We start from the raw sequence: 181,070 nt of genomic DNA, 5'->3' as shown, positions 1-181,070 counted from the left end.
CTTTTAGCGTCCTTTCCGATTCAGTTATTATTGCCGTCATAGCCCCAGGCACCGACTCTTATATAAGAGTCTCCAATAACTATGGCACTTCCGGCCCAGGACCTTATTATCGTTATTCAACTGTACCTGTGATTCATTCATTTACACCAATACTAGGTGGTGAGCGCACACGGATGAAGATATATATCGATCGTATTTACGATATCGATAGCGTTAAGATCGGCGGCGTCCCGGTTCGGGAATGGATCCCTACATATTCCGGATACCTCGATGTTATTATTGGCAAAGGGGCAACAGGGAAAATCAGTTTGCAAACTGCGGATACCACGATATTCAGTTCAGATAGTTTTGAATATGTTCAAAAGCCAACATTAAAATCGTTTACACCGGCTACCGGAAAAGCCGGCACAGTCGTTACCATTACCGGAGTTAATATTCATCGTAGCTCGAAAATATATTTTGGCGATGCAATGGCTTCTCGGGTCACCGTATTATCAGATTCAGTATTAACAGCCGTGGTTGGCAGTGGGGCATCAGGCGAAGTAAAATTAGAAACTGCAGGAGGAAGGATGTCATTGCCGGGCTTCATATTTATCCCGTCTTCAATCCCGGTATTAAAGTCTTTCTTCCCTGTTTCAGGCAAAGCAGGCACCATGATCGAAATCGCGGGCGAAAATTTCAATACGGATCCGGAGCTGAATTTTGTTGGCTTTGGTGCTGCATTTGGCAAGGTTATCAGCGCCTCTCCATCCCTGCTAAAAGTGGAGGTTCCTCATGGTGCTTCAGCAGAATTTCTGACCGTTTCCTGCAATGGATTCACTGCTACTTCAAACAACTTTTTCACCTTGCAGGGATCTGTCGGCCGCCAGTTGAGCGACACTACCTATAAGGCAGTAAATACAGTTATAAAAGCAATGCTTTTTCCCGGAACAAATATGGAAGCTGATGATCTGGATGGCGATGGGAAACCGGATCTCATTGTAACTACTGAACTTGACAAATTGAAGGTGTATAGAAATACAAGTTCCCAGGATTCGGTTTCATTTGAAGAAGTTCTAACCATCGAAAATGTAAGCCTTTTTCAAAACATTTTGGTTGCTGATGTTGACGGTGATGGCCGGCCAGAGCTTGTTGCAGGGGAAACATCTATTATTAAAATATTCAAAAACACCAGCATCACCGGAAAAATCAGTTTTGATGCGCCAGCTGAACGAATCGGCGGCACTTATTCTTTTTTCAGTCTTGCAGATATTAATGGGGACGGTAAACCGGAGATTCTTAGTCTCAGCGACCAGGGGGAAGTTATTATATTCCGAAATACCTCATCCGGAAGTACCATAAGCTTCGGAAGCCGTTACATTTTTCCAAAGGGCAAAACCACCTCTCAGTTTGAAGTCGGAGACCTGGATGGCGATGGTAAGCCTGAGGTAATATCTGCAATATCCAGATCGGATCAACCAGTCAAGTCGATGCTGATTTTCCAAAACACATCCACCACCGATACCATAAGTTTTGGTTCGCCATTAAATTTTAATGGTGGAGATAGTCCCCAGAAATTTATACTAGGAGACATCAACAGGGATAATAAAACCGATCTGATCATCAACTACAACCGGGGTATCCAGTATGTGGAGAACACCAGTGGAAACGGAATTCTTTCTTTCGCCCTGGTAACCAACATCATGACAACCACCTGGACCACCACTAATGATATCGGTGATCTTAACGGAGACGGACTTGTTGATCTTGTTTGTGAGGATTCCCGCGATTCAATACTTCATATTTATGTACAGAAGCAAACTAATAACGTTGTTTCCTTTGTGGAAATAGCCCAAACCAAAACCAACGAAGAATTAAATGATATCAGTATCAGGGATCTTAACAAGAACGGCTCGCCTGAAATTCTTTTTATTGGCAGTGATAACTATCTACATATTTTCAGTGCAGATACAATTTTGACAAAGGCCGACACCTGCTCCTTTGAGGCAAACACCAGCATAGGCCGTGACAGCCTTTGTACAGGCAACCAACTTTTATTCACCGCATCTGGTTCAGGATTTTTTTCCAATGCATCCTATCAATGGTTTGTGAATGGTAATCCGCAGTCCTACACAGGTGCCAGGTTTAAAGATCCAATGCTGAATGCAGGCGATAAAATAAGCGTGGTGATGAAAGTAAATACTGTTTGTGGCTTAAAGGCTGATACAAGTAATGTGATTACGATTACATCTGTGTGGTTCGCTCATCATGAAGTTTCTATCACTGCTGCCTTAATAAATCAATGTGATCCTTTTGCAAAAACATTTACTGTTGGTCAGATAACTTTTGTAAATCCCGGGTCAAATAACAATGGCCAGGTAATTGACCCCGCGTCAGGTATTTATCTTTGGAAAGTGAATGGTCAACCTGCAGGATCAAACACTGGTGTCCTCACATTAACAAATCTGAAAGCCGGAGATATTGTATGGTTAGAATATTTGTTGCCTACCCCTTGTGGAACGGACACTATCATCAGTAATAAAAGTACTGTGAGCATATACGACAGGGTTAAACCAACTGCAAAGATCACAGGTGATACACAGGTTAAACAAGGAGAGACATCAGCAATGAAAGTCGAAACAACCAATCCGCCCGGAACAATAACTTATCAGTGGCAGGATAGTACCAGCGTACATTCGTGGGGATCGATTACCGGTGCAACTTTGCAATTACTCATGTATAAGCCTTCAACCAGCGGTGATAAACTGCGGAACATTATTATCAGCAAAGACAGTTGCAATTTTATTGATACGATAGTTACCAACCCTGTAATATTTGTAATTAGTGATAGTCCATTGCCTTTGGCTAATATGCCGATCAGGGCTTTTCCGAATCCCGTTGGCAGTACGTTGTCACTTGACAATATTAACCCCGCTGATAACTGGCAATCACTCGAACTGCTCGGTGCGGATGGTCATAAATTTATCATTATGAAAGATATTCAGAACAGGACAAGTATCAACTTAAGTGTGGTGCATATTCCAAGGGGCCTTTATTTTGTTGTATTCAAAAGAGCAACCGGTGAAAGTGCTTTTTTAAGAATATTAAAACAATAGTTTCATACCATTCAAAAGCATTCTGCAGGGATAAGCTGGAAACAGTTTTCAATATAAAGTGATTATTTTGGTTCCATAAACACTGATTATTGCCAGGCATGACGGGTTGATCAATGTTTACAATCACATTTCATTAAGCCAGCTGCGCGTGAGCAGAGAGTTGTTTTTTTAAGAGATGCTGAACTTCGTTTCTTTCAAGCCTTTGCTTTGAAGGTAGTCAACCAGTTCTTTCGCATCTTCTCCTCCTCGATTTGCATGATGCAAAAGCGAAAAACCATGAGGGCCTTTTGCATTGATGCATTGAGGATAGGTTTCAAGCCATGCCTTAACAAGCTGTGTTTTCCCGAGCATAGTTAGTACAAAAAGATTTGTTCTGGCACCGGTTTCAATTAAAAAATTGGCTACATCTTTTGTACCCACATGGCCGGCGCCTTCAAGCGCAGTTTCAAAATCGCCCCCACCCCAGTCCCAGGTTGCATACAATAAGGATGGAAACTCTGCCAGTAAAGACTTTACCTTGCCGAGATCATTATGACCTGCACCAACAAAAGCTTTCACTTTTTCAGCGGGCAATGGGTCCGGCTTCGGGTTTGTTTGGGAGAATAACGAGGATTGAATAAACAGGGTTGTACTTGCTGCCATGGAAAACTGACTTAAGAAAACTTTACGGTTCATAAACGCTGATTTCTCATAAGTTAAGCATTCTGTTGATCGACCTGCTTACCACCTGTCAAATTCGAACACCCGAAATTACGAATACTGTTGGCTAATTATCTTGTGTATCGGATTATCCTGTGTATCAACCTGCATTTTGCATAATAGATCTTTAGTAATTTATAGATCTTTAACTATTTGTCTATTATTTCATAAGTGCCTTTTGGAAATCCAGGGTCCTGTGTTCATGCTCTTCAATTTATTGTAGAAAAGGATATCTTATGAGCAATATATCTTCTCATGGCATTTGCCCCAGTCCCTCCCATCTTACCGTCCACTTACCATTTTTAGGAATACCCGGATTGTCAGTCTTACATCCATCATAACCTGCACACATCATGGCAATAGCTGCCAGTAATCCACCATTACCCGGCAAATAAATGGTCAGTCTTTTGTCCTGGTAGTTATGTCCATTGTTAAGATAGGTATTTGTCGATATGGGCATCAGCAATGCTTCAATTGCCTGTTCGGGTAAACCAAGCCTGGTTGCTGTCATGGCTGCCATCGGAAAATCCCAGCCCCAGGTATGATCCCAGTTCCAGTTTTTCCAGATCCAGTTAAATGTCGATTGCATGATTGCGGTATCGACAAGACTGGTTTGAGGCAACATTCCCAACGCTCCCAGCACTGATGGATGATCGGTGCGATAGGCTGGATTTGTATATGAATCAACAGCATTTTCGGTAAAGAGATATTTGTTTTCTTTAACAGTAAGCGGCGAAAGATCTTTTAGTACATCATCCCATTTTTTTACTGGAGGCAGTCCTGCCCGTATCCGCCAGGCACGGGCAATTTTCAACGCCCAATGCCAATACACAAGTTCATAAGCAGGATTGAATGTTGTTAAAGGATTAAATGTTTCCTGCGCGGGAATAAGGCCTGGACCGAGAATATATCTTTTTTGGATTGAATCATAAAAAGCATAAGAAACCATAAAGTCTGCAGTGGCAAATACCAGGTCCTTATATTTATCAATAGTAGGCTTGTTACTATCATTCCGGTAAATTAGTTCGGCAAAATAAATAAGATGAGGCTGTTGCCAGATAAGAAACGCTCCAACAGAAGACGGGCTTTCATTGCCATCATTATCTGTCATCTTTTGCCATCTGATTCCCTGATACCCCTGGCGTTTTGCAATGGCTCTACCCTTGGCAGCTGATTTTTTGTACCACGATAAGGAGTTTTCCAACAAAGGGTTTCTGCCCCACAAAGAAAAATGGATGCCATGCCACCAATGCATTTCCATATGAGGCCTGCCATACCAACTGTTATAAGTCAGCCCTGTTTCCTGCGGCGGAAAATTGCCCGCACATTGAATTTTTGTTAAATACTGCGAAAGAACAATTCTTCTTTCCAACTCAATTGCTCTCTTGTCGAGGCTACCGCTAAAGTCAACTGCCGCACCGCTTGTCCAGAATTTATTCCATTCCTGCCTGTTGTTGTCACGGGTTTCGGAAAAAGACTGAGCTATATTATTTTGCTGACGATCAAAACGAAAACTGAATTCAAATGTACCAGGCCCATCATAGCTATCTTGCGAACCGTTATAACTATCTTCCGGAATTGAATTTGTTTGTGATGAGTATAAAGGAGGTTGGAATAAAATTGATTGGAATAAAGTTGAAGCCGGTTGAGAAGCAGATAACTTATTTGAAGATGACGTAACTGAAGATGATGCAGTTGAAGATGATGTAGCTGAAGATGAAGTAGCTGAAGATGAAGTTGAGGCAACGGCGTATGGTGAGATGAGAAAATAATTGCTGTCTTTTGCTGTGACCTCAGCTTTTCCACGCCACTGCAAATTAACAAACCAGGAAACATTGTCAATTTCATGTCGAAGAGAAGTGGCATTCACTGACCTGGAATAAATAACAGATCTGTGTTTGCTGTTTGATTCCAACCTGCTCCCCACGTCTTTCCATTCACCAGTTGGATAGGGGAACCTTACCCGTATTTGTAGCCGGCCTTCATTCAATAATTCTGAAGATACTTTTACACCAACACCATCCTGTTGCTGATGACCATAAGTGATAACGTCAACCGGAACATCTTCTATGGTGAATTTTGAATGAATTTCACCAGTCCACATATTTAAAGTCTGCTCAATATTACGGATATCCTCTATGCCTGCAAGAGAACCGTTCTTTTTTAACAGTTCAAAACCAATATTTCCAATCTGCAAACGATGCGGATTTTGCCTGAACCATTCCACTGCATTTTTATTTCTTACAGGCCCATTGGTTTGTACAGAATAACTTATTGACCTGCCATTCAGATCATAATTTCGAAGCGTTTCTTCAAAACGATATCCTTCGGTATTGGGAAAACTGTGCCAACCCCATTCGCTCTGGGTACCAAGAGGTACTCCATTTTCATATACGTCGGGAAACGACTGTAAACCTGTTATATCGACCGTGAAGGCAAACTGACCGTTTCCAACAGAAAGCGATGACAAGGTATCTGCCGATCTGTTGACTATTGTATGTCTTTCAACAAGCGCTTTGCGGTCTATTCGTTGTTGCGCATTAATAATACCACATATCAGAAAGAAAATTAATGAGAGCCCGATAACTTTTTTCATTTGCAAGATAATTCCCATTTGAATTTATATCACCCAGTTTAGTTTACCCTTTTTACAGGCAAATACAGTTCAATTTACTCATACAAAATCAGTTCATAGTAATCAATTAATACAGTTCATAGTAACCCCTAACTAACAGTTTGCAGGGTCTGATATTATGGCATCAAATATCAATGAACTTCTTTAGCTTAGCATAATTAGTGAATTTTAAAACTTACAACGATGCCATCATTAAATCTTTCACCAGAACAGGTAAAAGCCTTCCATAAAGACGGCTATATCATTGTAAAGAATTTTTGCAGCAAAAAGGAAATAGACAAATTATACGGCACAGCGATCGAAGACAATGCGATGCGAAATAATGCCCTGGATCTGAATGACCAATCAGGAAAAAAAACCAGGCTCTCTTTATGGTTCACGCCGGGAAATGATGTGTTTGGCTACTTAACACGTAGCGAAAAAGTAGTTAATTCGGTTGCACAGCTACTTGATAGCGATGCACCTGTTTGTCACTTCCATTCAAAATTAATGCAGAAGGAACCAAGAGTTGGAGGTGCCTGGGAATGGCACCAGGACTATGGTTACTGGTATAAAAATCAGTTCATGTTCCCTGATCAGCTTGTAAGTGTAATGGTTGCTTTAACTCATGCTAATAAGGAAAATGGTTGTTTGCAGGTGATCAAAGGATCACACAAATTAGGAAGGGTAAACCACGGTTTCGCTGGTGAACAGGTTGGAGCCGATATGGTGATGGTGAACAACGCACTCCAGACAATGGACCTGGTTTACTCCGAACTTGAAGCAGGAGACGCTTTGTTTTTTCATAGTAATTTACTGCATCGTTCAGAAGCAAACCTATCTGAATTTCCACGCTGGTCAATTATTTCCTGCTATTCGTCCCAATCAAACCTTGCCTATAACGAAACATCAACATCGTGGAAAATTCCGGTTTCAATCGTGCCTGATAATGCTATACTCGAATGGGAAGCACAATCACTTTCAAATGCAGATTTTCTGAAAAAAGAAAATGACCCGGCGCTAAAAGAAACGGGATGGGAAACAAAGTTATGAGTGATGAGTTATGAGTGATGAGTGAAGTTATTGATTGACAAGAAAGTTTATTTTTTTATAGTCCTTTTTGTGAGATCAATATTTTGTTGCCTGAGCTCACCAAGCACCAGTTGAGCTATCAAACGTGCGCCGAGTTCGTTAAAATGTGTGTTATCAACTTTACCTTCAGGATAGTTGGGATGTTCACCGGGAGCGAGTTGCAGAAACAACAACTTCGAAATCTCCGGTCCGAATTGTTGCAGCAGATTCATGCTTTTTGAATCCAGGTCGATCAGCGGCACCTTGTTATCCGACGCGACCTTTCTTACAACATCCGAATAGATCGGATGAGATTCTTTCAGCTTTGCAGTGACAGAATCAAATGTGCGTCTTGCAACGGGGGTCAATAATACAGGTATGCCTTTTTTGCTGCGTGTCTCATCAACATATCTTTTCAGGTTTATTCCAAATTCTTCCGGTGTGGTATAACGGTCCACCTTTTCTTTTACTTCGTCATTGTGTCCAAACTGGATAAATACATAATCGCCCTCTTGAAGACTGTCAAGTACATGCTGCCAACGTTTTTCTGCAATGAAGGATTTGGTACTGCGGCCATTTACTGCCATATTCCTCACTTGTACCGTAGAATCAAAAAAATACGTAAATGGCATCCCCCACCCCGTTTCAGGATATGCTCTAATCTCTTTGTTTGCACAGGTTGAATCTCCAATCAGCCAGACACGAATTTTCTTGGGTTCAACGCTCATCAGTGGTAATGCCAAAAACAGTATATAGAATAGTTTCATATAAATGGATGCTATAAAAAAATAGCTTGCCTGGCAAGTTCAGTAATTTAAAACAATAGTCTGGTTTTAAATAAAACAGCTATCTAAATGTATAGTTATGAGTTGAGTTATGAATTCATAATTAATCATTTCATAACTAATTTCATAACTCATAACTCATAATTCATAATTCTTTTAAACTATTGTGTTCTAAGGCTTTTAACAGGATTTGCAAGCGCTGCTTTTACCGCCTGGAAGCTGATGGTTATGATGGCGATTAATATTGCAGATAAGCCAACAAAAACAAAGGTCAGCCAGCTGATTGAGATACGGTATTCAAAATCCAGCAGCCATTTATTCATAATGTACCAGCTGATCGGAGTTGCAATTGTTATTGCAATAATCACCAGCCGCACAAATTCGTTAGTGAGCATATTAGTGATGCCAAATACGCTTGCGCCAAGTACTTTCCTGATTCCTATTTCTTTTTTACGATTTCCTGCTGTATGCATGGCAAGACCAAAAAGCCCCATACAGGAGATGAAAATAGTTAAGCCGGAAAACAGGGCAGACAATGAACCAGTCTGTTGCTGGTCATTGAATTTTTTACCGAATTCCTGGTCCACAAAACGGTAGGTGAATGGATAAGCAGGATTGTATTTTCTGAAAGTTGCTTCTGCGATTTGCAGATTACGGGACATGTCATTTTTTGAATTGAACCGCATCACCGTATTATAAGTCCAGTAATTAGTACCAATCACCACCATCGGATTGACACGGCTATAAGGAGAACCGATAATAAAATCATCAAATACGCCAACGATAGTATATTTCCTGTTTGCCCATTCAATTGTTTTTCCAACCGGGTTTTTAATACCCATAGTTTTTATCGCTGTTGTATTTAATATCAGAGCAAGACTGTCACCAGGACGATTTTCCTGATCAATGTCACGCCCCTCCAGCAATCTGAGGCCCAAAGTGCTGATGAAATTGCCAGTAGTTCCAAACCTCGAAAAATTCATCCCTTCCAGTTCCGGAACCATACCGGTCCATTTCAAACCCGATGACGTAGATCCATCCACAGTTACACCCAGGCTGGTTTTACACATAGATGTAATTACGCCTTTAGTTAATAATTCCGATTTGATAACCTGGTAATTTTTGTTGATATCCCCTTCGATTGAGACCTCTGCAAGATTATTAACATTATAGCCGGTATTTCGCTGTTGTACAAATTTTATCTGGCTATAGATGATAGTGGTAGAAACGATGAGAATAATAGCAATTGAAAATTGAACAACTACCAGGATCTTTCTTGGTGTAAACCTTCGCTGGATATTTGAAAGCTCTCCCTTTAAAACCTTGATGGGACGGAAGGTGGATAAGAAAAAAGCGGGATAGCTCCCCGCAAGCATCCCGGTTAATATTATAAATGCAAATAGTGAAATCCAGAAAATCGGTTGGCCATAAGCGATAGATAAACTCCTGCCGGATAGTTTATTAAATGCAGGGAGGCATAACTCAACAATAAGAATGGCTAAAACACAGGCAACCATTGAAATCAATATGGATTCAGTAAGAAACTGACGAATCAATGATCCCTTGCCCGCACCAATTACCTTTCTAACCCCCACTTCTTTTGCGCGATTTTGACTTTGGGCAGTGCTGAGATTCATGAAATTAATACAAGCTATACCAAGTATCAGTATCCCGATAACAAGCAGCAGGTAAATTATCTCGATACGTCCACCCGCAACTTTGCCGTTTTCAAATCTTGAGTAGAGATGCCATTTCGTCAAGGGATGCAGGAAGATCTCTGTTTCTGATTCCGGTGCATACCGGAGTAGCGCAGTTTTTATTTTATTGTTGAATGCTTCAATTGAAGTGTTCGGATCCAACTGTACATAAGTATAATAGGAGTTATTATTCCAGCTGTTACCATAGTAGTTTTCTCCTTTTTCCAATGAAACGAGGTATTCAAAATCGAAGCTTGTGTTTGAAGGGAGGTTCCGGAGAATTCCGCTTACTTTATAAGGATCCTTGTTGTCTATCCTGACCATTTTATTCATGGGGTCTTCATCGCCAAAGAGCCGTGTAGCCAGGTTTTCAGTAATTACAATATTATTTACATCATCGAGAGCATGGTTTGGATCACCTTTCAGCAGCGGGAAACTAAACATTTGAAGAAACGGCTTATCAACATCATTTCCTTTGGCCTTTAAATTTTTGTCGCCATAGCTAAAAAGACGATCCATGCTCCAGTAGATGCGGGATGTATTTTTTATTTCGGCAAAATCATTTTTTAATGATTTACCTAGTGGTCCGGCGGTCACATCCCAGGCCTGTACATTGCCTGGCCCCATCGAACGGTTCCAGACCTTGTACAGCGTATTTTTATTTTCATGAAACTGATCAAAACTCTTTTCATTCCAGATCCAGGTCCCAATCAATATAAACCCGGCCATTCCGATGGCAAGCCCTAAAACGTTAATTCCTGAGTAAATTTTATTTTTTACAATCGTGCGCCAGGCAATGGTAAGGTAGTTAAATAGCATGCAGTAGCTTTTACTTTAAACATCAATGGCCAGGCCAGATTGATAACTAATTGAAAATCAATATAAACTGGAAGAGATCTTTTCTTGTACTGTCCGTAAGCGAACAGAGATTGTTCAAATTTGAAAACCAATAATAATGTACTTTTTGAACCATAAACTAATCATCCGGCTGCGCCATGAGATTTGTTACTTTTAATTGACGGTAATGATTTTAATAAATGGTTTATGAGCAAGTGTTTGCGGGTTCTGTTGGCCAATTGTTTCTTTATGCTTTTTTTGGTATTAAGAATCACAGTATTAAATGGCCAGCAAAACAAAGCCGGATCTATCGCATCCATATTCCGCAACACTGAACAAATCAGTGGAAGCAAACAATACCTTCAGAGCCCTTTCAATACTGCAGGTGACAGACTTTATATGGTGGGATACCAGGACGGCAGTTTTCCACCTATCGGCTGGCACTTAACTGGCGAGATGGGCGGCGTCTGGAGCCACCCGGTGAAATTACTGGATGGGTTCGAAGTCTGTCTGATCGAAAATGGCTCAGCTCTTCCAATAAAAGCAGATTCATTTATTAATTATCCTTTCGGAAACAGGCACCTTTATAATAAAATCGCTGGTGCGATTTCAGTTGAACGTTACCAGTTTGTGCCCGATGGAAAAAAAGCCTTATATGTTGAATATTCTTTTCAGAATAAATCGAAGCAACAGGTTGAGCTTAATTTTCAATTCAAAGTCACCACTAACCTCAGACCGGTTTGGCTCGGTGAACGAACCGGGATGAAAGATGGAAAGGATCAATCGAAATTTGATGGTCAGACAAATACATGGATAACAAAGGACGGGCTCAATAAATGGTTTGTAGTTTATGGATCAACGGTTACCGGAATTCCCCAACTTGTTCCGGTTATTGACAATACAAAACCCAATACCTCGACAACAATTACGACATATTCTTACCGGCTTGCACCAGGGGCGAGTCTGCTGTTTCCGGTAACCTTTGCAGCTTCCATGCAAAGTGAAGCTAAAGCAATCAGTTTATTGAAGGATGTGAATAAACAACATGTAAAATTGCTGGCCGAAAAAAAGAAACGAGTGCTTGATCTTGACAACAAGTCAAAAATAACACTGAGCGATAAAAAGCTTGAAACGGCATTCCGATGGATCAAGTACAACAACGACTGGCTGATCATAGACGTTCCTGGACGCGGTCGCGCTATCAGTGCCGGATTGCCTGATTATCCATGGTGGTTTGGGGGTGATATGGCTTATACATTGAAAGGGCTGATCGCTACCGGGCAAAAGGACCTTGTTTATAGTTCAATAGACCTTATACATGAAGTCTCCGCAAAAACAAATGGGAACGGGCGCATTGTTCATGAAGTATCAACCAATGGAGCTGTTTATAATAAGGGAAATGTCAATGAGACTGCACAGTTTGCATCACTGGTTTGGGAAGTATTCTGCTGGACCGGGGACCTGGCTTTTCTCGCTAAACATTTTCCTGATATTCAGAAAGGTCTCAACTGGTTGTTGAAGGACAACGATAAAAACCGCAACAACTTGCCCGACGGTTTTGGAATGATGGAGATACATGGAATGAATTCCGAGATGATCGATGTTGCTGCATATACACAAAAAGCTTTTGCGGATGCTTCCCAAATGGCTGCAATTATGGGACAAGCTAAGGTTGCCGGGGAATACCAGGCAACAGCAACCACGATAAAGGAGAAGATAAACAGGGATTTCTGGGTAGAAGATTTTGGATCTTTTGCAGATTTTATAGGTACAAAGGCACAGGCATTACAACTTGTCAACGATGCGATAGTAAGGGCAGACACATTGAACAAACCCTGGGCAGTAGCGGAACTGAAAGCCACCAGGCAAAAAGTTTCATCCTACCCATCTAATACCAGGAAGGGTTTTGTGATGCATCATAACTGGGTAGTGAACACACCGATGGAAATGGGGATAGCCGATTCTGCAAAGGCGATTATTGCTCTTGAAACAGCAAAAAAATTTACAAATCCGTTTGGTATGTTTGTTACAGGCATAGATCGTGATGAATCGGCAGGGACCGATACAGGATCATTTGCTGCACTTGCTAATAAAAGAACATTTACTTATACAGGGGCTGTTATGACGCTGCCAACAGGCGTACAAATTGTATCAGAGAACAATTATGGACGGCCCGATGAAGCTTATGCGTTGATGTTGAAAATGCTTGGCACTTTCAGTTATGCTTTACCGGGTTCGATTTATGAAGTATCTCCTGACTTTGGAATGATGACCCAGGCCTGGAATCTTTATGCCTTCGGCGAACCCCTTATCAAACAATTTTTTGGTATAAAACCGATGGCAATAAAAAAGGAGATTCAACTTTTTCCTTTGATACCACTTGCGTTGAAACAAGGTAAAATTGAAAATGTTGAAACAGGAAATAACATAATTTCGGTTGCATTTAACCGTGAGCCTGATGGCCTCAGTTTCAAAATAACCCAGGCCCTGGGAGAATGGACTATTTTCTTTTCGCAGCCAAAAGGAAAATTCAGTAAATGGATCATAAATAATAAAGCAGTGAACCCCGAATTAAAGGATAACAGGGACCAGGTGATTCTGAAAGGAACATCGTTTCAGGTTGAACTTAAGAATTAAAGTTTTCGCCGGCATCAAATACTACTTTTTACGAAACGTTGCCGGCATCAGACCATCAGTTTGATAATGGCTTGGACTACCGGTTCCATCCCAGGCTTCAATTAAAATATCTGAAGAAAGATCACCGCTTTTTAGTTCGGAGCCACCCCTGATTACAAGAATACCTGGTTCAGCAAAAGCAAGATTGATAGGCTTGTTGTCGAATCCTTCAAAGGATACATCAAGGGTTTTTGGCGTATCTAAGCTTGTATTATTACAATTCGATCTTTGTACACGCACTCCCGTAAATACATCAACGACCCGGAATTCCATTTTAATTTCAATTCCGCCCTGTATATCTTTTACAAAACAACGCAGCCGGGTGTCAGGTGAGCCGGCAATAGTGTTCAGCAATAATGTGCCACTGGTAGCCGGTAATGCTAAGCTTGTCGTTGTAGGACAACTACCCGGAGTCGTAACTGATGCTGCACCTCCTAATGTATAATCAGCTCTTGTACCAAAGGCGCCAATCTGATCGGCAACCAGAAGGGGCTTAATGTTTGAGGGACATGGTGCACCAAATCCCCGGTAAACGATCTTGAATTCAACCGTCTCTTTCAATGGATTCGAACTCCTTGAGTTGGTTTTTCCTCCCTGGAAACGTTCGTAATTGAAATTGCCGGTATATTTCCGCAATACTGATCTCGCAACAGATTTATTATTTGCAGAAATTTCTATGGCTCCCGAAATCTCACGATCTATTTTACAGCGGATGAAGCCAGGTGTCCAGAGGTCAGCTTCAACAGATGTTCCGTTGATCTTCACTGATCGCCCTGAAGTGCCGGGATCAGTTCCAAAAGACCCATACATATATAACATACAACTTCCTTTGTTGAGCGGGCTTTTATAATCTTCATCTACCTGCAGATAAGCGATACCATGACCTGCCAATACAGTTATGTTTGACACCAGCATGAATTGCCCTTTACGGTGCATATTAATGGTTGCAGTCACCACCTCCGGATTTGTATCCGGCTCTTCGTCGGGTGCAGTATAAAAAGCTTGTGAAGCTCTTGATATAAGAATTCCATTCCCCGTATACGTCCATTTCTTAATCTCATCTGCACGAAGTTCACGGGGATTACGCAGGATCTTCACAGACGGCTGACCGGCAGGAACATCGTCCGGATCAATATATGGAAAACGTGTACTTATTTTCAGTTCAACAGCTCCACCCAATTCTACTGTGGCTTCCTCCGGTGTCAGGTTGAGGCTTTTAAAATATCCCCAATCGCTGAAATGGGTAGTGGATACCGATATTTTGCGATTGGTTTTATCAACAGTGGAATTAGTAATTGCGAGCCAGCTTCCATCTGCCTCCTGGTTAGCTATGTCTAAAAATTCAGGCAATGTAGTGGCCAGGTCTTCTTTTTTATAATTAAAAACGATCGTTACAGCTTTCTTAAATTGTTCACCATGGGGAAAAAGTCTGTATGCATCGCCAACACCGCCTGGAAGCTCATTTGTTATCGGCTGGATGCTGAAATCTTTAGCGATATCCAGCGCACCGACAGGAATGATCACCTGGATTCTTCCATCAGTACTACTTAACTGACCACCTTTAGCATCAATTGTTTTACGCGTAACAGCACCGACAGGTGATCCTACAGGAGTTGCCGCATTTTCATCAACCGGAGGTATTGTATTTTCATCGACTGGCGGAGTATTAACGACATCATTAGTCTTACTGCAGGAATTAAATATTAACGAGCAGAGTATGATCATGCACGTTAGACAAAGCTTATTAATCATGATAAGGGTTTAAATTTGTTAACCGAAGCTATGACCCGTAATCATGATAATAACAGGCAACCCGTACAGAACGTTTTTCCTGTCAGATGAATTGGGATGTTTTCGTTTGAGTTGAACTCACAGTGACCTGTGAAACGAAATGCACATGTTAAAATACCATAAAACATAATTATTAAATGTTGATGGCTAAACGCTTAGACTTAACAATTTGTTCTTCTCAATCGTAGTTCAAGTCTGCTTAATGTTAATACATTGCGAAAGTTTTCCGGGAAACATTGCTTAACTCAAATCTAATCTAAAACATAAGTTACTGTTATGAACCGAACATCCCTCTTAAAAAGGAATGCAAGATTTCTATGCCTAATCCTAACGATGGCAATAAACCTGATGCAATCTGAACCAGCTTTTGCCAAAGACGATGACGCGCCTGCTTATTATATTGCTGAAGGCATTGTTGAAGGGATCGTTCAAGATGAAAACGGACTACCTGTTGCTGGCGCCAACGTTGTAGTTGAAGGTGCCAATAAGTTCTCTATTACAGATACCGCGGGAAAATTCACTATTTCCATAGAACCAGGAAACTATGTCCTGGCAATTAGTCACATTAATTACACTTCATTGAAACAAGCGGTGAAGGTAAAGTCTGGCAAAGAGGAAACAATTGTTGTGATGCTTAGCTCCTCCAACACAAACATGAATGAAGTGGTTGTTGTTGGATATGGTACCCAGAAAAAATTGAATCTTACAGGCGCGGTTTCACAGGTAACGGCGGAAGTACTGGAAAACCGGCCTGCCCCGAACCTGACCAGGATGTTACAGGGTGCACTTCCGAATCTTAACCTTAAAATGGTAGATGGAAGTCCCACACGTGGCGCCACTTACAATATTCGCGGAATCACTTCAATAGGAAGTGGCGGTAGTGCACTGGTATTAATCGATGGTATTGAAGGCGATCCAAACCTGGTTAATCCAAACGATGTTGAAAGCGTTTCTGTTTTGAAAGATGCTTCTTCAGCCGCAGTTTATGGATCCCGGGCCGCATTCGGCGTTGTTCTGATAACAACAAAGAGTGCAAAAAAAGGCAAGATACGTGTCGATTATAGCGGCAGCTATTCAATAAACCAGCGCACCGTTGTACCAAAGCTGGTCACTAACGGTTATGAATGGGGCAAAAATTTTGATGAAGCATTTAATGCCTGGTACGATTATAATTCGCATCCGATCTCTGTTAATAATATATACCCTTTTTCGCTGGAATACCTGGATGCCCTGAAAGCCCACAATGAAGATCCATCCCTACCCCAGGTAGAATACAACGCTGCAAAAGGAAGATATGAATACTTCGGCAACACCAACTGGGATGCGCTGGTGCACGCGAAAAACATTCCTTCAATGGAACAATCGCTAAGTATTTCAGGCGGAACAGACAAAGTGAATTACTATGTCTCCGGACGATATTATTTTCAGGATGGTATATTCAATGACAATCCAGACAGGTTTAATAAATACAATATCCGCGCTAAAGGAGATATTAAAATCACCTCCTGGTTAACTTTTCAAAACAATCTTGATATTACCAATTACACCTATAAATATCCAATGCTTGCCGATGGCGACGGCAACGTCTGGAGGAACTTTGAACACCAGGGCTATCCAATGGCCGTTGTAAACAACCCGGATGGAACCTATACTCATTCTGCCGCTTATATTGGCCTCGCATCTTATAAGGAGGGCTATAATGAATCAAACAAACAAAACACCTATCTCAGGAACACATTCAGCTTAACCGCAAAACCTATTCAAAATCTACTGACACTAAAAGCTGATTTCACCTATGCAAGACAGTTTGAAAGTGAAACAAGGGTGAATGATTTTATTAACTTCAGTAACGCCCCCGATCTCACGGCAAGATTTGGCCGCAGCCTTCTTCGTGAGCTTACATATAATGAAAAATACATCAGTTCCAACTTTACGGCGGATGCTACAAAAGATTTTGGAAAGCACAATGTAAAAGCGTTGATTGGAACCAATATCGAGTCTTTCACCGGACTTAATTTAGATGCACAGAGAGATGGCATTCTTATATCATCAATGCCGGATTTCAACCTGACAGATGGATTAAATTATGCCATAACCGGTGGTGGTACCGAATGGTCATATCTGGGTGCATTTTATCGTCTAAATTATGCGTTCAATGACAAGTACCTGCTTGAGTTCAATGGCCGGTATGATGGTTCTTCAAAATTCCCGGCCGATCAGCGCTATGGTTTCTTCCCTTCGGTTTCCGCAGGCTGGAGAGTTACGCAGGAAAAGTTCATGGAACCAACCCGGTCCTGGCTGGATGATTTGAAAATCCGCGCTTCATATGGTTCTCTGGGTAATGGAAACATCAATCCTTACCGGTTCCTGGAGCAAATGGGAATCAGTAAAACCAGTGTGATACTCGGTGGTGTTCAAAAAAACTATACTTCCCTGCCAGGTGTAATTCCTGACGGACTTACCTGGGAACGTTCAAACACACTTGATTTTGGAATAGATATCAGTTTGTTAAACAGGAAACTCAACGTCACATTTGACTGGTATGACCGGAAAACAACAGACATGTTTACCCTTGGTCAACCTTTGCCTGCTGTATTTGGGGCAGCTGTTCCATCCGGCAATTTTGCTGATCTTACCACAAAAGGCTGGGAACTTACTTTAAGTTACAGAGACAATTTCAAGTTCCTCGGCAAGCCACTTGAATATAGCTTTTCGGGGTCACTCTGGGACAGTAAATCTGTTATAACCAAATTCAATAATCCACCAAATCTGCTTTCAACTTATTATGTCGGGCAGACAGTTGGTGAAATCTGGGGTTATACTACACTCGGTTTATTTACTTCATTGGATGAAATAAATAAACATGCCAATCAGCAATTTCTTATCAATTCGAACACTAATATCTGGTTACCCGGAGACCTAAAATTCGCAGATTTGAATGGGGACAATGTAATTAATGCCGGAAAAAACACACTCACAGAACCAGGCGACAGATCAATCATAGGCAACACATCACCCCGCTATCAGTATGGCTTCAATGCTTCGGTTAATTGGAATGGCATCGGAATTTCAGCTTTCTTCCAGGGAATAGGCAAAAGAGACTGGTATTTCACTCCGGAAGCAGGATTGTTCTATGGTCCATATAACCGCCCTTATGGTTATCAGCCACAGAAAATGATGGACGATCTCTGGTCTGAAGAAAATCCAAATTCTTATTTTCCCAGATACAGGGGTTATACTGCATTAGGCGCCAACAGATCTTTGGGTGCGCCGCAAACCAGGTATCTGCAGGATGTAAGTTACCTGCGACTCAAAAGCCTGACAATTGATTACTCTTTACCTGCAAGATTATTACAGAAGATTTCACTTGTAAAGGCATCTGTTTACATCACCGGCCAAAACCTGTTTACCTTCTCAGGTTTATACAAGCATACCGACAACTTTGATCCTGAGGTAATGGAAAACCCGATTGGTGACCTGGCCAACGGCAGTGGACAGGGCTACGCATATCCCATGCTGAAATCGGTGACTGTAGGCCTGAACATCGGCTTCTGATAACCAGCAATACAACGACAAGAGTAATGAATAATAGCCGGCATTATGAAATCTCAATACAAATCAATTATATGAAACATAAGCAAACAATATTGTTACTAGTGACACTCGTCATGGTAGCAGCTACGATAACATCATGCAATAAAAACTTTTTAGAAAAGACTCCTTTTGATAAACTGGTACCATCCGAATTTTTCAATACCGAAAAGGATCTTGATTTGTATGTTAACTCATTTTACCAGCTGCAACTTCCTGCGGGACTTACCATTGTGCAGGACGATGAAATGGGCGACTATACTTCAAAAAATCAATCACCGACATTTATTGCGGGCACCTATAGTTCAATCAACGAAGGATCCTGGAACTGGACAAATCTCCGGAACATCAATTACTTTCTTGAGCAATATAATAACCCGGCTATACCTCAGGATGTAAGAAATCATTATGCTGGTATTGCCCGTTTCTTCCGGGCATACTTTTACTATGACAAGGTACAGACCTATGGAGACGTGCCATGGTATAGCACCACTCTTGCAACCGATGACTCAGCTTTGTATAAGAACAGGGATCCAAGAGCCATGGTTATGGATTCAGTATTGGCTGATCTTAATTTTGCAGCAACAAATATATATGATACGAAAGATGTGACATCAAGCACTGTCACGAGGCAGGTTGCACTTGCATTCAAGTCACGGGTATGTTTATTTGAAGGAACATTCCGAAAGTATCACACAGAATTAAAACTTACCGGCACTGCTACAAAATGGCTCACCGAAGCAGCAGATGCAGCGAAGAAAGTGATGGATGCAAAAAAATATAAATTGTACAGTACCGGTGCTCCGACAAAAGATTACCGCAATCTTTTTATAAGTGAAAACCCGGTGACAGATGAGGTAATGTGGTCACTTGTCTTCAACAATGCACTAAGAAGATGGCATGAAGTAACCTGGAAATTTAACAGCGCTACTTATGGTTCCAGGTGGGGGCTAAATAAACAGTTCATCAACACTTATCTAATGACTGATGGAAAGCGCTTTACGGATATTACAGGTTATGATACGATGGTGTTTGTAAACGAAATGAAAAACCGTGATAACCGCCTCGGTCAAACGGTCCGTTCTTTAGGCTACAAAAGAAGTGATGGCAGTGCAGCGCCACCAAATTTTGGTTACACATTTACCGGGTACCATATTCATAAGTTTAGCCTGGATGACAAACGTCTCGACGGTGTAGGCGAATCAAACAATTCCATTTCAATGCTACGCTATGCAGAAGTATTATTAAACTATGCAGAAGCAAAAGCAGAATTGAATCAAATGAACGCAGGGACCTGGACCGAAACAATAGGTGCGCTTAGAACCAGGGCAGGTATCAGTGCTACCGAACCAGCAACGGCAGATACATATCTTCAAACAGTTTATTTTCCTGATATTTCTGATAAATATTTGTTGGAAGTAAGACGTGAAAGAGGTATTGAACTGGTTTATGAAGGACTACGTTATGCTGATCTGTTGCGCTGGAAAAAAGGAAATTTATTAGAAATGCAATGGAAGGGAATCTATGTACCTTCGAAGAACCTGCCGATGGATCTTGATGGAAACGGCACGCCGGATGTTGCATTTGTTGATGTAGCGCCCGCGGTAAAAATTCCGGGAGTCATATACTATACATTGACTGGTTCAGCAAAACTTTCGGAAGGCAACAAAGGATTTGTAACCTGGAGAGATGATGAGGCAAGAAGATTTGAAGACAAAAAGTATTATCATCCGATCTCAAATGCAGATATGGTTCTGAATCCCACTTTAACGCAAAATCCCGGCTGGCAATAGTTTGAAGTATTATAATGACACATATATTCGAAGATATGTACAAATCCAAAAATGAATTCATGAGAATCAATCTTAAAGCAATCTTTCTTTCGCTCATTGTGATTTCACAAAGCGGTATATTGACTGGACAAAGTGCCTCGGCATTAAATGATAAGCGAATCATGTTGCCTAATGGTTGGTCAATAACCCCAGTCGGCAAAAACATACCCCTGGGTGATCTGCCGCTTAACCTGGTAGTAAGTAATAACAGGAAATACATGGCAGTTACCAACAATGGCCAGAGCACACATACCATTGAATTGATTGATGTAGTTAAGGGCGTCAGGATCGACAGTATTGTTATTGCTAAAGCCTGGTATGGATTAACTTTCAGTAAAAATGATCAGTTCATCTACGCATCGGGGGGCCATGACAACCAGGTAAACCGATATAAGATCATTAACAGCAAGATGAAGCTGGTTGATTCTTTTGTGCTCGGCAAGCCCTGGCCTGAGCAAATTGGCACCGCCGGGCTTGATATAGATGAGTCGGTCCACAATAAATTATTCGTTGTTACCAAAGAAGCAAAAAGCCTTTTTGTTTTTGATCTGAATACAAAAGCAATGCTCAACAAGGTTCAATTGGGTGCAGAAGGATATACCTGCAAACTTTCAACTGACAAAAAACTCCTGTATATCAGTTTGTGGGGTGATAAGAAGATACTCATCTATGATATCGCTGCACAAAAAATTTCCAGTGATATAGCTGTTGGGGATCACCCGAATGAAATGTTGCTGACAAAAAATGGGCAGTTTTTATATGTAGCAAATTCCCAGGACAACTCCGTATCAGTGATAAACACCAAAACAAAAAAAGTAGTTGAAACACTAAATGGGGCGCTGTTTCCTGCATCACCAAGTGGTTCGACCAGTAATGGCCTGGCACTGAGTGAAGATGAAAAAACCTTGTACATCGCCAATGCAGACAATAACTGCCTCGCCGTTTTTGATGTTACAGTCACTTCAAAAAGTAAATCAAAGGGTTTTATTCCTGTTGGCTGGTATCCAACGAATGTGAAAGTGATTGGCAAGAAAATTTATGTTACCAACGGAAAGGGACTTAGTTCATTTGCAAATCCACAAGGCCCGAATCCGGTAAATAGAAAGCAAGTTGTTTTGAGCCATGCAGGCGATAGTACAAAACCAGCTGCAGTGCAATACATCGGATCCTTGTTCCGTGGTACTTTGAGCATTATAGATGAGCCAACCACAAATCAACTTGCAGTTTATTCCGGGGCCGTGTACAAGAATTCACCATATTCAAAATCAAAAGAATTGCTGGCAGATGGTGAAGCCGGCAATCCAATACCCATGAAAGTTGGTGATAAATCACCGATAAAATATGTGTTTTATATTATCAAGGAAAATCGCACCTACGACCAGGTACTTAGTGATGTAAAAGGAGGGAATGGTGATACCAGCTTGTTATTGTTTGGCGAAAATGTAACTCCCAACCAGCATAAACTGGTAAAAGATTTTGTATTGCTCGACAATTTTTTTGTAGATGCTGAAGTTAGTGCCGACGGCCATAATTGGTCGATGGGTGCTTATGCAAATGACTATGTCGAAAAAAACTGGCCAGCATCTTATGGTGCTAAGGGGGGCACTCATGGAACTTCAGCGACTTTGAAGATAGGTAATAACAAAGACGGTTTTATCTGGGATCTCTGTGCCAGGCACAATGTAACCTACAGGTCTTATGGAGAGTTTGTTGCTGACGATTTTGGCGAGAAACCAAGACTGGAAGTATTAAAAGGGCATGCTGCGGTTTTCACACCTTATGGTTTGAAAGTAAGAGATACAATAACGGTAAATCAATGGAAAAAAGATTTTGATTCATTGGTCGCAAAAAATGCTTTACCACAATTTTCTTCGATCCGACTGGGTAATGATCATACCGAAGGTATGCGCGCAGGCAGACCCACCCCCTTTGCACATGTGGCAGACAATGATCTTGCAGTCGGTATGTTGATTGACCATTTAAGCAAAAGCCCCGTTTGGAACGAATCGGTAGTATTTATCCTTGAGGATGACGCACAGAATGGCCCTGATCATGTGGATGCGCATAGAAGCCCGGCATATGTTGTAGGTCCGCATGTAAAGAGAAGTTACGTAGATCATACGATGTATACCACATCCGGGATGTTAAGAACCATGGAACTTATTCTTGGTTTACCACCGATGACTCAGTATGATGCTGCTGCAATGCCTATGTGGAATTGTTTTACCAGCCAGCCAACACTGACCCCGTTTACGCATCTGCCGGCTAATATTGATTTGAATGCAATTAACCCAGCAGCTTCCCAGGGCAATGCAATGGCGAAACTATCAGAAAAATATGATTGGTCGGAAGAAGACAAGGTGCCGGACCTCATTCTGAATGAAATATTATGGCAGGGGATCAAAGGTCAGCCAGCACCATCGCCTGTGCGTGGAGCATTTTTAAAGAGAAATCATAAAGAGGACAGGTAAGAGAAATTTTATGTTGTAATGAACAAATTCATAAAACATGAATTTTGATTAACAATAACCTTCAACAAAAATTAACAATCGATGAAACCATTATTAATTGCCTTGTCCTTCACCTTAGGCCTCAGTCACAAAAATTCCACCCTTTAGGCACAACTTCAAAATCGGCTTTCCCGGAAGATAGGATCGAAGTATTTTTCAATAAGTCAACTGGCTTTACAGAACGTCGCCTGAATTTCATAAGCTATTCTTGTCGGGAAGACAAGATTCGAATTTACCCTGTATATATTTGCAAATCAATTATTTGCAAGAAGACAATTTAACGACTCACCGAATGACTCACTGACAAAATTGGATGAAGAATTATGTCTCTTATTTATTTTTTATAAGTTAGTTGTATATCGTAACTGTTAGGATTTTCTATATGATCCCGATCATTGTAATTTATTCGGAAATAATATGAAAATTTTTGATCCAAGATAAAACATGTATTTCCTTCATCTTCTTTTGCGATATTAAAAGCCTGTTCTAGAGCAGATTTCGCTCCAACCAAAAACAGCCCGCAATTTTCAAAATTCTCATTAAAAATGTAGCTCGTTGAATCCTCTTGAATTGTAAGGTAAATCTCTCTTAACAAATCTGAATCAACAAAAGTTGTTTTTTGGCCATTAACAATTTCGTTTTTAATCTTGAAACCTAAAAAGGCTGTCTTTAAATAACTCAGGATTTCATCTGAGGCGACTAAGTCTAGACATTCAAAGTCTTCCAAAAATAAACTCCCGAGCAACTTTTTAAATTTTAGAATTTCAAATTTTCCTTTTTGTTTTCGTTTTAAATAATCTAATCTATTCATTATAAAAAGCTTTTGATTTTGGTTTTGCCATTTGAGGCTTATTATTTTTTTCTCCACTTCGATTTAGTCCATCAGGCTTGCTCGGATCCTGCTTGGTCGGTCCAGCCTCCCAATGTGGTTGCCCTTCATGACCCCTATCACTTTTTGCATCTTGTACAGTTTGTTTTTTATCTCTTGTCATAAACACCTTATCTTTTGAGTTTGTTGCTTTATCGGGTATTAACGGTTGACTTGTGGGAATCTTTTGTTCTCTCATAACTTCCCGCCGCGCTTCACGACTAGTTTTTGCTCTCTCGACAGCTTTATTGACGGAGTTGCCAATGGTCATAGCTGCTTTTTGAGCTTTTGTAATCTCTCGTGCTTTTACACCAATGACTACCGTCGCCTTAGCGCCTCCTTTGATAAAAGCTGATGCACCTGACGTGACTGCCCCAACCGCCGCCGCAGACAGTATGGACTTACCATCCACCTCTGTTAGGGACTGGGTGATTGACTTTCCTTGTATCAAGTTTGAGGCAACTTGAGTGCCGTAGTCAACTACAGCACCAACCACTGCTCCGACTACCCAGTTCCAAATTTCACCGTCAGGATCATTGATTGAAATTGGATTATCTAATGAATATTGATATGGCACCCAAGCTTCTTGATCCGCTTCCTCAGGCTTAGGATCCACTTGCATAAACCTACCAATTTGTGGATCATAATAACGTGCATTTACATCATACCACTCAAGCCCCGAACCATCGGAGAACTCTTTTGATTGCAGGTCTGAACCTGCATTAAACTTACGTTTGTTTTCTAGTTTACCGACTGCCTTCGACGATATCCCAGGCATTGTGAGTCCAAACGGATAATAATGCGTTTCCTCAAGCAACGGACTCTTGGTATGACTTACCTGTAAATTATCAAAGAACACATCCCACAAAGGGGTTTCATTACTGACGTAAATATATACAAAACCATTCTTTGCAGCAACCAAATTACTTGCAGCCAGATTATTGAGTACATCTGCCGAACCAACCAGGATGGAGCTGCTATTAGGAAGCACATTAAACTGATCATCCAGGAAGACGTAATTCAGCTTTGCCTTCGGTCTGTTTGTTGGAGTTGTATCGTTTTGAGTAAATGTGGTTAATGGACCTGCTAATGGACTTCCGGAAGGATTACTTAATGCAGCCAGCGTCCCCTTGGTTTCACCAATACTACCCACGATTCCAGTAGCTAGTGAAGTTAAAACGTTTGCGATGATATTGGCAGGCGGTTGCGCCGCACCCTGGCCTCGGTAAAACGACTTCACTGCGATGTTCAACTTGTCACCCGTCATCACTTTGAGCACAACACTGGGGCCTATCTTATTTCCACTTCCATTAAGTTTCGATAAGTAGTTGTTGGGATTGGTCGTCGTGTCTGTGGGATAACCACCAGGCACAGTCGAAGATAGAACAGCTGTACTTGTGATATTGCTAAATATCTTTTCTTCTTCCGTACGCGGAGCAAGCTCCATGGAAGCAATCGTACTATTTGTTTGCTGTTCATCGGTCAACACCATTCGCACATTGCCAAGATGATCTTTTACAAAGTAGTCGTAGTGGAAGATGGCCTGTGAAGCCGGCTTATCCACTCGTACCCTACCCTCTTCCTGGCCAAAAAATTGAAGTTTATTGTCATAATTAGGAGTTGCCGGATCAGCGGGACTAATGGACTTGGATTCATAATTAAATCCGCCCAAATAAGTTGTTGCAATATCGCGGGTTTTGTTATTATTGGACGCCAGCGGAAGTTCATGTACCCGTTTTTCAAGTTTATTACCAGCCGCATCATAAATATATGTGATGGTTCCCTTCGGGTTACCCGAATCATCTTTCACCGAGATTACACTTGGCAAATTCAAATAATTGTACTGGATGGCGCCACCGGAAGTTAAATCAACACCAGCCGTAATACCCATCTTTTTGTTCAAGTCTGTGATTAAGTTCCCGTTCTTATCATATCCATAGTCATCGCCCGTGTTCTTATCGGTGAAATCTCCAAGCTTGTGATCAGGACCGGGACTCGATTCCGATACACTTTTCAGTTTATTACTGTTTCCATTGTTGTAATATTGATAGGTAAGATTGTCAATTTCTTCACTGGCGTTAAGACCCTTCATTCCCCAATGCTTCATGTTCATGATATTGCCATTGGCATCGTAAGTATTGCCGGCCGGATTGTAATTTGTACCCCCTGAACCGCCTGCGGTTGAAGAACCATTGGTGCCGTCACCCATCACCATATCAAACCTGATCGTGGGGTTGTCTGAATAGGTATTACCAGTTCCCTGGCTAAAGTCCGCCCCAAGTATCCGGTTAGCACGATCATAGGTATAACCGTAGGCGCGTTGCTGGCCATCTCCTTTCGAACGCCACTTTGCCCCTGCAATGTTTCCGTTAGTCTGGTTCAAATCAAAGCCATGATCATAGCTCAGTTCCATCCCAAACCAGTTGTTAGTAGAGGAGCCAGTGACATAATCTTTATTAATGCCACGCAACCATCCACGGATATTGTAACTATGATTCAATGTTTCAATGGGGGTATTGGTATAGTTTGCACCATTTTTTTGCTGGCCAAGTTCCTTTTTCTTTAATTGGCCAAGCTCGTCATATTCGTTTTTGGCAATCGTTACTAAGGTGCTGTTGTTATCGTTAATCGTTTTATTAATTTCCAGCAGCCTTCCCCCAAAATCATAGACCATGTTTGTTTTAACCCGCGTTGCAGCGATTTCAGAAGTTGGGTTCTGGTGACTGAGATAGGTACTTAATACTTTTCCCGTAAAGTCATACAAATTTGTTGCGACATCTTTACCACCCTTATAGTTATCACTCTGCACCTGGATGGTGCGACCTTCTTCGTCGTAATAACTTACGGTAGTCAGCCATCCACCTGCAGAAAGATCGTTGGGGTTTTCCAGCACCCGCACCTTTGTGCCCGTTACCAAACCGGTAGTCATCTGTGAAGTTGTTGCAGGAACCGGTTCACCATGCAGGTTTGCTCCAGCGCTAAGCTTGCTATTATCAGCAGTGGAGTATGTCTTGTTTCCGACCCAGTCTCCATAGCTATCATAGTAGGTAATGGTAAGTGCAATGAAGTTGTGGTTGGGTGGTAACGGGTTATCCAGGATTTCTATATTTTCCGTGCTCCCTGTTAAGTTTGGATCAATCTCGGCTGTAAAATCAGCGCCGGATTCACTTTCAAAGCCTGACAAAAAAGTTATGGATTCTTTCGCCTTATACGGATTTTTGCCCGGTTCCCGAGTAGCATATTCCGGGTTAATTAGAGCCGTACCATTGGCTATAATACCACCGGCAGTACCTGTTCCGGTTTGTACATCTACTATTGCCTGCAACTCATTGCATTTGCCCATGTACGTTATCATACCCGTTGTAACAGGACGATTCAATCCATCATACAGCGTCGTCAACCATTTATTAGTAGACCGCTGGTTTGCATCTTGCGTAAAAACAAGTCTATCTCTTTTATCATAGACCATGTAAACCCAATCTGACCCAGGCACCTTCTTTGCGATCATGCGTTCGCGGGCGTCGTATTCATAACGGAAACACAGTTCCTTAACAACCGGCTGGCTCAGCGTCCATACACCAGAGACCATTGTTTCAACGGCCTTTGGAGGAACTACAACTCTAAGCCTATTAAGATCATCATAAATATAATAAGCGCAGCGAACCCTGCATAGCCGCTATAGTCGGATGGGATACCATTGCCGATCTGTACTTTCTTAAGGATCACCTGGCCTTCTTTGTCTTTGTATTCGACAACAGCGTGGTCATTCTCGTCCTTTGTTACATTTTTATAGAGTTGCCCGTTTCCGTAAGCTGTCCCTGCAACTGGAATATTGGTGCCATCATCATTGCTGTATGTGAGTTCAGTATTGCCGATGGTCCAAATTTTCACATCATCATTTGCGATATTAATCAGGTATTCAATTCCTGTTCCTTTATCTCTTCCGGCCCAGCTGTTACCTGGAGCCATGCTCTTGATGATCCTGTTCAATGGTGAAGCTTCATAATTAGTTTTGCTAAAAAACGTTTGTTCATTTGTCAGACCAGGATTGTATGTGCTGGACTGATAGAAGGAAGCTTGCTCACTAAATGGGCTTAGTTTGAAAGAACCATCACCATTTCCTGTAGTTTGAACATAAGGCAGATACTTATAAATTTCCCGCCCAAAGTTGTCATAAACTACAGGCGACACAACATCCTTTGCCATTGGCGAGGATTGACGCGAGACGGTTTGTAATGGTCGTCCAAGACCATCCACATACTCCGTAGTCTGCTGGGCATGTTGGTAGCCAGCACTAATAAGCGCTTCTGGTGTAGCGTATGCGCCTCGGGCCTCCCAAACGCGAACATAATTTAACACTGGCTGTGTATAAGAAGCCTGATTTGGTATAGTTACGGTAGCAGCAGGCACAGTGGAGCTAATAGGCTTATTCGCTTGCTGTGCTAATAACGATCCACCCGTTAACTGTAGAATTGTTGCGATAAGCCACAAGCCTCTTTTTTCAAACTTAAGCATGGTATAGGTTTACGGTTCGGCTCTTAAATATTTTTGTTGCTTTATGTTATCCTGATATCCCAGGATTCTATAAATGATTCGACACTAACTAAAAATTATATCCTAACCGAAATTTGATCGGTTGTTCCCGCGGCAATTGACGATAACTCAAAAAATCCCATAGCAACTGAGCTTTGGTCTTTTTGAACAGCTTTGTTTTAAGTGATACGATTTTACTGATGCCAATCAAACCACTTTGTTGCCATTGTGAGATACCATGTAAATCGCTCAACGCCTTAAAGCTGCTGCGATAATTCTGTTCGTATCCACCACTCACGTAAAAACTTCCCTTGAGCTTCCAGTCAAGAAAGCTTCATAGTCCAATTCCTTCATGGCTAATTTTCATATGTTTTATGTCTTTCCCCCATCCCATTTTATAACTTCCCCCGATACCCACGGTCCCGGCTTCGGTAAGCTTATAACCTAGTGATAATCCAACATCGGTGGTTGATGGGAAAAAAGCATTTGATCTGACCGTTTGAAGATTAGTGCCGAGTTCTAACCGCTTCAAAAGCGATTTTGTTTTCTGTTCATTTGGTTTGAAGTCCGGCAAGTCAGACCCGCCATTTGATAATTTATTTTGGAGTTTGTCCTGAATGGATCCCATTGCAGCTTCTGCGCCCTGCAATTTCTGTTGTAGTGCGGCAGTGGCTCCAGTCCCCGACAAACCGGCCTGTGACTGAATGATTTGGTTTACCTGATCGCGTGTTTGGAAACCATTAATGGCAGCTGCTCCGCTGGCTGAAGGCATAGGGAACAAGGCAGCAAACTGTGAGTTTTTCTGCATGAAGTCCTGGAACACGGGAAGCTTTTGCAATTCACCGATAACCTTCCGTTCCAGCAAATCTGGTTGTTTAAGGATAGCCTTATACTCACTGATTTGTTGAGAATAATAATATGCCTGTTTATTGTATTTAGATAGCGATTTCATTAAGCCAAATCGCTGACACTGCTCTTTTAATAAGTTTTGCCGTTGCTTTACATAATCTTTGACGTACTGCGTATAATCCAGTTTATTATCAACGCCTTTTAACTTGTCACGGGCACTTGTTATTAACTGGCTGTTTTCTTTAACCTTGCCTTTGATGTTATTATTATCTAAAAACTTTAAAGATGTAGCAAGTGTATCCAGGTGTGCATCATATTTTTTTCCCTCAATGGCCGGAAAATTACCAGTCTGCATTTTTGAAATCAATTCGTCGTATTGTCTTTCACTATCAGCAAACAATTCCCTCGCTGCAACACTGTCTTTTTTCATTAGTCGTTTCTTCAGCTTCTGTTCCTGCCGTTTTAGGCGATCAAGACTTTTCTGTGTTTCGCTAACCACTTTGGACTCCAGCTTTGTAGCTTTAGATTCTAGCTTAGCCAGGAAGCGACCCGGGAATGCGAAGATGCCAGATCCTGTTGCCTCCGGTTCCTGCGCTGCAACATCCAATGACTGCAAACTCAACAGCATGCAGCTTAAGAATGTAAACAAAAACGTCTTATATTTTAGCATCAGTAGGGTTTAGTAATAAAGAGAACACACTGCAAACAACCGACTTCGTTCATTGTTCCTGACATCAGCTGAACAATTTGCTGAACGTAATATGTACCAGGTTAATATTTATCAAAGATTCCCACGGACAAGCTCTTTTTTCAAATCGTCAATTTGCTTTTGCTGATTCTCTAAAGTTTTATTCTGATCTATCAATTTTTTATTTTGTTCAATTAAATACAATGTCAACTCTTCGATTTTTTTCAACAATATGGTTTGGTTATCTCCAACATCGATACCATTCTTCTCAACCTCCACAGCTGATGGCACTTCAGGTAAATGATGATGCTGTTTAACAAAACTTTCGACTTCTGTTAACGGTCTAAGTTTGTATTCTTCATCGAATACATAGTCTGCCCAGCCAGTAGTTAATGTGACCTTTAGCTTTTCCGCATAGATATGTCCCTTGATCGCAAGCATTGCTCCAGTGGTTGGAGAACCGGTAGGTCGTGCATTGGTACCGATTAAAACGGCACCAGTGCTTGAAATTCTCATTCTTTCTATATTATTAGTGATAACCGGGAGATCGTAGTTATCTACAGTGCCGAATGTTTTCAAGGCCGCTACTGTACTGCCACCGAAGCTCCAACTGGCACTGCTCGAGCCACCTATAGTTGATACGCTCCTATAAGAAACATTCCCATTGGCATCGGTGACAAGGATTTGATCCAGTGTGTTGTTATTTGCCAAACCCTGAAACCTCAATGTACCGTTAGTGTGAAATTTTGCAGATGGTGTTAACACACCAATACCTAAGTTCCCGTTACCGAGAAACGTTGCAGCCGGCGCGGCACTGTTTGCGCCTAAATGAAGCGGACCAGTTGTTGATTTGATGGACATATCTCCCGCAACAGTTCCTGCAAAAAAATCGTTGCTTGCGCCGATACACCGAACAGCCCCTTCTCGACTCCACCTTGAAAAAAGCCTAAATCTACTTGCGTAGATGAATTCAAGCTGTTAATTGCCAGTTTACGGGTAGGTGCTAACAAACCAATACCTAAGTTACCGTTGCCTAGAAACGTTGCGGCTGGTGCAGCACTGTTTGCTCCTAAATGTAGCGGACCTGTTGTTGACTTAATGGACATATCTCCCGCAACAGTTCCTGCAAAAAAATCATTGGTTGCACCGGCTATACCGAACAATCCCTTCTCGACTCCTCCCTGAAAAAAACCTATATCTACAAGCGTTGATGAATTCAAGCTGTTAATCGTCACTTTACGGGTCGGCGTTTTTGTCCCGATTCCAAGACGATTGCTCAACATCAATGATCCATCATAAGAATCTATATTGGTTCCATCTGTTTCGTACCCAATAAACAGGGGCTGCTGTAATACCATGAATGCCTGGCTGTTATAAGAAGGATAAGCGCGAATACCCCATTTCTCTGTTAAATACGGGCCATCGACATCTGAATAAAAACGCAGTTGATTTGTTCCTTTAATTATTGTGGTTCCGTCGAACATGCTAGTGCCCACCACGTGGAACTTTTTCTGAGCTGGTGAAATACCAACACCAACATTGCCTGTTGGTGTTGGAAATATATTGTCCTGGCCTATGGTGACAGTACCAGATGTGGCAAAAATCACTGCCATTAAAAAAGCTTTCATTTTCATAAAATAATTTGAATATGACACAAGACTGTTGACTTGCTTATTGGGTTAGGATTTATTGAATTCTAAGAATTGAAATTTTCTGTGAACTCCAACTTTTGTGATTATTATTTGAATTTTGAAGCGTTGTAGTTTATAATTTATTGGGCCACCCCATCTATAGTTATTGTCCAGCCTTTAGACTTTAAATGATTGACGGCAATATCGCTTGCATTTGTCCTAGTGGTTCCACCACTTACTATTCTGATAAGCCCATTTGTAACAGTTTGCCCAGCGCCTGTTGAAATCTGGCCCAAAAAATTATCGAGTGCTAGTGATGGAATAGGAATGAAGGGATTACCGGGACCATCCTGGTAGTTTTGCCTGCTCGCAAACCAATAGACCAGGTTTAAATGTTTAAGTGCAGACAAATCCTCTCTGTCCCAGTGTTCATCTTTGATTCTTAATTCTGTCAATTGACTGAAATAAGTGTTCCAGTCGGTCTTTAATCTGCTGATCTTGAACGTAAGGTCGCGATAGCCCGTCCTGTCTGGACCATAATGGGCGGTGTGAATCCTCTCCAAACCCCTATTGTTTGCCATGAAATCCTGGGAGTAATCTAAATTCAAAGATGGATTTTGAGAGTCCCCATTGTGAAAACTTACTACTTTGATATTGCTAATTGAGTTCCAGTTTACAATATTGGCCACCGTTTGCGCGCTCGGTTGCTGATAGCTTGAACCACCAATAATCACGGCGTTTTGTGGATAAGTACCTTTAAAGTTCCTTAAGAGCATAAGACTGGTGGCTGGCACAAAAACATTGTCAAGTGCTGGCGACTCCTCTTCGTTGTGGTAAAAAGTAAGTGTTTTTAAAGAATCATTAGCGTAATTATGGGTAAAATAATAATAAGGAGACCCGACATTGTGTTCAATAGTATTTGGAGCTAGAATAACCCCTGTATTATCAGTTTCTGATTTCCCAAGCGGCATTCCGGTTCCATCCCCAAAGTCAATGTATACTGCATTTAATCTTCTTATTCCATCAATACTTGTATATGGAAGATCAAACTGATAATATCGACACCCAGTTACTCCTTTAGGAATTGTTGCTCCAGTATTTACAGTTAAATTAAAGTACAAAGGATCAGATCCGGCCTCAAGTGTTCCGATCGCTTGATTCGCGGCGTCGTTATTCCATTTGTTTTTAAAGTCAATTTGATCTACTGCATTACCGAGCAATTTACCATTGACGTTGAAAACTCCCAGTGGATAGCCAATAGTATTGGTTCCATTGAAGGTTAACATTGCCAGCACAGTACAGTTGTCTCCACAACTACTTCCCGGTACTGGGACAGAATAACTGTATTCATACAGCTTCACTATATTTTTCTTACTATCCCGAATTGCTCTAAGTCTTGAAAAACCATCGTACTCGAAGAAAGTGATAACGTTGTTGGCATCACATTGGCTCGTCATACCTAATAATGGATCAAATGTGTATGTTGTCATTCTTGCATCAATCGGATAAGCTCTGACTTCATCAATTTCGTCGGCGATAATCGTAATAGAGGTTATATTTAAGAGGGTCCACTTATATAGTTTCCATCCGTTAAATGAGGTATTAGTGATCAACTGCCCTGCATTTCCGTTCACAACAACTGACCCCGAAGGCCGGCTCCACATAGTGACAACATAATCACCAGTTTGAAGAAATGTCTTTGTCAACGTTCCTGAAAAGCTCGCTGTGCCTGTCACCCCAGTATTGTTGTTGAGGATTGATGAACCTAAGGCGGGACTCCAGCCACCGACTTCCTCTTGCTCAAAGCTAGTATACAGAGCTACCATGTTCGATGAGCTAATCATTTCTGCTATTGGATGGGATTTATTGTAACCCCATATGTAAGATTTATAAATACCATCTTTAGTTAAGTACTTCGTAATATTCCCTTTACTGTCATATTCCTTGAATGAGATATCTGTAGCTAAGGCATTATTAAAAACAGATGAGGATACCAGGGCCGGCTGTATGGTTAGACCATTCCATTTTTGATAATCTGTTGTTACTTCCGACAGTATCTTATTGTCGGTCACATTATTCACTTTAGTGTTAACTACATAGTCAAGCATATTTTTGCTAACCATCTCATTGTAGATGTTAGGTGTGCTACCGTTCGGTGCTGCCAGGTCCTGCGGATATTTCATTTTTTTGGAAATGGATTTATTGCTACTATTGACTGTCTCAATCCTTGTGGGCATCATGTGGTTGACATTCCCATATATATAATCGGTGTTTTGAAGTATTGCCGCACCACTGACCTGGTCGTATGTATACTCTTCTTTTCTATCGAGATAGATTGGAACAATGTCCGTATAATACATATCAACGCTCATTAGCGCTGTGTAAATAGAGTTAAACCCCACCCCATTTCCATCAATGATAGTTATTTCAGGTCGAACTATGTTAATCTTACAATTTGGAATTAGGTATTGATTTACTTCACAACTGGAAGGGTTGAATTTGCAATCAGGATTGTACTTGATAGTATAGATATTTTTAGTACGCTGCACATCGACAAATGCTTGACCCATTTTTTTTTGTGCAACCTGTTCAATCAAAAACCCGGTAATTCCAAACTCACCTTCGTTGAGATATTTATAAACTGTTCTGCCGTTTTCCCCTGTAGGATCCTGCGTCTCTGTAACCTGTGAATAATTGATAGACTGATTAATTCCATTCCCAAGTACCGAAACCGACGAAGATGCTAAAACATTGTAACCGCAACCATAATGATTAACATCTCCAGGATGATCCTGTGGGTCATCCGCACTCCGGCCGGGCAGGATACTGCTGTAATAGTTGAAATAATACGGCGCTGGCAGTTTGGCCGTACTGATTTGTGGCTCAGTTAAGGAATTATAATTGTAATATTTCTGCCCTATTAGTTCGTTTGCTGTGCCGTAATTTTATATTGACGAAATTCTCAAACCTCCGAAAATAATTTTTTCATGTGTTACCGTTGCCGTAACAGATTTCAGCCAGTTAATAGTCACTGATCCTGGGTCAGTATTATTGTTACGGGAAATCCTGATTTTATATGTGTGACCAGGAGTTAATCCTGTGCTTCCGCCCAAAGATAAAACTGCAGTACCTTCTCCGGTTGGCACAGAGGCGATTAATGTTGTACCATCCAGCAATTCAGCGGTCATCTGATCATCGTAAGCGATAGGGTTCAACGTCCAGCTCCACGTAATGTTATTAGCACCAAGTGGCAAAAGAAACGAGGTTTCAGTGATAAATGTATTGGTGCCTGAGTTTACATTGAAAATTACACTCTCAGGCACATTTGTTGTTTGTTCCTCGGTAACCGTATTGAGATGAGGACCATAAGCGAAGATCGATGATCCTCCTGTAGGATAGGTTATCTTATTAAGTACAGAAGACTGCATGTAGACAGAATCGGGATCCCTATCCGCACCAGTCGTCACCCCTATGCTTGGATAAGCAGGCACCAACGAAGAATTAAGTTTTCCATTATAAAACCCCCAATGATCCTGCGAAAACGCGAATCTCCACGGCATGGAATGCTCTTCATTATAAGAAAAGGTATATGCAGGTTTGCTATCTTCCTTAACTGCAACTAGCTTCAGCCTCGTGGGAGAATTTTGGAGCATGAAATAGCTATAAGAAAGTTGCCAGGTTTTTCGTGTCACATTTTTATGACGAACTATTACCTTCTCCAACGACTTTCCTTGAGCCACGTTTTGATAGGAAAGATCAAGACGAGGAGCAGCAGAGTATTCGAACAAAACTTCAGAGTTAGTTTCTGTATTTGAAATCTTTTTCAGACGAACAGCTGCTATCGTTTCAATTCGCGTGCAACTTCTATCAGTCAGGGAATTAATACATCCTGTGCCATTGTATTCCACAAAGTATTTTACTTGAGACAAGCTTCGCTCTATGGTATAGCTATAATTTTCATATTGAAAATCTACGGTCCAATTACTTGGACTAATTATTTTTGATAAGAACCATGCTGTTCTCGGGTATATTGGGTCAAGTCTGGGACTTTCAGTGCCGACCGTGCACACAGCATCGACATTAGTAATGGATTCTTGTACGTCAAAGAAAAACCGATAACCTTTTTGATCTGTTATTATAAAGCCGTTAAAGTAAGATTGATCTACAAATTCAATTCTTATATCAGAATTATATGGAATGAGCCTTGGTTTCAAATTTCTATCTCTCACAAACTTACCAGACTGCCCCAGGAAATTGTAGTAATAAATATCTCTCTCGGTATCCATATTCTCAACAATAATCTCATGGGCCTTATGATAATCAGCATAGTTAGGGTGATTCATTGACGATCATCTGCGCGGTCGAATGAAACACCAGGGTTGAAGTTTGCCGATGGGTAAGGTGTTGCATCATTGACAAAATCCGCGGTTCCTAAAATTGCACGCGTGATAACCCCTCCCGCATTTAAATTCCACCCTAGTCCTACACTGGATGCGATCTCATCCACTCTGATACCACCAGAATGATAACTTAAATTTACTCCCACCTCAATATCACCGACCCTTAGGTTATACATGTCTATCCCGATCTGAGCAAGGCCACTAGCAAGTGAGACCGGAACATCTCCATACTTGCCGAGAGAAGCAGCCTCCGGGGAAGGTTGAACAACTTTGGGATAATCCGTTTTACCTAGTGGAGCAATCTGACCGGAAAGATTCAGAACAAACGTGAGTGTGACGATGTAAAGAAAAAATGTTTTCATAGATTATCATTGAAATAATACATGCGCTAATCACTAGGATGCGCTTTGTATTTTAACCAGTGGTTTTCGCCTCCTAAAGAGGTTGTTGTTTAAACATGACGAAAAAAATCACGTAAATGACTTCATCTTAAGCAACATTGCTAAGCGCGTGCAAGAATGTTAAAATGAATCTTAGGGCGAAGAATTTTCGATGAATGATCGAAATTGCCCGTCGAAAGACTTTTGTGCTCATTTAACAGAAAAATTTAGCTCTTGTATCTCTTGTGAGGCGAAAGAAAATATGAAGGATCCATATGGCTTTCGGAAAAGATATTATCACGATAAAGAAAAGAATGGAAAGCGAATACTAAAATTATTGTTCAAATTCACCCGAGGAGACGTCTTTGTAGTGAACAACCCAACACTCAATATCTCTTCAATTTAAGATTTTCAACTTCATCAGATCATTGACGATATCGAAAAATTAAGAAAAGTGCAAACGACTTTCTATAGCAATCGATGAATTTAGCACATACATGCAAGAAGAAGGTAAAGTCCATATACCACAATCATAAACGCACGATAAATTACTTACTCCATCGTGCAGAACTTGTTGCCCAATTGGATAATGCCCGCCTTCCTATTCCGGAAGCCAAGTATATAATTGGTTTGTGTTCATTCGATCCTCCTTTTTTGATACGTTTTGAAATGATTTGAATTCACTCTTCACCTTGTTAGTCAGTCCGCACGTTCGAATCCATTTCGAATCCTGTCAAAAAATGTCAAAAAAAATTGACGCAACATTTTGAGGATGAATAAATTATCGGTCAATCTGTGAGTACAAAGGCTATGCCTTGTTTTACTCACGGATTTACTCACAGGAGTTTTGCTATTATTGGCTATAAACTGATAGGGATAAAAGAAAAAATCCCTGTAAATAATCAATATTTACAAGGATTAATAGCTTTTGACAGCTATTCTTGTCGGGAAGAGAAGATTCGAACCTTCGTTCTAAATATCTTATTAATAATTCACTGCAAAAACACAAACTATGCGGTTCGCCGAATGACTCACTGCCCTGCCAAATTTTCTCCATGAATTTCCCATTATTACAAGAATAGAACTTTTCCCAAACAAAAAGCTAACCCTTGCATCGAAGTTTGATTTAACCCTAATTACAGCACCACAGTTGCAGCTAAACTAACACTCCTTCCTACCCCATTGATTCCAGATCCATGGGTTCTGTAATCTTGATTCAATATGTTTAGAAAAGCAAGATTGAGCTTCAATGCCCCGAACTGATAACCACCATAAAGATTAAATACATTCCAACCCGGCGTACCACCCCTTGGGATACGGTTATCCTCTTTATCACCCTGCGCAAGACGAGTCTGCTCTGCTGCAATCAGAAACTCTGCTGAACCAAACCATTTCTTATACTGATAAGTGCTTAGTAAACGGCCATTGACAGGCGGTATTCTCCTAAGCGGCTCTGACCTGGTAAGACTCTGACCTTTTGTGAGAGAAATATTTCCGCTAATGTTCCATCCGGTCATCAGTTCGTAAGCCAATTCGGCTTCAAGACCTTCTATATATGCTTCCTCAACATTTTCTTTTTTATAAACGGGATAGCCATTAATTACTTCGGTATCTGATTTAACCCTTGTAATTAAATTATTGAGATGCATATAATAACCGGATAAACTCGCTGCCCATTTACCTGCCTCCAATTTATAACCCAACTCAATGGTGCGTGATCGCTCCGGTTCAAGATCATAAGCGGGAACTTCATACCTGAAATCAACAATTCCCAGCGTGCCCATATCATCCACATTGGGGGCACGATAACCAGTGTTGAAACTTGCATAAACACTTTGCGATATTGTTATCTTATAAAGCAGCGATGCATTATAAACAAAAGAAGAGGGACTTATCTTCACATTTCCAAGAGTAGTATCATTAATATTGATCTGGAAAAAATTATATCGAACACCTGCTTCAATCAACCATTTGTTAAGATCAACATGATGTAATGAATAGATGGAATAATTGCCATATTCAGACCCATCCGGATAAAGCCTTCTTTTTTTGGCACTTGCACCGGTTTGAATATTCAAATCTTCGGTACCGCTATTTACTTTGTCATAATATAATTCTATTCCTGAATTCGCGGACCAGGATTTTGAAAATTCTGAATTGATATCGGTTGTGAACCCAATGGTATTCACTTTATCTTTTTCCATACGAAGTATGTCGGTTCCGTTTTTCCTGCTGTTTCTTCCTTCCATATGCTGCTGCCAGGAGGCAGTCATGTCAATTCTATTCAGCGATGGCTGTTTACCTTCTATACTCAGTTTTGCATAAGTCAACATCCTTCGCTGTGGATCGAATTCGTTGACGGCAAAATTTTCCAGCTGAACCTTATGATAAACCGGTACTTGTTGTTGCTGCAAAAACTGGTGTGCCAGCGTCAGCCCGATATTTGGACGAAGAACAAACCTGGTTTTGACATCAAATGAATATTCTTCATATCCCGAAGGAGATTGTTTGCCAGTTGTATCACCCCCAATTAAATCACCAAAGTTTTTATAAGTAGCACCGATTGTTGCCGCTGCACCGCCTGCACTGTAGCTTGCTTCTCCCCTTCCGGTTTTTTCCATACCACCGGTCATAAATTTTCCGACCGCTTTACCCGACCATACAGGTTTACCAGTTGAAAATTTTGGGTCAGCTGTAAATACCTGGATCACTCCACCCATAGCATCAGAACCATATTGTACCGAACCTGTTCCTTTTGCAACCTCAATCTGGTTGATGGTAAAGGGATCAATGGTGTTGAGATATTGATTCGGACCGTAGCGAAAGGTTGAATTATTCAGCCTGATGCCGTCAATCAAAATTAAAGTCTGGTTACCGGTTAGCCCCCTGATAAAAGGTGATCCCCCTCCATGATTTGTTTTTTGAACAAATACCCCGGTTGTACCGATCAATGCTTCTGGCGTAGAACGCGATTGATAGTTTTGGAGATAAGCTTTGGAAACTGATTCCGTAGAATAAGGAACCAACAGATCTCTTTGTGCCTTACGGGTTGCTGTTACAGTAACTTCATCCAATAGTTTTGAAGTGTCTTTTTGGGAAAAAGCTCCAGTTGTAAATGCCAGCGATACTAATACTGTCAGTTTGATTTTTCTCATAACGGATTTCAGTGCTTGTTTCTAAGATTAATTTTTATCAATTGCGGTCGAACATTTCAAATTCAAATGGTGTTGTTGTCTACCCGCGTCTTACTGATTACTTGTCATCCGGAGTCTTCTTTTTCTTTGGAGTACTATTTAATTTAGAAGCGGCATTTTTATTCGGGGAGTTTTTGTTTGTTTTTGCAGTCTTTTCTTTTCCGATTTCCTCATCTTCGTCACCATCCTCATCATCATCGTCGGCGACGTTGACAAAAGCACTTCGACGGGGTGCGGGCATTTCACTGTCCTCGCCTTTCACCGCTTTCCAGATTATTTCGCTAAACAGCAGATCAGGTACCCGGTCTTCTTTACTCAGATCTATATCAGCGCTAAGTCTTGCCGTGGCGTTTCTGGCAGTATTTTTATCATTCAGGTTTATGTTGGATGGCAATGATTTAAATGCAGTAAGATTTGCATCAGCCGTAAAACTTTTAAACATCGGTGTCGCAGCCGCATCATACTGGCTCATAGGAGGCAATCCCAAAATCAGTTCGATAGTCCGCAACATTGATGATGTGGAGTACATAGTAGTATCAACAAATCCGCGTTTTACAAATGGACCCGCAACATAAGCAGTGGTACGATGTGCGTCAACATGGTCTGGTCCGTTTTGAGCATCATCTTCAATAATAAAAACTGCGCACTCTTTCCAGATAGGGCTGTTTGAGAGATGTTCAACAAATAATCCGACAGCGAGGTCGTTATCAGCAACATGTGCAAAAGGCGTTGTGCTATTTAGTCGCAGACCCTCGGTGTGATCATTGCTAAATCGAAGGGTATTTAGTTGAGGTACCGCATTGATGGCGACGAGAGAATCAAAATCCCGCTTCCATAAATTAAACCTGAGTGTATCCCGGATCTTAAGATCATAACCGGGGAAATAAGTACAAAAATGATCAACCAATGCTGGGATATTTGCTTTGCCACCATCAGCAAACTCGCCATAAGTGCGATAAGTAAGGCCGGCACGTTGGGCATAATCCCAGATAAAACCTTTTTTAGGATTAGCGATTTCTGATTGTCCTTCGCCGGGATATGTTCCACCCCGGCCGCCATAGCTGGTTACCCAGTTTTTTTCAAGGTAATCGGTAGCATGTGCTGAAGTACTCCAGTTATGGCCATCGGCACTTACCTCACCATCAGCATAAAAATTATCAAGCAGTACAAACTCTTTAACAAGTTTATGCTGATTCGGAGTTATTCTTTCTCCAAACAATACAATGCTTGTATCGCCATTTCCTTCAGGCACATCTCCCAATACCTGGTCATAGGTCCTGTTTTCCTTAATTATATAAAACACATATTTGATAGGAGACTTCTCTCCCACTTTCATTGGTATGGGATTTCCTGCCTCCCCGGCGCTATTTGTCTCCCTGTCTTTTGAAAACGGACTATTGGTATAAACCGCTTTTGAATATATAGCCAGGTTCGCGTCTGTTGGTTCATCAATAATTGACATAGTTCCCTTCATTAAACCACCAATATATCCTGCCATCACGGTACCTGAGGTATCTCCCAGGTGACGGACAACATTTTGCCGGGGTTCAACCGGATTAGGGCCATCCGGGTTAGGAAAGGAAGAGAAACCCTTCCCATTGGATACAAATATTTTTGACCCGATCACCTTTATATTAGTAGGATACCATCCAACAGGTATAAATCCTTTCGATTTGGTTCGCCCTGTTACAGAAACATCAAACACTGCAAGGCTATTATTATCTGCATTAGCGACATATAATTTGCTTTCATTTGTTGAGAGTGCAAGCCCATTTGATGTAGAGCCAGCCGGAGAGTTTGGATATAAAGCAGCGTTTAAAACCTCAAGTACTTTTCGCTTCCTGATATCAATAACGGAAACACTGTTGTCATTTGCATTGGCAACATATAAAACGCTGCCCTTTTTATTCAGCAATAATTCATTGGGATTATCACCTACTGCCACCTCTCCAACCAGTTTTCTTTGCCTTGTATCATAGATCAGAACCTTGTCTCCGCCCCATGAAGAAATATAAAGCTCCTTTTTATCATTCGATAACAAACAGCCATAAGCTTGCTTGCCAAGCTCAATTGTCTGAATAACTTTTTTATCTTCAAGGTTGATAACATACAATGAATTATTTTCCTTGGTCACAACATACATGAGATTTGCAACATCGTCAATTTCCAGACCTGCGGGAGAAATTTTTACCGGCCATGGTTTTCCAAGGATTATACTGTCTTTCAACTGTAGCTTATTGCTGATGATAGCATATTTAAGTATCCGGTTATCATTGCCACCGGAAGCATACAAAAATTGCTCATTACTACTGAACTTCAGACCATACCACGATTTCGGAATTATGACTGTATGAAGAATTGTTTCTTTTTTTGGATCGATGAGTTGAATACTTTGTATGCTTTGGCCGTTGTTGGTTACGGCTATATATTTTTTTGACCTGGAAACAGCAATATTCAAAGGAAGATCACCTAACGGAATTGACCGACCAGCAGGAGAAAGGTGCCAGCCATTGGGTAGCCGGACCCTGTTTTTTGACAAGCGGCTTTCAAGTGAGTCTTTTTGCGCAGAACTCAAATAAGAACAAATCAAAAGCAGCGTTGATATGGTTATTTTTTTCATAATGAAATGGATAGTGTTTTGTTGGCAAGGTGAAATTCAGCATTCAAAAGTAATACTTTAGGATAAGATCATCCTTCTGGTACATTAACTGTGTGTTATGTTGTGAACGCCTACTTTCCCATCCATTTTTTAAACAAAGTCACCTTCTCCCTGCTTACAGTCACTTCCTTATCGTGGCCAGGCTTTAAAGACAAAATCAGGCGATGCCCAAAGTAATCATCGATTTTGTCAACACTTTCAATACTAACAAAAAATGAACGACTGATCCGGAAGAATTTATTGGGATCGAGCATATCTTCCAATTCATCCATAGTGTAATCAACAACGAATTTTTTATTATCCTGGGTTCTGAAGAAGTTTAACCTTCCATCACTATAGAAATAAGAAATATCCTCAACATCAATACTCATTAACTTTTGAGCATGCTTAACCAGGAATCTTTTCCGGTAATCTTTTAACTGCAGCTTTTGCTGAAGCTCCCTGATAAGATTTTCCACCTGTAAATTTCCTGGTAGCCTGGCTTCCCCTTCATATGCCTTTTTAACAGACCGGAACTTAGCCAGGGCCGCTGACAATTCTTCTTTTTGTACCGGTTTTAAAAGATAATCGATGCTGTTAACTTTAAATGCTTTCAATACATATTCATCATATGAGGTTGTGAAAATAACCGGTGCTTTCAATTCCACCATTTTAAAAATTTCAAAACTCTCGCCATCTGCCAGTTCAATATCCATCAGGATCAGGTCGGGTTCGAGATTTTGTTCCAGCCATTGCACGGTAGATTCAATGCTATCGCTGATGCCTACTACCGTGCAGGTTTCATCAACTTCTGAAAGTGTTTTGAGCAATTTTTTTACAGCCAGGTCTTCGTCTTCTACAATTAATATGTTCATAAAATTTTCCTTTAGTTTTTAATCAAATAATAATATCATGAAAATTTGCTCAAAATTTATTTTTATCCCATAGAATACCCCGGTCTTAGTTTCACAACGAAACAGCAGGGTTGTTTATTAATATTTTAAAAATCCACAGGAACATCCCGGTTTACTATTGAATTGTCCCAGACCAGTGGCAATACAACCATAAAATTCCGTTCACCTTCAACTACCTGGAAGCCGGGTTGCTGCATCAATTTATATTTATGCCTGATATTGTTTAATCCAATACTCGTTGATCTTTCTTTTTTGATTTTAGGTTGCAGGTTATTGTTCACCACCAGCTGGTTTCCTGATGTAGTGAAAATTTCGAGTTTTAATGGATGCTGGCGACTAGCCACATTATGCTTTACCGCATTTTCTACCAGCAACTGGAGACTAAAAGATGGTAACAGGTAATTATGGTATTTTTTATCGATCTCCAGCTGCATATGCAAAGCATCACCATGCCGGGTTTTCAGCAATTGATAATAACTGCTGATGAACTTTATTTCGTTAGCCAGGGTTGCCACTCCTCCAACATTTGTTCGCAACAGGTAACGATAAACCTTACTCAATTCGTCGAGAAAAATCTCAGCCTCCTGTTTGTTTTCAAACATCAGGGATGAAAGCGTATTGAAACAATTAAATAAAAAATGAGGATTTACCTGGCTCTTCAAATTCTCGAATTCCTGCATCACATTCATATGCTCAAGCAGTTCCTTTTCTGCAAGATTTTCTTTGTATTTATCAATACTATAAAAAACTTCACATAGAGTTATATATATAAGATTTACTGAAATACCAAGTATCAATCCAAGCCGTCTATCCTGTCTTGAATTGCGATAACCAATAATTGCGAAATAATCATAAATAAAAAAGATGATGAACAGCGAAAAAGTTACTGCCAACGCAGACAATCCCATTAAGATCAGAACCCTGGTAGCAGTCTGGTTAAGCGCGGGGAACCTGGCCTGGATTTTGTCCAGGCACCAGATCTGCAACAGCCAGGTAAGGAATCCCAAAAAACAGATAAAAGGAAATGAAAATAACCAGATTCGCCAATCCGTATACAAACGCTCATCGTAAAGTATGTAATTGAGTAACCATGCTACAAATGGCATGGCAATAATGAATCCTATCAGCCTGAGAGAAACCCGTTTTTCCATTTTCATGTTGCTAACTTTACTTTGCTATGAGTGGCAAAAGGATATTTCTTTCCGTTCCCGATTCCCTGATGGTGATCACACTGTTGTTCAGCAATAAATATTTTTTTATAAGATTGTCCAACCCCTCCTCTTCATCTGCCTTATCACTGCGTTTTTTCGCATTTATAGTATGCCTGATTAGTAATTGACCTTCTTCACAGCTAACATAGATGGATAATGGGGCAGTTCTGCTGGTTGTGTTATTATAAATAATGTTTTCAAGGATCACCTGCAGTGTCAATGGCGGTAATAAAAGTTCACCATTTGCTGCATCGGTTTCAATATGGGTTTCCACTGCATCACCAAACCTTTCCCGTATCAGGTAGAGGTAGGAATTGGCAAACTTCAATTCCTCCTTTAACTCGGTCAATTGATCGTCATCACTTCTCAACATATACCAGTGAACCCTTGTCATTTCATTCAGAAAATGTTCCGCTGCATAAACATCTTCATGGATAAGACTGGATAAACTATTAAAACAATTGAACAAAAAATGGGGCTTAACCTGTCCTTTGAGCCCTAAGAGTTTGGTTTTTTGATAAGCGTTTTTTAATTGTTCGGTTTCAATAACCGATGCTTTCCATTTGTCCCAACCCGCCGCGGCTTCGTTCACAAAAGTGAGAACGGTACTGGCAAAGCAACCGAAAAGGGTGACCCACCATTCCATGTTCCGGTTTGGTTCACAACCTGCCGGCTGAAGCCATTCATTTACCGAATACAGGCCCTGCATTACGCATATGTTCAGCAAATAAAACAATGGAAGCATAATGCCAATACGCCTGAAAAAATTCCCATCTTCGGGGTATCTTTTTTTAACGACAAAAGCTACCAGTCCAAAAGCACTGTAAACTGACGCGAAATAGAAAATACCCAAGGCACTGATCTTTGTGAAAGCAATAAGATCCTGGGCAAAACATCCTCCAAAAACCATCCCATTGATAATGACAGTATATGGAATCATTGCCCAAAGGAAAATTTTGCCCTCATGACTGCTATATCTTTTCTCCTTCATAAAATCATATTGAGCGGTTACACTTTCATTATCAGCAATACATAAGCTCCCGCTTCATCATTTTGAACATCCAGGGTTGCATTTATATTAGTTGCTCTTTTTTTCATTTCATTTATATTTTTAGACATAAGATGGGTGGATTTCAGCACTGCATTTTGAGTTGAATATATATTCAGAATGAGCGTTTTCCTGCCCCTGTCAAGCTGAACCACAGTATGTTCCGATCGCAGAATTTCCACGAGATTAGTAAGCGCCAGCTTGAATATTACCATCAGTTCGTGCCGCATGTTCATATCAAGCTTTGTATTTTTTATAGTCGGATCAATACGGACTTCAATGCTTGCCTGGTACCTGTTCCGGAACGACTCAAGATGTTCATGTATCCGGTTGATCGTTTTATTCATGTCGTCATTCAAGGGATCTATGCTCCACAACACATCCCCCATGGCAACAACCATGTTACGACTCTTTTGCTTGATATCGTAGATAAACCCTTTTGATTGCTCAGGATTTTCGTCAGCTTTAAATCCAGCGATTTCACTCAGCACATTTATATTTTGTAATGTTGTATTTACTTCCTCGTGAAGGTTGGCGGCAATGCCAGAGCGGATCTGTTGTTCGCGGTAAATGTTCTTTAGCCTTATCCTGTCTGCCCAGAATATCAGGGTGACCACTAAAAGAATCAGCATTGAATAAAACCACCAGGTTTGCCAGAAGGGAGAGAACACGCGTATTTTGAGTTCTGTAATCTCCCCCATTCTCCCATCGGCATCGCGGCAGGCGGTTTTAAAAACATAAGTGCCGGCATCCAGGTAATTAAAGGTCGCCTGTTTAGCATTTCCTGCCGATACCCAGTCTTTATCCAGGCCCTCCATGCGGTAAAAGATCTCGGTAATATTTTGAAAGGTGAGCGTGGACAGCTGGAGCGTTACTGAATGCTCATAATGCTGCAGATTTATCTGGGGCAAACTTTTAAGTGAATCATAGTTTAAAGTATTATTCATCACCGCGAAACCTGCAATCTGAACCCGGGGCGGAACATAGTCACTTACGGTGACCCGGGAAGGATCAAAAACTATCAATTCGTGATTGGTACCAACCGCAATCCGACCATCCTTTAATTTTACACTGCTCGCTACGCTGAATGAATTGGTAGGAATACCATCAAGCGCATCATACAGGCTTAGTTTTTTTTTGAAAGGATGATAACTTAAGATACCTGCAGCTGTAGTCATCCATACATATCCTGCCCTGTCTTTGACCAGGTTGGTAATATGTGGCAAAGGCAGACCAATTTTTTGACCAGGAGTGTAGTTGATGTCCTGGGTATGAACATTCAAAATTGCCAATCCATCTGCCGCGATCATAAAGAGCGAATCGTTATACCTGATAACATCTGCAGCACCGTTTATGCGCAGTGTTTTTCCTTTTGCACCAACGTCACCGTATCTCGCCACAATATTTCCATCTTCTGAATTAAGTTTATACACTCCATTTCTATCGGTACAAACCCAAACATAATTATCGTCATCAACATATATTCTACCGATGATCGCTTTAAGCCTATGTTGCAGAACAAAATTCCCTGTACCCGATTCCCATTTAACGATATTCCCACGATTTGTGCCTAACCAGATATTCCCTTTTTTATCCTGCTCGATCTGACGAATAGTGCTGTTTTCAAAAACAGCCGGATGTAGTTTCTTTGTTTTTCGCAAGGCTGCATAATAGATAAAGAGATGCCCATCCTGGATGCCTTTCCAGATATCACCATTCGAACGCTGAATCATGCACCAGGCCATACCTTCACCCAGGGGATTACTCCGGTCAGAATAGTCAGAAACCACGGGATTGAACGACTGGTCATAAGGGAATATTCCATTCCCCCAGGTACTCACCAGGAGCTTGCCATCTGCGGTTTCAAGAACGTCCGTTACATCCGAGGTGTAGGCAGAATCCCTGTCCGCCGTTCTGTTTGCCACAGATTTAAATAACTGGGCGCCCGGATTGAACCAAAACAGACCTTTATTGGTGCATACCCACATGTTTCTTTCCCGGTCTTCATAGAGGGAAAATATATAATCATATCTTATGCTGTACTCTTCAGAGGCATTGCTGAATACCGGTTCTATCTCCGTAACAGCAGCGTTTACTTTGGCAAAAATGTTTACACCCCCCATCCATAGTGAACCGTCAGAAAATTCAGTGATACCCTGCAGCTCAAAGTATCGTCCTTTCATGCCCCGGTTAACCGGAACGAACCATTCTGTTTCCTTGTTTTCCGGTGGCCAGTAACTCCTGATCTGCAACTTATTTTCGGGCCATGATGTAACCCAGAATCTGCCGGTTCGGTCTACCATTGCAAAAACAACTGTTCTTGCATATTCGAAATGGTGAATGACCGGATCCTCTTCACTATTATGTCCACGGTAAGACAACTGTTGTTTTGTCCCGTTGTATTTTAATAATCCCGCGTGTGACCCTAACCAATAATTGCGACTTGAATCCTGCCATAGATAAAGCGGCTCCCAGCCCGCAGGGACCTGGAACGGATTATTGGTTGATGAAAAAGCGCTATCTTCTTCATCATAGGTAAGATATCCGAAGCCCACATAAATGAGGATAACGTTGTCATCCTTGTCGATATATAAGGCGGTCGCTGCCTGGCCCGCATTTCCGGGCACCTGCTTTATCTTAACCGCTTTATACCTGAAAGTATTCACATCAAAATATCCCACAGATACAGTTCCTGAAAGCACCCAGAGCCGGTTTTTTTTATCCAGTTTGATTCCCCTTATCCCTCCTTGTGGTAACGAAGTTTCATTGGCCGGATCCTGGTAAAAGTTCAGGAGACGTTGTCCATCATAACGCTGCAATGTATTGTGGGATGCTATCCAAATAAAACCCTTGTCATCCTGCTGAACAGCAATAATATTATCAGCCAGCAGCCCGTCTTTAATACCGAGATAAGTAAACAAATATTTCTGCGTTTGTGCCTGCGTGTTGGAGACTAAACAGCTTAATGAAATAATTAACAGAAATATTAAACGCAAGGTTTCAGTTTTATCATCCAAATGTAATGAACCTGCGCATTACATTTCCGTTGCGGCTTGCCTGCTTTCAACAATCCATACCCGTTTTTATTCAATTCATACACACTATAGGGCTGATAACTCCTTCAACCACTGGTCAGCGAATGGCTTTGCTACATCGTAAACCTCTTTGCCCGCCCTGAAAATCATTTTCCATTCGTCATTTTTACCTTCAAATACAGGATTTACAAATACTTTCTTATTGTATTTTTCTGTAAGCGCGGCATCAAAATCAACAGTTGCAGCTGTGGCAATATATTTCTCCAGGTAGGAACGAAGCTTTAAGCGGTAGTCGGTAGGATAACTCTTTTCCCAGCTTTTCAAACTTTCTTTGTACCTGTCGTCGTTCATCTTAATTTCGGAAAGTTTACCCTGGTACAAAATCTCAATAATTTTGCTGTCTGGTTTTTCAAAGTCTTTAATGGTTTTTTCAAATTCGGCAATGGATTTGCGGGCTGCTTTCTCCATGTCCGGAAATTTTTTGATCATATCTTCCGTATTTTCAATAGCTTTTTTCATACCATCAATCTGTTCCTTACGAATATCTTCTTTTGTAGTGGATTTTGCGACCGGGGCATAAGGCTTAACAGATTCACGTTCCTTTGCATATGCCGCTTTTACTGCAGCACTGTTGAGATACGTTTTCGTATAGGTGAGAAGATCCTTTGCCAGCATGGCTTTGTTGCCGGAAGTAATATTTTTAATATTTCTTACACCCCAATAGTCAAGATATCCATTCATAAAGCTGCTCTTAATTTTGTCTGAACCTTGTTGCTGACTGATGCCAAGCTGCTTCCACAAATCGTCAGCGGTCCTGGCAGCCCGATTGTAGGATGATAATGAGATGCCGGTAACAAAAAGCATGATACAAAGACTTGTCAATTTTAAAACTGAACGGTAGTTTTTTGAGAATTGTTGTTTCATAAAAAAGTGTGTTAAATAGTGATGAGTGAGGGGTTGTTTGTTGTATGTTAAAATATCAATTAAGAACTTTGAGTTAATTTGTTAGTATTGGGATTATTGTTTTAGGAATTCGACGCGTCTGTTTGCGGCTCTGCCTTCTTTGGTTTTGTTATCACCTGAAGGTTCCGATTCTCCTTTACCATCTGTATTGATACGCGATTCATCAATGCTGAAATCTTTTACCAATGCAGTTTTTATGGCAGCGGCCCTTTTTTTAGATAATGAAAGATTATCAGCATCACTACCGTCATTGTCGGTATGTCCAACAATTAGTATACTTAGCCCCGGGTTTTTGCTGAGTATATCCCCCATTTCTTTCAGCACTCCATTGCTCTCTGGTTTTATAATGGCAGTATTTACATCAAATAAAATCCCCGTTGTCGAAAATTTACCTTCATCAAGCAACTTATGCCGGACGTCCGGAACGCCTGCTGCTACTTTAATATTCGAAATATAAAATCCGAGTTCTTCTTCCTTATAGCTTGAAGAAAAGGTCCTGAAGAACATATTATTGAACAAAGCCGCTACGGGTAAAGCGCGTGGGAGATCAAACTTCTTTTCACCATTGAACCAAACCCGCAGGCGGCTTTCCTGCACCTGGATACAAACATGGGTAGACTTACCATAAAAGTTTTCCAGGTTAGAAAGTTGTTGTGTTTCTGACTGAAAATGCTTTTTTCCTGCATCAAAGCTTTCCATATAAGTTCCGGTAGTTCCACCTGAAGCAAGGCGAACATATATCTCAGCTGACTGGATTGACCGGTATGATTTCAGGAATTCATTATCAGCCGGATCTGCATCACCACTACTTAACAGTCCGAAAGAAAAATAGGGATAAGTATAGCCGGTGTTCTTCATATCAAGCAACAGGTCAAACTCCACCGTAAAGTTTTTGGTGAATGTTTGTTTATTACCTGGCAGGTAAACAGCTGTTGGAAACAATCGCAACCAATTCCCTGGCTGCTTTTCTATATTTACTAATTCAGCCTTGCCCTGGGTATTCCAGTGTAAAGGCAACTGGCCAATTTCGTCTCCGGTAAAATCATCAGCATAAACAATTTTATCTCCGGGAACGAAATCAAATTTAGAGTAACTTGTTATTGACTTGTCGCTTATACCTGCGGTTTGGGTTGAATTATTCGTAGCAGAATTTGAGTTGTTAGTGGAGGCTGGTTTTGGAGATTTACCCTCTGCAGCATCGAGGGCCTCGTCTATTTTTTTATCTATTTTCTGATCAGCACGTTGGGCTGCTTTATTCGTTACCTTATTATTTATTTTGTTGGCAAATCCTCCAAGCTGTGCAATGGCAGGCCTTACAGATAGGTATATACATACAGAAAGCAGGATTATTTTTTTCATTTGTAATATTTATGAATGCAAAGATTTGTTAGAACAAGATCAGTTGCAATGACGAGATACATCAGTTGGGACAAATTTGGATAGAACGGGGTAAAAAGAATTATGAATTATGAATTATGAGTTATGAAAAAATTTAAATTCCGGGTAAACCCCGGAGCCGGCAGGCTAAGTCTTAAAACAACCAACAATCATTTATTATGAAGCAAAACATCCTGATCGTTTTCACCTTCATTACTACGATCTTCATCGCTGTTTCCTGCAGTAATACACAAACCGATAAACAGGCAATAACAGAGATCCCGAAAGACAGCCTGGTAAAAAGAGGAGAATATCTTGTAGAAATTATGAGTTGTAATGATTGTCATACCCCCGTGAAGATGACACCACAAGGCCCGGCGAGGGACATGGACAGGATATTGTCAGGACACCCTGCAGAAATACCGGTATTTCATTTTGATACAACTTCTACAAAAGACTGGGTGCTTTTTAGTTTGAGTGGTACTGCGATGATTGGACCCTGGGGTGCTTCGTTTGCTGCTAATCTTACTTCCGATGAAACAGGTATAGGTTCCTGGACTGAAGAACAGTTCAGGAAAGCATTGACTGAAGGCAAGTTCAAAGGGCTTGATGGTACCCGGCCATTATTGCCGCCAATGCCCTGGGAGAACTATAAAAATATCAGGGAGGAAGACATCAAGGCAATATTTGTTTACCTGAAATCGATCAAACCAATAAAAAATACGGTTCCCATGCCAATTGCACCAAGGGACCTGCCTGCAAAGTAGAAATAAAATTAACAAGACAGTCCTGGCCTGATTTACATTGACAATCTGAGGATTTATTATCTTGAAAAAATATATATAATCAGGATATGTTGAATGAAGAACAATTGCGGTCAAGGGCTGAGACTTTTATGAAGATCCACCGGAGGAAGGCATATTTGTTGTTCCAAAAAACCCTGGATAACGCTTCAGTTAAAATAAAATAAGCCAAAATTTGAAGTAATTAAATTTTGACGTAATTAAATAATAATTTAAGGTATTGATTATCGTAATCTCTCTAATAAAATGATTCGAGCTGCATTTGAAAATTTAGACATAAAAAGTGGCATAATATTTATCTTAATTTGCTTACTTCAGTCTTGCCAAAAACAAGAAAGGACTTACACGTTAACATCTCTAGTTTAACTGATTCGCGGGAAGATCCATATGCATTGGATGATGGCGAACACTTCTATTTGCGATTTAACAGTAAGTCAATCCAAAAAAAGATTTTTATATACACATTCGTCTACCAGAAAGAGGGGTCAAAGAGCGCTATTGAACTTTCACAAGTGCTGAACATATTAAAAAAAGACTTTCAAATAAATTTAGGGATTATTGGAACGTACTACTTGCAAAAGTAGATGTCAAACGATAATTTGGTATTAGCGCATGTGCATTACCGGTATCTGCTGATCTGGAAAATGGATATGGTGACGATCCGGACATTTGTGCTGAAACGATAATACTTTCTGCAAAGATTGGATTAGCAGGTGGCTCCATTGACGATGCAACCGGGAAACTGGGTGATCCAATATATCCCTTCACGGAACTCTTACCTATTCAAACGAAGCAAAACCTTATGCGGATCTAAATCAGCTACTTAGTTAATTGCATTTGATAAAACCTTCGGCTTCCAGCAAATCAGAAAAAGTTCAAAATACCCGGATTTCATTTTTTGGGTCATTATTTGCTTGAGTTCCCGAAACTTAAGTCTAATTATGAGCTTAAAAAACCAATATGGGGAAAACGGCAAAGATATTGCAGCAATATTATGTTTAATTTGGGTACAGGCGGGTTTTCTTAGAAAAATACCCGATCGTATTTACCATCAAAAAGCCATTATTCAGACTGATATTAACAGTAAAATACATACATTTGATGCCAATCCAATTGTTACTGAATTCAACCCATTAATGGTTAGCCAGGCTATCTTTGCCTGAACACTCTATCGGTCGCCTCCTCCATTATCCTGAAAAATATAAAATTGATTATCAGCTTAATTTCCCGGATTTAAGCTTAAATCGGTTGAACTGGTTGTCCATTTCTTGAAAGTGGGACGATAGCCATTGACCTTAATAAAGCAGATATTTTAGACGAAATGGATTTTCAAAAGAGATATGAGTTCGAACCTAAATTTGATCTTTTAGGTAATGGTGTATTTTCGCGCATATACAAAGCTGAAGATGTTTTACTCCAAAGAACAGTGGCGTTGAAGTTTTTTACTGCTGAAGCTTCTGCAAAATATCAAATCTTAAGCAAAATACAAAAGGCAAGCAAACTGGAGCATCAAAATCTCTGTAAGATTTATGAGGTTGAATTATTGTCTACTAAAAACATTTTAGGTGAGTCGGAAAACGTTGTAGTGGCAGTAATGGAATATCTCGAAGCGGGAAATTTCGAAAACTATATCAAAACTCATCCAAATGACATAGACAAATTGTTTGTTGATATTTTGATGGGCCTCTCCTATTTACACAAACATGGTATCGTATATGGCGATTTAAGGCCACAGAATGTTCTGATCACTATTGAAGAGGACGGGCCGGTAGCCAAGATCATCGACTTTGGAATAACTAAACTTTCAGATCCGTCAAATCCCAGATCGGCTGCTGTAATGAGCACTATCGAATATATGCCCCCTGAACATTTCAATCCTAAACGATATGGAATGGGTGGGCTGATTACTTCCAATCTTGATCTATGGAGTTTTGGTCTGATGGTTTATGAGACCGTAACAAACAACAAGTTATTCGGAAGTGTAAGTACCGGCACAAGTGAAGGTGAAGTAATGTCTAATATACTTTACAAATTTCCCCTGGCACAGTTTAACCAGTTATCACGTAAGTATAAAGAAATCGTAAACAAGTGTATCGTTAAGGATGCATCTGAACGGGTTCAGAATGCAAATGAACTGATCAGAATTTTTGAAAAATACCCGGATGTAAAAGCAACTGTTGATAAAAAGCCTGTTGATAAAAAGGCTAACACCAACGGGCATTATATAAAACACGACTCAAACAAAAAAGAAGAAATTAAACCGATACAACCTGGTTATGAATCGGTTACCAATAAAAAGGTTTCCGAAGATAAATATGCTCCCGTCAACCGCAAAATTGTTGAAGAAAAACCTATTCCGGTTAACCGGCTTGATGTGGAAGACAGATCCGGTCTGAACAAACGAATTCCGTCTGAAGAGATGCCAATGGCCGGTAACAGGATAATCAGTGAGGAAAAACCATTGCCTGATACGGCTGCTACCAGTACGAGTATCGTGTCTCCCGAAAAGCCTGTTACCATCATCCGTATTGATCCGGAAGAGAAACCTGCTTCTATCGGGCGCTTTGGAGTGGAAGACAAACATGTTACCGGGCCCAAAGATTCAAGAAATTCAAATGAAGGTGCTTATGTTATCCCACCCAGGGAGGCTCGTAATGAAACGGAACGTGGTTTAGGTCCTGGGGACATTGTGCTCAAACCACCAGTCACAAGTGATATTGATCCCCCTTTGCCTGCCAAAGAGCCAATCAGAGATCCGGAAAGGCCCAGGCCCGTTATCCGACCCCCGCTTACCCCGCTAAACCGTCCATCAAACAAAAAAATACAAATACAAAAAAGAAAACGTAGAAAAATATTGTTGTTTGTCGGCCTGGGATTGGTTTTGATTGGTGGTTTTTTCTTCCTGGAGAAGTTTATTTTTCAACCTGTAAACAAGCCGAACAAGGCATCCCAGGTTTCTGCAGCAAATACATCATTTGAAACTCCCGAAATGATACTTGTAGACGGAGGATCTTATCTCATGGGAAGCAAGGCCAGTGATGCACAGGAGAATGAAAAACCGGCTCACAATGTAGTTCTTGGATCTTTCCTGATTGGGAAATATGAGGTAACTGTAAGAGAGTATTCCCATTTTATAACCGAGACCAGGTATCAGACTACTTCGGATTCGCTGGGTTTTAGCTGGATTTATAAACAAGGTCAGTGGGTAAAAGGGGAAAACGTTAACTGGACAAATGATATCTACGGTAAACTGATCGAAGTAAAAAATATGGACGCACCTGTTATTCATATAAGTTGGATAGATGCGATGAATTATTGCAAATGGCTTTCAAACGAAACCAAACTGGCTTTCAGATTACCGACAGAAGCTGAATGGGAATTTGCAGCCAGGGGAGGAAATAATTCAAAGGAATACAGGTTCAGCGGCAGCGATACCGTTAACCTGGTAAGTTGGTATGATGAAAATTCAAAACAGAACCTTGCTAAAGTTGGGCAAAAGTTACCCAATGAACTCGGAATTTACGATATGAGCGGAAATGTTATGGAATGGTGTTATGACTATTATAACGAACAGTTTTATTCAGTTGCAAAACCTGAAAACAGTTTTGGTCCGGATAGTGGTACAGAGAAGGTTGCCAGGGGAGGCTCCTGGTTTACACCGGATCTTATGTGCCGGTCCACATTCAGGATGGCCTACCCTGAAACAACACGTGGTGGAAATATTGGGTTCAGGATTTGCAGATCGATCCAATAAGCCAGGTAAAAATTATTATAAATGGCCCGTTACCCATAAAATTACCACAGTCTTAATTACTGAAAGCTGATGACAAAATATTTTTTACTGTTGGTGTGTATCGGAAGTTTTTTCACGGCTGGCTATTCGCAGGCGGTGCCTGAAAAATTTATTCCGAAAAAAAATCCTCCAAGAGAAGTTGCCAAACCTATTCCAAATACGGTTCCCAAAGTTTCGGCAAAAACTACAAGGAATACGCAACGTCCGAAGGAAGATGCTCCAAAGCCGCAATCAGTAAAGGTTGACCAAAAACTGGAAATTATCTTTTCGGCTACAGAAGATTGTTTGCTTGAAATTGATGGTAAGTGGTTTGGTACACTGGTAAAGGATGAACCGAAAATAATACCACTTGATTTTGGCCAGCACAAATTGCTCGCGCAAAGTAAAAATACCAGGGAGCTTTATAACACAACCATTACTATTCTTGGCAATAACCAGGTAGTCAACATTCCGATGTCTGGTTTAGGTCCCGCCGTGGAAGGTTTGGAAGATAGCCTTGCATTTACTGCCGTTGCTAATGTGCAGCCAACTGTTTTTGATACTATCAAAATTGATAAGGCAGATATTTCTGAACCCGTGCCGGTTTATGTTAGCCGTAACACTATTTTACTTACAATAAGTGACCTGTCGGCCAATATGGTAGCACTTTCAGGTGGGAAATATAAAAAAGACGACCCTAAAACATCGTCAGGAAAAAAGTCGAAAGATTCTGTGATGGTTGCGCCATTTTCACTGGGCAGGTTTGAAGTGACACAGCTACAATGGCAACAGGTTATGGGCTATAACCACAGTGAGAACAAAAATTGCAGTGACTGTCCTGTTGAGAATGTAAGCTGGCACGAGATTGAGGATTTTATCCGGATCCTGAATGAGACTTCTGATGTGAAATTCCGGCTGCCAACCAATGCGGAATGGGATTATGCAGTAAGGCAGGACATTCGTGAATATATTGACAAAAGAGGTGGCCCGAAGTATGGAGACAACGTAGCCTGGAATGAGAACAATGCCCAACGCAAAACACATTCTGTTGGAACGAGGATACCACACAGGTCTGGCGCTTATGATCTCATGGGGAATGTTGCAGAATGGTGTGCCGACTGGTACGATTTGGAATACCTTAAAAGCAATAAGAACCTGGTAAATCCTTCCGGTCCGCCGACGGGAACAAGGAAAATAGTACGTGGCGGCACTTATGCCAATAAAGATTTTGTGGCATTACATGATCTTGATCCAAAAGAAAAAGAAAAATATATCGGTTTCAGATTGGTGCAGTATTAATGTTTCTTACTGCAAACGAATTCGTGTTTAAAAATTTTACGTATAGTATTAGTAAATCCATCCTGTTAAGCAACCGCGCGACTTAGATCCAAATTTTATATAGATAAACCGCATTGCCGGAGTCAGATCCGGCAAAATCCATCCTTTTATATGTTTCTTCTTCATCAAAAAATAAAAGATGATAGAATTAACATTAATCGACCCAAACTAACAAAATTTTCATGCGGGATTACATAAAGTGTTGCTTGTCTAAACTTCTTTTTACATTTCTCTTCCTTGCGGGAGTAACTTCCGGTTATACACAGGTGAGCCCCTCCAGTGATTGGACCTGGGCTGATGGCGAATCCCAGCCGAATAAGCCTGGGGTTTATGGTGCAAAAGGAATAGCAGCTGCGGGAAATAAACCCGGAGCGCGCAATGCTGCCGGAAAATGGACCGACGCAGCCGGCAATTTTTGGTTATTTGGCGGGCATGGAATTGATGGCACAGGTGCAAGTGGTTATCTCAATGATTTATGGAAATACAATCCGTTGACCGGTCTCTGGACCTGGGTTGGTGGTGAAAATACGGTCACTGAAACTAATGGAACTTTTGGAAGCATAGGCGTGCCGGGTCCTGGTAACTGGCCGGGATCAAGGGATAGCAGGACATTAAGCTGGAAGGACGAAACCGGTAATTTCTGGTTATTTGGTGGGTATAAAGTAATGGGTGGCGCCAACCAGGCGCTGAGTGATTTATGGAAATACGATCCTGGAACTTCAATGTGGACCTGGGTATCTGGCTCCCAAACTGCTAATACAGCCGCAGTTTTTGGGACTTTAGGTGTTCCGGCAGCTGCAAATACTCCCGGCGGAAAACATTCGTCGGTTGGTTGGTCTGATGGAAATGGAAACCTTTGGCTTTATGGCGGTGTTGGTCCGGGAGATGCTTCCTATCAAAATGATCTCTGGAAATTTAATTTATCATCAAAGCAATGGAGCTGGGAAGGCGGTGATCAGGATTTAAGGACTGTGCCTGTTTATAATTTAATAGCTGGAATAAATATTCCACCTGGAAATCCGGGAGGCAGATTTGGCGCTACTGCATGGACGGGTTCAAACGGTGATCTCTGGATGTATGGTGGCAATGTTGTGTTTACACCGATGGGGTCGGGACAAGTAGGCAGTGATTTATGGAAATATGATATAAGTGCAAAAACATGGACCTGGATGAGCGGGTCTAAGGTTGCCGATGCTCCTACTACATACGGCTTGTTAGGTATCGAAGCGCTAGGAAGTCATCCTGGAAACCGGAAGAATGCAAATAGCTGGGTTGTTGGCAATACCCTTTATTTATACGGTGGTTTAGACAGTGATGATGGTCGGTACAGTGATTTGTGGCGATATAATATTATTGGGGGCTTTTGGTCCTGGATAAGTGGGGATAAGGGATTTGACCAGGCGTCGGTACACGTAACGAAAGGAATATCGTCACCTTCAACCAAGCCCGGCAACAGGTCCAAAGTAACGACCTGGGTCGATAACAATGGAAATCTATGGATGTTTGGCGGGTCTGCAACGGTGGGCGGAACGGACGTCCAATTTAATGACATGATGACTTATGGGGCCTTGGATTGTACACCACCGGTTGGTACTATAACACCTGCTGCAGTGGATACTTGTTTTGGTAGTTCGGTTTTGTTACACGCCACAAAAGATTATACCTATCAATGGTATAAAGATGGATCTCCCATTGCAGGGGCTACTGATTCTCTTTATTCTGCAACAGCTTCCGGCGTTTATACTGTAATGCTTAACCCTGGTGTTGTATGTGCGGCATTGGCAGCTAACTCAGCAACTGTTACAATTAATCCGGAAGTAGCGTTTACAGCTGCGACTACGCAACCAAATTGCACAATACCGACCGGTAGTATAACGGTTACGGCTAGTGGTGGATCAGGAACTGGTTTTACATATTCGATTGATAATGGGGTTAACTGGCAATCACCGAATGTATTTACAGGCCTCGTTCCTGGTAGTTACCAGGTTATCGTGCGAGATGACAATCTCTGTCTGAGTACGATGCAGGCGATTATAGTTGCCCCTGTTCCTCCCCCGGTCACTTCAACCATAACCAGTCAAACAAATATATCTTGCGTTGGAGGTAACACAGGTGAAGTAATAGTAACAGGTGGTGGTGGAACCGGGCCATATACTTACCAGTTGGATGGTGCCGGTGCGTTTGTAAGCTCCGGAACATTTACCAACCTGGCTGTCGGACCACATACCGTTATCGTAAAAGATGCAAATGGTTGTACAAACACGGCTGACGTAACCATAACGCAAATCGCCAATACCGTTGGCGGAACAACAACCCACACCGATGTTACCTGCGCCGGACCAAATACCGGCTCAATAACAGTTACTGGTAGTGGTGGCACTGCACCATATCAATATAGTATTGGCGCCGGAGCTTATCAAACCGGAGCATCATTCCCGGGCCTCGCAGCAGGCACTTATGATGTTCATGTCCGTGATGTAAATCTTTGTATCAAGGATCTAAGCGTTGCGATTGCAGCAGCTGTAAATACTGTTGATGGAACAACCACACATACCGATGTTACCTGCACCGGACCAAATACCGGTTCAATAACAGTTACCGGTAGTGGTGGCACTGCACCATATCAATATAGTATTGGTGCGGGAACTTATCAAACAGGCACATCATTCCCGGGCCTCGCAGCAGGCACTTATGATGTTCATGTCCGTGATGTAAATCTTTGTATCAAGGATTTAAGTGTTACGATTGCAGCAGCTGTAAATACTGTTTCATCCAACATTACCAGTCAAACAAATGTATCATGCGTTGGAGGTAACACAGGTGAAGTAATAGTAACAGGTGGTGGCGGAACAGGACCTTATACTTACCAGTTGGATGGTGCCGGTGCGTTTGTAAGCTCCGGAACATTTACAAACCTGGCTGTCGGACCACATACCGTTATTGTAAGAGATGCAAATGGTTGTACAAACACAGCTAACATAACCATCACCCAGTTAGCCAATACCGTTGGCGGAACAACGACCCATACAGATGTTACCTGTGCCGGACCTAATACCGGTTCAATAACAGTTACCGGTAGTGGTGGTACTGCACCATATCAATACAGCATTGGCGCCGGGGCTTATCAAACAGGCACATCATTCCCGGGCCTCGCAGCAGGCACTTATGATGTTCATGTCCGTGATGCAAACCTTTGTATCAAGGATTTAAGTGTTACGATTGCAACAGCTGTAAATACTGTTTCATCCAACATTACCAGTCAAACAAATATATCATGCGCTGGTGGTAACACCGGTGCTGTAACTGTTGCAGGCGGTGGCGGAACAGGACCTTATACTTACCAGTTGGATGGTGCGGGTGCGTTTGTAAGCTCCGGAACATTTACCAACCTGGCTGTCGGACCACATACCGTTATTGTAAGAGATGCAAATGGTTGTACAAACACAGCTAATGTAACCATAACGCAAATCGCCAATACCGTTGGCGGAACGACGATCCATACAGATGTTACCTGTGCCGGACCAAATACCGGTTCAATAACAGTTACCGGTAGTGGTGGCACTGCACCATATCAATATAGTATTGGTGCGGGGGCTTATCAAACAGGCGCATCGTTCCCGGGACTTGCAGCAGGCACTTATGATGTTCATGTCCGTGATGTAAATCTTTGCATCAAGGATTTAAGTGTTACGATTGCAGCAGCTGTAAATACTGTTACATCCAACATTACCAGTCAAACAAATGTATCATGCGCTGGTGGTAACACCGGTGCTGTAACTGTTGCAGGCGGTGGTGGAACAGGACCTTATACTTACCAGTTGGATGGTGCGGGTGCGTTTGTAAGCTCCGGAACATTTACAAACCTGGCTGTCGGACCACATACCGTTATCGTAAAAGATGCAAATGGTTGTACAAACACGGCTAATGTAACCATAACGCAAATCGCCAATACCGTTGGCGGAACAACGACCCATACAGATGTTACCTGTGCCGGACCAAATACCGGTTCAATAACAGTTACCGGTAGTGGTGGCACTGCACCATATCAATACAGTATTGGCGCCGGAGCTTATCAAACAGGCGCATCGTTCCCGGGACTTGCAGCAGGCACTTATGATGTTCATGTCCGTGATGCAAACCTTTGTATCAAGGATCTAAGTGTTACAATTGCGGCAGCAGTAAATACAGTATCAGTTTCCCTGGTTTCCAAAACGGATGTTGCATGCGCTGGCAATACAGGTACCATCACAGTTGCGGGTGCGGGTGGAACAGGTCCATTTACTTATCAACTTGGTATAGGCGCTTTCCAGAATTCAGCATCATTCAGCAATCTTGCTGCTGGCAACTATACTATAACTGCAAAAGATGCTGCTGGTTGTACAAATACTGTAAACGTAACGATTGCACAGCTGAACAATACGGTCAGCGCGATATTCAGTGCACATACTAATCTCACCTGTGCACCTGGCAGCACCGGCTCATTCACAGTATCTGGTACTGGTGGTACCGCACCATATAATTATCGGTTTGGAACAGGCATTTATCAACCTAACGGAACATTCTCCGGGCTTGCAGCTGGCATTTATACTGTAAGCGTACGTGATGTAAACAGTTGTACAAAAGATACCAGTATAACGATAACACAATCACCAAATACAGTAACTGCAGCGGTGTTATCAAAAACTGATATTCCTTGCGTTGGTGGCACAGGTTCCGTAACAGTTGCAGGAAGCGGCGGAACAGCACCATATGAATACAGGATAGGAACCGGTTTATTCCAGCCGGGCGGTGAATTCACAGGTCTCCCTGCTGGCAGCTATACGATTAGCGTAAGAGATGCCGTTGGTTGTATAACCAATATTCCTCCTGTTATTATTGCCCAACTGGCAACTACCCTGACAGCAATTGTCGGATCTAAAACAGATATTCCTTGTACCGGTGGAACGGGTTCAGTAACTATAACTGCCGGGGGCGGTACTGCACCTTATAATTATAAAATTGGCACAGGTGCTTACCAGGCAAGTGCAACATTTACTGATCTTCCGGCAGGAAATTACCTGATAACAGTTCAGGATGCACTTGGCTGTACCCGGGATTTAAACGTTAGTATCGTCGCTTTGCCAAATACAGTCATTCCAACATTAATTGCAAGAACTGATGTACCATGTTCGGGTGGTAATCTTGGTTCACTGAGTGTAAGCGGAAGTGGTGGTACAGCACCATATCAATATAAACTTGATAATGGCTTGTATCAGCCAACCGGAGTCTTTACAGGGCTGGCAAGTGGCAGTTATACAGTTACCGTCAGAGATGTTAACGGATGCACCCGTGATATCGCAGTGACCATAGCCCAGGTAGCAAACACGGTAACGGCTGCAATAGCTTCAAAAGTTGATGTCCCTTGCGCAGGAGGTCCGGGTTCTGTAACAATTACCGGCGGCGGTGGCAATCCACCATACACATATAAACTTGGCGCGGGAGCATTTCAGAACAGTCCAACATTCAACAATCTTGTAGCAGGTGATTATATCGCAACTGTCAGAGATGCTAATGGCTGCACCAGAGATGTTACGGTTACAATCATACAGACAAACAATACTGTTACCGCTACAGTTACTTCCAACACGGAGATTCCCTGCACAGGGGGAACAGGATCTGTAACTGTTGCAGGCGGCGGTGGTACAGCTCCATACCTGTTTAGTATAGGAGGGGCACCTTACCAGGCTAGCGGTGTATTCAGCAGTCTTGCTACCGGTAGTTATACCATTAGTGTGAAAGATGCCAATGGATGTACAAAAGATATTGCTGTAATAATTGCACAGGCGACCAATACTGTTACGGCCACCCTGGTGTCAAAAACTGACGTACCATGCTCTGGTGGCAATATCGGTGCTTTAACCGTTGCCGGTGGTGGTGGTACAGCTCCTTATACATATAAAACAGGTAATGGTGCATTCCAGGCCAGCGGTATTTTCAATAATCTTGTTGTGGGTGCTCATGTAATAACAGTAAGAGATGCCAGCGGTTGCACAAAAGATTTAACTGTAAACATTGCCCAGCTCAATAATACTGTAGATGCAACAGTAGTAGCGAGAAGGGATGTGCCTTGTTCAGGTGGAAGCACTGGTTTTGTAACAGTTGCTGGAAGTGGCGGCACTCCACCATACGAATATAAATTAGGTACAGCTCAGTATAGAGCCAGTGGTGTATTTATTGGCTTGTCTGCAGGCAGCTATACAATTACTGTGAGAGATGCAGCCGGTTGTACCAAGGACCTTATTGTTACCATTGCCCAGTTAAACAATACAGTTACTGCTACCCTTGCATCTAAGACAGATATCTCCTGCTTAGGTGGCAGCACTGGTTCAATAACTATTACCGGCGGTGGTGGTACAGGTCCATACGAATACAAAATTGGTACAGGTCAATATGGCGCAAACCCGACCTTCAGTAATTTACCTGCAGGAAACTACATAGTATCAGTTCAGGATATAGAAGGTTGTTCAAGAGATCTGCCAGTAACTATAGTGCAGTTAGCCAATTCTATTGTCGCCACTATTAATTCAAAAACTGATATTCCATGCGCTGGTGGCAATGTTGGTTCTGTAACCGTTACCGGTAGTGGTGGTTCAGCACCTTATGCCTATAAGTTGGGCAGTGGACAGTTTGGAGCAGTATCTACCTTTAATAACCTTCCGGCTGGTGAACATATAATCACCGTCAGAGATGCAACAGGTTGTTCGAGAGATACAACTGTAACCATCGTGCAACTGGCAAATACTGTAACGGCCACCCTTAGTTCCAAAGTTGATATTCCATGTTCAGGCGGTACTGGTGCAATTACAGTAGCAGCCACAGGTGGAACAGCACCTTATGAATATAAGTTGGGTAGCGGCTTGTACCAGGCAAGTGGCGTGTTCACCGGCTTAGGGGCAGGCTCTTACACAGTCACGGTAAGAGATGCAGGTGGTTGTACAAAAGATATAACATCAGTCATTACGCAGATCCCCAATACAGTTACAGCTGTTCTTGGTTCCAAAACGGATATTGGATGTGCAACAGGCAATATCGGTTCTATAACTGTGACCGCTGGTGGTGGAACTGCCCCTTATGAATACAAACTCGGCAGCGGACAGTTTGTATCGTCGCCTACATTTAATAACCTGCCGGCAGGTAACCATATCATCACAGTAAGGGACGCTGTAGGCTGTACAAAAGACCTGGCCGTAACACTCACACAAATAAATAATACTGTTACCGCGACCATCGTATCAAAAACAAATATTCCCTGCACAGGTGGCAACACCGGTTCAGTAACCGTTGCAGGCGGCGGTGGTTCTGCACCATTTACATATAAACTGGGAACCGGAACTTATCAGGCCAGCGGTACATTCGACGGACTTGGAGCTGGCACTTATGTGATAACTGTAAAAAATGCCCTTGGCTGCACTAAAGATACATCTGTAGAGATTACGCAGGCGAATAATACCATTGTAGCATCTGTGGGCAGTAAAACAGATGTGCCATGTTCAGGTGGAAATGTTGGATCTGTTACTATTACAGCATCGGGCGGAACAGCTCCATTGACTTATAAAATTGGTACTGGCCAATATCAGTCATCTGCAACATTCAATAATCTTGCTGGTGGTGATTATATAGTTACTGTAAAAGACGCAGCTGGTTGTACAAGTGATGTGCCCGTAACCATTGCCCAGGCAGACAATACGGTCAAAGCTTCAGTAACCACTAAAACTGATGTGGCATGTTCCGGTGGTAATGTTGGTTCAGTAACTATTGCAGCAGCGGGTGGTACAGCACCATTTACCTATAAATTAGGTACCGGCCAATACCAATCCAGCGGAACTTTCAATGAGCTTGCTGCCGGTGAATACATTGCTACAGCGAAAGATGCAATTGGTTGTACAAATGATGTAAAGGTAATTATCGGGCAGTTGAATAATACATTAACCGCCACGATAGGAACAAAAACGGATGTTCCTTGCTCAGGCGGCAGCGGCTCTGTAACAATCACTGCTGGTGGTGGCACAGCTCCATATACTTACAAGCTTGGCAACGGCCAATATAGCTCATCTGCTACCTTCAATAATCTCCCAGGCGGTAACTATACAGTGACTGTCAAAGATGTTGCTGGTTGTACCAAAGACGTTACTGTAAATATTGCTTCTCCTGCAGGAACACCTGGAAGCATCACTCCTGCTATTGTTGATCCGATCTGTGCAGGAACAAGCCAGGTGCTGACCGCTTCGGATGGGGTATCATACCAGTGGTTCCGTAATGATACACTCATTACCGGTGCTACAGGTAAAACATATTCAGCTACAGAATCTGCAAAGTATAGCGTTACGATTAACAATGGTGCATGCAGCATAAAAGCAAGCAACACAGTTAGCCTCACGGTAAACTCTTGTGTTGAAACAGTCATATTTGTGCCAAAGGCCTTTACACCAAATAACAATAATACAAATGATAAGCTCAGCCCTAAGTTCATCAACGTGAAACAATTCAGATACTTTAAAGTGTATAACAGATGGGGACAAATGGTTTACCAGACAACTCTGCTTGGCGAAGGATGGGAAGGTACATTCAAGGGAGTCCGTCAACCAATGGAGACTTATAGCTGGATACTTGAATGCGTTGATAATAATGGAAAGACAATAAGGACAAGTGGTAAAACAGTCTTAATACGATAAACTTAAAACATGAAACATTATTTAAGTTTTCTAAGCATCGTACTATTAATTTCTGCAGGAGCAAGTGGACAATCATATCACTTCTCACAGTTCTTTAGTACACCCCTTCTTACAAACCCCGCAAATACCGGGGTGATGGAAGGGCCTTACAGGTTGGCATCTAATTTCAGGGCGCAGGGGCTTTCCGGTGGCAGCCCATACCTGACCGGGTATATATCGGCAGACATAAGCCCGTTTAAATCCAAACTTACTGACGGCCATAAGGCTGGGATAGGCCTGTACGTTATGAATGACCAGGCATTAAATGGAGCGCTTATTACAAATGCAGTGGGTTTCAGTGCAGCTTATAATGTTGGATTGGATGCGGATAAAGTGCATAGCCTGGGACTTGGCTTCCAGGGTACTTATCATCAACGTGAACTTGATTTTAATAAACTGTCTTTTGATTCTCAATTCGGAGGAACAGGTTATAACCCGGCTCTACCAATCGGTGAGAGTTTCCAATATTTCAGGAGAAACTATTTTGATCTTAACACAGGCCTTCTATATAGGGCACAAGGTGAAAACGTTTCATTTTTTGCTGGTGCTTCGGCTTATAACATTCTTAAGCATGAGGATAATGTGTTTGTTGATGAATTTAAAATGCCGACAAGATTTGTGTTGCAGGGCGGTGCCCAGTTTCACTCAGGTACAACCGGCACAATTTATACTTCGTTTACTTATATGCAACAGGCAAAGGCCAGTTCAACAACACTTGGTGTGGCTTATGGAATACAATTAAATGAAGGTGAACAAAACAATATCAGGTTTGGCGCCTGGTACCGTTTGAACGACGCCTTAATCCCCTATGTTGGCTTCCACAAAAATGGTTTCCAGGTGGGTTTTACCTATGACTACACAACTTCTTCGAAAAAAACGGGGGCTGAGGTGAGAAACGGGTATGAGCTTACCTTGATGTTTACTGCTCCCAATAAAAACGAACTTAAAGAAGCTCTACCCTGGTATTAATCTTAATTTTGATACTAAGGTGACAGAATGAGAACTGTTCAATAGAGATTGTCGCAAATCACCCCCAGTTTTGGCGTAACACAACAGGTTGTGAATTCAATAACTCACCTATTTTTGAGTTGACAAAAAACTAAAAATAAAATTATGAAACGCTCAAAACTACTCTACTGGATCTTTACCATTCTTTTCGCTGGATTTATGATATGGTCCGGCATACCTGGAATTGAGCCATCTAAACAGTCGGTAGATTTTTTGAACGGATATCTTGGTTACCCGATCTATTTTATCCAGTTTATAAGTTTGGCAAAGGTGGTAGGTGGAATAACTATATTGATTCCGGGATTTGCTAAGGCAAAGGAATGGGCTTATGCAGGCTTATTTTTCGACCTGACCGGCGCTATCTATTCTATTATAGCTGTTGCGAAAAAAGTAGATCCTGGTGTAGCATTTATTTTACTGCCGATTTTGCTTGGAGTACTTTCATATGTTTTCTGGAAAAAACTGGCGCCTAAGAATCCTGAATTAAGGCAGACAACGATGGCATAATCCGGGATCTTCATCTTGTTATGGGTCCGTCCCGGTCCGGGTCAAATATTCGCTTCTGTGTGTTGATCGACGGAGTTTCACCAGGACCGTCGCATGGCGTCGACATCAATGAACAGGGCTATGGCATGCTGAGCGATCAAAGACTTTACCAGTTGATCAGGCAAACAGGGCCAATCAATGACCGGTTGTTTACCATCGAATTTTTGGGATCCGGCGTCGAAGCATTTGCATTTACTTTCGGATAAAAAACTAATCGACCATAATCGACTCATTACTAAAAACCCATCATTCCACCCGTCACTCATAACCCAACTCACCACTCAATACTCAATCTTTCGGTTTAAGAAAAAAGATATGTGCTTTGAAAGCGAAGATTCGTCTTCCACTGTTACATTAACAAGTCTGAACTTCTCCTCGCCTTTCATCATCCGGAAACGCCAGTCCACCTGATCAATCGTTGTTGTTTTACCATTACTATACCACCATGCTGTAAATAGCTCCTCACCGGGTCTTGCCAGCCTGCCTATATAAACCTCTTTTCCATTTACCATGGATTTCCTGACACCTTTAAATGAAAAACCTTCACCTCGCCAACATATTAAAGGAGTATGTTCACCTGAAAAAAATTCCGGTATGGGTTTGATGTAAACCAGGACTTCTTTATTAAATAATTTTGTTATCCCGTCATTAAGTGCAGCAGACTCATAACCTGGAACGACAAATGAAACTTGTTCAGATGGTAAAACATGTTTCGGCTTTATGTGAATATAGATGCCAAGCGACATAATTATTAAAGAGCAAATCAACAGGCATAGTTGCTTAAAAGGATTTAGAAAATGTTGACTATTAACAGGCTCGATCTCCTTTGCGGATTTATTGATCATCCAGGAACTGAAAAAAAAGATTGGCACCATTATGTAACAAACAAAACAAAGTATTCCCACGATTTCATGCATAGGATTTTCGGGTCCGATTTTTAGTGCCACGAGTAAAATTATCCTTAACAGATTGCATACCATATTCAATATAAAGACTCCAAAGAAAAACAAGGAAATTTTGATAAATGAAAGTCGCCTCTCCTGCCTCCTGTATCGAAAGGATATGGCAAAAACAGCCATTAGCATGGAAGTTGAAAGCATATTCAAACCCATGCATGCTTCATCAACAGAAAAAGCAGAACCATTCAGCACCATCATGTTTCCTTCTACGGCCAAGTTAAGTCCGGCGGTTGAAAGAATGTTTCCGGCAAGCGAACTTAACCCAAGACGGATCGGAAAACCCATAATTGCTATAACCTGGTGGAAAAAAGGTGACATAAACAGGAAGAGGAATAAGATTATCCTATCACATCTTCCTATATACAGCTCAGTCAAAACCAGTAAATAGAATGTCAGCGCAAAAAAATAAAATATTTTCACCTGGTACTTATAGGCAACAGCACAGAATAACAACATTGCTATAAAATAAATAAGGTTAAATCTTTTTGCGCCGCTGCAAAACAATGAAACCGGAACCAATACAAGTCCCATAACAATATTTGTTGAGGATAGATATGATAAAGGAAATGCAAAAGCAGCACCGGTTAATAAAAGAACAATACAAAAAAGAAAATGAAAATTTATCCTTACTATCCCGAACTTCAGTTCCCGGGTTGCAAAGCTTAAAACGTTGATTTGCGGCATAGATTTTTTTTTGAGTAAAAACTGACCTTATTGCAATCATCAGTTTCTGAATTTCAGATAAAAGGCAAATGCGACGAACATAATTATAAGTACCCATTCATGAGGTTCAGGCACTGAACCGGATGATTGCCTGGCGGCATTATTCAAACTATTGCCTTTATCTGCTATACCAAATCGCTTGTAGTCTTCCTGTGTTTCCAGTACGATCAAACTTGAAACCGGCGAGACGATATATGCAGTTGCGGCTTCATCAACCAGGGCTTCATTGACATAATCATCATTGAAATACCCGCTGCTTACTTTCCTCATAATATCATTATAAGCAAACAAACGGGCCAGATGATCGGGTGCATTGCCTGGTACAAGGCTGGTCGAATCCGTCGTCCGGGTTATTATCATCCCGGCTTCATGTAATGCAACAACATTATCCGTTTCCACAGATCCGGGATAGACCTTTGTTTCAAGAATCTTTTTTAAGGCTGCAATATCACCTTCGCAAAACTCCAATCCACGCAATTCAGTTAGTGAAGCAGTATAGGTAGATTTGACTCCATTAATATTGAAGACCTTAACCTTTTTTCCCGAGGCAAAAAATGTACTTACGCCTTTCGCGAATTTACTTTCTTTAATATCGCTCAGGTGTGGTGATAACCGATTTCCCTTGGTCACTACCAGCGACTGTTCGATATCAGTGAGTTTATGATAAGGAAATAATGAAAAGTTGCGTTCCCTCATTGCCGCCGTTAATTTTGACCAGTTTGAATCAGTCAATTTGATAAGCTCTTCATCCAGGGAAACATAAACCTCGTGATTCAAAACCAGTGTTCGCAACTCCCTCAATTCATTTTTATGCCAACTGTTATTGATATCCAGGAATAAGCTGTTTATTTCGACGGTATTCTTACGAGGCTGCAAATCGGCTAATGAATATGAATAGCCATTATTAGTAAACCGGTTTGATTTCAGGACGGTGACAGGATAAGAAAATGTAAAATCCGGATCGTATTTATTTTCTGTTATATAATCACCTTTCGCAGTTTTTTCAAAATTACCTGATTCATCAAATTGCGGCTTCCCACCAATGAAGCGGATGCGCCTGGTTTCGGTTGCATTGGAAGGATCAGGTCCATCAAACAGGATGTTTTTATAAATAACCTGTCCATCCTTAACCTGGAGCGGCGATGTGATGCCAATTTTAAACTTCCTTTCTTCTTTATCCGTACATGGAAAAACCCTGACGGTGACCGTGTTGCCCTCCTGCCAGTGAACTACAGACGGATCCCGGCGTTCCACGCCCACGATTGTTTTATAAGCTTTATCTGCTTTTTGTTTTGAAGTGAGTATGGCCTTTTCTTCCCTTCCATTGATCCAAAGAGAAAGCGAAGTTACTACTGATCCTGGAGGTAAATAGAATGTATAGATACCTTCTTCAGTATTGCCCCACCAACTGCCTCTGAGGCTATTGTTCCTGATGTTCAGGTATTGCTCAGTATATGCAAGCCGCAAATCTGTATAGATGTCAATATCCGAAATGATATAGGAGGTGGTAAGATTGTCTCCGGACCAAAGCCTTTCATTTGCCTGGTGACGGCCATTGGTAATAGATTTTAAAATCTTCACTCTTTCATCATCCGGCAACGAGCTTTTTGACTTGAGACTCGCGATGTAAACAAGTGGATCATGCTTTTTTATTTCATCCCAGGAAACATTTTGTGGCATGAACCACCATTCGTCAAAATCATATTTTGCAGTGGTATATACAAGATCTGTTTTTAATATCCGCTCAGATATCCAGTCGTTTTCGAGCGATTCAGCAACATTCACCCAAACCGGAAGCTCAGTTTCATTGTACATAGCTGATTGATTGCTTATCTTTTCCATTTCAGAGATTCTCGAGTTCCATTCCACCATGAAAGAAATAGCAAGTAAAACAGGAAACAGGAAGCCGGCCATAATTGAATAGTTATTAATGCGATGTTTACGAAAATGGACAAACAAAAAAATGGATGCAATCAACAATGCCAGGGGTACGAAAATATGGCCGCCTATACCCAGGGCAATCATTCCAATTGCGCCGACCGGGTAATAGTTAGCGACATACAGCGCGAGGTATAGATATAGTGCCACTGCGCTCCCCAACAGGAAATGCTGAATATTGTTAACCCATAGTGGTAGCCGGTCGGCATATTCATAGCTCAACAAGGCTGCTGAAGTGAGTAAGATGTAAACACGAAGCCAGTTAACAGAGTTTTCGAACACCGTAATCTCCCTGTTCAATGCAAATGCTGATATCAGGAATAGGTTCAGCAGTATCATGGTTTTATTGATGTTCTCTTTTTTCCAGCTTCTTCTTATCCCGTAAGACCTGTTGAACATGAGAACAAACATATACACCATTGAAATGATATAATGCACGAAAAACAACATGAATAGATTTTCCTTTACCCGGAAGTATTCGCAAATTCCAAATAACAGTAATGAAACAAAAAGAAACAGGTATCCCAATTTTGCAAGCTCAGATACCGGCTCCGGGTTGATCTTTAATGTTTGATGTATTTTACTTTTTAACGGCTCGATGTTAGTTATTGTCTCCATGGTGTGTCAAATATTTAATTATTATAAAGTGCTTTGAACTGCAAAGTGCAAATGCATATGTTTAGATTTCTATTGCTTGATTTTTGCCATATCAACTGTTTAAATAAAGTTATTAATTGACTATGCCGAAGCCATTTACCCCTGTAAGTTGTTCACACATGATCATTTGAGACTTAATTTGAGATTGAAATGCTGCTTATACCGCTTTTTGTGCAGAATCGGGGTTGACTGACCAATTTATTATTCCATAAAGCACTTTGCGCTTCAAAGCTAATGATCTTTTTCTTAGTTCCAAACAAAGTTTGAAAAAATTTCTGCCAGGTTATATACCTGCTACCCCATCATCTTACTTATGTTATTATTTTTAATAACTTACAAAAACCTTGAGTTTTCAATCTATCACACCAATTCTTTATTCTTCTGACGTAGTAGTGAGTATTCGTTACTACACTGATGTATTGGGTTTCAAGGGTAGTTGGACCTGGGATGATCCTGTCGGTTTTGGTGGTGTTGATATGGGAGATGTCCGGATATTTTTTTGCAGGGATGGGCAGGGACACCCCGGAACATGGCTTGCGATAAACGTTGATGATGTAGATGCTTATCATGAACTGATCAGTGCAAAAGGAGCAAAAGTGATAAATCCCCCTGAAAGTTTTGAATGGGGCATGCGTGAAATGCTGGTCGAGGATCCCGATGGTCATAGGATCCGTTTTGGTCATGGCATTTCATTAAGGGGTAAAAGCGAACCACGGATGCCGGATAATATCCAAATCGCTTCCCGCCCTCCTTCTGCAGATGAACTGGAAAAGCTGATTAAATCTGTAGGCTGGGGCCACCCTGCAGGACCGAGACCTGCTACTGGCAATTCCGCCGCTATTGCACATTGCGTTATCGCGAAAAATTACGATAATGCTGAAGTGGTTGGCTGTGCTTTCCTGTTTAGCGACAGCGCCGGTTTTTATTATATCAAAAATGTAATCGTGCATCCTGAGTGGCAAGGGAAACTTATTGGAACAGCGCTGGTAAAAAATATCAATGACTGGTTCGAAGAAAATGCGCCTGATCATTCGACAATTGCGCTTCATACCGGCCCCAACCTTGCCCATTTCTATCGGCGGTTTGGTTTCTCAACTGCTTTCAGCATGCAAAAAAACAAAAGTTCGTAACAAGTAAGTTCAATGTATATTTTCTTTGCTTTAACAGATTTTAATCGATAGTTCAAAAAATGCTGTTCATCGGGAGCATCATTTTCTTAATTTAGCAATCTCAAAATGAGTTAATGAAAAAGGCAAGCATCTTCATCGTTTTTCTATTGTCCATAACAGCCATCGTGGCCCAAAAACCGAATACGCTCACTAAGAAAGAAAAAAAACAAGGCTGGAAACTATTATTCGACGGTAAATCAACCCAGGGTTGGCATACTTATCTGCGTGATACCGTTGGTTCGAAATGGCAGGTAAGAGATGGTGTTATTATTTTCGATACTTCAAAACCCAGGAATGGCGGCGGAGATATGGTGACAAATGAAGCCTTTGAAAACTTTGAATTGCAACTGGAATGGAAGATTTCAAAAGGTGGAAACAGCGGGATCATTTTTGATATCCAGGAAGATCCTAAATATCCTGCGAGCTATCTGACTGGCCCTGAAATGCAGGTTTTGGATAATATATATGCTTCAGACAATAAAAAGCAAACCCATCTTGCGGGATGTTTATATGATCTTGCCGGCGACTCAACAGTTTCGAAACCAAAGCCGGTCGGTGAATTCAATAAGGTCAGGATTGTTCAAAATAAGGGTCATCTTACATTATGGCTCAATGGTATTCAAACTTTTGATGGCCAGATAGGAAGTGATGATTGGAATGCCAGGATTGCTAAAAGTAAATTCGCGGCTAAACCTTTTGCAGACTTTGCAAAAGTGCACGGGGGAAAGATTGCCCTACAGCAACATCCCGGATCCAGTGAATGGAGAAATATTAAAATCAGGTCACTATAGATTCATGGCTTTTTTGGATTAACATGTAACTAACTGCCACAAACTGCGTCAAACGAATTAAATCGTTTGTATGAGAAAAACCTTTCGTGGAACTTTCTTACCGATCGCATTGATCGCTTTTAATATAATCTCTCTTGTTCCTGCGACTTTGCTTGCTCAGCATTCTTTGCCTGATTCTGTAATAAAAAAACTTCAACAGGTTGTTGATAATTTCAGCAAGACCAGTAATTCACCAGGCTTAAGCATCGCAATAGTACATGAACATGATGTTGTTTACAAACAGGCAACCGGTTATACTGATCTCGAAAATAAAGTGGAGACGAAGGTAGATTCAAAGTTTCCGATCATGTCGATTACAAAAACCTTCACAGCCACTATGTTCATGCAACTTGTTGAGAGAGGTGTGATCGGTCTTACAGACGATGTTAAAAAATATATACCGGAATACAAAGTTAAATCACCATATAAAGGAACCGGGCCCACTACCCTTCTCCAGCTTGCGACTCATACATCCGGCCTTCCAAGGAACACACCTGCGGATACGGCTTTTACATTTTCATTTGAAAGATGGATGATTACAGGTGGCGCTGTTCCTGTGAAAGCATTCGCCACAAATAAAGAGGTACTTCACACATTGCAATTTATGCAGCTGGATTATCCACCTTATGATTTTATTCATCAGAATGACCGGCACTATTCAAATCTTGGCTATACGCTTTTAGGTATAGCAATTGAAAGGGCAGCAAAAACCAATTATTCCGATTATGTAACAGATTATATCCTTGCGCCTCTTAAGATGAAAGAGTCAGGATTTTTATCAGATCGGGGTATCGGGCCTCAGCTTGCCAAAGGTTATCGCTTTGATAAAAACAGAAAAAAATTTGATGAGATCCCGTTTTTTGATGTGAATGCTGCAATCTATCCCGGCGGAATATACTCCACTGCCACGGATATGACCAAATATATCATGGCACAGTTCGACAATGATCAATTGCTCAGACCTGATACCCGCGCTATGATGAGGCATCTTAAAATTGCATGGAAGCCCGCTTACCCTTATGTATTGCATGAGGGCGGTTTTCCCGGACATAGAAGCATCCTTGTGTTTAACCCGGAAAGTAAAATCGGATGGGTTATTCTGACAAACAATGGCGATAACGATTTCGGTAAAATAAATGAGCAGTTTGCATCAATTCTATCTGATGCGTTTAAAAAATCCGGTAAGACAGACCTACAGCAATACACTGGAACTTACAGTTTGCCGGGTGGTTATGGTGCCATGGATATCTATCTTAAAAATGATTCGCTTTATTCAACTTATTGCCAGTACCTTCTTCCCGTAACAGCCATGAAAGCTGATGGCCCAAATCGATTCAAAGTTGAAGTGAAAGAAGGCTACAATATAAACTACGAATTCGTTGCTGATAAAGATGGGAAAATTAAAGGACTGAGACTCGGGCAATTTCTTTGGGATAAAGAGTAAAAGATAGGTTATATTTGATAATACCTTAATCTACAACCAATATGACCAACCCCATATATTGGTTTGACACAAAAGTTACTTTCATTCAGGTGTTCCAACCTTAACTAGGTGGAGAGGTGATAAGTTATCCGTTCCAAAAAAAATAAAAAACCGAACGGATGAAAAATATTATTTTCTCACTTAGTGTTTTGTGCCTCCTCATTTCATGTAAAGAAAACAAGCAACCTGTGGAACGAAGATATCCGGGTATGGCTAGCCTGGAATTTAAAGGTGATCCTCACCTTGTGGAAATGTTAAATTATATTATTGATTCGTCAGGGAACCTTGTTCCCGACTCAGTGCATTCAGAACTAGGCGAATGGAAAGAAGGATATTTGCGTTCATATACCGAGGTTGACAGTGGTAAAAAAAATAAGGTTATTGCTTCCTACTCATATTTTGAGAATGGTATGGATAGAAGCATGGGTATAAATCTGAATGGTAAATTGATCGATAGCGGAGAATCAATAATTAATGCAAAGGGTGAACTTATCGCTATCAACCATTATGACTCTACCGGCAAAATCTCTTATTTTTCTACACACAAGCCTCCAAATGAATGCGATGAGTCCACATCCGGTAAATTCTACCGGCCCGATAGTTCCCTGTTGTATGAGTATGTAAAGAGTTTTCAGGAAGGAATCAATGTAAAATTTATATCCATTGATAGTTCAGGCAAAATGGATTATTCATATACTGCGGAGTTGGACGGTGATAATAACGTCATAGAAGCTATTCATGCAACTATTACAAAAGATTCTGTAAAGACCTTCATCAAAAAATATAGTTACAAGGACTACGACCATTTAAAGAACTGGCAACACCGTACAGAATTAAATGCCAGGGGCGTTCCGATAAAAGTAACAAAACGCAAAATAACTTATGCAACAAAGTTGGCTATTTGAAGCATTATCCTTCCTGGGAGAGATGTCGTCAACTAATTTCTCTAACTAAGATGCCACCTATTCCCGACTTTGTAAATTCAGTTTATCATTTGATCCCTGGTTGTAAAATCTTGTACCCTGTTTTTGCTTTCTCGTCAGCAACCATTTTTTTCACATCAGCGAGTAGTTGTTTTGCGTCATATATGATGCCATCTTTGATGGTATATTTTACACCACCAACACGAATCACCTGGTCATTTTCAACCAGTTTGATTGAACCTGTTCCATACAGCGTTTGAAGATTTGCCAGTGGGTTTTCTTCGACAATCACAAAGTCTGCGAGCTTCCCAACCTCAACAGTCCCTATTTCTTTATTCATTCCTAATGATTCTGCTCCATTTAATGTAGCTGCTTTGATAACCTCCAGTGGATGAAAACCAGCTTCACGTAACAACTCCATCTCACGCACATATGAAAAACCATATAACTCATAAATAAATCCTGCATCTGTGCCGACTGTTACCCGACCCCCACGATTTTTATATTCATTTATAAAGGTCATCCAGAGCTTATAGTTATTCTTCCAGTCGATTTCCTGTTCTGTGCCCCAGTTGTGCCAGTAAGAACCATGTGAGTTCCAACTCGGCGTATAAAATTCCCATAATTTTGGCATGGTATATTCCTCATGCCATTCGGCACGACGGGCCCGCAGCAAATCCCGGTTGGCTTCGTAGATGGACATGGTGGGAGACAAAGAAAAATCGAGCGAGATCAACTCATTCATCACCTTGTTCCATTTCTCTGAAAATGGTGCGGCGGCTTGTTTCCACAGGTTACCAGCCTCTCCGAAACGATCCTGTTCGTTCTGATAATTATAATTCAGAGAATAATCCTGCACTGTCCGATCCGTGAACATAGCTTCTGGAAGACCATACCAGTGCTCCATAGAAGTGAGCCCTGCCCTTGCACTATTCAAAACATTCCACCCACCCACATGGGTTTGTGAATGATGCATTTTTGAACGCAAACCCAGTTTTTTATTTTCATCAAATGCGGCAGCCATTATCTCCGGCGCGGCGCCGAAAAATTTTATTCCGTCTGCTCCCTGCTTCGCATTTTCGCGTACCCATTGACGTGCCTGTTCGGGAGTAGCAAGAGTCGTGGTTGCCTTTGCTCCAAACCGGTTAAATGCCTGTATCCTTGGCGCCGTGATTTCGTTTTTATTGCTTTTTTGTTTTTGATCCAGCACCCAGTCTAATCCGTTCATACAGCCAGGTTCCGCGATCGTAGTAATACCATGAGCCATCCATAATTTAAAAACATATTCTGCATTTGCACCCTGTTGTGCTCCGCCAATATGGCCATGTGTGTCAACAAAACCCGGCATCAGGTACATTCCCGCTGCATTGAGTTCTTTGCCACCTGGTTTGAGCCTGGGTCGCCGGGATGAATCAACGGGCAGGCCAGGTGTTCCAACTACCTGCACAGACACAATCCGGTTTTTTTCAACTACGATATCAACAGGTCCTATTGGCGGCGCAAGAGTTCCATTGATAAGCGTTACTCCACGAATGATCAACTGATCCCATGGACCATCACCTTCTTTACGCGGTGGTGCTTTCAAAGGAGTGGAAGACTGGCTGAAAGCAAAAGAAAATGAAAAAAGACAGGAAAATACCAGGATGGTTTTGGAAATGAATTTCATGTAAACTGCTTAGTATAAGCAGCAAATATGCACAATCTTCACTATGGATTCCCAAACGGTATTGTATTTTTATTTCTTCTCTCTTTTATTGCACTTGATTTTTCAATAAACTTGTTCTTACGATTTTTTTGTTTTACCAGATCAAATGCATCGTATAACTGCCCTGTTGCCGTAAACGCCTGGTATTGTAAACGATCTCCGTTGACGGTTATGACCTGGAACAACTGGGTGTTTTCAGCTGTCCGATCAATTTTTGCATTATAATTTTTCCAGAGACTGTCAGAAAGCGTATACATTTTACCACCACTCACTGAAACTACGTAAACTGTTCCGCCATCACGGGTATTAACGCCGGTAGAAGCGTTTTTTGAATCAGGGCCGGCCTGTCCTCTTGTGTAAGTATGATCATGACCTGTTAAGACCAGGTCCACATTATGCTTATCAAATACCGGTTTCCATAAATCCCTGAGTTGCTTGTTATCTCTGTCACCTGCCCCGGAAAAAACAGGATGATGGAATGTGGCGATTGCCCATTTGTTAGGATTATTTGTCAGTATCGAATCCATCCAGACAGCCTGCGCCTCCAACATTCGGTTGGAATTCAAACAAACAAACCGAACACCCTGATAATCGTAATAATAAGAAGTTTCTTTAAGCCCTTGCAGACCATTTTCGGGTAAAGTAAACTGATGGTTCCATTGAACCGACAAAGTACTTCTTGATTGTGTATCACCGGGATTGTAAGGTCCATATTCGTGATTGCCCGGTACCGGTACGCTTGGTAACATACCGTGCAACCATCCACCTGCCATATGCCACTCATGCCATTGCCTTTCGCTATGAGAATTGTTAATAAGATCCCCCGCGTGAATAATAAACCTGGCTTCAGGAGCTTTCTTAAACCCTTCGCGGATTAAACGAGACCAAAGTTCAAGTATGTAATTCTGTGCATCACCAACATACAAAAATGAAAATGGTCTGGCCGTCTTGCTGGCAGTTCGAAACTGAAACCATTCACTCCAATGAACACCGTCCCCAACACGGTAAGCATACATTGTATCGGCCAATAAGTTTTCGAATTTTACAGAATGATAATTGGAAATCACTTCAGCTAATTTAATCTTAGTAGCATCCATGGTCTCTGTTTTTGCAGTCTCACGTATTGCATTTCGCCAAAAACCAGGTGCTCCGTCTGAAATTGCGATTTCTGCAAAGCCTTTTTTTACGGAAGTGTCGGTACGCCAGGTCAGGCCTTGTGACTGAGAAGGATCTCCCGAAAAAGTTAAAATGATATGATCAGGCAATTCGGTCGGCCTCGACCAACGGACCGGATAAAATGGCTCAGCCCTTTGATTCGTTTGTTGAGCTGTAACTGAGGAAAAAAGAACCAGTACACAAAATACTGTGAAAAACAATTTAGGAATAATCATAATAACATTGAAGGATTACTTTGTAAAAAGAATATAGTCTGAAGCAATAACTGCTTCAGACTATACAATGTTATGGACATCTTCCTTTGATGTTAACAATTCCTTGTAATGTTATTATTAATAAATCCAGAAACCCATTTATGATAACGCCCAATCCGGTCTTATAAAATGACAAGTGTATCCCCCTGGATGTTTACGCAGGTAATCCTGGTGTTCGACTTCTGCCTCCCAAAAATCTGAAGCGGGGGCAACCTCGGTGACAACCGGGCCCGGCCATTTACCACTGGCATCCATTTCTTTTATCAATGCTTCAGCTGTTCTTTTTTGTTCATCATTCAAATAAAAAATTGCTGAACGATAGGAAGCTCCCCTATCATTCCCCTGACGATTGCGGGTAGTCGGATCATGGATCTGGAAAAAAAATTCAAGTAAAGTCCTGTATGAGATTACTGAGGAATCAAAATCGATTGCGATTCCTTCTGCGTGATTGCCATGATTTCTATAAGTAGCATTGGGTATTTCCCCACCAGTATACCCCACAACTGTTTTTTTAACCCCGGGCAACTCCCTGATTAACTCTTCTACTCCCCAAAAACATCCCCCGGCAAGTATTGCTTTTTCGTGGCTCATTGATTTTGAATTTTATGAAAGCTATTAAGCCCGGTCTTAAGACCTGACCCGAATATAACCATCAAAAATGCAAATTGTTTAAATTACTATTGAGCTTATTCTAAAACAAATTGAGCGTTGAATAAGCAACCTGAACATCTATTGGAACATTTGCCTTACCACGGCTTCCTTCAAAATGTTTAGGGCTCAGCTTGTCTGTTTTTTTGAGCCTGGAACTTTCTGAATTTTGGGGTTCCCGGCTTTCTGACTTATCAGGAACTGAAGGAACTGGGTTTTCAGGCTTGACAGGCACAGATTTTTCTGATTTGTCTTTAGCCGGTTTTTCAGGTTTACCCTTAACAGATTTTTCTGATTTGTCTTTAGCTGCTTTTTCCGATTTGTCTTTGGCCGCCTTTTCAGGTTTACCCTTAGCAGGCTTTTCGGATTTGTCTTTAGCCGGTTTTTCTGATTTTTTAGTTCTGGGACTGTCTGGCTTTACCCTTGGCGCGGGCGTTTTTTTGGGTTCAACCGCTGGATGTTGTGGTTCACCCGGATCCTGGGGTTGCGAAGGCATTCGTTTTTTCTTTGGTGTTGCCGGAACTCTCGGCGCCGTTGCGGGAACCCGCTTTTTTTTGTGAATGGCATTCTGGTCTACCGGGGTCGTATCCGCCTGGCCTGAAAACTTTTCCTCAAGAACAATATCACTATTGTTGTGCATTAAACTTAATACAGTCTGTAACCCTAAGTTCGCAGATATTTCCTTGCCGGTCTTAATTGTAAGATCGCCCACATGCGCTGCGTTTACCGAAAATGAAACCAATCCTTTTACAAGTCCCAGCTCAAGCTTATCGCCGGCTTTTGCGTTTACTTTCACTATTCCGGAAACCTGCTCAACCAGGATACTGTCAAAACCTCTCGAACTGAGGTCTCCGTTTAAAATCCCGCTGATCTTTGCATTTCCCTGGCTGAGTTTTATTTTCCCTGCCTGTTTCAGTCGCCCGGCAAACAGATTGCCATATTGTTGAGTGATATCGATAGGTCCTTCGTAATCACCGATAATGATATCACCAAACTCATTATGTATATCCAGTGCAAGACCCTGAGGCATTTGCACGAGGTAATCGATGCTGCAATCAACATCACCATTATTATCTTTTTGCTTCAACCCGGAAAAAAAAGTACTGCATGAAATAAGGTACTCATCCCGGCTTTCCTTTATCCCTGGCTTCCCCATTGCTGTTATAGCAGCAGGTTTGTGTAGCCCTTTACCGGTAATGCGAACTGTGATCCGGATTACAGACTCCTTCCAGGTCTGGATTGTAACACTACCAAATCGATTGTCGATCAACAGCCGTTCTTTATTGAGTTGGTTGTAGAATTTAATGACTTCCCTGGATGCAGTATCCGTAACGCCTGCTTTAACGTCTGTGAAAAGCAAAACGCAGTAAAACAGTGACACAAACTTAAAGTTCTTCATCTTTTTCTTTTTTTAGGTGTTGAAGCAATGCAAGTTGGTTATTGATTACCTTCTCCTGCAATCGCAGATTCGATACCATCATTTGTAAAATTTGTTCCTTGCCAATTTCTCCAGCCAGTTTTTCTTCAAGATCACTGAATATTTCCCTTAGTTCATTGACACCCTGATCGAGCTCAATCCGAAGAGCTGGCTCACCGATTAAAAAAACTTCGATTTTTTTCTCCTGCTCGGCAACCTGGTTTTTATATACAAGCACGGTTTGTTGATAACGGTCATATATAGACGAAGTATTGCTGATGTTTGAATGCTGGTCTGCCGATGCTGATTCAGGTATAGATTTGAGGTCATTTTTGTAAAAGATGTAGCCGAGCACCAGCAAAATTATGCCCGCAGCAGCGGCAAATTTATACTTATACCTGGCTGCTATTGAAAGCTTTTTCGGCTGTTGATTGACTTCAAGTTTCGACCTTAGTTTTTCCCAAACCTCAGGAGAAGGTTTATCCTGCTCAAGTTGTTCCCTGGCTTTCTTTAAAGCGTTCTTAAAATTATCCTCCATAAAAAAGGTGATTTATCTTTTTTGAAACTTTTTGTCTTCCTCTGGCATAATGGCTCCTTGCAGTAGATGAAGGCATCCCAAGCAGTTCGCCGATTTGTTCAAAACCCAGGTCTTCAAAAACATGCAGACTAATAATAATTCGCTGGCTATCGGGCAATTGACCAAGTTCAAACCGGACAGCATTTAGCCTGATCTGATATATTTCCTCATCCAGTATTTCATCCTGTTGATCGTGTTTGTAAGTATGCTCCAGTTCAACCCAGTTTGTTTTTTCCCTTTTTATATAGCTCAACGACTTGTTGATTACAATTTTTTTCAGCCATCCGGGAAATGCCTGGCTATCCTTTAATGTTTTCAGTGTGTTAAAAGCCGTTAGAAAAGACTCCTGCAGAACGTCTTCCGCATCTGTGCTGCAGTTGACGATACGTAAACTGGTGTGGTACATGGCCTGGCTATATTGGTCATAAATTAACTGAAAAGCAGGCATGTCGCCACTTTTACAGCGATCGATCAGTTCTGATAACCTAAGGTCCTGCAGTCGATCCTTCAAATGTTAAGATTGATTTCTATTTAAGGTAACCATAACCACAAATTCGTTGCAGGTTGAGACCGTGTTTTTTTAAAACAATATTTCCTTTTTTTACGCAGGTTATCATGTTATATATTCCTGCAACTGTACTGCTCCGTTACAGGAATTGATTTATAAATTTTAGATAAGGGTTATTGTTCATGCCGTTCAAGGATTTTAAACGTTTAATTCGATAATATTCTGTAATTTATAGTAACTCCCTTCCCCTTGAACCATCTCATTCACCTAAAAACTGTTTATATGAGTAAGTTCAACTTCCACCTCTTTTACTCAGTTATTAACTCGTTTGTCTTTCTTCTGTTTTTTCACGCAGCGGAAGCTCAAAATGGCACCGTTAAAGGTATAATCAGGGGATCTGACGGGCTACCGCTTCCCAGTGCAAGTGTGCTCCTCAAAGGAACCGGGTCCGGAACAACTTCAGATAACAATGGAGCTTATTCGATCAGTGCCCCGGCCGGAAAACAAACGCTACTTATTTCTTTTGCAGGCATGACAACCAAAGAGCTGGATGTTACTGTAATTGCAAACGCTACTACCGAGCTGGATGCGCAGATGGATGTTACCCCCGATCTGACTATGGTTACCATCATCGGCTCAAGAAGTCCATCACGCACCCGTGTTCAGACACCCGTGCCTGTAGATGTGATACCCATCAGCCAGATTGTAAATGAAATAGGACAGGTTGATCTCAACCAGATATTAAACTATGTAGCTCCTTCTTTTCAATCGGCGCGGCAAACGATAGCCGACGGTACTGACCACGTGGATCCGGCTCAGCTCAGAGGATTAGGCCCTGACCAGGTGCTTGTACTGATCAATGGCAAAAGAAGGCACCAGTCAGCGCTGGTAAATGTAAACGGAACCGTTAACCGGGGTACAGTAGGTACGGATCTTAGTGCGATCCCGGCAGCATCAATTGAAAGAATCGAGATCCTCAGAGATGGGGCCGCTGCACAATATGGTTCTGATGCCATAGCCGGTGTAATAAACATTGTCCTGAAAAATACTACCGGGATACTAACCGGATCTATAAGTTATGGAGCTAATGTAACCAAGTATCCGAAAAACTATGCACAGTATAAACTCACTAACAAATCCGATGATCCGGATGTAAGTGAAACAGATGGAAATACCATCCAGGCCTCCCTGGGATATGGATTCAAAATTGGAAAGGGTAATCTGAATCTGACCGGCGAATACCTTGACCGCAAATCCTCGAACAGGGCAGGCACTTATACCGGTGCCGTATACCCGAATGTTGGTGGGGTAAACAAGGATGATTCGATTATGGGTGCACGCGGAGAAACCCGGAATAATTTCGACATGATTATCGGTAACTCCGATATTCAATCCGGTTCCGTCTTTGCAAATTTTACACATCCTACAGGTGATAAAGGCGGAATCTATGTCTTCAGTGGTTATACCGGAAAAAAAGGACAGGCGGCTGGCTTTTATCGTTATCCATCAGGCGTACCTGGGGCCGCAACAACTTATGCCAACCAGGTATTTGCGATGTATCCAAGTGGTTTCCTTCCTGAAATTCACAGCGACATTGTAGATTTTTCAATCGCAGGTGGCTTTCGGACGAAGCTGGGAGAATGGAACTTCGATATCAGTAATACTTATGGTATAAATATGTTTGACTTCAGTGTTGAGAACTCTGCCAATTACAGCCAGTTTGCAGTTCCCGGAAATAAACAAACTTCGTTTGATGCCGGTGGTTTAAAAAACTGGCAGAATACTTCCAACGCTGATTTTTCAAAAAAGTATGATATACTGGAAGGTCTGAATGTGGCCACAGGACTCGAATACAGGGTTGATGCCTTTGGTATTACCAGTGGAGAAGAGGCTTCATATAAGAATTATGATATCCCTTCCAAAGCAGCTGCCGGAGCACAGGTGTTTGCGGGTTTTGTAAATGCCATCGGTGATACAAAAACACGAAATTCCAAATCGATTTATCTCGATCTTGAACAGGACCTTACAAAAAGTCTACTCGTGACTGCGGCACTACGTTTTGAAGATTACAGTGATTTCGGATCCACTTTTAACTACAAGTTTTCGGCCAGGTACAAGTTTGGCGATTTCCTGAACCTGAGGGCATCACATAGTACAGGATTCCGGGCGCCTTCCATGCAACAAAAATTCTATGCAAAAACAAATACATTATTTGTTTCCTCCGGCGGCCAGTTGGTTCCACAGGAAGTTGGCACTTTTACAAATGATAGCAAAGCAGCAGAGATACTTGGCATACCCGAGTTGAAACAGGAAACCAGTAAAAACTATTCAGTAGGCCTTACTGCCGTGCCCACTAAAGGTCTTGAAATAACGGTTGATGCCTACCAGATTGATATTGATGATCGCATTATCCTCACAAATAATTTTAGTGGCGGTAATGATCCTCAACTTAAAGCTGAACTTGAAGCAGCAGGCGCGAGCCAGGCCAACTTTTTTACAAATGCAATCGACACAAGGGCAAGGGGTCTTGAAGCAGTTGTAAGCTATGTTCACAGTTTTGACGGCAAACATTCATTGCGTACTGTTTTAGCGATGACATTTATAGATAACGAAGTAAAAAAGGACGATAATGGAAATCCTATAATACATGCATCGCCTATACTTGTGAACAGTGGTCAGCTGGGAAGTTATTTCAACCGGGAAGATCAAAGCCGCATAGAGGTTGCAAATCCGAAAAGCAAAATCAATCTTGCATTCAACTATAAATATGGCAAGTTTGGTGCAATGCTTCGTTTTGTACGATTTGGCAAAGTAACTTACCTGGATCCGACAATTAATCCCGCCAATCCGGCTGCGTTCCCGGTTAATGCTTTCACCGGCAAAGCAGAGACGTTGGATCAGACCTTTGATGCAAAAATTGTTACAGATCTTTCTGTGTCTTACCAGGTCGCAAAATACCTTGGATTAACTATCGGCGCAAACAACCTGTTTAACGAATACCAGGACATGCACTTACATAGTGGTAATATGAGCCTGGGAAGATTTATATATAGCCGCAGGGTACAGCAAATGGGTTTCAATGGTTCTTATTTCTTTGGACGATTGAGCCTTAATTTGCCAACAGCAAAATAGTTTCATACAGCAGCGATCACAAAATCCCCCGTTCGAATGGACGGGGGATTTTGTTTGTATTGAGAAACGATGCGGTTATTATTTGAACTGCGCTGACATCTGTTGTCTGAATACTTCGTTACCCAGTTTAAGCCTTTGGGCATACATAGCAAGCGCATCCTCGCCGGCAACATATCTAAGTTGATCCTTGCCATCGGTTGCGGCTTCAAAAACAACTGATGCGATGGATTCGGGTGTTCCAAACTGTAGTGCACCGTTGGGATCGTTGATGCCTGACACCAGTTTTTGAAATAATAGATCATAGTCTTCATGCTTTGCAAGATCTAATGATCTGCCAATGAAATCTGTCGATATGCCCCCAGGTGCTACAGTCTTAATAGTAATATTATGCATAGCAAGTTCATGCGACATGCTCTCGCTCCATCCCTCCAGTGCCCACTTAGTTGCGTGATAAAGACTGCTTAGCGGATAAGTGATCAGTCCACCGATTGAAGTAGTTGTAATGATCATACCCGATCTTCTTTCCCGCATGTAAGGAAGAATGGCTTTTGTAACACGGACCACACCCATGAAGTTGGTATTCATTTGCCTGGTGATCTGTTCATCTGAATAACCTTCGAGTGGACCCATCAACCCATAACCCGCGTTGTTGAACAGGATATCGACCGGGTACAAATCTGTTGCTTTTTTAATTGTTTCTTCAATCTGCCTGGAGTTTGTCACATCCAGTGGCAGCACAGTAATGTTTGGAATCGATGCAAGTTCCGCCCCCGCAGCCGGGTTGCGCATAGTGGCAATAACGTTCCAATCTTTGCTGGCAAATAGAAGAGCACTTGCTTTTCCTAAACCTGTTGAGGCACCAGTGATGAGAATTGTTTTCATGATTATTTTGTTTTAATGAAGGAAGTGAAAACTGTTTTATGAATTAGCGTTGATCTGTGTTGTTTAAAAACCATTCTTTCGTTTGTTTAATAGAGTAGATATCATTTTGTTATAGAGGCAAAAACTCCCCTGCCCGAAAAATTCAGGTATTAATAATCTTCAATATTGTTGTAGTGATTTGTTAGCCCTGTACCACTGATGGGTTAATACCGAAAAATTGTTTGAAGGAATAAGAAAAATGTGACAGGCTTTCAAAACCGACTTCATGGTACACGTCTGACGGACGCTGTTGTTTTTCTTTGATAAGATACCACGCTTCCTCCAGCCGTTTTTGTTGAAGCCAACGATTTGGCGTTGTATGGAAAACTTTTTCAAAATCGCGTTTGAAGCTGGCAAGGCTGCGGCCGGTCAGGTAAGCAAACCGTTTCAGGTCCACGTTGAAACGGAAATGCTGTTGCATGAAAGCTTCGAGGTCAATCTTACCTGGCTGTCCAAAATCAAACAGGATATTTTGCAGTTGAGGACTTATTTGTATCAATAACATCAGGGCCTCATTTCTTTTGAGGTTAACGAGGTCAGTTGGCAGGATATCATCAAAATAGGGAGCCAGAGACTGGAAATAATGAACCAACAGTGGAGTTGAGTTCTGCAGCGTAACCGCCCGGTCGGATTTCGGTGGATTAACAACCCTTTTTCCATATTGCTTCGCGAAGGCTTCCAGCGAAAGCTGATCGAAAATAACAGTAATACATCTGAAACTGCCACTTTCATCCGGAACCTTTATAAATTTAGCCAGGAAATTTTTCCGGTAAAACAGGATCTCCCCCGCCTTGAAGGTTCTTTTCTCCCCCGAGTCAATCACTATCAGTTCACCTGAAAAAATATAGCTGAGGCCGTGTTCACTTGTAAACTGTTCCCCTTCCTGGCGCTTTTCCAGGTAATGGGAATAAACGATGCCCGAATATCTGTTTATTTTTGTGCTTTCGTTTTTCATGATTGTTCATTGTATCGATCACACAAAGTTGCTATTAAAATTGATAGCCAGGTTTCGCCAGCGGCTCAAACTTTGTTTCGTGTGAAGCTCAGCTGAAAACAGCATACTGATAATGTAGATCTCCCGGAAACAATTCTTAATGTATTTTTGGAAATTTTCACAAGCTGAAAATAATGAGGTCCAGATAATTTTTTTTATAAATTCGATTCTCTACCTTCAATAACTCAAATCTTCAAAGAAAGGTTACTTAATCCTTCCATTACTGATATCCAAAGAAAGACGACTTTCATTTGCACTGGCTTTCACAGATTCCCGTCTGGCACTAGTTGTTAATAAATCCCCTATTGTTAACTCTTCAAACAATGCTAACATTAATTGCAAATAATAGTTACATGCAGTTTATGTTCGGAACATAAGTTTTCTTTCAAACCCCTTTCAGGCAATTGTGGTGATATTGATTTTCTTCCTTTCGCATAATTCTTACCCGCGTCCCCGATCATCAAAATATTTTTCAGGATAACTGCATCCCTATTGACTCCCGGGTCCTCCCTGATACATCAACTATCTTTTGAAAATAGTCTGCGTTTAAAGCTAAGATTAGTATTGCAGTTTTGACTTCCATTAAGGATGTTCAATTCTATTCAACATTTCTTTCACCCTTAAAATTGTTGATTATGCAAATGCCACCAATTGAGCAAAACCATCGTTTGAAGATGGTTATTATCATCATGATTTTAGGATTATTATCTGGATGTGTAAAACATGACCCATTTCCACCCCCCGACAGGCAGGAAAAGGCTGATGTAGTTTATGACTGGTATAAACTTATCCTTAAAATTCAGCTGCAAACAAATCCGGCACCAAATGTAATTCAAAACAACAGGGACTTAGGCTATCTCGGAGTAGGACTTTATGAAGCAGTGCATCATGGTATAAAGAAGTCAGTGAGTCTGTCTTCAAAACTTTATCAAATGCCATCTATGCCTGATCCGGAAATCCACAAAGATTATCTCTGGGGGGCAAGTGCTAACGCCTATATTGCAAGCATGCTTAGGCAGCTTTTTCCAGGTCTCACCGTTGCAAATAAAACCAGTATCGACTCCCTTGAAAATGCCTGGAAGCAATACTTCAATGTAAATACGACCGATGCAGTGATTGAACGTTCAGAGACTTTTGGACGTGCCGTTGCAACCATCATTTATTCCTGGTCAACAACTGATAAATTTAATATTTCCAGTGTTGGATATGTGTTACCTGTTTTCCTGGCTCATGGGAGCTTACCCCTCCCGGATTTGCCAATCCTGTGGGTCCTTTCTTAAAGGACTCAAGGCCTTTTCTGGTTCAAGTCTTACCTCAACAGATCCTCCTCATTTGCCTTATTCCGAACTACCTTCATCGGACTTTTATAAATCAGCACAAGATGTTTATGATGTAGGCAAAGCCCTTACGACTGAGCAAAAAACGATTGCTAATTTCTGGGCAGATGTCGGTGGCGTTGGCGTGAACTACCCAGGTCCGGGGCATCTAGTTGCCATAATAACCGATGTTCTGCAAGAAAAGGATGCAAAGCTTGGGCAAGCTGCAGAAATTTATGCTAAAACCGGGATTGCACACAAGGACGCCTTTTATAGAATCTGGAAGACAAAATATCTGCATAATCTTATACGGCCGGTTACCTATATTAAGAAATTCATTGATCCAGGGTGGCTTCCCCATTTAATTACCCCGGCATACCCGGACTATCCTTCAGGTCTGGCGGGCATTTATACTCCTATCATGAGGGTATTGACAAGAGAATTTGGTGACATCCCGGTAACGGACAAGACTTATGTGTGGAATGGATCCGCTGCCCGACATTATGCTTCTTTTACAAAATTGGCTGAAGAGGCAGCTATTTCCAGGCTCTATGGAGGTATACATTACCGGTGGACACAGAATTATACTTTGGAAATTGGCAAAAAATTTGGCGATGAAATAGCTGATATCAACTTAACGCCGTCTAAAAGTAAGTCAGGCTATTAAGATAAACTGAGCTACAATTAATAACAGATTTCTGGTTAGTCGTCTGCAACCATGCGAAACTTCATTTAGTTGAAACAATTAAGAAGTGGATACTTTTTGGATGTTTCGTATGGCTGTCAGGCTATTTAAATTATTTTGGTCGTAAATTAGGAGTGAACAATTTAATTCCGAATTTTTATACCGGAATATTCAACACCTAAAACCTGGTCCGATGGCAACAACAAAAACCAAAGCCTCAGAAAATAATGTTACTGATTTTATCAAAAGTTGGGCAGAAGAAAAAAGACAAGAAGATAGCTTTAAGCTTATTGAACTGATGCAAGCCGCTTCCGGACATGAGCCAAAAATGTGGGGACCAACCATTGTAGGGTTTGGAAGCTATCATTACAAATATGATAGCGGCCATGAAGGTGATGCGCCGCTCCTGGGATTCTCGCCACGGAAGGCAGCTATCTCCCTATACGTTTACACCGGGCGCGAAGACCACAAATATCTGCTCGAAGGATTGGGAAAATTCAAAATCGGAAAAGTCTGTATTTACATCAATAAACTCTCAGATATTGATGAAAAAAAATTGAAGCTGCTTATGAAAGAATCTTTGAAATATATGAAAGCAAATTATAAAACAAATTAAACTGCTTCCACTACTTAATAAATTCTCCTTCCAAAAAAAATCTGTTCAACAAAGCGCTTATTAGTCATCAACGAAATGCGTTTTGACCAAATCCCCCCCTACAAAGTCTGTTTCACACCCCCTCAGAACACAATTAAGAACATAAGTTTGATATAGTTGAAAAGCACCCCCTGCCAAAAGAAGAGCGGCTTGCCCAGTTGCTATAACCAGGGCGGGTAGGCAAAAAAAAAATTAATGACCGGATGAAAATGAAACAAGGTGAATTTATTGCGTTGTCTGCCTGCACTATGATGCTGACGGCTTTAGGTATTGACGTCATGTTGCCCGCATTTGGCGAAGTTCGCAAACATTATGGACTAAGTCCCGAGTCTACCGCTCCCGCCCAAATAATCACTTTCTTTTTTATGGGCCAGGTTGCACAGATTATTTTCGGGATACTCTCCGACCGTTTCGGAAGACTGGCAATCTTACGTATCGGGTTCCCGCTATACATCATAGGAGGCATTACAGCGGCTTTTGCGCCGAGCCTTGAACTTATGTTAGCAGCACGTTTTGTTGCCGGTATCGGTGCTTCAGCAGTGTTTATGACAACCATAGCAGGTGTTCGTGATCGTTTTGTAGGCGATAAGATGGCAAGTACAATGTCGCTGATACTTACAGTCTTTCTATCCACACCTGTCTTTGCACCTTTCCTTGGATTGGCAATTCTTTCTGTTGCATCCTGGCAGGTTGTATTTCTTTCGGCTCCTATATTTGCGGTGCTTGTGTTTATCTGGTCGCTAAGGCTGGAGGAATCACATCCAATAGAAAAGCGAATTCCACTTAACTTAGCCAGGGTTGGCCAATCAATCCGGGATGTCCTGACTAACCGGGTATTTCTTCGATACACAGCTGTAACTACTGTTCTTTTTGCTGCTTTAAGCTCCTATGTATCGAGTTCCGAACACATAGTCGGAGATATCTATGGCCGGCCGGAGCTTTTCGCCTGGATTTTTGCAGGGATAGGTCTTATGATGTCGCTCTCCAGTTTTATGAACTCTTATCTTTCCACCAGGTTTGGAGCAAGGGTAGCTATAAGATGGCTTCTAACCATTTATACCTTCGTTGGATGCCTGCTATTTATGTTTACATATGTCACCGATGATCCACCGGATATGTTATTGTTCTTTATTGGTGTGGCTTTGCTAATGGGAATTAATCTATCTGTTGAGCCAAACAGCAGTGCCCTCGCTCTCGAGCCTATGGGAAATATGGCTGGGATCGCCTCTTCAGTATATGGTACTTTTTTCTTTTTCGTCGGATCAACTCTTGGAGCAATAATCAGTCATTTAATGGTTAGTGGAGTGTTTCCGCTTGTGATAAGCTTTTTCGTGATAGGTCTCGTCACAGTATTTCTGGTATTCAGTGATCCAAGGCCGGTTGCCAGGCAGTCTTTATAGATTCGGAGTATTTTGAATTTACCTTGAGTTGATCAGACAATGTTTCAAATATTGTTATTGCGTCATTAACACCTCTGCAGTTAAGACAATGGTGCTCCCACAGCAATCTCACATCTGTGGCCGGGTTTTCCGTGGGCAGGATTTAATTTTACCCCAGCTGGCGTAGGTTGCAGGTCAGGAAGCGTTGGTGTGAAACCAGGCATTGCTGGTTTTGCAGCATTTCCTTTATCAGCTAATGGAGCACCTACTTCAATTGAGCAATCATGATAAGGGAGACCGTGGGAAGGATTTGTTAAGGGTCTTTGACCAACCTGGTTGGGAAGACCTGCAGGTGCCTGAGGCAAAGTTATTGCCGGTGGTGGAATTGCGGGCAAAGGTGTTGCTGCAGCAGGTGTCGCCGAATTACCTACGCTTATACTATCTGGCGTAGGATTGCTTAAATCTTCAAAATCATCAGACTCCGATTTACAAGCTATCAATCCTGAAACAAAAAATACAACTAAAAAGACGGTAGATAACAGTTTCATGAATTTATTTTAAAATGTATAATATCGAAGTTGACCTGACTTATTCGGGCAAGTCTTCAATATATTAACGAAAACGGAGCAAAGGTATTGTTATCGCACAACATAGAAGCGTGCAGCTAGTTTGGGGACAATTTAGTGTTTCTTAAATTTTATCTGATTCACCATCGCCGATACTTTTTTACCCTGCTTCAACCCTTCAACCATAGAAAAACGATAATGAATCCCTCCCTGCAGCCGCGAAAGTGCTGCCTCCTTAGCATATGCTTCAAATGAGTCGAAACTACGCGGGCCATATGTGTTTTTGAAACTATAATCCGTAAAGGGGTAATCTTTTCCAAATGTAGCTTCCAATACCGTGGCTAATGACATCGAAATAGCAGCATGAGCCGAGGTATATTCGGGAAACGGGGGTGTGTGAATCACCGGGCGCCAATCACTGTGTCCAAGCACCGTACGGATATAGGTAATAGGTCGCACAAGATTATAATGGAACTTGGTTTTTACGCAGGAAATTGCCGCTTCATTTCCTGCAACACCATGTTTGCAATATAAGATTACAGCATCCTGCAATGAAAGTTTATTTAATAAGATCAATTGTGTAGCAATGTTCGCTGCATGTGAAACATCGTTATATTCAGCAACTTCGGTGCCCGGTAATAATACGTAAGCCCAAAACATAGCTGTCAGAGAATCTGCACGACTTAGATTTTGAGACATGGTATAAATTTCATTGACAGCATTGTAAAATGCTGAGCCCTGTTGTTCTGAATAAGGAAGAGGAGGCACCGGTTGAGTTTCCGCCGCGAGTCCGGGAATAAAAGTCCGGTTATTACCCCAATACGGATATACAGGTCGGGTAAATGGAAATTCGCCGGTTGATACCCATTGACCCGGCCCGGTTGGTGGCTGATACTTGTCTGAAAATACGTTTTTATATGCTTCATGTCCACCATCTGTTTTTGACCATTTGAAAATTGCATTTGCTATTTGCTTTCCGAAATCAACTGATTGTTTCAACACTTCGGCTTCTGTTATCTGTTGAAACTTTGTATAGTAATCTGTTTCCAGCGAATCTATTGACTGCATAAGATACTTCGGAGCATGCGGCAATAAATTTCTTAACATGGACGCTGAGGCAGCATTCGCAGATGCGGGCCAATAATATTTTTGACCGGCGGTAATGGAAGGCAATACGAGATTTCCATTAAGCTGGGGAGCTATTGATTGATAGCCCGCCATACCCGGCACTATTGATTCATATAAAGTAAGTCCTACATAAGCATAAGCCCGACCGGTAACATGCGGAAGTAGGTCTGGCATTCCGACAAAAAGCTTCTGTTGCATTTTTATCCAGCTAATAGCTACATCCGGTGGAAGATTTTCCGCCTTAGGTCCACGGGATTCTATTTTCATGCAACTGGCAGAAATTAAAATAACAGCCGCAGAAATCATCAAAACATTCCCGAATATATTTACCGGGAAATTGGTTGACAGCATTTTTGAAATTATTCTTTTCATAAAAACAATTTTACTGGAAGCATGAATTGCACCTGCTAAAGAACCAGGGATTCTTTACGACAGAAAAACACTCCATAAAATTAGAGAGATTGAAAAATTATGAGGTTGCTGAGAAGGCGGGAAAAGATGCTGTGCAGTTTATCTTAGGGGGTTATTTCTGCCTGCTCACGCTGCCGGGTGTCCAGCCATATCTACCTTTAAATACCCGGTTAAAATGTGACCGGTTCTCAAAGCCGGAAACTGCACAAACTTCATCTATGCTTAAATTCGTGGCTTCAAGTAAATACCGGCTGTATTCTAATCGTTTTTCCAACAGCCATTTGCCAGGAGTTGTCTGAAAAATATTCCTGAATTCATCTTTAAATACAGACAAACTACGTGCACATAAACGCGCAAATTCATCCAGCGAAAGATTACTGAAAAAATTTGCTTCCATTATTTCTTTAATGGAAGGCTTTTCTAATTTGCACAGCTCACTGAAAAAACATTTCAACGGCCGGTGAATTTGATTGGAAAGTATGGTCACCACCAATTCTTCGAATTTTAACTTCAATAAGGTGACAGATGGAGGAATACCCTGGCGAAAATAAGTAAGCAGGGAATGAAAATAAATATCCAGGACTTCATCCTTGCCGATAGGAATTACTGAATCGGTTTTAATATCCGAATCCCCAATAACGGGTATCTGATGCTTTTGGAAAACAGATTTGATAAACTGATCCGGCACAAAAACCCTTAACTCACAAAAATCTTCCTGGATAACATGTTGAGCGGAAAGAATACTTCCTTTTTTTGCGAAAATACAATCACCGGCCTTGAAAACATATTCACGTTCCAGGGTTTTCAATACCATCTCGCCGGCGATTGCATAGGAAAAGAAATTACTATCCCACCAAAGATTATTTGCCTGCGCATCTTCTTCAACCGGACAAATTATTTCAATAAATAGCAGGTCATCTACTTCAAACTTTTTAAAGAGGTTGGTATTCTTAATATAGTCCTGGATGTTTATCATGCACCTGGCGTTTAACAGCATGATAAAGTTAGGACAGTTTGCAGCATAATTTGGTTTTTAAAAGAACCAGCCGGACAAAGGCAATACGGGTACAGCAATACGATTTGTGGGAATATTATGCCGTTCGTCGAAATAATCAGCTATAAAGACTCTAAACAGTTATTTTGCAATTAATAATTACATGTTTGCTTTTCGCATTTTTACAGATTACTCTCAGGTCAAAAGGCTATTAAGACACCTGCTGTTTTGGATTGCTTACTATTTGTATGATGGACCTATTTCGGCTATCATTGAAACTGATCCCCTGGCAAGGGTACAGATTGCCGCTTTGGCATTACCTGTAAAGATTGTTGCCACCTATGCTACTTTATACCTGGTAAAACAGACGTATCAGTATCAAAGTAAGTCAGTAAGATTCTACCTTTATCTTTTATTATCTATTGTCTTCTTTGGATGCCTCCAACGGTTGGTAAGTTATACAATCATTTACCCCGTTTATTATCCCGACGGGCTGAATGTCGGTTTGTGGTATCTGCCGAAAGTAATCATTGAGACTTTTGGAGTATATTCCGTTGTCGCAATAGTGGTGGTCCTGCATGTCGGAAAGCAATGGTATCAAAGCCAACAGGAAAAACAACAGTTGAGAAATGAAAAACTGGAAGCGGAATTACAATTCTTAAAGGCACAGATTCATCCTCATTTCTTATTCAATACGCTTAACAATCTTTATGCGCTTACAGTAACTCAATCGAAAAAAGCACCTGAGATCGTGGATAAGTTATCGCAACTACTTAATTATATGCTTTATGATAGCAACAAGACAGAGGTTTCCTTGCAAAAGGAAGTAGCGTACATCGAAAACTATATCACGCTCGAAAAGATACGATATGAAGATCGCCTGGATGTATCCCTGAATATCTTTGATAATATCGAAAATATTGTAGTTGCGCCTTTGCTGATATTGCCATTCGTCGAGAATAGTTTTAAGCATGGATTCGGGAATGATATTGGAAAGGTTTGGGTTAATATCAATATTTTAATCAGTAAAAATCAGCTGATCATAAAAGTCGAAAACAGCAAATGCAGCGCAGAATCCAGTTCCCGGGTGGTTAGTTCCGGTGGCATTGGGTTGACTAATGTAAAAAAAAGATTGGAACTGATTTATAAGGACCGGCACGAGCTCAACATTGTGAATGAAGATACTTACCTGGTTGTTCTCAAAATAAAATTGTAATTATATAATATGACTTGCCTGATTATTGACGACGAACCACTGGCATCGGAGTTGATCAAATCATATATTGAACGGTTGGATGGACTGTTGCTGGCCAAAATTTGTTCGAATGCGATAGACGCAATGGCATATCTGCAGGGTAACTCTGTAGACCTGATTTTCCTCGATATCCAGATGCCAAAAATTACAGGCATAGATCTCATGAAATCATTAACGACAAAAACGAAGGTGATTTTTACAACAGCCTACCGGGACTATGCCATTGATGCATTCGACCTCAATGTGATTGATTATTTGCTAAAACCGATCACCTTCGAACGTTTCTTTAAAGCCATAAGTAAGGTATATAACTTCATGGCACCGGAAAACACAAATGAAATTAATTACAAGCTTTTACATGATTATAATGCTTCTTATATCTTCCTTCGTGCGGAACGCGAAATGACTAAAGTTTACCTCAAGGATATATTATATATTGAAAGCCTTCGTGATTATGTGCGTGTAAAAACTTTGAACTACGAAATCATCTCCTATAATAAGATCAGCTATCTCGAAAAAAAACTTCCTGAAAACAAATTTATTCGTGTCCACAGATCTTTTATTGTACCACTCGACCATATTATCACATTCACTCCACAGGCTATAAATGTGAACGGACATACAATTCCAATCGGGCGCAACTACAAAAATCAAACCATTAAAGCGATTACCCGGTTAAATATCATTCAGAACTGATAACAGGATTTTAATTATCATTTTTTTCTAAGTCCTTATCACACCCACACGACAAACGCCTTTTGTCTTTTAAAAAACACTTCTGTCGCAAGGAAGGATAGCTCGTCGAATCTCCGTTTAAGGATCCCGATTTTCCTATTGTTTTGTAATTAAAATTGGCAATCGCAGGTTTTGTTTCAAAGGTTAAACTTATACGGATGGCACTAATTAGCATTCAAATCAATGGGCGGAACTATAATATTGATGTTGTTCCAGAGATGCCACTTTTGTGGGTGATACGGGATTTTGCAGGATTGACCGGCACAAAATATGGCTGTGGGATCGGCCAGTGCGGTGCATGCACCGTACATCTTGATGGAAGAGCCATACGCTCATGCACCATTCCTGTTTCTGCTGTCAAAAACCGACAGGTGACAACCATTGAAGGAATTTCCAGTTACTGGAGCCACGCTGTACAACAAGCCTGGCAGCAAGAAGATGTGCCCCAGTGCGGATATTGCCAGGCAGGGCAAATTATGAGTGCTGTTGCACTGTTAAATGCAAACCCGATGCCCACAGATGAAGAAATAATAAAAGCCATGTCAGGCAATTTGTGCCGTTGCGGTACTTATCACCGCATCCATCTGGCAATTAAGAAAGCAGCATCAATCACCAAATAATTTCGTTGAAATGCAAAGAAGAAATTTTATCCGCTCAGCCTTTTTTGCAGGTGGTGGTCTTATGTTATCCTTTGAATCTTTAGCCGGTAAAATCTGGCTTCAAGACTTTAACCAGGTGAGCGATATCCGCCTGGGAGATTTCATCAGAATAGAAACGAACGGAGATGTTTTGTTCCAGTTTGTGAAGCACGAGATGGGCCAGGGTGTTTCGACTGCAATGGCACAGATCCTCACAGAAGAGCTTTGTGCCGATTGGGAAAAAGTAAAGATCGGATTTCCAGATGCAGATATGAAAAAATATCAAAACGACAAGAATGGCGGACATGATACAGGAGGAAGCTGTACAATCACTTACCAATGGGACCTTTTGCGAAAAGCCGGGGCCACAGCCAGGGAGATGCTGATCGCGGCGGCAGCAAAAAAATGGAATATTTCTGCCAATGACTGCTATGCTTCAAATCACTTCGTGTATCAAAAGATAACAGGCGAGAAACTTTACTTCGGAGAATTAGCCGCTGTAGCTGCAAAATTACCAGCCCCGGTGGTCGTCACATTGAAAGAACCCCGGAGTTACCAGGTCATCGGCAAATCAAAATCTGCAAAGCTCAATCCAAAAATTGTTACAGGAGAACTAAAATACGGCCTGGATATAAAAGTGCCCGGTATGTTATATGCGGTCATTGCGCGATGCCCTGTTTTCAAAGGTAAATTGAAGCGGTTTGACTTCACCGCGGCTATGAAAGTAATTGGCGCCAAAAAAGTTTTTAGCACGAAGCCAATTGCCGGGCTGCAGTTGAATGCACCCTATATGCCTTATGATATTCGGGAGGGCGTAGCCGTTGTGGCAGATTCTTTCTGGGCCGCAAAACAAATGCAGGCGAAACTGATCATAGAATGGGATGATGGTCCTAATGGCCGATTGAATTCGGAAGACTTTGAAAAGCTGGCCTGGCAGCGGGCAACACACCGAACTGATCCTACCGGCTACATAGGATCTGAGAATGCGATGTCAGACCTGGCGCATGTCAGAAAAACAATCCGGGCTTCCTATGTGTTTCCACATCAGCTTCACTCCTGTATGGAACCGCTTAATTGTACGGCACATGTAAGCGAGGATGGCTGTGAGTTCTGGCTTGGTACCCAGGCTCCGCATCTCATCGACAGCGAAATACAACGTGTCTTTGGTTTTCCATCAGACAAAATAAAAATTCATTTGTATCCATCAGGCGGGGGATTCGGAAGAAGATATTATCCGGATATGGCTGTGGAAGCAGCATTCATTTCCAGGGAAGCTGGCTCTGTTCCGGTGAAAATGATCTGGACAAGGGAAGATGAACATCAATGTAATTCAGGTCATCTTTTTCAGCATATGGAATACCAGGTTGCACTTGATGAACAAAATAATCTTTATGCCTGGTATGAAAAAGAATTAAGGACTTATACCTGGGCAGCACGTTATACCGATCCCAAACTTCCTTCTATGGCATATAAGATTCCAAATATCCGGTTCGACTTTGAAGATTTAATACAGGAAGAACTCGTTCAATCTTCTGCCTGGAGAGGAGTAGATGGACATGGACGGTTTTACAGTGAGTGTTTTATTGATGAAATAGCAGCAGAACTTAAAAAGGATCCTTTAGCATTCCGTTTATCGCTCCTCGAGGCAAAGGATACTTTTATTGGAGATCCCATCCCTCTTTCCGGTCTCAGGCTTATGCGTGTTTTGAAACTGGCTGCGGAGAAAGCAGGATGGGATAAGCCCGTTAAACCGGGTCAGGGCAAGGGTATTGCAGTCAGCAGCTTTGCTTATAGCTACTGCGCGGTAATTGCTGAGGTTACGATGCGTGAAGAAAAACTTGCCATCGATAAAATGACTATAGCAGTTGATTGTGGAAAAATAATCAACCCTTCCGGGGTGGAGCAACAGATAATCGGTGGACTCATCTGGAGCCTTACCGCACTTTTTTATGGTGGTCTTCCAATCAAAAACGGGCGCGCTGTACAAACCAACTTTCATCAAAACAAATTACTCAGGATGAATGAGTGCCCGCCAATAGAAGTTTGTTTTGTGGAGACAGAAGAAGAAAAACCGGGTGGTGTTGGCGAAATATCCAGTCCACTTGGTGTACCGGCGGTATTAAATGCCATATATGCCGCAACAGGAAAACGGATCAGAAAAATACCTTTATCGTTGCATGGTATTAGCCCGGTATAGCATAAATAACATCTTCTTTTATATCGAAGCCGCATTTCTACTGCATCTTTATTCCAACGTCTTTTTTATTGAATGGACCAAAAAGCAAATCACTGAATTACGACTTCTTAATGTTGAATTTCATAAATTAGCTAAAGAAAATTCGTATAATTATTCGCTTATGGGACCCAACAATAAATGGGAAGAAGAATTAAGCCTGCTTAAATCAATCCTTCTTAGTATAGGACTGACTGAAACCATCAAATGGGGAACTGAAGTATATACTCATCGGGGAAAAAACGTAGTCGCTGTTGTCGGATTGAAAAATTATTTTTCACTTTGGTTTTATAACGGAGTTTTTTTAAAGGACAAATACAAAGTTTTGGTGAGCGCAAAAGGTGGAAACACAAAGGCGTTAAAGCATTGGCAGTTCACCACAAAAGCGGATATCAACGAAAAAATAATAAAAGAATATATAAAGGAAGCTGTTAAAAATGAAGATGAGGGCCGGGTTTGGAAGCCACAAAAATCTGAAGCCGTAGAGATGCCGGAACTTCTGGTCGCCACACTGAAAAAAAATAAGACGATGAAGGCGGCATTTGAAAAACTCACGCCCGGCAAACAAAGGGAATATATGGAGCATATCAATTCAGCCAAAAGGGAAGAAACAAAAAAAGAAAGGCTGGAGAAAATGACACCGATGATTTTGGCCGGACTTGGCTTAAACGACAAGTACAAGAAATAACTATACTTAGACCATAATTTTACAGATGCTTGATCTGCTACACATCTGTATTCCAGGAAAGCAGATCAATTATTTTAAACTGTTTAAAAAGGCTGTTGCCGCTAACTAATTCTTACAAGTTGAACATTGTTCCTTCACGTATCTGGAAAGTTACGCCTTTTCTTAGCTTTTAACCATACTGTTTTTGTTTAACCGCTTGCATAGGTTTCAGGCATTGTTCCCTGAAAAATTGTGTTGTAAGTTCAGGAACTCACTTTTAGATGCGAATCTAATGGAGTATTATAAAAGATAATTTTTTAGAGGAGTAGTGCGCTTTAAATTTGGTTGTTCGTATATTCCCGATCGCTTTAATATTCTTTATTTTGTCAAAGAAAAAATCATTTATAAAAAACAAGTTCTTCTTAAACTTATTCCTCGTCTCATTTTATTTGTGCCCTTTGTCTGCGCAGACTTATGGGTTGCATTTTGCAAGTAGGGAAACGATACCTGAAAAAAGGACATCCCTTGAATTGACCCCGCATCAACCACTTTGTTTAAAAGAAGCCTTTTCTATTGACTTTGATATTCATTTCACTCCTGGGCAGGCGCGTTACTCGGGTTATATTTTACGTCTGATTAATAAAAGTTCCGAAAATATCGATTTGTTGTTTGACATCGGGATACGCTTTTTAAGATCGTTTATAAGGGATCTTTTACCAATTTAAGTTTTAAAGTTGGCGACCACTTTTTTAACTGGAACAAAATCAAGTTAAGTTATTCAACGTCCCTTGGATTAAGCCTGCACGTAAACGATGCTTTAATAGGTAGTCAGCAAGTGAAACTTAAAGATCGATGCATTAAATTTTTTTTTGGAGCCAACCAATACCAGGGATTTCGAAATAGTGATATTCCGCCAATGGACTTGAAGAATGTACGGGTAACAGATAAAAATTCATACTACTATTGGCCGTTAGACAAGTTCTCAGGAACATCGTTTTTTGATAGCAGCGGTAGCATGGAAGCAAAAGTAAGTAACCCGGTTTGGATAGCCCCTCTCCATTCAAATTGGAGCAAGAAATTGAGCTTTCATGTAAAAGGTAATGCAAGTATAAGCTTTGATCCTGTAACAGAGCATTTGTATGCAATTGGCAACGATTCACTATACACCTACTCTGCGGGCGAAGATAAGCTGACAGCACAGGTGTCTGACTTTGGAAAAAAGCTACCAAGGGGGAACCAGGCTTTATTTTTTGGAAATGAGAAAAAAATTTTAAACTTCTACCCGGATAACAAATCTCTATCTGAATACGATGTAGTGGCTAAAAAAAACAATTCATCTTTAACCGGTAATGGACGACTTCCGGCTTTTTGGCATGCTAATAAATTTATTTCCGCTGTTGACAGTTCCTTATATATTCTAGGCGGCTACGGATTTAACAAATATAAAAATACAATCCTAAAATATCATTTATACCGACATACCTGGGACAGCATTAAAACGACCGGCGACTTTTTTGCGCCCCGTTACCTTGCGGCAGCAGGGGTAAACAAAACAGGGGACACGGCCTTCATCATTGGCGGCTACGGCAGTGAATCCGGTGATCAAATGCTCTCACCAGGTTATTTCTATGATTTATACAGTTATGATATCAGGCATCAAAAGTTTGCCAAACGCTACACATTAGAAGCACCGGCAGAACATTTTGTGTTCAGTAATTCTTTAATTGTGAATGATTCAGACCGCACCTATCTGGCGCTGGTATATCCCAAAGATAAGTTTAACACCACTCTTCAGCTTATTAAAGGTTCTCTTGATAAGCCTGAGTATGAATTTCTTGGCAATTCCTTTTCCTATTCTTTTTTTGATTCTAAATCCTATACCGATCTGTTTTTATGCAAGAATAAAGGCGTGTTACTGGCTGTAACTTTATTCAGGATCGATGATGTCAAAGGGGGTGGCTATGAAGATGTATCAAATCTGGCGCCTGATCAACTGGCGAAACTGGCTGATGCAACGATAGTGAATGTCTATACAATCGTAGACCCGCCCAATGCCTCGGCGTCTCCACCTGCAGTGCCTGCCAACGGACAGGGAATAAAACAGGCCTATAAAACTACAGCAATAACCATTCTTGCATTAATTGTTACTGGCCTGGTTTTCTTCCTGTTGTTCAGGCGAAAAAATAAAGCGGTCACATCCCGCGAGGCTTCGCTGCCAATAAAGGGAGCACCTGTCGAACCAATGCACATCTACCGCGGTCCCGCGAATTTTGATAAGGAAGATTCCACTGGCGCAAAGATCTTGTTGTTTGGAGATTTCATTGTTTTAGATAAGGAAGGAAATGATCTTACCAAAGCATTTACACCACTTTTAAAAGAACTCTTTCTTATGATCCTGGTTTATACACTCAGGTTTGGAAAGGGTGTTTCACTTGACAAACTCAACGAAAATTTCTGGAGTGGAAAAGTAGCACATGAATCAAAAAACAACAGGGCCGTAAACATTGCTAAACTAAAGACCGTTTTGGATAAAATAGGTTATTGCACTATAAAAAAGGAAGGTGCATGCTGGACCTTCGCATTTGACTCTGACAAAGTTTATATCGACTTTGCTGAATATCTTAAAATAAATGCAGTGCTGCAAGAAAATAAGTTGAATATATTGCTGGGTATTGCCACTAAAGGCGGCTTTCTACAAAACGAAAGTTACTATTGGCTGGATGATATTAAATCAGAAATTTCAAACAAACTCATAGATAGCCTCATCCAGGCTGCCCATGAGCTCAATACTAATGAATCTGGTGAACCACGTGTTCAGATAGCCAATACGATATTTCTATTTGATGAACTGAATGAACAGGCGCTAATTTTAAAATGCCGCGCCCAAATTTCGCTGGGCCGGCACGCATTGGCAAAAGTGACCTACGAAAGATTTGTTACCAAGTATCGTGAAATTTATGGCCAGGATTTTAAGCTGGCATTTCAGGATATAATTAATAATAACCTGCTATTTTAAAAAATCCGCTTTTGTTCCGGTGCACAGAAATTATTCTTACCGGAAATTTCGTGGGTATCAATGCACTACGAATATATAAATAAGATATTTATATATTAATCCTCTATTAATCCTTTCATTAAGCGGCACGCTAAACCGTCAGCAGATAATTTCGTCTAAACGATTGGAATACACTCCTGAAGTTAAAATCGTCAAGCTTGTCATAATGAAAAAAAACCTACTGCTTACAGACCTTATTTTAGAGGCATTTTCTCCCTTCCGGTTGTCGGTCCAGAAAATCGAATTGAAAATTGACGCCAGTCTTTTTCCGCAATCGCTACTATCTCTCATATAATCCTACTATTCAAAGTTATAATCCATAAACAAATACGCTTACTATAATTCACAATGCCAAAAGCTACTATGAACAAAACGAAATTTGGAAAACAGTTCGGTCGCAGTGTCATATTACTGCTGATTTATTTTACCGGGCCACTGCAATCGCATGCACAAAACTTAACTCGGGAGATTGTCGTGAGGGGTACTGTAAAGGATACCTCAGGTCCCCTTATAGGTGTTACAGTTCGGGTAAAAGGCACACCGGTTATTGTTTTGACAGATAAAGATGGAAAATACATTATTAAAGTACCCGAAGAAATGCAACACTTATATTCTCAAATGTCGGTTACCTTACTGACGAACATAAGATGGGTAAGGACCGGATAATAGACGTTACCCTCCAACGGGATGCAAAGGCACTGGAGGACGTGGTTGTTATTGGGTACGGAACGCAAAAAAAATCCGATCTGACAGGTGCTATTTCAACCATAAAGGCTGCCGAATTACAGCAGTCAAAGGCAATATCTTTCATGGATGCCATGCAGGGAAGAAGTGCCGGCGTACAGGTTACATCATCATCAGGCGAGCCAGGAGCAGCAACAACAGTCACCATACGCGGTACAAATTCTTTTAATTCCGGTACGCAGCCATTATATGTAATTGATGGGGTACAAATAGACGTCAACAGTGCAGAATCTGCCAGTTCGGGACTCGGCAATACTGCACAGTCTAATCCGATGGCGGGAATTAATCCATCCGATATAGCTTCAATAGAGATATTGAAAGACGCTTCTGCCACTGCTATCTTCGGGTCCCGGGGAGCAAATGGCGTGGTGATCGTTACCACCAAAAGTGGAAAGGCGAACACTTCTGTTTTAGAATTTAACTCTTATGCCGGTGTTTCATGGGCATCCAAAAAACTTAAAATGCTGGGTGCACAGGATTATGCAAATTACCGGTTTGAGGCTGACGGGCCCATCGATAGTATCTGGTCAATGGACAGTAACGGAGACGGTAAATTGGATGCAGCGAAAAATATGACTGGCATCCCTACGCATGATTGGCAGGATGAAGTGTTACGCAAAGCGATCTCACAAAGCTATAATTTAAGTTTTAGCGGGGGTAGCCAAAGGACTACATTCTTTGGATCTGCCGGTTACCTGAATCAGGAGGGTCTTATATTAAAAAATAAATTTGAGCGATATGTTTTTAATGTAAAAGTAACGCACAACGCAACCAATCGTCTTCGTATTGGTACCAATATAAATGCCTCACAGGCAATCGGGACCGGTCCTGCATCAAATGGCGGCGAGGGGGTAAGGAATTACAACGGGCTCATTCAAAATTTTTTATTGTATAAGCCTGTAAATGTGCCCGATCCCGGGTTTCTTGCCCTTGACCCCGACGGCGGAGCCTTCGGTAGTCCGGTCGATTTTGTAAACTATGCTTATAAAAAATCCCCGCTGTTCCGCATTATAGGAGATCTGTTTGCGGATTACCGGATTATGAATGGCCTTACGGTAAATGTGCGCACCGGCGCAATTGTAACTTATTCTTCCAACAAGGAGTTTTACCCTACTAATACCTCCTGGGGGTTTGCTACAAACGGAACAGCTATTCTAAACAACAGTAACAGTACAAACTGGTACGAAAGCAACACACTAACCTACACAAAAAGGATTCGGCAAAATCACACAATCACGGCTCTCGCTGGTTTTGAGGTGAACTCTTATATCAGTGAGACATTTGCCATGGTGGGACAGGGTTTTGATATCCAATCAATCAATGCGGTGGATAATATTTCGAGTGCTAAGATCTTAACCTTACTGCCAACGACAACTAAACTAAAATACAATAGGGTTTCTCAATTTGGCAGATTAAACTACGGTTACAAAGACAGGTATTTGCTGACAGCTACATTAAGGAATGATGCGTCTTCCAAATTAGGAGAAAGTCATAAGTCGGCATTGTTCCCTTCCGGCGCATTTGCATGGCGGCTATCTAATGAAAAGTTTATGGCAAAACAGCAAATTTTTTCTGATATAAAATTCAGGGCAAGTTTTGGTGTGACAGGTAATGAAAGGATACCACCTTACCAATCGCTTTCGACAACAGCCAATGTGTATTATTCATCGCCAAATGGCGGGGCAACACTGGGCGTCGCACCGTGGATATATGGCAATCCCCTGCTTACCTGGGAAACCACTTACCAATACGATGCGGGCATCGATTTCTCCTTGTTGAAAAACAGGATAAGCATTTCAGCAGATGTCTATTTGAAAAAGACAAAAGACCTGTTGTTACAGGCTGACATACCATCGCAAGCCGGCTATATGAAACAATGGCAAAACCTCGGTCGTATTGATAACAAAGGCGTGGAGTTTACTTTAAACACAATAAACCTGCGCAACAAAGATTTTACATGGTCCAGCAATTTTAACATCAGTTATAACCGGAATAAAGTTATTGAATTAGGATCTGTAAGCTATATTCCAGTGAACATTACAGGTAGCGCCATCACTTCAGTAGGTAGGGTAATTGTCGGGCAGCCTATTGGCACTGCTTACGGATATGTCTACGACGGCATTTACCAACTCAGTGATTTTGATATATCTGGTTCAACCACTACTTTAAAATCCGGAGTACCCTTTATACAGGGGCGGACCGTAAAGCCCGGAGATATCAAATACAAAGATCTGAATGGTGATGGTAAAGTAGATAATACAAACGACTACACTGTAATAAGCAATAGCAATCCCAAACATTATGGTGGCATTGCAAACAATTTGAAATATAAAAACCTTGAACTGAATGTGCTGCTGCAATGGTCCTACGGTAATGATATACTGAACACAGGTCATTACCGGTATGAAGCAGGAGCTGGTTATTTCGCCAATTTAACAGAGGATTACTGGAAAAGCCGCTGGACGCCTGAAAACCCAACGAACGAAGTGGCCGCGTTAAAGGGACAGGGCAAAACTGACATCTCTTCTTATTATGTGGAAGACGGTTCTTACCTGCGTCTGAAAAACATTACGCTAAGCTATACTCTGGGAGAAACGAAAACGCTTAAAAAATCAGTTTTATCAGGCCTCCGGTTTTATGTAACAGCAGAAAATCTGTATACGTGGACAAATTATACAGGCTTCGATCCCGAGATAGCCTCCTATTCACCTCTCTTACCGGGCATTGATAACATCGCTTACCCGAGAAGTAAAACGATCACTTTCGGTTTAACGGCTAAATTTTAATTACAATGACAAGAATAACTTATTTATATTTTATAGTACTGGTAACGCTTATTGCAGGATGTAAAAAATTCCTGAAAGAAGAACCTTATTCAGTTGTAAGCACAGAGAATTTTTATAAAACATCTGCAGATGCCGAACTTGCAATTACCGGCGTGTACGATATTTTAAACACCACCAGTATACAGGGCGAGGGTAACCAGGCTTTGTGGGGCAGGTCTATGCAATATCTCACTTCCATGGGCTGCGATGAAATGATCGGTGATGTCACGTTTGTTAGTGCTGATATAAATTTTCTTACTCTTTGTAATTATACATACACATCGGAAAATACATTGCTTTGGTATACCTACTTCGCTTTGTATGCAGGTATCAACCGTGCTAATCTGATTATAGAAATGGTGCCCGCCATTAACATGGATGCCGCCAGGAAAAAATCTATCATCGCAGAAGCTCATTTCATGAGAGGGATGTTCTACAGTTATCTGGGCTGGCTTTGGGGCGGTGTACCGTTGGCAGATTCTTCTATAGTTGACCCTAAAAGTCCGAGGGCATCTATCAAAGAAATAATGGAAAGAGCAGAATCGAATTTTATGTACGCCTACAATAATTTACCGGCACGCAACACCATCGCAGGCAGGGTAAATAAATATACTGCTGCAGGTTTTCTTACGAAATTATACGTGTACATAGCCAGTTGCAAAGAAAACAACGTGGGCAAGTCATTAAACTTTCCTACTAACAGTTTTGATTGGGTAGATAGGGATGCAGCTTACAAGTTAGCGTTGCAATACGCAAAAGATGTATACGATAACAGTGGTTACCAGATGATCAGGCCCTTCAATTATCTTTTTCTCGCCGCAACCGAGGCAACTGCACGCAATGAACAAATGATGGTCGTACAGGCGGGTACAGGTGGCAATCAGGAATACATTGTATTTACTTACCTGGCAGGTCCAACGGGTAACTATACCCTGGTTGCCGGAACTTATGGTTGGATAAGACCGGTAAAAGAAGGATACCAACGTTTTAACGCAAACGATGGAAGAAGGGCTCTGAGCTTTAGCGGTCAAATTCCTACTACTGCAGGCTTTACAGTCATCAATGGATATAAATATTATACCCCTGCTGCTATTGTCACAAATCTTTCCAATATCTGTATAAATAAATGGAGGGAAGACGATCCCAAAGACCGTGCTAACCGGGGTACTCCCGCCTGGGCCGGTGAAACGGATTATGGTATTCTCAGGTTCGCTGATGTTGTACTGATGTATGCGGAAGCAAAATTTAAGGCAGGAGACGAACCAGGTGCGCGTGCACTGTTGCGGGAAGTGAGGCTGAGAGGATGTAATGACAATGTAACCCAGGTAAATGCGATTACCATAGCCTACTTCAAAACTGATTTCATGCAGGAATTGCTCGATGAAAGGTCGAGAGAACTGTTGGGCGAAGGCTGGAGAAGGTTTGATCTGATCAGGACCAACAAACTGGAAAGTGTAGTGGCGGGCCTTGATGTAGCGGTAATGTTTCCAAGGGAAGATGTGCCTGCGGTAAAAAACAATTTCAGGCCCTATAAGATCTGGTACCCAATTCCAAGCAGGGACATCGCCACTAATGCCAACCTCATTCAAAACCCCGGCTATTGATAGAGCTGCGACAAAACACCACCATGAAGTTAAAAATCAATACAACAGTATTATTTACGCTGATAGTTTTATTTGCCGGGGCACAGGAATATAATATCCTCAAATACAAAGCAATTGGCGATGGTAAAACGATCAATACAATTGCCATTCAAAAAGCTGTAGACGACTGTGCCTCTAAAGGCGGTGGCACCGTACTTGTGCCAGCCGGAACATTTGTAACGGGAATGATTAAACTAAAGACTAATGTAAACCTTCATCTCAGCGCAGGCGCAATAGTACAGGCTGTCGCTAATGGTACCATATACCCCAGCCTCTTAATGGTGGACAATGCGGAAAATGTTTCGATAACAGGTACCGGAACATTGTTTGGGAATGGAAAAAATTTCACTATAAAAGAATCGGCGCCTGGCAGGCCATATATTCTTTTTGTAAAGGAAAGCAAAAAAATACTGATCGAAAATATCACACTTAAGCAATCTGCCGCATGGTCGTTGCGGCTTTATAGAAATGAACATGTGATTGTTAAAGGTGTATCTATTTACTCTCATGCGAATTTTAACAACGATGGTATCGATATAGACAGCCGTGACGTGGTGATAACAGGATGTATCATAGATTGCAGTGATGATGCCATTTGCCTGAAGAGCGAGGACCCGGAAAGACTTTGTGAAAATATTACAATAACAAACTGCATTGCTGCATCAAACTGCAATTTCATAAAAATGGGCACAAGTTCAAGTAAAGGATTCCGGAATATAACAGTGAACAATTGTGTACTCAGGCGTGCTTCAGAGTCACCTTTGCACCATTGGAACATTAAGCCGGCAAATTATATTTCAGACTCAATAACCGGCATAAGTGGGATTGCACTCGAAATTGTAGATGGTGGGGTTTTGGACCAGGTGAACATTTCTAATATTTCGATGACGGGAGTACAGACTCCTATATTCATGAGGCTGGGCAGTCGGAAAAATCCGACAGGCTCTATGAAAAATGTACTGATCAGTAATATTATCGCAACATCGCAAAGCCGCATGACAAGTGTTATATCAGGGGTCCCGGGCTTTTACATTGAAAATGTAATACTGAGGGATATCATTATCAACTGTATAGGAGAAGGTACAAAGTCCGATGCAGTGCGTAAGGTACCGGAAAATGAAAAAGATTATCCTGAGAACAGGATGTTTGGCTGGAGCCTGCCAGCTTATGGTTTATATATCAGGCATGCAAAAAACATTGTTCTGGAAAACGTGCAGTTTAATTTGATGAGCCCGGACCAGCGTCCCTGCATTTGGCTTAGTGACGCGCACAAGGTAAAAATAAGGGGCTTAAAAACTCATAATGGAGAATTGGATGAGCGCCTTATCATGCAGTCCAATACATCAGATATTACAGTGGAGGAAAAACAATGAAAAAACTTTATCCAACAAGCTTGCTTGCCTGCATTTTTTTTGTTCTGCAACCGGCATTTTGCCAAACATTCACCGCGACGCCAGGCAGAACCTTTGACTATTATAATACTATCGGTGTCAACATTCATTTAAGATTTTCGGGCGTTTACCATAATTCATTTGAAAGTATTATATATCCCAAGTTAAAGAAGCTGGGATTAAAGCACGTACGTGACGGTGTACCATATAAAGGGTTCTTAAACGCAGCTGATACTGCGCTGATAAAGACCAGGATGCTGAAATGGTCTCCTACTGGAGCTTACCTTCCAGGCCCAACAAAGTGGCCGCTTTTGTGCCCCATATCAGCACTTATTTTGACCGCGCCAACTTTCACACTTATGATGCAGGTAATACCAACAGCAAAATGTTCCCGTCTTCTTATTACGACCTGACAAAAAATTTTATGGAGACTATACGGCATGGCGAGCCTTTTGTTATTACCGAAACAGGTTATGAAAACGCTCTTAACTGGAACGTTCCCGGTTCTGCAGGTTACAATCCTTCTACCTATCATTATCTTTCGGAACTGGCCTCGGCAAAATATTATTCTGTTTTATTTATTGAAATGATCAAACGCGGAGCGCATAAAGTCTATGGCTATGAATTTATTGACCAGAGCACTTCGGACCAGGCAAATAGTGAAAAGAACTTCGGATTACTGCATACCGATGGTTCTGAAAAGCCCGCTTTTACTGTTGTAAAGAACATGATCGCTATTATGAAAGATAACAATGTTGTTTTTACCCAAACGCCACTAACTTATAAGTTGAGCGGAGATACTACAGGGCTTAAAAATTCATTGTTTCAAAGAAGTACCGGCAATTATGTTTTAGGCATATGGCAGGGTATTAACCGGGGTGTCTGTTATGACTTTCCCAACTTTCAGGACCTCCCGGCGGATAGTCAGAATATTAAACTGATCTTACCTTTTAAAGCAGCGGTTATAAATGTTTATCAGCCGCTTTATTCAGCAGAGCCCATATATACTTTTTTAAATAAGGATACAATTAATTTAAACGTTCCGGATCATTTGCTCTTTGTTGAATTTTCATCATCAAGCTTAGCCAGGGAGGATAGACAGGGGTCCGGAAAAAACAAAGATGAATACGCAATGTCAGCTTTTTCCCAGCAGGGCCAAAATTCAGTAAATGTTTTGCTTAGTACTCCTGCCATTGAGGAGGGTGATTTAGCAATTTATAATTCCGCAGGTGTCTTACTGGCAAAAAAATCAATCGTTACCTCTATCTCAAAAAGTTGGATTACCATCAATTGTAATATACCATCAGGCGTTTATCTGGCAGTTTTCAAGTCGGCTGCAGGGATACGTCACAGCAAATTCATAAAATAAGATAGAATATATTTGTCCATGCGCATCAGTATTCTCTTAATATTTCTTTCCTGTTATTTATTGGCTGTACCAGCTTTTTGTTTTGGCCAGCAGAAAAATATCCCTGCAGCAAATGATCTTTTTAAACCTTTTCTTAAAAGCAAAGGTGGCAATGTTGTTGAGCTTACCGTCGAACAGGATTCGGTACTCGTGCGGCGTACAAAGTTTTCTTCTAAAAACGGCATTAATAAAATCTATTGCATTACAGCATCCCCGATCAGCAGAGGTCGATATCCTGCCATCTTATTTTTTCATGGTGGAAGCAGTCATGCCGATGAATTAAAGAGATTATTAAGGTCCTATGCCGCAAGAGGCTATGTAGCTATGGCCATAGATCTGCCTGGCATCTGCAACCCGGATAAAGCAACGCTATCGGAAGGCCCATGGAGAAACAGGGCGAAGGAACCCGACTCAAGGTTTGATATTGCACAAGGCATTCAAAACAGTTCGCTTACTGATGCCGTTACCGCTAGCCTGGAAGCATTCAATATACTAACTGGCATGTCAAATGTCGATGACCGGCGCGTAGGGCTTACCGGCTTTTCATGGGGTGGTTATATGACAACGATGGTTTCAGGTTTATTGGGCAATCGATTGTCAGCGGCTTATTCAGTATTCGGAAGCGGATTTTATGACAGGGGTTCAAAATGGAAAGACCTGTTAGCGGCTATGCCTGAGCAGCGGCGCTCTGACTGGATAGAAAATTTCGACGCGAGGCGCAAAGCGTCAAATATCAAATGCCCTTATTTTATCGAAGAAAGCATCAATGACGAATACTTCTGGCCTGACGCTGTAATGGCCACGCTGGATGCTGTAGAGGCTGAAAAAGGGTTGACATGGGGGCCTAACCTTGATCATAAAAGGCTGGATGCAGGCGAACACATGCAAGCCCTTTATTTTGATTATTATTTAAAAAGAAAGGGTGCGCCATTTGGCAAGATCAACATAGAAAGGACGACGGACAACAGCGATGAAAGCAGGGATGTATTTGTAAAAGTTGCAATTCCCAAAAGTATTACTGCAACCAGGGTTTTGCTTTATTATGCAGACAAAAATACTTTACGTGCATTAAAAACCTGGAAGCCGATAATTGCAGTGAAATTGAGTGATGATCACTATAAAATAACCATTCCTTCTGTCATTATAAAAAGTAATATTAATTATTATGTCTGCATTACAGACTCGCGCCAGGTTAGCACATCAACTTACCTGCAGTAATTAGCATCATTGATTTATTGTGAACCGTAAACTATACAGAACATCATTTGCCGCTGAATCGATAAGGCTGAATATTTTGTTCCATCATCAGTTAGTGTAATCGCAACTAAATCTGATCCTGAGATCCGGGTGAATGCGACAACAAAGTGTACAAACCGACTGCCCTTATAAGTCTGTCATTAACTCGTTTACGCAATCGCTCAGGCTCCAATACAACCATCCCATCACCAAAACCCAGTATCTCTTTTTCAAGTTCAAAATTGAGTTGCACCTTGATTGCGATCACGATCCCATCATCACGTCTTTCGATCAATTCCTGTGAGACATGCAAGGGTTTTGTTTGTACATAAGGAGCGTTTTCATGGTTCACAAATATTTTCACGATTTGTTTCCTGAGATTTTCACTAACGGTAACACCTATCACATCCCGGTAATACTGCTCTACCGATAAATTTTTATTGGGGATATAAGGTTCCACCTCATCAACTGACAAAGTTTCCATACGATCCAAGGCGAGGGTCAATAGTGATCCATCTTTTTTCTTCACGCCAACGCAAAACCAGCGGTTCTTAAACTCTTTCAGCCACCAGACATGGAACTGAAACACAGCCGCCTCCCTCGCCTTGAAAGAACAATATTTAATCTGCAAGGATTTACGCTGGATGATTGCATTGTACAATGGCTCCAGGAATTCCAAACCTTTCAATTGCTCATTCTTTTCGAAATCAATCACCGGCTCCGTTTGATGCGCTGCTGCATAAACATGATCTTCCAGTTTCTGAACGACTTCGTTGAGATCTGAAAAATGCGAGAACCCCTTAAACTGTCTCAACATCTCTACTGCTTCGTTCATTCTTGCCAAATCCTGGTCGCTCAGTGGTATCCTGGTGATACTATAGCCCGCATCCTCGTAGGTATAGTATTTTTTTTCGAGCACAATAATGGGGGCATTATAGCCTAGCTTATCACTTCGCATCATTTGCATATCAGCCTGTATTGTTCTCTTGCTGATACCTTTGTCGATTCCTTCCAGTTCATATAAGGCATCCGAAACGGCATCAATCAATTTTTCGAGCGTCCATTTTTTGCGACGGTTGCGCAGGCAGGCATCGATTGTTTTATAGCGGATCAGGGCATTACGGTTTACGGGCATCGAATGTTTTTTTGCAAACTAGAAAAATAACTCCAACTACGCAAGAAGACTGCGTAGTTGTAATACAACTTTGTTTTTACAATACAGCAACGCGGCAAAAAGCGTTCGAAATCAAAATTTAAAGATCAAACAATGGAACAATTAAACATCACCCCGACAACCTTACTGGAACTTGGTTTCAGCTCATCACCTGCAATTCCGTTGATTATCGGTACTGTTGGTAGTTTTTACCAGCCTGGTGAACAGGCAACCGCTATGATTCATTTGAAAGCGTTGTTAGCTGCACCGGGGGAGTTTTTAAATGATCCGGTATGGAAAAAATGCGCTGAAGCACTAATGCCGAAAGCTGATGAAATCATTAGTCTGAAATCAGCATCACCCTATAACGTTTACGGCTCTATGCAAATTGAGGCCGGAGCCCTCAGGCAAATGGACTTCGCTGTGCAACTACCCATTGCAGTTGCCGGAGCCCTGATGCCGGATGCCCACCAGGGTTATGGCCTTCCGATTGGAGGTGTGTTAGCTACCAGGAATGCTGTTATACCTTATGGTGTGGGTGTAGATATTGGTTGCCGGATGTGCCTTAGCATTTATGATATTCCTGGAAATCATCTTGAAACAAACTTAGCACAGTATAAAAGAGAACTGATTGCAAATACAAAGTTCGGTGCCGGTGCGGGATACCATGGACAATATAAAGCAGATCATGCTATTATGGAAGATCCGGCTTTTAAAGCAACGCCGCTGACCAGGAACTTGAAAGACAAAGCATATTCTCAACTTGGAAGTTCCGGTGGTGGTAATCATTTCGTAGAATTTGGTATGATAGAAATGATGGCGGCCGATAATGAGTTTGGATTACCTCCTGGCAATTACCTGGCCCTTCTCTCCCATTCAGGTTCAAGAGGTTTCGGAGCAGTTACCGCCAATCACTATTCAAAGCTGGCAAGGTCCATATGTAAACTTCCTAAGGAAGCAGCTAACCTGGCATATTTCGGGCTTGATAGCTCAGAGGGACAGGAATACTGGATGGCTATGAACCTGGCTGGCAACTATGCATCAGCCTGCCATGAAGTGATACACCAAAAACTTACGGTTGCTATTGGCGGACAGCTGTTGGCCAGGGTGGAAAACCATCACAATTTCGCCTGGAAAGAAAAGGTTAATGGAGAAGAATTAATTGTACATCGAAAAGGCGCGACACCGGCAGGCAAATGTGTATTGGGTATTATTCCCGGCTCGATGACTGCACCTGGTTTCCTGGTGAGAGGTAAGGGCAATGAGGCAAGCCTTAATTCTGCTTCGCATGGTGCGGGAAGACGGATGAGCCGTACAATGGCTAACAATAGTATCACAAATGATATGCTTCGCGAACAACTCAAAACGCATGGAGTAACGCTGATCGGGGGTGGAACTGACGAAGCACCGACAGCTTATAAAGATATCCATGCAGTAATGCTTGCGCAAAGTGAGTTGGTTGACGTGATGGCTAAGTTCAGTCCGAAATTAGTGCGTATGGCGGAGGACGGAAGCAGGGAAGACTAGTGAAGAACAGTTATGAGTGATGAGTAATGAGTGATGAGTGAGTTATGAGTTGAGAGTTATGAGTGAAATTAAAAAAACATTCCTAAATAGGAAAACGCGCTGAAGGTGATGCGATAAACCAGATGAGGGTCTTTAGCGCCCCATAGTGCCAGGATGATTCATTTACTGGTATGCTGTTATCGATGTTTACCCATGCACCAGTTGTCTGTCAGAGGTTCGATCCCTCTTCCCGAAAGGGATAACTCAGTGGTAGAGTAACAACCTGAATGCTGGTTCGAATCCAGCCTCCGGAAGGAGAAGTCTAATGGTTTGACACGGATCAATTCCCATGAAGCCGGCCGCTTCTAAAACTGGCCACCCGGAAACTGGTTGATTGTTTCATGCCTGGCCGATGCAGGCAGCCTGACCAGAAACCTGAAAAAGCAGATACCGCTATATCCCGCAGGTTCAAATCGTTCCAGCCTTCATAAACCAGGCATGGAACGAACTGTTCCCAAAGGTTTGGCTAAAGCCGGATCCGTTGATGATCGGGGAAATAACAATTGGTTTCCTTTTACCAAACAACCTTAAACCTCAATTAACAACCTTAAACCTTAGTTCAAAACCTTAAACCCAAACAAATGTTTACCGGAAAAATAAGAGCCTATACCAAAGGGCTCGTTTTTAAAAATAACAGGCTGACCAGGATCCTTGATGAAGGAAGATACTGGCTTATGCCCGGAGAAAAATTGGAACTATATGATATGTCCCAACCGTTTATTACCAAATATGATTTGAATGCCCTGCTTCAGTCTGAAAGTCTTTCTGAAAAACTGATCGTTCAGGAAGTGAGGCAAAATGAAATTGTATTGTTATTCGAAAACGGTTTGTTCAAAATGATTCTTACACCAGGCAGGTATGCATTCTGGAAGGGGTATGCCAATTACAATTTTGTGTGTGCAGATATCAGTAAGATCGCGATAACAGAACCGATTGACCGTAACCTGTTAACCCGTCCGGAATTCTCTCAATACATTCGTGTTTATGTTGTGGAAGCTTATGAAAAAGGATTGATGTATGTTGATGGAAACTTCAACAGTGTCCTTGAACCAGGCATCTACTATTTCTGGAAAAATGCGGTTGCTATAACCGTGTATAAATCTGACACACGTGCATTGCAGTTAGAGATGAATGGGCAAGAGATTCTGACAAAAGACAAAGCAAATCTCCGGATCAACTTTTCGCTGCAATACAGGCTGGTAGATCTTTTCAAATCTGTACTCAACAAGGAGTTCGACAAGCAGCTTTATGTAATGGCTCAACTTGCTTTGCGTGAACAGATCGCCACCTATACTTTGGATGAACTTCTTGAAAAAAGAGATGCGATATCACCGTTGATCCTTGCCCAGCTTGGAACAAAAGCTGCAGATATGGGCGTATTAGTGCTGGCCTGTGGTATGCGCGATATTATTCTGCCTGGTGATGTTAAGGAGATTATGAACCAGGTGCTGATGGCCGAAAAGAAAGCGCAGGCAAATACTATTATGCGTCGTGAGGAAACCGCTTCAACAAGGAGCTTGTTAAACACTGCCAAACTGATGGAAGAAAACGATATGTTGTTCAAGCTAAAGGAGATGGAATATGTAGAAAAGATCGCAGACAAGATCAATAATATTTCCGTATCAGGCGCAGGCGATCTTGTAGGTCAGTTGAAGCAGATTTTTGTGCCGGCGAGAAAATGAAAAGATATGAGGTTTTGAAACTGAGAAGGATCGCCATCAATCTTAAGTCACAGAAACAGCTATTTAGCTCTGTTTTGATGTAATAGACTCAATACCTTGCAAATCATCAAAAGATTTGCAGGGCTTTTTTTATGGCTTTAATAAGCCATCCTTGTCGGGAAGACAAGATTGTAACCTCTTGTTTGGGCTTAATCTATATTAACTTATTTTGATCAGTGGGATTTTAAGAATGGCAAATATCGTTCGTCCATGCGCGGTAGCCTGAAACTCAACTATGAACTAAATGAACTTGGTCTGAAAGTATTGAAAGGTGCATAAAAAAGTTATCCTGTCATTTAATGATTTTAATCAATCCTTCTTTAATGAGTATGAAAGATTCCTTGTAGGAAAGAAAAACCCATTTAATAAAGAAAGAGGGTTGTTGAATGATACCATCTTTAAATATTCTTCTACCCTGAAATCTTTCCTAGAATGAGAAGGGTGTGCCGTTGACTATGATTCAGAAGATTACACAGCACTCGGATTTGAGAACACTTTTAAAGTATGAGGGGCAAAATGAAAAGTCTTTGGAAAATGCGTTTGATAAAACTTAATTATGCTTATGATACGGATAGGTCGCTTTTTAAGTCATTTAAGGACAGTAAATATTTTTAAATTACATTAGATGTTAGCTTATGGTTTCATTTTCCGGCGTTATGAATACTATAATCCTTCTTGGGGCAATTCAGGGACTGATAATTTGCAGTCTGCTCTTTTTTTCACTTAAAAACAAGCAGGCGAATTGTTTTCTTGGAGTGTTGATCTTACTCATGTCATTAGCTAGCCTCAATCTTTATGGCACATATAAAAACTGGTTCAATTCGAATGTCTTAACCTTTATCACCCAGCTGTTGCCATTGGTGATTGTAATGCCTGTGGGGCCACTAATTTATTTCTATGTGCAGAGTTTCATTGATTCTTCTTTTAAATTCAACGGAACGTTAAAAAAGCATTTTTACCCCTTGATCATTGACCTGGTACCATCTTTATTGCTTATAATATATATTGGAGGGGTGACCACGGGAACGCTGACTAACAATCCTGTGCCCTGGGGAATATTCATTGATAATTATAATGTGTATGCGGATGTACCAAGATGGATATCCGTTAGTTATTATGTTTGGCTATCTGCAAAATATCTTTCCAAAGTAAAAGAACAGGTAAACGTAACCGCTGATCACCGATATTTTGGATGGCTGCATAATTTCATTCGAGTATTCTTGGTTTTCCAAACTATATGGCTTCTTTATTTGATTCCCTACATCATTCCACGATACACTGACTGGATGCTTAATACCTTTGGCTGGTATCCCGTTTTTGTTCCGCTTGCAATACTAATTTACTGGATGGGAATAAAGGGGTATATAATGTCTTATACCATCCGAGATAATGATAAAAAAACAAAAAGCAAAACCATTCTTAATGTTGAAAGTATCAATCCAGCCATTGAAGCACTCAGAAAATCAATGGAAGAGGACAAGGCTTTTCTTGACCCTGCAATTAATCTGACGTTGTTGGCAGAACGCACCGGAATTAGCTCAAGGACGATATCTATGATCGTGAATCAATATTTCCAAAAAAGTTTCAATGAATACATCAATGAATACCGGGTAGAAGAATTCAAGAAAAGAGTTCTTCACCCCGAATTAAGTCATTTTACTATTTCAGGTATCGCTTCCGATTGTGGCTTCAATTCACAGGCAACCTTTCAGCGTACTTTTAAAGATCTCACAGGAATGTCTCCTTCCCAATTCAAAAAATCGGCCTCTAGCTTCAGGCCCGATTGCTAATAATGGATTTTTAGTTCTCAAATCATGATTTGAGCATAGAAAAACAGCAGATTTCTGGTTTTTCACTGGATTTTTGGGCTTAAATTATTATTATGCAATCGTCAGTCTTGGTTCTCTTTATTTCACTTCTATTTATAAACAATCTTCATTCGCAAGTTCATTCACCAGGTATTCCCTCTGTCACTGGAAAACTGGATCGATACATGCAATCAGTCCATAATGCTGGGCGGTTTAACGGTAATGCCCTGGTTGTTTACAGAGGTAATATCGTGTTGCATCGAAGTTATGGTGTAAAGGATACTGCGGCCAAAGTACCGCTGGACACAAATTCGATCTTTCTGATAGCATCTGTCACAAAGACCTTTACGTCAGCAGTAGTTTTCAAGCTAATTGAGGAAGGGAAACTGGATCTGAGAGATAAGGTTAGTAAATACTTGCCAGCCTTTCCAAACGGAGACAGGATTTCAATCAGGAACTTACTTACTCATAGTTCCGGCATAGGAAATATCGACATCGAAGAGACGGATACGATTGCATGGAAACCTTTAAACAAGGAGCAGGTCCTGGCTGCGTTTCAAAATGAGCCTTTGAAGTTTTCACCTGGGAGCTCATTTTCTTATACTAATTCCAACTACTTTCTCCTGGGCTTAATCGTCGAGAAGGCATCCTCTAAAAGTTACTATGATTTAGTAAGACAATACATCCTTCGACCTATGGATATGTTTCACACCGGATTTGACTTTATTAATCTGACTAATCCTGACAAAGCGTCAGGATTTACAATGCTCTCCACTGAAAAACGAGTCCTTGCTCATAATTTAGATTCGACTATTACGCTGGCATCCGGGGATATGTATAGTACAACAGGCGACTTATTGAAATGGGCCAGGGCGGTGAACGATACCCAGTTTTTGAAAAGGCGGTCATGGGATAGTGTATTCAGCGTATTCAAAGAGAACTATGCACATGGTTGGTTAGTTAGAAAATTTGCCGGAAAAAAATGTTATTGGCATTCCGGTGGCACATTTGGCTTCGCTTCTGTTCTTGCACGATTTCCTGACGATGACCTCACAATTATTCTTTTGAGTAACGTCCAAAATAGTTCCAATCAAACACTTCTACCATTTTCCGAGTTGGCGTCGATAACTTTTGGAAACGAGGTCGCTGATTACTCGGAAGAAGTCATTAAGGACATTAACCCGAGGGACTATAGCGTGTACATTGGTACATACTCCATGAAAAGTGACAGGAATCGTAAAATGGTGATTGCAATAAAGAATGGGTATTTGACGGCAACTTTGCCAGGTACAGCTTTACAACTAGAATTTTCTTCAAAAACGAAGTTCTTCTTCAAAAATCTACCGCGTGATATTTTCGGAGAATTTATTGTCGACGGTGGCAAGGTTATCAAATTGATCATGAACCAAGGTGGACAATTTGAATGGGATAAGATCGAGTAAGAGTGAGTTTCAATATTCCGTTATGAAAGCAATTAAGGATTTGTATGCATATAAATTAATTTAGAATTCTTAGTTTGATAATGTGATTCCCTTATACCTGAAACATCGTTGAAGAACGCTTTTTAAAGGGAAACTTTAGATAGCACCAAATAGACTAAAAGTTCACCTGATAAGAAAGGAAGCCATTGAAGCTTTTACAAAAAAATGCTCAAAGCCGGGTGTCATTCGATCAACGGTGTACCAGACTGAAACATACCGAATGAGAAGAACAGCCTGATATGCAGGTTACTTTACCCAGCACGGATTTATTAGGATATGGTTCAAGCAGGGCTGGTTTCGATATTGAGGGCAATAAGTATAGGATGATTCGCAAATATGCTTTTGACGACAAAGCATAACTTCATTTGTATTTTAATTCTTGGTTGATGTAAAACTTAAATGTCTGTAGGACACGATATATAAAATATGCGAATTATGGCCTCCGCATTATCACTTGTTTTTCTTTATGCCTTGGATACGTATAGGATTTCTTGCTGAATGAATCACACCCAGGATAATTATTTCATTTGCTGTGATTTTGTATACAATCAGCCAGGACAAACAAACAGCTCTGCGGTATATCTTTGTTTTAGTAGGTATTTGCTCACATTCCCTGAAAGCAAAAGGGTTTTGTTCAATCTTAGTTATCGTTTGCCAAATAGTTTCGACAACTTTGATTGCATTTAACGGCTGCTGATTGGCAATTGCAATAAAGTCAGAAATGTCCTCAATATCTTGGAAGGCTGAGTTAAGAACTCTTACTTTGCGAGCTTTTTCAGTTGATTTTTCTTTTTGGCCCATTTTGCCTTGGCATCTTTTAAACTCATAGAAGGTCCGTTTTCACGGCTTTCAACCCAATCCTTAAATTCCTTTGTGGTCAATGGCTTACCAGGGAACACCAAGGAATTAAAATTTGGCTTGGCAATGATATTAATAAAGCGCTTTTCCTGAAGGTCTTGCAAAACTTTTAGGGCATTATCGTTAGTGATTTCCAGAGTCAGAGTTTGCATATAACTAAATAATTTACCGTTGTAAAAATAGTAAATTATTTACAGGCTGTGTGTTGTTTTCCTTCTATTGGGGCAGAAACCGACCTGCCAACACGATATTTCTCTGAAATTATAGGATATCTTTAATAGGTCATGAGTTTGCTTTTTCTAAATTTCATTTAGGTTTCTGCTCCCTAGCAAGATAATTGATAAGGCCGTTCTCTATATAGAATTTCACGCTATTTTGCTTTAAAAACCTTTTTTTTCAATTCATTGGCTTGATTTCCATACGCATTGCCTTTTGTAGCATTTCCAGGTTGTTTTTGTTTCGTTCATCATTTTTAATTACCATTTCCCTTAAATCAGGATTAACCTGGTATAAACTATCCGCAACCTCCAGATTGTTCGATTTGAAAAAGCAAATGCAAATGCTTAATACAATATCAGCTTTCGTTTTTAATCAATTCAAATTAATCTGATAATAAAATCCCGGGGCTTACCCGGGATCTTTACTATTTCAAATACTTCTCAAGATTTTTCTTAAAGAAAGCAGCACTATCTGTAACACTCTGCATCGGATCTTTAGCAAAGTTGCCACCCTGTTCTATATAGTAGTATTGTAATCCAGCCTTTGTTGCCTCCGGCAGTATAGTGGTGTAGTCTATGGAGCCGTTACCGAGTTCTGAATAGTCCCGGCTTTTTTTGTCCATGTCTTTTATATGCCACATAACAAAACGGCCAGGCTGTTTGGCTATCAGCTGTGCAGGAGTCAGTTTTGATGAAGGCATAACCCAATACAAATCCAGTTGTAATTTTACCAGCTTAGGATCTGTTTCAGCCATGACAATCTCGTATCCATTCTGTCCACCATGATCGGTAAATTCAAAGTCATGATTATGATAAGCAAATCCGAGACCGGCTTTATTCACCTGTTCCCCGATAGTATTCAGCTTTCCGGTTAATTGTTTGAAATGATCAAGTGTTCTGAATGCAGGATCAAGCCATGGCCAGGTGATGTATTTCTGGCCGAGAGAATGAGCGCCTACAATGCACTGATCAACAAAACGCGCCATTTCATCCGCAGGTTTGTCGAAATACTTTGTGAAATCATAATGTCCGCTGGTGGTGATCATTTTGTTATCTGCTAATAGCTTTTTGAAATCAGCAGACTTCATTCCATAATAGGTACCTTGCACGGCATCATAGCCATAGGTTTCAGAATCTTCATAGCCTATAGCAGATACCTGTTTGATGGTACCCACCACATCTTTCCGCAACGGTTCCCTGATGGTAAAGAGCTGGATGCCCATCTTATACTTCGAAGCCGGCAAACGCCGGAGAGTGTCCATTGCGAATATCGATCCTGGTATCAGCCCGGCTGACAGCGCGATAAAATTGCGGCGGTTAAAAATTGATTTTGGTTTCATGACAAGTTTGATTGCTTCGTTGAGTTAAAGAATAGGTTGCCACGAACTTCAGCTCGCAGCAGGTAGTACCTGGGCTGAAGATAAATAACTTTGGATTCACTATTTCGAACAATCTATAACCAACAAATGACCGCGGACGGAAAGCAAATCAAAACCAGGACTTTCAAAATTGACGCTTTAAACAAACCAGTTTGACGTTTTAAACAAAATGACTTTCTTATGCTGCAGGTAGTTTTGTCTTTAAATTATAAAACTTAAAATTATAAGAGATGAAACTAACAGACAACTACGATGGAGCATTGCAGCAACCCCTTAACTCAGGTTTTGATGCAACAACAAGTGTTCATGATGTTATAAGCGGAATTGATCTTAAAGGCAAAACGGCAATTGTTACCGGGGGTTATGCGGGAATCGGCCTGGAGACCGTGAAAGCCTTTACAAGAGCAGGCGCAAGGGTGATTATCCCTGCCAGGGATATTCAAAAAGCTGCAGCCAACCTGGAAGGAATTCATAACATAACCCTGGAAAAGATGGATCTTATGGACCGGCAATCCATAAACACTTTTGCAGAAAAGTTTCTTAAGACCAATACCCCGCTACATATCCTGGTTAACAATGCCGGTATCATGTGGGTACCACTGCAACGCGATAAACAAGGCTACGAATCCCAGCTTTCTACCAATCACCTGGGCCATTTTCAATTAACAGCAAAGCTCTGGCCATCTCTGAAAAAAGCCGGCAACAGCAGGGTGCTGGCGGTTTCTTCATTCGGTCATCAAATGTCACCTTTCAATTTTGAGGACCCCCTTTTTCTAAACAGGGAATATGAAACATTGCAGGGTTATGGACAATCCAAAACTGCCAATAATCTTTTCGCGGTAGAGCTTGATCATAGAAGTAAAGATTATGGTGTGCGGGCATATTCATTGCATCCGGGTTCGGTAAATGGTACTGATCTTGGTCGTGTAGCTCCTATGGCTTTATTTCAGCAAATGGGTACTCACGATCAAAACGGCAATATTTATCCTGAAGTGGCAGCTAAACTTAAAACAGTGGAGCAAGGAGCTGCTACCACAGTATGGTGCGCAACCAGCAATTTGTTAAATGGAATCGGTGGTGTGTATTGTGAGAATGCAGATGTCGCAGAACTTGATGAAGGCAATATAGAACATAATTACAACGAGCCGAATTCGCTGCGTGGCATTAAACCCTGGTCGGTAAATGCTGAGAATGCAAAAAGATTATGGAGGTTGAGTGAAGAATTGACGGGGATATCATTTCCGGTAAATTGATATCATAGGCTGTTATTGATTTCATACCTTATATCTTCATCAAACAGCTTCCATGTATACTTTTATAAAACCCAGGCATAACTTATCGTAAGCCCCATGCATAAAAAAACCTTGCAACCCTGTACTCGCTAATTTTGTAAATTTGCCAGAATGGATTTCGAAACAAAATATATAAACAAGGATATCAAAATATCTGAATTTACGGGCAGTTCCTATAAAACGGAAGCGATGTTTGAGGATCATCTTCTGGTCTGGTTTATATCAGGTGAAACAAAAATCATCCAGGCAGAAGCCACTTATCATTTCAAGGCTGATGATATATTTCTGATTTCGCGGAATCACCTTGCAACCATTATCAATTACTCTAAAGAAGGCAATTCACACAAGGCGGTTGCCATGCATTTAACCAAAGAAAGATTAAAAAATTATTATTCCAGGCATAAACCGGGTACCAGGGGAAAATCAATCCGATCGATCTATCTTTTTTCAAAACATAAATTGCTTGAAAGCTGTATGGCTTCCCTGGTGCCCTATTTTGATTTGGGGGAAGATCTGCCTGCTGAAATCGCCGATATAAAAATTGAAGAAGCTATCACCATCGTGAGATCCATTGATAAAAACATGGATAGTGTGTTGGCGAATTTCGACGAACCCGGGAAAATTGATCTTGCCGATTTTATGGAACGGAACTTTATGTTCAATATGACTTTTACAAAGTTCGGCTATCTTACCGGCCGGAGTCTTTCAACTTTCAGAAGAGATTTTAAAAAGACCTTCAACTCCACGCCTCAAAAATGGCTGACAAAAAAGCGGCTTGAGCTGGCGCACTATCAAATCGCAGAAAAGCAACAAAAACCTGTGGACGTTTGTTGGGAGGTTGGTTTTGAAAACCTCTCACATTTTTCCTATGCCTTTAAAAGTCATTTTGGTTATCCGCCCCAGTCCCTGATTGCCCGGCCTAAGGTCAACTTCGAACACTTCTCAACAGCACCCTGAATTACCAGTTTTGGGTACTTAAACGGCAGAGCATTCCCTTCAGGACGGAATAATTTAAGGCTTCGCTTGCTCTGACTTTTCAATACTTACTATCCCTACTTTTTCTGTTTTACCTTTCAACAGAATCTTTCCCAATGCTTCTGCGGAAAAGCTTCCATCTAAAAAATCTTGATTTGATTGTATTTTGCCGAACAAAAATTCAGAAGAAAGAAAACTTTTATTGAACTCGTTGCATACACTCTGAATCCTTGAAGCAACGTTTAACGTATCACCATGATAAGCAATTTCCCTTTTTACTTCCCCGATTTCAACAGCAGTAACCTGGCCGGAGTGAACACCTGCCTTAAAATTTGGAACCATGCCATAATTTGCCAGGTAATAATCTGATCTTTTATGAAACTGCTCAACAGTTGCAAAGTAAAACCTGATGCAATAGCTGTTTTTCAGCCCTTCTTTTTCGGCCCAGGTTAGAATTATTTCATCCCCGGCGTACTGGTAAACCTGGGCCCGGTGAGGGAACAACAATTCATTAATATCAAAAAAACAATCCCTGATAAAAGAACTGTATTTCAAATGACCCAACTGCTCAGCAATGGCAGTGGATGATTTCAAATCCATGAACATGAATATCCTTTCCTCTTCTTTAGGAGTACGATATTTCCCCAATAGCAAGGGTAACAGTACTCCCGGTCCATACTTTTTATTTACCTGGTTGATAAAGCTTATCACAAGCGTCATAAAAAAATAATAAATCAACAAGGCATGATAAGTGTATCTCCATGAAAGCTCGTTCAGGGTAATTCCTTGTACATACATCGATGGGGAAATAAACAAATCGAATAGTGAAAACCTTATCAAGGCCACAAGAAGAGTCAGCACTGCCAGTGATCCCAAGGCCTTGATCACGATTACTTTTCCAAGTGATTGTTTCCTGAAAAAGTTTTTTTCGAGATAATGACCTGCCAAGCCAAGAATTAGTCCATACAAAACGCCCAACATTACAGCGATCAATATAACTGGCCCGGACTTTTCAGCTAAAGGAATACTAAATGCCTGGCCAAAAATCCTGAACTGAAGGTCTATTATTGCGACGAGCAGGATATTTGCAACAATCCAAAAATTTATCTGGATAAGTACATAGGTCAAAACAGGAAACCTGGCAGTATATCGTTGTGCCATTACCGTGTACTCAAATTTTTCTTTCATCCGGTCATTTTATTTTCTTCCTGGATTCATGATCACAAATCGGGCTTATGCAAAAGAAAGGTGTTTCTTTTAATTTTTGGAAACTTCCTGTCAGCATTAAATATTCTTTTATCTTTAAAAAAATCGTGAATTTACATACAGCATTGATGTACTATTTTTATCAACCTGGCTAATTATAATATTTAATATTTTTCAGGCTGATTGTTTTCTAAAGAGATTCATATGGGCCATTTACCAAAGCTGATTTCAGATTTAGCACTGATATTGATGGCAGGTGCGTTTATAACGCTGATATTTAAAAAAATCAGGCAACCGCTGGTCCTGGGATACATAATAGCAGGATTTCTTGTAGGTCCGTATTTTCATCTTGTTCCCACTGTTTCAGATTTACAAAATGTTGATACGCTTGCCGAGATAGGCGTCATATTTCTCTTGTTTAGCCTTGGTCTCGAATTTAGCTTTAAGAAGCTGGTACGTGTTGGGGGATCCGCGTCCATTACAGCATTCGTAGAAATAGTCTTTATCACCGTAGCAGGTTATTTCCTTGGTAAATTAATGGGCTGGAGCACAATGGACAGCCTTTTTTTAGGCGGTATGCTTGCCAGTTCTTCAACAACAATTATCCTGCGGGCTTTCGATGAGCTTGGTGTAAAAACAAAACGGTATGCCGGGGTTGTATTCGGTGTATTGATCGTAGAAGATATAGTAGTGATCTTGTTGATGGTATTGCTTTCAACCATGGCAGTTACCAGGCAATTTGAAGGAACAGAAATGATTTTTACTGTTCTAAAACTGTTATTCTTTTTAGCTATCTGGTTTATCGCGGGAATTTTTCTTTTGCCGACTTTTTTAAAAAAGGCAAAAAAATTAATGGACGATGAAAATCTTCTCATCCTTTCCTTAGGGCTTTGTCTTGGGATGGTAGTGTTGGCTACAGTGGTTGGTTTTTCTGCAGAACTCGGCGCTTTTGTAATGGGTTCCATTATAGCTGAAACAACTTCAGCTGAAAAAGTTGAACATTTGATCAAGCCCGTAAAAGATCTGTTTGGGGCTATATTTTTTGTATCAGTGGGAATGATGATTGATCCGAAAGCCATGGTAGAATATGCATGGCCCATTCTTTGGGTTACCCTGCTTACATTGTTCGGAAAATTAATAAGCACTACAATAGGTGCTGTGCTCTCCGGCCAACCATTAAAACAGGCGATCCAGGTCGGTATGAGTATGGCACAAATTGGTGAATTTGCCTTCATAGTTGCAACACTGGGCCTTTCACTTGGCGTTATCTCCCCTTTTCTTTTTCCCATTGCTGTGGGAGCATCAGCTGTTACCACTTTTACGACCCCTTATCTTATAAAATATTCAGAACCATTTTCTGACTTCATAACAAGGCTTCTCCCAGACAAATGGATTCGCCGGCTAAACAGGTATTCATCCGGTACGCAAAGCATACAGGCTGACAGCGACTGGAGGATAGTGCTGAAATCATATATACAGATTTTTATTACCAATGGAATTATCCTGATTGCGTTATTGTTAATTTCAATGAGATTTATTGATCCATTCATACAACAACAAATTGCCAATAAAAACTTGTCTGCAACAATAGCATTATTGGTTTCACTTGGTATCTCTGCCCCTTTCTTCTGGGCATTCATGGCAAAACGGCCAGGTAACCTTGCCTACAGGGAACTTTGGCTTGAGAAAAGGTATAACCGTGGGCCTTTGCTGTTAATAGAAATCCTGAGAAATATTGTTGGTGTTATAGCTATCGGTTTTTGGGTTAACAAGCTCGTTTCTACCCAGGTTGCATTATTATTGGTGGTTCCTTTCACCATTTTAGTCCTGGTTATCTTTTCAAACCGGATTCAAAAATTATATCAGCGTATTGAGGGCCGCTTTATCAATAACCTGAATGCCCGTGAAAATGCAAGCACAAGCAACGATTCTTTAACAGAAAAAATCAGGGATCAGACTACTAAGATGCAATCAGACTTAGCTAGCTGGGATGTACATATTGCAGAAATGGAGGTGAAGCCTGATGCGGATTATATAGGGAAAACATTGGTTGAACTGGGATGGAGAGAAAAATACGGAATAAATATAGGGTACATTAAACGCGGCGACAGGTTAATGCGGGTTCCGGGTAGAAATAACAGGCTTATGCCTTTTGATCATGTTGGGATAATCGCGACGGACGAACAGTTACAATTGTTTAAATCCGTTTTCAATGCAACAGAAGTTTTTGCCCAGGATGATAATGAAGCCGGCGAAATTACTCTTCAAAAAATACTGGTTGATGAGCATACAAAACTGAAGGGTACCGATATAAGAAGTTCTTCCTTACGCGAACGCACCAACGGCCTGGTGGTTGGCATAGAACGCGGTAAAGACAGGATATTAAATCCTGATTCTGCGACCATACTTGAATGGGGAGATATTATCTGGATTGTTGGTGATAAAAAAAAGGTTCAGCAGTTAACACAGGAAAAATAATTAACTATTTATTTATGCATTGAATTGCCTTAGATGATGGTCTGCATGTTTGTAAGCAAAAATTCCGATTTCATCAACGGTCATTCGGCCAAAAAAATCGTGCACAAAATCCGGGTTTGAAAAATGCTCGTATTCGCCAATAAGTTTTATCCAGGTATTTTTCAGCATTTCAATATCCCCCGTTTTGTCCCTGACAATAAAATAGCCGGTGGTTGGCATGTTCTTTTTTATGGGCCGGTCATCCTTCACTTGTGATTTCAAAGCCATTTTTCCAAAAATTAACCCTAACAGACTTTGCTTATATCCTGTCTTCTTTTTCCCTAATACCCATTCGTCCCAGATAGTGCAATGTTTTGCCATTTGGCAAACTTCCATCTTACCCCATTGCCGGACACTGTTTTTGTCAAGAGAGTTAATTCTGTTAATTAATTCATCCCTGTTTGTTTTATCAAATATTGTTTTCATCCTTCGATGTTTTTATTTAGTTTCCTGAAACCTGGTATATATGCCTGTCTACGAATCCTGCCTAAAGATGAGCAGGGCCGGTGACTTTGAATATGTTCTAAAATTAGTACAGGTCTTAAGATCGGCCGCTGTGTTAAAATGACATTCAAAGGTGTATTTTGTGCCATATTTATTTATAATTTCGAAGAGAATATTACTTAAGTAGAAGAGCACAATACTTAAGTAATTGATGAGTATAACACGCTAATAACTATGAAACATATTTCGATCCTGGTTTATGAAGAAGTTGTTTTAACTGCTCTTTCGAGCATTACTTCGCTATTGATAAGTGCTAACGACGCGGTTATCCGCAGAGGCAAAGCTGCTCCTTTCCAGATAGAACTGGTCGGGGTACATTTAAAGAAAGTACAGTTAAAAATGCCAGTGCAATTCGTTTGCAATAAGACCATTTCAGATAAATTTGAAACTGATGTTATTGTAATCCCGCCTACGATCACGAGCCCCGAAGACATAAATGTTTTGTTTTCAAAAAACAACAACCTGATAAGCTGGGTAAAGAAAAAGTATTCCGAAAAAGCACAGATTATAAGTCTTTGCACTGGTGCATATTTTGTTGCAGAAGCGGGTTTGTTAGATGGGATGCCCGCCACGTCTCATTGGGGTGCAATAGAAGATTTACAGATGCGGTATCCTTTGATTGATTTTCAACCTGACCTGGTTGTAACAAATTCAAAAGCCATAATCACCGGCGGAGGAGGTTTTTCATCCCTGAATGCGGTGTTATATTTTATTGAAAAAAACTGCGGTAAAGAAGTTGCAGTGGAGTTAAGCAAGTTTTATGGGCTTGATTATGGACGAACATCGCAAAGCCTGTACAATATGTTTTCAGGACAAAGGCAGCACAACGATCATGAAATCCATAAAGCTCAGACGTATATCGAGAAAAAATTTAAGACCGACATTTCAGTTGAACAGATTGCCGTGAAGGTAAATATGAGCAAGCGTAATTTTATACGTAGGTTTAAAAATGCCACATCATTAAACCCAATAGAATTTATTCAAAAGATAAAAGTGGAAGCAGCAAAAAAAGCATTGGAAGCCGGAGAAACCAATATAGCTTCTGTGACTTATGGAGTAGGTTACAATGATTTGAAAACCTTTAGAACAGTGTTCAAAAAAATAACCGGGTTAACTCCAATTGAGTATAGGAACAAGTATAATGTCTAGACTCTTTTGTAGATTAAAATCATTTTTCAATCCATTTTATTTTTTCAACTGCTGCTAACATCTCATAGAGGATAAACATAAATTGATACCCTGGAAAGACCAGGAAGATTTATGACATCCAGAACAAGTTTATCATTTGGCGAAGGCTCGTGAATATTTTCCAACAGATTAAAAAACTGTAGAGCAACGTATCCATGATGATCAATTTGCAGGGCTGGCAGGGAATTACTTCTTCCAGACAATTAAGTGTGAGATCTATTTGCTGTTGGGTGAATGCCATATTATCAATTGATCATTTTTTTAACGTAAGGTCTTCTTTAGCCGCCCACATTGCAATATCCTGTTTGCTTAAAACAGCAGCCATCAGGTCTGGAAACTTATCCGGGGTGCAGGCAAAAACCGGAATCCCGAGATTAGACAGGAACTGGGCATTACCCTGATCGTACATAGGAGCTCCATCGTCATTTAAAGCCAGCAGCACTATAACCTGCACACCTGCTGCTGCAAGTTCAGCGGCCCTCTTCCGCATACCAGCCTGGTCGCCACCTTCATACAGATCAGTAATCAGCACTAAAACAGTATCAAGTGGCCTGGAAATAATTTGCTGGCTATATGTTAATGCTGCATTGATGTCTGTGCCGCCGCCGAGTTGTACACCGAATAACAATTCAACCGGATCTGTCAGCTCCTCAGTTAAATCGGCTACTGCCGTATCAAACACGATCATCTTTGTCTTAATTGCAGGGATAGATGCCATGACAGCTCCAAAGATTCCGGAATAAACAACCGAGGTACCCATTGAACCGCTTTGATCAATACATAACACTACATCTTTTAATGAAGATCGTTTTCGACCATAGCCGATCCTTGTTTCAGGGATGATGGTTTTGTATTCCTTTTGATAATGTTTAAGATTTTTTTGAATAGTAGCGTGCCAGTTAATCTCATTATGTTTCGGCCTCCGGTTGCGGGCCGATCGGTTAAGGCTACCCGAAATTGCCTGGTGCATTGGTTGTGCTAATTTTCGCATAAGTTCATCCACTACTTTTCTTACAACCTGCCTGGCGGTGTCCTTGGTTTTGTCAGGTATCACCCGGCTGAGCGTCATAAGTGTTGCTACAAGATGAACATCTGCCTCTATGTTTTCCAGCATTTCTTTCTGAAATAACATTTCTGTAAGATTCAATCTTTCCAAAGCATCCTTCTGCATTACCTGCACCACCGTATTGGGAAAAAATGTACGGATATCGCCAAGCCAGCGGCTTACACCGGGTGATGATGGTCCCAGCCCACCTTTGCGGTCGCTATCATATAAGGCTTCCATAGCCTGGTCCATCCTCAGGTCCAGGCCAGTCAAAGAGAACCCGGTACCATCGTGTTGGTGACCTCCCAGTATTAACCGCCATCTGCGTATTTCCTGATCGCTATTCATTTAACTAATTTTATATCCGAACAACTTCAACATAACCGGTATTCCTTTATTTGCTCTTTCCTCGTCGAAGCCTTTTTCAGTCTGTTTTACTTTTGTTATACCACCTGCTTTTGCTTTTTCACCCAACTTTCTTCTTTCAGACTGGGAAAAGTTGGAAAAAGTTCTTCTTAATAAAGGAAGCACCTGGGTGAATACGTCTTCATTTAATTGTTTTATCCACTCATTGATGATAGTCCAGAGATCGTTATCCAGCAATAATAAAGTTCCACTGCCTTTTAAAAATCCTTCGAGCCAGGCAGCCGCTACTGCTGGTGCGTTGGTGGAAGACATGGCTAAATAAAATACCGTGACAAGTTGATCGCCTTCGATCAGTCTCTGATCCGTCAGCAAACGCGTAGCATAACCCGCAATAAGAGGAGATGTATTTTTTCCGCCGGCTATAAGAGATAAAGTTTGTTGCCAGCGTTTATTGATATCTGTTTCCTGGATAAGATTAACCGCATCATTCATTTTGTAAAACAAGTCAAACAAGTGCCTTGCAGCATCTTCATCAATCGCCGTACAGGCCGCAGGGAGGCTGATACAGATCCTGGTAATCATAGAGTTCACTATACCCAGTACGAGGTCTGCATCGGTTTTGCGTACGTTCCCATATCGTATGATGTTAACCAGGCCTGGTATTACTTCCATTAATTGAATAACGTCACCACTTGCTGCTGCCAGGTTATTGATCTGTATACCCAGCACATCAACCGCTTGTGGTAATTCTGCCGGCAGGCCCTCTGTCAGCAATTTACAAACTGCAGACAGTGACTGAACACTCTGAGCTTGTTCGAGCAGGTATTTTGAAGCAGCTTCTTCGGTTGTGTTCCCATAAGTTCCCTTTTCAATTATGTCGATGGAAAAAGCCGGATCCCATTGCAAACGCCATTGTTCTTTAAATGTGCCTTTGCCGGAAACAGTTGTGCTTTTACCCCATTTAATATCCAGTATATGGAGACGATGTAGAAATACACTACGCTCCAGGTCGTTTTCCTTACGAAGGTCTAATGTATAATCTTTCCATTCGGCAGTAACGGGCAGGCGTAAACGTTTTTGTATTCTTTCAATATCGAGTTGTAAAGGTGGTTTTGGAATATCCTCAGGTACCTCTCCTATTTTATCGCTGATGATTAATTCGCGGTTTATAAGTGAGAGCATTACACTTTCACCGTTGCATAACACACTCAGGGTTGCTTCATTCAGTTCTTCGAGTCCCGCCTTATGAAGATTGCGCAAAGAAGCCAGTGACTCAGCTAGTCGGACAGCTTCAATAACATGGGCTACAGAAGTATCCATTTGCTTTTCTCTGAACAGCTTTGCTACTTTTGCCAACCATAAAGTACCATCATCTTTGGGATGATTCCAGACATGTTCGTACCAGCCCGGGGAACTAATACCCGCTCCGTATCCACTCTCATAACTAAGCCGGTTATATGTCCATGGAATCCAGGTACAATCCACCTTTACTTTCGGTAAACCTTTCAGCAGGTCATTATCCTGCTTTTGCGCTGGCATATTAATCAAAGCAGGTGCATGCCAGGCACCGCAAATAACAGCTATATTCTGAAACATTTCTTTCTCAGCCTGCCTGATCATTTTCCTCATGTGTGCTTCTCTCAATTGCTCCAAACGGTCATTTTCCCCGGGATATACCTCGCGCAGAGCCGACATTGCTTCGGTTACAGCAGCAAAAACGTCTTCATTGTTATGCCGGTGTTCGAAGGTTTGATCCCACCATTTCTCCCCATCGGTAAACCCGGCTGTTTCAGCGAGATATGTCATCGGGTCCCTCCTGATTTCAATTATTTCATTTTCCTGGATTTTATTATTACTGAATGCAGCATTGTTTATAGGTGGGATATTTTCTTCCTGTTTTTTTGTCGTTTCATTCTCAAGTGCAAAACGATTGGCTATCGGGAGATCCATGAAACGGACATGAAGATTATTATTCCGTGCATATAATATTGCCTGCCATTCCGGAGAAAATTCTGCAAATGGATAAAACGATGATTGCTGCGGATTATCTGGTTGATAACATAGAATTGCCGCCGGGGGTTTAAGGGATGCATGTGTCGCCCATTGCAATATATCATCAGCTTCAGGCGGACCCTCCACCAGCACTATATCAGGTTTTAGTTCTTTCAGGAATGACTTCACATTCCTTGCCGAACCTGGTCCATGATGCCTGATCCCTAAAATATGTACCGCCATTATTAAACGTTATCCTTTATTGTTTTACCATAAATTAAATTCCCTGGTCGCGGCATGCCCTGTAAACATCCTTCCACTCATCGCGAGGTTTTACAACTGCTTCCAGGTATTCCAGCCACGCAATTCTATCCTGTACCGGATCTTTTATAACTGCTCCAATAATACCCGCAGCCAGGTCATTCGCTTTTAGTTGTCCATCTCCAAAATAAGCTGCCATTGCGAGCCCGCTGTTGACAACAGAGATTGCTTCAGCAGTGCTCAATGATCCCGATGGAATTTTGAGCTTTGTTTTTCCATCAATGGTTACTCCGCTCCGCAATTCACGAAATATGGTAACAATCCGCCTGATCTCTTGCAGAGCAGGTTTCTCGGCTGGCAGTTCCATAATTTTTTCAAAACTTTCTACCCTTCTTCTTACAATATCAATTTCTTCATCCATTGAATCCGGAACTGGCAGAATCACCATATTGAAGCGACGTTTCAAAGCACTTGAGAGTTCGTTCACACCTTTGTCGCGATTATTCGCTGTAGCAATTATGTTGAATCCTTTGATCGCCTGCACTTCGGTGTTCAATTCTGGTACAGGCAAGGATTTTTCTGAAAGAATTGATATCAGTGTATCCTGTACATCAGCTCCAATACGTGTCAACTCTTCAATCCTTACGATTTTCCCTTCCTTCATTCCACGCATAACTGGAGTTTCCACCAATGCTTTTTCAGAAGGTCCTTCAGCCAGCAACCTTGCATAGTTCCATCCATATCTTATGGTTTCTTCGCCGGTTCCGGCTGTACCCTGAATAACCAAAGTGGAATCTCCACTGATTGCAGCAGACAAATGTTCACTGACCCAGCTTTTAGCAGTACCAGGCAAACCATAAAGCAACAAGGCCCTGTCTGTAGCGATTGTAGCTACTGAAATTTCTATCAAACGCCTGTTGCCTATATATTTCGGTGATACTTCAAACCCATTTTTCAATTTACCTCCAAGGAGATAAAGAACGACTGATTGCGGAGACAGTTTCCAGTTTACCGGGCGTTTATTATCATCCTGCTTTTGCAGCTCTTCTAATTCCTGTGCAAATATTTGTTCTGCATGTTGACGTAAGATACCTGACATTAATTATGATTTATGTGTTGAATGCTTTGGTTGTTCTGATTTTAAGTGTAAGTAGTTTGATGATGTACTCACTTGTGTTATACCACATGTTACGGAGGTATTCCTCTTCGGGAAGACATTTATCTAATGCTGATTTCACATCAACCGGGATCAGATGAATATGCAGATTGTAAAATGACCGGTTATACTGATAATGGTTTTTTGCAGCATGCTTCAAAATGTTTATCGTAAGTTCTAAACTCCATTCAGTTTCCATTTCTGTAGCATGTCCAATAATTTGATCCGGGTACTTATCGAAAAATTTATTGCTATAAAATTCCTGTTGCCTGGCTGGCAGGAGCGGTATAATGTCTATATAAAAAAGGTCACTATACTGCATGAAATTAAGCGCCCATCTCTTATCCTTAAAGCCAACAATCGAATTTACCAATTCAGGGATCAGTTTATTTCCGGTAGTATCTTTTTGAAACAGACCTATGATTTGTTCCGGGTCCATTTCCAGGTGTTTTTCCCAGAATGAAGGCGGCACAGACTGCACCAACTGTAATATGATAAATTCATCGTCGGTGAGCTCCTTCCTATTGCTAAGCTTATCGATTCCGCTTTTATAAATTGCCTCATCGGTTGATTCCGGCAATCTGCATTGAAGGGCTGTCTTTTTCATCATGCCCAACAAAGACTTTTCTTTTTTGATTGTTACGGATTCCTTTAACAACTTTTCATACATGAGTACGATGGCTGAACCAGGAATTTTTTTCAATAATTTTATAGCGGCTTCTTTCACCTTTTTACCTTTTTCAGAAGCCAGGCCTTCCAAAAAAGCTATATCAACACCGCTTGTATTCTCTGAAAGTATTTCAAGTAAAGCTGTTTTGGTATTTGCATCTTCCTGCGCCCAGGTTTGTTGGACCCAGTCCATTGCTTTCGCGGGATCCGTATCCCGAACCTGTTTTAATATCTCTTTTCTTTGTTCAAATGTGCCTGTTTGCCAAAGCTCTTCACCTGTTTGGGTTGAAGAGAAATTCCAGGCTGTATTGAAACTCCCGAGCCATTCTCCTCTTTTACCGCAACAGGCCGCGATTATCAGTTGAAGCTTTTTTTGCTGGGCACCAGTTTGTAATAACACAGGGACATAGTCTGGCTTTACGATCAGCTGTCTTTCATAACAATGATGCAACCAGAATTTTATCAAAGGGATGCTTTCTTCTTCGATGATATCTTTCAGTACCAGGGAAGCTAAAGCACTGCAGTATGGGTTTTCTTCTACAGGAGCAGCACATTCATGGGTATTTCCTTCTGTAGTGGCAGCCCACCGCACTGGCGGTAATTGAAGATAACTGCAGCCAGCTGGAGAAATTTTTCTTCTTTATCTTTTGCAGCGTTTGCATAAATAATTGCAGCCGCCGTCGCAAGTGGCCCTGCCGGGACTTCATCGGCACTAACCTGTTTCTTGTCAGTACCCCTCATAGCGGTATTAATTACGGTATCCCAGAATTGCATGCGATCGTTTATAAACCTGGTAATAGATTATATTATTTTGTAACCATCATCCTGCCATACACCCAAAGGCTCGAATTGATCTTCTTTGCCTATCACTGCCATATCCACCGATTGACCACCACTAAGTGATAAAAGCTTCCAGATATACCTGTCTTCATTTTTCAAGGGCATCAAGGCGTTTTCAGCATCCTGCAGCCACCATTGCTGATTGTATTTTACCAGTTTCAGTTTGCTGACTACAAATGCACTTTCGCTCCTGAATGGCAATATACTGTTCAACCGGGATTCCGATTCGGCAACCTGTTGCCAATTCTCCAATGTTTTGAATTTAGTTACAGCTGTTGTAGCAACCTGTCGTTTGATCAAAGCCCGCTGCGGTATTGTTGAAGGAAAGAAAATTAATTCAGCCTGCACAAACATACCAGGTGTAAGATTGAACTGAGCTCCCTGGCCACGGACAATAAATTGCATCAATAACGCATAATTGTTTGTCTGCGTTCCGTAAAGCCAGAATTTTTCAGTAGTTACGGTATCTGTTTCTGATACCTTTTTACCAAGTACCAGCCAGGTATCCATTACACCGGTCTTCTCCTTTAATTCGTCCTGGTTTTGAGTAAAACCGATCCAGGTCCTCAGATCATCCTGCAAGCTCTCATCTATTGATGAACTATTCCTGAATCCTTCAACAATCATGTATATGCGAAGTAGCTGATCCAGGAAACCGGAATGCCAGCTTTCCGCATAAAAATTGGTTTCACTGAGAGTTCGTACGAGGGCTGCCAGGCCAGGAGCCTGCGCATCTATTAATCTCCTGGACATGTTTTCAAAAAAAGCCGGTCCCTTTTCAGGAATGGATAAGAATCCATTGCGGATGATATCTTTTAACCATGCAGTGAGTTCTTCAACGCCTGCACTTACTTTTGATAATCTTGCCTCCTGCCTCCTGGATTGGGCGGCTTCATCGACAGGCTTCTCTTTTTTTTCAGCCTGCACTGCTTGCTTTTCGGTTCTTTTACTCAACCAGTCTGCAACCCAGGCAGGTGCATCCACGATAGGAAAATCATTTTTGTTCCTCGAATATAAAAGTAATAAGCCGAGTCCATGTTTACAGGGGAATTTGCGGCTGGGGCAGGAACATTTGAATGCGATATTGCCTGTATCAACCTGCGTCTGGTAAGGCTTACTGCCACTACCCTGGCATTCGCCCCATAAAGCCTGGTCACTGGCACCCCTGGTAATCCATTTACTTATGTTTGCGAGATCCTTTCCTGATTTTTTGGAGGATTCATCGGGGGCCAACGTGAGTATCTGTTCTTCAGTAAGGTTCAATGACGGTGTTTGGCAATGAAGATAATTGGAAAATTAAAATAAACAAATGCCAGGAAATGCTTTTCAATTTTTCGCACCACCCACCTTAGCATTGTTCACCATACTATTAAATATGGCAAGCTGCTCTTTCATAGCTGTTATCTTGTCAGCAGGGCTATCGTGTGCTTCCAGGAGAATCCATCCATTATACTCAATGGATTTAAACAGACTGATCAACGTTTGGAAGGAGTAGATTTTATCATTGAGGTTTCGAACATGAACAGTATCTCCAAACCACTTTTTCACACTATTAAAATTGCTTTCCAATCCAGGAGGTAACAGATCTGTTTCATTACTATTCCAGCACATTTTTACATTCGGCTCTGTAACCTGGTCGAAGATTGCTTTTATATTGGGAATCTCCTGGGTGTATTGACCATGTACTTCCACCCTGACAAGCTGGCCATAGTCTTTGGCAAACTTTCCAACCTCGTTAAAAGAAGCTGCTATCTGGGCAATTGTTTTTTCCTTTGAAACCTGCGGTGGCAGATGGTTCGGTTTAACCTTAATACCAGTAGCACCGATATCTTTACAAAGCTTTATGTATTCTTTGGTTTGGTCAATGTTTTTTCGCAATACCTGCGGATCGGGGCTATGATATTCAAAATTAGATCCATATCCAATGCAGGTAACCTTGCTATCGGCAAACCTTTTTTTAACCTCAGCCCGCTGTGCGGTGCTAAGGTCTGATTCTACTTTGTGAGCATGCTGTGTTCTTAACTCAACCCCCAGGAAGCCCGTCTTTTCACAATTAGCAATCAATGTGGGTAGATCCCAGTCCTTTCCCCATTGATATGTTACCAGTCCCATTCTCATACCCTGCTGCTGCATGTTTAATAAGTGCAGGCGGTCGGTGAAGGCCAGGGCCATACCTGCACCAAAACTATTCTGAATAAACCCGCGACGCGAAAGATCATTTTTCATATGACAATTATTTGTTGACTGAAAATCTTTTGATATTTATATTCGATCATATTCTGATAGATTCAATAATTTCTAAGTCCAAATATAAGGGCTACACTTCAGGTTTTACTGATAACCATTATCGCATAAAGTTTGAAAGCATTGAAGATAGAAAAAAATTGAGCAGTAACTCAGCGTTGTTTTATTGAAAAAATATGAAACGCCAATCAAAAGACTTTGCCTATCCACCTTAAAAAATTAACAAATGCAAAAAAATATTATCATCATATATTTAGATTACGGTCAGCCAACCTCGAACTGGTTCATCATTTTATCAAAATTATCGCTATGCCAGTTGAAATCGTTAATTGGATTGAAATCCCGGTAACAGAACCTGAGCGGGCACGTAAATTTTACGAAGCGGTTTTTGAGTTCAAAATAGTTGACATGGAAGTCGGAACCGAATCCTATGCCTGCTTTCCAAACAAAAACGGGGATGGTTTCAGTGGTGCCCTTGTTCAATATGAATTTACCATACCAGGAAGGCAAGGTCCCTTAGTGTACCTGAACGCGTATAATAATATAGATTCGATGTTGGAAAGGATAGAATCTGCCGGAGGCAAAGTCATAGAACCTAAAAAAGAAATTGCACCAGGTTTTGGATTTTTTGCGCTGTTTGAAGATAGCGAAGGAAATATGCTGGCTTTGCAAAGTGAGAGTTAATTATTAAGAAGATTACATTTATTGAAGACATAAATCAAATTCAAAAATCGATTTTACTTATGAGAAAATTAATTTTATTACTTGTTGTTTTCGACATCGTGTATACTTCAGGATTTACACAAAGCCTTGCGGTCTCAAACAAAACTAAACCTACACTTGTTGAAGCAACCCCTTCTTCGGCCGGTTATTCACTAGAAAGGCTGAAACGCATTGATCAAACCATCCAGGAATATGTAGATAAAAAATGGATCGCGGGCGCCACGGCTATCATTGTACACGATGGAAAAATTGTTTACTATAAAGGAATTGGGTATGATGATATTGAAAAGAAAACGCCATTGAAAAGAGACGCTATCTTTCGGATTGCATCCCAGACAAAAGCTATCACCAGTACAGCCGTGATGATATTATACGAAGAGGGGAAGTTTTTGCTGGATGATCCTATTTCAAAATATATCCCCGAGTTTGCAAAACCAAAAGTCGTGGATAAGTTTAACGAAGCCGATTCTTCATACACAACAATACCGGCGAAAAGAGAAATAACCATCCGGGACTTACTTACACATACTTCCGGTATAGACTATGCGGGAATTGGCAGTAAAACCATGAGAGCAATCTATGCCAAATCCGGAATTCCAAGCGGCCTGGATGCAAAAGACAAAACACTCGGGCCGGAAATAAAAAAGCTGGGTTCGTTGCCATTAGTACATCAACCGGGGGAAAAATGGACCTATGGTTTAAATACCGATGTACTGGGTTACCTGGTTGAAGTTATTTCGGGCATGACATTGAATGAATTCTTTGCCAAAAGAATATTCGAACCACTTGGTATGAAAGACACCTATTTCTATCTACCACAGGTTAAATATAACCGCCTGGCAACATTGTATACGGAGGACTCTTTAAAGCATCTTACCAAAGCTCCTGAACCTGGCAATGGTATAAGAATAAACTATCCCAATACAAAAGGCACATACTATTCAGGGGGCGGTGGATTATCATCTACCATGTACGACTATGCGATTTTCATGCAAATGTTTTTGAATGGTGGCGAGTATAATGGCAAACGAATCCTTTCGAGAAATACGGTGCGTATGATGACAATGAACCAGATAGGCGACCTCAACATGGGAGATGGTAAATTTGGTTTAGGTTTTGGAATAACGACTGAAAGAGGCAGCTCAAGATTTCCGGTAAACCAGGGTACTTTTGACTGGGGCGGCTATTTTGGAACTTCCTATTGGGCTGATCCCAAAGAAAATATTGTAGCACTTTTTATGACCCAGCAGGTTCCCAATAGTCATGGTGACCTTGGTAACAAGTTTAAAGTGCTGGTGTACCAGGCGCTGGAGTGAAGGATCACCTAAGGATATCATAAAGAGGGATCATCTTTGCCATTCACAGTTCTGACCGGATTATCGTGTTGATGAATAAACTCTGCAAGTTTATCCAATTCTTTTTCTGATGAGAGCCACCAATCTGTCGACCAGATCCGGTAAAACTTTATACCATAATCTTCTATTTGTTTTTGTCTGAACATATCCCAGGCATATGCCTCATTGCTACTATGGTATTTCGCACCATCGCATTCGATAGCAATCATGGGTTCGCCCGACATTTTTGATCTGATTATCATATCGATATGGAAACCACCAATTCTATATTGTTGTTCGATCCTGTTTTCGCCAATTCTTCCTGCAAGTCTGTGATAAACTTCTTCTTCAAAAGGAGACAAGGAACCAGGGTTTTGTTGTGTGGTGTCAGGCACCTTTGAATCGCAGTTTGCATATAATAAATCAAGAATAGTCTTTTTAATTTCATGATTGGAATCATTGACGGCCCTGGCATAAGCCAGGTAGGCATAAAATACTGCGCGGCCATTGTTTCGCTGCTCGCTAAGCAATGTGCTCCACTGATTGATGTTTTCTGCAGGAATAGAACTAACTACAAAGATTTTATACTTAGCCCTGGTGATGATTACGTTTAGCAGTTTATAACCATTCCCTTGAACGATAGGCCCAAATTGCTGACGGAATGATCCATCAGGCCTTCTTCCGAAAGTGGTGGAGATGATCATTATATCTCTTTCATCACCCTGTATGTTTTCGAGATTTTTTACGAATAGACCTGGGCCAAGTTCAATTATTTTCTTATCGTATTCAGGATTCGACTGCCTTGCTTTGATGATCTCTTCCAGGATCAGGTTTCTTTGATAAAGATTAAAGGTTGCTACTCCGACAGATGGCATTCTTTCATTTGGCAGTGGTTTGATATGATGAAGTAAAATATCAACAACCCGGCGCGCTTCTTCTTTATTTACCTGTTCTTCATAAACCCCTTTCACATCTATAAATTCAATGGGAGTATACGCAGATTTAGGTGGCATTGGAATTAATCGTTTTCCATAAAAAGCATGGTTTGAAAACTCGATCAGATCGGGATGCTGAGAGCGGTAATGAACTTTCAAAAAAGATTGCCGGTAATTGCTGTTCTCTGCATACACCAATAATGACTCACTGTCTGCAAGATCAAGTGAGGAATTGCTAACCTTGCCCGGTGTCCCTGTAAATACCGGTTCTATGAATTCTTCCGGCTCTTCATCCGGGCTAATCAGCGCCCCACCTCCCTGGAAATAGGATGATGGCGGCATCTGTTGACTGTCACCCGATATGATCTTATATTTTCCCCTGATCAGTGACGGAAAAGTATCTTCCAGGCGAAGCTGGCTTGCCTCGTCGAATATGACAAGGTCAAACAATCCTTCTTCCAGCGGAACTATTGAACTACAAACTGAAGGACTGACCATAACAACGGGAAAGAAAGATGTGAAGAAAGAAAAATCGGTCCTGATAATTTTCCGTAAAGAATTTCTTCTTACTCCCCTCGCTCCTCTTTTATTATAAAGGCTTACCGGATTGAGATTATTCATTTGCCATTCACGTACCGCATCAGTTTGCCTGGATGACCAGGCCCGAATGATACTTTTAACCTGGTTGTCTTTTAACTCAAACTTCAATCTAAACAGGTCAGCAATCAGTGTGTTGTTCTGTGGAACATCTTTAAAATAAATTTCATGCTTAGCCAGCACCCAATAGTAATACCAGGATTCAAAAATTGCCTGCCAGTTGTCAGTTGCAGTTTCTATCATCGCCCTCACCACCTTTTCTTCATGTGGCGACAGTCCATGATAAAACTGTTTCCATTCAAAAAACAGCCTGAATTCGTCGATATGAGTTAAACATATACGAAGTTCTTTGAGAAGCTGTTGACTATAATCTTCCAGGCTGGAAACTGAAAGGGGTTTTATTACAACCTGGGCAAGCAAATCAGTTTTTTCGAGAAATTTTAATGTTTGTTCATGTTTGTTTTCAACATCTGACTTCAGGTTAACAATTGCCCGGTGATCAAGCCGGAACTGCCGCATATTTTCAAGAATAGCATGCAGGTCATCGATTACTTTATCTAATGAGCCTACAAGATCGTTAATGGTTAATGATTGGGTAATGGAAATTTCAGTGAGCTTTTGAAGATTAAGCTTTTTAATGAAATTAATTACTTCCTCTTCTAATCCGCGAAGGTGAATTGCTTCATGTTCGTATTCAGGATGCAGGGTTGATGAAGAAAAACTTTTGAGGAATAAATCAACGGTCCCGTTATTTTGTTTGTACCAGCTTTCCATTACTGCCTGCAATTCCTCCACGTTTTCGACAAATTTCCCCAGGTACATGTCTTTTTCAAACGAAACATATTCGTGAATGAAATATGGAAAGTCAGCATGCACTTCTTTCACTTCTTCGAAATCAGTAAGTAGTCGCTGGCGATTTATCTTTAAAGTTTTGTACCTGCCCAGGAATATCCCAAAAGCACTGATCTGAAAACGTGTCGCAGCCGTGTTCTTAAAAAACAGTTCGCCATATTTTTTGCGATTATCCCCAGCATATTGCAGGTAAGCTGAAGATGTGGTCTTCAGACGTGAATAATACGTTTCATAATGAGAAATTAACCATTGACTGTATGCGTTCTTTTTGTTTGCTGCTAATGTTTTCAACCCATCCAGGTAATCAATGGCCTTGAGAATCTCAATTTCCAAAGGGAACTTTTCAGGAAGTTGCGCTGCATCAAACAGGCTCGATTCGTTTATCGTATTAATATAGCTCCCGGAAAGTTCATGAACAACCGGATGATATTGAGATGCGACTTCAAGTTTCCAATGCTCAAACTGCTTGTAATAATTTTGGGCTGCGACCAGCGTTGCTTCAAGAGATGTTTTTAATGTCTCGCTGTTATCTTCCGCCTCCATTTGAGCAGCCCTGATATTGTCGCCTTTAAACACTGGAACCGAAAAGAAATTCAATGGATGATTCAGCGTTTTTACTGGTCGGAATAGCCTCGCGGCAGTGGTCAGTTTGTTGAGATAATTATTTAGTTCTTTGCCCTCTTCGTCGAAACTGAAGTCCTTCTGATTAAGTTTACCTCTTAATAAATCCGGATTTGATTTCGCGCTTTTGCCCAGGTATTCCCCTGTTATTTCTGGCCATGTTTTTCCGGCAAATATTTTCCTGTCCAGCTTTTTATGCTGTTGATTCAATTCAGTTATCGACTTTTCAATTTCCTTCCTGATTGACTCATACCTGATATCAGTTGGTGGAACATTTGTATTCAGAGAGCCGATTCGATCCCTGACTGAATTTACAATAACATCCCTGTCCGAACTGATGTCTTCAATAATAGCAGCCAGGTCACCCAACTTTTCGTTTTCCTTATGGAGGTTATTTTTTATCACATCCAGTGCAGTCTTTTTCTCGCAAACAACCAGACATTTTAAACCATTGGAGAGCGCATTCGTGATCAACGCCGTTAAAGATTGGCTTTTCCCTGTGCCTGGAGGTCCCTGTATTATTTTTTTAGGATCTGAACCCAGGGTATTCAGTATTTGTTGTTGGCTGGGATCCGTTTCTACGGAACTTAATGCTGTGCCCGTGAAGCCTTCAACTTCTAATTCTTCAAACCGGAACTCATCAAACCTTTCTATTAACCGGTCGATATCAGATATGATACTTTCTTTTTGTGCCCTGAAGAGACCAAAGACTCCACCGAAATGAATCCAGGGATTATTACCGGACGTAATGTTTTCGAAATGGCCGGGGTCTGGTATCTGTTGAAGGATCGTATCAAAATGCTCATCTAAATGTTGCCTGGTATTTTCTGACACGGAATTTAATGATGCCAAAACTGTATAACAGGCATTTAACAGTTCTTCTCTTGTGATCACAGCATCCTCGAGCAACTCTTCATTGATTTGTGGAATGGTGATTCCTTCGTCCGTTTGGAAAAACGAAGAAAGTACTTCGTTTACTCCTACCGAATGAATTTCTTCATCGACAACCTTACCGGATTCATTACGAACCTTATTTCGGAGAATGGACCAGGTATCCACCTTGTTCACTGATTTTATGATCTCCAATGGCCAGATAAACAGCGGTGCTTTTATTACTTTATTAATATCTTTCCTGGAACGTTTGATCAGAAGTGGGTATCCAAATCCAAATGTTTTGCTTCCATGTTCCTTAAAATAATCTTCGTTTTCGAAGTGTAGCGAATTGAGCCTTTTGGCCAAAAGACCAAGTTTCTTTTGTTCATCCTGTGAAGCCTTATTCAAATCTATACCATCAAAATTTATTGAAAACTCAAAAGACGATTTAGTGAGTAACGAATTGAGAAAAGAGTTCGCGGCATTTGAATGTACTGTATTCAGATGAGCAAGATCAAGCCTGGTAGCAAAACGACCGGGGATTGCATTCAGATGGATAGAACGTATGTTACCACCTTTCAGTTTATCGCGCAGGGCCTTTAAGAAAACAATATCTTTCATAGAATCGGCAGAATTGTTTGGATTGGTATTTAGTTAATAGTACTACAATGGCGGTACAGCTTTACAGTTAACTATGCCAAGGCAATTTCAATGGGCCAATATAAAGATAAACAGACAAATTGAAGGGTGAAATGGAATGTAAAATAACTCACAGAAGTTCTTCCAATGAAAATCAGGTATAATATTAGTCTGATTGCGGATTTTTAGTGTTTTTTAGACTTTGCCCACTATTAACTCACACATTATCGATTTTGTAAGCGGTGACAATTTATGATCGGCAATTCTGGAGAACATAAATCCCCCCGAAGAATGCTCTTTCGAGGGGAGATGTAGTGTGGTATAGCTAAACTGTATTTGTTACCCTTATGATACTAAACCTGAACCATTGGTTTGAAGATTTAAAGTGGTTAAGCGACTTATGGATAACTAATGCCTGTCGCTTGCTCAGCTAAAGTCCAAAGTCTTTTAGCATCACTTATATTCAATGCATTTTCGTCAATGACAGCCTCCGCCGGGTAGCCACGAACACCGCCATCTTTGTCGGGTCCATATAGTGCCCCACCGGTAACTTCTTTAGATGCGGCAGCATACAAGGAAGGTAAAGCGCCCTGCCACGGTTCCATGAGTTCACCGAAGCGCTCTACAGCCTCGTTGAAGGCTTTGTCACTCATATGCCTCGATAACTCTGTTTTATTAGCTCCAGGTTGCGCCGCGATAGATAGCACCTGGTCTCCTCTGGCTGTTATCCTCCGCTGCAGTTCAGTTGAAAATATAAGGTCCGCCAGTTTGCTTTGCTGGTACTCCCGCATTGGTTCGTAGTCTTTTTCCGATTTTAAATTGTCAAAGTCAATTTTACCATTCTTGTAGGCTAAACTGGTTAGGGTGATTATCCGCGACTCCGGAGTAGCATTAAGCAACGGGTACAGGTAACCGGTCAATGCAAAATGACCGATAAAGTTTACCCCAAATTGCAATTCATAACCTTGGGCAGTCCTGGATGCCGGAGGAATCATTACACCGGCATTGTTGATGAGCAGGTCCAGCTTATGATGTTGCTTTATATAGGTTTCGGCAAATTGTTTCACTGAAGCAAGGTTGCCGAGGTCAATCAAAGCTGCTTCAAGCGTACCTGTGCTGCTTTCTTGTTTCATTTCAGAAAGAGCTTGGTTGGCTTTCTCCAGGTTTCTGCAAGCCAGTACTACATTTGCGCCCGCCTCATATAAAGCAAGTGCGGTTTCAAAGCCGATGCCCGTATTTGCGCCGGTTACGATCACCCATTTGCCGGATTGATCGGAAATATTCTGTTTTGTCCACATAATTGAGTTATTTATGATGCAAAGTTCATTAATAACAAACATGCGGACACTACTGAATCGAAAGCAAAAACTATAAAAATCAATCAATATTTGATTGTCTGAATTTTGAAGGTGAAACTTTTTCACGGGTTTTAAAAAAGCCGGAGAAATGATTAGGCTCCTGAAAGCCCAGGCTCCAGGCAATTTCGTTAATGGTTAGGTTAGTGCTTTTAAGTAAAATTTTGGCTTCCTGCAATAAGCGGTCATTGATTAGTTGTGAAGTGGTTTGCCCGGTTATTTCTTTCAAAGTCTTGTTAAGGTGGTTCACATGAATATTTAACTGCGCTGCAAAATCTGAAGGAGAACGCAGCTGGATAACCTGGTTGCTCAATTCAATCGGGAACTGCCGTTCCAGCAATTCTGCGAACAATCCAGTGATCCTTTCAGAGGCATTGGCACCGGAATTATGAATTCCCATAGCGGGTTGCATTTTTTGTGCCGAATGGATTACCTCCATCAAAAGATTGCGCAACAGATCATATTTAAATGCATAATCACCATGAAGTTCATTAGACATACGTAAGAATAATTCATTGAATTGCCGGGCATCGCGGGGAGCTAAAGGAATCACGCCGGTATCGGCACCCCGAAATACAGGATAATCTTTGATATTGGCAAAACGGCTGAAAAACGCTTCGGTAAATATGCAGACAAAGCCGCTGTGCTGTTCACTGATTCTTTCCCAGAAAAAAGGAATCATCGGGTTGGTAAAAACCAGTACACTTTCGTATACTTCAATAGATTGATCGGCGTAGTGGATTTTACTGTGTCCCGTTACAAAACTTACTTTATAAAAATTACGCCGGCTATAGTTCACTTGCTTATGTTTGGGCAATAGCAAATCCTCTACTTTAAAGATGTTAAAATGCCCTATTTCATTCTGAATAGCTTCCGGAGCCTGGTTAATATATTTGTAAAATGTTTGCAGTTTAACTACTGTAGCCATAGACGCAAAGGTATAAAAATCAAAGAGTGCAGAAATTTTCTTTCATCTTTCAAGATCCCAGTTTTCGATCAGCTCAGCAACGGGCTTTAGATCAGATTTTTTAAGAAATGCCAGCAGTTCGGCATCCGAAAGTTTTTGCTTTTCAGTTTTCAATGCATTCCAGAGTTTCGAGGATATTGCTTTACCTCCCCGTTCATAAATCACTGCAGCTCCTGAATGCAGCCGGCATTGATACCAACCATAATTATTGGGATATTTCACAGCAATTTCATTGTAGTTCAATTCCAGGTCTTTCAGGGTGGTATAATTAAGCCCTTTTCCTCCACCGCTAACAACCATTTGCGGAAACAAGGTTAGCGCAGGCACAAGTTGCGGTTCATTTTCGGCGATATAGGTGTGCAACAACATGTTTACAAAAAGCTCCCCCATCCAGTTACGTTGCATTGTGAGACCCGCCTGCATGTGAAATGCATGTGCCAGTTCATGCACCGCCAGTAAATCGAAAAATCGCTCCATACTTAACGAACTGTCGCTGCGACTATAGACATTTTTAATTTTTGTAACCAGGTCGCCAGGTAACCGATCCAAAGGCGGCAAAAAACTTTGCCAGAATGGATTATCATCGGCTGCTACGATCAATATCTTTTCGTTATTGTAATGAGGCATTCCGTAGACCACTGTTTTCGCGTATTTGGGCCAATCCGTGGGAGACAATACCAATACGGTTACTGAAGCTTTAAAAGAAAGTAACTGATCAAAGTAAGGAGCAGCCTTATCCATTCGTTCTGCAATAGCCGAGGCTCTTTGTTCACGGCCTTCGCTATAATATAGATTTATGATCCGGGCGGTCTTTGATTCAATAAGATTTTCGTATTGCTGTGCATTTCCCGGAAGCACAAACGATGAGAGCAGGGAAAGAAATAGAAATCTGGACATAGTTTCGTTTTGATATTTAACAATTGCACGGGTTTAGGATGTGGCAATTGTTAAACAAATTTCGAAACTATAATGCCGGCAGGATAGTACAAAAGCGACATGATCAGAATCGCCTGGCCGTTTGCATACGGAAGGGAGTTTGTTCCAGTTCTTTTTCGATGCGACCCGGTGTTACTTCAGCAAACTGTTTGAAATCGCGGATAAAATGCATTTGGTCGAAGTAATTACATTCATAGGCAATTCGGGTCCAGCTCCAGTCGGGGAAATCTTCACGCAATCGGTAAGCTTTTGAAAACCTGACCAAACGGGCAAATAATTTAGGAGGGAAGCCAATTCTTTCTTTGCTGAGCCTTTCGAATTGCCGGAGACTGACACAAGCCAGTGAAGCAATCTTTTCCATGGATATATTGCCATCGTTTTTCATTAGTTCAAGCATTGCTTTATCGAAAGGCAAAATCAATTTAAGTTTTTTTGCTTTTTGCAGCAGGAACTGTTCCGTTATATCTTTGATTGCATCGAAATGAGGTGCCTCCTGTAAACGATCATTCAGTTCTTCGATTTCACTTCCAAATACATCTGCAGCATCGAGACTCTCATCGATCATCCGGTGTACAGGATAACCCAGCAACCTATAGAGACCGCCGGGCTGAAAACCAATACGCACGGCTTTCAGATCCCTGTTTACATCGATTGTAACAGGGGAAAGCTGGGGCCCCACTATTACGCTGCGGGGTTGCAGGATAAAACCTGCACCTCTTTGCTGTTGCATCTTAATACGATCGTTGATATAAAAATACATCTCGTTCTGCGGCGTTGGCGGATAAGGAGAAACAACAGGAGGTGCATCTTTACCGACCTTTGCATGTACAATCATGATGGAGTGAACAAATTCCTGCAGAATTGGATGCGGGTTATAGAATTTTATATCCAGGGATGATTTTAAAGAAAGTTACGAAATAGGTAGAAAAGAAAAAACACCTGGTTATTTAAATTCAGGAGCTTTATTTAAGAAGAAAATCTTTGAAACCAACAATTAAAAATAAATTTCCTTCCGTTTGTCCGGTTCGTCCCTACCCATTCGTCATAAGCTAAATCATCTTAAAAACTAAAAAACATTTTTATGGAAAAATTTATGCTGATCTTCCACGGAGGTATGCCAATGGATGCCTCACCTGCCGATATGGAGGCAAACATGGGCAAATGGATGGCCTGGGTAGAAAAACTTACAAAGGAAGGCAAATATGTTTCAGGTGAACCACTTTTGCCTGGTGGCAAATTGGTGAGTGGACCTGCGTCAGTAACCGATGGTCCATACACCGAAGGCAAGGAAGTAGTCGGTGGATATTTTATCCTCAATGCCAACTCGATAGAGGAAGCCATTGATGAGTGTAAAAATTACCCGGACTATGGTTATGGCGGGAAGGTACAGGTTCGCCAGGTGATGAAAGTGAATATGTAATTTGCGGTATGCAACTTTCTATTCATCAGACAGTCGATCATCTTTTCCGGCACGAGTCGGGAAAGATGATTGCTGTTTTGTCTAAACTCCTGGGCTTTCAACAACTGCACCTGGCGGAGGACATAGTGCAGGAAACCTTGTTGAAAGCCATGACTGCCTGGCCTTATAATGGTGTGCCAGATAATCCGACCGCCTGGCTCCATCGCGTGGCCCGCAACAAAGCAGTTGATCTGATCAGGAAAGAAAAAACGTACCGGCAGCTCAAGCCCCGGCTTCAATACCTGTTGCAATCTGAATACACTTTATCTGCTACCGTGCAACAGTTTTTTGAGGTGGAAGAAATCATGGATAGCCAGCTCAGCATGATGTTTGCCTGTTGTCATCCTTCGATACCGCTGGAATCACAGATTGCGCTTATTCTAAAAACATTGTGTGGTTTAAATAACGCAGAAATTGCCAGGGCATTTTTGAAAGAAGAAGAAACCATTGCCAAACGGATCTACCGGGCAAGAGAAAAAATCAGGTCCGAAAATATTTCTCTTGAATTGCCGCCTCCATCACAAATCACAGAGCGAATATCCGCGGTTCTGCATAGCCTTTACCTGCTCTTCAATGAAGGCTATAATTCATCGCATCCCGAACAACTGATCCGTGAAGAGCTTTGTGAAGAAGCCATGCGCCTGGCTTATCTGCTTACCAAACATCATTCAACCAATGGCACGCGCACACATGCATTGCTGGCTCTTTTTTGTTTCCAGGCTTCCAGGTTAAATGCAAGACTGGATGACAGGGGAAATATTATATTGCTAAAATACCAGGATCGCAGTCTTTGGTACAAGCCTTTGATTAGCCAGGGCAATCATTTTCTTGAGCTGGCCACACAGGAAGAAACATCGGTTTATCACCTGGAAGCTGCAATAGCCTGGTTACATGCAACGGCACCTGATTTTGAAAGCACAAACTGGCATGCGATCTACCATCTATACGGAATATTATCACGGCATCATCCTTCAGATATTATATCACTCAACAAAGCCATTGCTGCATCTTATGCAATTGATCGCAAGACTGCCCTTGCAGAACTGGAGGAGATCAGGGGTCTTGACAACAACCACTTATATCATACAGCGCTGGGCGAAGTTTATTTTGATGAAGGAAGGAATAATGAAGCCAGGCAATGTTTTCAAAAAGCATTAAACCTGGCTATCAACTTGCCGGAGCAACAATTGCTCCGGAATAAGTTAGAAGGCTGTTAGGTCTATTTAAATAACCATTGTTATTTAAAATAACCATTTTTTGCCATAAATAACCATTGTTTCTTTTAATAAATAAATGAAACCCGCTATAACTGGCCCATTGTAAATGCCATTATGCGGGTTTCAAATAAATTCAAAAAAAAGTTATCCTTTCTATAACAAAATTAACGCTTCACCGTAACCTTCAAAAAGTTGGCAGGTATTGATGTCCTGCCCGCATCTGTACTTTTGTTCTGACTCTTAAATAAAACTTCCAGCTCATTTTGTAAATCAGCAGTCTTCCCAATCTTCCCTGCAGCTTCAAAAGCATTCATGGTTGGCCCATAAAAGTTTTTAAATTGGTTTACAAATTCCGAAGCGCTATAAGGGGCATTAAATGTAAACGTCTCTTTACTGAAAGATATATTTTCAGCTGGAATTCCGGCTGCTACAAAACGGTCGGTAACATGTTGCTCTACACCCCATAACATCGGGCTTACAAAACCTTCGGGTGGCGGTGGCATATAGGCAGTGCTGATCTTAAGGATTTGTGCTACGAGGGTTGGGTCACCAGGTATCCAGTTGCCCATCACGATTTTACCACCGGCACGGGTTACACGTACCATTTCCTTTGCCACATCAAATGGTTTCGGGGCGAACATTGCTCCAAAAATAGATACCACAAAGTCAAAAGATGCGTCTCCTGTTTCATTCATGTCTGATGCATCCGCTTCATAGAAATTGCAATTGGTAAGTCCTTCGGCTTTTGCCCTTGCATTTCCAGCTGCAACGAGGTTACCTGCAATATCTAATCCTGTAACCCTGGCCCCGAGCCTGGCTTCAGGTATGGCAGTAGTTCCATCTCCGCATCCGAGATCAAGAACATCCATGTCATTTGTAATTCCCAGTTTGGCTACCAGTTGCTCACCGCTTTCACGCATTGTGTCTGCAAGCCGTGTAAAGTCACCCTTTTCCCAAAGGGCTTTGTTTGGATTCACCTGGTTTGTCTTTTCAAGTACTGCTGTGTTTGAATTCATGTAATAAGGTTTTTGAAATTTTGAACTGAAATCAATTTGATTATTGCAGCTCAAAATTAGAAGTCCCCCGGGTTTATTCTTTATCTGGAGAGTTCGGAATTTTGACTTAAAAGTCCAACTTCTTTCAACGGATTCGATGCATTTAATACGCTGGCAAGACGATGGCTTCCAAAAAATTGGCAACTATTCCTATAGTTTGGCGGGAATCTTTTCGGCCAACAGTTCAGTCGAATGCAGATAATCTTTCAGATCACTTCGAAACACCTTTAAGGCTTTAACAATATGCTTTTCAACCGTGCTTACAGAAATATTTAAGTCTTTGCTTATTTCTTTATGCGAGCGTTCTTCCTTCCGGCTAAGCAAAAAAGTCTGCCGGCATTTTTGAGGAAGGTTTCGTAAAATCTGATCAATACGGCTACTCAATTCACGGGATTCCAGATCTGGAGAAAAACTATTCCTGTTACTATCATCCAGGAAATGGCTCTTAAGATATTCGGTCCTGGTCGTTTCGTCCCGAAAATAATTCAGAATCCTGAATTTTACTGCCTGGCTCAGGTAGGCCTTTAAAGATGAAGTGATTTCGATTGTGCTACGCTTATGGTAAATTGCGATAAAAATTTCCTGGACTATGTCCTCTGCTTTCTCTTTGGACTGGAGGCGACGGTAGGCTGAATCTATCAGATGTGGCCAGTAACGGTTGTAGATCTCCTCAAAAGCCTTTACATCATCTTGTTTTACAAGATCAAAAAGTTGCAGATCAGAAATTTCCTGATACGATGAACTAAGAAGGGGCATGCAATTCGTTTTGGAATGACAGTAATATACAAACTTAAACCAGGCTAAATTATAAGTGATTAATATTTAATTACTGAATATACATAATTGGCAAATCCATTTGGTTTGCCTGGTCAGTATTAAATATAGTCACCTGAGTTTAACAAAGCCGCCATGCCCGCTAAAAAAAATTTTTAATAATTTTTCCCTGCTCATAATGCCGGTTCAAGGGAAACCCTTCTTTTTTTCGGCATGTTGATTCTGTAGATGCGGTTAGTGATTAATTCGATCTGTTGCTTCCATGTCTCTCTCACTTCCGGAAACCTGGCTTTCTTATAGGTATTTACCACGCCACGTACGAACGGGTCCCGCCTGGCATATAACAATACAGAATCCATTGTTGATTCGGTATCATTGAACAATAAGCCCTTACTGGTCAGAATTGAATAATGCAGCCAGTAGTATTCCCGGAGGCGACGTTCCAGTTCCCATCGCTCTACATTCAATTGCATGATGGCAAGTGATTGCTGGTATTGCGGAGTTGTGGTTATTGTTCCCAGGTTTATCCCTTTAGCCAGATCAGCCCCACTCCATTTGCCGATCACTACCGTATCAATCTTCAGGATGTATTTCAAACCAGGCTCCAGGCCACTAATCATCAAAGACTCCGTATTAAATTCATCCGTAAAGGGTACAATTGCTAAAGCATCGGATTGTTTTTTTGGGTTCATCCCTCCACTTCCACCCCTTGAAATAGTGTCAATGGGGTAAGGTAGTGAATTGGATAAATAATCAAAACTTAAGATATGATTGTTGTTGGAAATTTTGGTGACTTCGCAGTTCTTTGAATTAAGAACTTTCAACTTCAGCGCGTCTATTTTTATATCCGCAACTACTGAACCGGCAAGTCCTTGCTGCTTCAGGAAATAATAAGCCATAACCATATGCCCGTCATTTGCCGGATGTATCCGGTCCTGGCCGCATAGCGTAAATAAAGGATCATTTTTTTGACCGGCCAGGTTCAAAGCCACTATTGGTCTATTAAGATCAAGGAACTCCCATTTATTTTTTTTTGCTGTTTCCGCCTGAAAATCTGCTATGCGTAATAAAGCATTGTTTTTCCCGGTGAAAGCCCTGGTCTTTATTTGTGATGTTTCATCATATGGGGACGAAGCTATCATCAGTTTGCGGGCATCCGGATAAGACAGCAATTTTTTTTCGATGAGTCTGAAACTTTCGATCGATTCCTGTACACGTTTATCCGCAAATGCTTTTGCATTTTCACGGAGATATTCCTGGTAACCGGTATCGTTCATTCCAAAGGTAAGAGTGATCACCGTTGGTTTATGAATAAAGACATCTGACTCCATCCTGGAGTTTATCTGGGCAGCGATGTCTCCGCCTATACCGGCATTAAAAACCCGGATATTCATATTCGGAAAATGGGTCATGTAATATAACCAGATATAGGAGTGATAATGCCCCCCATCAGTAATACTGTTGCCCACAAAAACAACCCGGTCTCCTTTCCTGAATGGTGTAACTGGTTGCGCATTTATATGTATGCAACAAATCAGCAGGCAGATAATAACCGTTATTGTATGAAATTTTTTTTTCATTATTAGTACGCTGAGAGATCGTAGCAAATAGATTGCAGTTTATTTAACCAGGCCTGGAATTCGGATGGTTCTGAACCCAAAACGGGGTACTGAAATCATTACTGAAGATCTGCCCCCGGCTTCTGATTTAACGGTCAATGAATTTTTAACAGCACCGTCCAGCTCAATCAATTCCATCTTAGTTGCCTGTAAATTAAAGGTGATTTTTTTGGGTTTGTTGTCAGATTCGGCATTAAATACACGCACAAGCAGATCACCACCTTCAACAGTAACTGAACTAAGGTGAAGCTGGTCTCCTGAATTCACGATACCTGGAAACGGCGCAGATTTATCCGATGCATCAGAAACAACAGCTATCAAAGGTTCATTCCATTTCTCAGTTTCCGTGTAGATACCGGCATTGTCCCATTTTCCCTTGTGCGGTATAAGTGAATAATTAACTTCCATTGCACCTGTGATGGTATAATTTCTACCCCATAGCCCCATTCCCGAATATTGCATGGTAATACCAAGTGGATGATCCTTACCATGTACATAACTGGTGGTATGATCAGAGAGGACGGCCAGCCCATATGCATCTGTGGCATCGGCAATATCTACCCAATTGAGTATAATATTATGTTTGATACTATCCCAGGTACTAAAAAATGTATTTTCGTTTTTACTTGAGGTTACATCAAATGGGGCATTTTTATAAAGTTTCTGTGATACCGGGGAAGGAAACAACACCAGGAGTTTGTCGCGGTCATCATAAAAGGCCTTGTGATAATCTTTCTGATCCCACTTTACATCCTGCGCATAGGCATTACCGATACCTACATTTGATTTCCAGTTAATTTTTGTCTTCAGATCTATGCGTTTCTGACCATCGGATAAACTGATCTGTTGAGTAAAAGGATGCCCTGCAATTGTGCCGTTGATAGTGATCTTTTTCAATGCCGGACCATCTTCAGTAATTGTTATGCTGGCTGGATTATCCATCGATGAATGAAACCCTCCGTCTTTAAAAAAGTTACCACGTAATTCGTTAAAACCCCGTTTGTTTTTGGTATCCACAAATTCGCGGTTACCCAGCTTTTTAGCCACGAGGCTTTTGATCACTCCTCCCCGAACAGGATCAATTATAATACTATATAAATCAGATTCTAATTTATATGTACCATCGGGAAGCTTTTTCACTCCGCCAGCGGCCAACTTTTTTTCAGTGCCTGCACTGATCATAAAATTGCTATAACCCATTGCCGGAACAGTGGCTTTAAATTTTATCAGTAACTGGTTACCGCTATCCGATCTGGAAATTTGCGAAACTACTACTCTTCCAAGTTGATCGGTTATGTTGATTGCTCCAGTTAAAAGACCGGCATCAACAGAAGCATGCACCCATTCCTGGCGGTCAAAACCAAGTGTGTTATAAACCCTTAGCTGCCGAGCCGATGTTAAATCTGATCTATCTGAGTTTTTATAAATTAAACTATCAGCGTTGCCATTGCTCACTTTTGTCCAACGCTCTACCATACCAGCCCAGTTAGTATTAAACTTGCGGTTATATGGAACGATCCAACAGTCGTGATGTTGAGCCAGTAACAAAGGTCTCCAGCTTAGTTCAAAAACTTCTGCAGGCCAGGGTTGTTGTCCATGAACAGTATTTATGGCTGCGATTTTCTCTGCCTGTACCAGTTTGTTTTCAGCTGCTCTTACCTGCTGGCCTATGCGCTGAAGAATCTGCGATCCCCATACCAGGCTAACCTGCATATCTTCCTGGGAAAATTTCCAATCCTGTGAAGGTGTTTTGATAGAGACATTTGCGATATAATCGCGCCAGGTTTTATAAATGGAAGGATTGTAACTCCGGCTACCATCACCAAGCCAGGGTCCATTTTTCCATCCTGCGTCCTGCAGGCACATTCCAACCGGGTTTGCGATACCATATTTCAATGCGGCATCGATATATTGTTTCGAATTGTTCCAGGAGATTGTTTGCCAGGTCGAGTTTGGCTGCAGTGCTTCAATTGCATATCTCGGTACTGTTATCAGTTTTGAAGAATTATCCGGGGCGATCCAATTCACCAGTTCTCCCCCAAAGGCACGGGTGTAACCACCCCAGCAGGTGTTCGGATTCTTAAGTGAAGCATATTTATAGCCGTACGATTGGAGTATGGTTGGCAATGCACTTGTAAAACATGGTTCTTCTGACGAATAGGAAGTGAACACCGCTTCAGGAAAATGATGTTTCACTTTTTTCATTCCATAATAAAACTGGCGGATGATACTTTCACCTGAAATATTGAAAAGATAACTTTGTCCATAGGACGGGTTTACATATTCAATCCGCCCCCCCAAAGTTTGGTCAGCAAAAATCTTTTTAAAATCGGCATAGGCCGCAGGGTCCTTAATCATGGCAGTATCCCAGGTATCGGGTTCTATTTCAATATTGATGTTCCATTTAGGATTTTTTTGCAGTTGATCCACCATAAATCTCGTATTCCACTCAGGATAATGACCCCAGACTCCACCATGATAGCCATCGATAAAATAGGCATTCTGGGCATGAGTGCTGATAAGTGAACCCAGCATGAAAAACGCAGTTAAATAAGTTCTGATTAGAGCCATAGTTTTTGGTTTCTGGATGATTTTTTATAGTGCCTGAAAAATAATAGCCTTGTGTAGAAACAGAAGGCCTTGAATGCACCAAAACGATTGCCTGTAGAACGCTGCCTGTAGCGTTAGATCTAAGACACATGAACAACAGGAAACCGCCAGCCAGCTATCAAATTAATCTTCGGAATTTTGTAAAAAAACAAAATCCGGCAACTTATTTTAGATTCGGGTTTTTTTGAACCTCAGTCAGGGGAATTGGAAACAGCAGATTTTCTTCGGTGAAGGGAATGAGATGATTTGGCGATTTATATCCTACGAGGTCAACGATTTTGTTTTGGCCGACATCAAAAGCCTTGCGCGTCCTCAGCATATCGTACCAGGTTTGAAATTCAAAACAGAGTTCCCAGAATCTTTCTTTCAATATGTCGTCCACTTCGAGTTTTGCAGGAAGGAGCGCACCTGGAAATGCCCGGCTATGCACCTCATGCCAGGAACTTATTGCCAGCGGATCAGAAGTTAAGCCCCCATCCTGCCGGGATTTCGCTTCGGCACAGATCAGCAACACTTCCGCATAGCGGATCAAAGAAACATTGAGTCCGGCCCGGTTGGTAAGTTCCGCAGTGGAATCCCAATATTTAAAAATATACGGAGCGTTGAAATTAACATTCAGGTTCGGCGTCCCAAACTGAGGATAACTATTATAAAAAAATACCCTCTCTTTTTTACGGACATCTGAATCGTGAAACGAATTATAAAACTCTTTTGTAGTGCCCATGGCGCCGCCGAGCGTCGGTTTTATACTTATCGGCAGATATGGATACGGCATTAAGGAAAAATGTAAAATATTCGGAGCATTTACAGGATCACGCTGCAACATGAAAATATTTTCGCCTGTATTTTGCTTTGATTGCTGGCGAAGATCAGCAAAGTTGGGAAAAAGCGAAAATTCGCCGCTGTTTATTACTTCCGCAGCTTCCTTGTATGCAAGCTGGTAATATTCTTTTTTTAAAAGCGGATAACCGGCCATAGTAATATACACCTTTGCCAGCAAAGCTTTTATGGCTCCCTGGGTAACATGTCCCCGTTTATCGGTCCAGGGCAACCCGCAAGCCTGTGCAAAGTTCAGATCATTCACAATCTGTTTGTAAATATCTTCGACAGGTGCCTTGTTTATATGGGTGTCTGCCAGGCTTAAGGTGGGAACAGTTTTCAAAGGAAGACTTCCAAATAACCTGACACCCTGGAAATAATACCAGGCGCGGAGAAAATGAGCTTCACCAAGAAATTTTTTCTTTGATACCTCGTCTAGAATATCTGTTTTTGACAGATTCGCTATGACACTATTGCAATTTTCAAGTGGATAAAAAGTAGCATTCCACCAATCGCCAAGATGCTGATTAGCCGGGTCAATTTTTATAAGTTGTAGAAACTGGATATCATCACTGTTCGGGGCATAAGGGCGAGTACTGTAACCCGTCATATATTCAACTGCAAACAATGGGCTAACAGATACGCCTATGCGATTAGTGTGCAATCTTGATAAGCCCGCATAACATCCCGCTACAGCAGCTTCGGCCTGGGCTGGAGTGGTATAATATTTTGATGCATCGATAAATCCTGTTGGTTCTTCCTCCAGGAATTTATTACATCCGCTGAAGAAGAGCAACAATAAAGCAGATATGGGCATTATTTTTATCATCAGATAGTCACTGATAAATTTATTGAGATAGTTTTAGCTTTAGGATACTGGAAGAAATCAACGCCCTGGTTAAGATCACCATCAAAAGAGGTATTCTCGGGATCGTAACCCTTATAGCCCGTTAACAGGAAATAATTTTCTGCCAGTACAGTAAGACTTCCCCGCTTCATTCCAAATTTGTTCAATAAGCGGGTAAGGTCGTAACTCAACGAAATATTTCTGATCCGGAGAAAGGAGCCATCTTCTATATTATACGAATCAATGCGATTTTCGTTTCCATCCAGCGGCAACCGCAGTTGTGCCAATGGTGTATTTTGATTTTGTGGTGTCCAGGCATTGAGTATGCTCTTATAACTATTCGCCCATGGCGCCTGCGTTTCATCTATATTTCGAAAAAAATTAATGATTTTGTGACCATACATCACCTGCACGTCCACAAATAAAGAAATTTTTTTATACCGGAAATGGTTTTCAAAATTTGCCTCAAAATCCGGCATTCCGTTTCCAAGCGGAACACGGTCATCTGCGTCGGTCATCTTATTTCCATTTATATCAGCCCATTTAAGATCTCCCGGTTTTTTTGCATAAACCGCTGCCTCGGCTGCTTCATCAAGCCCCCATGCATCCTGGCGGAGATAACCAAAAAACTCATTTAGCGGTCTGCCTTCTGCGATTCGCCCGCCCCAGGTATTGATGATATCCCCATTAAGCCGGAGTACTATTGACCGGTTCATCGAATAATTTATACCCGTGTTCCATGAAAAGCCTTTTCCGGAAATTACTCTTGCGTTGATCCCCAGCTCAAGCCCCCGGTTGCGGATAGATCCAATATTATCAAAAACTCCACTGTACCCGGTTGTTACGGGCAGTTGTTTTCGATATAGCAGGTCGGAGGTCACTTTATCATAAACATCAGCCACCAGGTCAATCCGGCCATTAAATAGAATCAGGTCAAGACCAAAATTAAGCTGGCGCGCTTTCTCCCATTTAAGATCCTGGTTACCCAGTTCCGCTACTGTAACGGCGGGGTATAACCGATTATCAAAAACAACCTGTGAAGCATTGAGGCGGTTTAGTGTTACATAGTTACCTATAGCAGCATTGCCATTGGTACCTATACTGGCTCTTAGCTTAAGTGTGTTAATTGCCCCGGTCGGGGGAAAAAAATCTTCCTCTGAAATCACCCACCCTGCTGACACAGATGGAAAAATTCCATATTTACTATTTGCACCAAATCTTGATGACCCATCGGCCCGTAGCGAAGCCCCGAAAAGGTACCTGTTATCAAAATTGTAATTTACCCGGGTATAAAACGAATTAAGCTGATTACGGTCGGTGCCGGATGTTGGTTGTTCCCATACTGATCCGGCCTGGAGATTGTTAAAGCTGAAGTAGTCGTCGAAAAAGTTTTGTGCTCCCGCAGCGGTAGAAGTACTGAGATAATAGTACCAACTGGCACCAGCAATAGCATTAAACCGATGTTTTCCTGATTTTTTTGTATAGGAGAAATAGTCTTCATTGGTCCAGGAGCCACCATTAGTATGTGTTCTTCTTGCAATACCCTGTTGGGTCGCAGAATAATCGTAAACATCCCTCCCGGCATAGTAAAAGTTGTAGCCTGCACTTGTGAAGCCGCTCAGGCTGGAAATAAAATCAAGATCCGGGGCCAGGTGGAATGTGGCAATGATATTCGCCTGTGTATATGTGCGGCCGGTAATCGACTTTACATCGTTAAGCAGGCGCACCGGGTTCTCGGAATTTTCTGCCCCGGGATAATCCGATTTGCGGGAATAGGTACCGTCCTCATAGGTGACAGGCAAAAAAGGAAGAAATTCCACCATTTGCCTGAGTGGATTAAGACCGAGTGTATTCAGATCGATATTATTAGATTGTGTTCCCCCGGTGTTTATTGATGCTTTAATGCCCAGCCATTTTTTTACGTTCCAGCCTACATTTATATAACCATTCACTTGCCTGGAGTAGCTGTTTAACATGATACCCTGTTGATTTCTGTAGGAAATGTTTGCCAGTACTGTCAGATCGTCTTTTCCTCCGGAAAATGTGAGGGAATGGTTGTGTGATAATGCCTCGCGGGTGGCGGCTTCCTGCCAGTTAATATTATGAATGGGTTTACCATCAGAATAAAACAATTCTGTTTTCCGTGCAAAAAAATTGAAGGGATCCAGGTGGGGAGCCATCCTTCCTGGAACGTATTCATATGTACGCCGGAACATTTCAAGCGCACCATCTGCATCCAGCAATTCAAGTTCACGGGCTAGTTTACCTACGCTCAGGGTGCCGCTGTATGAAATTTCTGATCTTTCCTTCTGTCCTTCTTTCGTAGTAAGTATGATGACCCCATTTGATCCTCTCGATCCATAAATGGCAGCCGCGGCTGCATCTTTAAGTACGCTCACAGAGGCTATTATGCTCGGGTCCACAATTGCGGGATCGGCACCCACAAACCCATCAATAACATAGAGTGGGATGTTCGAAGCATTAATCGATCCGGTACCCCTGATCTTAATGGTTGGCTTACCTCCGGGCTTACCCGAATTTAACATCACACTTACACCCGGAATTTTACCTGCAATTGCCTGAACAATATTTATGGAATTTGGACGCTCACTAATTTGAGCTGTACTCACCAATCCAATTGCTGTAGATATATTTGATCGCATCGTATTACCATATCCTAATACAACAATATTGCTCAGGGCGCTTGTTGAGTCCCGCAGAAGCCTGATCAGATGATCAGTTGTATTGCCAACCCTGATCCTTGTTTGTATATAACCGATAAAGGTGAACTCCAGGCTGTCTTCAGCTTTGATGCCATTGATTACAAATTTTCCGGATGTATCTGTCGTTACTCCCCTCAGACTATTTGCAACACTTACAGAAACCCCGGGAAGTGCTGTACCCCGCTCATCAACAACTTTTCCCTTGATGAACACTGGTATTACCTGCAAAGTTTTCCTGGTAATAAGAATATTTGTTCCCTGCTGTTCAAACAATAGCGATGCAGGTAGAAGATCATTAAGGACAGCATATACAGAATAATTTTTTTTACTGATTGTAAACCTTCCCAGCTTCCGTATATCTGTGGAATTATAAACGAATTTAAAGCTGCTCAGCATTTCGATCCTGTCAAAAATTTCGTTCAGGTATTGATTTTCTTCGTGGAGATTAACAAAAACACTACGTGGATCGGGGGCAGATTGAGAATAGACCCGGATATTTGTGAGTAGCACAAGGGATAGCAGAATGATCGGGAATTGGATAATTTTATTAAGTAGAAACAATCGTTGAATTATCTTACACTTCATATCCCACCTTATCAGTTAATTTGTTGCACTAAGGCAATTCGGGTAAGCCTTCGGATCTGCCCGTGCAAAGATTGTCAATCGATGATGACCTTATTTACAAGGCTTACCAGAAATTACATACCGTCCATTTTGTTTAATAACTTTACTTCCATTTATACTGGATAACATTTTAATAATTTCAACCGGGCTTACGTTCGAATCAAAACTGGCAGTAAGCAAACATTTTTCAATCCCGGGATCCTTGAAAATGATATCCATGTCAAACTTTGACTTAAGTTGTCCGGCAATATTCTTAAAACTGGTTTCCCTGAATATCAATGAACCGGTTTTCCATGCAATGGCCTGATCCGGGTTAACTTTTTTTGCGGCAGTTCGCGCTCCACCGTTGGAATTATAAACAATTTCTTCGTTCATACCCAGCACGCCCAGTACCTCCTGGTCAATATCAACAGCCACTTTGCCTTTAGTTACCGTAACTACTGTTGTCGGATCAGATTTATGCATCCGGATATTAAATTCAGTGCCAACAACACTTACATTTAATTTACCCGCATGCACGATGAATGGTTTTTTTTGTTGGGAAACTACAGAAAAATAAGCTTCGCCATCCAACCATACTACACGGGTGTCTTTTATGAAGTTGTTGTCATACCTGATTTTGCTTTCGCCATTGAGCCAAATAATGGATCCGTCGGGAAGGGTGGTTTTTGTAGTTTGTTTTTCTTTCCCGGTTATATTGACATAAACAATGCGAGACGTCTCTCCGGGACGGGAAACTAAGTTATAAACCAACAAGCCCAGGCCAAGCAGGATGATTAATGACGCAGCTATCATCAGCGACCGGTATCGCGATATCGCTGGTACCTTCTGAACCTTTTCGGGCTTAGATGGAAGAATCGTTCCGCGTATGCGTTCAAGCATTCTTGCACTCGTTGCCGATTTTTCAGAAGCATCCATCTTATCGGTTAATCCTTCCTTTGCTTCAAATGAATCATACCACTTGTCAAGCAGTGACAGCTCTTCCGGTGTGGCTTTCCCTGCTATTGATTTTGTAATAATGTCATTAATGCGTGATTCATCCATGGGTGGTGAAAATACGAATTTATCATTGAATGGTCAATGGTCACCATCCCTCATTCTGTTTGAGATTAGATCCAAGATCAATTTGTTCCTGAGGAAAAGGAAAAAAATTCTGTTTTGGTTCGAAAACCCGATCCTGCACTTTCACGCGCTGGTATGTAACGGGATTTCCGGCTCCATCAACTGTAATCTTTATTCCGGTAACAGGTTTGTTGAAATAAGTTTCTCCTTCCTTCCATCTCCGTATATCATAGAAGCGGTGTTCTTCAAAACACAATTCCACCCTTCGCTCATTTTTAATACGGGCGCGCATTTCTGCCTGGTTGAGGTTAGTTGGCAGCGCAGGCATGGAAACCCTTGCACGCACCTGGTTCACAGCATTGTGAACCGCAGAAACCGGTCCCTGTGCTTCGTTTAATGCTTCAGCATAGTTGAGAAGTACTTCAGCATAGCGGAATAAAACCCAGGGGCGACGGATCGATGCATTGGAAACCTGGTTCCATCTTGCATTTTCACTGAGAAACTTTTTCATGTAATATCCCGTCTTTGTGGCATTGATACTTTGATCAACAGCGTCTTTGCCACCAACATGAGTCAGCACTTTTGCGGTTTTGAAAGTTGATCCGTTAAAAAAAATAGTCAGTGCCAGCCTTGGGTCCCGATTGACATATGGATTATTTTCATTGTAACCGGATGTAGGATCAGTAATCGGTTTACCATTGCTCATTTCAAATGCGTCTACCATTTCCTGTGTTGGATTTGTGCGACCAAGTCCGCCATCAAAACTCACGGGTGCATTAAATATTTCGATGCTGTTGATATTATTAGCCTGTGTAGCAAAGATTACTTCGTTGTTATATGCCGCAGTACTATAATTAAACACATTGGCATAACCGGTGATCAGTTGTGCGCGGTTAAGATCAATTATCGCTTTTGCAGCGTCGGCAGCTTTTTGCCACTTTACAACATCTGTGCCCGTACTGTAAAGCGGACTTGCGGAATAAAGATAGAGTCTTGCTTTAAGGGCCATAGCTGCGATCTTCGTGGCCCTGCCGATTTCCTTTGTATCGGCTGAACCATTGTAGTCGGTGTTCCACTGAGGTAGATTTGCATAGGCGGAATCACAATCAAGTACCACCTGCGCAACACATTCTTCCCAGGTATTTTTGGGGAGATTCAGATCCTCCGTTCTGTCAAATACCCGGTTAGCAATAATGATAGGACCATATCTTTTCATCAGTTCAAAATGAAATAGTCCCCTGAGAAAAAATGCCTCACCGCGCCATCTTTTTCTTAATGAATCTACTGTGAGCGTAGAATTCAACGGCCTGATTTCTCCTTTAGAGATAGTCTCAAGGAAAACATTAGCCTTCCGGATCCCATTGTAATAATTCGCATAGCCGTCATCGAAGGTCCGGGCCGGACCCCAGGTTCCGTTAACTAAAGTATAAACAAAGGAATTCAGGTTTGAATTCACAGCTTCATCACAGGCAGCGGCAAGCATAGCACCATTGCTATCGAGATTGAAACGCGCGTCATTGGCAACAGTACCCGCGCCGATTGTGTTGTATATATTATCCAGGAATCCTTTAACGTAAAGAAAGTTACCGGTCAACTGGTCGTCAGTTATTTCACCACCCTGGTGAAGAATATCTTCATCGATATTTTTCTTACATCCTGCAAGCGATGCAGCCAGGCAAACAAGCGCTGCAAACAAAATATTTTTAATTTTCGATTCCATTGTTTGAAATATTTTACATGGGTGTTTCATATTGCTGATTTAATTCTGTTAAAACCTGACATTAATACCACCGGAAAAACTAGCCAGATAAGGGTATGAGCCGTAAACGCCACCAGTAACCAGATCAGGGCTAAGATCCAGATCCTTCAAACCCCCAAAGGCAACTATATTATACCCGTTCAGATAGATGCGGAAGGATTCAACTCCCGCCCTTTTAAAAATCTTTGACGGTAACGTATAACCGAGTTCCACATTCCTGAGTTGAATGAAATCGGATTTCCTCATCCAGAAGGTTGATGGAGCCGTATTATTTCCCCTGTCTGCAATGCCCAGTCTTGGCCATATTGCAGTGGAGGCAGTGGCTGCCGACCAACGGTCAATGCTGTACTGATTCAGGAATCCATTTGCAGCAATTCCTGAGTTAATTATGGGATTCAGATTGGCAAAACCACCGTGTTGCCCGTTAAAAAGAAAACTAAGATCGAAGCCGGCGATATTCAGGCTTGCCCCGAATCCATAATAACCTTTGGGTATCGTGGAATAGTCAAGTACTGAACGATCGAAATTATCAATCAGCCCATCATTATTAACATCACGGTATTTTAGATCTCCCGGTTGTATTCTGCCTGAAAGGGTCTGTCGCGGCGATTTGCTGATTTCATCCTGGCTCTGGAAAATTCCTTCAGACTCATAAACCAGCCCAGGATTCGCGAGCGGATGCCCGGTCTGACGCTGATTCTCTGGTAAGCCCGGGCGGTCATTGTAGGCTACGAGGTTTGATTTTGCATATGTGTAATTAGCAAAAACATTAAGCTGTAGTCTTCCGATCTTTTTTGTATAGCTGACCGATGATTCAATGCCTTTGTATTGTGCAATACCATTGTTTTCCGGAACGAGGGTCTGACCAATGAAGCCCGGGATAAATGCAGGTGAAATCAATCCCTTGCGACGGTCTATAAAAAAGTCGATACTTAAAGACAGTGCCTGCGATAAAAATTTCGCATCTACTCCTATGTCAAGTTTGTTGGATCTTTCGAAACTAAGATCATTATTTGGTAATGAAGCCTCTGCCGTGGCGCTTCCGGCACTTGAAAACCCGGTACCAAAACTATAGCTTGGAATATTGATCGTATTATAGAGTGACTCCCAGCTATAAAGTCTTGCACCATATAAATTTTCGCTGCCTGTGCTTCCATATGAGGCACGGACTTTCAGGTAATCGATCGCCGGTACTGATTTAAGAAAATTTTCTTCTGATAAAACCCATCCTACCGAGGCAGCCGGGAACAGGCCGTACCTGTGTTCCGGGGCAAAGCGGTCATTGCCTGAATAGTTCAAAACCACATCTGCAAAATACCGCTGCTGGTAACCATAAGATGCGCGGTAACTGATACCTTTCCGTTTAAAATCAAACCGTGCATTTGCAACAGGGTTAAAATAGGCAGAACTATTGTACCGTAGTGACATATTCAGATCACTTTCTCCAAACCCACGATCATAATCAAAGCCAGCCCAAAGCTCATTGCTCCGGATGCTGTTGCTGAAAGTAGCCGGGCTGAATGCCAGGGCTGAACGCGGACCGCCAAAACGTGTATAAGCCCCGGTCGCCGGATTCTCCTGGTAAACATCAAAATTTTCGTTACGGCCATTTTGGTAGAGGCCGGAGTAATCATATGAATACATCACATTTGCTGACAGTCCCTTCAGCCAATCATCCATTTTATACCTGGCCGTAGTTGAAGCAAGCAACACACGGTTCACCTGTGAACTGTAACCTTTGTTTTTTAAAGTGCCCAGCGGGTTATTTGTAAATATTGAATTGCCTCCGTAGGATCCGTTTTTGTTCACAAGGGGATAAGCATTGGGTGGTGTAAGATAGATGGCATTCATGAGGCTATCCATTCCGGTGGTGCCAAGACTTAATTGTACCGGCCCGCGACGGTCTTCTATACGGCCACCAATATTCAGGGTTATATCAAGTTTATCCGTCACGGCGGCGCTGATATTTGACCGGAAATTATATCGCTGATATCCCGCATTGGAATTATAGTTGTCTGATTTCGATTCTGCGAACAGTCCACCCTGGTTATAGTAACTGAATGAAGTAAAATATTTCACCGCGGTGTTGCCTCCGGAAATTGTACCAACATATCGTTGCAGCGGTGCAGAACTCTCAAAGAATCTATCTACAAAATTATTGTCAGGATAAAGGTATGGATCAGTACCATCACGGTAACCATCAAGCGCTGTTTGATTATATAAGGGTGCGAAACCATCATTCTTCAAAGCTTCATTATAGAGAGTGGCATAAGTAAATGAATTCAGCGGTTGTATTTTATACTTAGGTGTCTGCACGCCACCCATTAGATCCAGTGTGATCTTCATATTTCCGGCATTGCCGGTCCTGGTGGTAACCAGTAAAACCCCGTTTGCGCCCCGGATCCCGTACCAGGCTAGTGCGGTTGCATCTTTTAGTACACTCACACTTTCAATTTCATTGATATCCATATCAGAGAAATCCCTTTCAATGCCATCTACCAGTATTAATGGCGCCTGCACATCGTTGTAGGATGATCTGCCCCTGATTAGTATCGATGCCGCATCATTTCCAGGAGCCGTTCTCACTGGATTCACATAAACACCTGCAAGCTGCCCGGTGAGAATATTTGTAAGTGAAGAAAAAGGGATCTGGGGAGCCCCCTCTCCTTTTAACACCGATACCGCGGTTGTGAGTTGCCTTTTTTTCCTGGTGCCGAAAGGAATGAATACTTCATCGTTTTCGGTACCATCGATTAATCTTTCGGTCAGCATAACTGAACCTTCCCTGATATCTTTCGCAGCCATGCGAAGCAGGTTGAATCCTTCTTTTGTAAAACTTACATATTCAGACTCACCGGCCTCAAGTGTAAATCTTCCGTCAGCTTCAGTGACCAATTTTTGTGATCCGCTTTCTGTTTCAATTAATACACCAGGTACCGGCTTCTGATTTCTGTCTGTGACTCTTCCTGCAACTTTTAGCACCGGACCTGTTTCCTGTGCAAATGCAAACTGTAAGAGGAGAAGGAAAAAACATAAAAAAAATATTGGTCTTTGCCTGAAAATATTATTTCTCATTTTTTAAAAAATTTAAGGTCAGAATCGGATTATTCCCATCCGGGGTTTTGTGTGAGAATACCTTTACTTTTTTGTATCTCTGTCCTTGGGATCGGATAAAAATTCTGACGTTCAAGAAATACTTTTTGTACGCCGGCACCAAGATTTATCACCTGGTAAGTGAAAGTTCCATTCCCGTTTTTTATTACATTCATCCCTTTCATTGTCTGGGCAATAACCTGTGGACCAATTTTCCAACGCATAATATCATACCATCTCTGATCTTCAAAAGCAAGTTCTACTGCGCGCTCATTGCGGATACGATCTCTCATGGCTTCTTTACTTAAACCTGCCGGAAGATCCGGCATGCCTGCCCGGTTACGAATAAGTTTAATTGCCGCGTAAACGGATGCATCGGGGCCGGCGGCTTCATTCTGAGCTTCCGCATAATTCAATAGAATTTCACCGTAACGGAAATAGATATAGTTTACCAGCGCGGTGGCAGATGAACCGGCATATGTAACCTCCGGCCACCATTTTTTACAGTAATAGCGGGTCATTGAATAGGTAGCATTTCCTTCCTTATAATCCTTGCCTCCATCCCACATTTCCATGCGTCTTCCCTGCCAGGCCATATCATTATAAACAACATTCACATAAAAACGGGGGTCACGGTTGAGATATGGTTGCTGTGGATTATAACCTGAGGTTGCATCAGTGATCGGTTTTCCTGTGTTCATTTCATACAGGTCAACATGATTTTGGGTTGGATTATTTGTTCCCTGGTCGCCACCGGAACCTGGAGATAATATAGCATCCTGGAGATATGTAAAGAGCCGGCCCCTGGGTCCCCTTGGTTTGGTCAGGATATATTCCGGTGATTTATTCTGGCTGAGGATGGTTATGTAGCTCGGCATTAACGAATACAAGTTCATATCCATTACCTGCTTAGCCGCAGCCGCTGCCTTTTGCCATTTACCTGCATCATTTGAAGGATTATCGCGCGGGCTTGCCGCATAAAGCAACACCCTTGATCTTAATGCTTTTGCTGCACCTGCGGTAGCGCGTCCGTAATTTGAAGTATTGTTTGGGCCGCTTGTTGCGTTGTAATCAAGTGGTAACAATTTTTCGGCCTCCTCGATATCTTTCAGGATAAGATCTACAACTTCATCGTAACTATTTCTGGGCACATCAATATCATCGTTGAGCGCATATGCTTTATCGATAATCGGCACCCCACCAAAACGTTTTACCAGGTCCGCATAGTAAAATGCACGAAGAAAATATTGTTCGCCTTTTATCCGGCCGGCATCCTGGGCAGCGGTCCATGGCACTTCATCCATCTTCTCCAACATCACATTGCAGTTACGTATGCCTCGGTATGAATTATCCCAGACTGTATTAATGTCATTGGTGGTGCTATGATACAAACCTCCATAAAAAGGAAGAACAGATCCGGCTGCATCGCCCTGGGCAACAGCTTCATCGGAGATATGCGAAGTACTTGTCCGGGTACTGCTTGCACCCCAACGGTGATAATCGCTGATACGAAACTGGTACGAATTGTCTGCAAAATTCGATGCCAGGACGGGATCGGCAAAAACAGCGTCCAGTGTCAGGTTAACCCCAGGTGCACGTTCAAGAAAATCTTTTTTACAGGATGAAAAAATAAACAGTATAAATATTAAGTTGAATATTTTGATAAGCTTCATAGCTGAATGCTTTTAAAAGTTAGAATCTTACATTTACTCCGAAATTGAAAACCTTTGGCAGTGGATAGTTTCCGGTGCCGCCCTGCTCAGGATCAAATCCAAACCGATAAGGGGTCCATGTATACAGGTTCTGGCCACTAACGAATACATTAAATACCGACATGCCGAGTGATTTTGACCAGCGGGATGGGAGGCGCCAAGAAAGCTGGACATTTCTAAGCTTCAGGAAAGACGCATCCTGTAACAGGAAATCATTGGGCTGATAGTTCACGAAAGCATTACCAAGCGCATGCAGTGTTGGCCAGCTGGCTGTTCCGCCTTTGGATGGCGACCACCTGTCGAGCATAAAACTATACATCTGCTGACCAGGAGAATTCTCTGTAAGCTGTACGTTGGAACTAACATTTGCCTGACCCTGGAAAAGCAAATCGAGTGACAAACCACGCCATGCTAATGACGGAGAAAAACTATAATTGTACTCAGGTCTGTTTGAGAAACCAATCGGCACGCGATCGTCAGGGTTGATCTGGCCATCACCGGTTACATCTTGATACTTAAGATCACCGGGAACTACTTTGCCAAGCGTGTTTACCGGCGATGCCGCTATGTCTGCCGCAGACTCATAAAAACCTTCTACACGGTATCCAAAAAATTGAGCGATCCTTTTGCCTGCTTGTTTCTGTTGCTCCGGTGCACCAGGCGGTTCATCAATGTTGATAATGCGGTTCCTTGCAAAAGATACCTGTGCATTAAGACCATATGTAAATTCTCCGATCGTATTTCGGTGACCGACCTCTATTTCATACCCTTTGTTTTTTACTTCTCCTACATTGATTGCAGGATAAGGTTCACCATATTGATTCAACCTCGATTGGGGGTTTGTAACCAGGATATCCTTTCGGTGATCATCAAAGATGTCAAATGTGAGTTTAAAAAGGCCAGCTCCAAAAGAGGCTTCGAAACCAATATTTCTTTTTGTTGTTTTCTCCCAGGTCACATCCGGGTTGCCAACACGTGAGTGAATAACACGTGGATAGTTTACAAGCGAATTATTGTCGCCAAATTGTTCATTGCCACTGACTGTATAATCATCAAGGAAAAGAAAACGGGTGCCCCCTATCTGATCATTTCCTGCGGTTCCATAAGACCCCCTGATTTTAAGCAGATCGATCCAATGGATATCTTTCATAAATTCTTCATTGCTCAGTGTGTAACCAGCGGCAAATGCCGGGAACACGCCATACCGGTTGCCTTTCATGAAGTTTTCAGATCCATTGTAGCCTACACTTGCTTCTATAAAATACCGGGTGTCGAAGTTGTAGGTAACGCGGCCAACCATGCCCTGGATAGCACGTACAGCATCACTACCAATAGAAGCCCGGGCCTGGCGCGTAGCCAAAGCCATGGCTGTGATATTATGATTGCCAAAACTGCGGTTGTAATCAAAACCAAGCTGGATGTTGGTATTGATGTTTCCACCATTTGTATTTGTCGTAATGTTTGAAGCGTAATTTTCTGTTTCGTGTTGTGGGGAAATACCTGAGATCTTATTTCTCCTGTCTATGATATCATAAGTACGATAACCATTGGAAGATTGAGTTATTGTAAGAGAATACGAATCATAGGCATAGGTTCCGCGAAACGACAACCCCTTTGTGAGTTTGTCAAGTTTATAGTTCAGATCAATTTTTGCTTCTATATTGTTGTTTTCATTTATCTGGAAACCATCGTTGGCGATTAGTGCAATTGGGCTAATCAGGTTGAGGCCAACAGAAGGCGCACTGGTATAACCAAGTCCGGGCAAAGTTACCGGCATAGCATAAGACGGAATCTGGATCATCTTTCCCAGCACAAAACCAATATCGCCAAAACTGGTATTACCCGGTGAATAGGCATTGCCCTTAACACCTCCAAGTGTAACCGAAATCTTTGCGTCCTTGCTTACATTCAGGTCAACGTTAGATCTGAAATTATATCTTGAAAAATTATTTACCGTTCTTGAACCTTTGGGAGTGCCAAAATCTTTTGTAAAACCATCTTCATATAAATATCCGGCAGACACATAGTACTGCGCGATTTTACTGCCGCCTCTTACATTAATATTATGCTGCGTTTGAGGGAAATAATTCCTGACCATTTCCTTATACCAGTTTACGTCGGGATACCAGACAGGGTCCGATTTGTCTTTTAACTTCTGAAGTTCGGCGTCTGTGAACATCAATGCTTTCCCGTCATTTGCCAGTGCTTCGTTTTTCAATGTGGCACTATTGAAAGCATCCAGCACATCCGGCATCCCTGCGAGCTTTTGCAAGCTAAAATTGCCATTATACGAAACAACCGGTTTTCCCGGGGTTCCTCTTTTTGTTGTGACCACGATAACACCGTTTGCCCCGCGAATTCCATAAACCGCAGTTGCGGAAGCATCTTTTAATACATTGATTGATTCCACTTCATTGGGATCAATATTGCCGAAATCAGGTCTTTCAATTCCATCAACCACAACTATTGCAGAAGAATTTCCAAAGGTTGACTGCCCGCGAATCAGGATCGTTGCTGCGTTGGAGCCCGGCTTGCCGGTGGTTTGAATGGCCGTTACCCCTGCGATTCTACCGGTAAGTGCCTGGGTTAGATTTGGTGTGGGTGATTTTATCAGATCCTCTCCTTTTACTGATCCGATAGCCCCGACTACTGAAGCTTTTTTCTGGGTGCCGTAGCCAACAACAATTACATCCGACATTGTTTTCTCAATATCAGGCTCCAGCTGCACATCAAAAGAAATCCTGCTACCGAGCGGCATCTTAATTTCACGATAACCGACATAACTAAAGCTGATCTCCTTTTTATTATCAGGAACAGTGAGACGGAATTCTCCATTCTGGTTTGTAGTAGTCCCTTTATTTGAATCACCATAAGTAACTGTGACACCAGGCAAAGGCAATCCTTTTTCATCAGTCACTTTACCGGTAACCACAAGGCTCTCCTGGGCAAACGCACTGAGACAGGAACAGAGACCGGCAGGCAGGAAAAATAAAAGAACTGAAACAATTCGCAGCAGCATGATCGTTAGTTTTGATTTTGTAATTACGTATCCTTATTGGTATAGTCACAAAATCAGGTCGAAGCCACTATTATTGATTCAAATAATTCCAGGATTTTTCAAAACAATTGTTTTCTAAATTTAGCAAATGGAAAAAATCAACCCGGACGATATACGCTATGCTGATCTCGCAGGAAAAAGATTCAACAAACGTTTCACTGGCAAACCTGACTATATCCTCCTGCCAGGGTGTACCGGGGAAGTTGTTGAGGCAGTTCAGGAAGCCGTAACTAATAAACAACGACCAATAGTGCGCAGTGGCGGACATTGTCTGGAGGGTTTTGTATCAGACCCAACTGTGCAGGTGCTTATTGATATGTCGTTGATGACTGCTATACATTATGACGCTGAAAAGCGTGCCTTTTTGGTGGAGGCCGGGGCAACTGTCGGTGAGATGTATCGCAGGTTGTTCCTGGGCTGGGGAGTTGTTCTACCAGCTGGTGAACATCCTGGCATAGGAATGGGTGGACATGTATTGGGTGGAGCATTCGGTTTTCTTTGCCGCGAGTATGGATTAGCGGCAGACTATCTTTATGGTATAGAACTGGTGACAGTTGATACAACCGGTAAAGCTTATAGCATTATAGCTACGCGTGAACCAACAGATATTAACCGGGAGCTTTGGTGGGCGCATACAGGTGGAGGTGGTGGCAACTTTGGCATCGTAACGCGCTACTGGCTCAGGTCCCCTGATGCCAATGGATCAGATCCATATTCGGCCCTTCCTAAAGCACCGAAGTCCATTACCACATTAAGAGTGACCTGGGACTGGAAACATTTTGATGAGCATTCGTTTTCGCATCTCGTAAGAAATTTCGGTTCGTGGTGCCTGGAGAATAGCGGCTCCGACTCGGACTTCAGGCGATTATTCAGTATCCTTTTTTTGAATCATCGTAACCTGGGCAAGCTGGAAATAAAAGCCCTTGCTACGGGATCTGATGCTACCCGTCTTCTTAAGGAGCACCTGGCGGCAATTGCTGACCCGGTCGGATTACCTTATACAAATCAGCCCTATACATATCAGATAGAGGAAACATCATGGTTAAGGTTTGCGCTCAATCCATTTCCTGAATTATTTCAACCGGGATTTGATAACGTACATACAAAAGTGAAGGACGCATATTTCCGCCAACCCTTCACCGACAGCCAGATTACAACTTCCTTCAAATATCTCAATGCGGATGGAAATATAGGAGGAGTGCTAGGCATGGCAACTTACGGAGGTAAAGTGAGTGAGGTGTCGTCGGATGCAACTGCATCTGCACAACGGGATCCTATTATGGATGTTGCCTGTAATACAGGATGGATCAATCCGGAGGGTGAAGCAACATCGTTGGACTGGGTGCGTAATTTCTATAAGGATCTCTTTCCGGACTCAGGAGGTGTTCCTGTGCCAAATGAACAAACAGATGGCTGCATGATCAATCATCCGGATACAGACATCGCGGATCCACAGTTTAACAAGTCAGGCGTTCCATGGCATATCTTCTATTACAAGGAAAATTATCCAAGGTTGCAAAAAGTAAAATTCAAATGGGACCCACTGAATATATTTCATCATGCATTGTCCATACAAGGCGTGGGTTAAGATGAACCCTCAGGTAAGCATACGTGGTAATGCTGCTTTTGTTTCTGGTCCCGCCTTCTCCGAATATTTTTCAAAATTCCGGATGAATAATTCTGCCAATTGATTAGCAGCTTCATCATAAAGATTTTCATTCTGCCAGCTGATGCGCGGGTTTAGCATATTGGTTGGTACACCCGGCACATATTCAGGAATCTGAATGTTGAAATGTTCGTCAGCGTGATAATTCACATTTGCAAGATCACTATTCAAGGCAGCGCGTATCATAGCTCTTGTATACGATAAAGAAATCCTAGTGCCCTTGCCAAATCCACCCCCTGTCCAACCGGTATTCACCAGCCATACATTTATCTCGCGATGAGCCTCCAACAACCCACCTAAAATTTCTGCATATTCAACAGGATTGAGAGGAAGAAAGACTCTGCCAAAACAGGCAGAAAATACCGGCTGAGGTTCAGCAATACCGATTTCGGTACCGGCGATCTTTGCGGTATAACCACTGATATAATGAAACATTGCCTGGCCCTTATTCAGTTTACTGATTGGTGGCAGAACACCGGAAGCATCACAGGTAAGAAAGAAAATATTTTTTGGGTTGCCGCCAACAGAGGGTTGTTTAGCATTAAGGATAAAATCGATCGGGTATGCCGCTCTCGTATTTTCACTGATAGAATCATCGTCAAAATTTACTGTCGTAGTGCCATCAGTAAACACTATATTTTCCAGTAAGGAGCCGGGTCGTATAGCGTTGAAAATCTGTGGTTCTTTTTCGGGGTCTAAACGAATGCATTTGGCATAACATCCCCCTTCAAAATTAAACACTGTTCCTTCTGCCCATCCATGTTCATCATCGCCAATCAATGCGCGGGAAGGATCGGTACTCAATGTTGTTTTACCTGTTCCGCTTAATCCAAAGAATAGTGCAACATCACCCTTCTTTCCTTCATTGGCGGCGCAATGCATGGATAATACTTTGTGGCGGAAAGGAAGAACAAAATTCAGCACACCGAATAATGCTTTCTTGATTTCACCTGTATAAGCGGTGCCACCTATCAGGATAATTTTCCTGGTAAAATTCAGGATGGAAAAGTTTTCCTGCCTGGTGCCGTCTTCACCCGGTACAGCCAGGAAGCCAGGTGCCTGTATTATCAGCCAGTCTGTTTCAGGATATGGAACTTCAGATGCTTCCGGTCGCAAAAAAAGATGATGGCAGAATAAACTGGCCCAGGGAGTATCGGTGATTACACGAACATTCAGCCTGTATCTTTCGGATGCACAGGCATAGCTGTCCCGGACCCAGATTTCTGTTTTGCCGGATAAATAACTACACACTTTATCGTATAGCTTATCAAATTTTTTAGCATCAAACGGAATGTTGACATCTCCCCAATCGACAGAAGTGCGTGTACCTGCATCCTTTACGATAAATCGATCTTTGGGAGAGCGGCCAGTGAATTTCCCGGTATTCACACATAAAGCACCCGTGTTATTCAATTTCCCTTGTTGCAATTCCAGGGTTTGCCGGGTCAGTTCTTCGGGTTGAAGTTGGTAGTGAATGGTATTGGCCTCAATACCCAGGCTACTGAGGGCTTTTAGAATGGCAAGCTGCATAAAAGAAGATTTAGAAAAGCTAACGAACGTTAGTTTGTACTCAAGATATCAAATTCTTTGAAATTTTGACTGTTTTTAAAAAAATATTGATGGGGAAATGCTTTTTCCCGGTCTGGTTGGAACGGTACATGAATTTCCTTGTTAATATTTGCGAAAGTTTCGAGACGCCGACGCCGGTTTTTTTAATAAGGTGGGATTGCGTTGATTTTTACCCCGGCCATTTTAAATACCGCGGCTTCTCACAAAGTTTTAGGTTTTATGGGCATTAAATGCATGGTGATATCTTTTCCCCGGATTTAACTAACTTTCAGAGACAAATACTTGCGTTATGAAAAATCTGAAAAACATTTTCGCAGCCTTTTCTTTTGCAATCTGTATTTCCTTCACTCCCCCACATCATGGCTGGGCCGATTACGACCAAACCAAAACGCTTGACTTTACGGGAACTATTAAGTCATCTGTCTATGAGAATCCGCACGGCGTGATAAAAGTAAACCAGGACAAAAAAATCTGGACCGTGATTCTCGCACCGGTAAGCCGCATGAATGACCGTGGTCTCAACGCCGATATGATTAAAAAAGGCGGCTTGATTCGTGTAGTCGGATATCCGCATAAGGAAACAAAAAATGAAATGCGTGCAGAAAGAGTTTTTGTAAAGGACACGAAATATGAATTGCGTTGATGATCGCGATTGATGATCTGCTGCAGTTTTTGGAACAATCATCCTGGGCTGTTGCTATCCGCCAGTCTTCATGGCTTTATCCTTTTCTTGAAATTATTCACATTACCGGTATAGTACTGTTGGTCGGCGCTGCATTCTTGTTCGATCTTCGTTTACTTGGTTCATCAAAGCATATTCCCATAAATGATTTGAATCGCCATTTATTGCCCTGGTCGCTGAGAGGATTATTCCTGGTGATCCCTTCCGGTATACTGCTTTTTTCTACCAATGCCGGTGCGCTTGGATATGATCCTGTATTCTGGTTAAAGATGAGTTTGCTGGTACTGGCCGCCAGCAACGCTTTCATGTTTCACAAGGTTGCCTCCCGATCTCAGACTGGTGATAAAGCATCGCCACCTGTTGCTGCAAAAGTGATGGCAGTTATTTCAATTTTCCTGTGGGTAGCGATTATTTCCTGTGGGCGATTGCTGGCTTATTAGTACACTGAATTAATAGCTAATTGTTGATGTTGCGAGTTCATGGCGTTCACTCGGTTCTTCACTTCGCCGGATGGGCCTTTCGGTTAGGTTGATTTGCCGCTGTGATTCCTGCTTAGTTTGGTCGTTTATGCCAGTGGAGCTTGTAGCCCTGATCTTCTTTGAGCCCTGATCGGCTTTTTTAGTTTTGTCTTTTTGTGGTAGCTGGTGTTGGGCCCTGATCGGCTGCAGTAACTCCGAGCAGGAATCGAAGGCGGCAAATCAACCCAACCTCAGGCCCATCCTGCACGTTCCAACCTCGTTCACTTGAGGGGATATACGACCAGCACAACAAAATTCAACATACACTTATTGCAATTATCAGCATGCAGACTCCACTTGGCAGACTTCGCATTTCCTTATTAACAATGCAGTTATCAGGAATGCAATGGTCGCATTGGCAATTATCCGAATAAACTTCTTTAAATTACCCTTCTCTGAATTATACTTCTCTGAATTATACTTTCTCTGAACTATGCTTGTCGAATTACGCCTGTCGAATTAGACTTCAACAATTTAGATGTTGACGTCCAGATGTTGACATTTCTAATTTCTCTCTTCTATCTCTGTTTTATTGGCAGTGTGAATGCTTTGACGATATCGTAATTGTGTCCATAGATGAAACCGCAATAAAGGACTAGTAACACTTGTAATGACTGGTCGCATATTCCCCCAAATGGATGAGTTAGTTGGGAGCGGGATGGTGCTTTTGTTTGGCCTTCGTACCGTGGTCGAAGTTACTGCAGCCGATCAGGGCGGTGCAGCAGCTACCACCTGATGAATGCCCGACAAAGCCGATCAAGGCACAAAAAGATGACCGGAGACAACAGCATCCTCCGGAATCAGGAAACATACTAACCACGGGACACAGCCAAACAAAAGCACCATTCCGCTCCCAACGGTGCGAAGGAATGAAACAGAACTGTTGCATAATAAGCCATTAACTATTCCATAATCAGCCATTATTGCATAAAGCAATCGAAAAGAATTGTCCAAATCAACCCCTTATATTGTCGTGTTAACACCCCCGCCCCGATTACGCAATTAATTACCTTAGCCCTCAAATAAGGACATCTGTCACGATAGCCTTATTTATCCATCATTAACCTTTAAAAATTTAAAAGAATGAATTCAATAAAAATCCTTCTCTGCGCATTGCTTTTCGTAACTGCCAGCTTCAACAATACTGCCGGCCTAACCGATTCAGAGCGCAAATATGCCTCAGGCCTGCTGCAGGAATCACGCAAGACGCTACTAACCAAAGTGAAAGAACTCACTCCTGCACAGCTCTCTTTCAAGGCTGATTCCTCATCCTGGTCAGTAGCACAATGTGTTGAACATATTACTATAATTGAGAATGGCCTTTTTGATTATGCGCAATCAGCTTTGAAAGTTCCGGCTGATCCTTCTAAAAGAAACGAGGTCAAATTGCGTGATGAAGATGTTTTAAAAATGGTTGCTGACCGGAGTTCAAAGTTCCAGGCACCGGAATCGGCAAAACCCAACGGTAAATTCGGCGACTTTCAGGCAACTGTGAAGGAATTTATCTCCAGGCGGGAGAATCATATCAACTATATAAACACTACAACTGATGACCTGAGAAATCATTACAATGATTTTCCTTTTGGAAAAATTGACGCATACCAGACGATCGTTTTTATGGCAGGTCACTGCAAACGGCATACGGCTCAGATTGATGAGATCATGCAGAATGCAAACTTTCCAAAAGCAGTTAAATAAAAACCGTTAAATAAATTATAGCTGGGGGTCTATAAAAGTTGAACATATGATAATCGATTGCCCGCAGGGTCTTTGAAATCGAAATACTTCACCACGCCCTCAACCGTTTCTATATCATCCAAATCAGAAGTAAGTTTTTTTACCAGGCTATGTGCAGCATCAATATCTTTCGTTTCAAAACGAACAATTGACCCGCCGCCAACTTTAAGATAGCCGGTATCATCAAGCTGTAGCCATACATTGTCTGTTAATTTTAGCTCAATAGTGCCTGGATCAGGTTCCATCGTTTCAACATCGCCAAACAAAGCCTGGTACCATTCCGTAGATTCTTTGACATTCTTTACTGCAATACCAATTGTTACACTTTCAATTTTTTGTTTCATACTATCCGAATTTGATTTACAGTGCAAATCAATAGAAATTTCCAAAGCAAAAATTGTAAAAATGCGACACTAATCACTTTTGTAGAAAAGTGCAGAAAGTGCCATTTTATCATCTTTTAAAAATTCTTTGGGTGTCGTTCCTGTAAATTTCTTAAAGTCTTTAATAAAATGTGCCTGGTCGTAGTAGTCACTTTCGTAAGCAATTTTAGTTAAGCTTTCAGATTGATGATTGATTACCATTTTTAAAGCAGTTTGTAATCTTATAACTTTTCCTAATTGCTTTGGGCTCATACCAACTTGTTTAAAAAACTTTCTTTCGAGCTGTCTTCTTTTGTATAACTCATCTTTAAGAATTGAGCTTATTGGTGAACTCCCTCTTGTTGAAAATAAGGCATCAATGGTTGATTTTACTATGTTATCAATGGTTGCTTTGTTCTTCAATATATCTAACATGAAATCTTCTATGATTTTTATTCTTTTATCTGTGTCTTTTGCCTGAAGTATTTTTAGTTTCAATTCTTTTGACGGTTTTTCTCCAAATAACTGCCCTATCGGTGTCTCTCTATTTGATAATTTTTTAATAGGCACTGAAACAAAGTTGGCAAATCCGTAGGGATAAAACCGAACTGCAAAAGAATTGACATATCCTGTCGGTTCGATATAAAATGGTTCAGTAATTTGTCCAAGTATGAATGCACGAGGTTGGATGATAAATCTGTCTCCGGAGGTAATTCGCTTTATATCGTCGCCAAGAATAAAAATCAATTCAATACAGCCATCGGGTACAACACGCTGTCTTTTCGAACCTCCTCCGGCTAAAACTTCTAAAGTCCAATAGCATTTTATAAGAGATACTAAGTCTGAATGCGGTTGAAACGTTTGATAGTTCATATTTAGAATTAATATTAGTGCTTCTGACTTATAAAATCAACCATTTCACGGGTAAATTTGGAACATACTTCCTTGAATGCATGCGATATTCTTCTATTTTTTTTGAGTAAATTTAGTATCATGAAAAAAATACTGTTCCTCTGTATCGCCTGCTGTTCACTGTATGCGGTCGTGATGCCTCTTCATCGCGGAAGCGTGACTGCAGGCTATCGTGATGCTATCAGTGCCTGTAGCCCGCAGCAGGCAGGATCCATCATGGAAAGAAAAGATGGAAAGTTCATCACTCCATTACCAGGTTGGGGACATTACAGTTATACTATCTCTACTACTTCAGACAGCGCACAGTATTATTTCAACCAGGGGCTCACGCTATACTATAGCTATCATCCGAAAGAAGCGCTCGCCTCCTTCAAAGAGGCTAACCGGTTCGATACTTCCAGTGTCATGGCAAGTTGGGGCCAGCTGCTGGCCAGGGGTCCTACCTACAATGGCGCCCATTTTTACACCATGCCACCCGATGTAACCAATACGATGCTCAAATTGCAGGATCAAATAGCCGGCAGCGCTGCAACAAAGGAAAAAGAAATGGCGGAAGCAGTAATAAGCCGTTATCCTGCCGCAGTGCAAACAGCTCCGAGGGATACGTTGAATCGTATTTATGCGGCAAAAATGAAGATACTGATGAACAAATATCCCGGGGACATTGATATTGCCGCCTTATACGTAGATGCTGTTATGCTTATCCATCCATGGGATTTTTGGAACAACGACGGCACCCCGAAAGAATGGACCGAAGAACTGGTATCCATCAGCGCAAACATAATCAAAGCGAAGCCTCA

122 protein-coding genes are annotated in these 181,070 nt (G+C 41.5%); 55 read left to right on the top strand and 67 right to left on the bottom strand.

The window, feature by feature from the left end; translation table 11 throughout:
* Positions 1-3,095 (top strand): FG-GAP-like repeat-containing protein (locus tag VK664_RS26420; protein WP_461401725.1); only part of this gene is annotated, 3,095 nt, incomplete at its 5' end.
* A 168-nt stretch (positions 3,096-3,263) separates the two neighbouring features.
* Here the strand turns inward: VK664_RS26420 and VK664_RS26415 are convergent.
* Both VK664_RS26415 and VK664_RS26410 read right to left on the bottom strand, forming a co-directional pair.
* Positions 3,264-3,770 carry a hypothetical protein gene (locus VK664_RS26415; protein ID WP_461401724.1) on the bottom strand — a complete coding sequence of 169 codons (507 nt, stop codon included), beginning with the start codon at positions 3,768-3,770 and terminating at the stop codon, positions 3,264-3,266.
* A gap of 277 nt (positions 3,771-4,047) precedes the next feature.
* Positions 4,048-6,390: a hypothetical protein gene (locus tag VK664_RS26410; protein ID WP_461401723.1), complete on the bottom strand. Its 2,343-nt coding sequence runs from the start codon at positions 6,388-6,390 to the stop codon at positions 4,048-4,050.
* Positions 6,391-6,612: 222 nt separating this feature from the next.
* On the opposite strand from VK664_RS26410, the gene VK664_RS26405 reads away from it, so the two are divergent.
* Positions 6,613-7,461 carry a phytanoyl-CoA dioxygenase family protein gene (locus VK664_RS26405; RefSeq protein ID WP_461401722.1) on the top strand — a complete coding sequence of 283 codons (849 nt, stop codon included), beginning with the start codon at positions 6,613-6,615 and terminating at the stop codon, positions 7,459-7,461.
* A 47-nt stretch (positions 7,462-7,508) separates the two neighbouring features.
* Here VK664_RS26405 and VK664_RS26400 read toward each other — a convergent pair whose 3' ends face one another.
* Positions 7,509-8,246 carry a rhamnogalacturonan acetylesterase gene (locus VK664_RS26400; RefSeq protein WP_461401721.1) on the bottom strand — a complete coding sequence of 246 codons (738 nt, stop codon included), beginning with the start codon at positions 8,244-8,246 and terminating at the stop codon, positions 7,509-7,511.
* A 179-nt stretch (positions 8,247-8,425) separates the two neighbouring features.
* On the bottom strand, positions 8,426-10,780 hold the full coding sequence (locus VK664_RS26395; protein ID WP_461401720.1) for an ABC transporter permease: 2,355 nt from the start codon (positions 10,778-10,780) through the stop codon (positions 8,426-8,428).
* Between the two features lie 267 nt (positions 10,781-11,047).
* Between VK664_RS26395 and VK664_RS26390 the strand changes: the two genes are divergently transcribed.
* Complete coding sequence (locus VK664_RS26390) at positions 11,048-13,435, top strand: alpha-L-rhamnosidase-related protein (RefSeq protein WP_461401719.1); 2,388 nt, start codon at positions 11,048-11,050, stop codon at positions 13,433-13,435.
* A 21-nt stretch (positions 13,436-13,456) separates the two neighbouring features.
* On the opposite strand, the gene VK664_RS26385 is transcribed toward VK664_RS26390, so the two are convergent.
* Complete coding sequence (locus VK664_RS26385) at positions 13,457-15,199, bottom strand: hypothetical protein (RefSeq protein WP_461401718.1); 1,743 nt, start codon at positions 15,197-15,199, stop codon at positions 13,457-13,459.
* Positions 15,200-15,598: 399 nt separating this feature from the next.
* On the opposite strand from VK664_RS26385, the gene VK664_RS26380 reads away from it, so the two are divergent.
* The 3 genes from VK664_RS26380 (at position 15,599) to VK664_RS26370 (ending at position 23,159) form a co-directional block, all read left to right on the top strand.
* Positions 15,599-18,820, top strand: coding sequence for a SusC/RagA family TonB-linked outer membrane protein (locus VK664_RS26380; protein ID WP_461401717.1), 3,222 nt, complete (start codon positions 15,599-15,601; stop codon positions 18,818-18,820).
* A gap of 71 nt (positions 18,821-18,891) precedes the next feature.
* Positions 18,892-20,649, top strand: a complete 1,758-nt coding sequence (locus VK664_RS26375; protein WP_461401716.1) for a RagB/SusD family nutrient uptake outer membrane protein — start codon at positions 18,892-18,894, stop codon at positions 20,647-20,649.
* A 59-nt stretch (positions 20,650-20,708) separates the two neighbouring features.
* Positions 20,709-23,159, top strand: coding sequence for an alkaline phosphatase family protein (locus VK664_RS26370; RefSeq protein ID WP_461401715.1), 2,451 nt, complete (start codon positions 20,709-20,711; stop codon positions 23,157-23,159).
* A gap of 373 nt (positions 23,160-23,532) precedes the next feature.
* On the opposite strand, the gene VK664_RS26365 is transcribed toward VK664_RS26370, so the two are convergent.
* The 17 genes from VK664_RS26365 to VK664_RS26285 form a co-directional block, all read right to left on the bottom strand.
* Positions 23,533-24,009 (bottom strand): hypothetical protein, encoded by a 477-nt coding sequence (locus VK664_RS26365; protein ID WP_461401714.1) that lies wholly within the window; start codon positions 24,007-24,009, stop codon positions 23,533-23,535.
* The gene (locus tag VK664_RS26360) at positions 24,002-27,655 is read right to left on the bottom strand and encodes an RHS repeat-associated core domain-containing protein (RefSeq protein ID WP_461401713.1); all 3,654 of its coding nucleotides are present in this window, start codon (positions 27,653-27,655) and stop codon (positions 24,002-24,004) included. Before VK664_RS26360 ends, VK664_RS26365 begins: the two co-directional genes overlap by 8 nt.
* Before the next feature lie 23 nt (positions 27,656-27,678).
* Positions 27,679-28,581, bottom strand: a complete 903-nt coding sequence (locus tag VK664_RS26355) for a DUF6443 domain-containing protein (protein WP_461401712.1) — start codon at positions 28,579-28,581, stop codon at positions 27,679-27,681.
* 352 nt (positions 28,582-28,933) lie between these two features.
* Positions 28,934-30,118 (bottom strand): hypothetical protein, encoded by a 1,185-nt coding sequence (locus VK664_RS26350; protein WP_461401711.1) that lies wholly within the window; start codon positions 30,116-30,118, stop codon positions 28,934-28,936.
* A gap of 111 nt (positions 30,119-30,229) precedes the next feature.
* Positions 30,230-30,997 carry a hypothetical protein gene (locus VK664_RS26345; RefSeq protein ID WP_461401710.1) on the bottom strand — a complete coding sequence of 256 codons (768 nt, stop codon included), beginning with the start codon at positions 30,995-30,997 and terminating at the stop codon, positions 30,230-30,232.
* On the bottom strand, positions 30,961-31,770 hold the full coding sequence (locus tag VK664_RS26340; protein ID WP_461401709.1) for a hypothetical protein: 810 nt from the start codon (positions 31,768-31,770) through the stop codon (positions 30,961-30,963). The genes VK664_RS26345 and VK664_RS26340 overlap by 37 nt, the downstream gene beginning before the upstream one ends.
* 137 nt (positions 31,771-31,907) lie before the next feature.
* Positions 31,908-34,337, bottom strand: a complete 2,430-nt coding sequence (locus VK664_RS26335; protein WP_461401708.1) for a hypothetical protein — start codon at positions 34,335-34,337, stop codon at positions 31,908-31,910.
* 375 nt (positions 34,338-34,712) lie between these two features.
* Entirely contained in the window at positions 34,713-36,110 is a 1,398-nt protein-coding gene (locus tag VK664_RS26330) for a hypothetical protein (RefSeq protein ID WP_461401707.1), read from the bottom strand.
* Positions 36,107-36,529 (bottom strand): hypothetical protein, encoded by a 423-nt coding sequence (locus tag VK664_RS26325; RefSeq protein WP_461401706.1) that lies wholly within the window; start codon positions 36,527-36,529, stop codon positions 36,107-36,109. The genes VK664_RS26330 and VK664_RS26325 overlap by 4 nt, the downstream gene beginning before the upstream one ends.
* A gap of 1,154 nt (positions 36,530-37,683) precedes the next feature.
* Positions 37,684-39,702 (bottom strand): TonB-dependent receptor plug domain-containing protein, encoded by a 2,019-nt coding sequence (locus tag VK664_RS26320; RefSeq protein ID WP_461401705.1) that lies wholly within the window; start codon positions 39,700-39,702, stop codon positions 37,684-37,686.
* Positions 39,703-39,799: 97 nt separating this feature from the next.
* Complete coding sequence (locus VK664_RS26315; protein WP_461401704.1) at positions 39,800-42,361, bottom strand: beta-propeller fold lactonase family protein; 2,562 nt, start codon at positions 42,359-42,361, stop codon at positions 39,800-39,802.
* Between the two features lie 110 nt (positions 42,362-42,471).
* The gene (locus tag VK664_RS26310) at positions 42,472-43,254 is read right to left on the bottom strand and encodes a LytR/AlgR family response regulator transcription factor (protein ID WP_461401703.1); all 783 of its coding nucleotides are present in this window, start codon (positions 43,252-43,254) and stop codon (positions 42,472-42,474) included.
* A 125-nt stretch (positions 43,255-43,379) separates the two neighbouring features.
* Positions 43,380-44,450 carry a sensor histidine kinase gene (locus VK664_RS26305; protein WP_461401702.1) on the bottom strand — a complete coding sequence of 357 codons (1,071 nt, stop codon included), beginning with the start codon at positions 44,448-44,450 and terminating at the stop codon, positions 43,380-43,382.
* A gap of 10 nt (positions 44,451-44,460) precedes the next feature.
* Entirely contained in the window at positions 44,461-45,495 is a 1,035-nt protein-coding gene (locus VK664_RS26300; protein WP_461401701.1) for a sensor histidine kinase, read from the bottom strand.
* 17 nt (positions 45,496-45,512) lie between these two features.
* Positions 45,513-48,548, bottom strand: coding sequence for a ligand-binding sensor domain-containing protein (locus tag VK664_RS26295; RefSeq protein WP_461401700.1), 3,036 nt, complete (start codon positions 48,546-48,548; stop codon positions 45,513-45,515).
* 105 nt (positions 48,549-48,653) lie between these two features.
* Positions 48,654-49,511: a hypothetical protein gene (locus VK664_RS26290; protein WP_461401699.1), complete on the bottom strand. Its 858-nt coding sequence runs from the start codon at positions 49,509-49,511 to the stop codon at positions 48,654-48,656.
* Between the two features lie 93 nt (positions 49,512-49,604).
* Entirely contained in the window at positions 49,605-50,909 is a 1,305-nt protein-coding gene (locus VK664_RS26285) for an OmpA family protein (protein ID WP_461401698.1), read from the bottom strand.
* Positions 50,910-51,106: 197 nt separating this feature from the next.
* Between VK664_RS26285 and VK664_RS26280 the strand changes: the two genes are divergently transcribed.
* The 9 genes from VK664_RS26280 to VK664_RS26240 all read left to right on the top strand — a co-directional run bounded on the left by VK664_RS26280 (position 51,107) and on the right by VK664_RS26240 (position 67,350).
* On the top strand, positions 51,107-51,694 hold the full coding sequence (locus VK664_RS26280) for a diheme cytochrome c-553 (RefSeq protein ID WP_461401697.1): 588 nt from the start codon (positions 51,107-51,109) through the stop codon (positions 51,692-51,694).
* 640 nt (positions 51,695-52,334) lie between these two features.
* Positions 52,335-52,544 (top strand): isocitrate lyase/phosphoenolpyruvate mutase family protein, encoded by a 210-nt coding sequence (locus tag VK664_RS26275; protein WP_461401728.1) that lies wholly within the window; start codon positions 52,335-52,337, stop codon positions 52,542-52,544.
* A 127-nt stretch (positions 52,545-52,671) separates the two neighbouring features.
* Positions 52,672-52,893 carry a hypothetical protein gene (locus VK664_RS26270; protein ID WP_461401696.1) on the top strand — a complete coding sequence of 74 codons (222 nt, stop codon included), beginning with the start codon at positions 52,672-52,674 and terminating at the stop codon, positions 52,891-52,893.
* Positions 52,894-53,051: 158 nt separating this feature from the next.
* Positions 53,052-55,484 carry a bifunctional serine/threonine-protein kinase/formylglycine-generating enzyme family protein gene (locus VK664_RS26265; RefSeq protein WP_461401695.1) on the top strand — a complete coding sequence of 811 codons (2,433 nt, stop codon included), beginning with the start codon at positions 53,052-53,054 and terminating at the stop codon, positions 55,482-55,484.
* Positions 55,485-55,553: 69 nt separating this feature from the next.
* The gene (locus tag VK664_RS26260; protein ID WP_461401694.1) at positions 55,554-56,801 is read left to right on the top strand and encodes a formylglycine-generating enzyme family protein; all 1,248 of its coding nucleotides are present in this window, start codon (positions 55,554-55,556) and stop codon (positions 56,799-56,801) included.
* Positions 56,802-57,046: 245 nt separating this feature from the next.
* The gene (locus VK664_RS26255; protein WP_461401693.1) at positions 57,047-65,551 is read left to right on the top strand and encodes a kelch repeat-containing protein; all 8,505 of its coding nucleotides are present in this window, start codon (positions 57,047-57,049) and stop codon (positions 65,549-65,551) included.
* Between the two features lie 9 nt (positions 65,552-65,560).
* Positions 65,561-66,559 (top strand): PorP/SprF family type IX secretion system membrane protein, encoded by a 999-nt coding sequence (locus tag VK664_RS26250; RefSeq protein WP_461401692.1) that lies wholly within the window; start codon positions 65,561-65,563, stop codon positions 66,557-66,559.
* A 144-nt stretch (positions 66,560-66,703) separates the two neighbouring features.
* Positions 66,704-67,105 carry a DoxX family protein gene (locus tag VK664_RS26245; protein ID WP_461401691.1) on the top strand — a complete coding sequence of 134 codons (402 nt, stop codon included), beginning with the start codon at positions 66,704-66,706 and terminating at the stop codon, positions 67,103-67,105.
* Complete coding sequence (locus VK664_RS26240) at positions 67,081-67,350, top strand: hypothetical protein (protein WP_461401727.1); 270 nt, start codon at positions 67,081-67,083, stop codon at positions 67,348-67,350. Before VK664_RS26245 ends, VK664_RS26240 begins: the two co-directional genes overlap by 25 nt.
* 75 nt (positions 67,351-67,425) lie before the next feature.
* Here the strand turns inward: VK664_RS26240 and xrtN are convergent, their stop codons facing one another.
* Both xrtN and VK664_RS26230 read right to left on the bottom strand, forming a co-directional pair.
* The gene (xrtN, locus tag VK664_RS26235) at positions 67,426-68,787 is read right to left on the bottom strand and encodes an exosortase N (RefSeq protein WP_461401690.1); all 1,362 of its coding nucleotides are present in this window, start codon (positions 68,785-68,787) and stop codon (positions 67,426-67,428) included.
* Between the two features lie 39 nt (positions 68,788-68,826).
* Positions 68,827-71,382: an XrtN system VIT domain-containing protein gene (locus VK664_RS26230; RefSeq protein WP_461401689.1), complete on the bottom strand. Its 2,556-nt coding sequence runs from the start codon at positions 71,380-71,382 to the stop codon at positions 68,827-68,829.
* Between the two features lie 383 nt (positions 71,383-71,765).
* Here VK664_RS26230 and VK664_RS26225 point away from each other — a divergent pair, with 383 nt between their 5' ends.
* The 4 genes from VK664_RS26225 to VK664_RS26210 all read left to right on the top strand — a co-directional run bounded on the left by VK664_RS26225 (position 71,766) and on the right by VK664_RS26210 (position 75,808).
* Positions 71,766-72,551, top strand: coding sequence for a GNAT family N-acetyltransferase (locus VK664_RS26225; RefSeq protein ID WP_461401688.1), 786 nt, complete (start codon positions 71,766-71,768; stop codon positions 72,549-72,551).
* A 113-nt stretch (positions 72,552-72,664) separates the two neighbouring features.
* Positions 72,665-73,381: a 3-keto-disaccharide hydrolase gene (locus VK664_RS26220; RefSeq protein ID WP_461401687.1), complete on the top strand. Its 717-nt coding sequence runs from the start codon at positions 72,665-72,667 to the stop codon at positions 73,379-73,381.
* 70 nt (positions 73,382-73,451) lie between these two features.
* Positions 73,452-74,864 carry a serine hydrolase gene (locus tag VK664_RS26215; RefSeq protein WP_461401686.1) on the top strand — a complete coding sequence of 471 codons (1,413 nt, stop codon included), beginning with the start codon at positions 73,452-73,454 and terminating at the stop codon, positions 74,862-74,864.
* Between the two features lie 158 nt (positions 74,865-75,022).
* Positions 75,023-75,808: a hypothetical protein gene (locus VK664_RS26210; RefSeq protein ID WP_461401685.1), complete on the top strand. Its 786-nt coding sequence runs from the start codon at positions 75,023-75,025 to the stop codon at positions 75,806-75,808.
* 85 nt (positions 75,809-75,893) lie between these two features.
* On the opposite strand, the gene VK664_RS26205 is transcribed toward VK664_RS26210, so the two are convergent.
* The 6 genes from VK664_RS26205 to VK664_RS26180 all read right to left on the bottom strand — a co-directional run bounded on the left by VK664_RS26205 (position 75,894) and on the right by VK664_RS26180 (position 82,114).
* Positions 75,894-77,492 carry an amidohydrolase family protein gene (locus tag VK664_RS26205; RefSeq protein ID WP_461401684.1) on the bottom strand — a complete coding sequence of 533 codons (1,599 nt, stop codon included), beginning with the start codon at positions 77,490-77,492 and terminating at the stop codon, positions 75,894-75,896.
* Positions 77,493-77,533: 41 nt separating this feature from the next.
* Entirely contained in the window at positions 77,534-78,922 is a 1,389-nt protein-coding gene (locus tag VK664_RS26200) for a purple acid phosphatase family protein (RefSeq protein ID WP_461401683.1), read from the bottom strand.
* A 138-nt stretch (positions 78,923-79,060) separates the two neighbouring features.
* Positions 79,061-79,552, bottom strand: coding sequence for a peptide-methionine (S)-S-oxide reductase MsrA (gene msrA, locus VK664_RS26195; RefSeq protein ID WP_461401682.1), 492 nt, complete (start codon positions 79,550-79,552; stop codon positions 79,061-79,063).
* Between the two features lie 100 nt (positions 79,553-79,652).
* Entirely contained in the window at positions 79,653-81,008 is a 1,356-nt protein-coding gene (locus tag VK664_RS26190; RefSeq protein ID WP_461401681.1) for a hypothetical protein, read from the bottom strand.
* The gene (locus tag VK664_RS26185; protein WP_461401680.1) at positions 80,995-81,564 is read right to left on the bottom strand and encodes a hypothetical protein; all 570 of its coding nucleotides are present in this window, start codon (positions 81,562-81,564) and stop codon (positions 80,995-80,997) included. Before VK664_RS26185 ends, VK664_RS26190 begins: the two co-directional genes overlap by 14 nt.
* Positions 81,554-82,114 (bottom strand): RNA polymerase sigma factor, encoded by a 561-nt coding sequence (locus VK664_RS26180; protein WP_461401679.1) that lies wholly within the window; start codon positions 82,112-82,114, stop codon positions 81,554-81,556. Before VK664_RS26180 ends, VK664_RS26185 begins: the two co-directional genes overlap by 11 nt.
* A 279-nt stretch (positions 82,115-82,393) precedes the next feature.
* Between VK664_RS26180 and VK664_RS26175 the strand changes: the two genes are divergently transcribed.
* Positions 82,394-85,243, top strand: coding sequence for a TonB-dependent receptor (locus VK664_RS26175; protein WP_461401678.1), 2,850 nt, complete (start codon positions 82,394-82,396; stop codon positions 85,241-85,243).
* Between the two features lie 78 nt (positions 85,244-85,321).
* Here VK664_RS26175 and VK664_RS26170 read toward each other — a convergent pair whose 3' ends face one another.
* Both VK664_RS26170 and VK664_RS26165 read right to left on the bottom strand, forming a co-directional pair.
* Positions 85,322-86,125 carry an SDR family oxidoreductase gene (locus tag VK664_RS26170; RefSeq protein WP_461401677.1) on the bottom strand — a complete coding sequence of 268 codons (804 nt, stop codon included), beginning with the start codon at positions 86,123-86,125 and terminating at the stop codon, positions 85,322-85,324.
* A 181-nt stretch (positions 86,126-86,306) separates the two neighbouring features.
* Positions 86,307-87,119, bottom strand: a complete 813-nt coding sequence (locus VK664_RS26165) for an AraC family transcriptional regulator (RefSeq protein ID WP_461401676.1) — start codon at positions 87,117-87,119, stop codon at positions 86,307-86,309.
* 674 nt (positions 87,120-87,793) lie between these two features.
* On the opposite strand from VK664_RS26165, the gene VK664_RS26160 reads away from it, so the two are divergent.
* The 4 genes from VK664_RS26160 (at position 87,794) to VK664_RS26145 (ending at position 91,214) form a co-directional block, all read left to right on the top strand.
* Positions 87,794-88,438 carry a hypothetical protein gene (locus VK664_RS26160; protein ID WP_461401675.1) on the top strand — a complete coding sequence of 215 codons (645 nt, stop codon included), beginning with the start codon at positions 87,794-87,796 and terminating at the stop codon, positions 88,436-88,438.
* Between the two features lie 52 nt (positions 88,439-88,490).
* Positions 88,491-89,141 carry a vanadium-dependent haloperoxidase gene (locus VK664_RS26155; protein ID WP_461401674.1) on the top strand — a complete coding sequence of 217 codons (651 nt, stop codon included), beginning with the start codon at positions 88,491-88,493 and terminating at the stop codon, positions 89,139-89,141.
* Positions 89,142-89,352: 211 nt separating this feature from the next.
* On the top strand, positions 89,353-89,775 hold the full coding sequence (locus VK664_RS26150) for a DUF1801 domain-containing protein (protein ID WP_461401673.1): 423 nt from the start codon (positions 89,353-89,355) through the stop codon (positions 89,773-89,775).
* A 242-nt stretch (positions 89,776-90,017) separates the two neighbouring features.
* On the top strand, positions 90,018-91,214 hold the full coding sequence (locus VK664_RS26145; protein ID WP_461401672.1) for an MFS transporter: 1,197 nt from the start codon (positions 90,018-90,020) through the stop codon (positions 91,212-91,214).
* 80 nt (positions 91,215-91,294) lie between these two features.
* On the opposite strand, the gene VK664_RS26140 is transcribed toward VK664_RS26145, so the two are convergent.
* From VK664_RS26140 to VK664_RS26130, 3 genes are all read right to left on the bottom strand, one after another.
* Positions 91,295-91,741 (bottom strand): hypothetical protein, encoded by a 447-nt coding sequence (locus VK664_RS26140; RefSeq protein WP_461401671.1) that lies wholly within the window; start codon positions 91,739-91,741, stop codon positions 91,295-91,297.
* A gap of 132 nt (positions 91,742-91,873) precedes the next feature.
* Positions 91,874-93,259: a vanadium-dependent haloperoxidase gene (locus VK664_RS26135; protein WP_461401670.1), complete on the bottom strand. Its 1,386-nt coding sequence runs from the start codon at positions 93,257-93,259 to the stop codon at positions 91,874-91,876.
* Between the two features lie 151 nt (positions 93,260-93,410).
* Positions 93,411-94,274: a helix-turn-helix domain-containing protein gene (locus VK664_RS26130; protein ID WP_461401669.1), complete on the bottom strand. Its 864-nt coding sequence runs from the start codon at positions 94,272-94,274 to the stop codon at positions 93,411-93,413.
* 181 nt (positions 94,275-94,455) lie between these two features.
* Between VK664_RS26130 and VK664_RS26125 the strand changes: the two genes are divergently transcribed.
* The 12 genes from VK664_RS26125 (at position 94,456) to VK664_RS26070 (ending at position 112,104) form a co-directional block, all read left to right on the top strand.
* Positions 94,456-95,508, top strand: a complete 1,053-nt coding sequence (locus VK664_RS26125; protein ID WP_461401668.1) for a sensor histidine kinase — start codon at positions 94,456-94,458, stop codon at positions 95,506-95,508.
* Between the two features lie 9 nt (positions 95,509-95,517).
* Positions 95,518-96,243: a LytR/AlgR family response regulator transcription factor gene (locus tag VK664_RS26120; protein ID WP_461401667.1), complete on the top strand. Its 726-nt coding sequence runs from the start codon at positions 95,518-95,520 to the stop codon at positions 96,241-96,243.
* Between the two features lie 197 nt (positions 96,244-96,440).
* On the top strand, positions 96,441-96,902 hold the full coding sequence (locus VK664_RS26115; RefSeq protein WP_461401666.1) for a (2Fe-2S)-binding protein: 462 nt from the start codon (positions 96,441-96,443) through the stop codon (positions 96,900-96,902).
* A gap of 10 nt (positions 96,903-96,912) precedes the next feature.
* A complete protein-coding gene (locus VK664_RS26110) occupies positions 96,913-99,117 on the top strand; it encodes a xanthine dehydrogenase family protein molybdopterin-binding subunit (RefSeq protein ID WP_461401665.1) in 2,205 nt (734 codons plus the stop codon).
* A complete protein-coding gene (locus VK664_RS26105; protein WP_461401664.1) occupies positions 99,053-99,841 on the top strand; it encodes a YdeI/OmpD-associated family protein in 789 nt (262 codons plus the stop codon). The genes VK664_RS26110 and VK664_RS26105 overlap by 65 nt, the downstream gene beginning before the upstream one ends.
* Positions 99,842-100,736: 895 nt before the next feature.
* On the top strand, positions 100,737-102,836 hold the full coding sequence (locus VK664_RS26100; protein WP_461401663.1) for a hypothetical protein: 2,100 nt from the start codon (positions 100,737-100,739) through the stop codon (positions 102,834-102,836).
* A 402-nt stretch (positions 102,837-103,238) separates the two neighbouring features.
* Complete coding sequence (locus tag VK664_RS26095) at positions 103,239-103,541, top strand: carboxypeptidase-like regulatory domain-containing protein (protein WP_461401662.1); 303 nt, start codon at positions 103,239-103,241, stop codon at positions 103,539-103,541.
* On the top strand, positions 103,523-106,405 hold the full coding sequence (locus tag VK664_RS26090; RefSeq protein WP_461401661.1) for a SusC/RagA family TonB-linked outer membrane protein: 2,883 nt from the start codon (positions 103,523-103,525) through the stop codon (positions 106,403-106,405). The genes VK664_RS26095 and VK664_RS26090 overlap by 19 nt, the downstream gene beginning before the upstream one ends.
* A gap of 5 nt (positions 106,406-106,410) precedes the next feature.
* A complete protein-coding gene (locus VK664_RS26085) occupies positions 106,411-108,048 on the top strand; it encodes a RagB/SusD family nutrient uptake outer membrane protein (RefSeq protein WP_461401660.1) in 1,638 nt (545 codons plus the stop codon).
* 23 nt (positions 108,049-108,071) lie between these two features.
* Positions 108,072-109,460: a glycoside hydrolase family 28 protein gene (locus VK664_RS26080; RefSeq protein ID WP_461401659.1), complete on the top strand. Its 1,389-nt coding sequence runs from the start codon at positions 108,072-108,074 to the stop codon at positions 109,458-109,460.
* Between the two features lie 280 nt (positions 109,461-109,740).
* Complete coding sequence (locus VK664_RS26075; protein ID WP_461401658.1) at positions 109,741-110,847, top strand: T9SS type A sorting domain-containing protein; 1,107 nt, start codon at positions 109,741-109,743, stop codon at positions 110,845-110,847.
* Positions 110,848-110,865: 18 nt separating this feature from the next.
* On the top strand, positions 110,866-112,104 hold the full coding sequence (locus VK664_RS26070; RefSeq protein WP_461401657.1) for an alpha/beta hydrolase family protein: 1,239 nt from the start codon (positions 110,866-110,868) through the stop codon (positions 112,102-112,104).
* Positions 112,105-112,210: 106 nt separating this feature from the next.
* Here VK664_RS26070 and VK664_RS26065 read toward each other — a convergent pair whose 3' ends face one another.
* Positions 112,211-113,257: a helix-turn-helix transcriptional regulator gene (locus VK664_RS26065; protein WP_461401656.1), complete on the bottom strand. Its 1,047-nt coding sequence runs from the start codon at positions 113,255-113,257 to the stop codon at positions 112,211-112,213.
* Between the two features lie 132 nt (positions 113,258-113,389).
* Between VK664_RS26065 and VK664_RS26060 the strand changes: the two genes are divergently transcribed.
* From VK664_RS26060 to VK664_RS26035, 6 genes are all read left to right on the top strand, one after another.
* Positions 113,390-114,802, top strand: a complete 1,413-nt coding sequence (locus VK664_RS26060; protein WP_461401655.1) for an RtcB family protein — start codon at positions 113,390-113,392, stop codon at positions 114,800-114,802.
* Positions 114,803-115,422: 620 nt separating this feature from the next.
* On the top strand, positions 115,423-116,523 hold the full coding sequence (locus tag VK664_RS26055) for a slipin family protein (protein ID WP_461401654.1): 1,101 nt from the start codon (positions 115,423-115,425) through the stop codon (positions 116,521-116,523).
* Positions 116,524-116,833: 310 nt separating this feature from the next.
* Positions 116,834-116,998, top strand: a complete 165-nt coding sequence (locus tag VK664_RS26050; RefSeq protein WP_461401653.1) for a phage integrase SAM-like domain-containing protein — start codon at positions 116,834-116,836, stop codon at positions 116,996-116,998.
* A 334-nt stretch (positions 116,999-117,332) separates the two neighbouring features.
* The gene (locus tag VK664_RS26045) at positions 117,333-118,352 is read left to right on the top strand and encodes a helix-turn-helix domain-containing protein (protein WP_461401652.1); all 1,020 of its coding nucleotides are present in this window, start codon (positions 117,333-117,335) and stop codon (positions 118,350-118,352) included.
* Between the two features lie 203 nt (positions 118,353-118,555).
* Entirely contained in the window at positions 118,556-119,812 is a 1,257-nt protein-coding gene (locus tag VK664_RS26040; protein ID WP_461401651.1) for a serine hydrolase domain-containing protein, read from the top strand.
* Positions 119,813-120,090: 278 nt separating this feature from the next.
* Entirely contained in the window at positions 120,091-120,210 is a 120-nt protein-coding gene (locus VK664_RS26035) for a hypothetical protein (RefSeq protein ID WP_461401650.1), read from the top strand.
* A 91-nt stretch (positions 120,211-120,301) separates the two neighbouring features.
* Here VK664_RS26035 and VK664_RS26030 read toward each other — a convergent pair whose 3' ends face one another.
* The 3 genes from VK664_RS26030 to VK664_RS26020 form a co-directional block, all read right to left on the bottom strand.
* Complete coding sequence (locus VK664_RS26030; RefSeq protein WP_461401649.1) at positions 120,302-120,652, bottom strand: type II toxin-antitoxin system RelE/ParE family toxin; 351 nt, start codon at positions 120,650-120,652, stop codon at positions 120,302-120,304.
* A complete protein-coding gene (locus tag VK664_RS26025; RefSeq protein ID WP_461401648.1) occupies positions 120,610-120,861 on the bottom strand; it encodes a hypothetical protein in 252 nt (83 codons plus the stop codon). Before VK664_RS26025 ends, VK664_RS26030 begins: the two co-directional genes overlap by 43 nt.
* 491 nt (positions 120,862-121,352) lie before the next feature.
* Positions 121,353-122,267 carry a sugar phosphate isomerase/epimerase family protein gene (locus VK664_RS26020; RefSeq protein WP_461401647.1) on the bottom strand — a complete coding sequence of 305 codons (915 nt, stop codon included), beginning with the start codon at positions 122,265-122,267 and terminating at the stop codon, positions 121,353-121,355.
* Positions 122,268-122,536: 269 nt separating this feature from the next.
* On the opposite strand from VK664_RS26020, the gene VK664_RS26015 reads away from it, so the two are divergent.
* Both VK664_RS26015 and VK664_RS26010 read left to right on the top strand, forming a co-directional pair.
* The gene (locus tag VK664_RS26015; protein WP_461401646.1) at positions 122,537-123,559 is read left to right on the top strand and encodes an SDR family NAD(P)-dependent oxidoreductase; all 1,023 of its coding nucleotides are present in this window, start codon (positions 122,537-122,539) and stop codon (positions 123,557-123,559) included.
* A gap of 150 nt (positions 123,560-123,709) precedes the next feature.
* The gene (locus VK664_RS26010) at positions 123,710-124,555 is read left to right on the top strand and encodes a helix-turn-helix domain-containing protein (RefSeq protein ID WP_461401645.1); all 846 of its coding nucleotides are present in this window, start codon (positions 123,710-123,712) and stop codon (positions 124,553-124,555) included.
* Positions 124,556-124,609: 54 nt separating this feature from the next.
* Here VK664_RS26010 and VK664_RS26005 read toward each other — a convergent pair whose 3' ends face one another.
* Positions 124,610-125,761, bottom strand: a complete 1,152-nt coding sequence (locus VK664_RS26005) for an adenylate/guanylate cyclase domain-containing protein (RefSeq protein ID WP_461401644.1) — start codon at positions 125,759-125,761, stop codon at positions 124,610-124,612.
* Positions 125,762-125,983: 222 nt separating this feature from the next.
* On the opposite strand from VK664_RS26005, the gene VK664_RS26000 reads away from it, so the two are divergent.
* Positions 125,984-128,257 (top strand): cation:proton antiporter domain-containing protein, encoded by a 2,274-nt coding sequence (locus tag VK664_RS26000; RefSeq protein ID WP_461401643.1) that lies wholly within the window; start codon positions 125,984-125,986, stop codon positions 128,255-128,257.
* 12 nt (positions 128,258-128,269) lie between these two features.
* Here the strand turns inward: VK664_RS26000 and VK664_RS25995 are convergent, their stop codons facing one another.
* A complete protein-coding gene (locus tag VK664_RS25995; RefSeq protein ID WP_461401642.1) occupies positions 128,270-128,722 on the bottom strand; it encodes a DUF1569 domain-containing protein in 453 nt (150 codons plus the stop codon).
* Positions 128,723-128,974: 252 nt separating this feature from the next.
* On the opposite strand from VK664_RS25995, the gene VK664_RS25990 reads away from it, so the two are divergent.
* Complete coding sequence (locus VK664_RS25990; RefSeq protein ID WP_461401641.1) at positions 128,975-129,949, top strand: GlxA family transcriptional regulator; 975 nt, start codon at positions 128,975-128,977, stop codon at positions 129,947-129,949.
* 292 nt (positions 129,950-130,241) lie between these two features.
* On the opposite strand, the gene VK664_RS25985 is transcribed toward VK664_RS25990, so the two are convergent.
* The 7 genes from VK664_RS25985 to VK664_RS25955 all read right to left on the bottom strand — a co-directional run bounded on the left by VK664_RS25985 (position 130,242) and on the right by VK664_RS25955 (position 138,543).
* Positions 130,242-131,381, bottom strand: coding sequence for a vWA domain-containing protein (locus VK664_RS25985; RefSeq protein WP_461401640.1), 1,140 nt, complete (start codon positions 131,379-131,381; stop codon positions 130,242-130,244).
* Entirely contained in the window at positions 131,382-133,634 is a 2,253-nt protein-coding gene (locus tag VK664_RS25980) for a DUF5682 family protein (RefSeq protein WP_461401639.1), read from the bottom strand. It abuts the gene before it with no gap.
* Positions 133,635-133,668: 34 nt separating this feature from the next.
* Positions 133,669-134,751 carry an ATP-binding protein gene (locus VK664_RS25975; RefSeq protein ID WP_461401638.1) on the bottom strand — a complete coding sequence of 361 codons (1,083 nt, stop codon included), beginning with the start codon at positions 134,749-134,751 and terminating at the stop codon, positions 133,669-133,671.
* Between the two features lie 10 nt (positions 134,752-134,761).
* Complete coding sequence (locus VK664_RS25970) at positions 134,762-136,069, bottom strand: DUF5691 domain-containing protein (RefSeq protein ID WP_461401637.1); 1,308 nt, start codon at positions 136,067-136,069, stop codon at positions 134,762-134,764.
* The gene (locus VK664_RS25965) at positions 136,015-136,251 is read right to left on the bottom strand and encodes a hypothetical protein (RefSeq protein ID WP_461401636.1); all 237 of its coding nucleotides are present in this window, start codon (positions 136,249-136,251) and stop codon (positions 136,015-136,017) included. Before VK664_RS25965 ends, VK664_RS25970 begins: the two co-directional genes overlap by 55 nt.
* A gap of 27 nt (positions 136,252-136,278) precedes the next feature.
* Positions 136,279-137,580, bottom strand: coding sequence for an SWIM zinc finger family protein (locus VK664_RS25960; protein ID WP_461401635.1), 1,302 nt, complete (start codon positions 137,578-137,580; stop codon positions 136,279-136,281).
* Between the two features lie 63 nt (positions 137,581-137,643).
* On the bottom strand, positions 137,644-138,543 hold the full coding sequence (locus VK664_RS25955) for a sugar phosphate isomerase/epimerase family protein (RefSeq protein WP_461401634.1): 900 nt from the start codon (positions 138,541-138,543) through the stop codon (positions 137,644-137,646).
* Between the two features lie 327 nt (positions 138,544-138,870).
* Between VK664_RS25955 and VK664_RS25950 the strand changes: the two genes are divergently transcribed.
* Both VK664_RS25950 and VK664_RS25945 read left to right on the top strand, forming a co-directional pair.
* Positions 138,871-139,245, top strand: a complete 375-nt coding sequence (locus VK664_RS25950) for a VOC family protein (protein ID WP_461401633.1) — start codon at positions 138,871-138,873, stop codon at positions 139,243-139,245.
* Between the two features lie 59 nt (positions 139,246-139,304).
* The gene (locus VK664_RS25945) at positions 139,305-140,600 is read left to right on the top strand and encodes a serine hydrolase domain-containing protein (protein WP_461401632.1); all 1,296 of its coding nucleotides are present in this window, start codon (positions 139,305-139,307) and stop codon (positions 140,598-140,600) included.
* Positions 140,601-140,617: 17 nt separating this feature from the next.
* Here the strand turns inward: VK664_RS25945 and VK664_RS25940 are convergent, their stop codons facing one another.
* The 5 genes from VK664_RS25940 to VK664_RS25920 form a co-directional block, all read right to left on the bottom strand.
* Positions 140,618-145,117, bottom strand: coding sequence for an AAA domain-containing protein (locus tag VK664_RS25940; RefSeq protein ID WP_461401631.1), 4,500 nt, complete (start codon positions 145,115-145,117; stop codon positions 140,618-140,620).
* Positions 145,118-145,533: 416 nt separating this feature from the next.
* On the bottom strand, positions 145,534-146,433 hold the full coding sequence (locus VK664_RS25935; protein WP_461401630.1) for an oxidoreductase: 900 nt from the start codon (positions 146,431-146,433) through the stop codon (positions 145,534-145,536).
* A gap of 79 nt (positions 146,434-146,512) precedes the next feature.
* Positions 146,513-147,418, bottom strand: coding sequence for a helix-turn-helix domain-containing protein (locus tag VK664_RS25930; RefSeq protein WP_461401629.1), 906 nt, complete (start codon positions 147,416-147,418; stop codon positions 146,513-146,515).
* A gap of 42 nt (positions 147,419-147,460) precedes the next feature.
* A complete protein-coding gene (locus VK664_RS25925; protein ID WP_461401628.1) occupies positions 147,461-148,354 on the bottom strand; it encodes a hypothetical protein in 894 nt (297 codons plus the stop codon).
* 103 nt (positions 148,355-148,457) lie between these two features.
* Positions 148,458-149,279, bottom strand: coding sequence for a helix-turn-helix domain-containing protein (locus VK664_RS25920; RefSeq protein ID WP_461401726.1), 822 nt, complete (start codon positions 149,277-149,279; stop codon positions 148,458-148,460).
* 195 nt (positions 149,280-149,474) lie between these two features.
* Between VK664_RS25920 and VK664_RS25915 the strand changes: the two genes are divergently transcribed.
* On the top strand, positions 149,475-149,813 hold the full coding sequence (locus VK664_RS25915; protein WP_461401627.1) for a YciI family protein: 339 nt from the start codon (positions 149,475-149,477) through the stop codon (positions 149,811-149,813).
* An 8-nt stretch (positions 149,814-149,821) separates the two neighbouring features.
* Positions 149,822-151,069: an RNA polymerase sigma factor gene (locus VK664_RS25910; RefSeq protein ID WP_461401626.1), complete on the top strand. Its 1,248-nt coding sequence runs from the start codon at positions 149,822-149,824 to the stop codon at positions 151,067-151,069.
* 164 nt (positions 151,070-151,233) lie between these two features.
* On the opposite strand, the gene VK664_RS25905 is transcribed toward VK664_RS25910, so the two are convergent.
* The 11 genes from VK664_RS25905 to VK664_RS25855 all read right to left on the bottom strand — a co-directional run bounded on the left by VK664_RS25905 (position 151,234) and on the right by VK664_RS25855 (position 172,785).
* Positions 151,234-152,085, bottom strand: coding sequence for a class I SAM-dependent methyltransferase (locus VK664_RS25905; protein WP_461401625.1), 852 nt, complete (start codon positions 152,083-152,085; stop codon positions 151,234-151,236).
* 189 nt (positions 152,086-152,274) lie between these two features.
* Positions 152,275-152,880 carry an RNA polymerase sigma factor gene (locus tag VK664_RS25900; protein WP_461401624.1) on the bottom strand — a complete coding sequence of 202 codons (606 nt, stop codon included), beginning with the start codon at positions 152,878-152,880 and terminating at the stop codon, positions 152,275-152,277.
* A gap of 191 nt (positions 152,881-153,071) precedes the next feature.
* Complete coding sequence (locus VK664_RS25895) at positions 153,072-154,478, bottom strand: SGNH/GDSL hydrolase family protein (RefSeq protein WP_461401623.1); 1,407 nt, start codon at positions 154,476-154,478, stop codon at positions 153,072-153,074.
* A 39-nt stretch (positions 154,479-154,517) separates the two neighbouring features.
* Positions 154,518-157,088 (bottom strand): glycoside hydrolase family 38 C-terminal domain-containing protein, encoded by a 2,571-nt coding sequence (locus VK664_RS25890; protein WP_461401622.1) that lies wholly within the window; start codon positions 157,086-157,088, stop codon positions 154,518-154,520.
* A 202-nt stretch (positions 157,089-157,290) separates the two neighbouring features.
* Positions 157,291-158,775 carry a RagB/SusD family nutrient uptake outer membrane protein gene (locus VK664_RS25885; protein WP_461401621.1) on the bottom strand — a complete coding sequence of 495 codons (1,485 nt, stop codon included), beginning with the start codon at positions 158,773-158,775 and terminating at the stop codon, positions 157,291-157,293.
* Entirely contained in the window at positions 158,775-162,101 is a 3,327-nt protein-coding gene (locus VK664_RS25880; protein ID WP_461401620.1) for a SusC/RagA family TonB-linked outer membrane protein, read from the bottom strand. The genes VK664_RS25885 and VK664_RS25880 overlap by 1 nt, the downstream gene beginning before the upstream one ends.
* 90 nt (positions 162,102-162,191) lie before the next feature.
* On the bottom strand, positions 162,192-163,184 hold the full coding sequence (locus tag VK664_RS25875) for a FecR family protein (protein ID WP_461401619.1): 993 nt from the start codon (positions 163,182-163,184) through the stop codon (positions 162,192-162,194).
* A gap of 40 nt (positions 163,185-163,224) precedes the next feature.
* Positions 163,225-164,922 (bottom strand): RagB/SusD family nutrient uptake outer membrane protein, encoded by a 1,698-nt coding sequence (locus VK664_RS25870; protein WP_461401618.1) that lies wholly within the window; start codon positions 164,920-164,922, stop codon positions 163,225-163,227.
* A 48-nt stretch (positions 164,923-164,970) separates the two neighbouring features.
* Positions 164,971-168,036, bottom strand: coding sequence for a SusC/RagA family TonB-linked outer membrane protein (locus VK664_RS25865; RefSeq protein WP_461401617.1), 3,066 nt, complete (start codon positions 168,034-168,036; stop codon positions 164,971-164,973).
* Between the two features lie 29 nt (positions 168,037-168,065).
* A complete protein-coding gene (locus VK664_RS25860; protein ID WP_461401616.1) occupies positions 168,066-169,727 on the bottom strand; it encodes a RagB/SusD family nutrient uptake outer membrane protein in 1,662 nt (553 codons plus the stop codon).
* Positions 169,728-169,746: 19 nt separating this feature from the next.
* Positions 169,747-172,785 (bottom strand): SusC/RagA family TonB-linked outer membrane protein, encoded by a 3,039-nt coding sequence (locus VK664_RS25855; RefSeq protein WP_461401615.1) that lies wholly within the window; start codon positions 172,783-172,785, stop codon positions 169,747-169,749.
* A 127-nt stretch (positions 172,786-172,912) separates the two neighbouring features.
* Between VK664_RS25855 and VK664_RS25850 the strand changes: the two genes are divergently transcribed.
* Complete coding sequence (locus VK664_RS25850; protein WP_461401614.1) at positions 172,913-174,412, top strand: FAD-dependent oxidoreductase; 1,500 nt, start codon at positions 172,913-172,915, stop codon at positions 174,410-174,412.
* A 9-nt stretch (positions 174,413-174,421) separates the two neighbouring features.
* Here the strand turns inward: VK664_RS25850 and pckA are convergent, their stop codons facing one another.
* On the bottom strand, positions 174,422-176,020 hold the full coding sequence (pckA, locus tag VK664_RS25845; protein ID WP_461401613.1) for a phosphoenolpyruvate carboxykinase (ATP): 1,599 nt from the start codon (positions 176,018-176,020) through the stop codon (positions 174,422-174,424).
* Positions 176,021-176,348: 328 nt separating this feature from the next.
* Between pckA and VK664_RS25840 the strand changes: the two genes are divergently transcribed.
* The 3 genes from VK664_RS25840 (at position 176,349) to VK664_RS25830 (ending at position 178,957) form a co-directional block, all read left to right on the top strand.
* Positions 176,349-176,702 carry a DUF6152 family protein gene (locus VK664_RS25840; RefSeq protein WP_461401612.1) on the top strand — a complete coding sequence of 118 codons (354 nt, stop codon included), beginning with the start codon at positions 176,349-176,351 and terminating at the stop codon, positions 176,700-176,702.
* Positions 176,702-177,181 (top strand): DUF6644 family protein, encoded by a 480-nt coding sequence (locus VK664_RS25835; protein ID WP_461401611.1) that lies wholly within the window; start codon positions 176,702-176,704, stop codon positions 177,179-177,181. Before VK664_RS25840 ends, VK664_RS25835 begins: the two co-directional genes overlap by 1 nt.
* A gap of 1,161 nt (positions 177,182-178,342) precedes the next feature.
* Positions 178,343-178,957: a DinB family protein gene (locus tag VK664_RS25830; protein ID WP_461401610.1), complete on the top strand. Its 615-nt coding sequence runs from the start codon at positions 178,343-178,345 to the stop codon at positions 178,955-178,957.
* 29 nt (positions 178,958-178,986) lie between these two features.
* Here the strand turns inward: VK664_RS25830 and VK664_RS25825 are convergent, their stop codons facing one another.
* Both VK664_RS25825 and VK664_RS25820 read right to left on the bottom strand, forming a co-directional pair.
* Positions 178,987-179,340: a VOC family protein gene (locus VK664_RS25825; protein ID WP_461401609.1), complete on the bottom strand. Its 354-nt coding sequence runs from the start codon at positions 179,338-179,340 to the stop codon at positions 178,987-178,989.
* Between the two features lie 69 nt (positions 179,341-179,409).
* Positions 179,410-180,231 (bottom strand): AraC family transcriptional regulator, encoded by an 822-nt coding sequence (locus tag VK664_RS25820; protein WP_461401608.1) that lies wholly within the window; start codon positions 180,229-180,231, stop codon positions 179,410-179,412.
* Between the two features lie 120 nt (positions 180,232-180,351).
* Between VK664_RS25820 and VK664_RS25815 the strand changes: the two genes are divergently transcribed.
* Positions 180,352-181,070: hypothetical protein (locus tag VK664_RS25815; protein ID WP_461401607.1), on the top strand; the 719-nt coding region annotated here is incomplete at its 3' end.

Origin of the sequence: Flavitalea sp. (assembly GCF_035489435.1) — a bacterium.
Lineage (GTDB): Bacteria > Bacteroidota > Bacteroidia > Chitinophagales > Chitinophagaceae > DATHKG01.
The sequence above is the reverse complement of the archived record's forward strand: the minus strand, read 5'-3'. Positions and strand labels throughout refer to the sequence as shown.

What these genes read in the sequence shown, in the direction of transcription:
- msrA (WP_461401682.1), bottom strand. Translation starts at nt 79,552, where the DNA reads ATGAGCCACGAAAAAGCAATACTTGCCGGGGGATGTTTTTGGGGAGTA.
- VK664_RS26210 (WP_461401685.1), top strand. Translation starts at nt 75,023, where the DNA reads ATGAAAAATATTATTTTCTCACTTAGTGTTTTGTGCCTCCTCATTTCA.
- VK664_RS26385 (WP_461401718.1), bottom strand. Translation starts at nt 15,199, where the DNA reads ATGATCATACTCTGCTCGTTAATATTTAATTCCTGCAGTAAGACTAAT.
- VK664_RS26065 (WP_461401656.1), bottom strand. Translation starts at nt 113,257, where the DNA reads ATGCCCGTAAACCGTAATGCCCTGATCCGCTATAAAACAATCGATGCC.
- VK664_RS26335 (WP_461401708.1), bottom strand. Translation starts at nt 34,337, where the DNA reads ATGGGTCAAGCATTTGTCGATGTGCAGCGTACTAAAAATATCTATACT.
- VK664_RS26270 (WP_461401696.1), top strand. Translation starts at nt 52,672, where the DNA reads ATGAGCTTAAAAAACCAATATGGGGAAAACGGCAAAGATATTGCAGCA.
- VK664_RS25880 (WP_461401620.1), bottom strand. Translation starts at nt 162,101, where the DNA reads ATGAAGTGTAAGATAATTCAACGATTGTTTCTACTTAATAAAATTATC.
- VK664_RS26005 (WP_461401644.1), bottom strand. Translation starts at nt 125,761, where the DNA reads ATGAAAGAAAAATTTGAGTACACGGTAATGGCACAACGATATACTGCC.
- VK664_RS26410 (WP_461401723.1), bottom strand. Translation starts at nt 6,390, where the DNA reads ATGAAAAAAGTTATCGGGCTCTCATTAATTTTCTTTCTGATATGTGGT.
- VK664_RS25890 (WP_461401622.1), bottom strand. Translation starts at nt 157,088, where the DNA reads ATGGCTCTAATCAGAACTTATTTAACTGCGTTTTTCATGCTGGGTTCA.
- VK664_RS26320 (WP_461401705.1), bottom strand. Translation starts at nt 39,702, where the DNA reads ATGAGAAAAATCAAACTGACAGTATTAGTATCGCTGGCATTTACAACT.
- VK664_RS26010 (WP_461401645.1), top strand. Translation starts at nt 123,710, where the DNA reads ATGGATTTCGAAACAAAATATATAAACAAGGATATCAAAATATCTGAA.
- VK664_RS25840 (WP_461401612.1), top strand. Translation starts at nt 176,349, where the DNA reads ATGAAAAATCTGAAAAACATTTTCGCAGCCTTTTCTTTTGCAATCTGT.
- VK664_RS25905 (WP_461401625.1), bottom strand. Translation starts at nt 152,085, where the DNA reads ATGAATTCAAACACAGCAGTACTTGAAAAGACAAACCAGGTGAATCCA.
- VK664_RS26375 (WP_461401716.1), top strand. Translation starts at nt 18,892, where the DNA reads ATGAAACATAAGCAAACAATATTGTTACTAGTGACACTCGTCATGGTA.
- VK664_RS26200 (WP_461401683.1), bottom strand. Translation starts at nt 78,922, where the DNA reads ATGATTATTCCTAAATTGTTTTTCACAGTATTTTGTGTACTGGTTCTT.
- VK664_RS25955 (WP_461401634.1), bottom strand. Translation starts at nt 138,543, where the DNA reads ATGAAAAATGATCTTTCGCGTCGCGGGTTTATTCAGAATAGTTTTGGT.
- VK664_RS25860 (WP_461401616.1), bottom strand. Translation starts at nt 169,727, where the DNA reads ATGAAGCTTATCAAAATATTCAACTTAATATTTATACTGTTTATTTTT.
- VK664_RS25925 (WP_461401628.1), bottom strand. Translation starts at nt 148,354, where the DNA reads ATGTCCAGATTTCTATTTCTTTCCCTGCTCTCATCGTTTGTGCTTCCG.
- VK664_RS26000 (WP_461401643.1), top strand. Translation starts at nt 125,984, where the DNA reads ATGGGCCATTTACCAAAGCTGATTTCAGATTTAGCACTGATATTGATG.
- VK664_RS26205 (WP_461401684.1), bottom strand. Translation starts at nt 77,492, where the DNA reads ATGAAATTCATTTCCAAAACCATCCTGGTATTTTCCTGTCTTTTTTCA.
- VK664_RS26085 (WP_461401660.1), top strand. Translation starts at nt 106,411, where the DNA reads ATGACAAGAATAACTTATTTATATTTTATAGTACTGGTAACGCTTATT.
- VK664_RS26305 (WP_461401702.1), bottom strand. Translation starts at nt 44,450, where the DNA reads ATGAAAATGGAAAAACGGGTTTCTCTCAGGCTGATAGGATTCATTATT.
- VK664_RS26145 (WP_461401672.1), top strand. Translation starts at nt 90,018, where the DNA reads ATGAAAATGAAACAAGGTGAATTTATTGCGTTGTCTGCCTGCACTATG.
- VK664_RS26125 (WP_461401668.1), top strand. Translation starts at nt 94,456, where the DNA reads ATGTTTGCTTTTCGCATTTTTACAGATTACTCTCAGGTCAAAAGGCTA.
- VK664_RS25850 (WP_461401614.1), top strand. Translation starts at nt 172,913, where the DNA reads ATGGAAAAAATCAACCCGGACGATATACGCTATGCTGATCTCGCAGGA.
- VK664_RS25950 (WP_461401633.1), top strand. Translation starts at nt 138,871, where the DNA reads ATGCCAGTTGAAATCGTTAATTGGATTGAAATCCCGGTAACAGAACCT.
- VK664_RS26315 (WP_461401704.1), bottom strand. Translation starts at nt 42,361, where the DNA reads ATGAAAAAAATAACCATATCAACGCTGCTTTTGATTTGTTCTTATTTG.
- VK664_RS25985 (WP_461401640.1), bottom strand. Translation starts at nt 131,381, where the DNA reads ATGAATAGCGATCAGGAAATACGCAGATGGCGGTTAATACTGGGAGGT.
- VK664_RS26060 (WP_461401655.1), top strand. Translation starts at nt 113,390, where the DNA reads ATGGAACAATTAAACATCACCCCGACAACCTTACTGGAACTTGGTTTC.
- VK664_RS26330 (WP_461401707.1), bottom strand. Translation starts at nt 36,110, where the DNA reads ATGAATCACCCTAACTATGCTGATTATCATAAGGCCCATGAGATTATT.
- VK664_RS25835 (WP_461401611.1), top strand. Translation starts at nt 176,702, where the DNA reads ATGATCGCGATTGATGATCTGCTGCAGTTTTTGGAACAATCATCCTGG.
- VK664_RS26325 (WP_461401706.1), bottom strand. Translation starts at nt 36,529, where the DNA reads ATGAAAACATTTTTTCTTTACATCGTCACACTCACGTTTGTTCTGAAT.
- VK664_RS25995 (WP_461401642.1), bottom strand. Translation starts at nt 128,722, where the DNA reads ATGAAAACAATATTTGATAAAACAAACAGGGATGAATTAATTAACAGA.
- VK664_RS25930 (WP_461401629.1), bottom strand. Translation starts at nt 147,418, where the DNA reads ATGGCTACAGTAGTTAAACTGCAAACATTTTACAAATATATTAACCAG.
- VK664_RS26345 (WP_461401710.1), bottom strand. Translation starts at nt 30,997, where the DNA reads ATGTCCATCAAATCAACAACTGGTCCGCTTCATTTAGGCGCAAACAGT.
- VK664_RS25975 (WP_461401638.1), bottom strand. Translation starts at nt 134,751, where the DNA reads ATGTCAGGTATCTTACGTCAACATGCAGAACAAATATTTGCACAGGAA.
- VK664_RS26140 (WP_461401671.1), bottom strand. Translation starts at nt 91,741, where the DNA reads ATGAAACTGTTATCTACCGTCTTTTTAGTTGTATTTTTTGTTTCAGGA.
- VK664_RS26075 (WP_461401658.1), top strand. Translation starts at nt 109,741, where the DNA reads ATGGTCTCCTACTGGAGCTTACCTTCCAGGCCCAACAAAGTGGCCGCT.
- VK664_RS26030 (WP_461401649.1), bottom strand. Translation starts at nt 120,652, where the DNA reads ATGGGCCAAAAAGAAAAATCAACTGAAAAAGCTCGCAAAGTAAGAGTT.
- VK664_RS26045 (WP_461401652.1), top strand. Translation starts at nt 117,333, where the DNA reads ATGTCATTAGCTAGCCTCAATCTTTATGGCACATATAAAAACTGGTTC.
- VK664_RS25990 (WP_461401641.1), top strand. Translation starts at nt 128,975, where the DNA reads ATGAAACATATTTCGATCCTGGTTTATGAAGAAGTTGTTTTAACTGCT.
- VK664_RS26380 (WP_461401717.1), top strand. Translation starts at nt 15,599, where the DNA reads ATGGCAATAAACCTGATGCAATCTGAACCAGCTTTTGCCAAAGACGAT.
- VK664_RS25980 (WP_461401639.1), bottom strand. Translation starts at nt 133,634, where the DNA reads ATGGCGGTACATATTTTAGGGATCAGGCATCATGGACCAGGTTCGGCA.
- VK664_RS26135 (WP_461401670.1), bottom strand. Translation starts at nt 93,259, where the DNA reads ATGAAAAGAATAATTTCAAAAATGCTGTCAACCAATTTCCCGGTAAAT.
- VK664_RS26355 (WP_461401712.1), bottom strand. Translation starts at nt 28,581, where the DNA reads ATGCTTAAGTTTGAAAAAAGAGGCTTGTGGCTTATCGCAACAATTCTA.
- VK664_RS26285 (WP_461401698.1), bottom strand. Translation starts at nt 50,909, where the DNA reads ATGAAAAAAATAATCCTGCTTTCTGTATGTATATACCTATCTGTAAGG.
- VK664_RS26405 (WP_461401722.1), top strand. Translation starts at nt 6,613, where the DNA reads ATGCCATCATTAAATCTTTCACCAGAACAGGTAAAAGCCTTCCATAAA.
- VK664_RS25895 (WP_461401623.1), bottom strand. Translation starts at nt 154,478, where the DNA reads ATGAAAAAAAAATTTCATACAATAACGGTTATTATCTGCCTGCTGATT.
- VK664_RS26310 (WP_461401703.1), bottom strand. Translation starts at nt 43,254, where the DNA reads ATGAACATATTAATTGTAGAAGACGAAGACCTGGCTGTAAAAAAATTG.
- VK664_RS25900 (WP_461401624.1), bottom strand. Translation starts at nt 152,880, where the DNA reads ATGCCCCTTCTTAGTTCATCGTATCAGGAAATTTCTGATCTGCAACTT.
- VK664_RS26130 (WP_461401669.1), bottom strand. Translation starts at nt 94,274, where the DNA reads ATGATAAACATCCAGGACTATATTAAGAATACCAACCTCTTTAAAAAG.
- VK664_RS26400 (WP_461401721.1), bottom strand. Translation starts at nt 8,246, where the DNA reads ATGAAACTATTCTATATACTGTTTTTGGCATTACCACTGATGAGCGTT.
- VK664_RS26150 (WP_461401673.1), top strand. Translation starts at nt 89,353, where the DNA reads ATGGCAACAACAAAAACCAAAGCCTCAGAAAATAATGTTACTGATTTT.
- VK664_RS26105 (WP_461401664.1), top strand. Translation starts at nt 99,053, where the DNA reads ATGCCGCAACAGGAAAACGGATCAGAAAAATACCTTTATCGTTGCATG.
- VK664_RS26280 (WP_461401697.1), top strand. Translation starts at nt 51,107, where the DNA reads ATGAAGCAAAACATCCTGATCGTTTTCACCTTCATTACTACGATCTTC.
- VK664_RS26185 (WP_461401680.1), bottom strand. Translation starts at nt 81,564, where the DNA reads ATGGAGGATAATTTTAAGAACGCTTTAAAGAAAGCCAGGGAACAACTT.
- VK664_RS26190 (WP_461401681.1), bottom strand. Translation starts at nt 81,008, where the DNA reads ATGAAGAACTTTAAGTTTGTGTCACTGTTTTACTGCGTTTTGCTTTTC.
- VK664_RS26170 (WP_461401677.1), bottom strand. Translation starts at nt 86,125, where the DNA reads ATGAAAACAATTCTCATCACTGGTGCCTCAACAGGTTTAGGAAAAGCA.
- VK664_RS26250 (WP_461401692.1), top strand. Translation starts at nt 65,561, where the DNA reads ATGAAACATTATTTAAGTTTTCTAAGCATCGTACTATTAATTTCTGCA.
- VK664_RS25945 (WP_461401632.1), top strand. Translation starts at nt 139,305, where the DNA reads ATGAGAAAATTAATTTTATTACTTGTTGTTTTCGACATCGTGTATACT.
- VK664_RS26350 (WP_461401711.1), bottom strand. Translation starts at nt 30,118, where the DNA reads ATGCTAAAATATAAGACGTTTTTGTTTACATTCTTAAGCTGCATGCTG.
- VK664_RS26360 (WP_461401713.1), bottom strand. Translation starts at nt 27,655, where the DNA reads ATGGTCTCTGGTGTATGGACGCTGAGCCAGCCGGTTGTTAAGGAACTG.
- VK664_RS25865 (WP_461401617.1), bottom strand. Translation starts at nt 168,036, where the DNA reads ATGAGAAATAATATTTTCAGGCAAAGACCAATATTTTTTTTATGTTTT.
- VK664_RS26370 (WP_461401715.1), top strand. Translation starts at nt 20,709, where the DNA reads ATGAGAATCAATCTTAAAGCAATCTTTCTTTCGCTCATTGTGATTTCA.
- VK664_RS26035 (WP_461401650.1), top strand. Translation starts at nt 120,091, where the DNA reads ATGCAGGTTACTTTACCCAGCACGGATTTATTAGGATATGGTTCAAGC.
- VK664_RS26245 (WP_461401691.1), top strand. Translation starts at nt 66,704, where the DNA reads ATGAAACGCTCAAAACTACTCTACTGGATCTTTACCATTCTTTTCGCT.
- VK664_RS26090 (WP_461401661.1), top strand. Translation starts at nt 103,523, where the DNA reads ATGGGTAAGGACCGGATAATAGACGTTACCCTCCAACGGGATGCAAAG.
- VK664_RS26080 (WP_461401659.1), top strand. Translation starts at nt 108,072, where the DNA reads ATGAAGTTAAAAATCAATACAACAGTATTATTTACGCTGATAGTTTTA.
- VK664_RS26025 (WP_461401648.1), bottom strand. Translation starts at nt 120,861, where the DNA reads ATGCAAACTCTGACTCTGGAAATCACTAACGATAATGCCCTAAAAGTT.
- VK664_RS25870 (WP_461401618.1), bottom strand. Translation starts at nt 164,922, where the DNA reads ATGGAATCGAAAATTAAAAATATTTTGTTTGCAGCGCTTGTTTGCCTG.
- VK664_RS26340 (WP_461401709.1), bottom strand. Translation starts at nt 31,770, where the DNA reads ATGAAAATGAAAGCTTTTTTAATGGCAGTGATTTTTGCCACATCTGGT.
- VK664_RS26070 (WP_461401657.1), top strand. Translation starts at nt 110,866, where the DNA reads ATGCGCATCAGTATTCTCTTAATATTTCTTTCCTGTTATTTATTGGCT.
- VK664_RS26055 (WP_461401654.1), top strand. Translation starts at nt 115,423, where the DNA reads ATGTTTACCGGAAAAATAAGAGCCTATACCAAAGGGCTCGTTTTTAAA.
- VK664_RS26040 (WP_461401651.1), top strand. Translation starts at nt 118,556, where the DNA reads ATGCAATCAGTCCATAATGCTGGGCGGTTTAACGGTAATGCCCTGGTT.
- VK664_RS25825 (WP_461401609.1), bottom strand. Translation starts at nt 179,340, where the DNA reads ATGAAACAAAAAATTGAAAGTGTAACAATTGGTATTGCAGTAAAGAAT.
- VK664_RS26215 (WP_461401686.1), top strand. Translation starts at nt 73,452, where the DNA reads ATGAGAAAAACCTTTCGTGGAACTTTCTTACCGATCGCATTGATCGCT.
- VK664_RS25820 (WP_461401608.1), bottom strand. Translation starts at nt 180,231, where the DNA reads ATGAACTATCAAACGTTTCAACCGCATTCAGACTTAGTATCTCTTATA.
- VK664_RS26395 (WP_461401720.1), bottom strand. Translation starts at nt 10,780, where the DNA reads ATGCTATTTAACTACCTTACCATTGCCTGGCGCACGATTGTAAAAAAT.
- VK664_RS26260 (WP_461401694.1), top strand. Translation starts at nt 55,554, where the DNA reads ATGACAAAATATTTTTTACTGTTGGTGTGTATCGGAAGTTTTTTCACG.
- VK664_RS26115 (WP_461401666.1), top strand. Translation starts at nt 96,441, where the DNA reads ATGGCACTAATTAGCATTCAAATCAATGGGCGGAACTATAATATTGAT.
- VK664_RS25915 (WP_461401627.1), top strand. Translation starts at nt 149,475, where the DNA reads ATGGAAAAATTTATGCTGATCTTCCACGGAGGTATGCCAATGGATGCC.
- VK664_RS25940 (WP_461401631.1), bottom strand. Translation starts at nt 145,117, where the DNA reads ATGAAAGATATTGTTTTCTTAAAGGCCCTGCGCGATAAACTGAAAGGT.
- VK664_RS26300 (WP_461401701.1), bottom strand. Translation starts at nt 45,495, where the DNA reads ATGAAGGAGAAAAGATATAGCAGTCATGAGGGCAAAATTTTCCTTTGG.
- VK664_RS26415 (WP_461401724.1), bottom strand. Translation starts at nt 3,770, where the DNA reads ATGAACCGTAAAGTTTTCTTAAGTCAGTTTTCCATGGCAGCAAGTACA.
- VK664_RS26220 (WP_461401687.1), top strand. Translation starts at nt 72,665, where the DNA reads ATGAAAAAGGCAAGCATCTTCATCGTTTTTCTATTGTCCATAACAGCC.
- VK664_RS25910 (WP_461401626.1), top strand. Translation starts at nt 149,822, where the DNA reads ATGCAACTTTCTATTCATCAGACAGTCGATCATCTTTTCCGGCACGAG.
- VK664_RS25965 (WP_461401636.1), bottom strand. Translation starts at nt 136,251, where the DNA reads ATGCAATTCTGGGATACCGTAATTAATACCGCTATGAGGGGTACTGAC.
- VK664_RS26095 (WP_461401662.1), top strand. Translation starts at nt 103,239, where the DNA reads ATGAACAAAACGAAATTTGGAAAACAGTTCGGTCGCAGTGTCATATTA.
- VK664_RS26020 (WP_461401647.1), bottom strand. Translation starts at nt 122,267, where the DNA reads ATGAAACCAAAATCAATTTTTAACCGCCGCAATTTTATCGCGCTGTCA.
- VK664_RS26110 (WP_461401665.1), top strand. Translation starts at nt 96,913, where the DNA reads ATGCAAAGAAGAAATTTTATCCGCTCAGCCTTTTTTGCAGGTGGTGGT.
- VK664_RS26165 (WP_461401676.1), bottom strand. Translation starts at nt 87,119, where the DNA reads ATGAAAAACGAAAGCACAAAAATAAACAGATATTCGGGCATCGTTTAT.
- VK664_RS26100 (WP_461401663.1), top strand. Translation starts at nt 100,737, where the DNA reads ATGGACTTGAAGAATGTACGGGTAACAGATAAAAATTCATACTACTAT.
- VK664_RS26175 (WP_461401678.1), top strand. Translation starts at nt 82,394, where the DNA reads ATGAGTAAGTTCAACTTCCACCTCTTTTACTCAGTTATTAACTCGTTT.
- xrtN (WP_461401690.1), bottom strand. Translation starts at nt 68,787, where the DNA reads ATGCCGCAAATCAACGTTTTAAGCTTTGCAACCCGGGAACTGAAGTTC.
- VK664_RS26015 (WP_461401646.1), top strand. Translation starts at nt 122,537, where the DNA reads ATGAAACTAACAGACAACTACGATGGAGCATTGCAGCAACCCCTTAAC.
- VK664_RS25855 (WP_461401615.1), bottom strand. Translation starts at nt 172,785, where the DNA reads ATGCTGCTGCGAATTGTTTCAGTTCTTTTATTTTTCCTGCCTGCCGGT.
- VK664_RS26160 (WP_461401675.1), top strand. Translation starts at nt 87,794, where the DNA reads ATGCAAATGCCACCAATTGAGCAAAACCATCGTTTGAAGATGGTTATT.
- VK664_RS25830 (WP_461401610.1), top strand. Translation starts at nt 178,343, where the DNA reads ATGAATTCAATAAAAATCCTTCTCTGCGCATTGCTTTTCGTAACTGCC.
- VK664_RS26230 (WP_461401689.1), bottom strand. Translation starts at nt 71,382, where the DNA reads ATGGAGACAATAACTAACATCGAGCCGTTAAAAAGTAAAATACATCAA.
- VK664_RS26290 (WP_461401699.1), bottom strand. Translation starts at nt 49,511, where the DNA reads ATGAAACAACAATTCTCAAAAAACTACCGTTCAGTTTTAAAATTGACA.
- VK664_RS26120 (WP_461401667.1), top strand. Translation starts at nt 95,518, where the DNA reads ATGACTTGCCTGATTATTGACGACGAACCACTGGCATCGGAGTTGATC.
- VK664_RS25875 (WP_461401619.1), bottom strand. Translation starts at nt 163,184, where the DNA reads ATGGATGAATCACGCATTAATGACATTATTACAAAATCAATAGCAGGG.
- VK664_RS26390 (WP_461401719.1), top strand. Translation starts at nt 11,048, where the DNA reads ATGCTTTTTTTGGTATTAAGAATCACAGTATTAAATGGCCAGCAAAAC.
- VK664_RS26265 (WP_461401695.1), top strand. Translation starts at nt 53,052, where the DNA reads ATGGATTTTCAAAAGAGATATGAGTTCGAACCTAAATTTGATCTTTTA.
- VK664_RS25885 (WP_461401621.1), bottom strand. Translation starts at nt 158,775, where the DNA reads ATGATAAAAATAATGCCCATATCTGCTTTATTGTTGCTCTTCTTCAGC.
- VK664_RS26365 (WP_461401714.1), bottom strand. Translation starts at nt 24,009, where the DNA reads ATGAATAGATTAGATTATTTAAAACGAAAACAAAAAGGAAAATTTGAA.
- pckA (WP_461401613.1), bottom strand. Translation starts at nt 176,020, where the DNA reads ATGCAGCTTGCCATTCTAAAAGCCCTCAGTAGCCTGGGTATTGAGGCC.
- VK664_RS25935 (WP_461401630.1), bottom strand. Translation starts at nt 146,433, where the DNA reads ATGTGGACAAAACAGAATATTTCCGATCAATCCGGCAAATGGGTGATC.